Origin of the sequence: Comamonas sp. B21-038, assembly GCF_022387135.1 — a bacterium.
GTDB lineage: Bacteria > Pseudomonadota > Gammaproteobacteria > Burkholderiales > Burkholderiaceae_C > Comamonas > Comamonas sediminis.
The window spans coordinates 1495568-1723680 of the sequence record NZ_CP092462.1 but is presented as its reverse complement, the minus strand read 5'-3'; the positions used below and the strand labels follow the sequence as shown (position 1 = coordinate 1723680).

Below are 228113 nucleotides of genomic sequence, written 5' to 3'. Positions count from 1 at the left end.
TGCCGACCATGCCCTCTTCTGTCGTCGCCATTCCCCCTGAACACATCACCGGCCTGGTACTGGCGGGCGGCCAGGGCTCGCGCATGGGCGGGGCAGACAAAGGCCTGCAACTGCTGGGCGGCCAAGCGCTGGCATGGCATTGCGCCCAACGGCTGCAGCCCCAAGTGGGTCCGCTGCTCATCAACGCCAATCGCCACCTGGATACCTACCGCGCGCTGGGCTACCCGGTGGTGGCAGACCTGCATTTGCCGGACACCGAAACTTACGCAGGCCCGTTGGCAGGATTTGCCGCCGGCCTGGCGGCCTGCCAAACGCCATGGCTGTTGACGGTGGCCTGCGACACACCCTATTTTCCGCAGGACCTCGCCCGGCGCCTGGCGCAGGCCACTGCCGCCCAGGGCTGCCCGATTGCGATGGCCTGCACCCCGCCCGATGAGGCCGGCAGCACACGCCCGGTTTTGCAACCCACGTTCTGCCTGATCCATGCCAGCCTGGCGGGTAGCGTGCGGCAATTTGTGGCCGGCGGCGGGCGCAAACTGCGGCAATGGGCAGCGCAGCATGGCCATTGCCTCGTGCCATTTGACGATGCCCAGGCCTTTTATAACGCCAATACGCCCGAAGAGCTGGCTCGTCTGCAGGACATGCCACCGCCGCACAAGTGACTGGCGCTGACGGACACGGTCTGTGCCGGTGCTATAACAGACCAGATCAGCATCCCCACCTTGGAGCCGCCTTTTGACCTACTCGGCACAGCACCTCAGCCAGGAGCCCCAGCGCTCCGACATCGATACCCAAGCGGGCTTGACCGTCCTGGAATTTGGCACCCCCTGGTGCCCGCATTGCCTGGGGGCACAAGGCCTGATCGAGCAGGCGCTGGCCCCGCGCGCCGATATCCGTCATCTGAAAGTGGAAGACGGCCCAGGCCGGCCGCTGGGCCGCAGCTACCGCATCAAGCTCTGGCCCACGCTGGTGATGCTGCGCAATGGGCAGGAAGTGGCGCGCGTGGTGCGGCCCACGACGGCAGCAAGCATCGAGACGGCACTGGCCGCGCTGCAAGCGCCGTAAACATGAATACACCGGCGTTGCGCCCGGCGACGCCTATCGATGCGCCAGCCAGGGGTATGCCTCAGACCGGCGTGACCGAGAACGCCGTGCTCGGCGCGGTCGGATCCTCGGGTGACACGCCAAAGTACATCACGCCCATCCCGTGCAGTTGCACCGACTCGCGCCGCACGGCGGTGGCAGGGTTGGCACCAAAGCTCACCCAGGTACCATAGCGGCTCAGATCGGTGTAGATGACATTGCCGCTGCGCCAGTCGATGCGGCCATGCTGGCGGGAGACACGCCGGTCCAGCACGACCCACTCCGAATCGGATGAGCGTCCGACAAAGATCGGCATCTCCTGGGTGCTGAAAAAGCGCTCGAGGCCGCCCGATGCCAGCCGCAGGCGCATCTGCACCACGGCTTCGGGCTTCATCGGCAACACCGAGTCGTAGGCGGTGACGACGTCCTGGGCTTCCGGCTCGATCCATTGCACCTGGTAGAGCATTTGCTGCTCGGCCTTGCCACGCACATCCATCCAGCCCATCGGCACAAACACCGTGTCGGCGCGGGCGCCGGACTCCATCGTCGAGGCTGCAGCCCAGACCTCGCGGTGGCCGGCCTTCTCACACAGACGCGCCGCCATGTTGACCGAGTCGCCATAGCAGTCGCCTTCCATCAGCACCACTTCGCCGGTACTCATGCCCACGCGCACATGGAATTTCTGCGAGGGGGGCAGCGAATCCCATTGCCCGTAATGGCGGCGCATCAGCATCGTCATGGCGCTGACGGCCAACGCACTGCTGTTGAAAATGGCCAGCACACCATCGCCGAGCGTTTTGATGACCCGGCCCCCGCCTGCACGACGACCTGCTTGAAAGCGTCCGTCATGCCCGCGACGGCTCGCGCAGCGCGTTCATTGCCCAAGGTTTCGAACAATGCGGTACTGCCCGAGATATCGATGAATACCACGGTGGCGACAGTTGTCATGGATTTTCTTGTTACGGCCGTCGCTACCTCCTCCCCAGGAGCAACGCCAGCCTATGCATCAATGGCGACCATGCATATTACACTGCAAACCAGCATGCCCGACCAGTCTTGAGCCTGTCGTGGAGCTTACGAATTGTTAAGATTCCAACACATGGAGCCTGCGACAAATCGTGGTCGAAGCCTGCGGCTGCTGGCGGTGGATGCTTATTGATGGCCCCAATAAATCAATGCGTCCCGGCCTTCAACACTCAGCGAAACCTGGGCGCCCACCGGCAGCAGCACCTTGGTCGGAACATGGCCAAAAGGCAGGTTGGTGAACACCGGCGCCTCGATCTGCGTGCGCAGCCACTGCACGACGCTGGCGAGCTTGAAGCCCTTGTCATGCGCATTGAGATGGTAGTCACTGAACTGGCCAAACACCACGGCCTTTTGCTGGGCCAGCACGCCGGCGTGCAGCAAGGTGGTCAGCATGCGCTCCACCTTGTAGGGCGCCTCACCTACATCCTCGATAAACAGTACCCCGCCCTTGACCTTGGGCAGGTACGGTGTGCCCACCAGGGATGCGATCATCGCCAGGTTGCCGCCCCACAGCGTCGCCTTGGGGATGTAGACATCGTCCGAGGCTGACGCGCCCGTCACCGTGCCCGCCTTTTCCGGCGCCAGCCGCCAGCCAGCGCCTTCGCCAGCCCCGCTCAGCAGGTCTTCAAAGCAATCCTGCATGATGTCATCGACGCCCTCTTCGGCGCCAAAATCGCCCACCAGCGCCGGGCCGGCCCAGGTCACCGCGCGGGTCCTGGCATACAGCGCCAATTGGAATGCGGTGAAATCGCTCAGGCCGACAAAACGCGTGCCGGAGGCGACGGCCTGGGCGATCTGTTCATAGTCCAGGCGGTGCAACAGGCGCGAGAGCCCGTAGCCGCCCCGGCTGATCATGGCCACATCGGCGCCGCTTTGGCAGGCGCGCGTGATCGCCGCCAGGCGCGTGTCATCGTCGCCTGCAAAACGCGTGCTGGAGGCGAGCGCATCCTGGTCCACCTCCACCTGGTGCCCCATGGCCTCCAGGCGCTTCACCGCGCGTTTGAACGCCTTTTTGTCACGCACCGCCCCCGATGGGGAGTACACATAAATATGCTTGGAGCCGGGGGCATGGTGGTGCTGGCAGTGCGCGTGGTCGCAGTGACCATGGTCGTGGTCATGGGAGTGGTCGTGCTGGTGCATGGCGGCAAACGGAGGTAGAGAAAGGCAGGCCCAAGGCTGCCGGATATGAAGAGCGGTGCCCGGTTCTGCATGCACAACCGGCACCTTCGGTGTTGGGCGGCATTATGCGGCCAACTGCCATGGGGACGGGCCACACGGGGACTAATGCCATGGGCCAGGCAGGGACTGCCGCACGGCAGGGCTGCTCATCCGAGCGCATCGGCATGCACCTGGATCAGGCTGAAAACGCCATGCACCCCCAGCACACTGCCCGCAATCGCCACCGCACGGTCGAGCAGCGGTTGGGAGGAGACCGTGCCGCGCAACGTGACCATTGCGTGGGAGGTCTCCACCTGCAGCGCCACCAGGTCAGGGCTTTGCGAGGCGGCCAGCGCATCCACCACCTGGGAGGTGATCGCATCATCATCGGCGCGCTGGCGGTTGGACTGGGCTGCGCGCTCAACGGCCTGGCTGGCCCGCTGGCCCGAGGCGTCCAGTGTGTGTGCCAGTCCCTGGCTCCAGCCCCGGCCCTGCTGCAAGGCCCCGGACTGCCACAGTGCCACCAGGCCAGCGCCGAGCACAGCGAGCACCAGCGCTGCGATGGCGATGGCTTGAAGCGGGGTGAAGCGGCGGATCATGGGCATGGAATGCAAATGCAAAGGCAAACAGATACAAGCAGCGGCGGCGCGCAGACAAGGCCTGGTCTGCGCTGACGATTGTCGCGGCGCGGCCGCCGCTTGCCAAGCCATTGCAACAAGCTGCGGCAAGCGATACCGGCCAGATACCAGGGCTTGGCAATGCTTCACAAACACCGGCCGCCGATCAGCCCGAGGAACGGCCCAGGCCACTGCCCGCAGTCGCGCGGGCGCAGGAGACACGCTGCAAGACGGGGTTGATGCGGCGACAATGCAGCCATGCAGCCCACCCTGATTCACCGTATCTTTCCGTTCCTGCGCTGGCCCAGGCCTACCCCACAGCTCTTGCGTGGTGAATTCATGGCCGGCATGACGGTCGGGTTGATGCTGGTGCCCCAGGGAGTGGCTTACGCGCATCTGGCGGGCATGCCGCTGATCACGGGGATCTATGCATCGATGATCCCGGCGGCCGTGGCCATTCTTTTCAGCCCGTCCCCTCGGCTGGGTGTCGGGCCCACTGCATTGAGCGCCTTGCTGATCGGTGCATCGCTGACCGGCATGGCCGAACCGGGCTCGGCCCAGTGGGTGGTGCTGGCCGCCTGGATGGCCATCCTGGCCGGCCTGGTGCAACTGAGCCTGGGCCTGGTGCGTGCCGGCTGGCTGCTGAACCTGGTCACCTCACCGGTGCTGGCCGGCTTCACCCAGGCTGCCGCGCTGCTGATCCTGGCCTCGCAACTGCCCAGTTTGCTGGGCATGCGCAGCGACTGGGCTACCGTCTGGGACAACCCGTCGCTGGGCCTGTTTGACTGGCGCTCCATCCTGCTGGGACTGGCCAGCGTCGCCATCCTGGTGCTGGGCAAGAAGTGGCGCCCGGCCTTCCCGTCGGCGGTGTTCGTCATCGCCGGCACCGGGCTGATCAGCTGGCTGACCGACTTTGCCGACAAAGGCGGCGCGGTGGTCGGCCACCTGCCCACTGGCCTGCCGCACCTGGTCTGGCCGGGGATGCTGGACTGGTCGCAATTTGGCCTGCTCGTCATGCCGGTGCTGGTGATTTCGCTGGTCAGCGCGCTAGAGACCGCATCCAGCGCCCAGGTCGAGCACCAACAGGCGGGTACACGCTGGGACAGCAGCCAGGAGCTGGTGGCGCAAGGCCTGTCCAAGATGAGCGCCGGCCTGTTCGGCAGCTTTGCCACCAGCGCCTCGTTCTCGCGCTCGGCCGTCAATCTGCTGGCCGGTGCCAAGACCGGCTATGCCAATGTGTTCTCGATTTTGCTGGTCGTCAGCGTGGTGCTGTGGTTCATCCCGGCGCTCTACCATGTGCCGCAGGCGGCACTGGCCGCGATTGTGATGACGGCCGTCGCCAACCTGGTCAAGCCGCGTGCCCTGCTCTATCTGTTCAAGATCTCGCGTGTCGAAGGATGCATTGCGGTCGCCACTTTCGGGATCACCTTGCTGACGGCACCGCGCATCTACTGGGGCGTGCTCTCGGGCATCCTGCTCAGTTCCTGCTACTTTCTCTACAACCGGCTGCACCCGCGCATTGTGGAGGTCGGCCTGCACCCGGACGGCAGCCTGCGCGACCGCCATCTGTGGCAATTGCCTGCGCTGGCCCCGGACCTGCTGGCCCTGCGCATGGATTCGGAGCTGGACTTTGCATCGGCAGCAGCGCTCGAGGAGCGCGCCGCCAACCTGTGGACCCAGCACGCGCACTACCGGCAACTGGCGCTGCTGGCCCAGCCGATGAACCAGATTGACATCACCGGCGTCGAAGCGTTTGTGCGGTTGGAGCGCATGGCTGCCAAGCGCGGCGGCATGCTGCATATCGTCGGCATGAAGCTGCCCGTCGAAGCCCGCCTCCAACGCGCCGGCCTGCTGCAGGACAATCCGCATCTGCGCATGTACCGCACCGATGCCGAGTTTCTGCAAGCGATGAACCGCGCGCACAGCGATGACGGCATCGAGTATGCGATCTAGCGATTCGGGCGCTGCCACACGGGCCTGACCGGCGGCCAGCGCTACCCTGGCTAAAATAGCCGCCCGCCATGCACTCCGGCACGGGCGGCTATTTCATCCCCGAAGCTTTGCCAGAAACCACCGTGTCCTCGATTCTCAACATCTCCTGCTACAAGTTCATCAGCCTGCCTGACTGTGAGGCGCTGCGCGAGCTGCTCGCCCGGCGCGCGGCCGATCTGGCGCTCAAGGGCACGGTATTGCTGGCCGAGGAAGGCATCAATTTCTTTCTGGCTGGCCCCGCCGAGGCGGTACACGCCTGGGTGGATGCGCTGCGCCAGGACCCACGTTTTGCCGATGTACAGCCCAAGGAGAGCTGGTCGCAGACGGTGCCGTTCCGCAAGATGCTGGTCAAGGTCAAGCCGGAGATCATCCGCATGGACCACCCGGCCATTCGCCCTGCCCATGGCCGCGCACCATCGGTCAGCCCCCGCGATCTGCAGCGCTGGCTGCAGCAAGGCCATGATGACCAGGGCCGCCCGGTGGTCACCCTGGACACCCGCAACGACTACGAGGTGGACGAAGGCGCCTTTGTCGGCGCGATCGACTGGCGGCTGCGCAAGTTCACCGAGTTCCCCGCACAGCTGCGGGCGCACCGGGACGAGCTGGCCGGCAAGACCGTGGTGAGCTACTGCACTGGTGGCATCCGCTGCGAAAAGGCCGCCATCCTGATGCAGGAAGAAGGCCTGACGCATGTCTACCAACTCGAAGGCGGCATCCTCAAGTACTTTGAGGAAACCGATGGCAGCGGCTACCAGGGCAGCTGCTTTGTGTTTGACGAGCGCCGCGCCGTCGATGACGGCCTGCGCAAGACGGCGCTCAAGACCGAAAGCTGACCGCTAGGCTGCTGCCCGGCTCGGCATGCTGCAGGCGATCAAGCAGCGTGGCGCTTGGCGTCCAGGCTCCATGCGCCGGCCCCGAAGGCGGCAAAGGCCAGCAGCCCGCCGACGATGGCGATGTTCTTGTTGAACAGCAGCTTGGTGACCATCACAGCCTCGGCGGGAACCGACCAGTAGGCATGGAAGATCACCGTCGCAGCCAACGTAAAGACCGCCAGAATGGCTGCGGCATAGCGCGTACCCAGGCCCAGCAGCAGCGCCAGACCACCCAGGATCTCGATCGCCAGGCCCACGGCCACCCCCACCTCGGGCATCGGCATGCCTGCCGATTGGGCATAGCCTACGGCCCCGGCAAAGCCGGTCAACTTGCCCCAGCCTGGAATGATAAAGAACCAGGCAATCAGGATACGGCCCAGCAGGGCCAAAGGATTTTGCAAAGCATTCATATTTTTCTCCTTGAAATAACACCACCACTACTACCAACACCCACACCTGCGCCACACGGGGGCGGCCCTCCATGGCAGCGCCCCCTGTGCATCAGGCAGCCAGATCAAATACCAGCACTTCGGCATCGCGGGCCTGCGCCAGGCGCAGCGATGTCTCCTGGTCCAGATAGGCCGCATCCCCGGTGTGCAGCGCCGTGTCGTTCACCGACACATCGCCCCGCACCACATAGACATAGGACTTGCGTCCGGGCGCCAGGCGCAGGCTGGCCTCTTCATCGCCGTCAAGCAATCCGGCATACATGCGCGCATCGGCGTTCATCGTCAGCGAGCCGTCGGCCCCATCGGGCGACACCACCAGGCGCAGCTGGCCGCGCTTGTCCACATCCGCAAACGTCTTTTGTGCATAGCTGGGCGCAATGCCCTTGCGATCGGGCTCGATCCAGATCTGCAGAAAATGCGTTTCCTGGCCGCTGGCATGGTTGAACTCGCTGTGCTGCACGCCGGTGCCGGCGCTCATGCGCTGCACATCGCCCGGTGGCAGGCCTTCGATGTGGCCCATGCTGTCCTTGTGGGCCAGGTTGCCTTCCAGCACATAGCTGATGATTTCCATGTCGCGGTGGCCATGGGTGCCAAAGCCCTTGCCCGGTGCCACCCGGTCTTCATTGATCACGCGCAGATTGCCCCAGCCCATGAAGCGGGGGTCGTAGTAACCGGCAAACGAGAAACTGTGGTTGGAGCGCAGCCAGCCATGGTCAGCATGGCCACGATCGGCAGATTTACGAACCATCAACATTTTTGATCTCCTGTCTGGCAAACGGCGCACATTGCGCTGTTCATCACCATGTCCAAGACTGTAAAACCGCAGCATCTGCCTGCGGGGCAGCGGTTTTGATGGCATCATTCAAAAAATCTGATGGGCTTTTGCAGAACGTATCCACGATCTCGTCAAGCCTGAATCAAGCCGGCCTCAGCAGCGAAGATTTACCGATCTGCCCAGGGCTGCATGTAGGAAAGAACCGTCAAAATGGCCTTGTTGCGTGACCGCGATGTCCTCACCCCCGATACCCTGGCCTTGCTCCAGCTGGTGGCGGACTCCGGCAGCTTTGCCGCTGCGGCGCGCCAGCTGGGTCTGGTGCCCAGCGCGCTCACCTACCGTATCCGCCAGGTCGAGGATGCCCTGGATGTGCTGCTGTTTGACCGCAGCGCGCGCCAGGCCAGACCCACCGAGGCTGGCCAGGAGCTGCTGCGCGAAGGCGCACGCCTGCTCTCGGAAGTGGATGCCGTTGCCAACCGCGTGCGCCGCGTCGCTACCGGCTGGGAGCCCGAGCTGCGCATTGCCGTCGACGGGGTGATATCGCGCACCACCCTGCTGGAGTTGATCGAGGCCTTCTACACGATCGCGCCGCCCACCAGGCTCAAGATCACCGACTCCATACTGGCCGGTACCTTGGAAGCCCTCAGCTCGGGCCGCGCCGATCTGGCCATCGGCATTGCCGTCGATGCATCGCACGTCGCCGGCCTGCAGCAGCTGGACCTGGGCGAGATCACCTTCCGCTATGTCGTCGCCCCGCACCACCGCCTGGCCGACGAGTTGCAACCCATCAGCGACGAGGTGCTGCGCCAGCACCGCATCATCGCCGTGGCCGATTCCTCGCGCAGCGGAAATGGCCAGACGATCGGCGTGCTCAACGGCCAGGATGTGCTGACCGTCGACACCATGCAGGCCAAGCTGCAGGCGCAGCTGCGCGGCATCGGAGGCGGTTTTTTGCCTGACAACATGACCATGCCCTATCTGCGCAGCGGCCAGTTGGTGGAGCGCGAGCTGATGCGTCCCCCGCGCAAGATCAAGCTGCGCTACGCCTGGCGCGGCACCAATCCGGGCAAGGCTTTGCAGTGGTGGCTCGACCAGTTGCAGTCCGAGGCCACACGCACTTCTTTGCTGAGCAATCACTATGTGGGATAAATCCTGAGCAAAATGGGCATGCACACCGTGTAGAGTGGTTCTCCAGATGCCGCTGCACCTGCAGCCATCTGTGATGCCTTATCGTTTGTCGAAACAGTACAGAAAGTCTTTCATGTCTTCTCGCATTCCCCCCAAACCCAAACGATCAGCCTCCTCTTCCCATATTGTTCTGGCCACCCGCAAGCACTATGCCGTGGTAGGCGCCGGCATGGCGGGCGTCGTCTGCGCACGCACCTTGCAGCAGGCGGGCCACCAGGTCACCGTGATCGAAGCCCAACCCCAGGTGGGTGGCCGCATGGCCAGCCGCCACAGCGCGCACGGCAGCTTCGATGTCGGCGCCCAGTTCTTCACGGTGCGCGACCCGCGCTTCCAATTGGCGCTGGACACCACCCCCGATGTCACCCGCCAATGGAGCGTCAATGCCATCCGCACCCTGGATGCAACCGGCAAGGTCGCCGTGACCACGCAGCGCGGCATGGAAGCCCATCTGGTGGGCGTCCCCACGATGGACAGTCTGCTCGCGTCCTGGTCCGCGCCGCTGACCGTTCGCCTCAATGAATACGCACTGGCTTTTGAGCGCGATGCACTCAACCCCAGCCAGTGGCAGTTGCGCACCGAAGACGTCGATGGCGGCGTCCACGTCTACGCCGGCCTTGACGGCGTCGTGCTGGCCATTCCGTCGCCCGAAGCCCAGGAGCTGCTGGCCGACAGTGAAATCCATGTGCCCGCTGACTGGCAGCTGCCCGATGTCTACATCGCCCCGAGCTGGACCCTGCTGCTGACCTTTGCCCATGCGGTCGATCCGAGCATCACCACAATGGGCCCGCAGTGGAATGCCGCGCGCACCGAACACCCCCGCATCACCTGGCTCTCGCGTGAGTCGTCCAAGCCCGGCCGCGGCAAGGTCGAGCGCTGGACCGTGCAGGCCAGCCCCGACTGGGCGCGCAAGCATGAGAACGATGAACCCCAGCGCGTCGCCGCCAAGATGCTACAGGCCTTCTCCGAATTGACCCGCATCCGCGCCACGCCCAGCGACATCCGCGTTGTGCAATGGGGCTATGCGAAAACCATCAACCCCCTGCCCAAGGATGCGAAGGGCCAAGCCCGCAGCCATCTGTGGAACGCCAAGAGCGCCATTGGCCTGTGCGGCGACTGGTGCCTGGGCTACAGAGTCGAAGACGCCTTTGTCTCCGGCCTGGAACTCGCGCTGGCCGTCCTCGGCGAATAAGCGCAGCGCGCGCCCGGTAGCCTGCCGGGCGCTTCTTCTATTACGCCATCCTCAGCCCTTGCCGATAGGGGCAACGGCTTCGCGCGCGTGCCAGCGGCATTACACTGGCTGACCCATGAGCTCTCGCGTTTACACCGGCCGTTTTGCCCCCTCGCCCACCGGCCCGCTGCATGCGGGCTCCTTGGTGGCGGCCCTGGCGTCCTGGCTCGATGCCCGCGCCCATGGCGGCACCTGGTTGCTGCGGATAGAAGACATCGATCCGCCCCGCTGCCCACCGGGCATGGACCGGGAAATATTGCGCCAGCTCCATGCGCTGCAGCTGGTCCCCGATGCGCCGCCGCAATGGCAATCCGCCCGCCATGGCCTTTATGCCGCCGCACTGGCGCAGCTACAGGCAGCCGGCTGGGCCTACCCCTGCGCCTGCACCCGCCGTGACATGGATGCCGCGCTCGCCGCGCAGGGCCATGTGCACGAGCGCCACGGCGAGCGCCCCTACCCGGGCACCTGCCGCGATGGCCTGCATGGCAAGACCGGCCGCAGCTGGCGCTTCCATGCGCAGCGCTTCCAGCAGCATGCCAGCGCCGTAGCGGCCGAAGACGACCTGTTGCCGACGCTCGAACACCCGGTACTGCACAGCGACCAGCAGCTGCTGTGGCAAGACCGCTGGCTGGGCCCGCTGCAGCAGGATGTGGCTGCCAGCGTCGGCGATTTTCTGGTGCAGCGCGCCGATGGCCTCTGGGCCTACCAGCTGGCCGTGGTGGTCGATGACGCGGCGCAAGGCATCAGCGATGTGGTGCGCGGCGCCGACCTGGCCGACAACACGCCGCGCCAGCTGTTGCTGCAGCGCGCGCTGGGCCTGCCTGCGCCGCGCTATATGCATACGCCGCTGGTGCTGCAGGCCGATGGCGAAAAACTCTCCAAACAATACGGCGCGCCAGCCGTCGTGGTGGACAGCGCCGAGCAGCGCATCGCCGTGCTGCGCCAGTCGGCCCAGCACCTGGGATTGGAGGCGGGCCAGGCGAGCAGCATCCCCGATGCGCTGGCCGGCTGGACGGCGCAATGGGCGCGCCGCCATCTGGCCACTACATGAAATTGCGCGTGTGCAAGGAGGCCAGCTCCTGCGCATGGCCGCGCTCAAAACCCAGCCGCACCAGCTTGGTGTAGCGGCCATCGGCCATGTCCTGCATCAGCTGCTGCACGCGCTGGCTGCCCAGCGCCAGCGCATCGGCGGACAAGGCCCCGGCGCCCACCAGGATCAGTGCATCGAACACCTCTTCGTTCAAGCCCGATGTCCCGGCCAGGGCATCATGGCGTGCTTCCACCGCCTGGGCCAGCCGGTGGCGAAAATCCGGCTCGAGCTTCAGGCGGTGCAGCAGGTGCGACATGCCCAGCGCCACATGGCGCGCCTCATCGCGGGCGGCCAGGCGGCAGATCTGGCGGGTCAGCGGATCGGGCGCATAGGTCTGCAAGAACTGCAGCAGATTGACAAAGCTGCCCTCACCCAGCACCGACAGCAAAAAGCCCGCGACAGAAAAATCCTTTTCCGCCAGCAAGCTTTGCAGCGATGCCTGGCCGCCTGCGGTGGAGAGCGCCGGTTCACGCCCATGGCGGCGAATGCGGCGGGTGAACACATCGATATGGCGGGCCTCATCGGCCACCTGGATCGCCAGCGCCGCCTGCAACTCGCGGTAATGCGGATGCAGCTCGCCCAAGAAGCGCGCCGGCACGATCAGCGCCGCATTCTCGTTCTCGACCATATAGGTCATCACCTGCACGATCGCGTCCTCGATCACTGCCGGGGGCTCGGGCGCATGCGCCCAGTCGATATCGGTGTCGGCATTCCACTGTGCAGCCACGGCCTGGGCATACAGGTCCCCGGCCTGGTCGGTCCAGAACTCGGCCTTCTCCTGCAGGCGAAAGGCAAAGGCCGGCGCCCCGGCCTCCACCGCTGCGCCGCGCGCCGCCAAGCCCCAGGCCGGGTTGGCCTGTGCGGCGACCGCACCGGGTTGGCTGGCATCGCTGTGGCCTGCCACCGCAGCATGGCGCCACCGGCCGGCTTGCGCATTGCCGCGCAGCACCAGCAAGGCCGGCTGCCGCAGCCAGCCCGGCGGCGTTTGCAGCGCATGGCCCTGGGCCTGGCACCAGGCCGCCAACTGCGCCTGCCAGCCTGGCGCCTGGCCGCTGACCCGGATGGACTCGCCCACTGCGACGGCGGCCAGGCCGTGCTTGACCAGCAGGTGCGCACCGGCATCAAAGCCCAGCCGGCCTAAATCCACCAACGCCAGGCTGGCGGGCTCGGCCTGGCGTTCGCTGCCAGCGCCGCTGAATGGTGCCGACGGTTTTTCCATGGGCGTCAATACCGGTAGTCCGCCGCCAGAATGCGGCCCGCGTCATCATAGAAGCGCTCATCGCGCACCGCACGGGACAAAGGCGCATAGCCCGAAGCACGGCCAGGGTGCCAGACCTTGAGGCCTTCCAACTCCAGCAACGGGCGGATCAGCGGGTCGTCCCAGGACATGGCCAGCAGGATCTCGGTAAAGCGCGCCGCATCGGCGGCGCTGATGCTGGGGCCCGCCGTCATATTGCAGTGGTCAAAAGGCTGCGAGGTGTCGAGTACGCGCGTGGCGCCTGCGGGCAAGGTGCCTTCGGCGGCAAAGGCCAGGTAGTTCTTGGCCACCATCCACGACGCCGCAATGTCTCCCGCCACCATGGCCTTGGCCGCCAGGCGCTCGCCACCGATATGGTCGCCATGCTTGCCACCCAGCACATCAAAACGGCGCGCCTGAAAATCCCGGCCGGCCAGCATGCCCTGTTGGCGCAGGTGGTCCAGTGGAATCAAGGTGGCCTGGGGCGAATCTATCGCGCCAAAGCCCAGGGTCTGGCCGCGCAGGTCAGCCAGGGTCTGGGCCGGGCTGTCTGCGCGCACCACCAGCAGCGACTGCACATCCATGTCGGTGTCGCGCATTGCGATGGACCGCACCTGCTGGCCGGCGGCCCGGGCCATCAGCTCGGCACGCACAAAGGCCAGCGGCGAGTTCCAGGCCAGCTGCACACGGCCGTCGATCAGCGCCTCGGTGAGCGACTCGTAGTTGGAATACAGCACATAGTCAAAGTACAGGCCCTGCTCGATGAAGTGGGCCTTGAAGCCTTCCCAGATCGTGATGACCTTGGGCGCATAGGCCACAGCGCCGAGTTGGAGGGTGGTGTAGGAAGCGGTCATGGATGCCTTCTCAGGTAGGTGGAACACAAAGGGCTCAGGCGGCGGCCTCACACAGCGCCTTGCCCAGCAGGTCATAGATCACATCGGTGGTGGGGGCCATCACCGAGGCAGCGCGGGCATCGCGGAACAGCCGCTCAATGCCCAGGTCCTTGCGGAAGGCGGCGCCACCGCAGACACGCATGGCCGTATCGCTCACCTCCAGCGCCGCCTCGGCCGCAGCGGCCTTGCATTGCAGCAACCGGGTCTTGGCATCGGGGCGCCCGGCCAGCACCGCCTGCACGGCGTCATCGCGCAGCAGGCGGGCCTGGTCGGCCTTGAGCTGGGCCTTGGCCAGGTAGGCGCGGATGGTGGGCAGGTCGGCCAGGCCGCTGCCGTTTTCGGCAAAGCGGGTGTGGGCCACATGCTGCAGCGCGCGGCGCAGTACGCCATGCATCAGGCCAACCGACGTGGTGGCGATCAAGGTCGGAAAATACGGCATCAGGTAGCGGGCCTTTACGTCTTCGCCCTGGCCATCCTCGCCCAAACGGCAGGACAGCGGCACGGCTACATCCTGGGCGATGATCGGAGACGAGGCATTGCCGCGCAGCCCCATGCCATCAAAGCGCGCGGGAATCTGCAGCCCGGGCAGGCGGCTGTCCACCAGCCACAGCGTATTGCCCTCACCACTGCTCGCCCGCGAGATCCAGACATAGGAATCTGCCTCCCCGGCCGAGGTGATCATGCTTTTGTGGGCATTGAGCAGCACCGCGCTCGGGCCCTGCGCTGCGGCAGTACCCGTTGGCGCCCAGATATGGCTGCGCGAGCCGGTCTCGGACACCGCCAGCGTGGTGATGTGGCGGCCCTGTGCAATGGCGCGCCGGGTGTCTTCGGCAGCAAAGGGCTCGATCAGCGCCACGCCGCAGTAGTGCATGGTCAGCACCATGGCCGTGCAGGGGCAGTCCTGGGCAATGCGCTCCACCACCTGTACCGCTTCGGGCAGGCCTGCGCCCATGCCGCCCACATCAGCGGCGCTGATCAGGCCCAGCAGCCCCTGGCTGCCCAAGGCCTGCAGCGACTGGCGCGGGTAGACCGCCTGGCTATCGGTGTGCGCGGCCGCCGGCGCGATAAGCTCGCGCACAATCGGCTCCAACGACGAAAGAATGTCCATGCTGCTCCGGATGCTGGCGCAACTGGCAGGCCCATACCGGAACCCATGGGGCGAGCCACACCGCCTGGCGCAAGCCGCAAGCCGCCACCCGAGTTTCCTGTCGCATACAGACCTGCAATCACGACAGACTTCACTTTGTGAAAAAGGCATTATAGGCAGCGAGATGGCAGTCGCCAGGCCAGCTGCACGCACACCGATTGCCCACGGTTTTGCCATTGCAGACTGGAAAAATCTACAATAGCCCCTTTTTTGACGCGGCCGAGCGCCCCTTGCCGGGCAAGCGCCACCCTGCCGCTTGTGCAAAGCGGCACCTCCATGACCATGCAATCTTCTTCGACGCCTGCTGCCGGCCCCGTGCCCGAGCCCATCATCACCAACGCACGCGATGCCAGCAGTGCCCCCGGCCATGCGCCTGCGGATGTCGCCCATCCCAAGACCATCCGCTCCTATGTGCGCCGTGCGGGCCGCACCACGACCGGCCAGGCCAAGGCCTTTGAGACCTTGGGCACCCGCTATGTGCTGCCCTACACCGGTGAGGCCTTCAACGCCGAAGCCGCCTTTGGCCGCCAGGCCAAGGTGATTCTGGAAATCGGCTTTGGCATGGGCGAGGCCACGGCGCACATTGCCCGCGTTCGCCCGGAAGACAATTTCCTGTGCTGCGAAGTGCATGAGCCGGGTGTGGGCGCGCTGCTCAAGCGCATTGGCGAGCAGGACATCACCAATATCCGCATCTTCCAGCACGACGCGGTGGAAGTGCTGGAGAACATGCTGCAGCCGGGCTCGCTGGACGGCATCCATGTGTTCTTCCCCGATCCCTGGCACAAGAAAAAGCACAACAAGCGCCGCCTGATCCAGTCGCCCTTTGTGGCCCAGCTGGTGGCCCACTTGAAGCCCGGTGGCTATATCCACTGCGCGACCGACTGGCAGCCCTATGCCGAGCAGATGCTTGAGGTGCTGTCGGCCAACCCCGACCTGAAGAACACCGCCGACGGCTACGCGCCGCAGCCGGAATACCGCCCGCTGACCAAGTTCGAGAACCGGGGACTGCGTCTGGGCCATGGTGTCTGGGATCTGGTGTTCACCCGCCGCGCATAAGCGTGGGGGCCGAGTAGCCCACGCCCCCGTGCAGAGGCTGCTTCGGCAGCCTTTGTCTTTTTAGCTGCGTGGGGCACCGGGCTGACGAGGTAACAGTTGCCATGTTTATCAAAATTGATAGCAGAACCGGCCGCCTGCAGCTCCCGATGCGGTAGGATGGCTGCTGGCACCTGCGAGCAGGTGCCAATGGCACACGCCGCCCCCTGCCCCACGGTTGTGGGTATAAACCTTGCGCCCTGCTCTGGTGCGACAGTCCCCGGCGGGATGCAAGGCTTGTGATGCAGTGGCCCGGGCTGGCATGCCATCACACCGGAAAACTGCAATGACTGTCTCTCGCTTCCACATCCCCCAACTGGACCACAGCCCCTCTGCCGATCAGCCTGCCGCGTTGCGCAGCTACGGCTGGGCATCGGCTGTGCCGGGCCCGTCCCTGTTGATCTTTGGCGCCGTGCATGGCAATGAGCAAAGCGGCACGCATGCGATCCACCGCTGGATCGAGCGCTTTGAATCGGGCCAGGTGCGCCTCAAGCGCGGGCGGCTGACGATGGTGCCCGTCGCCAATCCCAAGGCCTTCATCAAGAACGAGCGCGAAGGCGACCGCAACCTCAACCGCAACTTTGTGCCGCAGGCCGAGCCGCAGAACTTTGAAGACCACATGGTCAATGCGCTGGCTCCGTTGCTCGAGAGCCATGACGCACTGCTCGACCTGCACTCGTACAGCGGCGACGGCCAGCCCTTTGCGATGACCGGGCCGCTCAACAACACGGGCAGCCTCGAGCCCTTTGCCCGCCAGCAGGAAGAAGAAGCCTTTGCCAAGGCCGTGGGCCTGCCGGTCATCGTGCAAGGCTGGCTGGAGGTCTATGAGCAAGCCGTGAAGGCGAGCGGCGGCGCGCTTCGCCCAGAGCATGGCATCGGCACCAATGAGTTCATGCGCAGCCGGGGCGGCTATGCGATCACCGTGGAATCGGGCTCGCACGAAGAGCCGCAGGCCATCGAGGTCGCCGACCGCTGCATCGCCGGCGTGCTGAACCTGCTGGAGATGGCCGATGTAACCGTCGAGCCCGTTGCCCAGTACACCACCCACCATATGCGGCAGGTATTCATGCGCCAAAGCGCCGACGACCGCATGCAACAGGACTGGCAGAACTTTGACCCATTCCGCAAGGGCGACCTGCTGGCCACGCGCGCCGATGGCAGCCAGATTCTGGCGCCGTTCGATGGCTGCGTGATCTTCCCGCAGGCCGATGCCGCCGTGAACCGCGAGTGGTTCTACCTGGCGCAGACGGACCACAGCTGATGCACCGCAGCGGGGTTGCCTGGAGCAGGCAGCCCCCTCATGCGCCGTCAGCCTGCAGTGACGATGCTGACCCCGCCATCGACAGCCAGGCACTGGCCGGTGATGTGCTTGCCGGCATCGCTGGCCAGCAGCACGGCAGCACCCTTCAAATCATCATCCCCGCCCAGGCGCCCCAGCGGCACGCCGGCAGTCATCGCATCCTCGCCGATCTGGTCGATCAGGCCAGTGGCCATCTTGGTGCGGAAAAAGCCCGGCGCCAGCGCATTGACCCGTATGCCGTAGTGCCCCCATTCGGCCGCCAGCGCCCGGGTGAAGTTGATCACGGCGCCCTTGCTGGTGTTGTAGGCAATGGTCTTCATCGCTGCCGGGTTGCCGCCCAGCCCGGCAATCGAGGCCAGGTTGATGATGGCGCCCTGGCGGCGCGGGATCATGCTGCGCTTGGCCAGCTGCTGCGACAGCAGAAAATAGCCGCGCACATTCAGGTTCATCACCTTGTCCCAGGCGGCAGCGGGATGGTCTTCGGCCGGCGCGCCCCAGCTGGCACCGGCGTTGTTGACCAGAATGTCCACATCACCGACGCGCTCCAGCACCTCTTGCGCCAGGCGCTCGATCTCGCTGTCCACCGCACAGTCGGCCGCCACCCAGCGCGCATTGATACCGGCGCCACCGAGTTCGGCCACGGCCGCCTCCAGCTCGTGGGCCTTGCGGCTGCTCAGCACCACCTTGGCGCCGGCCTCGCCCAGCGCATGGGCCAGCTGCAGCCCCAGGCCACGCGAGCCGCCGGTCACCAGCGCCGTCTTGCCGGTCAAGTCAAATAATTGCCCAATCTTGCGGGTCATGCAAAGGCCTCCTGGTATGCCTGAAGAAATGGATCAAATGGAGGCCATCAGGCCGGCAGCGCATAGTCCTTGAACTGCTCGCGCAGCCGGGTCTTGAGCATCTTGCCGGTGGCGCCCAGCGGAATCGCATCGACAAACACCACCGCATCGGGAATCTGCCACTTGGCCATTTTTCCCTGGTAGAAGGCCAGCAAGTCTGCTTCGCTGACGGCGGCATCCTTCTTGAGCGCAACAAACACCACTGGCCGCTCGTCCCACTTGGGGTGGGGCATGCCCACGCAGGCGGCCATGGCGACGGCCGGGTGGGCCATCGCAATGTTCTCGATGTCGATGGAGCTGATCCATTCACCGCCGGACTTGATCACGTCCTTGCTGCGGTCGGTGATCTGCATGAAGCCATCGGCATCGATGGTGGCCACGTCACCGGTGGGGAACCAGTCGCGGCCCTGCGCATCGGTCACCAGCGGCGACGCGCCCTCGCTGCGGTAGTAGTCCGCCACCACCCAGGGGCCGCGCACCAGCAGGTCGCCATAGGTCTTGCCGTCCCAGGGCTGGTCCTGGCCATCGTCGCCCACGATCCGCATGTCCACACCAAAGATGACCCGGCCCTGCTTGGCCAGCAGCTGCGCCTGGGTGTCGGCCGGCAGCGCCAGGTGCTTGTGCTTCAAGGTGCACACGGTCCCCAGCGGGCTGAGCTCGGTCATTCCCCAGGCATGCAGAACCGTCACGCCATAGTCGTCCTGGAAGGTCTTGATCATCGCTGGCGGGCAGGCCGAACCGCCAATGATGGTGCGCTGCAGGCTGCCAAAGCGCAGGCCCTGGCTTTGCACATGGCTCAGCAGCATCTGCCAGACAGTGGGCACACCGGCGGCAAACGTCACCTTCTCCGCCTCCATCAGCGCGTACACCGAGGGACCATCCAGCGCCGGGCCGGGAAACACCAGCTTGGCGCCATTGAGCGGCCCGGAGAACGGCAGGCCCCAGGCGTTGACGTGGAACATCGGCACGACGGGCAGCACCACATCGCGCGAGGAAATATCCATCACATCGGGCAGCGAGGCGCCATAGGCGTGCAATACGGTGCTGCGGTGCGAGTACAGCACGGCCTTGGGGTTGCCGGTGGTGCCGCTGGTGTAGCACATGCCGCAGGCGGTGTTTTCGTCAAACTCGGGCCACTGGTAGGCGCCATCGGCGCCGGCAATCCAGGCCTCGTAGGCGACCAGACCCGGGATGCCGGCGTCGGCGGGTAACTTGTCGGCATCGCACAGCGCCACCCATTGGCGCACCGTGGGGCAGCGTTCGTGGATGGCCTGCACGATCGGCAGGAAGCAGCTGTCAAAGCACAGCACCTCGTCCTCGGCATGGTTGACGATCCAGACCACCTGGTCAGGATGCAGGCGGGGGTTCAAGGTATGGATGACCCGGCCCGAGCCGCCCACGCCGTAGTACAGCTCCATATGGCGGTAGCCGTTCCAGGCCAGGCTCGCCACGCGTGTGCCTGCGGCCAGGCCCATGCCATCCAGGGTCTGGGCCAGCTGCCGCGAGCGCTGCGCAAAGTCGGCATAGGTGTAGCGGTGGATGTCACCTTCGACACGGCGGGAGACGATTTCGGTATCGCGGTGGTAACGCTCCGCAAACTCCAGCAGGTTGGAGGTCAGCAGTTGCTGCTTTTGCATCAGGCCTAGCATTGGGTCTCCTTGTGATATGGCCAGTGGCGGCACGCAGGCAATGCTGCGCATGGCACCACCGGCATGCATCCGTTTTTATAGCGCTTGTGCGCGGCAAAGGGCATCGTAGCAACCCGCACTGCGCGCGGGCTGCATGAGCAAATGCCTGCTGCTTATGACGAGGCATACAGTACAGGCAGCCGCTCGCCACGTGCACTGCGCGCTGTCACCTAGGCTGCAGCACGTAAAATCCTGCGCATTTCTCCGCCGCATTTTTGCGCTGTTGCCATGCTGATTCCCGATTACATCGACGAGCACCTGCTGGTGCTGAACAAGCCATCGGGCCTGTTGTGCGTGCCTGGCCGCGGAGAAGACAAGCAGGACTGCCTGAGCGCACGAGCCCAGCGGCAGTGGCCTGATGCGCTGGTGGTGCACCGGCTGGACCAGCCCACCTCGGGCCTGGTGGTGATGGCGCGCAGCCTGGCCGTGCAGCGTGCGCTGGGTGATGCCTTTGCGGCCCGCACGGTACGCAAGCGCTATGCGGCCGTCGTCTGCGGCAGCCCTGCTGCACAGCCTCTGGCACCCGGCCATGCGCTGCATGCCGCGATGCCGCAGGATGGCCACGCCTGGAGCCTGGTGGACCTGCCGCTGATCACCGACTGGGAGCGCCGCCCCTTGCAGCGTGTGGATGGGGAGATCGGCAAGCCCAGCCAGACCTGGTGGCGGGCGATGACCGCAGACGAGGCAGCCGCGCTGCCAACCATTCCCGCCGGCTGCACCCGCCTGTGGCTGGAGCCACTGACCGGCCGCACACACCAGCTGCGCCTGCATATGCAGGCCATCGGCCATGCGATGCTGGGCGACGGCCTGTATGCCAGCGCAGCGGTGCAGGCCATGGCACCGCGCCTGCTGCTGCAGGCGCAGCAGCTGGGCTTTGCCCACCCGGTGACCGGCCAATGGCTGGACTGCCGGCTGGCGGCAGATTTCTGAAGGCCGGGCTGGAACGGCCTGGCCGTCTTAGACGTGGCGCATCAGGCCGCCATCGACGCGGATGTTCTGGCCGGTGATGTAGGCCGCACCGTCGGAGGCCAGAAAGGCCACGGTGGCGCCAATCTCATCGGCCTTGCCGTAGCGCTGCAGCGGCACGGCCGCCTGGCGCTCGTCCTTCTTGGGCAGGCTGTCGATCCAGCCAGGCAGCACATTGTTCATGCGGATATTGTGCTGGCCATATTCATCGCAGAAGATCTTCGTGAAGGCCGCCAGGCCTGAACGCGCCATGGCCGAGGTCGGGAACAGCGCTGCCGGCTCGAACGCCCAGGCGGACGAGATGTTGATGATCGCGCCGCCGCCCTGCTTTTGCATGATGGGTGCGACCAGGCGCGTGGCGCGCACCACGTTCAGAAAGTACACCTCCAGACCCTTGATCCAGTCCTCATCGCTGATCGACAGCAGATCGCCCTTGGGGCCGTGGCCGGCGCCATTGACCAGCACATCGATGCGGCCGTAGCGCGCCATCACCGCATCCACCAGTTTTTGCATGTCGGCCACATTCTGGTTGGAGCCGGTCACACCCACACCGCCCAGCTCCTGGGCCAGCGCCTCGCCTTTGCCCGAGGACGACATAATCCCCAGCGCATAGCCGGCCTGGTGCAACTGGCGTGCCGCCGCTGCGCCCATGCCGGATCCACCGGCGATCACGATGGCTACTTTGGATTGGTTCATGCTGTGCTTCCTTTGTCTGTCGTTCCAAAGCTGCTGATCCTAACCAAGCCGCCGCGCCAGTGCAGGCATCCGGGAAAAACGCCGTAACGCCCAGGCCCAACTGCCGTTACGATAGCCGGTTATGACCACCAAACACCTCACCATCCTGACCGGCGGATCGCGCGGCATGGGCCTAGCCATGGGCCGGCAACTTCTGGCCAAGGGCCATACCGTGCTGAGCATCGCGCGCAGCAGCTCCAGCGCGCTGGCCGCTGCCGCTCCAACGCCTGACCAGCTCATCCAGTGGGAGCAGGACCTGGGCGACACCGATGCCGCAGCCCAGCGCCTGGGCGACTGGCTGCGCAGCCTGAAGGCCACCGACTGGGCCAGCATCACGCTGATCAACAACGCTGGCGTGATTCCGCAGATCGCGCCGCTGTCGGATCTGGCCACGCCCGATCTGCGCAATGCACTGCGCGTAGGGCTAGAGGCACCGATGGCGCTGACTGGCGTGTTCCTGGGCGCCACCGGCAGCTGGACCGTGCCCAAGAAGGTGCTGAATGTGTCCTCCGGCCTGGGCCGCCGCCCGATGGCATCGCAGGCTGCCTACTGCACCGCCAAGGCCGGCATGGATGCCTATGCGCGCTGCGTGGCGCTGGAAGAAGCCCACAAGCCCCATGGCGCCAAGATCGTCTCGCTCGCACCCGGCGTGATCGACACCGACATGCAGGTGCAGCTGCGCAGTGCCGATGCGGGCGCCTTCCCCGATGTAGGCAACTTCAAGGGCCTGCATGAAGGCGGCAAACTCAGCAGCCCTGAAGAAGCCGCTGCCAAGGTGCTGGGCTGGCTGGACCGCGCCGACTTTGGCCATAACGTGATCGCCGACGTCCGCGAGCCTTGAACGACGGAGCGCACTGGACGCTCCCGGCCCGTCGTGGACTGTCACCAAGGTGCGTGGTCGCCTGCTCTGGTTGACACAGCGGCGGGCTGGGTGGCAATAATGCTGCAAGGCAACATTTGCATGCCTCTATCCATTTAAACAGGAGACCTTTCCATGTCCCGTGAAGTACTTGTCTGCAGCGCCGTGCGCACTGCCATCGGCACCTTTGGCGGCAGCCTCAAGGATGTTCCACCGACCGAGCTGGGCGCGCTGGTCGTCAAGGAGTCGCTGGCCCGCGCCGGCATTGAAGGCAAGGATGTGGGCCATGTGGTCTTCGGCCACGTGGTCAATACGGAACCCAAGGATATGTACCTGAGCCGCGTGGCCGCCATCCAGGGCGGCTGCCCGCAGGAGACGCCGGCGATGAACGTCAACCGCCTCTGCGGCTCGGGCCTGCAGGCGATTGTGACGGCCAGCCAGGGCATTCTGCTGGGCGACTACGACGTGGCGATCGGTGCCGGAGCAGAAAACATGAGCCGCGCACCGTACGCCAGCACCACCAGCCGCTGGGGCGCACGCATGGGCGATTTCAAAATGATCGACATGATGACCGGCGCGCTGCACGACCCCTTCCACAACATCCATATGGGCGTGACCGCCGAGAACGTGGCCAAGGAATTTGGCGTCAGCCGCGATGACCAGGACCAGCTGGCCTTGAGCAGCCACCAGCGCGCCGAGCAGGCCTGGGCAGAGAACCGCTTTGCCGGCCAGATCGTGCCGGTCATCCTCAAAAGCAAGAAGGGTGACATCCGCTTTGACAAGGACGAGCACTTCCGCGCCGGCGCCAAGATTGAAGACTTTCAGAAGATGAAGCCCGTCTTCATCAAGGAAGACGGCACCGTCACCGCCGCCAATGCCTCCGGCATCAATGACGCCGCAGCCGCCGTGGTGCTGATGGAAGCGGCCGCCGCCAACGCGCGTGGTGCCAAGCCGCTGGCCCGTCTGGTGGGCTATGCGCATGCGGGCGTCGACCCCAAGATCATGGGCATTGGCCCGGTGCCGGCGTCCAAGGCCGTGCTGGCCAAGACCGGCCTCAAGTTGGACCAGATGGATGTGATCGAAGCCAATGAAGCCTTTGCGGCACAGGCCTGCGCGGTGACCAAGGGCCTGGGCGCCGACCCAGCCAAGGTCAACCCCAATGGTTCGGGCATTTCGCTGGGCCACCCGATTGGTGCGACCGGCGCGATCATCACCGTCAAGGCCATCCATGAGCTGCACCGCACCGGTGGCCGCTATGCGCTGGTTACCATGTGCATCGGCGGCGGCCAGGGTATTGCCGCCATCTTTGAGCGCGTCTAAGTACTAGACGTTCAGCGCAGTCCCTACGGGCAGGTCCTCGACCGGCTTGCCCGCTGCAAAGCGCTTGGCTGCAAACTGCCCCGCCACCTGGGCCTGGCCGCCCTGCACCCGCAGCCAGCTGCCCTCGGGCAACGCCACCACCAGCTTGTCCGGGTTGGCGATCAGGAACTCTGCCAGGCGCTGGTCGCGCGTTTCGCCCTGGTGGCCGGGCGGCAGGCTGTTGTTGTAATGCGGGTTGATGCAGAACGGCACCAGGCCCAACGCGCTAAAGCCTTGGGGGTCGACGATAGGCATGTCATTGGTGGTGTTGATCGTCAGCCCCGCCAGATTGGCGCCAGCACTCCAGCCGGTGTACGACATGCGCCCCGAGCGCACCGCATCGCCAATGCGCACCAGCCAGCCCCGTTTGCGGCATTCGGCCAGCAGCTGGAAGGTATTGCCGCCGCCGACGATGACCGCTTGAATATCCCCAGCCAGGAACTGGCCCAGGGCGTCATCCCTGTGCGCGCCCACCAACTGAACGCCGGTGTGTGCCATGGCGTCCTGCACCTGCGCAGCGTAATCATCCCAGCTCAGGGTGACACCGGCAAAGGGCACGAACAGTGCTTTTTGCACGCCCTGCATCTGCGCTGCCAGCGCATCGCGGCAAAAAGTCAGGTAGCCGCCATCCGGGGCACGGGAGTTGCTCAACAACAGTAACTGCATAACATCTCTTGGAGTTGGGCTGCCACCATAGCAGCCCGCGCTGTGCAGCGGCGTCACACAAGCACCGGCGGCAGGCCCGTCCGCGATGTGCAGACGCAAAAAAGGACTGGTCAGCTGCCTTGCAGCCTGCCAGTCCTTTGCGTTGCGGAGATTTACTTGCCGCTGTCCAGTCGTGCCTGCATTGCCTTGGCACGGGCCTCCGATGGCGGGTGCGAATCCATCAGAGAGCCGCCGCCACCGCCGCTGAGCTTGGCGAGCTTCTGGAACGCAGTCACCAGGCCCTGCCGCTCCATCTTTTGCTGGGTCAGCAGGTCAAAGGAGTAGTTATCGGCAGCAGACTCGTTGGCCTGCGAGAACTGCGCATGGATGAACTTCTCCCCCAGCTCGCCCGCTTGCGAGCTCGACAGCGATGCCAGGGTGGCATTGCCGCTGTTGGCGGCAATCTGGCGTGCGGCCGATGTGGCATAGGCCGTCTGCATGCGGCGCTTGCTGTGGCCCAAGGCCACGTGGCCGATTTCATGGCCGATCACGCCACGCAGTTCGTCGTCGTTCATCAGGTCCATCAGGCCGCTGTAGACGCGGATGCAGCCATTGGCCATCGCCCAGGCGTTCACATCGCTGGTCAGGTAGACCTTGTAGTCGGCCTTCTTGCCTTCTACCTCTTGCGGCATCTTGGCCACGACCTTGGCCAGACGCTGGCTGTATTTGTTGTTCGCAGGCGCAAGCTTGTTTTGCTGGTCCAGTGCGGCGCAGGATTCATTGGACAAGGCCACGACATCGCCATCGGTCAATGTCATGGCCTTCATTGCGGTGGAGCCGGAGTCCATCAGCCCGCTCAGGTTGCCCGCGTCCATGGTCTTGCAGCCGGCCAGGGCCATGGCGGCCACCAGACCGGTGAGCATCAAAGTTGTGCGCATTCGCTATCTCCTCACGTTGAAAACGTGCATCATAGCCTGCGCATATGGAAAACTTTGTTTCCATTCTTGTCAGCCCCGATCCCCTTCGCGTATAAACCAGCGCGCTCAAGCCGCTTTCTGGGCGTTGGCAGCGGCTGCCGCTTCGTCCGGTGCGGTAGCGGACACCGCCTGCAAGACCACTTCGCGCTTCAAGGTTGGCACAAAGCTCTCGATGAACTGCAACGCGTAGGCGCGCAACCACACGCCCTTGCGCAGTGCGATGCGGGTGGTGTTGACCTTGAACAGATGACCGGCATCAATCGCCCGCAGGTTGCGATCGCGCTCCTCGTCAAACGCGATCGAGGCCACGATGCCAATGCCCATGCCCAGCTCGACATAGGTCTTGATCACGTCCGCATCCATCGCGGTCAGCACCACATTGGGTGTGACCTCGGCCGCGGCAAAGGATTCGTCGATGTGCGAGCGGCCGGTATAGCCCTGCTCATAGGTGATGATCGGAAAACGCACCAGCGACTGCAGGGTCAGCGGCCGGCCGGACTCCTGCTGGGCCAGCAACGGGTGGCCGGGCGGCACGACAACCGAGTGCGTCCAGCGGTAGCCCGGCAAGGTGGCCAGGCTGGCATAGCCGGTCAAGGCCTCGGTGGCCACACCGATATCGGCCGCGCCGCTCAGCAGCATTTCGGCCACCTGGCGCGGCGAGCCCTGGTGCAGGTGCAGGGCCACATCCGGAAACTGCTCACGAAAATCGCGCACCACCAGCGGCAGCGCATAGCGGGCCTGCGAGTGGGTGGCGGCAATGCTCAGCTGACCGCTGCGGCTCGCATGGAAATCGGCACCGGCGCGGCGCAGGTTTTCGGACTCCAGCAGCAAACGGTCGACGATCGGCAAGATGGCCTCGCCCGGCGGGGTCAGCCCGGTCAGACGCTTGCCGGCGCGGATGAAGATATCCACGCCCAGCTCGTCTTCCAATTCGCGGATCTGGCGGCTGACACCTGGTTGCGAGGTATAGAGCACATGCGCCACCTCGGTCAGGTTGTAGCCATTGCGGGCGGCCTCACGCACGGCCCGCAGTTGCTGAAAATTCATAACATTCACCTTTATGGACCAACCGCCAGGGGATGACCTGGCGGATTGTTGAGCGTCCTTGCTTATTTCTTGGTGTAGATCTGGTCAAAGCTGCCGCCGTCGGCAAAGTGCGCAGCATCTGCCTTGGTCCAGCCACCGAAAGCGTCATCGATGGTGAAAAGCTTCAGGTTGGCGAACTGGCTGGCGTACTTGGCCTTGGCCGCTTCGGCAGTGGGGCGGTAGAAATTGCGGCCAGCAATGTCCTGGCCTTCGTCGGAGTACAGGTACTGCAGGTAGGCCTCGGCAATCTTGCGGGTGCCACGCTTGTCGACCACCTTGTCCACGACAGTCACCGTGGGCTCGGCCAGGATCGACAGCGAAGGCGTCACGATCTCGAACTTCTCGGGCCCGAATTCCTTCAGTGCCAGGTAGGCTTCGTTTTCCCAGGCCAGCAGCACATCGCCCTGGCCCCGCTGCACAAAGGTCACCGTCGAGCCGCGCGCGCCGGTGTCGAGAATCGGCACATTCTTGAACAGCTTGGTGATGTAGTCCTTGGCACCTGCTTCACCGCCATAGTTGCGCTTGCCAAACTCCCAGGCAGCCAGGTAGTTCCAGCGCGCGCCGCCACTGGTCTTGGGGTTGGGCGTAATCACCTTCACGTCCGGCTTGATCAGATCGCCCCAGTCCTTGATGCCCTTGGGGTTGCCTTTTTTGACCAGGAACACAATGGTCGAGGTGTAAGGCGCGCTGTTCAGCGGCAAGCGCTTTTGCCAATCGGCGGGCACCAGCTGCCCATATTTGTGCAGTGCGTCGATGTCCCCCGCCAACGCCAGCGTTGCCACGTCGGCCTCGATGCCGTCAATGATCGCGCGCCCTTGCTTGCCGGAGCCGCCATGCGACTGCTTGATGGTCACGGTCTGGCCGGTCGTATCCTTCCAGTGCTTGGCAAAAGCCTGGTTGAACTGGTTGTACAGCTCACGGGTCGGGTCGTAAGAGACATTGAGCAAGGTCACCGGGGCTGGCGCCTGGGCATGGGCCGCGCTGCTGAAAACGGCAGGCGCAAGTGCCATCAGAGACGCGACTGCGGCTGCGGCTATCGGAAACTTGATAAAGTGGCGGCGTTGTTGCATGGAACACTTTCAGAATGGCAGAAGTCGTAGGGCTTGAGGCCTGAACACATTCTGAAACGCCGCCATAAAAACTCAAACTACTATTAATTCAGTTTTTTATAACTGAAACTTATTAACAAGACGCGAAATCGCAGTGGCCGGGCCCGGTGACGGGCTGGCAAGCAGGAGGCTCGCCCGCACCCCCACCCTGGTGGAAGTGCGGGCAAAGCAGGCAGTGTCTGGCGATGGCCGGCAGACTGCGGCAGTATCGGGCGAGCACCGCCAGTGCATCAGCGTCAACCCAACGAAGGAAGCATCTCCCATGGCACGTATGGTCAACTGCGTCAAACTGCACAAAGAAGCCGAGGGCCTCGACTTTCCCCCCTACCCTGGTGAGCTGGGCAAGCGCCTGTGGGAAAACGTCAGCAAGGAAGCCTGGGCGGGGTGGCTCAAGCACCAGACGATGCTGGTCAATGAAAACCGCCTGAATCTGGCCGACCAGCGCGCCCGCCAGTACCTGGCCCGCCAGATGGAAAACCATTTCTTCGGCGAAGGCGCCGATGCGGCAGCCGGCTACGTGCCCCCTACCGCAGACTGATGTGCCCCTGTAAAGTGCACGCCGGGGCTCCGTCCCGGACATAAAAAATGGCAGCCGAGGCTGCCATTTTTTAATGGTGGATACATGGCAGCCTAAAAGCCCACTATCCACGCATCCTAGTATTAATCCAACGAATCAGATTATTTAGTCACAAAATCAAAACCGCTGCTCTGGTATTGGTACAGCAGGCAATCCATGCCCGCCACACAACCGCTCTCGTGAATCTTGCCGGCTGGAAGATCATAGAAAGAGCCCGCAGGGTACTCGGTACGCTTGCCGTCGATAACAGCATAAAACGTGCCCTGGATGACAACCGTGGGCAGCGACTTGCTGTGGTGGTGGGTGGGGTTGTCGCGTCCAGCGGGGAACAGGACAAAGGCTTCGTAAGGGTTCTGGCCTGTCAGATCACCACGGACATTGGCGTATTTGATACCGCCCGAGCCCGCCAGCTCCGTCCACTTGAGCTGCGATACAGGAACGGAGACCAGGCCGTCGGCAGCACCTGCGGCGCAGGCGATCAGCGAAGAGGTGGCCAACACGGCAGCAGCGATGGAAAACTTCATCATTAACTCCTAGTATTAAACGATTGAATAAGCTCTTCGATCCTGACTAGTAATGCCTTCAAGTTTGTCTGAATCGATGGCTCTATTCTGTTGATCTGCAGAAAATGCAAAAGTAGCCAAATAGACAAGATGCGATAAGATCCGGCCAAATCCACCCTTTCCATGCCATGCACACGATTGCTGTGATTGCCTACGACGGCATCAGCCCCTTCCATTTGTCCGTCCCCTGCATCGTGTTCGGCGACGATTTGCTGCGCCTGGGTGCCCCGCGCTACGAGTTGCGGGTCTGCGCGGAGCGCACCGGTGCTGTGTCCACCCTGTCCGGATTCGCGATTCAGGTCGAGCACGACCTGGCCGCTCTGGAGCAGGCCGATACCGTCATCATTCCGTCCTGGAGTTCACCGGAGGCGCGGCCCTCCGCTGCGATGCTGGCCGCGCTGCAGCAGGCCCATACGCGTGGCGCGCGGGTCGTGGGCCTGTGCCTGGGCACCTTTGTGCTGGCCCAGGCCGGTCTACTGCAGGGCCGCTCGGCTTCGACGCACTGGGCCTGGGCCGATGATTTCGCCAAGGACCACCCCGAGGTCAAACTCGACCGCCATGCGCTCTACACCGACGACGGCAATATCACCACGTCGGCCGGCACCGCAGCCGCCATTGACTGCTGCCTGCACCTGATCCGCCTGGACCATGGCGCAGAAATTGCCAACCGGGTGGCGCGCCGCCTGGTCGTTGCTCCGCACCGCCATGGCAACCAGTCTCAGTACATCGAGATGCCGCTGTCCGAGACCGAGCGCCCGGATGCCGTCTCCGCAGCGCTTGACTGGGCCATGGCCCATCTCAACGAACCCATCAATGTGGAACAGCTGGCCCAGAAGGCCCATATGAGCGCCCGCAACTTCAGCCGCCACTTCAAGCGCAAGACCGGCGCTACCGTCGTGCAATGGCTGCTGCACCAACGACTGGCCGTCGCCCAGCGCCTGCTCGAGCGCGGTGACGGCTCCATCGACCAGGTGGCGGAGACAGCAGGCTTTGGCTCCACGGTGTCATTTCGCCTGCAGTTCACGCGGATGTTTTCGATTTCTCCCGCGAGCTACAGAAAGCAATTTCTGCACCGGGAGGTGTAGGCGGCCTCACGAGCGCATTGCCGCCATTCACGCAGACGCGGCATCGCCCAAAAGGCAGTCCACGACGCAGCCCAGCATCTGTTGCACATCCGCCACCTCGACCGCGCCGGGCAAGGACAGTTCGCCGTGCAGCACGAAGACCGGGCGCTCCCACTTCAGACCCAGCGCCATCTCGGAAAGCGTGCCCATGTTGTAGCCCACGGCTACCAGGCAGAGGGCGCTGCGGGCGATCAAGGCATTGCGCATTTCGCCTATTCCTGTCGGCAAGGCGACACTGAGATAGGGATTGGCATGGCGCTCGTCTTCTTCGGGCAGGATGCCAATGGCGACCCCGCCTGCTTCGGTGGCGCCCTGTGAGGCCGCAGCCATCACACCGCCGCGCCCCCCACAGACAATCGCCATGTCGGCGGCAGCCAGCGCGCGGGCAATCAGCCGCGCATCGGCGTACACCCGGCCATCGGCATCACCCGGGCCGATGACGCCCACCGGCCGGCGGTGGCGCGCCGGGCTGGCTTGGTGCAGGGCCAGCCGCCGCAGCGCCTCGGTCAGCCCCGGCGGCAAGCCCAGCGCATCAATGCGATCCTGCGGCATGTTGTTCACGTTGGCGTGCAATGGCGTCTCCCAATCCCATGACGATGACGCACAGCGCCATCAAAAGCAATGACAAGGCGGATGCGACGCTCAGGTCCGATCCGCCGTCGCTGACCTGTGCAAACAGCATCAGCGGAAGAATGTTCAGCTGCGTACCCACCAGCGCGAGCGCCGTGCCGTAGGTGCCCATCGCAATGGCGGCCACCAGGCAGGCGTTGGATACCACCGATGGCGCCACCTCGGCCACCACCGTGTCGCGGAATGCGCGCCAGCGCGTGGCTCCCAAGGTGCGCGCCGCCAGCATGGGCCGCAGGTCAAGGTTGGCAAACACCGGGTAGAGCGACAGCGCCACGCGGGGCACCAGGTAGTAGGCATAGGCGCAGCCCAGCCCCACCGTGCCATAGATCCAGCTGCCGACGGCAGCGCCATCCATGCCCAGCGCCACCAGCAGCTGCGTGACAAAGCCCGAGCGCCCAAAGGCCAGGATGAAGCCATAGGCGATCACCAGACCCGAGAAGGCCAGCGGCAGCCCGAGCAAGGTCATCATCCAGCGCCGGCGCTGCAGCGGCTGGCGCCCCAGCTCAATGGCGATCACCGTGCCCACCAGGCCGGAGACGGCACCGGCGGTCAGGCCTAGCACCACGGTGTTCAGCACCGCCCGGCCCAGCAGTGGATTGCTCCACAAGCGGGCAAAGGCGCTGCCTCCGTCCGTCATGGCCTCAGGCACCAAGGATGCCAGCGGCAGCACGAAGAACAGCGCCATGAAGCACCAGGCCGGCCAGGCGCCGAAACGGCGTATCCAACCGCTCATGAGCGACCCAGCGTGGCCTGCGCCCAGAGCTGGTCGATCTCGGCCTTCTTGGCCGAGGCCTTGATGACATCGAGCGGACGGATCTGCGCCGCTGCCGGGAGCTTGCTGGCCACATCGTCGGGCAGCTTGACACCAGGCACTGCAGGCCGCACAAAGCCCTTGGCGAACAGCTGCTGGCCGGCCTCGCTCATGATGAAGTTCAGCCACAGCTTGCCGGCGTTCGGGTTCGGGCCGCCCTTCACCAGGCTGATGGCATACGGTGCGGCCACGCTGGCTTCCTTGGGGATGACGACCTCGCAGGCGTCGCCCATGCCATCGTTATGCTTGGCCTTGAGGCCATCGTTCTCGTAGCCGATCCAGATCGGGATTTCGCCCTTGATGAACTTGGCATACGGGGTCGTGCCCTCCACGCGCTGCACATTGCCGGCAGCATGCAGCTTGCCCAGGTAATCGGTGCCGGGCTTGACGTTGTCCACGCTGCCGCCATTGCCGTAGGCTGCGGCCAAGGTCAGCACCTGGCCCACGCCGGAACTGCGGGGGTCCAGGTAGGTCACGCTGTTCTTGTACTCGGGCTTGAGCAGGTCGGCCCAGCCGCTGGGCACGTTCTTGACCAGCTTCTTGTTCACCAGGAAGGCGATGTTCAGGGTATGGATCGTGAACCAGCGCCCTTCCGCCTCGCGGAACACCTCGGGCAACTTGTCGAAGTGGATGGGCTTGAACGGCGCCACCACGTCCTTTTTCGCGGCATCCACGGCCGAGGCCGCGAAGTAGTAGGCCGTGTCTGCCTGGGGGCGGCGGCGCATCTTCTCCAGCGCGACCACCGTGGCGGCCGAGCCCAGATCGTTGTAGCTCAGCTCGACATCGGGGTAGCGCTTCTTGAACTCGGCAAACAAGGCCTTCCAGTTGGCCCATTCCGGACCGGTGTCGAAAGACACGCAAAAACCTTCTTTTTTGGCCAGGTCGTAGAGCTCTTTTTCTCCGGCATAGAGCTCGGCCCCCTCCTGCGCCCACGATGTGCGCTGGACCAGGGCTGCCAGAGGCAAGGCAGCAGCGGCTTGGATGAGATGTCGGCGTTGCATAGCGGTTTTCCTTCGTTGAAATTACGGTGTCGGTGGGTCTTGAACGGATGTGCGGTGCTCAGGCATCCAGCAGGCGAATGTGCTCGGGCGCGATCGCAATGGCCTGGCGTGCCGGCTGCCGGCCTTCGGCCAGGAAGGCGCGTGGCGCACCCACCACCTCGAAGTCGTAGCGCGTGAGCGACCCCAGATAGCGGCAGGCGCCCGGACGCCCCTGCAAGGTATTGGTCTGCCCGGGCTGCGGGTCTGGCTCGACATGCTCGGGGCGGATCAGCGCATGCACCTTGTGCCCCGGACGATGGGTGCCGGTGAGCACGGACAGTTCGGCAAAACCAAAGTCCACGCGCCCGCCGGAGGCCACCTGCCCTTCCAAAATGGTCGATAGCCCCACAAACTCCGCCACGGCGCGGCAGTTTGGCATGTCGTAAATGTCCTTGGGCGAGGCGATCTGCAGCAGCCGCCCTTCCTTGAGCACCGCCACCCGGTCGGCCATGGCCAGCGCCTCTTCCTGGTCGTGGGTGACCAACAAGGTGGTGGCGCCAAACTGCTGCTGCAGCGCACGGATCTGGTCGCGCAGATGGCCCCGCACGCTGGCATCCAGCGCAGACAGCGGCTCATCCAGCAGCAGCGCACGCGGATCGATGGCCAGCGCACGCGCCAGCGCTACCCGCTGCTGCTGCCCGCCGGAGAGCTGCTGCACCCCGCGCTGCGCAAAATCCGACAGGCCCACCACCTCCAGCAGCTCCGCCGCCCGGGCATGGCGCTGTGCGGCTGGCATCTTGCGCAGCGCCAGCCCGTAGGCCACGTTGTCCCGCACCGACAGATGCGGAAACAGCGCATAGCTCTGGAACACCATGCCGATGCCGCGCTGGTGCACCGGCGTGCCCGCCATGTCCTGGCCAGCCAGTGCGATGCGGCCCTGGTAGCCGGTCTCCAGCCCCGCTACCAGCTTGAGCAAGGTGGACTTGCCCGAGCCGCTGGGGCCGATCACCGCCACCAGCTCGCCCTGGCCAATATCGAAGGACACCTCGTGCAGCCCTTGCTGGCTGCCGGGGTAGCGGTAACTGACGTTCTCGAAAGTCAGGCTCATGGGGATTTACGCAAAAGAGAAGAAGACAGCAGTGCTGCCAGGCTGGCCAGCAGCAACAGGATCACCGTGGCGGCGCAGGCTAAGCCGGTTGCGCCATAGAAGGCCTGCAGCAGCACCACCGGATAGGTGCGGTTCTGGAAACCGACCAGCAGATTGGAGAGGTTGAACTCCCCGATCGACAGCGCCGCCACCATCACCAGCCCGGACAGCATGCTCTGGCGCAGGCTCGGCAGCACGATGCCGCTGAAGCGCTGCCACTCGCCCGCCCCCAAGGTGGCGGCCGCCTGCTCCAGCCGCTCGATGCCGAGGTGGCGCAGGTCGGTCAGCAAGGTGTTGGTGAGATAGGGCAAGGTTGCGATCACATGCGCAGCAACCAGCAGCGGTGTGCTGCCCAGCCAGGGCAAGGTATCGGTGTTGAAGACAATCATGTAGCCGAACCCGAGCGTGATGGCGGGCACCGCGACGGGCATGGCGCTCACGATGCGGGCCGCAAAGGCGCGCCCGCGCGTTGCGCCCTGGTGCAGCGAATAGGCCAGCGGCAGCGCCAGCACCGCATTGATCGCGCAGGTGGACAGCGCGACGACCAGGCTGGAGACGAAGCCTTTGCGGAACGACGGGTCGCTCCACAGTTCCATGTACCACTGCCCGGTGAAACCCGAAGGCAGCAGTGTGTTGGTCCAGTTCTGCCCGAAGCTGCCGATCGCCAGCAATGCCATCGGCAGCAGCAGGTACAGGCCATAGACAATGGCAATGCCACGAACCATCTTGTCTCCCGGTAAAAGCGAATACTTTCCTTTTCAGACATGTTAGTGTAGCGATCGGCCTCTATATTGATATTGCAACTGCGTGACAATGCCACTTCATCATTGAATTAATGGAAAGTGTTCTCGCAACTTTTCATCAACAAAACCGCTGACTGACACTATGAAACGGGACTGCCCCACCATCCAGGAACTGCTTGCGCTCGACGCCGTGGCCCGCCATTCCAGCCTGACCCTGGCGGCCTCCTCGCTGTGCGTGACCACCAGTGCCGTGAGCAAGCAGATTGCCTCGCTGGAAAGCTTTCTGGGCACCGCCCTGCTGCAAAAAGTGGGGCGCGGCGTAGAGCTCACGCCCGTGGGCCGCAGCTACTGGCTCAAGATCACCGGCAGCCTGCGCAACCTCGAAACCGCCACCTACGAGGCCCGCGCCGGCGCGGACACCCATGTGCTGACCCTCAGCTGCGTGCCGACGTTTTTCACGCGCTGGCTCATTCCCCGCCTGCCCCGCTTCCGCCAGGCCCATCCCCGCGCCACGCTCAGCTTCAGCCGCCATCTGGCGCCGCTGGAGAACCTGCCGGCCCATGTCGATGCCGCCATCCGCTACAACCCAGCTGACTACGCTGGCGTGGTGAACGAATACATCGCAGGGCGCGAGTTCGTCGTGATCGCCTCCCGCGAGCTGATGCAGGGCCTGCACAAGATCCAGAACCCCAGCGATGTGCTGGCCCATACCTTGCTGCACCATGAAGAAGCCCAGGGCGCCTGGTCGCAGTGGGCCGCAGTCCATGGCATCACCCACCAGCTGCTGATCACCGGCCCACGGTTTGCGCAGTACTCGGCCTTGATCCAGGCGGCGCGCTGCGGGTTGGGGATCGCCTTTGTGCCGCTCATCCTCGTCGAAGACGAACTGGCCGAGGGCGTGCTGGTGACGCCATTCGACGGCAGCACCGCCGTCGAGCATGGCCACTACCTGTGCTACCGGCCCGATCGCATGCAGTTTCCCGCTTTTGCGCAGCTGCGGCAATGGCTGCTGGGCGAAGGTGGCAGCCAGGAAGCGGTGCCAAACCCGCCTGGTCATCCCTGAAAGCAGAAGCGCAACGCGATGGCCAAGCCATTGTGTGAGCAAGCGCAAGGACTGGACTAGACAGAACGCCTCGTAAAACGGCCAGGAATGGTGCGCAAGCCGGTTGCAAACAGAAATCAATCAAAGCAATGCCAGTGATAGCATCGCCCGCATCCCCAGCCACTGGCCTTCAGCGCCCTGCTTCGATGTTCAAGATCTCTGTACCCAGCCTGGCCGTCGCGATGGCGCTGACCGCATCCGTGCAAGCGGCCGATCTGGCGGCCTTCTGGGCCGACACCCAACGGGGTGGCAACAGCTTCAACCGCCTGCCGCCGGATGCCAGCTACTACGAAGCACTGCGCGGCTATGGCGCCAGCTGGGTGCGGCTGTCGTATGACAAATGGAAGCCCGAGCAGCGTGATTTCCTGATGGGCAATGCCGACGACTACCAGCGCCTGTCCGCCGTGGATCTGGCCACCTTGAAGGCGTCAGTGGCCCAGGCCGATGCGGCGGGCTTGAAGGTGGTGATTGCACCGCTGTCACTGCCGTTGTCCCGCTGGTCACAAAACAACCAGGGGAAGTTTGACGACCGCATCTGGCAGGACAAGGCGCACTGGAAGGCCGCAGGCCAGTTTTGGCAAGACCTCGCCCGTGCCTTGAAGGACACGCCCGGCATTGCGGCCTACAACCTGATCAACGAACCCGCACCCGAGAAACAAGGCGGCCTGCCCGAGCATGCCCGCCCAGCGGAGATGCAGGCCTGGTATGCCAAGGCCAAAGGTGGATCGCGCGATCTGCCCGCTTTCTACCGCTTCCTGGTGGCCCAGATCCGTGCAGTCGACCCGGACACCCCCATCATGGTGGATGCCGGGTGGTATGGCGCAGCCGATGCCTTCGCCTACTGGCCCGAAGCACTGGCTGACAAACGGGTGCTGTACAGCTTTCACATGTACGAGCCCTACCAGGCCACCAGCGGCCCCAACCTCAAGCGCAAGCAGCCCTACCGCTACCCGGGCGAGGTGCCGTTTGCCGGCAAGACCCAGCCGTGGAACAAGGAGCGCGTGGCCCGGTACCTGGATACCGTCAACGGCTGGGCGCGCTCCTTGTCGATCGCGCCGGAGCAGATCGTCATGGGCGAGTTTGGCTGTGTGCGCATGCTCGACAGCTGCAGCCAGTACCTGGACGATGTTCTGTCTTATGCCGAAGACAAGCGCTACCACTGGGCCTTCTACAGCTTTCGCGAAGATGCCTGGGATGCGATGGACTACGAACTGGGCCAGGCCAAGGTGCACTGGCGCTACTGGGATGCGATGGAAAAAGGCCAGCCCGACCCGGTGAAGCGCCGCGCGACACCGGAGTTCGAGCCCATCCGCAAGCGCTTGCAGCAGCGCTGAAAGGCCGTGCTTAACGCGCGCTCAGCAAGCTGGTGCTGGCTGGGCGCCCAGGCAGGTTCAAGCGGGCCACCGGTGCGGGCGTGCTGGCAATGCGCTGGCCTCGGCGCCAAACGCCCAGGCGCGTGGCCTTCAGGCGCAGGGCCTCGACGGGGTCCTTGGCATGCAGCAGCACAAAGTCGGCATGTGCGCCCTTTTCAATGCCATAGCCTTGCAGGCCCAGCAGGCGTGCCGGGTTCAGCGTGATGGCATCGAAGCACTGCTGCATGCCTGCGCGGCTGGTCATCTGCGCCACATGCAGGCCCATGCTCGCCACCTCCAGTGCATCGCCCGATCCCAGGCTGTACCAGGGGTCCATCACGCAGTCATGGCCAAACGCCACCGTCATGCCAGCGGCCATCAGCTCAGGCACGCGCGTCATGCCCCGGCGCTTGGGGTAGGTGTCATGGCGGCCCTGGATCGTGATGTTGATCAAGGGGTTGCTGACAACGCCCAGCTGCGCCTCGGCCATCAGGGCCATCAGCTTGCTGACGTAGTAGTTGTCCATGCTGTGCATGGAGGTCAGGTGCGAACCGGTCACGCGGCCATGGAGCCCCAGGCGCTGCGTGTGGTAGGCCAGCGTCTCCACATGGCGCGACATCGGGTCATCCGACTCGTCACAGTGCATGTCCACCCGCTTGCCGCGCTCGGCGGCCAGTTCGCAGAGAATGCGCACGCTCTCTGCGCCATCAGCCATCGTGCGCTCAAAGTGCGGAATGCCCCCGACGACATCGACGCCCAGGTCCAGCGCGCGCTTGAGGTTGTCCAGCCCGCCCGGTGTGCGCAGCACGCCATCCTGCGGAAAAGCCACCAGCTGCAGATCGATATACGGCGCCACGCGCTTTTGCACATCGAGCATCGCTTCGACCGGCAGCAGGCTGGGGTCACTGGTGTCCACATGGCTGCGGATGGCCAGCAGGCCGCGCGCCACCGCCCAGTCGCAATAGGCCAAGGCGCGCTCGACCAGCGCCTCATGCGTCAGCTGGGGTTTGAGTTCGCCCCAGAGCGCGATGCCTTCGAGCAAGGTGCCGCTTTCGTTGACACGCGGCATCCCGTAGCTCAGCGTGGCGTCCATGTGGAAGTGCGGGTCCACAAAGGGTGGGCTCAGCAGCAGGCCCTCGGCGTCCACCACCTCGGCCGCTGGCGCCTGCAGGCCCTCGCTCACCTCGGCAATCTTGCCGTCCTGCACAGCCACCGACATGTTCTTGCGGCCATCGGCCAGGCTGGCATTGCGAATCAATAAATCAAGCATTTTTTATCCTTGTAGGCAGACCCTGGTCTGCATCGTGGGGCGCGGCGCGCGGCTCAGCGCTCGCCTTTGCGGTAGGGTTTCATCAGCGCCTGCGGGTACGCGGCTTTGCGGGCCACCAGAACCAGCGCCAGGATCGACAGCAGGTACGGCAGCATCAAATAGAACTGGTAGGGCACGAGGCCATCGCCCGACTGCTGCAGGCGCAGCTGCAGCGCATCGAAGAACGCAAACAGCAGCGCGCCCAGCAGGGCCTTGCCCGGCCGCCAGGAGGCAAACACCACCAGTGCCACGCAGATCCAGCCCCGGCCATTGACCATGTTGAAGAAAAAGGCGTTGAAGGCCGACAGGGTCAGGAAGGCGCCGGCCACGCCCATCAGTGCCGAGCCCGCAATGATGGCACCGCTGCGCACAGCCATCACGGCCACGCCCTGCCCTTCTGCGGCCTGCGGGTTCTCGCCGACCATGCGCACGGCCAGACCGAGGGGCGTGCGAAACAGCACCCAGGCGAGCAAAGGCACCAGCAGCAGGGCCAGCAAGGTCAAGGCCGTCTGGTCGCCCAGAATCGGAATCGGCAGCCAGTCCATCGCCTCAAAAGGCGTGATCGTGGGCGGCGTGTTCACCTTGGGAAAGCTCACCCGGTAACCGTAGTACGACAAGGCCGTGGCCAGCATCGTGATGCCCAGGCCCGATACGTGCTGCGACAGCGCCAGCCCCACCGTCAGCCAGGCATGCAGGCTGCCCAGCACCGCGCCGGTGAGTGCGGCCACCAGCACACCCGTCCACAAACCATGGCCGGCATACACGGTCAGCCAGCCGGTAAAGGCGCCGGCCACCATGATGCCCTCGATGCCCAGGTTCAGCACCCCTGCGCGCTCGCACAGCAGCACCCCCAGCGTGCCCAGCAGCAGCGGTGTGGCCGTACGCAGCACGGCCACCCAGAAAGAGGCATTGGCCAAAATATCCATCACGTCGCTCATCGGGCACCTCGCGCTGCGCTTTGTTTTTGGGGTTTCAACATCGCAGATCTCACTTTCTGCGCAAGCGGTATTGGGTCATCAGGCTGGCCACCAGCACCGACAGCAGCGAGGCCGCGACGATCACATCGGCAATCGCATTGGGCACGCCCACCGCGCGGCTCATGCTGTCGGCCCCCACCAGCATGCCGGCCACAAACACGGCCGAGGCCACCACACCCAGCGGATGCAGCCCTGCCAGCATCGCGATCACGATGCCGCTGTAGCCATAGCCGGGCGACATGTCCAGAGTCAGGTAACTGGTGCGGCCTGCCACCTCGATGGCGCCGGCCAGGCCTGCAAGACCGCCCGACAGCAGCGCCACCAGCACGACGGTGCGCGTCACCGGCACGCCGGCAAAAGCCGCTGCCCGGGGGTTGGCACCTGCGGCGCGGATGTCGAATCCCGGCACCGCCCGCTGCAGCAGCAGCCACAACGCCACGGCCAGGCCCACGGCAATCAGCAGGCCATTGTGCAAACGGGTCTGCGCAATGAGCTTGCCCAGTTCCAGGTCGCCCTGCAGCGCCACGCTCTGCGGCCAGCCCATCGCCATCGGGTCTTTCATCGGGCCATCGAGCAGATAGGACACTGCCAGCAGCATGACAAAGTTCAGCAGCAACGTGGTGACCACCTCGTCCACGCCCAGCTTGGTCTTCATCAACGCAGGGCCCAGCAGCAAGGCCGCGCCGGCCAGTGCGGCGGCCAGCAGCATCAGCGGAAACAGCAGATAAATGGGCAGCTCAAAGCCGGTGCCGCCATGCATGCCGCCCACGGCCACAGCCGCCACCGCACCGGCATACAGCTGGCCTTCGGCACCAATGTTGAACAGCCGCGCCCGGAAAGCCACTGCCGCGGCCAGGCCGGTCAGGATCAGCGGCACGGCGCGCGTCAAGGTCTCGGACAGCGCAAACAGCGAGCCAAAGGCCCCTTTGAACAGCGCCAGATAGGTCGCACCAACGGGCGCGCCGGCCCACAGCACCAGCAAGCCGCTGATGGCCAGGGTAAATACAACGGCCCCCAAGGGCGCAGCCACCATGGCCAGCTTCGACGGGGTTGCTCTTTTTTCTATACGCATGGCAGTCTCTCAGCGCTGGTGCACAGGCGCTGTCATAGGGGATCCGGCCATGGCCAGACCGATGGTCTCGCGGCTCCAGTCCGCAAAAGGCAGCACGGGCGAAAGATGGCCCTCGTGCATCACGCCGATGCGGTCACCCAGTGCCAGCACCTCGTCCAGATCGTCCGAGATCAGCAGCACGGCAGCGCCGGCATCGCGGGCCGCCAGCAGCTGCTGGTGCACAAAGCGCACCGCGCCAATGTCCAGCCCCCAGGTGGGTTGGTGCGCCACAATCAGGCGCGGCGCCACGCCCTCGGCGCCTTGGGGTGCCAACAGCGCCCGGCCCAGAATCAGTTTTTGCATATTGCCGCCCGACAGCGAGCGGGCCGGCGCATCGAGCCCGCCACCGCGCACGTCGAACTGCCGGGACACATGCTGGGCCTGGCTGCGCGCCTGCGCACGGCGCACCCAGCCCCAGCGCGAGAACCAGGGGCTGCGCAGCCGCTCGGACACCGCGTTTTCCCACACCGGCAAATCACCGACCACGCCGGTGCCATGCCGGTCTTCGGGGATACGGGCCACCCCCTGGGCGACCAGGGCCACGGCCGACGCCGGCATCGGCGCGCCCAGGTACTGCACCGTGCCCTGGCCCGGGCGGCGCATGCCGCAGAGCATATCGGCCAAAGCCACCTGGCCGTTGCCCGAGACACCGGCGATCGCCACCATCTCACCGGCCTTGAGTACCAGCGATACATCGACCAGGCGATCGCGCGCGGTGGACTTGGCCGAGGCCGTGGTGTGCACATGGCGCAGGCTGCAGACCTCGTCGCCCACCTGGGCGGCAGGTTGGCGCTCGGGCAGGCTCACCGCCTCGCCCACCATCCACTGCGCCAACTGCGCCTGGGTGCTGCCGGCAGTCGGCGCCTCGGCCACCAGCTTGCCATGCCGCAGCACGGCCACGCGGTCGGCCACACGCAGCACTTCGCCGAGCTTGTGGCTGATGAAAATGATCGACAGGCCCTGCGCCACCATCTGGGACAAGGTCGCAAACAGCGCCTCGCTCTCCTGCGGGGTCAGCACGGCGGTCGGCTCATCCAGAATCAGGATCTTGGCGCCCCGGTACAGCGCTTTGAGGATTTCCACCCGTTGGCGCTCACCCACCGACAGGCTGCCCACCCGCGCATCCGGGTCCACCACCAGACCAAACTGGCGCGCGACCTCGACCAGCTTGGCACGGGCCTGGCGCTTGGCCGACTGCAGGCGCAGCAGCGATTCGCTGCCCACGATGATGTTGTCCAGCACGCTCAGGTTGTCGGCCAGCGCAAAGTGCTGGTGCACCATGCCGATGCCAGCGGCCAGCGAGGCACGCGGCTGGCCCGGCGGCAGCGGCTGGCCCCTCACCGTTATCTCCCCCGCGTCGGCCACATAGTGGCCAAACAGGATCGACATCAACGTGGATTTGCCCGCACCGTTCTCGCCCAGCAGGGCCACGATCTCACCCCGGTGCAGGGTCAGCGAAATGGAATCATTGGCCACCAGGGGGCCAAAACGTTTGGTGATGCCATGCAGCTGGAGCACGACAGGAGAGGAGCTTGGAGGAGACATGGGCAAAGGGGCCGCTGGGTTCGCTGGGCAGGCGGCGTGGCCTGCCAGCGGGCACAAAAACAGCCCCGGCAAGTGCCGGAGCTGGAAGTGGAGGCGCCATGCCAGTGGGCACAGCGCCTATGCAATCCAGGCCCGGCTTACTTGGCCGTGGACTTGGGTTGCGAGTCGTCGACCTTCACGGTGAACTTGCCCGACAGGATGTCGGCCTGCTTGGCCTGCACCTTGGCGATCAAGTCTGCGGGCAGCTTCTTCTCGAAGGTGCCAAACGGTGCCAGCGACGAGCCCTTGTACTTCATCATCGAGTACGGGCCGTAGTCCTCCGCCTTGTAGCTGCCGTCCTTCACCGCCTTGATCGCGCGCTCCACGCTGGGCTCCATGTGCCACAGCGCCGAAGCCACCACGGTATCGGGGTACTGTGCCTGGGTGTTGATCACATTGCCGATCGCCAGCTTGCCCTTCTCCTTGGCCGCATCGCTCACACCGAAACGCTCGGCATACAGCACGTCCGCACCCTTGTCGATCATCGCAAAGGTCGCTTCCTTGGCCTTGGGCGGGTCAAACCAGCTGTTGATGAAACTGACGGTGAACTCCACCTTGGGGTTCACTTCCTTGGCGCCGGCCATGAAGGCATGCATCAGGCGGTTGACTTCCGGAATCGGGAAACCGCCGACCATGCCGATCTTGCCCGTCTTGGTCATGCCGCCGGCCACCATGCCCGTCAGGTACGCAGGCTCCTGGATATAGTTGTCGAACACACTGAAATTGGGCGCCTGGATCTTGCCGGACGAGCCCATCACAAAGGCGGTCTTCGGAAAGTCCTTGGCGACCTTGCGAGCAGCCGCTTCCACACCGAACACCTCACCAAACATCAGCTGCGCACCGCCCGTCGCGTACTCGCGCATCACGCGCTCGTAGTCCGCATTGGCGACGTTCTCGCTGGACTTGTACTCGATCTCGCCACGCGCCTCGGCAGCCTTGAGCGCCTCATGGATGCGGCTGACCCATTGCTGTTCATACGGCACGGTGTACACCGCCGCGACCTTGACCTTGGTCTGCGCCCAGGCCGGTGCAGCCGACAAGCCAGCCAGCGCAAGGGGAAGCGCAGCCAGACAGGTTTGAACAATACGACGCCGTGTAGTCATCAAGAAACTCCTTAGGGGTGAGATCCACCTGCGATCAAGTGGGCGGGCGAGAGAAGCAAGTTCTGTACCGTGTCTTGCGCCGCTGCCGTGCACAGGCCCGTGCTTGCTCCATTTTCAGGAGCAAACATGCGTTATTAGCCGTCCGTTTCAGCACCAGCAACACCGAGCACAGCGCAAAAAACAAGTGCACCACGCAATGCGTATATACACAGCGCGCCGCGCATTCTAACCAGATAAGCGGGGCTTGACAGCGTATTTTCGCGATGCCATCGCAGACAGCAAGCGGACTGTCCCTATTGCCGGGACTGTGCCCGTGGCTGTAGCACGAAAAAAAACCGCCATGCGGTAAAGCATGGCGGTCTCCAGGGAGCCAAAGGTGCGAGGCTGCGCTCGCGTGCAGCCTAATGGCTGCGGCGCAATTTCATCACGATGGGCATCGCGATCGAGGCCATGCGGATCAGCTTGCGGGGGCCCAGCAACAGACCGGCACCGACCAGACCGGCACATACCAAAGGATGCTCACGGCCAAAGTTGATCAAGCGCTCTGCCAACGTGCCATAGGCCATCGGGTTGTGCTGGCCTCCGGCAGCATCTCTGCGCAGCGTGAGTGCCTGCTGGCGCGCCAGGCGGCGGCCTTCGAGACGTTCACGCTGGTTCTCTATACGCTGCAGCACTTCACGCGCTTGCGGATCCGTGGCCTGCAGCAGCACCAGATCAGCGTCCTTGCTTGCATTGCTCATAGCGTTGGTCACCTGCATTATTTAAGACGGCCCTTGACCGCTTGCCAGTCCTGGCGCAGCACGGTCTTGGTCAGCTGGAAGGGATTGGCGGCTTTCTTCGTCGTGAAATACAGGAAAGCCAGAACACCCAGCCACAGCAACAGCCAAACACCGGCCACCAGCCAGGTGGCGAGCATGCGGTTGGGCGTGTCCCAGAACGAAATGATGATGGCGCCCGACAGCACCGTCAGCGCGACGATGGTCAGGCCTGCGACCACCAAACCCATCAGTACCAGCCAGATCAGGTTCTTCTTCTGCTCCTGCCATTCAATGGCCAGCAGATCCATTCGGTCTTCAGCCGCCATGGCGCTTTCAGACAGCAGCGCGCGAAAGCGCATCAGCATGTCATCCACACCCAGCACAGACAACCAGTTCATGGACTCTCCTCGTGCATATGGGGCACCGGGGTGCCCCTTGTTCTAGGTCTTGGCCCGTCGGGCCAGGCCAGTGCGGCTATGGTGCCGGCAACTGGCCATCGGGCGCAGCTTAGCGGCGCGAGAAGATAAAGCCGATCAGCGCGCCCACGGCCAGCGCTGCGCCAGCAACGCGCCATGGCTCATCGTGGGCATAGCGGTCTGCGGCCAGTGCCGCCTCCTTGGCCTGACGGGCAGCTTCCTGGGCTGCGCGCACTGCACCTTCACGGGCATCGCCAGCGGTGTCTTCCAGGCGCTGGCGCAGTTGCTTGATATCCGGCACGCCGTCCAGGTCCTTGCTCGACAGCACGCCGCGCAGATCACTCACCAGTTTTTCCAGATCAGCCTGGGCATTCTCAACGGTATCGCTCAGCAAATTGGATTTACGCATATTCATCATCCTTTTCTTGGTCAGGCTACAGGAAAGTTCCGCAGACGCCGTGCAGCACAAACAAGGACTGCGGCATGGCGTTAGCTCCGTTACATGTTAACGGAGAAAGCGGCGCTGCCGGGTTCAGATATGCACCCCTGCCTGTCAGAAGATTCCGACTATCGCGGTACAAAAGCGTCTATTTGTAGTTTTCCCAGCACAGTCCACGCGGGGCGTAATCCATGCCTATGCCCCAGGCCCGGCCACTTCCCGGGCCACTGCCTTCGCAATCGCCAGGCAACTGGTCAACCCCGGAGATTCGATGCCCAGCAAATGGAAGAGACCAGTGGCGCCATGCACACCCGGGCCTTGCAGTACAAAGTCGGCATCGGGCTCGCCAGGGCCGCTGATCTTGGGCCGGATGCCGGCGTAGCCGGCTGCAAGCGCACCCTCCTGCAGCGCCGGCCAGTAGCGGCGCACGGCCGCGTAAAAGGCCTCGCCACGGGCGGGATCAACGACCAGGTCCTCCGGGCTTTGCACCCACTGCACATCCGGACCAAACTTGGCCTGACCACCCAGGTCCAGGGTCAGATGCACGCCCAGGCCACCGACCTCGGGCACCGGGTAGATCAGATGCCTGAAAGGCGCGCGGCCCGACAGCGTGAAGTAGTTGCCCTTGGCGTAATGGGCGGTCGGCAGCTGCGTCAGGTCTGCGCCTTCAAACTTGCGCGCCAGATCGGGCGCCCACAGGCCGGCAGCATTGACCACGGTCGTGGCCTGCAGCTCGGTGCCATCTTCGGTGCGCAGCAAGATACTGCCCTCCTCGCAGCGGGCGGCAGCCAACGGGCTGTTGAAGACCACCATGCCACCGGCATTTTCAAGGTCGCCTTGCAGGCTGAGCATCAGGCCGTGGCTGTCGACAATGCCGGTACTGGGCGAATGCAGCGCCGCCACACATTCCAGCGCGGGCTCGAGTGCCCGGGCCTCTTCGCGGCTGAGCAGCACCAGGTCATCGACGCCATTGGCAGCGGCATGGCGGGCAATGTCCTGCAGCTTCGCGCGCTGTGATTCGGACGTGGCCACAATCAGCTTGCCGCAGCGCTGGTGGTCGATACCTCGCTCCTGGCAGTAGGCGTACAGCAGCGCCTTGCCCTCCACACACCAGCGCGCCTTGCGCGATCCCTGGGCGTAGTAGATGCCGGCATGGATTACCTCGCTGTTGCGCGAGCTCGTGCCCGTACCAATGGCATCCTGGGCCTCCAGCACCAGCACTTCCCGCCCCGCCAAGGCGAGTTCACGGGCGACAGCCAGCCCCACCACCCCTGCACCAATCACCACGCAATCGACGACATCAACCACTTGCTCGCTCCTTCGCTTTTTTGTATGCCTGCCAGCTTAGCGCCTGGCGCATCGCCCAAAAGCAAAAAGCCGGTGAAAAACCGGCTTTTGTCAGCATGGCCTGGCGAGGGCCGCAAGGCCCCAGCAGGCGGCGCTTTCTTACTTCTTGCAGTTGGCGATGCCGTCGAGGATTTCCTTGTGCGCTTCGTCCACACCCTTCCAGCCCAGCACCTTCACCCACTTGCCCTTTTCCAGGTCCTTGTAGTGTTCGAAGAAGTGCGAGATCTGCTGCAGCACCAGGTCGTGGATATCGCTCAGGTGGTTGATCTTGTCGTAGGAAGGCAGCAGCTTCTGCGTGGGCACGGCCAGCACCTTGCCGTCCACGCCGGACTCATCTTCCATCTGCAGGATGCCGATCGCGCGGCAAGGCACCACCACACCGGTAGGCAACGGGAAAGGCGTCATCACCAGCACGTCCACCGGGTCGCCGTCGCCCGATAGGGTCTGGGGCACATAGCCGTAGTTCACGGGGTAGTGCATCGCGGTGCCCAGGAAGCGGTCCACAAACACGCAGCCCGAATCCTTGTCCACTTCGTACTTCACAGGAGCGGAGTTGGCCGAAATTTCGATCACAACATTGAAGACATCAGGGGCCTTGGAGCCAGGGGTCAGTTTTTCGAAGGACATGCGATTCCTATGAGGTCAATTGAATGGAGGGCCGGCAGCACGCAAAATATCGGCCCGCCAGCGGCAAAACCCCGTGATTTTAGGTGCATTGGCCCGCCATCGCCCAAAAAGTGCCAACAGGCTGCTCAAATGGGCTGGTCAAACCCGTGACAACCGCGGGCTCATCCCGGTAGGCGCTGGCCCATTCCTGCGCTATCGTGGTGGCCGTTTCGAGCCTGCCAGCTGGCAGACTCCGCCGCCTATTGCACCCAGAACGGAACAACGCCATGCAATTGCATTACATCGCCAACGCCTCTGTGCCCTCACTGTCGGGCAAGACCATCCCCGTCCTCGACCCCTCTGACGGCCAACCCTTTGATGAAATCCAGCGCGGCAATGCGGAAGATGTCGACCATGCGGTGCAGGCCGCACGTCTGTGCTACGACAACGTATGGCGCAAGACCAGCCCTGCGGAACGCAGCCGCCTGATGATGCGCCTGTCGGCCAAGGTGCTGGAGCATGCCGATGAACTGGCCGCCATCGAGCAGCGTGATTGCGGCAAGCCCACGAAGCAGGCCAAGGCCGACGCATTGGCGCTGGGGCGCTATTTCGAGTTCTACGCCGGCGCGGCAGACAAGCTCCATGGCGAGACGATTCCCTACCCCCATGATTTCAGCGTGCTGACCTGGCGCGAACCCCATGGCGTGACCGGTCATATCGTGCCCTGGAACTACCCGATGCAGATCTTTGGCCGCTGCGTGGGCGCCGCGCTGGCGGCAGGCAATGTCTGCGTCGTCAAGCCCTCCGAAGACGCATGCCTGAGCCTCATCCGCGTGGCGCAGCTGGCGGCCGACGTGGGCTTTCCTGCCGGCGCCATCAACATCGTCACTGGTTTTGGCCATGAAGTGGGCGATGCGCTGGCCCGCCATCCCGATGTGGACCACATCAGCTTTACCGGCAGCCCCCGCATCGGCACCTTGATCGAGCAGGCCGCTGCCGAGCGCCACTGCCCCTGCACGTTGGAGCTCGGTGGCAAGAGCCCGCAGATCGTGTTTGCCGATGCCGATCTGGATGCCGCCATCCCGACCATCATCAACGCCATCATCCAGAACTCCGGCCAGACCTGCTCGGCCGGCTCGCGTCTGCTGGTCGAACGCAGCATTTACGAAACCCTGCTGGCACGCCTGGGCAGCGCCTTCGAAGCGCTGCGCGTGGGCCCGGCCAGCCTGGACCTGGACCTGGGCCCGCTGATCCGCCAGACCCAGCAGCAGCGCGTCTGGGATTTTCTGAGCGATGCGCACAACGACGGCATCTCCGTCGTCGCGCAGGGCCAGATCATCGACGAGGCACCAGAGGGCGGCTACTACCAGGCCCCCACCTTGCTGCGCGATGTGCCCGTGGACCACCGCCTGGCCCAGGAAGAGATCTTTGGCCCCATTCTCAGCGCCATGGCCTTCGACACCGAGGAAGAAGCCATCAAGATGGCCAATGCCACCCAGTTCGGCCTGGTCGCCGGCGTCTGGACGCGTGATGGCGGCCGCCAGTTCCGCGTGGCCAAGCGCCTGCGCAGCGGCCAGGTCTTCATCAACAACTACGGCGCCGGCGGCGGTGTGGAGCTGCCCTTTGGCGGCACCAAGGCCAGCGGTCACGGCCGCGAAAAGGGCTTTGAAGCGCTGTATGGCTTTACCACGCTGAAGACCGTCGCCATCCGCCACGGCTGATACCGGCTCGCAGGCCCTCCCCCACAGCGCCGCCCCTGCTCTGCAGCGGCGGCGCGATTGTTTTTACAATAGAGGGCTCTGCGCAGCCGGCAGCCCCCCTGTCACCTGCTGCACAGACAGCCCGCAGCAACAGCCGCATAGTGATCAACACTGTTGGCATGGCAGCGCAGCGATACCGCGCCGTCTGCACCAAACCGGGTCATTCATAAAAAACAATCCCACCGCGACACCCTCTCCCATGCCTTTGTCTCCCGTCCCCAACCGAGTCCCCAAACATTTGCGCGATGTGCGTTACCGCAGCTTCGAGCGCGCCGATGGGCTCTGGGATGTCGAAGGCGAGCTGGTGGATACCAAGGCCTATGACCTGGTGCTCTCCGGCGAGCGCAAACGCATGGCCGGAGAACCCATTCACCATATGTGGATTCGCTGTACCATTGATACAACACTTACAGTGGTTGCGATCGAGGTCGCGATGGATGCGCATCCGCTGGGCGAGTGCCCGCTGGCCCTGCCCGCGATGCAACGCATGGTGGGGTGCTGCATGGCGCGCGGTTGGCGCAAGGCCATCGAAGCCAACCTCGGCAACATCGAGGGCTGCACCCATATGCGCGAGCTGCTGTTCAACATGGCGACTGCCGCCTTCCAGAGCGTGAACCAGGCCTTTGCGCGCCCCCAATCGGACCAGCCACCCCGCCATCTGGGGCAGTGCAAAGGCTGGGATTTCAATGGCAAAGGGGTCGCCACCATCTACCCCCAATTCATCGGCTGGCAAGCGCCCAAGCCAGGCAGCACCGGCACTGCAGCGGTGGCAACCACTAGCGCCAACCCCGCCGACAAGCCTGCCGACGACAGCGCCAACAAGGGCTGAACCGCCGCCCTGCTGCACTGCTGCCTCACGCCAGCCACCACCGCGCTCCAGCCGCCGTGGTGGCTTTTTTGCGCCTGCACTTCCAGGCTTTAGAGGGCTCTTAAGACTGCCTTAAGGTCATGCTTTGGCGTCCCATGGGCTGTCTGATTTCTCAGCAAACCTAGTATTAACCCTATGACACTATGACGGCAAAAATAATGGACGTGTTCCATCGAAATCAAAAATCGTTGAACAATTTTTAATACCACATCCCACAAAAGAAATTTTGAAACCTACAAGAACCGACGATTGTTGAAACCCCGTATAGCGTTACTTTGCAATAACTGTTAATTTTGGCAAACAATTCACCAGCATAGCAGTTGCGGCAGACGTTGCTGTCGCTGGTGATCGTATTCATCCCGGGCAGCATCCGCTGCGCCTATTTGTCTCTAGAAGGAGCCGTCATGAAGCGTCGAGTTTTTTGTGCCACCGCCACCCTGGTTGCCAGCATCGGTTTTGCCACCGCAGCCGCTGCGCAAACCAAATGGGATTTCGCCACGGCGTATGCACCATTTAACTTTCACTCCAAAAACAATGAGCAGTTCGTCAAGGACGTGGACGCGGCGACCAGCGGCAAACTCAAAATCACACCCCATTTTGGTGCATCGCTGTTCAAAATGCCCGAAATCAAGCGTGCCGTGCAAACCGGTAATGCGCAAATGGGCGAGTTCTTTCTGGTGAGTTTCCAGAATGAATCGCAGATCTTCGGTGTCGATGGACTGCCCTTCCTCGTCAACAACTACGACGACGCGTTCAAGCTCTACCAGGCCCAAAAGCCGGCGCTGCAGAAGTTGCTGGACAAGCAAGGCCAGGTGCTGCTGTATTCGGTGGCCTGGCCGCCGCAAGGCATCTACACCAAGAAGCCCATCAACTCGGCAGCTGACCTCAAGGGCATGAAATGGCGCGTCTACTCGCCCACGACGGCCCGCATTGGCGAGCTGATCGGCGCGCAACCGGCGACCGTGCAGGAAGCCGAGCTGTCCCAAGCCCTGGCCACCGGCGTGGTCGATGGCCTGATCACCTCCAGCGCCACCGGCGCCGACAACAAGCTGTTTGAAAACCTGAAGTACTACTACAACGTGCAGGCCTGGATACCGAAGAATGCCGTCACCGTGAGCAAGAAGGCCTTCAACGCGCTGGGCAAGACCGAGCAGGAAGCGGTGCTCAAGGCCGCTGCTGCTGCCGAAGAGCGCGGCTGGAAGGAATCCAAGGAAGTGGATGCCAAGTCGCTGGCGACCCTGAAGCAAGGCGGCATGAGCATCGAGCAGCCATCGGCCCAGCTCAAGGCTGACCTGGCCAAGGTCGGCGAGACCGTCATCAAGGAATGGACCGACAAGGCGGGCGCTGAAGGCAAGGCCATTTTGGACGCCTACCAGGCCTCCAAGTAAGCCACGGCCCCTCTCTATGCAGTCCGCCGGCCTAGGCCGGGTGGGCTGCATAGTCAGCAACCTTTACTGCTTTGAATGACAAGCATGCGCAAGCTACTCAATGGACTGTATGAAGCCTCCGCCTGGCTGGCGGGGCTTTCAATGATCGGCATCCTCGTGATGGTGCTGCTCACCGTCATCAGCCGCCTGTTCGGCTTCAGTGCCCCGGGCACCGATTCCTATGCTGGCTACGCGATGGCGGGAGCGGGCTTCATGGCCCTGGCCAGTACCCTCAAAAAAGGCGAGCATATCCGCGTGACCCTGCTGCTGGGCGCGCTCAAAGGCTCCGCCCTCAAGACCATGGAAGTGATTGCATTGGTCATCGCCACCGTGCTGTCGGGCTTCCTGGCGTTCTACGCTTCGCGCCTGGTCTGGCAATCCTGGGAGATCGACGATATTTCGGTCGGCATCGACGCGACGCCGCTGTGGATTCCCCAAATTTTCATGGCACTGGGTACGCTGGTGTTCTTTATCGCCTTTTGCGACGAGCTGGTGCTGGAGCTGATGGGCAAACGCAAACCTGTGGTTAAAGAGGACGCCCACCATGAATGAAATTACCGCCAGCATTGCGCTGATCGTGGTGCTGCTGATCCTGCTGGGCGGCGGCGTCTGGGTGGGTCTGACCCTGGCCGGTGTCGCCTGGTTCGGCATGGAGTTCTTCACCGCCCGTGCGGCTGGGGACGCGATGGCCATGACGATCTGGGGATCGGCCAGCAGCTGGACCTTGACGGCGCTGCCGCTGTTCGTCTGGATGGGTGAGATTCTCTACCGCACGAACCTATCGGAGAGCATGTTCCGCGGCCTCGCACCCTGGGTCAACCTGCTGCCCGGCCGCTTGCTGCACACCAATGTGATTGGCTGCACGATTTTTGCGGCGGTGTCTGGCTCGTCGGCCGCCACCTGCGCCACCGTCGGCAAGATGAACGTGCCCGAGCTGATGAAGCGCGGCTACCCCGAGAACATGGTCATCGGCTCGCTGGGCGGCCCTGCCACCCTGGGCCTGCTGATTCCGCCATCGATCATCCTGATCGTCTACGGCGTGGCCGCGGAGATGTCGATCTCCAAGCTCTTCATGGCCGGCGTGCTGCCCGGCATCATGCTGGCGCTGATGTTCAGCGGCTGGATCGTGTTCTGGGCGCTGCTCAACCCGAACAAGATTCCCAAGGCTGACAGCACGATGAGCTTCAAGCAAAAGCTCCACGAGTCGCGCCACCTGATCCCGGTGGTGCTGCTGATTGCCTCGGTGATTGCCAGTATTTACACCGGCATTGCAACGGCGACCGAAGCAGCTGCCATCGGTGTGGTGGGCTCGCTGGTGCTGTCTGCCGCCCAAGGCGCGCTGACCTGGAAGAACTTCAGGGACTCGCTGTTTGGCGCCACGCGCCTGTACTGCATGATCGCGCTGATCCTCGCCGGCGCTGCGTTCATGACCTTGTCGATGGGTTATATCGGCCTGCCACGCCAGCTGGCCGAGTATGTCGGCAGTCTGAACCTGTCGCCGGCGATGCTGATCATCGTGCTCGGCATCTTCTACATCCTAATCGGCTGCTTCCTGGACGGTATCTCCACGATCGTGCTGACCATGGGCGTAGTGCTGCCGATCATCCAGGCTGCCGGTATCGATCCGCTGTGGTTCGGCATCTTCCTGGTGATCACCGTGGAGACTGCCCAGATCACACCGCCAGTGGGCTTCAACCTGTTTGTGCTGCAAGGCATGACGGGCAAGCAGATCACCTACCTGGCCCGCGTCTGCGCGCCGTACTTTGTGCTGATGGTGCTGGCCCTGGTGATTCTGTGGTTCTTTCCGCAAATCGTCACCGTGCTGCCGAACAACATGTAAACCGCGTGTCGCTGCACAACGAACCGGCTGCCTTGGCAGCCGGTTTTTTTAGGTGCCGGAGGTCAGCACAGCAGCAGGTCCTGCTGCTCCTGCACCGTGGCCTGCAAAAAGCGCCAGACCACCTGGATGCCTGGCACCGAGCGCAGCTCCGGCGGCATCGACATCCAGAAAGTGCGGGTGAACTGGGCCTGCTCGGGCAGCACGCGCTGCAGCAGCGGATCCTTGTCGGCCAGAAAGCCGGGCAGCACCCCCAAGCCTGCACCGGTGCGCACGGCGGTGTACTGCGCCAGGATGCTGGTGCTGCGGAAGCTGAAGCGCTGCGGTGCGCTCAGGCTGTCGAGAAACTGCAGCTCCTTGGTGAACAGCTGGTCATCGACATAGTGCACAAAGCGGTGGCTGGCCAGGCCTTCGGTCGAGGTGATCAGCGGATGGCGCGCCAGGTATTCGCGCTGGCCATACAGATACAGGCGGTACTCGGTCAGCCGGCTGGTCACGACGGTATCGCGCACCGGGCGCTCCAGCGAGATGACGATGTCGGCTTCGCGGCGCGAGAGCTGGAGCATGCGCGGCACGGCCAGCAGGTCAATCGTCAGCAATGGGTAGCGCTGGGCCAACACAGCCAGGTGCTTGGCCAGCACCTGGGTGCCAAAGCCCTCGGTCACGCCGATACGCACCACGCCGCTGGGCGTCTCGGCGCCTTGGCTGGCGGCAATCGGCGCAATGCCGCGCGCAATCTGGTCCATGGCCTCGGCCCGTGGCTGCAACTGGCGGCCGGCATCGGTCAGCTTGTAGCCGCTGCCCTCGCGGGTAAACAAGGTGGCGCCGAGCTGCTTTTCCAACGCCTGGATGCGGCGCGACACCGTCGTGTGCTCCACGCCCAGCGCCTTGGCCGCACCCACCAAGGTGCCTGCCTGCACCAAGGCCCAGAAAAAGCGCAAATGATCCCAATCCATGCCAGCCCCTTGTCGATGTTGCACAGCATTATTGTGCAAATTTGCAACAGGGGCAGCAGTAAGGCAGCGTCCCTGGCTCCGATCAGGCGAGTGAGGCGCGCTTGCGTTGCCAGGCATAGGCCAGGCCCAGCAGCACAAACCAGGCCGGCGTGGCGATCAGCGCCTGGCGCGTGTCCAGCTCCAGGCTGAGCAGCACCAGCACGGCGGCAAAGAAGGCCAGGCAGACCCAGCACATGAACACGCCGCCGGGCATGCGGTAGTGGGAGGCCTCATGCAGCGCCGGGCGCTGCTTGCGGTAGCTGATATAGGACAGCAGGATCAGCGACCAGACAAACATGAAGAGGATGGCCGAGACGGTGGTCACCAAGGTGAAGGCTTCCACCAGGTTGGGCACCACCCACATCAAAAACGCACCGCCCAGCAGGCAGACGCAGGAGAACAGCAGGCCGCGCGAAGGCACGCTGCTGGCCGAGAGCTTGCCAAACGAGCGCGGTGCATCTCCTTTGAGCGCCAGTCCAAACAGCATGCGGCTGGTGGAGAACACGCCGCTGTTGGCCGATGAGGCGGCCGAGGTCAGCACGACAAAATTGATCACGCTCGCTGCGGCAGGCAGGCCGGCCAGCACAAACAGTTCCACAAACGGGCTCTTGCTCGGAACCACATCACGCCAGGGGGTGACGGCCATGATGGCGATCAGCGCGCAGACGTAGAAGATGATGATGCGCACCGGAATCGAGTTGATCGCGCGCGGCAGGGTGCGGTGCGGGTCCTTGGCCTCGGCGGCTGTGGTGCCCACCAGCTCGATACCGACAAAGGCGAACACCGCGATCTGGAAGCCGGCAAAAAAGCCCATCGCCCCATGGGGGAAGAGCCCGCCATCGTTCCAGAGGTTGGCGATACTCGCCTGGCGCCCGGCTGGCGAGCTGAAACCGGTGCTGACCATGTACAGGCCCGTGCCCACCAGTGCGACGATCGCGACAATCTTGATCATCGCAAACCAGAACTCGATCTCGCCAAACAGCTTGACGGTCAGCAGGTTCAGCGACAGCAGCAAGGCCACGCAGGCGATCGCGGGTGCCCACTGGGGCAGATCAGGCCACCAGAACTGGGCGTAGGCGGAGATCGCAATCACATCGGCAATGCCGGTGATGATCCAGCAGAACCAGTAGGTCCACCCGGTGAAAAAGCCAGCCCAGGGGCCCAGCAGGTCGTCGGAGAAATCGATGAAGGACTTGTACTGCAGGTTGGACAGCAGCAGCTCCCCCATGGCCCGCATCACAAAGAACAGCATGATGCCGATGATGGCGTAGACCAGCACGATCGACGGCCCCGCCAGGCTGATGGTCTTGCCCGAGCCCATGAAGAGGCCCGTGCCGATGGCGCCGCCAATGGCGATCAACTGGATATGGCGGTTGCTGAGATTGCGTTGGAGATCGTCGGTGCCATGCTCGGCCCTCGATTGCTCCGCTGGGGCCTGTTTGTTCATGGAGTAGAGCGCCGGGCGTTAGCGAAAAAGATAGTGCGCTCAGCCCAGCTGAAGCTGGCACGCACCGCGAAGGTGCGCAAGGATAAAACAGCGTTACACCGCGCAGGGCCAAAAGGTTATTTTGTTGCGCAACTAATTGTGCAAAGTCAGCAGTTTGCCGCCCACCCGTTGGGCCAGGGCCTGCAAAGGCGCGACAGCGCTGGTTTCCAACACAGACAGCGGATAACTATCGCTATCGATGTCGATGCTGACCAAGCTCAGTCCCTGGCGGCGCAGGCAGTCACCCGCTTCCTGCAAGGCCTCATGGTTCAGCGCCTTGCTGCCCGCCAGCACCTGCAGGTCCACACCAGCTTGCTGCACGGTTTTCAGCTGCTGCAGCGCCCAGATGGCGTCGTCCATGCCCAGCTTCCAATCGAGCTCAACGTTCTGCCCACGGCGCTGCAGCCCTTCTAACAGCGCCAGCCAAGGCGTCACATGCTCGGGCTCGTCCATCCCCCGGTTGACCAACGCATCCGCAAAGCGATCAAGGTAGAGCGCCGGCTGCTCGATGGCCTGGCGCACCTCGCTCCACAGTTCAGCGGTATCGTCCAATGCCAGCGCCTGACCCCAAGCCAGGCACAAGGCATGCCAGTCGTCCAGCGTAGGCTCCGAGGGGCGTTCAGGCGCAAGCGCCGGTGCGGTGCTTCCGTCTTGGGCCGGCGGTTTGGCGCCCAACAGCTGACCGATTCTTTCTAACCAACCCATACAAGCCTCCTTTGCAAAGCCACCAGAACAGTATGCCCCAAGCCGTCTGCAGCAAGGGGAATGTGCAGCTTCGCACAGCCATGTGCAGTCAACCTCTTGTTTGGGCGAATGCGCACATCTACCATGGGCACCAACGGTAGCTTGCCCGCTGGCAACCTGCCGCCGCTCGTGACCCAGATACCCAGGAGACAAAACATGAACGCACCGCAATCCACCAGCACCTTGGCGCCGACCGTCAAGCTGTTGATCAACGGCCAGCTGGTCGAGTCCAAGACCACGCAGTGGCGTGACGTCGTCAACCCTGCGACCCAGCAGGTGCTGGCCCGCGTGCCTTTTGCAACGCCCGAAGAGATCAACGCCGCCGTGGCCAATGCCAAGGAAGCGTTCAAGACCTGGAAGAAGACGCCGATTGGCGTGCGCGCCCGCATCTTCCTCAAGCTCCAGCAGCTGATCCGCGAGAACATGAAGGAGCTGGCGGCCATCCTGACGGCCGAGCAAGGCAAGACCCTGCCCGACGCCGAAGGCGATGTGTTTCGCGGCCTGGAAGTGGTCGAGCATGCGGCCAACATCGGCTCCCTGCAGTTGGGTGAGCTGGCCAACAATGTGGCCAATGGTGTCGACACCTACACCCTGAACCAGCCGCTGGGCGTTTGCGCCGGCATCACTCCTTTCAACTTCCCGGCGATGATCCCGCTGTGGATGTTCCCGATGGCGATTGCGACCGGCAACACCTTTGTGCTCAAGCCCTCCGAGCAAGACCCGATGGTGACCATGCGCCTGTGCGAGCTGGCACTGGAAGCCGGCGTGCCCCCGGGCGTGCTCAATGTGATCCACGGCGGCGAAGACGCGGTCAACGCCATCTGCGACCACCCCGATATCAAGGCGATCAGCTTTGTGGGCTCGACCAAGGTCGGCACCCATGTGTACAACCGCGCATCGCTCAACGGCAAGCGCGTGCAATGCATGATGGGCGCGAAAAACCACGCCATCGTGCTGCCCGACTGCAACAAGGAGCAGTCGCTCAACGCGCTCGCGGGTGCGGCGTTTGGTGCCGCTGGCCAGCGCTGCATGGCGCTGTCGGTGGTGGTGCTGGTCGGAGAAGCGCAGAAGTGGATCCCCGAATTGGTCGAAAAGGCCAAGACCCTGAAGGTCTCTGCCGGTACCGAAGCGGGCACCGATGTGGGCCCGGTCGTCTCCTGCCAGGCGCTGTCGCGGGTCGAGGGCCTGATCGAGCGCGGCATTGCCGACGGCGCCAAGCTGGAGCTCGATGGCCGCAAGCCCTCCGTCGCGGGTTATGAAAAGGGCAATTTTGTCGGCCCGACGGTCTTCTCCGGCGTCAAACCCGGCATGGCCATTTATGACCAGGAAATCTTCGGCCCGGTGCTCTGCATTGCCGAGGCCGCCGATATCGATGAGGCGATTGCCTTCATCAACGCCAACCCCAATGGCAACGGCACGGCGATCTTCACGCAAAGCGGCGCCGCAGCGCGCAAGTTCCAGGAAGAGATCGATGTCGGCCAGATCGGCATCAATGTGCCCATCCCCGTGCCCGTGCCACTGTTCTCGTTCACCGGCAGCCGCGCCTCCAAGCTCGGCGACCTGGGCCCCTACGGCAAGCAGGTTGTGATGTTCTACACGCAGACCAAGACGGTGACGGCCCGCTGGTTTGACGACAGCACCATTGCCCATGGCGTGAACACCACGATCAGCCTGAAGTAGGCGGCGTTGGCCAACACCGCAGCGGCCCTTTGCCGGACCGCTGCGGTTTTGCGGCGATGATCTGGGCTATGCCCCATTCCTTTGCATTCCGCCCAGCACTGCTGGCTCTGTTTTTTGCAGCCTCGGCTGCCCTCGCGCCGCAGACCGTGCTTGCCCAGGCAGGCGCGGCCTGTGTGAGCGGCGGCAATACCGAGCAAACCAATGCCTGCGCGGTGCAGGCCTTTCAGCAAGCCGATACCGACAACAATATCCTGTATGCCGACGTCATGCGCATTCTGTCGGCGCACGAGCGCCCTGCACTGCGCCGCGACCAGAACGAGTGGATACGCCAGCGCGCGGCCACCTGCAAAAAGCAGCAGGCCGCGCACGAGGCCCAGCCCGACTGGCCGCGCCGCTACCACGAATGCCTGGTGGCCGAAATCGGCAAGCGCAAGAAGGAGTTGATGGTCTGGCTGCACGAGGGCCCGCCGCCCGAGCTGCTACAAAAACCATAGCCAGCCGCGTTCACCACAAAACGGTGCTGCCCGGGCCTCGCATGCCCGGCGCAGCGCGATAAGAGACAGGAGACAAGTCCATGGATTTCGAGCTATCAGAAGACCAACGCGCCTTTGCCGACACCGCGCGCGCCTTTGCCCAGACCGAGCTGGCCCCGCATGCCGCGCACTGGGATGCAGAGGCCGTCTTCCCCCGTGAGGCGATTGCCAAGGCCGGCGAGCTGGGCTTTTGCGGCCTGTATGCGCCTGAAAACGCCGGCGGCCTGGCGCTGCCCCGGCTGGACGCCACCCTGGTGTTTGAGGAGCTGGCCGCGGTGGACCCGTCCACCACCGCCTTCATCACCATCCACAACATGGCGACCTGGATGCTGGGCACCTGGGCCAGCGATGCCGTGCGCGACGAATGGGGCCCGCTGCTCGCCAGCGGTCAGAAGCTGGCCAGCTATTGCCTGACCGAGCCCGGTGCCGGGTCCGACGCCGCCTCGCTCAAAACCCGGGCCGAGCTGGTCGGCCATGACTACATCATCAACGGCAGCAAGGCCTTCATCAGCGGGGCCGGCGCCACCGACATGCTGGTGCTGATGGCCCGCACCGGTGATGCCCAATCGGGCGCCTCGGGCATCAGCGCCTTTGCGGTGCCTGCGCACCTGGAAGGCATCAGCTACGGCAAGAAGGAAGAAAAGATGGGCTGGAACAGCCAGCCCACGCGTGTGATCAGCTTTGACAATGTGCGCATCCCCGCCAACCACCTGCTGGGCCGCGAGGGCGAAGGCTTCAAGATCGCGATGAAGGGGCTCGACGGCGGCCGCATCAATATCGCCACCTGCTCGGTGGGCGCGGCCCAGGGCGCGCTGACCCAGGCGCAAAGCTATATGCAGGAGCGCAAGCAGTTCGGCAAGCCGATTGCCAGCTTTCAGGCGCTGCAATTCAAGCTGGCCGACATGGCCACCGAACTGGTCGCCGCGCGGCAGATGGTGCGCCTGGCCGCCAGCAAGCTCGACGCCGGCGCGCGCGATGCCTCGACCTACTGCGCAATGGCCAAACGCTTTGCGACGGACGCAGGTTTCAATGTTTGCAACGATGCGCTGCAACTGCATGGCGGCTACGGCTATATTCGGGAGTACCCGCTGGAGCGCCTGATGCGCGACGCCCGGGTGCACCAGATTCTGGAAGGCACCAACGAAATCATGCGGGTCATCATCGCCCGGCGCATGCTCGATGGAGATGCGCCCGAAGCCATCCGCTGAGCAGGCCCCTGCCCTGCCCCTTCTGCCCAAGCACTATCCCACCATGCCACGCCGCCCTCTGGACCCCGAAACTTTGCGCCTCATCGATGCCGTACGCCTGGCACTGGCCGAGCAAGCCGTGGGCGTCCCGGTGGAAGAGAAAACCATGTTCGGCTGCCATGTGTTCATGGTGGACGGCAAGATGTGCCTGGGCGTGGAAAACGATGAGCTGCTGGTGCGCCTGGCACCCGACACCCATGCCCAGGTGGCAGAAATGCCTGGCCTGCGCCCGCTGTCGTCCAAAGGTTTGATGGACGGCTATTTTCTGGTCGGCCCCGCGGCCTACGCCACGCGCGAGGCCTGGCAGCACTGGATCGATGCGGCGCTGGCCTTCAACCCGCGCGCCAAGGCCACACCGAAGAAAAAGCCCAAGGCAGCCGCTTCCGATCCATCCGCCAAGCCGCTCAAAAAACCAAAAACCGCCAAGCCGGCTGGCGATGCGGGCCCGGCCCCCGCCGCCCGCAAACGCCACAGCGTGTTTGACAGCGATCTTTGAGTACTGACTGTCATTCGCAACCCCTACCAACCGACAAGCTTTGCAATAACACCTTCAAGGAGACAAACATGGCAACTATCGCATTCATCGGCCTGGGCAATATGGGCGCGCCCATGGCCATCAACCTGGCCAAGGCGGGCCACCAGGTGCACGCTTTTGACCTGAGCCGCGAGGCGGTAGCCAAGGTGGTGGCAGAAGGCGGCAGCGCCGCGACCAGCGCCCAGGAGGCCGTCGAAGGCGCGGAGGTGGTCGTCAGCATGCTGCCCGCCAGCCAGCATGTCGAAGGCCTGTTTCTGGGCAACGGCAGCCAGGCGGGCCTGCTGCAAGGCATTACCAAAGGCGCGCTGATCATCGACAGCTCCACGATTGCGGCAGCGACCAGCCAGAAAGTGGCCAAGGCCGCGCAAGCGCTGGGGATTGGCTTTATCGATGCGCCCGTCTCCGGCGGCACCGGTGGCGCGATTGCCGGCACCCTGACCTTCATGGTCGGCGGCAGCGCAGCAGACTTGGAGCGTGCCCGCCCACTGCTCGAGAAAATGGGCAAGAACATCTTCCACGCCGGCGATGTGGGCGCAGGCCAGACGGCCAAGATCTGCAACAACATGCTGCTGGGCATTTTGATGATCGGCACCAGCGAGGCGATTGCGCTGGGCGTTGCCAATGGCCTGGATCCCAAGGTGCTCAGCGAGATCATGCGCCGCAGCTCGGGCGGCAACTGGGCGCTGGAGGTCTACAACCCCTTCCCCGGCGTGCAGGACGCCAGCGCTGCCACGCGCGGCTACACCGGCGGCTTTGGCACCGACCTGATGCTCAAGGACCTGGGTCTGGCACAGGAGAGCGCGATGACGGTGAAGGCCAGCACCCCGCTGGGCGGCATGGCGCGCCAGCTGTATGCGGCGCACAGCATTGCCGGCCATGGTGGCGAGGACTTCTCCAGCGTCATCAAGATGCTGCAGAAAAAGGGCTGAGCCTCAGCCCTGCTCCGGCGGCCGGCGCTCAGCGCGCGGTCGCCGGCTCCGACAGCGCCATCACCATGCGCGCCACCAGGTACAGGCGCGGCGCAATGCAGTCCAGCAGGATGTATTCGCCATACATGTCATGCGCGCCGTAGCCGCACACGCCCATGCCCTCGACCACCCCACCCCGGGTGTTGAGGGCGGCAAAAGCGGCATCGGTGCCGCCGCCCAGCGCCACATCGTTCACATGCAGCGGTATGCCCAGCTCATCCTGGTAGATGGCTTTGGCCTGTGCGGCGATGCGGCGTGCCGCATCGCTGGCCTGCATCGGCGGGCGGCGCAGTTCAAAGCGGGCCGTCACCTTGCTGCCCTCCAGCAGGCGGTTCTTGATTTTTTCCTGCACCGCATCCTGCAGCGCCTGAAAATCCTGGGCCCGCAGCGCCCGCGCATCGGCCTGCGCCCGCGCATGGGGCGGTATCACATTGCGGGTGGTGCCCGCCTGCGCGATGGTCCAGTTCAGCTTCAGACCATTTTCTAGCTGCGACAGGTCGCGCATCTGCAGCAGCTGGTGCGACAGTTCATAGAGCGCATTCACACCTGCCTCCGGCTTGGCCCCGGCATGCGAGGATTTACCCTCCACATCCAGGAACATCGCACCAATACCACTGGTGGCCAGGTGCAAGGTGCCTTGCAGGCCCCCGCTCTCGAACGAGAAGATGGCATCCTGGTCGCGCGCCAGCGCGCTAATCAGCCGGCGTGAGCCCGGCGAGCTGATCTCCTCATCGCTGTTGAACAGCACGGTGATCTCGCCAAAGTGGTCATAGCCCAGCTTTTGCAGCATCGCAATGCTGTGCAGCACCAGCGCCACGCCCTGTTTTTCGTCTTCCACGCCCAGGCCGTAGACGCGGTCACCCTCGATGCGGAAAGGCTGCTTATCAACATCACCGCGCTGGTAGACGGTGTCCATGTGCGCCATCATCAGGATGCGGGACTGGCCCCGGCCCTTGAAGACAGCCTGCACCATGGGGCCGACCTGCTCCGGCGTATCTTCCAGCCGCACCACATCCGCCGCGGGAATGGTCTGCACCTCGCCGCCCAGTGCTTTCAGGCGCTCGGCAGCCACCTGGGCGATATAGCTGACGCCGCCATAATCGCGGCTGCCCGATTCGATATGCACCAGGTTTTTCAACGTGGCGAGCATGGGGTTTTGCTCTGCCTGCGCTGCGGCATACACGGCAGGCTGGGCTTTGGCAGGCGCTTGGGCGTGGCCGGGCGCGCTCCAGGCCAGCGCCATCCACAAACCACAGAAGACATAAGAGCAGGAAGACGGTCGATCAGGCATGGGCCGATGATAGTACGGCTTCGACAACAAATTGTCACAGAACCGCCATGAGCGGCGATACCGGCGCTGCAGCAGCCTCCCACTCCCTACAATGCGCATTCCTTGAGAAATGATCTTTGCAAGCCATGACCGAGACCGTGCAATGGATGGCCGACGGCACACCTTACAGCCCCCGCTTTGGCGACCGCTACCACAGCGAAGCCGCCCATGCACTGGCCCAGGCCGAGCAGGTGTTCCTGGCCGGTTGCGGCCTGCCCCAGGCCTGGGCAGGCCAGCCGCAGTGGCGCATTCTGGAGACCGGCTTTGGCTTTGGGCTTAATTTCCTGGTCACCTGGCATGCCTGGCAGCAAGACCCGGCCCGGCCCGCACTGCTGCACTTTGTCTCGACCGAGGCCTTTCCCATTACGGCCATGGACCTGCTGGCGCAGGCGCGCAAGTTTCCCCATCTGCTGCCGCTGGCCGAGGAACTGGCAGCCCAATGGTGGGGCCTGCTGCCGGGCGTGCATCGGCTGCGCCTGGCCGGCGGCCAGGTGCTGCTCAGCCTGCTGGTGGGCGACAGCCAGACCATGCTGCGCCAGCACGAGCTGGTCGCCGACAGCATCTACCTGGACGGCTTCAGCCCCGCCCGCAACCCCGACATGTGGAGCCTGCACACCCTGAAGGCCGTGGCACGCTGCGCCCGGCGCGGCACCCGGCTCGCCACCTGGACCATCGCCGCCCAGCTGCGGCGCGACCTGGCCCAGTGCGGCTTTGAGGTGCGCAAGGTGCCCGGCGTGCCGCCCAAGCGCGACAACCTGCAGGCCAGCTTTGCGCCGCACTGGGAGCCCCGCAAGGCGCCGCTGTGGCCCATGGGCGCGCAGGCCCTGCCAGCGCGGCTCGCCGGCGGTGGCGGGCATGCTGCCATCATCGGCGCGGGCATCGCCGGTGCGGCTTGCGCGCGCCAACTGGCCCTGCGCGGCTGGCAGGTGACCGTGCTCGATGCCGCCAGCCATCCGGCCGCCGGTGCCTCCGCACTGCCCGCCGGCATTTTTGCGCCCCATACCAGCAGCGATGACAGCCTGCTCTCGCGCATCACCCGCGCCGGCCAGCGTTGCAGCCTGCAATGCTTGCAGCAGCTGCTGCAGGCCGGGGTGGATTGGGAGATGACCGGGGTGCTGGAGCGCCGGCAACTGGGCACGCCGCCCGATGAGACGGCAGCGCATGGCGACGGCCCGGCGGTGTCGGCACGCCGCAGCGCCCATGAACGGCCACCCGCCTGGAGAGACACACTGGCCGCGCCTGCCGCTGACTGGAGTGACGAGGCCAGCGCCGCCTGCCTGGAGGCGCTGGGCTTGCCCGCCGGCACCCCCGCGCTCTGGCACCCGCGCGGCGGCTGGCTGCGCCCGGCCGCGCTGGTGCAGGCCTTGCTGGACCATCCAGCGATCCGCTTTGTGGGCAACGCCCGGGTGCAGGCGCTCGACGCGCTGGAGACCGCAGAAGGCCCGCCGCAGTGGTCGCTACGCGACGGCCAAGGCCAGCCATGGGCGCAGGCCGATCTGGTCGTGCTCAGCGCCGGGCCGCAATCGGCCAGCATCCGCATTCATGGCCAGCACCTGGCCGCCGCCCAGGCGCTGCAAACCATTCGCGGCCAGGTCAGCTGGGGCAGCTACCCGGCCGGCCAGGCGCCGGCTGTCCACCCGCCCGTCAACGGCCATGGCAGCTGGGTGCCGTATTTCCGCCATGGGCAGACCGGAGAAGCGGCCTGGGTCATGGGATCAAGTTTTGAGCGCGGTAAGGCAACACTGCCGCCTTCGGCCGAGGATGCCGCCGCTGCGCATGCCGGCAACTGGGCCAAGTTGCAAACCTTGCTGCCGGCCGGCCACCGGCCTGACGCCCAGGCCTTTGCCCAGGCCCGGCACTGGGCCCAGCTGCGCTGCGCATCGGCCGACCGGCTACCGCTGGTGGGCCCGCTGCTGCCGGCACAGGCGCTGCAAGCGCTGCCCGAAGGCCTCGCCAGCCCCTGGGTCGCGACGGCGATGGGATCGCGCGGCCTGACCTGGGCGCTGCTCTGCGCCGAACTGCTGGCGGCCCGCCTGCATACGGAGCCGCTGCCGGTAGCCAACCCGCTGGCCCTGGCGCTGGCCAGCGACCGATACTGCAAATAAGCGGTGTTTGAAAGCCCGGGGTTGCTGCGGCCAGGGCCTTCGCTTCGCCCCGTCTACCGGGACTGCTACTGCGCCCATATGCCATTTACTCACTAGCATTTGCCATTTTCATATAACTCGATGTCATACAGGACTGAGAAAAATGTAGTTTGAGTTTATATAAAACTTTTCTACAGTACATCGCAACAGCCCAGCTCCGCCGCCATTGGGGCAGCGGGCACACCAGGGCTCGGTAGCTGCAACTTCCGCACCACGATGTACCAATACACCCCTTTTGACCGCCAGTTTGTCCAGGCCCGAGCAGACCAGTTCCGTGACCAGCTCCAACGCTGGGAAACGGGCCGGCTGAGTGAAGAAGAATTCCGCCCGCTGCGTCTGCAAAACGGCTGGTATGTGCAGCGCTACGCACCGATGCTGCGGGTGGCAGTGCCTTATGGCGAAATCAACTCTGCCCAGATCCGCGTGCTGGCCCGCATTGCCCGCGAATACGATGAACCGGACGCCCAGCTGTACCAGGACGCGCTCAAGACCCAGGGCGCCATGGGCACCACCTACCTGCCCACCCACTACGCCCATTTCACCACCCGCACCAATGTGCAGTTCAACTGGATTCCGCTGTCCAAGTCCGCTGATGTGATGGACCTGCTGGCCAGCGTCAACCTGCACGGCATCCAGACCAGCGGCAACTGCATCCGCAACACGACCACCGATGCGCTGGCCGGCGTGGCGGTGGACGAGCTGGTGGACCCCCGCCCCTATGCCGAGGTACTGCGCCAATGGACCACCTTGCACCCCGAGTTCGCGTTCCTGCCGCGCAAGTTCAAGATTGCGATCAGCGGCTCGGCAGAAGACCGCGCCGCCACCGGCTGGCACGATGTGGGTCTGCATCTGGTCAAGAACGAGGCTGGTGAAATCGGCTTCAAGGTGTTTGTCGGCGGCGGCATGGGCCGCACGCCGGTGATCGGCACACCCATCCGCGAGTTTCTGCCCTGGAACCAGGTGCTCAACTACATCGAAGCGATCGTGCGCGTCTACAACGAGCGCGGCCGCCGGGACAACAAGTACAAGGCCCGCATCAAGATCCTGGTCAAGGCCGAAGGCCAGACCTACATTGATTCGGTGGAAGAGGAATTCCGCCAGATCGTCGAAGTCGACGGCGGCCCGCACACCATCCCCCAGGCCGAATTCGACCGTGTTGCCGCCTGCTTTGTCGCGCCGGACCTGTCGGCCTACCCGCAGGTGAACGCCACCGAAGCCAAGCACCTGCTGACCGAGCAAGGCGCACGTGAGCCGGCCTTTGGCCGCTGGGTGAGCCGCAATGTGCGCGCCCACCAGAACCCGCAGCTGCGTGCCGTGGTGCTGTCGTTCAAGCGCGTTGGCCAGGCGCCCGGTGATGCCTCGGGCGAGCAGCTCGACGCGCTGGCCCAGCTGGTGGACCAGTTCTCCGCCGGCGAAGCCCGTGTGACCCACGACCAGAACGTGGTGCTGCCCTGGGTGCATGTGAGCCAGCTGCATGACCTGTGGCTGCAGGCCAAGGCCCTGGGCCTGGCCAGCACCAATGTGGACCTGCTGACCGACATGATCGCCTGCCCCGGCGGTGACCTCTGCGCACTGGCCAATGCCCGCAGCCTGCCGATTGCCGCCGCCATCACCGAGCGCTACCAGGACCTGGACGAGCTCGACGACATCGGCGACATCGACCTGCATATCAGCGGCTGCATCAACAGCTGCGGCCACCACCACAGCGGCCATATCGGCATTCTGGGCGTGGACAAGGACGGCAAGGAGTGGTATCAGATCACCGTGGGCGGCTCCGACGGCGCCCAGCTGTCGGGCGCCCCCCAGGCCGGCAAGGTGATCGGCCCCTCGTTCAGCGCCGCCGAAGTGCCGGGCGTGATCGAAGCGGTGTTGTCCACCTACCGCGATCTGCGGAGCAACGGCGAACGCTTTATCGATACGGTGCGCCGTGTCGGCCTGGATCCCTTCAAGGAAGCCGGCAAGTCCGCCCGCCTGCCGGAAGCGGCTGATACGGCTGCAGAAACCACCGAAGCCTGAGCATTGAGAAGAACAACGATGAGCATTCCCAACGATTTCCAGATCCTGGCCGCCGGTGACCACCAGCCCGCTGCCGAAGGCGACCGCAGCGTGCTGCGGCTGGCCAATGATGCCGATGCACTGCAAGTCTCGCTCGATGGCGTGGAGCGCATCGACCTCGACTTTCCCGCCTTCACCGATGGCCGCGCGTTCAGCCAGGCCTACCTGCTGCGCCGCCGCCGGGGCTTCAAGGGCGACATCCGCGCCCATGGCGATGTGCTGATCGACCAGCTGGTGCAGATGCACCGCACCGGTTTCAGCAGTGCGGTGCTGAAAGCAGGCGTGGACGTGGCCGATGCCGCGCGCCAGTTTGAGCGTTTTGCCGGTTTTTACCAAGGCGACGTCGAAGCCAAGCCCCATTTTGACCAGGCCGCCGCATGAGCAAGACCACCCTCACTCCCCAAGAGCTGGCCCGTGTGAATGCCGAGCTGGGCAACGACGCCGCCGGCCTGGTGCGCTGGGCGCTGTCGCTGGGCCAGACCAGCATCGTGACCACCAATTTCCGCCCGTTTGAAGCGGTAATCCTGCACCTGGTCACGCAAGTGCAGCCCGATGTGCCGGTGGTCTGGATGGACAACGGCTACAACACCGAGGCCACCTACCGCTTTGCCGACGAGGTGACGCGCCAGCTCCAGCTGAACCTGCAGATCTACCTGCCACGCCGCTCGCGTGCGCACCGCGAAGCCGTTGAAGGCGCGACGCCCGCGCTTGATGACCCGCGCCACGCCGCCTTTACCGAAGAGGTCAAGCTCGAGCCCTTTGCCCGCGCGCTGCGCGAGACCCGGCCCCAGGTCTGGTTCACCGCACTGCGCGCGACCGACACCGCCGTGCGTGCGCAGATGGAGGCCGTGAGCCTCAACCCCGATGGCCTCATCAAGGTGGCACCATTGCTGCACTGGTCGTCCAAGGACCTCTACGAATACTGCGAAAAACACGGTCTGCCCAACAACTTCGACTATGTGGATCCCACCAAGGGCGAAGACAACCGCGAATGCGGCCTGCACATTGCCCACTGACCGTATGCAGCCCGCCCGACAAGAAAGTCCCTCAGATATGAACGCCCGTGTCGAAACCGATGTGCTCAACCACCTGAGCAACCAGCACCTGGATGCGCTGGAAGAAGAAACCATCTTTATCCTGCGCGAAGTGGCAGCCGCCTTCGAGCGCCCTGCGCTTCTGTTTTCCGGCGGCAAGGATTCGCTGGTGATGCTCAAATGCGCCGAAAAAGCCTTTGGCGCCGGCCGCATCCCCTACCCGTTGCTGATGATCGACACCGGCCACAATTTCCCCGAGGTGACCGATTTCCGCGATCTGCGCGCCAAGGAACTGGGCGCCGATCTGATCGTGCGCAGCGTCGAAGATTCGATGGCGCGCGGCACCGTGCGCCTGGCCCACCCCGGCGAATCGCGCAATGTGCACCAGTCGGTGACCTTGCTCGAGGCGATCGAGGAGTTCCGCTTTGACGCACTGATTGGCGGCGCGCGCCGCGACGAGGAAAAGGCCCGCGCCAAGGAGCGCATCTTCAGCCACCGCGACAGCTTTGGCCAGTGGCAGCCCAAGGCGCAGCGCCCCGAACTCTGGACCCTGTTCAACACCCGCCTGGCCCCCGGCGAGCATTTCCGTGTGTTCCCGATCAGCAACTGGACCGAGCTCGATGTCTGGCAGTACATTGCGCGCGAAAACATCGCGCTGCCGAGCCTCTACTACGCCCACCAGCGCGATGTGGTGGAGCGCAAGGGCCTGCTCGTGCCCGTGACGCCGCTGACCCCCGCCCGCGAAGGCGAAACCATTGAAAACCGCACCGTGCGCTTCCGTACCGTTGGCGACATCACCTGCACCTGCCCGGTGAGCAGCGACGCCGCCTCGGCCGACGACATCGTGCTGGAAACCCTGGCCGCCGATGTGAGCGAGCGTGGCGCCACCCGCATGGACGACAAGACCAGCGACGCCTCGATGGAAAAGCGCAAGAAAGACGGATACTTCTGATGACTACCGATACCCTGAGCGCCGTGCGCACCCCCGCCCACGACAACCAGCGCACCGCATCGGCGCTGCGCTTCATCACCTGCGGATCGGTCGATGATGGCAAGTCCACGTTGATCGGCCGCCTGCTGGTGGACAGCAAATCGGTGCTGCAGGACCAGCTTGCCGGCGTGCAGCGCAGTGGCGAGACCGACCTGGCCCTGCTCACCGATGGCTTGTCTGCCGAGCGCGAGCAAGGCATCACCATCGACGTGGCCTACCGCTACTTCGCCACCGAGACGCGCAAGTTCATCATTGGCGATGCACCCGGCCATGAGCAGTACACCCGCAATATGGTGACCGCCGCATCGAGCGCCGACGCCGCCGTCGTGCTGGTGGACGCGACCAAGCTGGACTGGCAGAACCCGCAGCTCGCGCTGCTGCCCCAGACCCGCCGCCACAGCCTGCTGGCCCATCTGCTGCGCGTGCACTCGCTGGTGTTTGTGATCAACAAGCTCGACGCCGTCACCGACCCGGCACGGGCCTTTGCCAATATCCGCAATGCGCTGGCCGCCTTTGCCCAGGCAGCGGGCATCACCGTCGCTGCCACCATCCCGGTCTCGGCCTTGAAGGGCTGGAACGTGGTGACCTCGCATCCCGACTGGGCCGGCTACCAGGGCCCGAGCCTGCTGGAGCTGCTGGAGAAGCTGTCGACAACGCCCGCCGACGCCGGCCAGCCTCTGGCGTTTTCCGTGCAATGGGTCGAGAAGTTCTCTGCGTCGGCCGACACCCACCAGGGCCGCCGCATTTTCTGGGGCCGTGTTGGCACAGGCGATGTGGCGGTGGGCACCGCCGTGCAGATCCTGCCCAGCGGCCAGCGCGCTACCGTCGCCCAGGTGCTGGACCATGTCCGCCAGCCCGTAGCGCGCGGCGCCGGCCAGAGCGCCGGCATTGTGCTCGACCGCGAGGTGGATGTCTCGCGCGGTGACTGGATCATTGCAGCCCCCGCGCCTGCGGTGACCAGCGCTGCCGACGATGACTTTGACACCCCCAGCGAACGGCCCGCCTGGCCCGCAACGCGCGAGATCACCGCCACCATCGCGTGGATGGACAACGAGCCTCTGCTGCCCGGCCGCGTGTACTGGGCGCTGCATGGCCGCCGCTGGATCAAGGCCAAGGTGCGCAAGGTGCTCAACCGCCTGGACATCCACTCGCTGGAGCGCCAGGATGCCGAGCAGCTCGAACCCAATGCCATTGGCCGCGTGGAGATCAGCTTGCAGGAAGCAATTCCGGCGGCCGCCTTTGTGCGCTCGCGTGAATTGGGCTCGCTAATCCTGGTGGACACGGCTTCCAACAGCACGGCTGCCGCGGTATTGGTGGAATAAAGCAAGCAGTCCCGCAGCTAAAAACCACGTTATTCGGAGGCGGGTTAGGTGCTTGTGCACAAAAACCGTAAAATCCTCCGCTGTTTGTTTGTCTGAATCACTGGCGAAAACCATTCCATGACCCACGTCGTCACCGAAAACTGCATCAAGTGCAAATACACCGATTGTGTGGACGTCTGCCCTGTTGACTGCTTCCGCGAAGGCCCGAACTTCCTGACCATCGATCCGGACGAATGCATCGACTGCGCCGTCTGCATCCCCGAGTGCCCTGCCAACGCCATCTATGCCGAAGAGGATGTGCCTGCGGACCAGTTGGCCTTCATCAAGCTCAATGCCGAACTGGCCTTGGCCGACGGCTGGAAGAGCATCACCAAGCGCAAGGCACCGCTCGAAGGCGCCGACGAGGCCAACGGCCAGCCGGGCAAGCTCAAGGACCTGATCCGCTGAGCCCAGTCCCTATGCAGGAATACCGCGCTTTGACGCCCAGTCCCTGAATCCGCCAAGCCAGCCTCCGCGCTGGCTTTTTTATGCTTCGCGCCCACCCAGAGCTACCGCCATGCACAGTGCCGCCTTTGCCAACACCCCCCAGCCGCCGTACTACGCCGTGATCTTCACCTCGCAGCGTAGCGACACCGAGCACCAGCGCTATGCCGAGATGGCCGATGCCATGGTGGCGCTGGCCGCGCAGCAGCCTGGCTTTTTGGGCGCCGAAAGCACGCGCGGCAGTGACGGCCTGGGCATCACCGTGTCGTACTGGCAAGGTGAAGAAGACATCCGCCGCTGGAAGGCCCACAGCGACCACCTGATTGCCCAGCGCATCGGTGCCGAGCGCTGGTATGCGCATTACCAGGTGCGGGTGGCGAAGGTGGAACGGTCTTATGGCATGCAGCACGCGAGCGCAGCCTGACGTGACAAGCCCTGCGCCATGGGACATGGCACAGGGCTGGCAGTCGGAGGGTGAGGGCCGGGAATTTACAGCCGGATCTCGCGGTGCTCGCCCATGCCTTCGGGCCGCTCTCCGGTGACTGCCGACTTGGCCATCTTGAACAGCTGCACCAGCTTGTTTTCCTTGACATCCCAGTATTCGGCGAAGTCAACGCGGGCAATCAGAATTTGCAGGTTGGGATCGTTGGGGCCATCCGGAAACCAGGCCTTGGCCATCGGGCCGTAGAACTTCTCCTTGATCGCCAGATCATCGCTGACTGACGCTTTGGCCGAAATCGACACATAGCTGTCTTTATCGGGGTCTGCGTAAGAGATATTGATATCGCTGGAATGCTGCAGACAGCGCGACAGATCCGAATCCTTGCCGAGCAGGAAATACAGATGCTTGTCCTCATTCATGCCTTCACGGTTGGCTGTCGTCATGGGGCAGGCATGCAGGCTGCCATCCTCATGGCGGTGGGTAATCATCGCAAAGCGAATGTCCTTGATCAGTTCCCACAATTTTTCACGCGGATTTTCTTGGGCCATGGCGAGACTCCTGTCGATTTGGAAAATTTCACTGTATCGATGGGTCTTGGCCGCCGTTGTAAGGCAAACGCCTCCCCGGGGATCGGCGTTTCCATGATCCGTCTGTGAAAGATTCGCACCCCTCCCCGGCTACCGATGGGGGTGATCGCAGTTACGGCAACACGTGCTGAGCCACTGCGCCGAAGCTTCGGTACCTCTGCGCCGCGCGCCTGATGGCCTCCACGCAGGCCCGGGTGGCTTCAGCGCTGCGCCGCTGTCATGGCCGCCACCACCTGCTGCAGTGCCGCCGGGTCTTCCATCGTCGACAGATCGCCGGTGTCCCGTTTCTCGGCCACGGCCTGCAGCGCGCGGCGCAGCAGCTTGCCACTGCGGGTCTTGGGCAGGCTGGCCACAAAGTACACCCGCGCCGGCCTGGCCACGGCACCCAGCTGCGTGTCGACATGGTTGCAGACGGATTTTTCCAGCGCATTGCAGGCGGCAAGGTCACCGGCCACCGCATTGCTGCGCGCAACGGCAAAGGCCAGCGCGACCTGGCCTTTGAGCGCATCGGCCACTCCGACCACGGCGACCTCGGCAATGTCCGGGTGGCCGGAGATGCTTTCCTCGATCTCGCGCGTGCCCAGGCGGTGGCCGGCAACGTTGATCACGTCATCGGTGCGTCCGAGGATGAAGTAGTAGCCGTCCTTGTCGCGCACGCCCCAGTCAAAGGTGCTGTAGACCAGGCGGCCGGGGATGCTCTTCCAGTAGGTGTTGACGAAGCGCTGGTCGTCGCGCCAGATGGTCATCAGGCAGCCAGGGGGCAAGGGGCCTTCGATGGCGATCACACCCTTTTGCATCGGCTCCTGCAGCTCGGCGCCGGTGTCGCCGTCGATCAGCTTGACGTGGTAGCCAAACACCGCCTTGCCCGGACTGCCAAAGCGCGATGGCTGGGGCTCGACGCCATTGCACAACGTGAGGATGGGCCAGCCGGTTTCGGTCTGCCAGTAGTTGTCGATGATGGGACGCTGGATGGCGCCGCTGATCCAGCTGGCGGTGGGCTCGTCCAGCGGCTCACCGGCCAGCCACAGCGCCTGCAGGCTGCTCAGGTCGTACTTGCGCAGGTACTCCGGATCCTGCTTTTTGAGCACCCGGATGGCGGTGGGCGCCGAGAACATGTGCGTGACCTTGTATTTCTCGACCAGGCTCCACCAGATGCCCGGGTCCGGCCGCACCGGCACGCCTTCATACATGAGGGTGGCCATGCCGCCGATCAGCGGCGCATAGATGATGTAGCTGTGGCCCACCACCCAGCCGATATCGCTGGTGCAGAAAAAGGTCTGGCCGGGCTTGGCATCGAAGATCGCCGGCAGGCTGGCGGCCAGCGCCACCGTGTAGCCGCCGGTGTCGCGCTGCACGCCCTTGGGCTTGCCGGTGGTGCCGCTGGTGTAGAGCGTGTAGCTGGGGTGCGTGGACTCCACCCATTCGCAGGGCACCTGCGCATCGAGGTGCCGGGCACGCAAATCGGCCCAAAGGTGGTCCCGGCCAGGCACCTGCTGCATGGGGGCCAGGCCCCGGTCCACCATCAGCACGGCCTGGGGCTGGTGGCTGGCCAGCGCAATGGCCTCGTCCAGCAAGGGTTTGTAGGGCACGACCTTGCCGGCGCGCGATCCTGCATCGGCGCTGATGATGACGCTGGGCTGGGCGTCATCAATGCGCGTGGCCAGCGAGCCCGAGGCAAAGCCGCCAAACACCACCGAATGGATGGCGCCGATGCGCACGCTGGCCAGCATCGCGATGGCGGCCTCGGCAATCATCGGCATATAGATCTGCACGCGGTCGCCTTTCTTGACGCCCAGCGCCTGCAATGCGGCGGCCATGCGCTGCACCTCGCGGTGCAGCTCGGCATAGCTGTAGCTGCGCTCGGTGTTGGTCTCCGTCGATACCGCAATCAGCGCGGCCTGGTCGCCGCGCTCTGCCACATGGCGGTCGATGGCGTTGTGGCAGAGGTTGGTCAAGCCACCGGCAAACCAGCGCGCAAACGGCGGGTTGCTGTAGTCACAGATCTGCTGGGGCGGCACCTGCCAGTCGATGCGCTGCGCCTGCTCGGCCCAGAAGGCATCGCGGTCATTGATCGAGCGGTCGTAGAAGTCGGCAAAACGGCTCATCGAAGTCTGTCTCCATCTTTTGTCGTGGAGCCATTATTTCCCTTTGTCTTGCATACCGCTGACAAATGCGCGCCCGGCTGCGCGGCCTACCCTGTGGTTTTCCCGCATACATGCGGGCCGCCCAGAGGGGCTTTTGCGGCACCGGGCGCAGTTTCGGCGCCGGCCGGCCCGGGCGGGCTGCGGCATCGCGCACAATCAGCGGCATGGCGCACCACCCCGGTGCTGTGGCGCGCCGGATGACGAAGGGTGTCCCATGCTCAATGGTTTGTGGCTGGGTTTTTTTGTGGTGGCGGCTTTTGCCGCATTCGCGCAGTGGCTGGTGGGCGGCCATGCCCAGATTTTTGGCGACATGGTGCAGGCGCTGTTCGCGATGGCCAAGCTCTCGGTCGAGGTGATGGTGCTGCTGTTTGGCACGCTCACGCTGTGGCTGGGCTTTTTGAAGATTGCCGAAAAAGCCGGGCTGGTCGATATGCTGGCCCGCTGGCTGGCCCCCCTGTTTGCCCGGCTGATGCCCGAAGTACCGCGCGGCCACCCTGCGCTGGGCCTGATGACCCTGAACTTTGCCGCCAATGCGCTGGGGTTGGACAACGCTGCCACCCCCATCGGGCTCAAGGCCATGCGTGCGCTGCAGGACATCAACCCCTCGCCCACCTCGGCCAGCAATGCACAGATTCTGTTTCTGGTGCTCAATGCCTCGTCGCTGACCTTGCTGCCGGTGACCATCTTCATGTACCGCATGCAGCAAGGCGCGCCCGACCCGACCCTGGTCTTTCTGCCGATCCTGCTGGCCACCTCGGTCTCCACGCTGGTCGGCCTGATCTCAGTGGCCATCGTGCAGCGTCTGCCGCTGTGGCACCCGGTGGTGCTGGCCTATCTGCTGCCGGTAGGCCTGGTGCTGGCTGGCTTCATGGCTTTTTTGGCGACACTGACGTCGACCGCGATGGCGCAGGTTTCATCGCTGCTGGGCAACCTGACCCTGTTTGGCCTGGTGGTGCTGTTTGTGGTGGTGGGGGCGCTGCGCAAGGTCGCTGTGTATGAGAGCTTTATCGAAGGCGCCAAGGAAGGCTTCGACGTGGCCAAAGGGCTACTGCCCTACCTGGTGGCCATGCTCTGCGCCGTCGGTCTGTTCCGCGCCTCGGGCGCGCTGGGCTATGCGCTCGACGGCATCCGCTGGCTGGTAGACCTGAGCGGCATGGATTCGCGCTTTGTCGATGCGCTGCCTACCGCGCTGGTCAAACCCTTCTCCGGCAGCGCTGCGCGCGCGATGCTGATCGAGACCATGCAAAGCCATGGCGTGGACAGCTTCCCTGCGCTAGCAGCCGCCATCATCCAGGGCAGCACCGAGACCACCTTCTATGTGCTGGCGGTGTACTTTGGCGCCGTCGGCATACAGCGCGCCCGCCATGCGGTGCCCTGCGCGCTGCTGGCCGAGTTCTCGGGCGTGGTGGCCGCGATTGTGGTCTGCTACCAGTTCTTTGGCTGATGCCTGCAGCAGCCGCCTGCCCGGGCTGCAGGCGCTTGCTGCTGAGGGATGTAGCTGCCGTCAGGCATCCGGCATGATCGCGTCGGCCCAGTCATAGAGGGTGCCCAGAATCTCTTCGGCGCGCTCATCAGCGGTTTCCTGCAGCTGGTCGATCTCGGCAAACATCTGCTCGGCCGTGCGCGCGCCGCCCCGCCCTTCCTGCAAGAAGGCGATGCGCAGCTCCAGCCAGCGCTGCTGCTCTTCGGGGTTCAGCGAATCGGGGAAATTGCGCGCGCGGTAGCGGAACAGCAACTCATGCAGGCGCGCATCATCAAACCCAGGCTTGGCAACGGCCAGCTCCTGCGGGTGCATGCCGGTCAGCTGGGTCAGGCGGCGGCGGTCGGCCTGGCCGATGAAGCCGCCGTACAGATCCTGGTCCACATCCACGTCCTGCAGCGGCGGGCGCTCGAACACGGCGGCCCAGGTGGCGCTCATATCGGGCAGATCGCGGGCAATCGCGGCATGGCGCAGGGCCTGGTCCATGTCGATCTGCCAGCGCTGTGCCTGCTCGAAGCTCAAGGTGCGCAGGCTGCTGACGACCATCGGCGACTTGTTCAGATGCACGGTCTTGATCGGCAGGCGCGTCATGCCTTCGGGCAGATCGGCCGCTGCGCTGAACATGCGCAGGCGCATCTCGTCGACCGACAGCTCTGCGAGGTGGCTCGGGTCCTGCGACAGGTCCCAGGCGATGATCTCGTTTTTGTTGGTCGGATGCTGGGCCAGCGGCCAGGCCACCGCAATGCAGCCACGCTCGACCCCGTACATGCCCGATACATGCAGAAAGGGCCGGGCCTGTGCAGCGGTGGCCGGCAGGGCCAGCTCCTGCATGACGCGGTCCTTCTTGTGCAGGCCCAGCGCAAAATCGAACAGGCGCGGCTGCAGGCGCTTGATAAGCCGGGCCAGGCCAATGGTGGCGCGCACGTCGCTGAGCGCATCATGCGCCGATTCATGCAGGATGCCGTTGGCGCGGGCCAGGTCTTCGAGCTTGAAGCTGACCGAGCCATCGTCCTTCCTGGGCCACTGGATGCCTTCGGGGCGCAGCGCATGGACCATGCGCACGACATCGAGCAGATCCCAACGGCCGCAGCCGTTCTGCCATTCGCGGGCATAGGGGTCGCGCAGGTTGCGCCAAAGCAGGTAGCGCGTCACCTCGTCATCAAAGCGGATGGTGTTGTAGCCCACACCGATGGTGCCGGGACGGCCCAGCTCGCCCTCCACCACCGCTGCAAACGCGTGCTCGGGCACGCCCTGCTCCAAGCAGTGCTGGGGCGTCAACCCGGTGATCAGGCTGGCTTGGGGGCTGGGCAGGTAGTCGAGCGCTGGCTGGCAGTACAGCATGACCGGCTCGCCAATCTCGTTGAGATCCATGTCCGTGCGGATGCCGGCAAACTGCGCGGGGCGGTCACGGCGCGGCACGGCGCCAAAGGTTTCATAGTCATGCCAGAAAAAGCTGGCGGAGGCGGACGGGGAATTCTGCATGCCCGCTAGTATGCCTGCTCTGGTAGCCACAGCCGAGCAACCTGGGCGCGCAACTACAAGAGCGGTGAGAACAGCCGCGCAATCGAATCGCCCAGCCGCAGCAAAAAGCGCTGCTTGCGGCGCGTGGCCACCTGCTTGGAACGCATCAGATCGGTGTTGAACTGGTCCTGCAGCCGGGCATTGAGCTCCGGCCCGTAGCCAATCGCGCAGACCTCGTAGTTCAGGCGAAAGCTGCGGTTGTCGAAATTGGCGGTACCGATGATGGTCAGGTCGTCATCGACCACCAGGGTCTTGGAGTGCAGCATACGTGCGCTGTATTCGTAGACCTTGGCGCCGGCGCTGATCAGCTCTTCGTAGTAGGAGCGGGCCGCAGCGGTCACAAAGATCGAATCGGATTTCTCAGGCACCAGCAGCCGCACATCGACGCCGCGCAGTGCGGCGCTGGTCAGCGCATACATCGCGGGCTCGGTCGGCACGAAGTATGGTGTGGTCAACCAGACCCGCACGGTCGCCGACTGGATGGCGGCCACATGGGCGCGGTGGATGGGCTCGGTGGGGTTGTCCGGGCCTGAACTGACCAGCTGCATCGCATGACTGCCATCGGGCATGTCGGGCAGCAGCAAGTCCAGGTTGGCCGGCATGTCCTGGGCAGATTTTTCCAGCGCATAGGCCCAGTCTTCCAAAAACGTCGTCTGCAGCCAGGTGACGATAGGGCCGGCCATGCGCAGGTGCACATCATGGTAGGCATGGGTATTGACGCGGCGGTCCTCTTCGTCGGTGATGTTGACGCCACCGGTAAAGCCGATCTGGCCATCGACCACCAGGATCTTGCGGTGGCTGCGGAAGTTGATCACCGGCCGCAGGCGCCTGCCGATCCGCGTGGGGTGGAAGACCGCAAACTCGCCGCCTGCCGCCAGCAACGGGGCGATGAACTTGCGGTTGACCCGCTTGGAGCCCAGCGCATCGACCAGCATGCGCACCTTGATGCCCGCCTTGGCGCGCTCGACCAGCGCATCGCGCAGGCGTGTGCCGGTCTGGTCAGGCTCGAAAATATAGTATTCGAGGTGCACATGGTGGCGGGCCTGGGCGACATCCTCCAGAATGCGGTCAAACGTGGCTGCGCCGCCGCTGAGCAGCTCCACGCTCTCGGCCGACGTGATCGGGAAACCGCAGGTGGCCTCGACCAGCTTGACCATCTCGCGCAACTTGGTCGGCGCCTCGGGTTGGCCATCGCGGATGCGGCGCGTGGTCTCGCGCACATGGTTCTTGTTGCGGGCGCGCAGGCGTTTGATGCGCTGGCGCTTCATGCGCTGCGGACCGATGAAGTAGTAAACGATCAGCCCCACCACCGGCAGCGAACCCATGGACAGCAGCCAGCCCAAGGTAGCCACGGGCGCGCGGCGCTGCATCAGTATCCAGATACCCACCACGCCGAGATAGATCGGCCAGATCACGGACAGCAACGCGACAATGTTTTCTTTGGTCAGATACTGAGATAACGACGCCACAGCACCGCGCTCCTGTTGATGGGACCGCTCAGTGTAGCCTGCCCCCGTGACGAACAGACGCAATAAAAAACAGCCGCAAGCGGCTGTTCTCGTTCTCTGAGTGGTGCGGCCTCAATCGGCAGCGAGCTCTTCCTCTGGCTCGGCAGGCTCCTGCTTGGCACGCTCCTTCTTGGGCAGCGGCTGGATGTCCAGCAGCACCTCGGGCTTGTCGGCACTGCTGTCGTCCCAATCGACGCTCAGGCGTCCGCCTTCGGTCAGGCGTCCAAACAGCAGCTCGTCGGCCAACGATCGGCGGATCGTGTCCTGAATCAGGCGCTGCATCGGACGTGCACCCATCAGCGGATCGAAACCGGTCTTGGCCAGGTGCTTGCGCAGCTTGTCGCTGAACGTGACCTCGACCTTCTTCTCGGCCAGTTGCTGCTCCAGCTGGAGCAGGAACTTGTCGACCACACGCAGGATGACCTGCTCATCCAGCGGCTTGAAGCTGACGATGGCATCCAGCCGGTTGCGGAACTCGGGCGTGAACAGGCGCTTGATGTCGCCCATCTCGTCGCCCGCCGCGCGCGGGTTGGTAAAGCCGATGACGGCCTTGTTCATCGTCTCGGCGCCCGCATTCGTGGTCATGATGATGATCACGTTGCGGAAGTCCGCCTTGCGTCCGTTGTTATCGGTCAAGGTGCCGTGGTCCATGACCTGCAGCAGCACATTGAAGATATCCGGATGCGCCTTCTCGATTTCGTCGAGCAGCAGCACCGAATGGGGCTTCTTCGTCACCGCCTCGGTGAGCAAACCACCCTGGTCAAAACCGACATAGCCGGGAGGCGCACCAATCAGGCGCGACACCGCATGGCGCTCCATGTACTCGGACATGTCAAAGCGGATCAAGTCGATGCCCAGGATATAGGCCAGCTGCTTGGCCGCTTCGGTCTTGCCGACGCCGGTCGGGCCGGAGAACAGGAAGGAGCCGATCGGCTTGTCCACCTTGCCCAGGCCGGAGCGGGACATCTTGACCGCCGACGCCAGCACTTCGAGTGCCTTGTCCTGGCCAAATACCACGCTCTTGAGGTCGCGCTCCAGGGTCTGCAGCTTGCCGCGGTCGTCATTGCTGACGTTGGCCGGCGGAATGCGGGCGATCTTGGCAACGATCTCTTCGATCTCGGTCTTGCCGATGGTTTTCTTGCGCTTCGAAGGCGCCAGAATGCGCTGCGCGGCACCGGCCTCATCGATCACGTCAATCGCCTTGTCGGGCAGATGGCGGTCATTGATGAACTTGGCCGACAGCTCAGCGGCTGCCTGCAAAGCGGCCACCGCGTACTTGACGTTGTGGTGCTCTTCGAAGCGCGACTTCAGGCCCTTCAGGATATCGATGGTTTCGGGCACGGTAGGCTCGACCACATCGACCTTCTGGAAGCGGCGCGACAGCGCTGCATCTTTTTCGAAGATGCCACGGTACTCGGTGAACGTGGTCGCACCAATGCACTTGAGCTGGCCGCTCGACAGCGCTGGCTTGAGCAGGTTCGACGCATCCAGCGTACCGCCCGAAGCAGCTCCGGCACCGATCAAGGTGTGGATCTCGTCGATGAACAGGATCGCATGCGGCTTGTCCTTCAGTGCCTTGAGCACGCCCTTGAGGCGCTGCTCAAAATCACCACGGTACTTGGTGCCTGCCAGCAGCGCGCCCATGTCCAGCGAGTACACGGTAGCCTCGGCCAGCACCTCGGGCACATCTTCTTGCGTGATGCGCCATGCCAGACCCTCGGCAATCGCCGTCTTGCCCACACCCGCCTCACCCACCAGCAGCGGGTTGTTCTTGCGGCGGCGGCACAGGATCTGGATCGTGCGCTCGACCTCGTACTGGCGGCCGATCAGCGGATCGATCTTGCCGTCCTTGGCCTGCTGGTTCAGGTTGACGGTGAACTGCTCCAGCGGCGAGGCCTTTTCAGCGCGCTCGGCGTTGTTGCTGCCGACCTCTTCCGCATCCGAGCTGGACTCGGACTTGGGCAGCTCGGGCGTGTCATTCTTCTTGATGCCATGGGCGATGTAGTTGACCACGTCGAGGCGCGTGACACCCTGCTGGTGCAGGTAGTACACGGCATGCGAGTCCTTTTCGCCAAAAATGGCCACCAGCACATTGGCGCCGGTCACTTCCTTCTTGCCATTGCCGGTGCTCTGCACATGCATGATGGCGCGCTGGATCACGCGCTGGAAACCGAGGGTGGGCTGGGTGTCCACCTCGTCTTCGCCGGCCACCTGCGGGGCATTGTCCTTGATGAAATTGGTCAACGACGCGCGCAGGTCGTCAATATTGGCAGAGCATGCGCGCAACACCTCGGAAGCACTCGGGTTATCCAGCAAGGCCAGTAGCAAGTGCTCCACGGTGATGAATTCGTGGCGCTGCTGCCTGGCTTCTACAAAAGCCATGTGCAAGCTGACTTCCAGTTCCTGAGCAATCATTTGAAACTCCTTTATTGCTTGCCAAATACACTCAACTTGCTTCTAGATGAGGACCATATTCCGTTATTCAACAGGCTCCGATACGGCTTGCAGCGGATGGCCTGCTCCGTTGGCGGCATCCATCACCTGTGCCACCTTGGTTTCAGCGATTTCATGCGAGTACACCCCGCAGACGCCTTTCCCATCCAGGTGGATCTTCAGCATGATCTGCGTGGCCGCCTCGCGGCTTTTGCCAAAAAAATGCTGCAGCACCTCAATCACAAACTCCATCGGCGTGAAATCATCATTGAGCATGACCACCTGGTACATCTTCGGTGGCTCCACACGCTGCGCGATGCGCTCCACAACCAGCGCACCCCACCGTCCTCCGGTGGCTGGGGCGTTGCAGGCAGGTTCGGCGAGGGAGGAACAACAGGTTTCGTGGCCATTGAGATCATTCTATAAGGCTAAATTTCCACATGCACAAAGATGGTGATGCTTTTATGAACTTCAATACGGCTGCGCCAGCAACCACTGGCGCAGCCGTATTGTCAGCCCCAGCAAAATCTTCCTAAACAGTGCTTTCGTAAACGATTTTGATGGCTTCGTGGCCTGCTTCCTGGGACCAGGCAGCCATCGCCTGGTCACTGGGGAAAAAGCGCGCGGCATCGCCCAGATTGAGCTCCACACCCGCCCGTGCCTCGCCCTGGCCGCAGACCACGCCCAGGCGGATCTTGAGGCCGTGGCGCAGCACGCCCTCGTCGGTGTGCTCCTCGACTGCGGGAAACTCCTGAATCAGCCGCGCAACATCGGGCTGGTGGCGGTCGGTGTTGACCAGCAGGTAGCGGCCAAAACGGGCCCGCGCATCGGCCAGACCCCAGACATGCTGGGCCTTGGCGCGCAACCCGCCGCTGAAATGGTCCTGGCCGATGCGGGCGCTCAGAATGACGAATTCATCGTCCTTGAGCTGCTCCTTGTGGCGGTTCCAGGTGGCCTCGTCCAGCGATCCTTCGATGACACCGGTTTTGTCGTCGATCTTGAACAGCACCAGCTTGCCGCGCTGGCCGTTGATGACGCGCATGTCGCTGATGATGCCCGCCACCGTCTGGGGCTCGCGGCTGTCCTTGAGCTGGGAGATCGGCGTGCGCACGAACTGGCGCACCTCCAGCTCGACCTCGTCAAACAAATGGCCCGACAGGTAAAAGCCGATGGCGGTCTTCTCCTGCACCAGCCGCTCCTTGATGCCCCAGGGCAGCACATCGGCCAGCGGCGGCTCCTGCGTGCTCGATCCCACGGCGTCATCCCCCATCATGTCAAACAGGCCGCCCTGGTTGGCATTGGCATGGGTGGTGGCGGCAAATTCGAAGGCCACATCGACCGATTCGATCAGCGCGCGGCGGTTGAGCTGGATGCTGTCAAAGGCGCCGCCCTTGATCAGCGCTTCGACCGTGCGCTTGTTGAGCTTGCTGCGGTCCACGCGCAGGCAGAAGTCGAACAGGCTCTTGAACGGCCCCTTGGTATCGCCCTGGGGGCCCGTGCCCTTGCCTTCGCGCGCCGCCACAATGGCCTCGATGGCGGCCTGGCCGGTGCCCTTGATGGCGCCCAGGCCATAGCGGATCACCTTGTCGGTCACCGGCTCGAAGCGGTGGTGGCCGCGGTTCACGTCGGGCATCTCGAAGGTCATGCCCATCTTCAGCGCGTCTTCGTACAGCACCTTGAGCTTGTCGGTGTTGTCCATTTCCACGGTCATATTGCCGCAGTAGAACTCTGCCGTATAGTGCACCTTGAGCCAACCGGTGTGGTAGGCCAGCAGCGAGTAGGCAGCGGCGTGCGACTTGTTGAAGCCGTAGCCTGCAAACTTCTCCATCAGGTCGAACACTTCGTCGGCCTTGGCCTCGTCGATGCCGATCTTGGAGGCCCCTTCGCGGAAAGTCGCGCGGTGCTGCACCATCTCCTCGACCTTTTTCTTGCCCATCGCGCGGCGCAGCAAGTCGGCGCCGCCCAGGCTGTAGCCGCCCAGCACCTGGGCCGTCTGCATCACCTGCTCCTGGTAGACCATGATGCCGTAGGTCTCGGACAGCACCTTCTCGACCAGCGGATGCGGGTACTCCACCACTTCCTTGCCGTGCTTGCGCGCCACAAAGCTGGGGATCAGGTCCATCGGGCCCGGACGGTAGAGCGCATTCAGCGCAATCAGGTCTTCCAGGCGGCTGGGCTTGGCCTCCTTCAGCATCTGCTGCATGCCGCGCGATTCAAACTGGAACACCGCTTCGGTCTTGCCGGCCGAGAACAGCTGGTAGGTGCGGGCGTCGTCGAGCGGAATCTCTTCGAACTTGAAGTTTTCCTGCCCCTTGTGGCGCTTGATGATGAACTCGCGCGCGATCTCCAGAATCGTCAACGTCGCCAGGCCCAGGAAGTCGAACTTGACCAGGCCCACAGCCTCGACGTCGTCCTTGTCATACATGGCCACTGCCGAGGTGCTGCCCGGCTGCTGGTAGAGCGGGCAAAAATCGGTCAGCTTGCCCGGGGCGATCACCACACCACCGGCGTGCATGCCGATGTTGCGGGTCATGCCTTCGAGCTTCTGCGCCATCTCGATCAGGGTCTTGACGTCCTCTTCCTTCTCGATGCGCTCGGCCAGAATCGGCTCTTCCTTGATCGCATAGGTGTACTTGTCGCCGTCCTTCGGAGGATTGGGCGGGTACTTCAAGGTCACATGCAGGCCCGGCTTGTTCGGGATCAGCTTGGAGATACCATCGCAAAAGCCATAGCTCATGTCCAGCGCACGGCCCACGTCGCGGATCGCCGCGCGCGCGGCCATCGTGCCGAAGGTCGCAATCTGGCTCACTGCATTGCGGCCGTACAGGTCCTTCACATAGTCGATCACCCGGTCGCGGTTGGCCTGGCAGAAGTCCACGTCAAAGTCGGGCATCGAGACGCGCTCTGGGTTCAGGAAGCGCTCGAACAGCAGGTTGTAGTGAATCGGGTCCAGATCGGTGATCTTCAGCACATAGGCCACCAGCGAACCGGCCCCCGATCCCCGGCCTGGTCCCACCGGGCAGCCATTGTTCTTGGCCCAGTTGATGAAGTCTGCCACGATCAGGAAGTAGCCGGGGAAACCCATCTTCAAGATGATGCCCAGCTCGAACTCCAGCCGCTCGACATACTTGGGCCGCTCGGCCTCGCGCTTGGCCTCGTTCGGAAACAGCAGTTGCAGGCGGTCCTCCAGCCCCTCGAACGAGGCCTGGCGGAAATACGCGTCGATCGGCATGCCATTGGGCGTGGGGAAATCGGGCAGAAAATACTTGCCCAGCTGCAGGGTGACGCTGCAGCGGCGGGCGATCTCGGCCGTATTGGCGATGGCGCTGGGCAGGTCGGCGAACAGGGCCTCCATCTCGGCAGCAGACTTCAGGTACTGGTCGCGGGTGAAGCGCTTGACGCGCTTCTTGTTGCCCAAGGTCTCGCCCTCGGCGATACAGACACGGGCCTCGTGCGATTCAAAATCGGCAGGCTTGGTGAACTGCACCGGGTGCGTGGCCACCACCGGCAGCTTGAGGTGCGCTGCCAGCGCCACGGCGGCGGCTACATGGCTTTCATCGTCAGCGCGGCCGGCGCGCTGCAGCTCGATGTAGAAACGGTGCGGGAACAGGCCCGCCAGGCGCAGTGCCACGCTGCGCGCGGTCTTTTCGTCCCCGCGCATCAGCGCCTGGCCGACGGGGCCGGCCTGGGCGCCCGACAGCAGGATCAGGCCGTCCGACAGCTCTTCCAGCCAGGCCCAGGTGCACTGCGGCTGCGCTTTGATGGTATCGGCCATCCAGATCCGCGCCAGCAGTTCCGACAGGTTAAGGTAGCCCTGCTGGCTCTGGATCAGCACGATGATGCGCGACAGCGGCCCGCCTGCCACCTCGGGCTCCAGGGTCAGCTCGGCGCCCAGAAGGGGTTTGACACCTGCACCCCGGCCCGCTTTGTAAAACTTGATGGCGCCGAACAGGCTGTTCAGGTCGGTCAGCGCCATCGCCGGCTGGCTATCACCCGCAGCAAACTTGATCAGATCGCCTACGCGATTGGTGCTGTCGATGATGGAAAACTCGGAATGGATGCGAAGGTGTACGAACATATCCCTGCATTGTAGGAAAGCCGCAGCACCGTCTGTGCAAACCATGGCATATCGGCGGCCGAATGTTACACAGCCCTACTGGCTGCAAGTCCGGCATGGTGTGCGCAGGCCCCGCGCCGATTACAATGGCCCAGATCAGAGGGCGCGGCACGGGCTGCCCCGCTGCGCGGCAGGCCTTGCGGCTGCTCGCAGTTCTTCAGCTTTCCGTCCATGGATTTCAAGCCAAAAATGCTGTTTGCGTACCCCAAATCGAAGGTTCCCGCTATCGCTTCCGTAGCACTTGCCGCTTTGCTGGCAGGCTGTTCATCGACCGATGTGGATCCCACCGCCGGCTGGAGCCCGAACAAGATTTATTCCGAAGCCCGCGACGAGGCCTCTTCGGGCTCGTTCGACAAGGCCATTCCGCTGTATGAAAAGCTGGAAGGCCGCGCTGCCGGCACCGCGATGGCGCAGCAAGCGCAGCTGGAGAAGGCCTATTCCCAGTACAAGAGCGGCGAGAAGGCCCAGGCCATCGCCACCTTGGACCGTTTCGTCAAGCTCCACCCTGCCAGCGAAGGGGTGGACTATGCGCTCTATCTGAAGGGCCTGGTCAACTTCAACGAGAACCTGGGTCTTTTCTCCTGGGTGTCCAAGCAGGACCTGTCCGAGCGCGACCAGAAGGCCGCCAAGGATTCGTTCGAGTCCTTCCGTGAGCTGACCACGCGCTTCCCCGAGTCCAAGTACACGCCCGATGCTGAAAAGCGCATGCGCTACATCGTGAACTCGCTGGCCCAGTACGAAGTGCATGTGGCCCGTTACTACTACGAGCGCGGCGCCTATGTGGCCGCGATCAACCGCGCCCAAAGCGCCATCGCCGACTACAAGGAAGTGCCCGCCCAGGAGGACGCGCTCTATATCCTGATGCTGTCCTACGAGCGCCTGAACATGGCCGACATGGCCGCTGACACCAAGCGCGTACTGGAAGCCAGCTACCCCAACACCCGCCTGCTGGCCAATGGTTTCCGCAAGGAAGACCGCCCCTGGTGGAAGATGTGGTGATGCAGCGCGCCTGATGCGCGTGTGCGTTGACAGCTAAGCGGCTGCTGCAAGTTAAAAACTGCGGCAGCCGTTTTCTTATGGGCGGATAGCTTTTTCCGCCAACGCCTGCAAAAACGCAGGCAAAGCCGCGTCGTTCAGGCTGGGCAGCGGTGGCAACGCCGCCAGCAAGGCTGCGCCATAGCTGCGGCTGTGCAGGCGCTCGTCGGCGATCACCACCACACCCTCGTCGCTGGCAGAGCGAATCAGGCGCCCGACGCCCTGGCGCAGCTGCATGGCGGTCTGGGGCAGCACATAGCGCTCAAACGCATCCCGGCCCACAGCGCGCAGCGCCTGTACCCGCGCCGCATGCAGCACATCATGGCGCGGCGGGAACGGCAGCTTGTCGATCACCAACAGCTGCAGAGCCTGGCCGGGCAGATCGACCCCTTCCCACAGGCCCAAGGTACCTACCAGCACCCGCCCGGTCTTGCTGCCGGGGGCCATGCGCATGGTCTGCAACAAGCGGCGCTTGGGCTGCTCGCCCTGCTGCAGCACGCTGATCGCCTGGCCCTGCAGGCCCTGGCGCAAGGCCTGGGCCAGGGCCTGCACGGCAGCCGTCGATGTGCACAGCACCATGCAGCGCCCGCCCAGCGTCTTGAGGTGTGGCAGCAGCCATTGCGCCAGCGCCTGTGCGCGCTCGGCGGCCGGTGCATCCGTGCCGGGCAGGCCCTGGGGCACCACCAGCCGGGCCTGCTGCGCCCAGTCAAAATGGCTGCGCAAACGCAGGCTCGCGAGCAAAGGCGCATCGCCGGCCTGGCTGCTGTCACTGCGCAAGCCCAGGCCCTGCGCAAACCAGGTCAGCGCATCATCATCGCCCAACGTGGCCGAGGTGAACAGCCAGCGCTGCACCCCCTGGCCCAGCCAGCTGCTGGCCTGCACCTGGGGGCTCAGCGCCTGCAGCGCCTGCCACAGCCACAGCGGCGATTCCCGGAAGCCCTGGCGCCAGGCATAGCGTCCGTAGGCCTGCAGGTCGCCGGCAGGGCCGTCGCGTACCACAGCGGGCGAATCCCACCAGCGCACCAGATCCTTGGCGGCCCCCTGGGCCCACTGGCGCAAGGCCTGCAGCATCCCATCACCCTGGCCTGCCAGCTGGGCCACCACGGCCGCACTGCCGGCCACACCTTGCAACGCAGCGACCAGGGCCGACAGCGCGTTGTGCAAGTGGATGAGCGCCTGGCGGCTGGTGGCGCGGGCCGCCGCATCCGCGGGCGCCTCTGCCGGCCCCAGCGCCTGCTGCTCGGCATCCATCCACTGCGCAATGGCCTGCTGCACCTGCTGCTGCAGCGCTTGCCACGGCGCAAAGCCGCGCGCATGCACGCGGGTTTCGCGCTCCACCGTCTGGAGGTAGTCGCGCATATCCCCCACATTCAGGCCCTTGGCGAGCACTTTCAGGCCAATGGCCTGCAGCTGGTGGGCCTCGTCCATCACCATGGTCTGCGCCAGTGGCACAAAGCCATGGCCTACCCCCAGCATCTGGCGGTGGCGCAGTTCGCTGAAAAACAGATGGTGGTTGATCACCAGGATGTCGGCCTGCGCGGCGCGGGCGCGGGCCTGGTTGGAGAAACAGCGCTCGAAGTGGCCGCAACGCTGGCCCAGGCATTCGTCATGGCTGGCAGTGATATGCGGCACCAGGCGGGAAAGGTGGCTGATGTCGTCCAGCTCGGACAGGTCACCGCCCTGGGTACTTTGCGCCCAGCGCTCCACCTGGGCCAGCGCGCCGGCATGCTGGCCTTGCAGCTTGCTGCGCGCCTGCTCCAGGCCATGCAGGCAGACATAGTTCTCCCGCCCCTTGAGCACCGCGACCTTGCGCTGCTGGCCCTGGTGCGCCAGCAGCGCCGGAATGTCGCGCTCCACCAGCTGGTCCTGCAGCGCCCGGGTTGCCGTGCTGACCACAAAGCGCTCCTGGCGGGCCAAGGCCGCTATCAGATAGGCATAGGTCTTGCCCGTGCCCGTGGGCGCCTCGATCGCCACCCGCTGGCCCTGGCCCCAGGCCGCCTCAATAGCCGCAATCATCTGCTCCTGCTGCGGGCGCAGGCGCAGCGGGGCATCACTGGCAAAGGCGGCGGACAAGGGCATCGATGGATCGGTTTCGGGGGCATGGCAGTCTAGCGCGTTCAGCGCCCTGCCTGGGCTGCCGGCCTGCAACGCCCCAGGCGTTGGTATACAAACATCGGTTGGCAGCGTAATCCCGCCCGCTTTGGCGGCCCGCCGGGCAATCTGTTCTATGATTCCCCTTCCCTTCAACGAGCTTGCATACGGCATACCCCTCCTCGCGCATGAGCCATAGCTACCGTCTCTCTGCCGCCACCGGCCTGCACAAAGGCGACCGTCCCTACCAGCAGGACCAGGTCATCATGCTCGCCCACCCGCGCGCCAAGGGTTGTGTACTGGCGGTGGTGGCCGATGGCATGGGTGGCCGCAGCGGCGGGCGTGCCGCGTCGGACCAGGTCATGCTGACAGCCAAGCAGGTGTTCGAGCGCTACTCGCCAGAGACGGACAGCGCCGAAGAAATGCTGGGCAACCTGGTGCGCGAGGCCCATTTGCTGATCCGCCTGGTGGCGATTGCCGCCGAGCAGGAGCCCCACAGCACGATTGCCGCCTTTCTGATCCTGCCCAACAGCGCCTGCGCCTGGGTGCACTCGGGCGATTCGCGCATCTACCACTTCCGCGATGGACAGCTGCTCTACCAGACCAGCGACCACTCCTATGTGCAGACCCTGGTCGACCAAGGGCAGCTGACGCTTGAAGAAGCGCGCTACCACCCGCAATCGAATATCTTGCTGCACTGCCTGGGCACTGCCGAAGACCCGCCGCTGATCCACCACCGCATTCCGATGCTCAAGCAAGGCGATGTGCTGCTGGCCTGCAGTGACGGCATCTGGCATTACTTCTCGCCCGACGAGCTCTCCTCCATCACGCGCCTGCTCTCGCCCCGTGAGGCCAGCCAGTTCCTGATCGAGCGCGCCCGCATGCGCGCCTCGGGCTCGGGCGACAATATGTCGCTGGCCATCGTCAAGGTCGAGCCCCTGCCGGCAGAAACGTCCCAGGCCGTCGTGCCCGGCAGCAAACGCGCCAAGGCCAAACCACCAGTGCGCAGCTGAAGCGCCGAGCTGGATACACCGCTTAAAAGCAAAAGCCTCGCAGCGGTGAACTGCGAGGCTTTTTGCTGGGGCGTGCTGGGCTTAGAAGCCGGGCATCACTGAACCCTTGAACTGGGTGTCGACAAACTTGCGGATCTCTTCGCTGTGGTAGGCCTTGACCAGCTTGGCCACCCAGGGCTGGTTCTTGTCGGCTTCGCGGATCACCAGAATGTTGACATACGGGTTCTTGGCGCTCTCGAGGACAATCGCATCGGACTTGGGGTTCAAACCCGCCGAGATCGCGAAATTGGTGTTGATCGCAGCAGCATCCAGGTCGTCCAGCGAGCGCGGCAGCTGGGCGGCGTCCAGCTCGACAAAGCGCAGCTTCTTGGGGTTCTCGATCACATCGAGCGGCGTGGCCTTCAAGCCAGCGCTTTCCTTGAGCTTGATCAGACCATTGGCCTGCAGCAGCAGCAGCACGCGGCCGCCATTGGTCGGGTCATTGGGCAGACCGAAACGCGCGCCCTCTTTGAGCTCGTCGATCTTCTTGATCTTCTTGGAGTAGATGCCGATCGGGAAATTGACCGTATCGGCCGCCGCGACAAACTTGTAACCACGGTCCTTGATCTGGGCATCCAGATAAGGCTTGTGCTGGTAGCTATTGGCGTCGAGCTCGCCGGACTGCAGCGCGGCATTGGGCTGGATGTAATCGCTGAACTCGATGACCTTGATCTTCAGGCCGTCTTTTTCGGCAATCTTCTTGACCTGCTCCATGATCTGGCCATGGGGGCCGGCGGTCACGCCGATCTTGATTTCCTTGTCTTGTGCGACTGCGGCGCCAGAAACACCGGCGGCCAAAGCCAGGGCCAGCACGGATTGCAGCAATGTACGTTTTTGCACGGGAGCGATACCTTTCAAATGCGATACCGAAATGTACGCCCGATTTTGCAACGCAACAAAGAACTTTTTGCCATTTGCTTACAACCTGCCCACCGCTGCCAAACCGCTGTCACTCCGGCCGCAGCGCGACGTTGTTGAGCTTGTCCAGGCGCTCGGGCCAGTTGCCATTCCTGGCGTGCTGCTGCAGGATGCGGGTCCAGGCGACCCAGGCATCCCATTGCACGCGCTTGTCCCAGGCATTGCCCCATTGGCTGAAGCACTGCAGCGCGCTGTCGGCAGCGGCCAGCGCATCGGCATCACGCCCGGCGCTGAGGTAAAGCTGGGCCAGCACCATCTGCGGCTCGCCCACCCAGGGATTGAGCTGCACCGCCTGCTCCAGCACGCCGGTGGCCACATCCAGATCGGTCAGCGGCTGGTCCTGCTGGATCACCGACCAGTACAGCGACGCGGCCGCCGCATCGGCCGCCGGGCTCAGGCCCTGCGTGCAGTTGGCAAACACCGGCGGCGTGGGCAGCAGGCCCTGCAAGCCCGGGTGCTGCAAGGCCAGACCCAGGCTGGCAATCTGCGACAGCATGCGCCCGCTGGGCCGCATCGGGCCGGGCCAGAGCGAGGCCATCCAGTGCGCCTTTTGCGGGCGCTGGGGCACCTGCGGAAAGCTGGAGAAAATATCGTCCTGCCAGCTGAACCACTGCTCGATGGTGTCGGCCATGCTGACGATGATGAACGCCGCCACGGTATAGGGCTCGACGCGGCGTGGCGCGCCCTGGTGGTCCAGCAGAACGGCGCCATCGGGCTCGATGGCACCGGCCAGCACCTTCTGTACAAACTGGGCGCGCGAGAGAACGCAGAACTCGTAGACCAGCTGCTCGGCCGGCTCGCCCACCAGCGCCGCGAGCTGGCTGCGCTCGCTGCTGGCATCGAACTTGACCAGGTCCACAAAGGCATTGCCATAGACGCTGTGCAGCAGGCCCAGCAGTTTGACATCCTCGGGCTGCTGCCACAGCTGCAGCGTGCGCGTCACCCCCAGCAGATGGTGGCGAAAGGTGCCGGCCTTGTGCCAGTCCTGACCGACATCGCGGGCCAGCACCACCGGCAAGGCGCGCGCCAGCGCCGGGTGGGCATGGATCCAGTTCTCGTCAAGCAAGGGCTTGGCCCGCAGCCATTGGGCCGGGTCCAGCGCCTGCAGCGGCAAGGCATGTGCGGTGGCAGTGGGCAAGGCGGCATTCATGGCGGTCTCCAAAGCGTGGGCAATGCTGCATTGTAGGCAGAGCCCACCGCGCGCAACGCCCTTGGGCGACAGCCGCCGCTGGCGATGGAAAAAAGCCCATGCGCAGTGCACATGGGCTGGGGCCACCGTTTGGAGCAGCGGATTACTTGTGGCTCAGGCGGCGCACCGCCCAGTCACCCAGGCTTTGCACCAGCTGCACAAAGACGATCAGGATGACGACCACAGCCAGCATGATGTCCGGCAGGAAGCGCTGGTAGCCATAGCGGATACCCAGGTCGCCCAGGCCACCACCACCAATGGCCCCAGCCATCGCCGAGTAGCCGGTCAGCGAGACAAAGCTGATCGTCAGGCCTGCGACGATGCCGGGCAGCGCCTCGGGCAGCAGCACCTTCCAGACGATTTGCCAGGAGGTCGCACCCATGGCTTGCGCGGCTTCGACCAGGCCATGGTCCACTTCACGCAGCGAGGTCTCCACCAGGCGGGCGATGAAAGGTGCTGCAGCCAGGGTCAGCGGCACAATGGCCGCGGCCGTGCCGATGGACGAGCCGGTGATGAAGCGGGTGAACGGGATGATCGCCACCAGCAAGATGATGAAGGGCGTGGAGCGCACGGCATTCACGAGCCAGCCGACGATCTTGTTGGCAGCGCCGTTTTGCAGGATGCCGCCATGGTCCGTCAGGCGCAGGAACACTCCCAGCGGAATGCCGATCAGCGCGCCGGCCACGCCGGATATGCCGACCATGATCAGCGTTTCCCACAACGAGGTGGCAAACAGCTGCAGCATCATTTCAGAAAAATTCTCAAACATCGATGACCTCTTTGCGGGTGTTAGGCGGCCGAGGCCTCGGTATTGACTTCCTGCACCATCACGCCCGAGGCGCGCAGCGCTTCCACTGCGGCGTTGAGCTGGGCCAGATCGCCGCTGGCGTAAACCGCCAGAAAGCCGAAGGTCTGGTCCTGGATCTCATCGACCTGGCCGTTGAGAATGCTCACATCCAGGCCAAAGTCACGGATCAGGCGCGAGAGAATGGGCTGGTAGGCCAGGTTGCCGGCATAGGACAGGCGCAGCAGCTTGCCCTGGCCGCTGGACAGCGCGCCATTGAGGCTGCGCACCCGGTCGATGACGCTGGCGGGCAGCTCCTGGGGCACGATCTCGTCGATCAGGCTCTTGGTGATGGGTTGCTGTGGGCGGGTGAAGACGTCGATGACCGAGCCCATCTCCACCACCTTGCCCGCCTCCATCACCGCCACGCGGTCGGCGATCTGCTTGACCACCTGCATCTGGTGCGTGATCAGCACCACGGTCAGGCCCATGTCCTTGTTGATCTGCTTGAGCAGGGCCAGCACCGAGCGGGTGGTTTCCGGGTCGAGCGCCGAGGTGGCCTCGTCGCTCAGCAACACCTTGGGCTCGCTGGTCAAAGCGCGTGCAATGCCCACACGCTGCTTCTGGCCGCCAGACAACTGCGCGGGGTAGCGGTCGCTCAGCGCCGCCAGGCCCACCAGGTCCAGCAACGGGTCCACGCGCTTTTTGATCGCGGCCTTGCCCATGCCCGCCAGCTCCAGTGGCAGCGCGGCGTTGTCAAACACCGTGCGGGACGACAGCAGGTTGAAGTGCTGGAACACCATGCCGATCTCACGGCGCGCGGCGCGCAGCTGCGCATCGTCCATTGCCGTCAGCTCCTTGCCATTGACGACCACCTGGCCCGTGGTCGGGCGGTTGAGCAGGTTGATATTGCGCACCAGCGAGCTCTTGCCCGCCCCGCTGCGTCCGATGATGCCAAACACTTCACCAGCGGCAATGCTCAGATCGACACCGCGCAGTGCTTGGACCGGACCATTTTTGCCCGGATAGGTTTGGGTGATACCCCGTAGTTCAATCATTGGAATAAAGAAAGCGCCCTGCAGCTTGAAGCGGGCGCTTGAAAAACCGTGAATAGCCGTACTGTAAGCGATGCAACAGACAGCAGCAAAGAACGAAATTTTAGTTCTTTACAACCGCCGGTTATTTCAGCAGGTCATTTTTGATATCAAAAAGCAGATGGCTATCCGCCTTTTCCGCGGGATTCGCGCAGAATGCCAGCCACGGCGTCCGCCACTGCCTCACGGATGGTCGTGTCGATCTCCAGCTGCAGCGACGATTGCAGCAACGCCGTCTGCTGCTCCACCACCTTGAGCACCGCAGCCGACAGCCGCGTATCCAGGGTCTCCTGTACACGCCGCGTCACCCGGCGGGTGATGGCGTCTTCCAGCGCCTGGGCCGTTTCGGCAGCCGATTCAACCAGTTGGCTGGCGGCATCGGTCACCCCGGCGCCTTCGGCCCCTTGCGAGCTTTGCACATGGCCGGGTGCCGCCAGGCCCGCGCTGTCATCCACCACCGCCCCGGCCCCGGCCAGCGGCGCGGTGAACGGCGCTGGCGCCAAGGCTGGCACCAGGTCATGCGTGTCTGCACGCTCGCCTTGCACGGGTTCAGGCGCTGCCCAGGCCTGCGCGCCACTGCCCAGCGGCAGCGCCGCATCGGTCTGTTGCGCCCAGCCGCTGTAGGTCGGCAGATCGGCAATATCGTCAGCAGGCACCGGCGCTGCCCATGCGCCAGAGGCCGGTGCATCGGTATCGCGGCGCCTGCGCAACACGTCGACACTGGACGGTGTGCTGTCAGCCGCTGCGGCAGCGGCAGCGGCTGGCCCAGCGGGCACCCCCTGGGCCAGCGCGTCGGCCGCGTCCTGTGCGGCTTCCTCGGTCAGCGTGGGCACAAACTTCGGGGGAATGCGGGACTCGGTCATGGCTCAGTCCTCCGTCTTCATCACCAGATCGCGGCGCTCGATGTCGTACCCCATGGCCGCATAGGCGCGCCAGCGCGCCCGGGCCTGCTGCCGGTCCTGCTCATCGTCGGCGCTGACCACCTCGATCACCCGCTCGAAGCGGGTCACGTCGGCAGGCATCTGCGTGCCCAGGTTGAGCAGCACCCGGGTGTGCGGCAGGCTGCCCGCCAGATCGCTGACCAGCACCGTCGGCGAGCGCTGCAGCACATCCATCTCTGCGTCTCCCCGGCAGTGGGCCAGAAACTGGCTGGCACCGCCAAAGGACCACAGGGCCTCATCGAGCTGGGCTACCATGGCCGGCTCACCAAGGACCACCAGCGGAATGTCCATGCGCTGGAGCTTGCGCGCCAGCTTGCAGGCATAGGCCAGCTTGCTGGGCGCGTTGAAGTGAAACGCTACCGTCGTCGAGGTCGTCATAAGGCAGGCTGTGCTTACTGGGCGTCCGCCTTGTCAGCGCCGTCGATATTGACCGCCGCCTTGCCCGGCTTGTCCAGCACCACAGGCTTGTCTGTCTTGCTGGCCTTGGCGGGCTTGACGGTCTTGGCTTGCTCGGCAGGCGCTGCGCTCTGGGCGCTGCTCAGCAGGTACTGCAGCAGCAAGCCCACGGGGCGGCCCGTGGCGCCCTTCTTGGCGCCGCCGCGCCAGGCGGTGCCGGCAATGTCCAGATGCGCCCAGGCCATGGTGCCGACAAAGCGCTGCAGGAACTTGGCGGCCGTGATGGCCCCCGCCGGGCGGCCACCCACATTGGCCACATCGGCAAAGTTGGTCTTCAGGCCTTCGGCATATTCGTCATCCAGCGGCATGCGCCAGCAGTGGTCCTGCGCCTGGTCGCCGGCGGTCTGCAGCGCCTGGGCCAGTGCGTCGTTGTTCGAAAACAGGCCACTGCGCTGCGCGCCCAGCGCGATCACGCAGGCTCCAGTCAAGGTGGCGATATCGACCACGGCGCTGGGCGAGAACCGCTGGGCATACGTCAGAGCGTCGCAGAGCACGAGGCGGCCTTCGGCATCGGTGTTCAGGATCTCGATGGTCTGGCCGCTCATGCTGGTGACCACATCACCGGGCTTGACCGCCGCGCCATCAGGCATGTTCTCGCAGGCGGGAATCAGGCCGACCACATTGATCTCGGGCTTCAACTCGGCCAGCGCACGGAAGGTGCCCAGCACGCTGGCGGCGCCGCCCATGTCGTACTTCATCTCGTCCATGTCGCCCGCAGGCTTGATCGAGATGCCGCCAGTATCAAAGGTGATGCCCTTGCCGACCAGCACCACCGGCTGGCTGTCCTTATTGGCGCCGTGGTAGTGCAGCTCGATGAAGCGCAGCGGCTCCTTGGAGCCCTGGGCCACGGCCATGAATGAGCCCATGCCCAGTTTGGCCACGTCCTCGGGCTTGTGGATCTTGCACTTGATGCGTTTGTGATCAGCAGCCAGCGACTCAGCGGCCTCGGCCAGCAGCTTGGGGGTCGCGTAGTTGGCGGGGCGGTTCGCCCATTCGCGGGCAAAGGCCACGCCTTGCGCGGTGGCCTTGGCCACTTCAAACGCCTGGCCCAGCGCCGGAGCATTGGGCGCGCCCAGCACCACGGACTGGAGTCCCACTGCCTTGGCCGACGGCTTGGTGGTGCGGTAAAGATAGGTGCTGTCGGCCAGGCATTGCACGAGCGCGTGCAAAGCGGCGTCGGCCAACGGCTGGGCACTGACCACGGCAGCGCGCCCGATGCCCTCGCGCGTCAGCGGGCCGGAAACGGCCGCCAGCGCCTGGCGCACGGCCTGGGGCGAACCGTCGCCCACGCCCAACAGCAACAAATGACGGGCTTCAATGGCGGGCACCGCATACATGGCCAGCAACTTGCCGGTTTTTGCCTCAAAATCACCATTTTTCTGCGCGTGCGCAATCAGGGTGGACAATGCATCACTGGTTTTGGGCTGCTTGTCGGCTACCAGCACGATCAGCAGATCGCCGGACTGCAATGCGGCCGAAGCCAAATCCAGAGTTTTGAGTTCAAAGTTCATAATCGGTGCTTTCCTTCTCGCCAATGTTATTCGATTCCTCGATCCGTAAAGAGCTATCCCGCAGCTTTGGCGCCACCTTGGTGGTGCTCGTGACTGTGGTGATGACGATGATGCTCATCAAAGTGCTGGGCCAGGCCTCGCGCGGCAGCGTCAACCCTTCCGATGTGTTGCTGGTGATGGGTTATACCGTGCTGGGCCAGCTGCCGACCATTTTGAGCCTCTGCCTGTTCATCGCCGTGGTGGCGACCTTGTCGCGCATGTACCGCGACAGCGAAATGGCCGTGTGGTTCAGCAGTGGGCAAAGTCTGGTCAGCTTTCTGCGTCCGCTGATGCGCTTTTCCTGGCCGATCATGGTGGTCATCGCCGTGCTGGCCCTGCTGGTATGGCCCTGGGCCAACCAGCAGATTGTGCAGCTTCGCGCCCAGTATGAACAGCGCGGCGACGTCGACCGCATCGCGCCAGGGGAATTCCAGGAATCGTCGGACGGCTCGCGCGTGTTCTTCATCGACCGCGATCGCAACTCGGACCTCGAAGCGAGCAATGTCTTCATCGTGACCAACGAGGAGAAGAAGGACACCGTCACCACCGCCAAGAGCGCACACCTGGAAGTGCAGGAGAATGCGCGCGTCGCCGTGCTCAACGATGGCCAGCGCGTCGAGAAGACCAAGGACAACCCCGGGCTGAAGGTCAGTGACTTCAAGGAATACGGCACCCGCATCGGCAGTGCTGCCACGATCGACCCCAATGACATGGGCGCCGTCAAGAACATCCCCACCCGCCAGCTGATGGCCAGTGAGGAGCCCCGCCTGCTGGGCGAGCTGGGCTACCGCCTGGGTCTGGCGATTGCCGCGATCAACTTTGTCGTGCTGGGCCTGGCCATGGCCAGCGTCAACCCGCGGGCGGGCCGCAGCAGCAGCCTGGTGTTTGCGCTGTTTGCCTTCATCGTCTATTACAACCTCATGACCTTTGCCCAGAACTGGGTGTCTTCGGGCAAAGCCTCGCTGCCGCTCTCATTCGTTCTTATCCACGGCTTGACAGCCCTGCTCGCCTGGACCTTGCTGCTCAGCCGCAACCAGCAGTTCTCGCTCCTGCAATGGGTACGCCGCAAGGGGAGCCGCGCATGAAGACCTTCCGCAAAATGATCTACCGGGACATCGCCGTGACCGTCGGCTTTGTCACCCTCGCCTTCTTGGCGCTGTTTTTTTTCTTTGACCTCGTCGACGAGTTCCGCTGGATCGGCACCGGCACCTATGAGCTCAAGGATGCGCTGCTGAGCGTGGCGCTCAACATCCCCAACCACATCTACGAGCTGCTGCCGATCACGGTGCTGATCGGCACGATCTTTGTGATGGCGCGTATGGCGCAGACCTCGGAGTTCACCATCCTGCGCACCAGCGGCCTGGGCCCCTGGCAGGCACTGGGCAGCCTGCTGAGCATTGGCCTGGCTTTCGTCGTGCTGACCTTTGCGATCGGCGACTATGTGGCGCCCGCCGGCGAGCAGGCGAGCCAGCTGGTGCGTGCCCAGCGCTTTGGCCAGCTGAGCACCGGCCGCACCGGCGCCTGGCTGCGCGAGAAGCGCGAGGACGGCATGGCCGCCATCAATGTGCGCGCCATCTCGCCCGAAGGCGATCTGCAGCGTGTGCGGGTCTACAGCTTCGATGACCAGGGCCGCATCCAGATGCAGCTGACCGCTGCCGGTGGCAAGTTTGGCAATGGCGTCTGGCAGTTGCACCACATCCAGGAGCAGCGTTACTACCTGGGCGACCAGCGCCAGGCGCGTGTCGAAGTCAAGAACCTGGAGACGATGGACTGGCCGACGTCGGTGACCAGCAGCATGGTGGCCGCCGCCGTGCTCAAGCCCGACCAGATGAGTACCTACGACCTTTTCCTCTACGTCAGCCACCTGCAGGCCAACGGCCAAAGTGCGCAGCGCTACGAGATCGAGCTGTGGCGCAAGGTGTTCTACCCCATCAGCTGCCTGGTGATGGTCGTGCTCGCCCTGCCCTTTGCCTACCTGCACTTCCGCTCGGGCGGCATCACCGGCTATGTGTTTGGCGGCGTGATGGCCGGCATCAGCTTCTTCCTGCTGAACAACGTGTTCGGCTTTGCCGGCAACCTGCAGAACTGGCACCCGATGCTGACTGCTGCTGCGCCGGGGCTGATCTACTCGCTGCTGTCACTGGGCGCCTTCAGCTGGCTGGTGCTGCGAAGATAGCGGGGCTTGGGAACCCTCTGCAAACTCCCTGCGTCGGGCAAGGGTTCTGCAGAGGTTTTCCAGCCCAGCGACCAAGCCCCAGGGCGGAGTCCCCGTTCTGAAGAGCAAAGCCCTGTAGCATCGCTACTGCAGGGCTTTGCTAATTCTTGGCGATTACTCAAACTTCCGCTCAGGCATCGTCACGCGGCAGCGACAGCGCCGCCGCCATCTCGCGCATCAGATCGGTCTGGGAGATGATGCCCACCAGCTTGCCCTGCTGGTTGACGACCGGCACATGGTGCAGCTTGGCGCGCGAGAAGACCGCAATCAGGTCCACCATGCGGTCGTAACTGCCTACCTGGGAGACCTCGGCCGTCATCAGGTCGCCCACCAGCTGGCCAGCGTCTTTCTTGCGCAGCACCCAGTGCTTGAGCTTGCTGCTGAGCGCGGCCGGGGTGGCGGTCAGCGCATGGTTGAGCAGATCGGTGGCGGTGATGATACCCACCACCCGCTGCGCAGCATCGACCACCGGCAAGGCCTTGACCCGGTGCTGCTGCATCAGCGACCAGGCATCCTTGATGCTGCTCTCCGGCCGCGTCGCATGCACCGGATGGGACATCACATCCTCGCAGCGCACATTGCCCAGCGTGCGCTTGAAGGCCGCCTGGCTTGCGCCCTGCAGCAGCGCTTCCAGATCGGCGCGGCTCACGTCCAGCACGCCGTTGAACCGCGCCAGTGCTTCATCCAGATCGCCGCCCTCGATGTGTGCGCTGGACGCGCGCGATGGCTGCACTGCCTGCGGCTTCTGGCTGTGCTGGGGCGCGGGGTAGCGCTTGCCGGTCATGCGGTTGTAGGCGGTGGCCAGCAGCACCAGAACGACCAGGTTCAGCGCCACCGGGTTGAGCAGGATCGACACATCGTGCCAGCCCTGGATGGCCATCCACATGGCCAGCGCAGCGCCCGGCGGGTGCAGGCAACGCAGCACCACCATCACCATGATGGCAAGACCCACCGCCACCGCCGCAGCCAGCAGCGGATCCGGAAACACCAGCACTGCGACCCATCCCGCCAGCGCCGACAGCAGCGAGCCGCCAATCACCGGCCAGGGTTGCGCCATCGGGCTGGATGGCGTGCCTATCAGCAGCAAGGCGCTGGCCCCCATCGCGGCAAACAGCCAGGGGGTGTGGTCATGCTGGCCCCAGGTCTGGCTGGCCAGACCGGTCAGCCACAGCACCACCATCGCGCCCACCACCATGCGCGCCAGCTCCAGCCCGTTGACATGCGCGGCCGATGGCAAAAAGTTGCGCCACCACAGCTGCAGCCGCGCGCGGCGGCTGGTGGTGCCCGGCGAAGATCTGGGTGGCGATGGCGGACGTGCAGAAGACATGGCGCGGCAGAGAGCGAGATGAAGGCGGGAGGTCCGCCATCATAATCAGGCCCCGGACTACAGACCCAGCCGCTGCTGTCACCCCTGCTGGCGGCATCGTCATCGCCACCAGGCATTTGGCGACAAATTGTCAGCACATGACCGACAAAAGCTGCATTTCACAACGCAATTTGTCATTCGAACGACACAGTGTCGATAGAATCGGCGGTTTACTGTGACGGCCCTGACCATGCGCGATCGAATTGCTGTTTTGCCCCAATACCTGATGCCCAAGAAATGGATGACCGCGCTGGCCGGCTCATTGGCATCGGCGGAGCTGGGCGGCGCAACCACCAGCTTCATCCGCTGGTTTGTCGGCAAGTACCAGGTCAACATGGATGAGGCAGCGCAGCCCGATATTGCGCAGTACAAGAGCTTCAACGACTTCTTCACCCGGGAGCTGCGCCAAGGTGTGCGGCCGATCGCCCAGGCCGATCTGGTCTGCCCGGTCGACGGCGCCATCAGCCAGTGCGGCGCCATCGCACAGGACCAGATCTTCCAGGCCAAAGGCCACAGCTACAGCACCACGGCGTTGCTCGGCGGCGATGCGCAGTTGGCCGCGCAGTTCACCAACGGCCAGTTCGCCACCATTTATCTGAGCCCCCGCGACTACCACCGCATCCATATGCCGTTGCGCGCCAAGCTGCAAAAGATGCTCTATGTCCCGGGTGATCTGTTCTCGGTGAACCCGGTCACCGCGCGTGGCGTGCCGGGCCTGTTTGCACGCAACGAGCGCGTGGTCTGCGTGTTTGAATCGCGCATCGGGCCTGTCGTCATGGTGCTGGTCGGCGCCACCATCGTGGGCAGCATGTACACAACCTGGCATGGCCAGGTGAATCCCCCGCGCTCGCGCAAGGTGCGCAGCTGGGACTACCAGACCCAGCCGATCGTGCTGGAGCAAGGCGATGAGATGGGCCGCTTTCTGCTGGGCTCGACCATCGTGCTGCTGCTGCCCGAAGGCAAGAGCACCTTCAACCCCGACTGGGCAGCGGCCAAGCCCGTGCGGCTGGGCGAGGCCATGGGTACGCTCAGCCGCTGATGCGGATCGATCTGGTCCATACCCCACCAAGCCGCCGCCCAGGCGGCTTAGTTTTTCAGCCCACCAGGGGCAGCAACTGGCGCCGGCTGCGGAACACATGCGCCTGCCCGGTCACCGGATCGGTAAAGCGCAGCTCGCGTGCCAGCAGCTGCAAGGGCCGCGAGAAATCACCCTCTGGCGGATCATTGACCTCGGGGTAGAAGGCATCATTGCGGATCGGCAGCCCCAAGGCAGCCATGTGCACGCGCAGCTGGTGGCGCTTGCCGCTGACGGGCTTGAGACCGTAGCGCGCCCAGGCGCCCTGCTGCTCCAGCAGCTCCATATGGCTGTGGCTATTGGGGGCGCCAGCCACCTCGTGCATCAGAAAAAAGCGCTGGCTCTCTTCCATGCGGCTGCGGTGCTCGCGCGGAAACACCAGGTCTGCCCGCCACGGCGCCACCGCCTCATAGGTCTTGTCCATCGCCCGGTCGCGGAACAAGGCCTGGTACTGGCCACGCGTGGCCGCATCCTTGGACAGCAGCAGCAGCCCGGCAGTGTCGCGGTCGATACGGTGCAGCGGGGAGAGATGGGCATTGCCAGTCGCATTCTTCAGCCGCACCAGCAGTGAGTTCTGCACGTACTTGCCGGTGGGCAGCACCGGCAGAAAATGCGGTTTGTCCACCAGCAGCAGGCGCTCGTCTTCGTACAGCACATCGGCATCGAAAGGGATGGGCAGCTCGCGCTCCACCTTGCGCCAGTAGTACACCCGCATGCCGGGTACAAAGGCCTGCGCCGGCCCCAAGGTCCGGCGTGTTCCATCGACCACATCGCCCGCCTGCATGCGCTCAAGCCACTGCGCAGCAGTGACCAGAGGCAGGCGCTGGGCCAGAAAATCCAGCAGCAGCCCGCCGCCGCGCGAAGGCAGCACCACGCAGCTGGGGCTCACGCCCTCGCGCATCCAGGTAGTCGGGTCGGTCTGTATCGTCATCTCGGAGGCGATTGTAGTCAACCCGAGCGAAGGTGGGCGGCCTGCGCGCGCGGCAACCTGGTAGAGATCGTCAATATCCGCCCAGGGTCTTGCAGGCTGGGCACAATAGCGGCACTTCTAGGCGCCCGGGGCCGCCCTGCGCAGCCGCCTCTTTCGCAGCACTCCAAAAAATAACAGACCATGACTGCTAACGCATCGTCCGCCTCCAACCTCGCCCTCCATCCCGTCACTGCGCAAGAGCGTGTTTTCAACGGCTGGCATCTGGCCTCGCTGTGGTTCAGCCTGGGCGTGGGACTGCTGGTGATGCAGGTCGGCGCCTATCTGATGCCCGCGCTGTCCACGCAGCAGGCCCTGATGGCGATCATCGGCGGCTCGGTGGTGGGAGCGGGTCTGCTGGCCTGGGTGGGGAAGATCGGATGCGACACGGGGCTGTCGAGCGCCGCGCTGATCCACCATGTCTATGGCCGCCACTTTGCCAAGCTGCCGGTACTGCTCAATATCGTGCAGCTGCTGGGCTGGGGTGCTTTCGAGCTGGTCGTGATGCGCGAATCCACGGTGGCCATTGGCCGCCAGGCCGGCGGCATGCAGGCGGCGTACTGGCCCTGGCTGGCGACCCTGCTCTGGGGCGGGCTGCTGGTGGCGCTGATGACCGGCTCCATGGTGCGGCTGGTGCGCCAGCTGATCTCGCGCATCGCGCTGCCGCTGGTGGTGCTGTCGCTGCTGTGGCTGAGCTGGCAGTTTGTGGGCATGGCAGTGCAGCAGGGCCTGCCTGCATTGTGGAGCCGTCCCGGCGCCGGCGGCATGGGCGTGATGCCCGCACTCGACCTGGTGGTGGCCATGCCCATTTCCTGGCTGCCGCTGGTGGCCGACTATGCCCGCTACGGGCGCGATGGCCACAGCGCCCTGGCCGGCACCTGGATCGGTTTTGGCATTGCCAATATCTGGTGCTATGCACTGGGCGTGCTGGTGGCCCTGGTGCTGCCCAGCACCGACCTGGTTGCCGCGTTGCTGCTGGCCCAGGGCGGCTTGATTGCACTGTCGCTGGTGCTGCTCGATGAGGTGGACAATGCCTATGGCGATGCCTACTCGGGCGCAGTATCGGCCCACAGTCTGCTGCCGCGCTGGGGCGTGCGCGGCTGGGGCATTGCGATGGCTGTAGCCAGCACGGCGCTGGCCGTGGTGCTGCCGATGCACAGCCTCGAGCCCTTTTTGCTGACCCTCAGCTCCATCTTTGTGCCGCTGTTTGGCGTGATTCTGGGCCGCCTGTCCTGGGGTGGCTACCAGCCTGGCAATGCGCAGGCTGCCGTGCACCTGCTGCCCCTAGCGCTGTGGCTGGGCGGCATTGCGCTCTACCACGGCCTGGCCGCCTGGGCGCCCCAAGCGGGATCGGCCTTGCCCACCCTGGCGCTGACCTTTGTGCTGGCGTTTGCCACCCGCTCCAGGGCCTGAAAGCCTGGTCTGGCTAGGCAGAATCCTCGTCGAACAGCGAGGCCTCGAAGCTCGAGTTGACAAAACCGTCCGTCGACTCCAGCACGGCGGCCACCAGCTGCGCGCTCGCCTTGGCCGCACCCCGGTGCGCCTGCGCAAACTGCAGCGCTGCGCGGCGCATGCGGCTGTGGCTGGCCCTGTCGGTGGCAATGGCCACGGCCTGCTGCAGACCTTCGTCCATGCCTGGCACGCGCAGCCCGGCACCGGCTTGCACGCTGCTGTCGGCCGCCTGCGCAAAGTTGAAGGTGTGCGGGCCCATCACCACCGGGCAGCCGCAGGCGGCCGCCTCGATCAGGTTCTGGCCGCCCAGAGGCGCAAAGCTGCCGCCCAGCATCGCCACATCGGCCAGGCCGTAGTACAGCTGCATCTCGCCCATACTGTCGCCCAGCCACACATCGGCAGGCTGCGGCCCCTCCTGCCACTGGCTGCGGCGTGATACCTGCAAACCGGCACGCTGCAGCAATTGCACAATCTCGTCAAAACGCTGCGGGTGGCGCGGCACCAGCAGCCATTGCACCTTCGCTGCCGCTTCCGGGCCGCTGCTGCGCAGCTGTGCCAGCGCCTGCAGCCACAGGACCTCCTCGCCCTCCCGGCTGCTGGCCAGCATCACCACCGGCTTGCCTGCCGCCTGGTGCCAGGCCTGGCCCTGGGCCAGTTGCACCGCATCGGGTTCGACATCGAATTTGAGGTTGCCCAGCACGGCGGTGACCTCGGCCCCTGCGGCGCGCAGGCGTGCGGCATCGGCCTCGGTCTGCGCGATCACCGAGCGCAAGCTTTGGTAGGCCGGGCGCGCCAGCCAGGCCATGCGCTGGGCACCGCGCAGGGATTTTTCGTTGAGCCGGGCATTGGCCAGCACCAGTGGCACATGCTCGCGCTGGCAGCCAGCAGCCAGGCCCGGCCACATCTCCGTCTCCATCAGAATGCCGATCGAGGGCCGGAAATGGCGCAAAAACGCGTTCACGCTAGCGCGGTCATCCCAGGGCTGCCAGACCTGGATATCGCCAGGCAGCAGCAGCTTTCGCCCCTCCTCACGGCCAGTGGCCGTGCCGTGGGTCAGCAGCAGCCGCAATGCGGGTATCTGCAGCCGCAACTCGCGCAGCAGGATGGCCGCAGCACGGGTCTCGCCCAGCGATACCGCATGGATCCAGACCAGCGGCATCTCGGGCACCGCCCGGTAGCGCGGCAGATCGCCGTAATCGCCAAAACGCTGCTCCACCATCTGGGCGTAGCCGGGCTCCTGCACCGCGCGGCGCGCCAGCTTGCGCCGCACCAGCGGGCGGGCAAGCCGTGCCACCCAGCCGTAGAGCATCAGGCTCAAACCCATGGAATCAGCCGCGCTTCAGTGCGACGCGCTGCCAACCACGGCATCGGGCTTGACCTTGAGCAGCAGCGCTTTCATCTCGTTCTGGATGCGGTGCAACGCTGCCTGCGTGTGGCCTTCAAAGCGCAGCACCAGCACCGGCGTGGTGTTGCTCGCACGGATCAGGCCAAAACCATCGGGCCAGTCCACCCGCAGCCCGTCAATCGTATTGATCTGGGCGGGTTCGCTGAACACATCGGCCGCCATCTCCTGCAGCTGGGCGCTGAGCTTGTGCGGTTCGCCCTCCTGGCATTCCACATTGAGCTCGGGCGTGCTGTAGCTGCTGGGCAGCGCATGCAGCAGTGCGCAAGGATTTTGCGCCTTGCTGAGGATCTCCAGCAGGCGGCAGCCGGCATAGGTGCCGTCGTCAAAGCCGTACCAGCGCTCCTTGAAGAAGATATGGCCGCTCATCTCGCCGCCCAACGGCGCATTGGTCTCGCGCATGCGCGCCTTGATCAGCGAATGCCCGGTCTTATACATCACCGGTTTGCCGCCTGCGGCCTCGATCGCCGGCGCCAGGCGCTGCGAGCACTTGACGTCATAGACGATCTCGCCACCAGGCACGCGCGAGAGCACGTCCTGGGCAAACAGCATCATCTGGCGGTCCGGGTAGATGTTCTGGCCGTCCTTGGTCACGATGCCCAGGCGGTCGCCATCGCCGTCAAAGGCCAGGCCGAGCTCGGCATCGCCGGTCTGCAGTGCCTCGATCAGGTCACGCAGGTTCTCGGGCTTGCTGGGGTCCGGATGGTGGTTGGGGAAGTTGCCATCCACCTCGGAGAACAGTTCGGTCACCTCGCAGCCCAGCGCGCGGAAGATGCCCGGCGCGGTGGCACCGGCAATGCCGTTGCCGCTGTCCACGACGATCTTCATCGGGCGGGCCAGCTTGATGTCGGAGACAATGCGCTCGACGTAGGCTGCCGTCACATCCTCCTCGCGCAGCTTGCCGCCGCCCTGGAAGCGCCAGCATTCCTTTTCCATGATCTGGCGCAGCTTCTGGATCTCTTCGCCATAGATGGCGCGGCCGGCCAGCACCATCTTGAAGCCGTTGTAGTCCTTGGGGTTGTGGCTGCCGGTCACCTGGATGCCGCTGTGGCACAAGGTGCTGGCGGCAAAGTACAGCATGGGCGTGGTCACACGGCCCACATCGATCACCTCGATACCGGCCTCCACCAGGCCCTGCATCAGCGCGCGGCTCAAGGCATCGCCGGACAGCCGTCCGTCACGCCCCACCGCGACGACCAGCTCGCCAGCGGCAATTGCCTGCTGGCCAAATGCGCGGCCCAGCTTCAGTGCCACGCTCTCGTTGAGCGTGCTCGGCACGACGCCGCGGATGTCATAGGCTTTGAAGATTGTCGAAGAAATCGGCACAGAACTCACCTTGTTGTTGGCGCAGAACAGGCATGAAAAACGGCCTCCTGGAGAAGCCGCGCCATCACTGCGAGACAGCTATTGTAGGCACGCTCCGGGCCAGGGCCAGCCAGTTGCCCATTTGGCGGCCAGGGCGCAGCGCCGCCAGACGCGCCACCGGGCCCGCGCACAGGCGGATGGGCCGCGCCGCTGCGGCCCTTTCACTGCCCTTTGCACGGCACGCATCAATACACCGCAAGAATGTCACCAATGGCCAGCGCGGCGCCCGCTAGCATGCAGTCTGCCCTTGCGAGAACCTATGCCCCCCAACCCTTCCTCAGCGACTGCCTCCGCCCCTGGTCATTCCCACCTGTCGGCGGCGCCCAGCGCCAGCCGCTGGCTGCCCCCTTTTGTGCTGCTGGCGGTGCTGTGGGGCGCGTCCTTTCTTTTCATGCGCCTGGGCGCCTCGCAGTTCGGGGCGGTGCCTACCGCTGGCCTGCGTGTCATTCTGGCCGCGCTGTTCCTGTTGCCGGTGATGCTGATGCGTGGCGAATGGCCTGCGCTGCGCCAGCACTGGAAGCCAGTGTTGTTCTCCGGCATCATCAATTCGGCCATTCCGTTTTCACTGTTTGCCTACGCGGTGGTCTACATGCCCACCGGCATGGCCTCGGTGCTCAACGCCTGTGCTCCGCTGTTTGGGGCCTTGGTGGCCTGGCTCTGGCTGGGTGACCGCATCACCGGCCTGCGCGTCACCGGGCTGTTGATCGGCTTTAGCGGCGTGGCCCTGCTCGCGCTGCATGACAAACCCGCCACCGCAGGGGCGGCCAGCTGGAGCGCCTATGCCGCCATCGCCGCTTGCCTGTGTGCGTCGCTGAGCTATGGCGTGGCGGCCAGCTTTGCCAAGCGCTACCTGGTGGGCGTGCCGCCACTGGCCACGGCCACCGGCAGCATGATCGGTGCCAGCCTGTGCCTGCTGGTCCCCACGGTTGCGATGTGGCCCAGCCAGACGCCGTCCTGGACCTCCTGGCTGGCCGTTGCCGCATTGGCGCTGCTGTGCACCAGCGTGGCCTACATCCTGTATTTCCAGATCATCCAGACCGCCGGGCCCAGCCGCGCGATTGCGGTCACCTTTCTGGCGCCGGTATTTGCGCTGGTCTATGGCAACTGGTTTCTGGCGGAGCCCATCACCGCCTGGATGCTGGGCTGCGGCGCGGTGGTGATTGGCGGCACCATGCTGTCTACGGGGCTGATTGGCGGCAAACAGCGCTGAGATCAGGCTTTCTTGTGCTCGTGCTTGCAGTCGGCGCAGAGGCCCTGCAGGCGCAACTCGGTCTGCTCCGGTGCCAGCCCCTGCTCCTGCAGCACCTGCAGGTACTGCGCCATCGCCTGGTTGACCTGCGCCGTGGCCGCGTCGCCGGCTTGCTCGGCCAGACTTTGTACCGAATGGCAGTCGGTGCATTCATAGCGCACCTGCAGCGGCTCCGGCGCGTCCGCACGCAGCGCATAGCGCGTCAGCCGCTCGGCATCGACGCTTTTGACCAGCTTGCCGGCAGCGGCCAGGCGATCGAGCAAGCGGTAGCTGGTGACCCGGTTGACCTCGACGCCCATCTTCTGCAGCCGCGCCTGCACCTCGGCCACGGACCATTGCACGCCCGGCTGGCCACCGACCAGGGCCAGCAAAGCCTTGGTAGCGCGCGTGGCACGCATGCCGGGCGGCAGGGACTGCACACTGAGAGCGGCAGTGGCAGGGGATGGGGTACGGGCGGACATCGGTGGCGGGGCGGAATGGCTTTGATGCAATTGTGTTGCATTATGCCCATCGCCCGCGCCCGGCACCCACGCAGTGCTACTTCAACCAGTCTGCAAAACGGGTTTCCAGCTTGTCGACCTTGGGCGCCACCACATAGGTGCAATAGGGTTGGCGTGGGTTGTTGTCGAAATAGTCCTGGTGGTACGCCTCGGCATTCCAGAAGTGCTGCAGCGGCTCCACCTCGGTGACCACCGGCGCACCCATCTGGCCGGAGGCATTGAGCTTGTCGACGAAGGCCTGGGCCTGGGCCAGCTGCTCGGGCGTGGTGGTGTAGATGCCGCTGCGGTACTGCGGCCCCACGTCGTTGCCCTGGCGGTTCAACGTGGTCGGGTCATGCGTTGCAAAAAAGATGTGCAGCACCTTGTCCAGCGGCAGCACCTGCGGCTCAAAGCTCAGTTCCACGCATTCGGCATGGCCCGTGGTGCCGGTGCAGACCTGTTCGTAGCTGGGGTTGGCGATCTGGCCATTGGCATAGCCGCTGACGACCTTGACGACGCCCCGCACCCGCCCGAAAACCGCCTCGGTGCACCAAAAACAACCTCCGGCAAGATAGATTTTTTCCACGGGGGACTGGCTTTCACTGGACATGATGACTCCGGCAACATTAAGGCAAAACATCGGCTCCGGCGCTGAGAAGCAAGCCGTGAGACAGGACCATTTTTAACAGAGAAAAAGACAGCCTGATGCCAACGCTGGCTCTATATGTTTCAGGTCGTTCGCTTGACTTGTGGCGGGCAGCCGCCTACATTACTAACCCATTGGTCATTAACTGTTTGATTGCGCTGCCCACCGTGTCCACCCCGCCCTCTCCACCTGCTTTGGCCACGCCTGCGCCCCGCCGCAGCCGCCGCAAGGAGGCCCGGCCTGGCGAGCTGCTGGATGCGGCGCTGGACCTGTTTGTCAGCAAAGGCTATGCAGCCACCAAGGTCGAAGAAGTGGCCCGCCAGGCCGGTGTCTCCAAGGGCACGCTGTTTCTTTATTTCCCGAGCAAACAAGAGCTGTTCCAGGCGGTGGTGCGCCATGTGCTCAGCAGCCGCTTTGCCGAGTGGGATCTGGAGCTGGACACCTACCAGCACGACACGGCCACCTTGATCCATTACTGCTACGAGGTCTGGTGGCAGCGCATTGGCTCGACCAAGGCCTGCGGCCTGCCGCACCTGGTTATGGCCGAAGCCCACAACTTTCCCGAGATCGCGGCCTTCTACCGTCAGGAAGTGGTACTGCCCGGCAACCGCCTGATCGAGCGCGTGCTGCGCCGGGGCATGGAGCGCGGTGAGTTGGCCCCCATCGATCTGGACTATGGCGTGACCCTGGTGCTGGCCCCGCTGATCTTCTGTGCCAGCGTCAAAAGCACCGGCGGTATCTGCTTGCCCGATCCCGATTTTGATATCCCCCGCTTCTTGCAGATGCAGGCCGATGCGCTGATGCATGGCATGGGGCACCCGTCCAAGGGCAGTGCCCCATGAAGCGCATCCTGCCATGGCTGGCTGCCGCCGTGGTCGTCGCTCTGCTTGCCAGCGGGCTGTGGCGTGGCGTAAAAACCCAGCAGCAGCGCCAGCAAGCGCTGGCCCAGGCCGAACAGGCCAAGGCGCAGGCCGTCTACCAACTGGCCGCGAGCGACGCGATCACCGTGGCGCCGCAGACCCTGGTGCTGAGCCTGCCCATCAGCGGCACGGTGCAGGCGGTGCACTCCGCCACCATCAAGGCCCGCATCGCCGGTGAGCTGCAGCAGCTGCAGCTGCGCGAAGGCGACCCGGTGCGGGCCGGCGAGGTCATCGCACGCGTAGACAGCACCGAGAGCCAGGCCCGACTGGCGCAGGCCCAGCAGCAGGCCGATGCCGCCCGTGCGCAGCAAGATATCCAGCAGCGCCAGTACGACAACAACCGGGCGTTGGCCAACCAGGGTTTTATCTCGGCCACGGCGCTGGAATCGTCGCAGTCGCAGCTGCAGGCCGCGCAGGCCAACTACCAGGCAGCGCGCTCGGCGGCCGATGTGCTGCGCAAAAACCTGAGCGATACCGTGCTGCGCAGCCCCATCCAGGGCCAGGTGGCCCGCAAATGGGTCAGCAATGGTGAGAAGGTGGGTCCCGACGCCAGTGTGCTGGAGGTCGTCGACCTGCGTGAGCTGGAGCTGCAGGCCCAGATACCCGCCGCCGATTCGCTGCAACTGCGCCTGGGTCAGACGGCGCAGCTGCAGGTCGATGGCAGCGCCCAGACCATCAGCGCCCAGGTGGTGCGCATCAACCCCCAGGCCGATGCCAACAGCCGCAGCGTGACGGTGTACCTGCGCATTGCGCCGCCAGCCGCGCCCGCAGGCGCTGCAACACCAGCGCTGCGCCAAGGCCTGTACCTGCAAGGCCAACTGGCCACCGGCCAGGTGCAGACCCTTGCCGTGCCGCTGGCCGCCGTGCGCACGGACAAGCCCGAACCCTATGTGCAGCTGCTCAGCCCCCAAGGCGAATCGCTGCGGGTGCAGCACCAGCCCGTGCTGCTGGGCACGCGCAGCCAGCGTGATGGCAAGACCTGGGTGGCCATCAGCCAAGGCCTGCAGGCCGGCCAGCGCATTCTGGGCGGCCAGGTCGGCCAGCTGCGCGAGGCCACACCGGTGCGGCTGGCGCCCGAAGCCGTACCCGCCACACCCGCGTCGCCCGCGTCCTGATCCATGTGGTTCACCCGCCTCAGCCTGAACAACCCGGTGCTGGCCACGATGATGATGGCCGCACTGGTGGTGCTCGGCCTGTTTTCGCTGCAGCGCCTCAAGGTCGACCAGTTCCCCAACATCGATTTTCCGGTGGTTGTCATCACGGTGGACTATCCCGGCGCCGCGCCCGAGATCGTCGAGAGCGAAGTCACCAGGAAGATCGAGGAAGCCGTCAACGCGGTGGCCGGCATCAGCGCGCTCACCTCGCGCAGCTACGAAGGCACGGCCGTCATCATCATGGAGTTCCAGATCTATGTGGACGGGCGCCGGGCCGCCGAGGATGTGCGCGAGAAGATCGCCGCCGTGCGCCCCTTGCTGCGCGACGAGGTCAAAGACCCGCGCGTGATCCGCTTTGACCCGGCCGATGCCGCCGTCTGGTCAGTGGCGCTGCTGCCTGACCCCAGCCGGGGCACGCCGCCCAGCGCGATCGCGATGACCTCCTGGGCCGACCAAGTGCTCAAAAAGCGGCTGGAGAATGTGCGCGGCGTGGGTGCCGTGAGCCTGGTGGGCGGCACACCGCGCGAGATCAATGTCTACCTGAACCCGCAGCAGATGGAGGCGTTGTCCATCTCGGCCAGCGAAGTGGCCGACGCCGTGCGCCGCGAGAACCAGGACCTGCCGCTGGGCTCGGTGCGCTCACGCGAGCAGGACCGGCTGGTGCAGATCGATTCGCGCATGAAGCGGCCCGAGGACTTCAACCAGATCATTGTGGCCCGCCGCAACGGCGCGCCCATCTACCTGCACCAGGTCGCCCGGGTGCAGGATGGCGCGCAGGAGCTCAAAAACCTGGCCTTGTACAACGGCACCCGCACCTTGCTGCTGTCGATCCAGAAATCGCAGGAGGAAAACACCATCGAGGTGGTGGACGGCCTGCGCCGCGCGGTGGCCGAAATCACGCCCGAGCTTCCGCCGGGTCTGCGGCTGGAGCCCATTGCCGATGCCTCCCGCCCGATCCGCGTGGCCGTGGACAACGTGCGCCAGACCCTGGTTGAAGGCGCCGTGCTCACCGTGCTGATCGTGTTTCTGTTCCTGCACTCCTGGCGCTCCACCGTCATCACCGGCCTGACCTTGCCGATCTCCATCATCGGCACCTTCTTCTTCATGTATGCCTTTGGCTTCACGATCAATATGGTGACCCTGATGGCCTTGTCGCTGTGCGTGGGCCTGCTGATCGATGACGCCATCGTCGTGCGGGAAAACATCGTGCGCCATCTGCAGATGGGCAAGTCCGCCTACCGTGCGGCGCTGGAGGGCACACAGGAGATCGGCCTGGCCGTCCTGGCCACCACCTTGTCGATCGTCGCCGTGTTTCTGCCCATCGGCTTCATGGGCGGCATCATCGGCAAGTTCTTCCATGAGTTTGGCCTGACCATCGTGGTCGCCGTGCTGCTGTCGATGTTTGTCAGCTTCACGCTGGATCCGATGCTCTCCAGCGTCTGGCATGACCCCAGCGTGCACCCCGGCGGCAAGCCTGCGCGCAACCGGATCGCACGCGCGCTGGGCCGGGCACTGGCCGGCTTTGAGGCGGCGACCGAGCAGCTGAGCGCTGGCTACCAGCGCCTGCTGGCCTGGGCGCTGCGCCACCGCCTGGCCAGCCTGCTGGTGGCGCTGGCCATCTTCATCCTCAGCCTGCTGTTGCTGCCGCTGCTGGGTACCGAGTTCGTGCCGCGCGCCGATTTCTCCGAAACCCAGATCCGCTTCAACGTGCCGGTGGGCGCCTCGGTAGAGGCCACCGAAGCCCGCGCCCGCCAGGTCGAGGACGTGGTGCGCCGCAACCCGGCCGTGCGCTACACCCTGACGACGATCAACACCGGCAATGCCAATGGCAAGAACTACGCCAGCATGTATGTGCGCCTGGTGGACCGCAGCCAGCGCAGCCAGGATGTGCAGCAAATATCGGCCAGCCTGCGCGCCGAACTCAACCAGATTGCCGGCATCCAGGTCACGCATGTGGGCCTGCTGGAGGCCGTGGGCGGCCAAAAGCAGGTGGAGTTCTCGCTGCAAGGCCCCGATCTGCGGGAGCTCGAGCGCCTGGCGCGCCAGGTGAGCGAGCGCCTGCAGCACATCCCTGGCCTGGTGGACCTGGACAGCAGCGTGCTCGAGCGCGAGCCCATCGTGCAGTTGCAGTTCAACCGCGATGCCGCATCCGACCTGGGCCTGCCGATGGGCCAGGTAGCCACCGCGCTGCGTACCCTGGTGGAAGGCGACACCGTCGGCAACTGGCGCGCCGGCGACAACCAGACCTATGACGTAAGGGTGCGCCTGGCACCCGAGGCGCGCGAGAACCCGCACATGCTTGCCCAGTTGCCGCTGACGGCGATGGGCGCCAATGGCCAGCCCCATACCGTGCGCCTGAGCCAGCTGGCGACCTTGACCGAAACCACCGGCCCCAACCGCATCAACCGCCGGGCGATGAACCGCGAAGTCGCCTTCAATGCCAACGCCAACCAGCGCAGCGCTGGCGAGGTGGCGGCCGATATCCGCGCGGTGCTGGCGCAAACCACCTTCCCGCCCGGCTACCGCTACGAATTTGCCGGCAGCACCAAGAACATGCAGGAATCGTTCGGCTACGCGCTGTCGGCACTGGCATTGGCGGTGATCTTTATCTACATGATCCTGGCGAGCCAGTTCCGCAGCTTTTTGCAGCCGCTGGCGCTGATGACCTCGCTGCCGCTGACCCTCATTGGCGTGGTGCTCACGTTGATGATGTTCGGCACGACCTTGTCGATGTTCTCGATCATCGGCGTCATCTTGCTGATGGGCCTGGTCACGAAAAATGCAATTTTGCTGGTGGACTTTGCGATACGGGCCCGCCAGCCGCAGTTGGCAGAGGACGGCCAGACCGTGCCGGGCCTGCCGCGCGAGCAGGCGCTGCTGCTGGCCGCCCAGGTGCGGCTACGCCCGATCTTGATGACCACCCTGGCCATGGTGTTTGGCATGGTGCCACTGGCCTTTGCGATGAGCGAAGGCGCCGAGCAGCGCGCGCCACTGGGCCAGGCGGTCATCGGCGGGGTGATCACCTCGTCGCTGCTGACCCTGGTGGTGGTGCCGGTGGTCTACTGCTACCTCGATGATTTTGCGAAATGGGCCGCCCAAAAGTGGCGGCACCCCGCTATGGAACGCTAAGCGGCCTAAAATAGGGGGTTTTTTCTTGCCCCACCCCAACAAGCCAACCGGAGTCTGCAATGAGTTTGCCACTGAACATGTCCCCCAGCACGGATGATAAGTACCGCGCAGCACGCTACAACATGGTCGAGCAGCAGGTGCGCCCCTGGAGCCTGGGCGACGAACAGGTGCTGGAGCTGATCGGCACCTTGCGCCGCGAAGAGTTTGTTCCCGATGGCCTGCAGGACATGGCGTTCATGGATATCCAGCTGCCCTTGCTGGGTGATGATGGTGAAGAAGCCATCGCCAACGGCCACTGCATGCTGCCTCCCCGCGTCGAAGCACGCGTGCTGCAGGACCTGAAGCTGCAAGCCCATGAAAACGTGCTGGAAATCGGCACCGGCTCGGGCTACATGGCAGCGCTGATGTCGCGCCTGGCCAAGCAGGTCACCTCGCTGGAGATCGAGCCTGCGCTGGTCGAGCTGGCCCGCGCCAACCTGCACCGCGCCCAGATCAAGAATGTCGATGTGGTGCTGGAAGACGGCTCCAACGCCCAGGCCATCGGCGGCAGCTATGACGTGATCGTGCTGAGCGGCTCTGTCTACGAAGTGCCGGCAGCGCTGCTCGACAAGCTCAAGGAAGGCGGCCGCCTGATCGCCTTCGTGGGCACCGAACCCATGATGCGCACCACCGTCTACACACGCACGCAAGGCAGGCTGACGATCAGCCAGCCCTGGGACACCGTGGTGGCCCGCCTCAAGGGCTTTGCCGAAGCACCCCGCTTCAAGTTCTGATGACCCCCGCAGCGCAGCCGGCCCACCGGGCCGCCGCGCTGCAGAAAGTGATGTATGGAGCAAATCCGCCCTGCGCAACTCGATGAATGGCTGGCCCAACATGCGGACCAGAACCCCCTGGTGCTCGATGTGCGCGAGCCCTGGGAGCTGCAGACCGCCTCGGTCAAGCCCGAAGGTTTCGAGCTGCTGAACATCCCGATGCAGCAGATTCCGGCGTCGCTGAACCTGCTCGACGAAGACCGCGCCATCGCCTGCCTCTGCCACCACGGCATGCGCAGCATGCAGGTTGCCGTGTTCCTGGAGCGCCAGGGCTACACCCAGGTCAGCAACCTGACCGGCGGCATCGACCTCTGGACAGCCGAGCGCGACCCTTCGGTGCCCCGCTACTGACCACCGGTCATCGTCGTTTGCGGCACGGGGTGGGCAACCGCCCTTCACGTGCCAACCTTCTTACCACCACCTTCTGCACCATGCGCCAAGCCCCCGCCCTGCCCCGTCCGAGATCAATCTGCGCCGCAGCCGCTGCTTTGCTGCTGGGGCTGGCCCAGTTGCCCGTTCAGGCCCAGAGCCTTTTGCAGATGGTGGAGCAGGCCAGTGGCTATGACGCCCAATGGCAATCGGCCCGCGCCAACCTGGATGCGGCCATCTCCCGGGGCGAGCAGGCACGCGCCGGCCTGCTGCCGCAGGTGGGGCTGCAGGCGCAGTCCCAGTACAGCCACACGGCCATCAGCAACCCCGAGCTGCGCCTGAACGGCCCCAACCACCAGATCGGCATTACCGCCAGCCAGCCGCTCTACCGCCCGGCCAACCGCATTGCGCTGGAGCAGGGCCGGCTGGGCGGCGATATCGCGCGGCTGCAGCTCGATGCCGCCAGCCAGGACCTGCTGGTGCGGGTGGCCCAGGCCTACTTCGACGTGCTGGCCGCGCAGGACAGCATGGTGTTCGTGCAGGCGCAAAAAGCCGCGGTCAAGGAGCAGCTGGCCGCCGCCAAGCGCAACTTCGATGTGGGCACGGCCACCATCACCGATTCGCGCGAAGCGGAGGCCCGCTATGATCTGGTGCGCGCCCAGGAAATCGCCGCTGAGAACGACCTCACCGTCAAACGCCTGGCGCTGGACAATGCGGTGGGCACGCCCGGCAACCAGCCCTGGCCGCTGAAGCAGCCGGTGCTGCTGCCGGTCACCATGCCCGACAATGTGCTGATGTGGGTGGACCAGGCCCAGAGCGAACAGCCGCAGATCCGCATTGCCCAGCTGGCCACCAACAACGCCAGGCTGGACACGAAGAAGGCCGAAACCGGCCACCTGCCCACCGTCGACCTGCAAGCCACCGTGGGCCGCCAGCTCTACCCCAAGGGCAGCGTCACCATGCCCACCCATGGCTACAACGCCAACCAAGCCACCGTCGGTGTGGTGCTTAATGTGCCGTTGTTTGCCGGTTTTTCGGTGCAAAACCGGGTCAAGGAAACCCTGGCGCTGGAGACCAAGGCCGAGGCCGATCTGGACAACGCCCGCCGCACCGTGGCACAAAACGTGCGCAGTGCCTTCTTTGGCCTGCAGTCGAACGCCAGCCAGGTCAAGGCGCTGGAAGCAGCCGAGGCATCGAGCCAGCTAGCACTCGATGCCAATCTGACCGGCTACCAGGTGGGCGTACGCATCAATATCGATGTGCTCAACGCCCAAAGCCAGCTCTACCAGACCAAGCGTGATCTGGCACTGGCCCGCTACAACACCTTGCTGGGCCAGCTCAAGCTCAAGCAGGCCGCAGGCACGCTGACGCTGAACGACATCGAGGTGCTGGACCGCAGCATGCTGACCAGCGCAGCCCCCACTGCGGCGGCCACACCGGCCCTGCCGCTGCTGCCAGCACCCCAGCCCGCAAGCCCACGCTAAAGCGCCAACCCGCCTTCGGGATGGGTCTGCGAACTGCTGCCATCAAGGCGCCGTGCCAAACAAGGCCGGCCGCGCGGCATCCGAGGGCAGCACACAGGCCACATCATGGGCGCAGCCCGGCACGGTGTAGAGAGGCTGCGGGCGCGGCGGTTGCAGCACCTGGTTGACATAGGCGGCATAGCCGTCACCCCGCTGGCGGCGAAACGGCCCTTGCAGCATGGCGGCACAGGATTTATCGAGTGCACCGTAGCTGGTGCCCTTGCCGGCGTGGTTGTCGAGTGCCCCTTCCAGGTAATGGATATCTGCCTGGCGGTAGCGCTCTCTGGCTTGGGCGGCGTTCGAGCCCAGGTAGGACGGCAGCGCTTGGGTGCCGTACTTCCAGTGGTCATAGCCCGGGCAGGATTGCGCTTCAGGCACCTGCATGCGGTAGCTGCAACCTGCATCGCTGCAAGCGGCCCAGTCCACATCCCTGCCCGCGCGCTGGGGCTGCGGGCGCAGCGGATCAAAATACAGCCAGGTGCCAGGGTCGGCCACCACATAGCGCAGCGATACCCCGGCGGGCGGTTGCTGGGCAAAGCCGATGCTGCGCTGGAGCATTTGCCCACCAGCGGAAAAACCCGCCAACGTGATCTGGCGCACGCTGGGCCAGCGTTGGTGGATATGGGCGATCAAGGCGTCCAGCGCGGCGATCGCGTTGATCGAGGTGTTGCCCGCACCGGCCTGGGAGTTTTGCGCGGCCAGCCAGCTGCCACAGGTCCACAGCGCATCACCCGGCTCCGGCGCGGGAGTGCCCTGGGTGCGGCAGCGCTGGGCCTTGTCGCCGGTCACCTGGTAGAGCGGCGCAATGACCAGGGTGGTGTCCAGGCGCCCTGCCCTGCGTGCAGCGTCCAGCGCAGCGTTGAAGCTGCGGTTGGCATCCCTCGGAAAGCCATGCATGATCAGCAGCGCCGTTGCCGGCCCGCCGAATCCATCAGCCTTTTCGCCTTGCGGCGCCAGTGACGCATAGAAATGCATGCGCCCGGCCTGGCCCGGCAATGCAAAACCGTGGTAACAGGCGTCTGATGCCTGTTCGGTACAAGTCTGCGGGGCGGATGGCGGGCTGGATGGCGGCCCAGAGGCCGCCCAGCCACTGCAGGCCAGAAAGGCGGCCAGGCCAACACCAGAAGCGAGCGTGCGAGCAGTCATGTCGGTACCGTTGAATGCCAAGACCTGCCATCGTAGGCCTTTGCAGCCCAGGGGTGCAGCATTGGGGCGGGATTTACCTGGCAGCGACAGGCCGGAGACCTGCACGACATGGTGGACGGCGGCGCAGCGCACAGAAAACAAAAAGCCTCTTGAACATCACATTCAAGAGGCTTGTTGATTGGTGGGTGATACATGGATCGAACATGTGACCCCTGCCGTGTGAAGGCAGTGCTCTACCGCTGAGCTAATCACCCTGAGTACGCCCCAAAGAGGCCTACCGAAACTAAATGGTGGTGGGTGATACATGGATCGAACATGTGACCCCTGCCGTGTGAAGGCAGTGCTCTACCGCTGAGCTAATCACCCCAAGCATGCCCCAAGGGACATACCGCAACGACGATCAATGGTGGGTGATACATGGATCGAACATGTGACCCCTGCCGTGTGAAGGCAGTGCTCTACCGCTGAGCTAATCACCCGAAATCTCTCGCCGTCAAGCCCTCTATTATGACAGCAAATATTTGCTGGCCGTAAAAATTAGGCCAATTTTCTCCAAATAGTTTTACCGCCACTGGATTTGTCCAACTGCGCGAGCACGTCCTCATGGGCTGCCAGCTCCGCATCGGAAGGCAGGATCACCGGCAGATCGAACTGCGCAAAGTCCACCTTCTTGATGACCACCGCCGAGCCGGATTTGTTGTTGGACGCCATGCTGTCAGATGACAGCAGCTGCTCCTGCCCGCGCGTCATGTTGATGTAGACGTCGGCCAGCAGCTCGGCATCGAGCAAAGCGCCATGCAGGTCGCGGCCGGAATTGTCCACTTCGAGGCGATCGCACAAGGCATCGAGCGAATTGCGCTTACCCGGGAACAGATCGCGCGCCATTAACAGCGAGTCGAGCACACCGCTGACCATGCTCGACAGCGCAGGCATGCCCACCCGCTCGAACTCCTTGTTCAGGAAGCCCATGTCGAAGGGTGCATTGTGGATGATCAGCTCGGCGCCTTCCAGGTAGGCCCGGATCTCTTCGGCCTTCTCGTGAAAGCGTGGTTTGTCAGCGAGAAACGCGCTGGTGATGCCGTGCACACGCAGCGCGTCTTCATGGCTTTCCCGGTCGGGGTTGAAGTACAGGTGCAGATTGTTGCCGGTGAGCTTGCGGTTGAGCAGCTCGACGCAGCCCAGCTCAATGACACGGTCACCATCGACGACAGACAGACCCGTGGTTTCCGTATCCAGAACAATTTGGCGCGACATCTACAACTTCCTCGACTCAAAACAGCGATTGTAAAAGCCGGGCGCTTCGATACGCCCGGCCCGGCAGATGCTCAGTGGTTTTCCTTGGCGTGGTTGATCGAGTACTTGGGAATCTCCACGGTCACATCCTCGCGCGCCAGAATGGCCTGGCAGGACAGGCGGGACTGCGGCTCCAGGCCCCAGGCACGGTCGAGCAAATCGTCTTCTTCCTCCTCGGAAGGCTCCATGGAATCGAAACCCTGGCGCACGATCACATGGCAAGTCGTGCAGGCACGGCTCATGTCGCAGGCGTGCTCGATGTTGATGCCATTGTCCAGCAGCGCCTCGCAGATCGATGTACCGGTAGGCGCCTTGATCTCGGCGCCTTGGGGACAGTATTCGGCATGGGGCAGGATTTTGATGATAGGCATGGGAGTGTGGTTCTTCTTGCTGTAGTCGGTTAAATGGATTGCACGTTCTTGCCGGCCAGGGCCTGGCGGATGCCACGGTTCATGCGCTCGGCGGCAAAGGCCTCCGTGCCCTTGGCCAGCGCGTCGGTGCTGGCCTCGATCTCGGCGGCGCTTTCGCTGTTGGCCAGCGCATGGCGCAGCTGGTCCATCAGCGCATCGACCTGGCTGCGCTCGGCGTCGGCCAGCAGGTCGCCATCGGCGTCCAGCGCGCTTTGGGTGGCGATCAGCAGGCGGTCGCCATCGACCCGCGCCTCGACCAGCGCGCGTGCCTGCATATCGGCCTGGGCGGTGCTGAAGCTGTCGCGCAGCATGTTCGCGATCTGCTCGTCCGAGAGGCCATACGAGGGCTTGACATCGATATGCGCCTCTACACCACTCACCAGTTCTTGCGCGCCCACGCTCAGCAGCCCATCGGCGTCGATGGTGAAGGACACGCGGATGCGCGCCGCGCCCGCGGCCATCGGCGGGATGCCGCGCAGCTCAAAGCGCGCCAGGCTGCGGCAGTCGGCCACCAGATCGCGTTCGCCCTGCACCACATGGATGGCCAGGGCCGTCTGGCCGTCCTTGTAGGTCGTGAAGTCCTGGCCGCGTGCGGTCGGAATGGTTTCGTTGCGGCTGACAATGCGCTCGACCAGGCCTCCCATGGTCTCGATGCCCAGCGACAGCGGGATCACATCGAGCAGCAGCAAGTCGCCATTGGTGTCATTGCCGGCCAGTTGGTTGGCCTGGATGGCGGCACCCAGGGCCACCACCTCGTCGGGGTTCAGGTTGGTCAGCGGCGGCTTGCCAAAGAAGTTGCCGACGGCCGTCTGCACCTGGGGCATGCGCGTGGAGCCGCCCACCATCACAACGCCTTGTACCTCGTCCTTGGCGAGCTGGGCATCGGCCAGCGCACGGCGCACGGCCGTCAGGGTCCGGGCGGTCAAGGCCTGGGTGGCCGCATCAAAATCGGCACGGCTCAGGGGCAGCGAGATGGTCTGGCCCGACAGCTGCGCCGAGAAGATGACCTGCTCGGCATCGGTCAGTGCCTCTTTGGCGGCCTTAGCGGCCAGGCGCAGTACCGCCTTGTCCTGCGCGGCCTGCACCGCGCCGCCGGTTTTCTCCAGCACCCATTGGCCCAGCGCCGCGTCATAGTCGTCCCCGCCGAGCGCCGAGTCACCGCCGGTGGCAATGACCTCGAACACGCCGCGCGCCAAGCGCAGCACAGAGATGTCAAACGTGCCGCCGCCCAGGTCATAGACGGCGTAGATGCCTTCAGAGGCATTGTCCAGACCATAGGCAATGGCCGCAGCCGTGGGTTCGTTGATCAGGCGCAGCAGCTTGATGCCGGCAAGCTGGGCCGCATCCTTGGTGGCCTGGCGCTGTGCATCGTCAAAATAGGCCGGCACGGTGATCACCGCGCCATACAGGTCATTGTCGAAAGTGTCTTCTGCGCGGTAGCGCAAGGTGGCCAGGATCTCGGCGCTGATCTCCACCGGGGTCTTGCGGCCGGCCACCGTCTCGATGGCCACCATGCCGCTGCCCTCGGGTTGCACCAGCGCATAGGCCAGTTGCTCGGGCGCATGGATATCGGCGAGGTTGCGGCCCATCAGGCGCTTGGCCGAGGCAATGGTGTTGGCGGCATCCACACCGGGATGGGCGAGCGCCGCATGACCGATATCGCGCTTGCCATTGGCGTGGTAGTGCACCACCGATGGCAGCAGCACCCGGCCTTCATCATCCGGCAGGCATTCGGCCACGCCGTTGCGCACGGCAGCGACCAGGGAATGCGTGGTGCCCAGATCAATGCCCACCGCGATGCGGCGCTGGTGGGGATCGGGAGATTGGCCAGGTTCTGAAATTTGGAGCAATGCCATGGATGCGATCTATCTTGTGTTCTCTTGCCTGCGGCCCGCAGGGGATGCGGGCGCAGCGGTCTCAACGGGGGGCGCCAAGGCATGCTGTGCGGCCTGGTGGGCCACCCTGCCTTGGTCAAAAGCCTATTGTCCCAGTTGCTCGCGGCGGCGGTCGATGTCGCCGCTAAATCGCGCAACAAACATGAGGGCTCTCACCTGCTGGGCCGCCTGTGCGTAGTCACGCTCCACATCCAGCAGTTGCTGGCAGCGCTCCAGCATCGCGCGGCGGGCACTGGCCACCTGGTCGTCCAGCGCGTCCACATCGGCTTGGGACTGCGCCTCTTCCAGCGCCTCGCGCCACTCCATCTGCTCCATCAGAAAAGCGGTGGGCATGGCGGTGTTGTCTTCGGCACGGATGGGTGCGTCGTGCAGCTCGCACAGATAGGCGGCGCGCTTGAGCGGGTCCTTGAGGCGCTGGTAGGCCTCATTGATGCGCACCGACCACTGCATCGCTACGCGCTGGGCAGCAGCACCTTGCGACGCAAAGCGGTCCGGATGGGCCTGCTTTTGCAAGGCCTTCCAGCGCTCGGCCAATTGCTGGGCGTCTTGCGCAAACTGCAGCGGCACGGCGAACAGTTCGAAATCGTTGGATTGCAGATTCATCATGAAAAAACCGCCTGGCAAAAGCGCAGGCGGTTTGCAGTTTTGGCATCAGCGATGCCGACAAACAAGGCCAGACCGGCCAGGGATGGCCAACCGGGCGCCTGAACCTGAGGCCTCAGATTCTGAAGCTCTCGCCACAACCGCAGCGATCGCGCTCATTGGGATTGTGGAACTTGAAGCCCTCGTTGAGGCCCTCACGCACAAAGTCCAGCTCGGTGCCGTCGATATAGGCCATGCTCTTGGGATCGACCAGCACCTTGACGCCGTGGTCCTCGAACACCACATCTTCGGGCGCTGCCTCGTCCACATACTCGAGCTTGTAGGCCAGGCCCGAGCAGCCGGTGGTCTTCACGCCCAGACGCACACCCACGCCGTGGCCACGGCGTGACAGGTAGCGGTTGATATGGCGCGCAGCCGATTCAGAAAGCGTGACAGCCATGGCGCCTTAAGCCTCCGCCTTGGCGGTGTGCTTGGCCTTGTAGTCGTTGACTGCAGCCTTGATCGCGTCTTCCGCCAGGATCGAGCAGTGGATCTTCACCGGTGGCAGCGCCAGCTCTTCGGCGATCTGCGCGTTCTTGAGCGCAGCGGCTTCATCGAGCGTCTTGCCCTTGACCCATTCGGTCACCAGCGACGACGATGCAATCGCCGAGCCGCAACCGTAGGTTTTGAAGCGAGCATCCTCGATCACGCCGGTGTCGGCATTGACCTTGATCTGCAGCTTCATCACGTCGCCGCAGGCCGGAGCGCCGACCATGCCGGTGCCCACGGATTCATCACCCTTGTCAAAAGAGCCCACGTTACGGGGGTTCTCGTAATGATCAATCACTTTGTCGGAATATGCCATCTTGGTACCTCTTAACAGTTATCGGCTGCGCCGGCTTTAGTGGGCAGCCCACTGGATGGTGCTCAGATCAACACCGTCTTTGTACATTTCCCACAGGGGGCTCAACTCGCGCAGCTTGGTCACGTTCTCACGGATCGATGCCACGGCGTAGTCGATGTCTTCATTCGTCGTGAAGCGGCCAAACGTCATGCGCAGGCTGCTGTGCGCCAGCTCATCGCTGCGGCCCAGCGCGCGCAGCACGTAGCTGGGCTCCAGGCTGGCGGAGGTGCAAGCAGAACCCGAGGACACGGCCAGGCCCTTGATACCCATGATCAGCGATTCGCCTTCGACGAAGTTGAAGCTGATGTTCAAGTTGTGGGGCACGCGGTGGGTCAGGTCGCCGTTGACGAACACCTGCTCGATGTCCAGCAGGCCGTCGAGCATGCGCTGCTGCAGCGCCTTGGCATGGGCGTAGTCCTTGGCCATGTCTTCCTTGGCGATGCGGAAAGCCTCGCCCATGCCGACGATCTGGTGCGTAGCCAGCGTGCCCGAACGCATGCCGCGCTCATGGCCACCGCCGTGCATCTGCGCTTCAATGCGCACGCGTGGCTTGCGGCGCACGTACAGCGCACCAATGCCCTTAGGACCATAGGTCTTGTGCGAGGCCAGACTCATCAGGTCCACCTTCAGCGCGGTAACATCGATCTCGACCTTGCCGGTGGCTTGCGCCGCATCCACGTGGAAAATGATGCCCTTTTCGCGGCAGATGTTCCCGATGGTGTCGATGTCCTGGATCACGCCGGTTTCGTTGTTCACGAACATGACGCTGACCAGAACCGTGTCGGGGCGGATCGCCGCCTTGAACACGTCCAGGTCCAGCAGACCATCTTCCTTGACGTCCAGATAAGTGACCTCAAAGCCTTCGCGCTCCAGTGCACGCATCGTATCGAGCACCGCCTTGTGCTCGGTCTTGACGGTGATCAGGTGCTTGCCCTTGCCCTTGTAGAACTGGGCAGCGCCTTTGAGCGCCAGATTGTCCGACTCGGTGGCACCGCTGGTCCAGACGATCTCGCGCGGATCGGCGTTGATCAGTGCGGCGACTTGCGCGCGGGCCTTCTCAACCGCCTCTTCCGCCGTCCAGCCCCAGGCATGGCTGCGCGATGCAGGGTTGCCGTAGTTCTCGGACAACCAGGGAATCATCGCTTCAACCACGCGTGGGTCCACCGGCGTGGTGGCACCGTAATCAAGGTAAATAGGGAAATGTGGGGTCGTGTCCATATCTGGCTCTACTGGCGCGTGCTGGTGGCACCCGCAAAAACTCAAAACGCAATCATCGAATGACTTGCACACCCTCTGGAAGGCGCAACAAGACCTCCCGGCACCGTGAAAGGCACCGGGGATGCGGCGACCAGCGCCGCATCAAGAATCAGGATTTGGCAAACACATTGCCCAGCGCAAACACCGAGTTCGGTGCCGTCACGCGAATGGGCTTGACCACCGGCGTGGTCGAGATGGCGCGGCGCACGATCGGCTTGTCTTCGATCTGGATGCCCTTGGCCAACTGGTCGTCCACCAGCTTTTGCAAGGTGACGGAATCCAGAAATTCAACCATGCGCTGGTTCAGCGATGCCCACAGCTCGTGCGTCATGCAACGGCCGGCCTCACCCATACAGTTTTCCTTGCCGCCACACTGCGTGGCGTCAATAGGTTCATCTACCGACACAATGATGTCGGCAACTGTGATCTCGGCGGCCTTGCGAGCCAGGGTGTAGCCGCCACCGGGGCCACGGGTGGATTCCACCAGTTCATGGCGGCGCAGCTTGCCAAACAGCTGCTCCAGATACGACAGCGAGATCTGCTGACGCTGGCTGATGGCAGCCAAAGTTACCGGGCCATTGTTCTGGCGCAAAGCCAGATCAATCATTGCAGTGACTGCAAATCGGCCTTTGGTAGTGAGACGCATAATCGTTCCTTAGAGGTCAGGCTTGATAACCATAGACGCCCAATGCAAGCAAGCCACCCGCAATGACATCGTCGTAGCCTGTCGCTCCACCCTGCGTGCAGGGTAGGTCCCATTCATCGATAGGCTTTTTTCTTGTTGTTGAGTAATTTGTGTCAGTATAGCACAATGCCCCCTGAATTCGCTCGGGTAAGCAAAGATTACTTACAGAAACTGACAACGCTAGAGGCTGCGGGTATTCCCTGCCCCTGGAGAAGCGCCACCAAAAGCCCTTTGTTTCAAAATGGTTAATTGGTCGCGGGCCTGGGCCGCCGCCTCGAACTCGAGATTGCGCGCCGCCTCCAGCATCTGTTTTTCCAGGCGCTTGATTTCCTTGGCAATCTCCTTTTCGGACATGTCCTCGACCTGGGCGCGGCTGATCGCCACCTGCTGGGCACGGTCCATGTCATCGCTGGCCTTGGTGCTGTAGACGCCATCGATCAAATCACGCACTTGCTTGACGATGCTGCGCGGCACGATGCCATGCTCCGCATTGAAGGCCATCTGCTTTTCCCGGCGGCGGCTGGTTTCGTCCATAGCCTTGCGCATCGAGTCCGTGATGCGGTCCGCATAGAGGATCGCCTTGCCGTTCATGTTCCGCGCGGCACGGCCAATGGTCTGGATCAGGCTGCGCTCCGCACGCAGAAAACCTTCCTTGTCCGCATCCAGAATCGCCACCAGCGATACCTCGGGAATGTCCAGGCCCTCGCGCAGCAAATTGATGCCGACCAGCACATCGAACGTGCCCAGACGCAGATCGCGAATGATCTCGACCCGCTCGACGGTGTCGACATCGGAGTGCAGGTAGCGCACTTTCACGCCGTTGTCGGTCAGGTACTCGGTCAGCTGCTCGGCCATGCGCTTGGTCAAGGTGGTGATCAGCACCCGCTCCTGCACCTTGACCCGCGCGTGGATCTCCTGCAGCACGTCGTCCACCTGGTGGGTGGCGGGGCGCACCTCTACTTCGGGATCGACCAGGCCGGTGGGACGCACCACCTGCTCGACGATCTTGCCGGCATGGGTCTTCTCGTAGTCGGCTGGCGTGGCCGAGACAAATACCACCTGGCGCATGCGCTGCTCGAATTCGCCAAATTTCAGCGGCCGGTTGTCCAGCGCGCTGGGCAGGCGAAAGCCATACTCCACCAACGTGGTCTTGCGCGCCTTGTCGCCGTTGTACATGGCATTGAGCTGGCCAATCATCTGGTGGCTCTCATCGAGAAACATCAGCGCATCCTTGGGCATGTAGTCCGTCATCGTCGGCGGCGGGTCGCCGGGCGCCGCGCCCGAGAGGTGGCGGCTGTAGTTCTCAATGCCCTTGCAGTGCCCCACTTCGGTCAGCATCTCCAGATCGAACCGGGTGCGCTGCTCCAGGCGCTGCGCCTCCACCAGCTTGCCCTCCCCGACCAATTGCTTGAGGCGCTGGGCCAGCTCTTCCTTGATGGTTTCTACCGCAACCAGCACCTGGTCGCGTGGCGTCACATAGTGGCTGCTCGGGTAGATGGTGAAACGCGGCACCTTCTGGCGCACGCGCCCGGTCAACGGATCGAACAGCTGCAGACTCTCGACCTCGTCATCAAACAGCTCGATGCGCACTGCCATTTCACTGTGCTCGGACGGAAACACATCGATGGTGTCGCCCCGCACGCGGAAGGTGCCGCGCGAGAAATCTGCATCGTTGCGCTTGTACTGCATGCGCACCAGCTGCGCGATCGCATCGCGCTGGCTCAACTCATCGCCCACCCGCAAGATGAAGCGCATCTTGGTATAGGACTCGGGCGAGCCGATACCGTAGATCGCCGATACGGTCGCCACGACGATGGTGTCGCGGCGCTCAAGCACACTCTTGGTGGCCGACAGGCGCATCTGCTCGATGTGCTCGTTGATGGCACTGTCCTTTTCGATGAACAGGTCGCGCTGGGGCACATAGGCCTCGGGCTGGTAGTAGTCGTAGTAGCTGACGAAGTACTCCACCGCGTTCTTCGGAAAGAACTCGCGGAACTCGCTGTACAGCTGTGCGGCCAGCGTTTTGTTGGGCGCAAACACGATGGCCGGGCGCCCGGTGCGCGCAATCACATTGGCCATCGTGAAGGTCTTGCCCGAGCCGGTGACGCCCAGCAAGGTCTGAAAGGCCTCACCGTCATCAATGCCTTCCACAAGCCCGTCGATGGCCGCCGGCTGGTCACCAGCGGGCGGATATGGCTGGAACAGCGTGAATGGAGAGCCGGGATATTGGATGAATTCCCCCTCGCGGGGTGCCTCTGGAGTGACTTCGTGCATAGGTCGGGTATGCCACGCGCGAGCGGGCGTCGCTAGAATACGGGGTTAACCCCAAAGCGTACTGCAAAATTGCGGTAGAGGCGATGGCCTCTTGTTTGGCATTTGGGGGTGCAAAGCCAGATTTCTACCTACCAAGGACTACACATGTCTCTTTTCTCTTCCGTCGAAATGGCCCCACGCGACCCGATCCTGGGTCTCAACGAGCAGTACACCGCCGATACCAACCCCAACAAGGTGAACCTGGGCGTGGGTGTGTATTTCGACGACAACGGCAAGCTGCCGCTGCTGCAATGCGTGCAGGCCGCAGAGAAAGCCATGATGGACAAGCCCACCCCCCGTGGCTACCTGCCTATCGACGGTATCGCTGCCTACGACAACGCGGTCAAGGCGCTGGTGTTCGGCGCTGACTCGCAAGTCGTGACCTCCGGCCGCGTGGCGACCGTGCAAGCCGTCGGCGGCACCGGCGGCCTGAAGATCGGTGCGGACTTTCTCAAGCGCCTCAACCCCCAGGCGAAGGTGCTGATCTCCGACCCGAGCTGGGAGAACCACCGTGCGATCTTCCAGAACGCCGGTTTTGAAGTTGCCAGCTACCGCTATTACGACGCGGCCAACCGCGCCATCGATTTCGACGGCATGATCGCCGACCTGAACGCCGCCGCCGCCGGCACCGTGGTGGTGCTGCACGCATGCTGCCACAACCCGACCGGCTATGACATCACCGCTGCCCAGTGGGACAAGGTCATCGAGGTGGTCAAGGCCAAGAACCTCGTCGCCTTCCTGGACATGGCCTACCAGGGCTTTGGCCACGGCATTGCCGAAGACGGCGCCGTGATCGGCAAGTTCATCGCTGCCGGCCTGAACATTTTCGTGTCGACCTCGTTCTCCAAGAGCTTCTCGCTGTACGGCGAGCGCGTGGGCGCACTGTCCGTGGCTGCCACCGACAAGGAAGAAGCCAGCCGCGTGCTGAGCCAGCTCAAGGTCGTCATCCGCACCAACTACTCCAACCCGCCCACCCACGGCGGTGCCGTCGTTGCTGCAGTGCTGAACAACCCCGAGCTGCGCGCACTGTGGGAAAAGGAACTGGGTGAGATGCGCGTGCGCATCAAGGAAATGCGCCAGAAGCTGGTCGACGGCCTCAAAGCCGCCGGTGTGAAGCAGGACATGAGCTTCATCACCACGCAGATCGGCATGTTCTCGTACTCCGGCCTGAGCAAGGACCAGATGGTGCGTCTGCGCTCCGAGTTTGGTGTGTACGGTACGGACACCGGCCGCATGTGCGTGGCTGCGCTGAACAGCAAGAACATCGAGCACGTCTGCGCATCGATTGCCAAGGTCGTCGCCTGATCCCCTGCCCCCGGTCTGCGGCTGCCAAGGCCCAGACCTGCGAAAGCAGCCCGCGCCTCAGCAGCGCCGGCTGCTTTTTTCATGCGCGTGACAGTGCCAGTTCACCGTTGTTTATCACGTAAAGCCGCTGGATTCAGACCCTTCTCCTACAAACAGCCTTACAGTGCCTTGGTACGCTTCAGGGCGTATTGGCCAGGCCCACCTTGCGCAGGCGCTGGCGTTCACAGCTCAACGGAGAACTACGCATGTCCATCATTGGAACCATTTTCATCGGCCTGATCGTGGGCCTCATTGCACGCGCCATCAAGCCCGGAGACGACAAGATGGGCTGGATCATGACCATCCTGCTGGGCATTGCCGGCTCGCTGCTGGCGACCTACGCGGGTGTCGCCATGGGGTGGTACCAGGAAGGCCAGGCCGCCGGCTGGATCGCCTCGGTGGTCGGCGCCATCATCTTGCTGGTACTCTACGGCCTGATCCGCAAGCGCTAAGCGCAAAAGCAGCCTGCGCCAGGCGGGAGGGCCCGCGGACGCAGGCATTTTTTTTCAGCTGTTTACTTCACCCCGACACCAATGAAACTTGGACGCAAGCCCCGCCCCCTGTCCGCACTGCAACTGGCCGCACAAACGGGCAAACCTGCGCTGCTGGAGGCGGTTGAGCAGTCCCAAAAGCTGCTGCACCGCAAAGCCCTGATGGCCGCGCTGGCCAGCGCGACGCCGGTGCCCGGGCTCGATATGGCCGTGGACGCCGCGTTGTTGTCGCGCCTGATCCCGCAAATCAGCAACTACTTTGGCTTGAGTGATGAGCAAATTGCGCGCCTGACCCCCGCCAAGCGCGCGAAAGTACAGAACACCGTCAATATGCTGGGCGGTGTGCTGGTGGGCAAGCTGATCACCAAGGATGTGATCATGCGCGGCGCCAAGGCGCTGGGCATGCGCCTGACCGTACAGCAGGCCAGCAAATATGTGCCGATCGCCGGCCAGGCCGTGTCGGCCGCCCTGGGGTACGCCACCTTGCGCTACCTGGGCGAGCAGCATTTACGCGACTGCGTGCGGGTAGCACACGAAGCGGGCATTGTGCTGCCGGTCGTCTATGCGCCTGCTCTGGACCAGGACCAGCACTGAATCCCGCCCGGCGGTGCGGCTGCCAGGCCTGCCGCTGTTGGATGGCTTTTGCACCCTTCGTCAGTCCCTGCGCGATGCCGCTGCAGCGGCCGGGCGCCGTCACAGGTAAAATGCCGCATGCTTTTAGATTTTGAAGAATCCCAGCTGGTGCTGGTCGACTACCAGGAAAAACTGATGCCCGCCATTTTTGATGGCGCGCAGGTGCTGAAAAATGCCACCCTGCTGGCAAAGGTAGCCCAACAACTGCAGGTACCCGTGTTCGGTACCGAGCAAAACCCCAGCAAGCTCGGCCCCAATGCCGCAGAGCTGCGCGGGCTGTGCAACAAGACCTTGGCCAAGATGTTCTTCAGTGCTGTGCCAGAGGGCCTGAACGAATGGTTGCGCCCTCCGGCCAAGCCCCAGGGCGGCAATGCCCGCAGCCTCCCCAAGCACCTGCAAAAGCCGCAACAAGCCGCACCTGAACGCAACAGCATCATCATTGCCGGTTGCGAAGCCCATGTCTGCCTGCTGCAGACCGCGCTGGAGCTGCTCGAAGACGAGTTCGATGTCTGCGTGGTCACCGATGCCTGCAGCAGCCGCACCGAGCGCAACCGCGATGCCGCCTTCGACCGCCTGGCCGGTGCCGGCGCCGAGCTGGTCACCACCGAGATGGTCATCTTCGAATGGCTGCGCAGCTGCGAGCACGAAGACTTCCGCGATATCCTGCAGATGATCAAGTAAGACCTGGCTGGAGCCTCTCCAGCATGTCACCCGCCCAGGCTGCTCCACAGGCAGCCTTTTTTACGCGTCTGCTTCTGGCGCGCCGAGCTACTGATATGAAGGGGTGCCCCCTCTCCTTACCGTTGAGCCCAGCAAACCAACGCCGCGCAGACAACAAAAAAGCTTCCCGAAGGAAGCTTGGTTCGCTTTCGCACGCTGCAGAGCGCAAGGCGCTCAGTTCACACGCATATTGGCTTTGGACATCACCCGGCCAATCAGATCCTGCGCCTCCGCACCATCGAGGTTGACCTGCTGCATCAGCTTGGTGCGCGCCTCTTCACTCAACTCCACGCGGCGCGCGCCATCGAAGCGCTTTTCCCAGTAGGCGATATCCATGCTCTCGACCCGAACGGTCTTGCCGGTGCGGGGAGAATGGATGAACTTGCCGTCCCCCATGTAGATCCCCACATGGCTGAAAGCCCGGCGCATGGTGTTGAAGAACACCAGATCCCCGGGCTTGAGTTCGGCTTTTTCAATCTTGTCGGTCGCGGCGGCCTGCTCCTCTGCGCGGCGCGGCAAAATCTTGCCCCAGCTCTCGGCATAGACAGCACGAACAAGGCCACTGCAATCAAACCCCGTCTCAGCGCTGTTACCACCACGGCGGTAAGGCACGCCGATAAGCCCGAGGGCATTGCTGATCAGCACATTGGCCTGGTCCTTGACCTGGTGATGCACCGAATCGAGCTTGGAAAGACTGCTTTGGCCAATGCCCAGCAGCAGATCCAAATCGGATGGCTTGTGTTCGCTCTCGGGGGCGGCATGTGCGCTGACAGACGCGGCGACGATGAGGGTGCAAATCCATTTCGGTGACATAGCGGGCGACTTTAGCACGGTTTATTTTGAAGACAATTCATAAATATGTAACAAAACCCAAACCCCTCATGTCACAAAATCCCGGGGTTTACCCTTTGAATTTTGCCCCATTAGCTATCCAATCAACTGCATCTATTCCTCAACTTGTTGTTTTTATTGAACTCCCTCCAGGCTTCGCACTTTCACACCCAACTCTTGGTTGTTTCTATATGCAACCATAGTTACTGCAACCAAGACTGTAAAGATATTCCTACGGGGGTGTCAGACCAGGACGAACATAGGTTGTTGACAGTCAAGCAAGGGTCATGCCATTACCCGCCGTGTTCCATCCGTATTCCTCCTCGCCGCGGTCCTTGGCAGCGCCTGCTCAATACGATAAAAAGGCAGACCGTATTGCTTCTCCCGCGAACAACAACCACCTGGAGGCCCCTGCCATGCTCATCCACGGCGCATGCCACTGCGAAGCGGTTAGCTTTACCGCGCTGATCGATCCAGCGCAGGTCAGCGTATGCCATTGCAGCGACTGCCAGGTGCTGTCGGGCGCGCCGATGCGGGCCATTGTCAAAGCCGCGATCGCCGACTTCTCGCTGCAGGGCACCGTGCAGACCTATACCAAGACCGCGCAAAGCGGCCAGCGCCGCGACCAGGTCTTCTGTCCCGTCTGCGGAACGCCGCTGTACGGCTGCGCCGCACTGAACCCGGAGTTTGTCGTGATCCGCCTGGGCTGCGTGGAAGAACGCGCGCAGCTGCCGCCACATCGGCAGATCTGGACCGCATCAGCGATGCCCTGGCTCGGTGACTGCGTGGCGCCATCCGGGGCCGCATGACCAGCGCAGATGTGGTGCAGGCCCTCACCTCGGTCTGCGACAATCACGGGATGGCTCGCCAGTTTGAATTTGCTGACTCCGAAATCAGCCGCATCCACCGCACCGCAGAAGGCTGCAGCATCGAGTTTTCAGCCGCACTGGTCACTGAGCGCCAGGGAAGCGACACCCAGCAAGGCTACAGCAATGGCCTGCGCCTGCTGCTCAACCCCTGCCCGCCCGCAATCGCTGACCAGGCGCAAGCCTTTGGCTTGCTGACCAGCGGATGGCTGCAACGGGGCCTGCAAAGGCTCAGCGTGCTGCCAGTGCCCAGCGATTACCAGGCTGAGGCGCTCAGCCTGCATCTGCAATTTGCCAACGGGCTGCAAATGCAACTGAGCGGCAGCAGCCTGCGCTGCGAGGCCAGCGAACAGGCCCGGCAGGTGGAGGTGCTGGCATGCTGAAGTCTGCGCCTCCCAAGGTCCTGGTCAGCGGCTGCCTGCTTGGCCAGCCCGTGCGCTATGACGGCAGCCACAAAGGGGCCCAGCACGCGGTGCTTGACCGCTGGCTGGCACGGCAGCAGGTGGTGAGCCTCTGCCCCGAGACGGCCTCTGGCCTGCCCACTCCCCGGCTGCCTGCTGAAATCGTCGGCGGCACCAGCATGGCGGTGCTGCGCCAAGCCGCCCAGGTACGCGACAGCGCTGGCAACGACGTGACTGCCGCCTTTGTGCTGGGCGCCCAGCTGGCACTGCAGCTGGTGCAGCGCCATGGCATCCGGGTGGCGGTGCTCAAGGAGTTCAGCCCGACCTGCGGATCCAGCCAGGTCTATGACGGGCAGTTTGCCGGCCACACCGTGCCGGGCGAAGGCCTGGCCTGCAGCCTGCTGCGCCAGGCCGGGGTAGCGGTATTCAGCGAGACCCAATGGGAAGCCGCCGCGGCGCAGCTGGAGGCCTATGCTGCTTGAAGGCACCCTGCAATCCTGGAACGATGAGCGCGGCTTTGGCTTCATCGCCCCCGATGGCGGCGGCCCGCCCGTTTTTGTGCACATCTCCGCCTTCCAGAACACCGCCGCCCGGCCCCAAGCCGGCCAGCGCCTGAGCTATGTGCTGGACAAGCCCGCAGGCGACAGACCCCGGGCCAGCCGCGCCCGCGTGCTGGGCGCAGCGGTACCGCCATCAACGCATCCTGCACGCCCACGGGCTGCAACCACGCGCGCCCGGCGCCAGGCCACCCGTGCTGCCCGATCGGGCGCATCCGGTGGCGCAGCCCTGTTGTTCATCCCCGCGCTGGCGGCGTTGCTGCTGGTACTGGGCCTGAGCTTTGGCCCCACCTGGCGGGCTGCAGGCTGGTATCTGCTGGCCTCGCTCGTTACCTTTGCCTGGTATGCCTGGGACAAGGCTGCCGCGCAGCAAGGGCATTGGCGCACCCCCGAGAAGCACTTGTGGCTGCTGGGCTTGCTCGGCGGCTGGCCGGGCGCCTTGCTCGCCCAGCGCTGGCTGCGCCACAAATCCAGCAAGCAGGAATTTCTGCAGGTGTTCTGGCTGACCGTGGTGCTCAACCTGGTGGGCCTGTGCCTGCTGTTCTCTCCACTGGGGCAGCGGCTGGGGCTGCCTGTCTTCTAACGGCCCTTCAGGAGCGCCCCGCCTGCTGCATCACCTGCGCCGCCAGCGCAGCGATGCACGCGTCCGACAGGTCATCGGCCTCCAGGGTCCGGCGCTCGGCCCAGTGGGCAAAATTGCGCGCCTGGCTGCGCTCGTAGTGCGGGTCGTAGTGCAAGGCCATCAGTTCAGCAAACAGTGGCGCGAGCTCGCCCTGCGCTGCCCAACCCTGCCAGCGGCCGACGACCTCCTTGCCTTGCAGTTCCTTCAGGTAGCCCAGTTTGGTGGCCAGCAGACCCGCGTCGGCGCCCAGGTAGGCGTAGTCACGCAGCAAATAGGCCAGGCGCGCCTGCGCCGAGGCCTTGACCTCGATGACCGGTGCCTGCCGCATATGCTCGACCAGCGCCATCGGCACCGAGATGCGCCCGATCTTGGCGCTTTCACCTTCGATGAACACCGGGCGCTCCAGATCGAACTGGCCGATCTGCGTCGCGAGCAAGGTCTCGAAGTGCTTCTGGCTGGGCTGCTCCACACCAGGCAGGTGGCCCAGCAGCGAGCCTTTGTGGCTGGCGTAGCCCTCCAGGTCAATCACCTGCGCGCCCTGCGCTGCCAGCGCATGCAGCACCCGGGTTTTGGCACTGCCGGTGGCACCGCACAGCACCTGCAAGCGCAAGCGCGGCACCAGCGACTCCAGCCGCTCGATCACATGGCCGCGAAAACCCTTGTAGCCGCCTGCCAGCTGCTGTGCATCCCAGCCGACCAGGCGCAGCCAGGTCACCATCGAGCCGCTGCGCAGACCGCCGCGCCAGCAGTAGACCAGCGGCTTCCAGTGGGCGGGCCGGTCATGGAAGGTGTCGTGCAGATGGCGCGCCAGGTTGGCGCTCACATAGGCAGCGCCCAGGCGCTTGGCCTCGAAGGGGCTGACCTGCTTGTAGATGGTGCCGATCTGGGCCCGTTCCTCGTTGCTGAGCACCGGGCAGTTGATGGCCCCGGGAATGTGGTCCAGCGCGAACTCGGCGGGTGAGCGGGCGTCGATGATGGTGTCGAATTTGTCGATATCGCTGATGCGAACAGGCTGTCGATGGGACATAAGGCACAAGCTGGCTACACAGGCCAGTCTCAAGATCAGGGGCAAGCGCCGGCGCCAGCGATGAACGCCGGCACAGCAACTGCGCAGAGTGATCGAGCCTCGATACAGCCATCGCAGGCCACCTGGGCCCGCGCTGCGCGAAAAAACGGATTATCCCATGCGTGCACTGCAGGGCAGCCGGACTCAACCGTCCACCGGGTGGGCCGGGGTGTGCAACAGCAATTGGTAAAAGGCCAGGTCCAGCCAGCGGCCAAACTTGAAACCCACCTGCGGCAGCAGCCCCACCGATTGGAAACCCAGCCGCTGATGCAAGGCGATCGAGCCGGCATTGGCGGCGTCAATGGCGCCGACCAGCGCATGCACATCGTTCAAACGCGCCTCCTCGATGATGGCCTCCATCAGCTGCAGGCCCAGTCCCTGGCCGCGCTGGTCAGCACGCACATAGACCGAGTGCTCCACCGTGTACTTGTAGGCGGGGTAGGCGCGAAAGGCCCCATAGCTGGCAAAGCCCAGCAACTCGCCTGCCGCATCCTCAATCCCGATCACCGGGTAGCCGCCCTGGCGCTTGGCATCGAACCAGCTGCGCATATTGTCGGCATTGCGGGGCTGGTAGTCATACAGCGCCGTGCTGTTGACGATGGCGTCGTTCAGAATCGCCAAAATGGCCGGCGCATGCCGGTCGTGGGTGCAGCGCACCGCATGTCTTTCAGTCATCCATCTCTCCAGGAAAAACCACAGGCAACGGCGGCAGGCTGCTGCCTGGCGCGGCCAGCACCAGCAGATAGCGGGCGGGCTCGCGGCCGGGATTGCTAAATACCAGGGTTTGGTCGAGCACCATCGCCAGGCAGTCGCCCGCCCGCAAGTGCCAGCTCAAGGTGCCCAGCGTCAGCTGCAACTCGCCTTGCAGCAGCCACAGTTGTTGGTGCAAGGCCTGGCTGCGCAGGCCGTTGTCAAACGCCACACGCTGACCGGGCGGAAACACCACCTCCAGCAGCTCGAATGGCGCGGGAAAGCCCACCGGGCTCAGTTGCCGGCGCTCATAGCCGGTCGCAGGGTCGCGCCAGCACGGCTGGGCGCCGGCACGGGCCAACGGCTGCGGAGCGCGGGTCTGGCGCTCATCGGCAAACAGCGCTGCCAGCGGCACCTGCAAGGCCTGCGCCAGCTTGCCCAGTACGGCCGCGGTGGCGCTGGTCTGTCCACGCTCGATCAGCGAAATCATCGACCGGCTGACACCGCTGCGCTGCGCCATTACCTCCAACGTGTAGCCACGCTGCTTGCGCAGTGCGCGCACGCGGGTGGAGAGCAACTCATCAATGGTCATTTCTCCAATTTAACAGAATTTATTCCTGCATATTGGAATTGTGATGTTGGCGCCTGCAGCTGCGGTCACAGTGGCGCTGGCAGCCACGGCGAAGAACAAGCTTGCGAAACGCCTGCCAAGCATCGCCCCAGAGGCGACGCGGCTCCGCCCGAGTCGCGCTCCGGCCCGTGCGGTTAAGTGCTGCAGAGGGTGCTTAGCGCAATTGGCGGCGCAGCGCCTCGAAGAACAGCGTCGATTGCAGCCGCTCGCCATTGGCCTGCTCCGCCACGGTGGCCGCCAAGGCTGGCTCGCAAGGCGCCAGCGGCACACCGGTGGACTGCGCCAGCACCTGGGCCTGGCAGGCGCGCTCCAGGTAATACAGGTCGTCAAACGCATAGTCCATGCGTTCTCCGCACACGATGATGCCGTGGTTGCCTAAAAAACTGATGTCCGCGCCCTGCATCGCGTGGGCGATACGCTCGCCCTCGCGGTCATCGAGCGCAAAGCCGTTGTACTGCGCATCAATGGCCAGCCGGCCATGAAAACGCATCGCGTTCTGGCTCAACGTGGTGTCCAGTGCGCGCTGCGTCGTCAAGGTCAACGCGGTGGCATACGGCATATGGGTGTGCAGCACGCAGGTTTTGCGGGCAATGCGGTGCACGGCCGCATGGATGAACATCGCCGTGGGCTCGACGACATGGCCGCCCGCCACCACGGCACCCTGTGCGTCCACCATCACCACATCGTCCGCCTGGATCTCGCCCCACATCAGGCCGCGCGGGTTCAGCAAGAAATGCTGGCCATCGGGCAGCGCCATGCTGAAATGGTTGCACACGCCCTCCCCCAGACCAAAGTGCGCCGCCGCACGCAGCGCCAGCGCCATGTCCTCGCGCATGCGCAGTACATCGGGCCGGGTAAACAGCGGATGGGAAAGGTCGGCAGGGGCAAACGGAGCGTTCATAGTGGGTGGGTCGATAAAGATATTCACTGAGTATGTCCTCTGCTCCCCTCCCCGGCAATGGGGAAAGCGACAGCTGCCACCCCGCCATGCAAAAAGCCCGCCATCGATCGATGCGCGGGCTCATGGCTACAGCGCCAACCGGTAGCGGCTGGGCAGCGGTGCTTACTGAATCAGGCTGACGCCGGTCTTGGACTGCACGTCGTCAAAGCTCACCTCGGGGGCCAGCTCCACCACCTTCAGGCCTTTGGGCACCACATCGAACACACCCAGGTCGGTGATGATGCGGTCCACCACGCCCACACCCGTCAGCGGCAAGGTGCAGTCCTTGAGGATCTTCAGGTCGGTCGTGCCGTCCTTCTTCCTGGCCACATGCTCCATCAGCACGATCACGCGCTTGACACCAGCCACCAGATCCATCGCGCCGCCCATGCCCTTGACCATCTTGCCCGGAATCATCCAGTTGGCCAGGTCACCCTTTTCGGACACCTGCATCGCGCCCAGGATGGACAGGTTGATCTTGCCGCCACGGATCATCGCAAAGGACTGGTCCGAGCTGAAGATGGACGAGCCGGCAATCGTGGTCACCGTTTGCTTGCCCGCATTGATCAGGTCGGCGTCAATGGCATCCTCGGTCGGGAACGGGCCGATGCCCAGCATGCCGTTTTCCGATTGCAGCCACACTTCCTTGTCACCGGTGTGGTTGGCCACCAAGGTAGGAATGCCGATACCGAGGTTCACATAGAAGCCGTCTTCCAGCTCTTGCGCCGCACGTGCGGCCATTTGGTCTTGGGTCCAAGGCATGACAGGCTCCTTACTGTTTCTCGGTGATGGTGCGCTTTTCGATGCGCTTCTCAGGGGTGGCATTGAGCACCAGGCGGTGCACATAGATGCCGGGCAGATGGATCTCATCGGGCTTGAGCGCGCCGACTTCGACAATCTCCTCCACCTCCACAATGCAGACCTTGCCGCAGGTGGCCGCTGCCGGGTTGAAGTTGCGCGCCGTCAGGCGGAACTGCAGGTTGCCACTCTTGTCGGCGCGCCAGGCCTTGACCAGCGACACATCTGCCACGATGGAGCGCTCCATCACATAGGTTTCGCCGTCAAACTCGCGCAGCTCCTTGCCTTCGGCCACTTGCGTGCCCACACCGGTCTTCGTGAAGAAGGCGGGGATGCCGGCGCCGCCAGCGCGCATCTTCTCGGCCAGGGTGCCCTGGGGGGTGAACTCCAGCTCCAGCTCGCCGGCCAGGTACTGGCGCTCGAACTCCTTGTTCTCGCCCACATAGGACGCAATCATCTTCTTGATCTGGCGCGTCTCCAGCAGCTTGCCCAGGCCAAAACCGTCGACACCGGCATTGTTCGATGCCACCGTCAGATCCTTGACGCCGCTGTCGCGCAGCGCTTCGATCAAGGCCTCGGGAATCCCGCAAAGGCCAAAGCCGCCCACGGCCATTAACTGCTTGTCTGCCACCACGCCTTTGAGCGCGTCCGCAGCACTGGGGTAGATCTTATTCACACTTGTCTCCTGATAAGAAGGGCTTGTTTCGCCAATCAAGCATACTACGTATTAGGATACGTAGTATTTCGTAAAGGGGACAATTTTTGCCATGGCAGTGACACCACTCGACTACCGACAAGCCTTCGAAATGGCGCCTGTGGGCCTGGTGGTGTCCCACCGGCGGGTCATGATCGACTGCAACGAGCAGGTCTGCGACATGTTCCGCACCTCGCGCGAGCTGATGATGGGCCAGTCCTTCCAGATCCTCTACCCCAGTGCCGACGAGTTCGAGCGCCTGGGCCGCCGCATCGCCCCGATCATGGGCGCGCAGGGCCTGTATTCGGACAACCGCATCATGAAGCGCGCCAATGGCGAGATGTTCTGGTGCCATGTGATGGGCCGCGCGTTCAACCGCGACGACCCGCATGAAGGCGGTGTCTGGAGCTTTGAGGACCTGAGCGCGCTGCGCCCGGTGCGCGCCGAGCTCACCGCCCGCGAGCGCGAGGTCGCTGCCCATCTGCTCGAAGGCATGACCAGCAAGGAGATTGGCCGGGGCCTGGGCATCAGCCACCGCACGGTCGAGATCTACCGCACCCGGCTGATGCGCAAATACGGCGCCGACTCCTCTGCAGAGCTGGTGCAAAAGCTGCTGGCCGGCGGCAGCTCGCTCGATATCGTCCTCGGGCCGGACGACATCTGAACCCAGGGCTTGACGCTGCCTGGGCCTGCCAGGCAGTGTCGCGTCAGTGCAGCTTCATCCGGCCCGACACGCGTTGCTGCAGCAAACGGGCCAGTGCCAGCACCGCTGTCTTGCCGGTGCCCAGAATGGCACGGTGGTGCATCAGGTGCAGGGACATATACATCCACTTGGCGATGAGGCCCTGCACAAAGAAGTTCTTGCCCGACAGACCGCCCATCAGATTGCCCACGCCCTTGTTGTCACCCAGCGAGACCAGCGAGCCAAAGTCCTGGTAGACAAACACCTCGTTGAACGAGCGCTCCTTGAGCGCGGCAAACAGCAGCTTGCACAAATAGCTGCCCTGCTGGTGCGCAGCCTGCGCGCGCGCGGGTACCGTCTTGCCTTCGGTCCAGGTGGCGGCGGCGCAATCGCCCATTGCATAGATGCGGCTGGCACTGGTGCGCAGGTGGTCGTCCACGACAAATTGGTTGATGCGGTTGACCTCCAGCCCCAGACGGGCATTGCTGTCCGCTGCCTTGATGCCGGCGGCCCAGACGATCAGATCGGCCGGCACCTCGCCATTGGAGGTGATCACCTGGCCCTGCGCCAGCGACTGCACACGTGTACCGGTCATCACCCGCACGCCCTTGCGCTCCAGTGCGACGCGGGCCTGCTCCGAGATGCGCGGCGGCAGCCCACCCAGAATGCGCTCACCGCCTTCGATCAGGCTGATATCGAGCCGGAAGCGCTGGCTGTCCGACAGGCTCTCCAGCAGCATCTGGTGCGCCTCGATCAGCTCGGCCGACAGCTCCACGCCGGTGGCTCCGGCACCGACGATGGCGACCGCCAGCGAACGCGGCTCGGCATACGACGCATGGGCACAGGCACCGAGCCAGTCGGCGTGAAAGCGCTGCGCATCGCGCACGCTCTCCAGCAGATAGGCATGCTCGATCCCCGGGGTGCCAAAGGAATTGGAGCCGCTGCCCATCGCCAGCACCAGGTGCTGGTAGCTGATGACACGCTCGGGCACCACCTGCTTGCCGGCATCGTTGATCACCGGCGCCAGCACAATGCTCTGCTTGGCGGCATCCAGACCCATGCATTCGCCCATCGCAAAACTGAAATGGTTGCGGCGCGCCAGCACGGTGTAAGACAGGCCCTCCTGGTGCGCATCCAGCGTGCCGGCCGCTACTTCGTGCAAGGTCGGCTTCCAGATGTGGAAGGGCATCTTGTCCACCAGCAATACCCGCTCGCGCCCTTCGCGCGCGCCCAGTTTGCGCCCCAGTTGTGCGGCCAGTTCCAGTCCACCTGCACCGCCGCCCACAATCACCACGTCATAGTGCATGTACGATTCCTCAAAAGATGGCTGCCATTGTTGACCATTGCCAGCTTTTCTGCACCTGCGCGCCTGGATTCACAATGAAAATCCAAGGCATTCCCTCCATTGCAACCAGGCCAACCATGCTCGACCCTATCGCCAACGACCTCTGGAGCGCCACCCAACAGATCAGCGTGCACGGCCTGCCGGTGCGCACTCGCATGACGGTCGTGCGCCTGGCGGGCGGCGCGCTGTGGCTGCACTCGCCCATCGCACCAGCAGCTGCGTTACTTGCGGCGCTGGATACGCTGGGCAATGTGCGCTGGATCGTCGCGCCCAACCGCATGCACCATCTGTTTGCCGGTGCATGGCAGGCGCATTACCCGCAGGCAGCACTGTGGGGCGCGCCAGGGCTGGGCGCCAAGCGCCCTGACCTGCCCCATTTGCACAGCCTGGACCAGGCACTGCCTGCGGCCTGGCAACCCAGCCTGCAGATGCAGCCGTTTGCAGGTTTGCCGATACTGAATGAATGCGTCTGGCTGCACCAGCCCAGCGCCAGCCTGATCGTGACCGATGTACTGCAGTACTACCCGCAGGATTTGTCGCTGTCGGCACGGCTGTTCAACAGCCTCAACGGCACGCGCAGCCGCCTGGCGATGCCGCGCGCGCTGCGCTTTGCGATCCGGGACCGGGCCGCTGCGAGCGCGGCCGCCGCCCGCATCTGTGCCTGGCCGGTGCAGCGCCTGGTGCTGGCCCATGATGCGCTCATCACCGAGCAGGCCCCCCAGCAGCTGCAGCAGGCGCTGGCGTTTTTGCTGGATAGCAAGGCCTGAACGTGCCGCTCAGGACACCCGAAAACTCTCCAAATGGATGCTGGTCTCGCTGTTGCTGATGCCCTTGATCAGCCGAATGCGCTCCAGCACCTGGGACAGCGCCTCCAGGCTGGCCACCTGCAGCTCGGCCAGCAGATCCCAGCGGCCATTGGTGCTGTGCAGCGCCGCCACGCCCGGCTCCCCGAGCAGCGACGCCATCACGCGCCGCGTGTCATTGCCGGTGATCTCGATGCTCATCCAGGCGCGCAGCACGTCAGGCTGCACATCGGGGCGCAGGCGCACGCTGTAACCCACGATCAGGCCCTCGCGCTCCAGGCGCTCCATGCGGTTGGTGACAGTGCCGCGCGACACGCCCAGCCTGCCCGCCAACGTGGCCACGCTCTCGCGCGCATTCTGGCGCAACAGGCTGATCAAGGCTTGGTCAATATTATCGATATGCACAATGCAGCCTGACTAATTGCTCTGAATACTGTCATTTTCTACCATTTTTTGCACTTTGCTTTATGGTGGTTTGGCGAGACACTGGTTGCAGCCGCTGCGGCAGCGCCTCTTTGGCCTGCGCAGCGGGCAGCCATAACGAAAAACCAGGAGCCATCGCCATGACATACCACCCAGGCCAAGTCGACTTTCTCAGCACCGATGCCGCCGCCACGCTGGTGCAGCGTGTGGGCCTGACCGAGCTGCTGCGCGGCTTGGTCAGCGCATTGGAACAGGACTTTTCCCGCTGGCAGGACTTTGACAAGACCGCGCGCCTGGCCCAGCACACCCCCGACGGCGTGATGGAGCTGATGCCGGTGGCCGATGCCAGCCATTTCGCGTTCAAGTACGTCAACGGCCATCCCAAGAATCCCCAACTGGGCATTCCGTCGATCATGGCCTTCGGTGCACTGATGCGGGCCGACACCGGCGCGCCCATCCTGCTGAGCGAGCTCACCTTGACGACCGCGCTGCGCACCGCCGCCACCTCGGTGATGGCGGCCAAGCTGCTCGCCCGGCGCAGCAGCCGCACCATGGCGCTGATTGGCAACGGCTCGCAAAGCGAATTCCAGGCGCTGGCCTTTGTCGGCCTGCTGGGCATCCAGTGTCTGCGCTTGTTTGATATCGACCCCGCCGCCACCGACAAGCTCATCCACAACCTGCACACCCAGATGCCCGGCCTGCAGATACAGCGCTGCCGCAGCGCCGCCGAAGCCGTGCAAGGCGCCGACATCGTCACCACGGTCACGGCGGACAAGACCAATGCCACCATCCTGCGCCGCGACATGGTCGCGCCCGGCATGCACCTGAATGCGGTGGGCGGCGACTGCCCAGGCAAGACCGAGCTCGATGCCGAGATCCTGCCGGATGCCAGGGTATTCGTTGAATTTGCGCCCCAAAGCCGCATCGAGGGCGAGATCCAGCACATGCCTGAGGACTTTGCCGTGACCGAACTGTGGCGGGTATTGCGCGGCGAGCAGGCAGGCCGCCAGCGAGATGACGAGATCACGGTGTTCGACTCCGTCGGCTTTGCGCTGGAGGACTACACCGCCTTGCGCTACATGCATGCGCTGGCCCGGCAGCACCAGCTGTTGCAGCCGCTGGCCCTGCTGCCACAATTGAGCAATCCCAAAAACCTGTTCGAGCTGCTGTTGCCGCCCGCAATCCACGACGAACCAGCTCCCGCCGAAGCCGACCGCCATGCCATTCCAGCCTGACCTGACCTCCGCCCCCGTGCACGCGCCCACCACGCCCATCAGCCTGATAGGCGTACCGACTGATATCGGTGCCGGGCGCCTGGGCGCCGCGATGGGGCCGGATGCCTTGCGCGTCGCCCAACTGGGGCCGGCGCTCAGCGAGCTGGGTTGCGACGTGCACGACCTGGGCAACCTGGCCGGGCCCGCCAACCAGCGCAAGCCGCGTGACCCCGCGCATGGCGATCTGCGCAACTTTGGCGAGGCCGTTGTCTGGAACCAGGCGGTGCATGACGCTGTGCACGGGCAGTTGGCCGCAGGCCGCATGCCGTTGATGCTGGGGGGAGACCACAGCCTGGCCGTCGGCTCCATCAGCGCCGTGGCGCGCCATTGCCGCGACACCGGCAAGCGCCTCTATGTGCTTTGGCTCGATGCGCATGCCGACTTCAACACGCCCGACACCTCCCCATCGGGCAATGTCCATGGCATTCCGGTGGCCTGCCTCTCGGGTCTGGGCCCGCGCGAGCTCACGCACCTGGCCGGCTTTGCGCCCGCACTGGGGCCGCAGTCGCTGTGCCAGATCGGTTTGCGCAGTGTCGATGCGCAGGAAAAGCACCTGATCAAGACCCACAACATCGATGTGTTCGACATGCGTGCCATTGACGAGCTGGGCATGCGCGAAACCATGCTGCGCGCGCTGGCGCCATTGGCCGGCTGCGACCCGAGCCAGACCCATCTGCACCTGAGCTTTGATGTGGATTTTCTCGACCCCGAGATTGCGCCGGGCACGGGCACCACAGTGCGGGGCGGCCCCAACTACCGTGAAGCGCAGCTGTGCATGGAGATGATTGCCGATACCGGCCTGCTCGGTTCGGTGGACATCGTCGAGCTCAACCCTGCGCTCGACCTGCGCAACCAGACCGCCGAGTTGGTGGTGGATCTGGTGCAAAGCCTGTTTGGCAAGAGCACGCTCGTCAAGGACCTGCGCCGCTGACCGATGCCTGGGTCGTTGCGCCCCTGCACGCTGCCCTCCCCAACGCCACGCTTGTAGTCATTGTCTGACAGCACCGGTTTGCCAACCGGTGCTGTAATGGCGCGTGCCTGTCTTCGCCATGGCTCTTTTTCAACCACGGTTTGGCGGATCTAGGGCTGTCTAAGGTATTTATTAATCATCGTGTTGCGGATATTCAATCGGCAAACGCGGCTGGGGACAGGCACTGGCATTCATAATCAAAAAACATGGAAAACGCCTCTGCCATCGGCGTTTTCTTATCACTATGCCGCCAGCTGTCTGGCGTCCTGTCAGCTTGAACCGGAGAACCCCATGACCACAGAAGCCAAATGCCCCTTTCACGCCGCAGCTGCACGCAACAGCGAAACGGCTGCCCAAGGCAACGGAACGACCAGCCAGAGCTGGTGGCCCAACCAGCTGCGCGTGGACCTGCTCAGCCAGCACCACCCGGCCAACAACCCGCTGGGCGCAGACTTCAACTACGCCGACGAATTCAAGAAGCTCGATTACGAAGCCGTCAAGCGCGACCTGCGCGCGCTGATGACCGACTCGCAGGACTGGTGGCCGGCAGACTTTGGCCACTACGGCCCGCAGTTCATCCGCATGGCCTGGCATGCCGCAGGCACCTACCGCGTGCAGGATGGCCGTGGCGGCGCAGGCCGCGCGCAGCAGCGCTTTGCACCCCTCAACAGCTGGCCGGACAACGTCAATATCGACAAGTCGCGCCGCCTGCTCTGGCCCATCAAGCAAAAGTATGGCAACCAACTGTCCTGGGGCGATCTGATGATCCTCTGCGGCAACGTCGCGCTGGAAACCATGGGCTTTCGCACCTTTGGCTTTGCCGGTGGCCGGGTCGATACCTGGATGCCCGACCAGGATGTGTACTGGGGGGCAGAGAAGGAATGGCTGGCCACCAGCGACAAGGCCAACAGCCGCTACAGCGGCGACCGCGACCTGGAAAACCCGCTGGCCGCCGTGCAGATGGGCCTGATCTATGTGAACCCCGAGGGCCCGGACGGCAATGGCGACCCGATCTCGGCGGCGCGCGACATCCGTGAAACCTTTGCCCGCATGGCGATGGACGACGAAGAGACCGTGGCCCTGATCGCCGGTGGCCACACCTTTGGCAAGACCCATGGCGCCGGCGCAGCCAGCCATGTGGGTGCCGAGCCCGAGGCCGATGGCATCGAAGCCCAGGGCCTGGGCTGGACCAGCAGTTTTGGCTCCGGCTCCGGGCGCGATGCGATCACCTCCGGCCTGGAAGTGACCTGGACCCAGACCCCCGCGCAGTGGAGCAATTTCTTCTTCGAGAACCTGTTCAAGTACGAATGGGTGCAGGAAAAAAGCCCCGCAGGTGCGATCCAGTGGGTGGCCAAGGATGCGCCCGATGTCATCCCCGATGCGCATGGCGGCCCCAACAAGAAGCCCACCATGCTGACCACCGACCTGTCGCTGCGCCAGGACCCGGCCTACGAAAAGATCTCGCGCCGCTTTCTGGAAAATCCGCAGGCCTTTGCCGAAGCCTTTGCCCGCGCCTGGTTCAAGCTGACCCACCGCGACATGGGCCCGCGCAGCCGCTACCTGGGCCCGGAAGTGCCCAAGGAAGAGCTGGTCTGGCAAGACCCCATCCCCGCTGTGACGCACCCACTGGTCGATGCCGATGATGTGGCCAGCCTCAAGGCGCAGGTGCTGGCATCGGGCCTGACGGTACAGGAGCTGGTGGGCACGGCCTGGGCTTCGGCCTCGACCTACCGGGGTTCCGATATGCGCGGCGGCGCCAACGGTGCCCGCATCCGCCTGGCCCCGCAAAAGGACTGGGACGTGAACCAGCCCGCGCAACTGGCCAAGGTGCTGGGCGTGCTCGAAGGCATCCAGCGCGCGTTCAACAAGGCGGCTGACGGCGACAAGCGTATCTCGCTGGCCGACCTGATCGTGCTGGCGGGCAATGCCGGTGTCGAGAAGGCCGCCACCGATGCAGGCGTCCCCACCACCGTGCCCTTCCACCCAGGCCGCAGCGATGCCACGGCCGAGCAGACCGATGCCGCATCCTTCCAGTACCTGGAGCCCAAGGCCGACGGTTTCCGCAACCACCTGCAAGGCCGCTTTGCGGCGCCCGCCGAGGCCCTGCTGATCGACAAGGCCCAGCTGCTGACGTTGACCGCGCCCGAGCTGACCGTGCTGGTCGGTGGGCTGCGTGCCATCAACATCAACACTGCGGGCAACCAGCAGGGTGTGCTGACAGCCGCGCCCGGCAAGCTGAGCAATGACTTCTTCGTCAACCTGCTGGACATGGGCACGCAATGGAAGGCGCAGGAAGACGGCAGCTTTGTTGGCCTGGACCGCAAGAGCGGTGCCCAGCGCTGGACGGCCAGCCGCGTCGACCTGGTGTTTGGCTCCAACGCCATCCTGCGCGCCGTCGCCGAGGTCTATGCCCAGGCCGGTGCCAAGGAAAAAATGGTCAAGGACTTTGTCGCTGCCTGGACCAAGGTGATGAAACTGGACCGCTTTGACTTGAAGTAAGCCCCTTCTCCATCCCACCAAGCTGCCCGTCCGTCCCTGCTCCAGGGGCAGGCGGGCATTTTTTACATCTGCGTGCCACTGGCCGATGCCGCAGCCAGCCATTGGCCGCTGGGCCAGCCGCCCGATGCCACGGCCGCCTCCAGAATCTGGCGCAGCACCGCCACGGTGGCACGCACCGGCTGGGTCAGGCTGCGGTTGGCGGCATAGCCCAGCGCCGGCAGCCAGATCGCTCGCCCCGGCAATCGGGGAAGAAACGCCCTCCAGAGGGCGTTTTCTGCATCCGGCCCTTGGCTCAGAACATCGAGGCGCGGTGCGCGGCCACCCCGGCCATTGCCCCATCGGCCACCGACAGCGCAATGCTGCCCGCTGCACGCGCAGCATCGCCGCAGGCAAACACATTGGCCACGCTGGTCTGCTGCATCGCGTCCACCTGCACATAGGGGCCCATCGGGCCATCGGCCAGCACGCAACCGAGCTGCTGCGCCAGCGGGCTGGCGGGCGAGGTGCGTGGCTGGGTAAACAGGCCTTGCATGCGGATGCTACGGCCATCGGCCAGCACCACATCCGCAAAACCATCGATGCGCTGCACCGGCGTGGCCTCGATCTGGGTGCCGCGCCGGGCGAAATCGGCCAGATCTGCCTCCGTCGGCGCGTAGACCTCATTGAGAAACAAGGTGGTCGGGCCCCAATCGGGCAGCATCATCGCATGGTGGTGCGCCATCGGCGACGCGGCAATCACCCCGATGGCGCCGCCACCCACCTCGTAGCCATGGCAATACGGGCAATGGAACACGCTGTGGCCCCAGCGCTCGGCCAGGCCGGGCACGGCGGGCAGCTCATCGCGCACACCGGTAGCCAGCACCAGGCGGCGCGCCACCAGCAACTGGCCGCCTACCTGTAGCGACAGTTCGCCGCTGGGCAGCACCCGGGCCTGCTCGGCCTGGCCGCCGATCCAGCGCACGCTGGGGTACTGCAGCAATTGCGTGCGTGCCTGCGTCCACAGCTCGGCAGGCGCCACACCGTCGCGCGACAAAAAGCCGTGCGAGGTGCTGCCTGCCTCGTCGACAAAGCGGTTGCGGCGCAGGCCGGCATCGATGACGGTGACCTGGCGGCGCGCCCGCGCCAGCTGCAACGCCGCCGACATGCCGGCGTAGCTGCCGCCGACGATGGCGAAATCAGTGTGAATGTCCATGGTGGTCCTCTATACGGTGGGAAGTGGATGTTTTGGCGAGCCGGTGCGCGCGCAGCGAAGCGCCGATCTGGGCAGACAGCTGCGCCAAAGTGATGCCGCCCAGCTTGGCCAGCAACGAGGCCTCGGCCTCCTGCATGGCGCTGCGCAGCGACTGGTTGACCACCTGCGCGACCAGGCATTCGGGGTGGTCCTCGCGAAAGCCCAGCGACACCAGCGCCGGCGCGCCCAGCGCCTGGTGGATGTCGCGCAATGTCGTCTCGCCCCAACCGGGCGCAATCAGCCAGCCGCCCCCATGGCCCTTGCCGGACGAGACCATGCCCGCATCGCGCAAGCCGGCCATCAGGCGCCGCAGCACCACCGGATTGGTGTCCATGGTCAGCGCCAGGACCTCGGAGGTCAGCGGCGTCTGCGCCTCGGCCAGGTGCAGCAGCACATGCAAAACGTCGGAAAACTGGCTGTTGTGTTTCATGCAACTATTGTAGTTACATGAAATGAATCCGCGCCAGCGGCTCCGCAAAGAACCATTACTCCGGCCAAGGACAAACGCTGGCCGACGGCAGCCAGCGCCCGCTGCCCCATGCCACCATCGCGCAGCCCACACCACCACTCCCAAAGCAACGGAAATGGCCTTGTTCAAGAAGCTGGAGTCTGTCGTGCTGTTTGTCGCCGATATCGATGCGGCGGCCGCCTGGTATGCGCAGCTTTTGGGCGCGGAGGTGCAACACGAGAACGCGCACTATGCCTTTGTGCAAGGCCCGGGACTTTTGATCGGCTTCCATCCCGCCGACCGCAAATGCCTGGGCGGCGTGAGCGGCACCACGGTGTACTGGGAGGGGGCCGCCCTGGGCGCGGCCATTGAGCGCCTGCAGGCGCAGGGCGCCCGGCTGTACCGGGGGCCGATGACGACCAGCCTGGGGGCTACAGCCGCGATGCTGCTGGACCCCTTTGGTTGCAGCCTGGGCTTGCTTTGCCCAGCGGGCTAGTCGTGCGTAGCTAGTCGCGGACGGCCAGTCGCGGGCGGCCAGTCGCGGGCGGCCAGCCTTTACTGCAACGCCTGGTCCGGGTTCTGCACCACTTGCAGATGCAGGATGCTGAAGTACAGCGTGATATCGCCTTGCTGGTCGATAAAGGTGCCGATCGCGCGCTGCAGGCGGGCGGCAATGCAGAGGCACTCGGTTGCCTCGGGCCGGCCACCGGGGATGCGCGCGGTGGTCAGCAAGGCCAGCTGGTGCTCGCGGCCAAAGTCGTGCACGACCTCCAGGGCCTGGCCATGCTGGGCGGGGATGTTGGCATTGGCCCAGCTCCACACAAAGCTGCCTTCGCTCTCGCTGCTGGTGCCCACCAGGCAGACGGTGCCCTGCACCTCATGCAAGGGCGCCTGCAGCACCAGGCTGGCACTTTCCAAATCCCAGTGGTATTGCGGGGCGCTCTGCAGGCCAAACTGGCGTGGCCATTCGGTATTGCGGGCCATCATCGTCTCGACGGCCTCGCGGCTCCAGGCGGCCCATTCGGTCTCGCCCCCGTCGGGGCTGGTGGTGGTGTCGTTCATAGCGCTAGCGGTTCAAATTGCAGCCGCCATTGTCGGCCAATCCAAGAGCCTGTTCTAAAAGCCTGATGGTCGACAACTGCGTCAGCCATAAAAAAACCGCCCCTTGCACAGCACAGGGACGGTTCATCGTTCAGCGCCTGCGGGCGTGATCAGTTCAGGCCGAGCATGCCGCGCAGCTTGGACAGGTCTTCGGCCAGCGTGTTGACGCGGCCTGCCAGGATCTTGCGGTCGCCCTCACCCAGCTTGGTGTACAGCTCAAAGCTGCCATCGGGCTTGCGGTACTTGGCCAGGATGTCGAACACGGTCTTGAAGTTGGCCGCAGTCTTTTCGACAAAGGCCTTGTCCTTCTTCTCGACCAGGGGGCGCAGCAGTTCGAAAATCTTGTCCGCACCTTCGAAGTTGGCCTGGAAGTCGTCCAGGTCGGTGTGGCTGTAGCGCTCTTCTTCACCCGAAATCTTGGTGGCAGCCACCTCTTCCATCAGCACCGCAGCGCCGCCCACGACCTTTTCAGGCGGGAAGGTCAAACCGCTCACGCGCTTTTGCAGTTCCTTGGCATCGGCCAGCAGCTTGTCGGCAAAAGGGGTCAGGCCCTTGGTGCTCTTTTCGACCCAGAGGCCGTACTCGATGCGGTGGAAGCCGGTGAAGCCCGGGTCCTTCTCGGCCTTTTCATGGTCGTCGGCACGCGAATCCATGCTCTTGTCCAGATCGGCAAACAGCTCGGCAATCGGCTCGATGCGCTCGTAGGGGCGGCGCACGGCAGCGTACATCTTCTTGGCCTCTTCGATCTTGCCGGCCTTGACCGCATCGGTAAAGGCCTGCACGCCCTTGACCAGCTCGCGCAGGTTGTTGTTGACGTACAGCTTGTACTCCGCCAGCGGCTTGACCAGCTCCAGCGCAGACACGCCTTCTGCTGCCCAGCTGGACAGGGGGATGACGCTGGCACTGCCGGCCAGCAGCAGGCCTTGCAAGAATTGGCGACGCATAAACATACGAGAACTCCTAGACTGTTAGATTGATAATTTTTGGCTTCCGGTATCCCCATGCCAAATCCCGGCTGACGTGCTTCATGAAGAAGAACGCGCCCAGGCCTTGCCGTACAGACACCGGTGGCTGGTTAGGAAACGGGATCAGGCCTTGTTGGCGGCAGCGGCCAGCAGGCCACGGCCCAGCCAGTCATTGGCATCGGCCACGCCGGGCAGCACATAGAAAAAGCCGCCGCCAATGGGCTTGATGTATTCTTCGAGCGGCTCGCCGTCGAGGCGCTTTTGCACGGTGACAAAGCCCTTTTCCAGATCGGCCTGGTAGCAGATGAACAGCAGGCCCATCTCCAGCTGGCCGGACTTGGTCACACCATTCGAATAGTTGAAGGGCCGGCGCAGGATCAGGTTCGCTTCGCTGCCATGGTTGCGCGGGTTGGCCAGCCGGATATGGGCGTCCATCGGCGTCTTCTGGCCTTCGGGATCGGCCGCATAGTCCGGCGTGTCGTGCTCGGTCTTCTTGCGCGCATCCAGCGGCGCACCGCTGTCCTTGTCGCGGCCCATGATGGCCTCCTGCTCGCCCAGCGGCGTGCGGTCCCAGCGCTCGACAAAGTTGCGGATGATGCGCACGGCCTGGTAGCTGCCGCCCGCGGCCCAGGCGGGCTCGTCGGATTCAGGCTGCACCCAGACAATGCGGCGCATCATGGCCTCATCGTCCGATGGCGGGTTGGCCGAGCCATCGCGGAAGCCCAGAAAATTGCGCGCGCTCTCTGCAGGCTGGCCCACGGCAGCGGGGATCGGCGGCACCGAGCCCTCCTGCTTCCAGCGCACCATCAGCAGATCGGGCAGGTTCTTGATGATGTCGCGCAGCGCATGGATATTGGTATCGGGCGTGTTGGCGCAGAACTGGATCGACAGATCGCCATGGCAGAGCGCGGCCTGCAGCGCATCGTTGGGGTGCTGCTGCATGGGGGTCAGGCGCTTGGGCCGCTGGTCCTTCAGGCCAAAGCGGTCATCAAACAGGCTGTGGCCCACGGCCACGGTGACCGTCAGTGCATCGGGTTGCACCACCGGGCCCAGAATGCCAGATCCCGCCGGCGGCAGCTTGGGGTCGAGCACCGGCTGGGCACCGCCCTGGGTCAGAAAGTGGATGCGCTCGGTCAAGGTCTTGAACAGGCGCTCCAACTCTGCCGGGTTGCTGGCCAGCACATCAAAGCTGACCACCATGCCGGCCAGCGGCCGGGGCGTGACGATGCCGGCCTGGTGCCTGCCGTAGAACGGCACGCGCTGCGCAGACACGCTGCTGTGCGGCGCATCGGCCACCTGGGTGTTGCCTGGCGAGGCATCGTCGGCAGCCAGCGCCTGGCGCACGGGCATGCCGGCCAGCACGCCGGCGCCCATGGCGCCAGCGGCCTCGCCCAGCCAGCGGCGGCGCGACGGGTCGGCGCCCTCGCGGACGATGGATTGAGACTCGTTCCTGTTCTTGAACCAAGACATGTGGTGCTTTCTGTATGTTATTTGTAGAAATAGAAGGCGGAAACTTTAGGGCTGCAAGCCCAGCGCTGCATTGACCTTGGCCATGCTTTGCGAACTCTGGTAGAGCGCCTGGGCCAGGTTCTGGCACTGCACCGGGTTCAGTGCCTGGCCGGCCATGTCGGCCACCTGGCTGTCATCGGCGGGCACGCCCAGCTCTTCGATGCGCTGGCGCAGCTTGGCCAGGCTGTCCTGCAACTGCTGGTTCAAGGCCGGGTTGGCATTGCCAAGTACAGGGGACAGCACTTGCTGGGCCTTGTTGGCCGCCGCCCAGCTGCCATAGACGAACTGCAGCACCGCCCGGCCCTGTTCGGGCGTGGTCGCCTCGCCGGGAATCAGCGTGGAGGCACGCTCCAGCGCCTTGGCCGCTGCGGCGGCAATCGACTGCGGCTGCAAGGCCGCATCGCCCAGGCGCTGGGCCAGTTGCTGCACATCCTGCTGCAGGCTGGTGGCTAGCGGCAGCAGCTGCTCAGCCGGCTCGCCCGCTTGCAGACCGGCGGCAATGCGCTGCAAGCCCACAAAGGCCGGGTCCTTGTCACGCAGCGCAAAGTCTGCGGCGCGCGCATCGATGCGGGCATTCAAATCGCCGTACTGCACCGCCAACGGGGCCAGCTTTTGGTACTGGCCGCGCGCCAGCGCAGCCAGTTGCAGGGCATCGCCGGGGTAGCCATCGGGCGAGGTAGCACCGGCTTCCAGTGGATGGGCCAGGCGCTGCTGCAGCGCATCGACCATCTCCTGCAGGCTGGCCGTCTCGGTCAGCATGTAGACCTGGTACTCGGCCAGTGCGCCCAGGAAGGCGGTCACCGGCGGCTTGGCGGCTTCGGCCTTGAAGGCGTCCGACGTCGTCACCGTCAGGCTGCCGCGCGCGGCGTTGAGCAGGCCGCAGGTCATCTCATAGTTGCCGGGTACCAGGCGTGCGCTCAGCTGCTGCGTCATGCCGGGCAGAATGTTCTCGCGCTCTTCGAGCACCATCACGCCGTCCAGAATTTCCCATTCCAGCGCCCGCTGCGACTGGTTGACGATGCGGAAAATCACCTTGCCCGCTGGCACGGTCACCGCATTGGGGGTGCAGGTGCCCTGGTTGATCTCGATGGTCACCACCGGCACGCCATCGACCGATGTACTGCTGCCTGCAACCTCGCTGGCACGCGGCACCGTCGATGCCTGCCAGAAAGCAGCAGCACCGAGCAGAAACACGACGACGCTACCCAGGACAACCGGGCCAAGACGCGGAGCAAGCTCATCAGCGGCCACTTCGGCCGCTGCAGCTGCGGGGGTGGGCGCGGCAGGAGCGCCCGCCACGGCAGGCGCCGCCTTGACCGGCCAGAAGAACATCACCAAGGTCACGGCCAGGTACAGCGCCCAGGCCAGCACTTCGCCGGCGACGGGTGCATGCATGTAGCCCAGCAGGCCGCCCAGAATGACACCCAGCGGGCTGTCTTCGGGCAGCACGGCGCTGCTGTCGAATACCACTTGCTGCAGCTGGTTCCAGACCCCGGCCTCATGCAGGCGGCGCACGGCGCCGGCCAGCAGGCCAGCTGCCACGACCAGGATAAAGATACCGGTGTAGCGGAAGAACTGGCGCAGATTGATGCGCACGCCGCCTTTGTAGAGGCCCACGCCCAGCAGCACCGACAGCGCCACGCCGAGGAAGGCGCCCGCTGCGGCACTCCAGCCCGAGCTTTGCTGGAAGATGGCCAGCAAGAAGAAGACGGATTCGACGCCTTCGCGCGCCACCGCCAAAAAGACCATGCCGATCAGTGCCCAGCTGGCACTGCCCGAGGTGCTGAGTGCCTTGTCGACCGAGGCCTGCAGCTCCCCTTTGATCGAGCGCGAGGCCTTGCGCATCCAGAACACCATGCCGGTCAGCATGCCCACGGCGATAAAGCCGACCAGCGCTTCAAACAGCTCCTGCTGCTTTTGCGGAAACTCGGCGGCCATCCACTGCAGACCCGCGCCGACAAACAGCGACAGACCCAGCGCCAGGAACACCCCCGCCCAGACAGCGGGCATCAGCCTGGCACGGCCCGTGTGGCGGAGGAAACTCGCAATGATGCCCACGATCAGCGCGGCCTCGATGCCCTCGCGCAACATAATCAAAAAAGGAACCAGCATGTAATGTGTTGCTCAAGCCGGGGTCGCACGTCAAGGCTGCGCCGCCTGCTGATCTTTCTCAGTTCTGTCGATGAATCCCAAACCCTGCAGGATGGCCAACGGTCGGCCGCAGGCAGCCCATGCGGCAATGCAACAAAGGCAGGTGCAGCATGTTAAGACCAAACTGGCGACCCTGGCGGTCCAGCGTGCAGTCTTCGACAAGCAGCTACCATCTTTACAAGCGAAAACGTATATCTTAGCACCGCTCACGGGGCTTTCAAGCTATCAATTACATAGCAACCCTGCAGAACCCAACACCCCTGCCGCCAACATGGCGTAAGCCGGGCTTCAGAATGGCCCGGGCCGCCTGGTGCCGCCCGTTTCGCGCCAGGCCACTACACACCCAGCTTTTCGGTCAACCGCACCAGATCGGCCAGCGAGCTCAGCTGCAGCTTGCGCATCGCATTGCCGCGGCGCACCTTCACGGTCACTTCACTGAGTTGCAGCTGGTGTGCAATCTGCTTGTTCAACAGGCCCTTGACCACCAGTTGCACCACCTCGCGCTCGCCGTCGCTCAAGGTCTGCCAGCGTCCGCCGATCTCGGCACGGTCGGCATCCGCCAGGCGCCGTGCGCGGTCTTGCGCAATGCCTTGGTGGATCGCGTCCAGCAGGTCCTGGTCGCGAAACGGCTTGGCCAGAAAGTCGATGGCGCCGCTTTTCATGGCTTTGACGCCCATCGCAATATCGCCATGGCCGGTGATGAACACCACCGGCAGTTGCAAACCCAGGGTCTGCATCTGGCGCTGGAACTCCATGCCGCTCAGCCCCGGCATGCGCACATCCAGCACCAGGCAAGCGGGCACATCGGCCAGCGGCTGTGCCAGGAATTCGGCCGCCGAGGCAAAGGCGCGCACCGGCAGACCGACCGATGCGAGCAAATCCTCCAGCGCGGCGCGCACCGAGTTGTCGTCATCGACCACATAGACCATCGCTGCGTCCGTCATGCCTCGCCCTCCGCAGGCGCCACCGGTACGCTGAATGTGAACACCGCCCCGCCCGGTGCATGGGGTTCGGCCCAGATATGGCCGCCATTGGCCTCGACAATGCTGCGGCTGATGCTCAGCCCGACGCCAATGCCCTCGTGCTTGGTGGTCCAGAAGGGTTCGAATACCTGTTCCTGCGCACCGGCGGGCAAGCCGGGGCCGCCGTCCGAAATGCGGAACACCAGCTTGTCGGCCTGCTGCAGCGATTCGACAAGGATGGTGCGGCGCGCTACATCGACCAAGGCCGTGGCCTCCATCGCATTGAGCACCAGGTTGGCGATCACCTGCTGGACCTGCACCGGATCGGCCAGCGCCAGCGGCAATCCAGGCGCCAGATCGGCACGCATTGCGATGTCCAGCCGCTGCATCTCGGCGTGCGACAGGGCCAGCACTTCACGCACGGCGGCGTTGAAGACGAAGGGCCTGGTGCTGGCCGGCTCGCCTTTGCTGAGCTTTCGCACCCGCGCAATGATGCCGCTGGCCCGGTCCGCATCGCCAAGGATGCGCTGCAGGGCCTGACGGGCCTTGTCCAGCTGGGGCGGGTCCTGCTCCATCCAGCGCTGGCAGGCGTGGCCGCTGGTGACGATGGCCGCCAGCGGCTGGTTCAGCTCATGCGCAATCGACGTGGTCAGTCCCTCCAGGCTGTGAATGCGCGAGATGCGCAGCAGCCTGGCCTGTGCCTCGTGCGCCGCCGCACGCGCCAGTTCCGCCGTGCAGGCCAGGTAGCCGGTGATGACAATCGCCACCGTGCTGATCAGCATGTTGACCAGCCCGGCGCGCTGGTCACCATAGCTGGTGATGAGAAAGCTCAGCCAGGTCAACGCAACGCAGCTGCCTGACAGCACGATGAGCCCACGCCATGTCAGCGCATGGGCCATCGCCAGAATGATCACGGTGTAGAAGACCGACACGGCCACTTCATAGCGGGTTGCCGTGTCTATCAAAAACAGCAGCGCCAGGGCCAGCACCATGGCGGTCAGATGCAGGCCCCGGCGGCGCCGGGGCGGGGTTGGCAGGGACGGTGTCTTCATCAGCAACAAAGCGTCTGTGGGTTACAGGGATTGCCAAAGGCTACCACGCCGATCCCAGCGGTGCAGCGAAGTCCCTGCGCCTCAGAAACGGGTGTTCAGCCCGAAAGCCACCTGGCTGACCGAGGGTTGGCTGGCATCCACAGCCCCATCCATCGCATAGGCCCGGCCATGGGCGGCAAAGGCGTACAGGGAGGTGCGCAGCGACAGCGGGTAGATGTAGCCCAGCGACATCACCTGGCTGGTCTTGGCGCGTGCGCCGCTGTCCTGCCAAGCCCAGTTGGGCCGTGCCTGGGACCACTGCATCTGAAACTCGCCATGGCCCATCGGAATCGATGCCGCCAGATAGACCGCGTCCAGCCGGCCTCCATCGATGAACTCGGCAGGCCCCAGGCCCTTGAGCCCGGCCGCCTGCCACTGCGCCGGGCCATCACCGCCATTGCGCCCGACAAAGCCATTGCGCTGGCGGCTCCAGCCCGCTGCCAGGCGCGCCACACCAAAGTTATAGCTGGCACCCAGCTGCGCAGCGCTGGGGCGCCGCCCTCCCAGGGCATCCAAGCGCAGCGCACTGGCTTGCTCCCAGCTGGCGGCCAGCAGCCAGGGGCCTTGCTCATAGCGCAACGCCAGGCTGTAGAGCTTGTAGGCAGAGCCGCCGGCCGCATCAGCGGCTGCTGCATCACCTGCATCAAAGCTGTAGCTGGCGCCCAACTGCACACCGCTCCACTGCGGGCTGCGCCAGCTGATCTGTCTGGACACCTGGTAGTTGTCGGCGGCCCGCAGCAAGGCACCCACGCCAAAATCGCGCCAGGCCCCCACTTCGATCGCGCTGACAAAGGCCTGGCCGACGGTGTACTGGCGCCCCAGGCGCAACTCGCCCAGGCTGGCGCTCCCCACCCCCACCCAGGACTGGTAGTTGAACGGCCGTGCCGGGTCATCGGGCGCACCACGGGCAACATCCAGCCCGCCCTCCAGCGCGAAGGCGGCGTAGCTGCCGCCGCCCAGCGCCTCACGGCCCTGCAGGCCCCAGAGCGAGTCCGACTGGCCTCCGCTCAAAAGGCCGTTTTCGGTGGGTCCGCCGCTCACCCGGGTTGAACTGACCGCCGCATCGACGGTGCCATACAGGCGTACATGGGTTTGCGCCTGGGCGGGCATGGCCACCACGGCGGCCAGCACAGCGGCAGCACTGCACCCAGCCCAGCGGATACGTGTCTGCTCGGGCGCCAACGGGCGCGCAGCAATCCATACAAAAAACAACGGTGACATAGGTGGCTCAGTAAAAGTGGGGCCGGGGCGCTGCTGCAACGCGCGACGGGCGCAGCGGCCCGGCTGCAGAAAACAGGAAGATAACCAGCACCAAGGGCTGCGCAGGCCATGGCACCAGCCTCCCCCGTGCGATCGTGCGGCGCCAGCAAGACGGTTTCGTGTCATCGCAGCGTACCCGATTGCTTGACCATCCAGACGGGTACCGCGGTGAGCACCAACACGGCAAGCAGCTGCGTCCACAGCGAACCCTCCCAGGACAGTTCGGGCATCACGCGGAAGTTCTGGCCATACCAGTTGATCAGGGCCGTGCCGGGGATGAACGCCGCCCAGAGCACGCTGAACACCTTGGTGACATTCAGGTCGCTCATCGCCACGGTTTCCTCGGCCGAGCGGCGGTGGAAGCGCTGGCGCTCCAGCATGAAGCGACTGCGCCGCTGCACCCCGTCGATCTCGGCCAACAGCGCATCGACATGCTGACGCCCGAGCTGCGAGCCCTGCAATACGCTGCGGCGCAGTTGCTTGGCAGCCTGTTCCAGATCATCCAGCGCCTGCGTCACGACCGACAGCGGGCGGCTGAGCATGGACAGGTGGCTGTCCACATCGATCAGGTCCTCGGCGCCCCGGGAGTCCGGCGTACCCACCGCAAGCTGGAAGCTGCGCAGCGAGCGCATCGAGCGCGTCAGCCCCTCATCCATGCGATCGAGCACCAGCCCGGTCTGGCCCAGCAACTGGTGCAGCAGCACCAGCGCCACGGCATGCGCGCTGCCCGCAGGCAAACCCTGCGCCCTGAAGCGCTGCTGCGCCTGACCGGGCCGGAGCATGCGGTGCCCCGTCTCGACCGTGTAGAGGGTCTGCGCATCTGCAGTCTGGTGCCACAGCAGATCGGCCACCAACACGCGCCCGTCCTGCACACGGGCGCAGCGGATGCGTATCGCCGCCCCGGCATCCGGTCGCTGCGCCGCGCTGGCCGGCGCCAGGTCCATGCCATGGTGCCTGCCCAGGTCATCAAGCGCCTGGGGGCTGGCGGCGTGCAGGCGGGCCCATAAAGGCAAGGTCTGGTCCCAGGTCATCGCATCCACCCCTTGCGTTTGATGTAGGCCAGCGGCACCAGCGCGAACAGGCCCGTGAGCCCCATGACCATCCACTCTCCCCACGGCAACGCCAGCTCGGGCATGTAGGCAAAGTTCTGCCCATAGAACGCAGCGACCAGCGTGGGCGGCGTGAACACGGCAGTCACTACGGTGAACACCTTGATGACCTGGTTTTGCTTGATGTCCAACGTGGTCATCAGCGACTGCTGCAGGTTGCGGATCTTCTCATGCTGAAACCGGGCATAACGGCGCAGGCTGTGGATGTCCGCCAGCAGGACCGTCAGGCGCGGGCCCAAGCGGGCATCCCCTGCAGCACGCCGCAGCCAACGTCCCGCACGGGCCAGCATCAGTTGGCCTTCCACCGCTTTGGCAACCAGTTCCTCGGCTTCTGCCAATGCCATTGCCGTGCCGGCAATGTCGGCCACCCCGGCCTGGCGCTGGGCGGTGTCGAAGCCGCCGCTGGCCGCCGCCACGGCATCACTGCGCTCGTCCAGGCGCTCGGCGATGGCGCGCAAGCTCGCATGGGCGGCATCGTTGAGCGCTTCGAGCAGGTAGAGCATCATCGTGCCGGGCCCGAGCGCGCCACCATCGGCCAAGCGGGTCAACAGCTGTTCGCTGGCCCGGTCCAGCGCATGCAACGCGGGGCCTTGTTCAACACTGATCAGCTGCTCCTTGCCCAGTGCCAGGACGAGGACGGTTTCTCGGAACTCCCCCTGCTGGCAGACGACCAGTTCCATCGGGATGACAATGAACTCCCCCTCCTGCGTCGCGGCTCTGCCTCGGATCGGGGAAAGATCCAGTCCATGCAGGCGTTGTTCAGCCGCCAGCGGCTCGGCTTGCTGCGTATGCAGCCGCTGCCAGCCAGCCTGGGCCAGGCGCGCCGCCATCAGGCCGCCTGCCGCATGGAGGTTGGTGCGGTCTTCGGTCATTGCTGCACCTCGGGGGTGGCAGTGCCTGCCGGCGCGGCGGTTGCATCGGCTTGCGCGGCCTGGCTCTGTTGCTCCAGCACATGGCCGCCATAGAGATGCAGCGCGGCGAAGCTGCCCAGAATCAGCGCATAGAGCACGATCACCGCGATCATGATCTCGCGCTCGATCTGCGCGGTGCGCGGACGGCTCGCACGCGCCTCGTTGATGGCCTGGCGGCGCTGTGATGCGGCCTCGCCCGCATCCTGCAGGCTCAGGTCGGCATTCCAGACCAAACCCTCCAGTTGGCGGTTCAGCGTGGTGTAGGTATAGCGGCTCTTGTCAGTCGTTGGCGGCATGGAAATAACTCCTGGTGGGGGGAAATCGCAGACAGCACACCGGTCTTTGACAAAAGCCCGAGCGCAGTCTTTGCAGTGGCAGGTCTGGGCTCAGCGCAGCCAGCCACGGTGCTTGACATAGAGCAGCGGCAGCAACGCCAGCCCTGCCGTCAGCGCGATGGTGATGGGCTCGCCGTAGTGCCACTCCAGAATGGGCATGCGGGCGACGTTCATGCTGTAGTAGGTGGAAATCAGCATGGCAGGTAGAAACACGGCTGTGACGACCGAGAAGACCTTGACAATCTGGTTCTGCTTGACGTTCAGTGCCATGTTGTTGGTTGCTTGCAGCAGCCGCACGCGGTCATGCACAAAGCTGACATGGTCCTCCACGGCTTCAATGTCTTCGATCAAGGTCGCATAGAGCGCTTGAAGGGCGGTGTCGGCCTGCGGCATGCGCGCCTGTGCATGGCGCGCTGCCAACGCCAGCTGCAACTGGCTCTCCAGGCAGTCGGACAGCAGCTCTTCGACTTCGCCCAGGTCCAGCTGCGCAGAGACCACATCGCTCACGCCAAAATCGCGGTCCCGCGCTTCCAAGCTATTCAACACCGAGTTGGTTTGCACCAGCACCCGGCCCAGATCGCTGTTGAGCGAATCCAGCAGCTCGTCCGTCGCATCGTTGATGGCCTGGAGCACCATGGCAAAGTTCTCAAATGCCGGCAAGGCTTGCCCTTGGCGCTCTAGCCTGGACTGCGCGGTCTCCAGCGCCTGCGGCGCGGTGCCGGGTTCCAGCGATACCAACATGCGTGGGCCCAGCACAAAGATGACGCGGCTGGCTTTTCTCAGGCCCTGCTCAACGCCCAGAAAAGTGATAGCAAAGTAGCTGAATTCGCCATCCTGGCTCAGGTTGCGCTGCAGGCCATGGGCAATGTCCAGGCCCAGGCTCTGCTGGATGCCGGTCAGCCTGCCGGGTTCATCGGCGCGGATGCGCAGCCACTGGGGCAAGGCTTCCCGCGCGGCACCTGCAGAGGGCTGCAAAAGATCAGATCGGTGTTGCATGTTCATCGGGAAGACTCCTGCGCGGGGCTATCGGATTTGAGAGACCTCGCACTTTCGTAGAAACCGGCGTGCGAGCCCGAGGTGGACGAGGTTTTGGTATCCAGGTGGTAGTTGCCAAAATGCAGAGCCGCCACGGCGAGCACCAAGATGCCCCAGGTGACGCCCAGCATCGAAAAAGAGAGGCGCTCATACCGCGACCAGGGCCGAGGCGGCTGCAGCGGCAGCGCATAGGGGCGGCGTGCAGACCGGCTCCAGACAAGGCTGTGCAGGTTCAGGCCGGTATGGGCGGCCGGTGGCGGTCCACCGGACGAGAAGTGTTGAAAGTACGACATCGCGCATCCTCGGTTGGCGCAGCTCCGCGCTGGCGATGGCACACGCAATGCGTGCCAAGGCCTGGCGGATTGACAAGTAGGGAATAAGCCGGCTGCAGGCTTTGCGTGTGGCAAAGCGCAGCGCAGGGGTTAGCGGCGGGCGCTTGCAGCCGTCACGGATACAGGCAGACCTGCCCGATGGCCAAATATCCAGCACAGCGCGCGCGAGCGGGCCGTGGGCCGATAAGGCGCCAGCCGGGCAGGCCTATCGAGGCTCTGCAAGCGGCGTCGGGCGAGCCGGCTCAAATGGGGTAGTACCCGTGCACGCTCGGGGCTAGGCAGCTTCGACAGCGCATCGGAAATGACCGGGCCAGACAGGCCGGACAGCGCCTGGGCAAAGGGTTTGTCGCCCTGCGATGCCAGAAAGGCAGACAGCACGGACGGGGCGTCAGATGCTACAGCGGCTCGAATGACGCGCTGCAGCAGCGCGCTGGATGGGGAGTGAAAGAACAGCATGAGATGCTCCTTGGGGCCAGGTGCCGCCAAGGCCTCTCATGCATTTAGATGCGTGACAGCCTCGGGGCGTTGGCCCGATGGGGATGGGTGGTAATGCAGTGCAAAGGGAGGTGGCGCTGGCAGCAGCGCATTTCAGGCTCAGGATCGGGGTCCATGCTTTTCTCCGGTTGAACAGTTCTAGAGATGCCCATGTGTTGGCTTCAACAACTGAAGTGCGCATCGGCGGCAATCGCCGAGCTGGTACATGGCCACAGGGCGAAGCGTCATCGCAGTAACAAGACTCAGGGCTTTCGCGACGACAGACAGGATTTTCGCAGGCCAAGCGCGGGATCGCCAGTGGCCTTTGGGGTGCATGCCACTGCCATTGGCATGGGAGCCATATACAAAGGTATACGCCAACCGAACACCCCCAGTCAGCAAACCGGTAGCCAACAAAAAAAACCGGCAGCCCACAAGGGACTGCCGGTTCTACTTGGAGCATCGCAACCCGGGCAGCATCAGCCAGCCCAGGCCAGGGCCTTATCAGCCCAGTGCAGCCACCGCTGCGTTGAAGGTGCTGCTGGGGCGCATCACAGCATCCAGCTTGGCAGTGTCCGGCTGGTAGTAGCCGCCGATGTCGGCAGGCTTGCCTTGCACGTCCTTGAACTCGCCAACGATCTTGGCCTCGTTGTCGCTCAGGCTCTTGGCCAGTGGCGCAAACTTGGCGGCCAGTTCGGCATCGGTGGTTTGGGCGGCCAGCGCCTGGGCCCAGTACAGGGCGATGTAGAACTGCGAGCCACGGTTGTCCAGCTCACCGGTGCGGCGCGATGGCGACTTGTTCTCGTCCAACAGCTTGCCGGTGGCCTGGTCCAGGGTCTGGGCCAGCAGCTTGGCGCGCTCGTTGTTGTTCTTGATGCCCAGCTCTTCGAAGGACACGGCCAGCGCCAGGAACTCGCCCAGCGAATCCCAGCGCAGGTGGTTTTCTTCCACCAGCTGCTCGACATGCTTGGGGGCAGAGCCGCCGGCGCCGGTTTCGTACAGACCACCGCCTTGCATCAAAGGCACGATCGACAGCATCTTGGCGGAGGTGCCCAGCTCCAGGATCGGGAACAGGTCGGTCAGGTAGTCACGCAGGATGTTGCCGGTCACCGAGATCGTGTCCAGGCCACGGGCTGCGCGCTCCAAGGTGAAGCGCATCGCCCGCACCTGCGACAGGATGTGGATGTCCAGGCCGCTGGTGTCGTGGTCCTTCAGGTAGGTTTGCACCTTCTTGATCAGCTCGGCTTCGTGCGGGCGGTAGGGGTCCAGCCAGAACACGGCAGGCATGCCGGAGTTGCGGGCACGGGTGACGGCCAGCTTGACCCAGTCGCGGATCGGTGCGTCCTTGACCTGGCACATGCGCCAGATGTCGCCCTGCTCCACGTTCTGGCTCATCAGCACTTCGCCGGTGGCGATGTCGACGATGTTGGCCACACCGTCTTCGCTGATCTCGAAGGTCTTGTCGTGCGAGCCGTACTCCTCGGCCTTTTGCGCCATCAGGCCCACGTTGGGCACGGTGCCCATGGTCTTGGGGTCGAAGTTGCCATGCCACTTGCAGAAGTTGATGACTTCCTGGTAGATGCGGGCAAAGGTCGACTCAGGCATCACGGCCTTGCAATCGTAAGGCTTGCCATCGGCGCCCCACATCTTGCCGCCAGCGCGGATCATCGCAGGCATCGATGCGTCCACGATCACGTCATTGGGCGAATGGAAGTTGGTGATGCCCTTGGCAGAGTCCACCATGGCCAGCGCGGGGCGGCCTTCCTGGCACTTGTGCAGGTCGCGGATGATTTCTTCGCGCTGCGATGCGGGCAGGGTTTCAATCTTTTCGTACAGATTGGCCATGCCGTTGTTCACGTTCACGCCCAGCTGCTCGAACAGCTTGCCGTGCTTCTCGAACGCTTCCCTGTAGAAAATGCGCACGCAGTGGCCGAACACGATGGGGTGGGACACCTTCATCATCGTGGCCTTGACGTGCAGCGAGAACAGGATGCCCGACTGCTTGCAGTCTTCGATTTCCTTTTCGTAGAAAGCCAGCAGCGCCTTCTTGCTCATGAACATCGAGTCAACCACTTCTGCGTCCTGCAGCTTGACCTTGTCCTTGAGCACCACGGTCTTGCCGGACTTGGTCTCCAGCACCATCTTGACTTCGCGGGCCTTGTCCAGGGTCATGGACTTTTCGCCGTGGTAGAAGTCGCCCTCTTCCATGTGCGACACATGGGTTTGCGACCACTGCTTCCACTCGCCCATCGAATGGGGGTGCTTCTTGGCGTAGTTCTTCACGGCCAGGGGCGCACGGCGGTCGGAGTTACCTTCGCGCAGCACGGGGTTCACGGCCGAGCCGATGCACTTGCTGTAGCGGGCCTTGATGTCTTTTTCTGCGTCGTTGGCAGGGCTGTCTGGGTAGTCAGGCAGCTTGTAGCCGTGGTCTTGCAGTTCCTTGATCGCTTCTTGCAGCTGGCCCACCGATGCGGAGATGTTGGGCAGCTTGATGATGTTGGCATCCGGCGTCAGGGTCAGCTTGCCCAGGTCGGCCAGGTTGTTGGGCACGCGCTGTGCTTCGGTCAGAAACTCGGGGAATTCACCCAGAATGCGGGCTGCCAGCGAAATATCACTCTCGGCCACATTGATGCCAGCGGCGCTCGCAAAGCTGCGAACAACGGGCAGGAACGCTGCGGTCGCCAGACGAGGGGCTTCGTCGGTCAGGGTGTAGATGATGGTGGGTTGCTGGGTAGTCATCTGGTCTTTCAAGTGGCAAAAGTTCTGATGTGCGTCGCGCCTTGGCTGGTCTCCACGGCTCAGGGCGCGCCCGCGTAAACTCCCTCATGATGTACTGCTCGACCACCGTTGGGAAGCCTGTCCCTCAAATGCTGCAATGCAATATCACAATACGGAATTCAACGCCAAGGATTGTCGCTGCTTTTTAAGTCTTATACAAGAGTTGGCCCAGCGATTTGTTGAGGCTTCCCGGACAGCTGCCGCAAAATACAGGTTATGCCAGCGCTGCACGACAGCGCTGTGAAACCCCCACCCAGCCTTTCCCTGCCGCTTTACCGCGACACGCCTCCCGATATGACCACGCCATCGCCCTCCGCCCTCACCCTGCATGAAGCCGATGTGCAGTGGACGGCCATCCGCGCCCAGGGGCCCGGCGGGCAGAACGTGAACAAGGTCAGCTGTGCCATCCACCTGCGCTTCGATGTGCGTGCATCGCGCCTGCCCGAGCCCGTGCAAACCCGTCTGCTGGCCCTGGCCGATTCGCGCATCACCCAGGAAGGCGTGGTTGTCATCAAGGCGCAGAGCTACCGCACCCAGGAGCAAAACCTGTGGGATGCGCTGGAGCGCCTCAACACACTGGTGGCCAGCGTGGCGGTGGAGCCGCGCAAGCGCCGCGCCACCAAACCGACCTGGGGATCGCAGCAGCGCCGCCTGCAAAGCAAGAGCCTGCGCGCCAATGTCAAAGCCCAGCGCGGCAAGGTGCGGGATTGACCATGCACCGCACCCACTGGCGGATGGCCGGTGATAATAAGAAGTAATCTCATTTGCCAATGCCCGAATTTCCATGAATGTGCGACGCAGCATCCTGATCGTCGATGACCACCAAAGCATCCGCGACCCTCTTGCCACTTTCATGCGCCGCTATGACTTCGATGTCGACACTGCCTGCGATGGGCTGGCGATGCGGCAGTTGCTGAAGGACCGCAGCTATGACCTGATCATCCTGGACGTCATGCTGCCTGGCGAGGACGGTCTGTCGCTGTGCGGCTTTGTGGCCGAGCACATCGGCACCCCCGTCATCCTGCTGACCGCGATGACCGACCAGGCCGACCGGGTGGCGGGCCTGGAAATTGGCGCCGACGACTATGTGCTCAAGCCCTTTGACCCGCGCGAGCTGGTGGCCCGGGTCCGCAGCGTGCTGCGGCGCGGCGCCCGCCGGCGGGCAGACGATGCGGCGCAGGCGGCGCCCACCGCCGACGTATCGGCAGAAAGGCGCTACACCTTTGAAGGCTGGTCCTTTGACCTGACCACCCGCGAGCTGCAGGACCCCAACCTCAGCCCTGTGCCGCTGACCACGGCAGAGTTCCACCTGCTGCGCGCACTGCTGGAGAACCCCAACCGCGTGCTCAGCCGCCAGCAGCTGATGGACCTGACCCAGCGCGAAGGGGACGCATTCTTTGACCGCAGCATCGACACGCAGATCAGCCGCCTGCGCAAAAAGCTCGAATCCGATCCGCGCCAGCCGCGCATGCTCAAGACCGTGCGCGGCGACGGCTACCTGCTGGCTGCCAGAAACATCAGCCTCGCCCCATGAAACTGCTGCCGCGCACCTTAGCCGGCCAGTTGCTGGCCCTGCTGCTGCTGGCGCTGATCGTCGCCCATCTGGTCGCCGTGCTGCTGCTGACCTGGCTGCGCCAGGACAGCGATGTCGTGCACCCGCTGTCGGCCCACACCATCGAGACCCGGGTGGCCGCCGCCTACCGCGCGCTGGAGGGCAGCCCCGAATCCGCCCAGCGCCTGGTGCACAGCATCAGCCTGCCCGATTCGCAGTTCCGCATCCGCCCACGCCCTTTTGACGACGGCCAAGCTGTCACCGAGCAGGAAGCCAAACTCACCGCCAGGCTGCAAGAACGCCTGGGGCTGGATGCCGGTGCCAACGCTGCAGACCCGCCAGTGCGCATCCATCTGCGCATGCGCTCTCCTGCAGCCGCCAGCGAGGCTGGCGATGTGGACCAGGACATCCTGGGCAAGCTCAGCCCGGCATTTGATGACGATGGCAGCTGGATGCTGCATGTGGATGTGCGCCTGCCCGATGGCCAGTGGCTCAGCAGCTGGCACCTGCCCACCATGCTGCTCAGCCACTGGAGCCGGGTGCTGAGCTTCTCCATCCCCGTGGGCATGCTGCCCATCATCGTCATTGCGGTGCTGTTTGGCCGGCGCATCATGCAGCCCTTGCGCATGCTCACCGACGCGGCCCAGCGCATCAGCCGGGGCGAGCGCTCCGCGCACCTGCCGCTGTCCGGCCCCGAAGGGGTGCGCGAAATCATCGAGGCCTTCAACGAGATGCAGGACCGCCTGCTCGGCGTCGTTAACGACCGCACCCGCATGGTCGCCGCCATCGGCCACGACCTGCGCACCCCCCTCACCTCGCTGCGCATCCGCGCCGAGCTGGTGGACGACGACGAACTGCGCCAGGCGATGGTGAACACCATCAACGAGATGCACAGCATGGTCGAAGAGATCCTGCACTTTGCCCAGGACGACGCGATGCGCGAAACCACCCAGCCTGTCGATCTGGACGCGCTGGTGGGCGACGTGGTCGAGCAGCAGCGCACCCTGGGCCGCCAGGTGGACTGGAGCCCGCCAGACAGCATCAGCTACCGCTGCCGCCCGGCCCACCTCAAGCGCGCCCTCGCCAACCTGATCGACAATGCCGCGCGCTACGGCAGGGTCCACGTGCGGCTGGCCGGCCCGGATGCCGCAGCCCCGGGCACTGCCGCCACCGTGCGCATGGAAATCGAAGACGAAGGCCCCGGCATTGCGCCGCAGGACATCGAGCAGGCGTTTCGGCCCTTCAGCCGGCTGGAGGTCGCCCGCAATGGAGAGACTGGTGGCTTTGGGTTGGGGCTGGCGATTGCGCGCTCATGTGTGCGGGCGCATGGCGGCGAGTTGAAGCTGCATAACCGCAGCGAGGGTGGGTTAAGGGCAGTGATTGAGTTGCCGGCTTGAGTGACTTCTATCGGTTGGCATTCCAACGTCTGGAATGGCAAATTCGCGGCCGAGTTCTTTGGAGCGGTTACACCCTGCGCACTACGACCGCGCGGCGCGTCAGACGCGGCTCGTTGCACGAGTTTTCCCCTCGGAACATCGCGACGCAACACTCGCGTGGTACCGGCGCGCGCAATCCCAGCCGAACCGCTAGTGCCAAACCATCGCGCACCCGCAGCCAATAGACTTATTTGGTGACCAAACTTACAATATGCGACTGACAGAAACAATGTTTCGCGGTGACGATTCACGCATCGTATAAGCCTAGTACCACTGACGATACGTTAAGCCTGTGCCTTTTTCAGTCCAGTCGCCCATGCTTAGGCATCCGACAGAAAGTCTTATCGTGAAGTTCATTACCTCTACAAACATGCCTCGGGCAAAGGGCTTCAGCGCCACCGTGGCTCCGGCAGCGACAGGCCTGTTCATTGCATTGGCGGGATTGCTGTCGTCTTTTGGCGCACAGGCGCAAGCGGCGCTGCCCACGGTGTCGTGCAACTCGCCATCGGCGGCATTCAGCACGGGACATAACGCAGCAACCGGAGGTGCCCTGCCCCAAAACGCGGTGGAACCATCTTGGCAATTCGCATTTGCAGGCAGGCCAGTCACCAACCCCGCCGTCGCCTTGAGCGCCATACCCCCCGCTGCTTGGACACCCCTCACGGTTTACTGGACAGCGCCTTGGAGCGAGTCACCTTATGCCAACGCCAATTGGGTTTCGCCGTTGGGCTTTGACAGAGCCAATTCCCAACGCTGGGGCTATTACCGGTACCAGTTCAACTTGGACCCTGCCGTCGATCCGGCAGATCTCGCGGTCCAGCTGTCGTACCTGGTGGACGACAGCGCCACAGAGATCTACGTCAACGGCGTGGCCCAAAGTGCTTACGCGCCCATCGTGAACCCCGGATCGGCATTTTCCACCCCGCCCGTCTCTCGCACGTTGACGCAGGACTGGAAACCCGGTCTGAACGAAATCGTTTTTCAAGTGCTGGACTATGGCTGGGTCACGGGGCTGCTCGTGCAGGCTGAGCCTACGGCCGTTTGCAAACCCACCTCAGTCGACATCACCAAAAACGCCAGCGCAAGCCAGGTCAATGCGGGTGGAACCTTCAGCTATGACATTGTGCTGACCAACCAAGGCTCGCAGCAGGCCACGGTGTCGCAGCTGACGGACACCCCGCCGGCCGGTATCACGCTGAACGCTTGGGCCTGCACAGCTGCCAATGGCGCCAGTTGCCCGGTTCCCAGCAGCGGCACCGGCGCTCTCAATCTGGCCAACCTGGCCTTGCCACCGGCTGCCGCAGCCGGAGATCCTGGCGGACAACTGAGGTTTACCCTCCAAGCCAGCGTGGAGGCCAATGCAACGCCCGGCTTGCTGACCAACACAGTCCAAGCCACGCCGGACGCCACAACCACGCAGTGTTCTGCCACTTCGGGCGGCGCGAGTGCCACCCAGTGCACGGCATCGGCCAGCATTGAGGTGATCACACCCGTCACGCCGCCGGTGACGACACCGACGCCGGTACCTGCCGATGCGCCATGGGCCTTATTGGTGCTGAGTGGCTTGCTGGTAGGCCTGGGCGCCCGGCAAGTGAAATCTCGCGATTCTGTGTAACGTCAACGCTTAGCCGAGTGCGCCTCCTCAGCTCAGGCTGTCGGGGCGCTTTTTTTCGTCACCACAGCCCCCACTGCTGCCTTCACGGCGAACAGCAAGCAGCGAACCAAGTCACAAACTGACACAAACAGGCAAACACCCGCCACATGCGTCGCAAATGATTCTGATTGCGAATCAACTTGCATCCCCAGCCAACGTGACCGGACCCGCGCCGCGTCCACGCCAGCCAGCTCCGCTCTGCATACCTTTGGCCCGCCCGGCTTTGCCCGGGGCTGCGCCGCCTGCAGGCCGTCTTATTGCCATTGTTTGTTGTCATGTCCCATCCCACTGCTTCATTCCCCCTTCTTCCCATTGCGTTGGCCGCAGGCCTGTGCCTGGCGCCGGCCGCTTCTGCGCAAGACCGTGCCGATCTCGGCACCACGCTGGACACGATCACTGTGACGGCAGCGGCTACGGCCACAGCCGTCAAGGACGCACCGGCCAGCTTGACGGTGCTGACCGCCGAAGATATCGCGCGCGTGCCGGCCACCGATTTGAACGAGGTGCTGCGCCGCGTTCCCGGCCTCACGCAAGCCACCACGCCCGATGGCGGCACCAGCATCCAGATTCGCGGTCTGCCGCAGCAGTACACCTTGATCCTCGTCGATGGCGTGCGCGTGGGCAGCTCCAGCGAGACCTTTGACCGCTACACCCGCAACGAGCTCAACTGGATTGCGCCCGAAGCGATCGAGCGCATTGAAGTGGTGCGCGGCCCCATGTCCTCGCTCTACGGCTCGGACGCGATGGGTGGCGTGATCAACATCATCACCAAGAAAGGCGGCGACACATGGGGCGGCCAGGTCTCTGCCGGTGCCGAGATCAATCCCGAATCCATCCGTGGCAACGACTACAGCGGTGGCTTCAACATCAGCGGCCCGCTGGGCAAGGGCTTCAAGCTGCAGCTGAACGGCCAGCAAACCTACCGCCAGGCTGACAGCGGCCTGGAAGACGGCACCACCGCTTTCCGCTGGGGCGGCGGGCGCGAAGGCGCCAAGCGCCAGTCGCTGGGTGCACGCCTGGATTGGGACATCAACGACCAGCACAAGCTGAGCCTGGATGTGCAGCGCGCCGAGTGGAAGACCCTGGGCGGCCCCTCTCCCTCCACCAGCAACCCCGGCGGCTTTGCGGCTGCGGCCACCACGCGCGGCCCGTCCAATATGGAGCGCGAAAGCACCAGCCTGACCCACCAGGGCAAGTACAGCTTTGGTACATCCAAGCTCTCGCTCAGCCACAGCAAGTACAGCAACGAGACGACTGCGCCTCGGATCGAGAACGGCCAGTTTGTGCCGGTGCCCGGTGGCACCGCTACCCAGACCTACAACACCCATTCGGTATCGGAAGACCTGATCCTCGACGGATCGGTGACCATGCCCTTTAAATGGGGCTTTGACCAGATGCTGACCGTGGGTGCGCAGTGGCAGCGCCAGGAGCTGGACAACCCGAACTCGGTGGGCTCGGTCGCCAATGAGGCAGGCGTGATCGGCCTCAGCTACAAGCAGGCCAAGTCGCAGGCCCTGTTTGTCGAAGACCAGATCTTTCTGCGCGACAACCTGACCCTGACCCTGGGCATGCGCGGTGACCGCCATGACGACTACGGCTCGCACATCAGCCCGCGCGCCTACCTGGTCTACCATCCCACCGCTGCCTGGACCTTGCGTGGCGGCTACTCGGAAGGCTTCCGCGCGCCCAACCTGCGCCAGTCCAACGAGAACTTTGTGAGCCAGTCGCAAGGCGCGGGCTGCGGCTTTGCCGGCTACACCGGTGGCGGTTGCAGCATCCGGGGCAATTCCGACCTCAAGCCCGAGACCTCGCAGAACTGGGAGCTGGGCGCCGCCTGGGAGCATGAGGGCTGGCAAGCGGGCCTGACCTTCTTCAACACCGACTTCAAGGACAAGATCGATTCGCAAGGCATTGGCTACCTGCCGGGCGGCAGCAACTACTGGGCCCAGTATGTGAATATCGACGCGGCCATCACGCGCGGGCTGGAAGCCAATCTGCGCGTGCCGCTGAGCCGCAGCATCACCTGGAACAACAGCCTGACCCATATGCTCAAGGCCGAGAACAAGACCACCGGCGTGGCGCTGACCACCGTCTCCAAGTGGAGCGGCTCCTCGGTGCTGGATTGGCAGGTCAACGCTGCCCTGGGCCTGAGCCTGGGCGCCGAGCTGGTGGGCAAGCAGATGGGCCTGGCCCAGCGCCTGGCCGACAACTCCAACTTTGGCGAGCAGCGCATCCAGAACAGCTATGTGCTGTACGACCTGGCGGCCAACTACCGCATCAACAAGGCGCTGCGCATCAACGCCGGCGTGAAGAACCTGTTTGACCGCAATGCCAGCGGCAACCGCGATGTGGGCAACAATTTCTACCTGCCCGGCCGCCGCTTCTTTGCCACCTTGACGGCCAGCTTCTAAGCTGATTTAACGCCCTGAAGGCAAAGGCGCTGAGATCCTGTCTCAGCGCCTTTGTCTACGCCTGCGCTGTCAGGGCCGGGCCGCTGCAAAGCCATGGCGCTTGGCCATCAGCACGACCGCCAGGCTCAGCAGCATCAGCAGCAGCACCGCTGGCGAGAACGCCGCCACGCCCCACTGGGCCAGCAATACGCCACCGGCCATGCCGCCCCCGGCAATGGCCAGGTTCCATGAGGTCACCAGCATCGACTGCGCCACATCGGCCGCCGGCCCTGCACTCTTGGCCAGGGCCGTTTGCAGCAGCGGCGGCAGCCCGCCAAAACCCAGGCCCCAAACGGCCACCGCCAGATAGACGGCAGCGGGCAACTGCATCGCCAGCGCCAGCAACACAGCACCAAACAGGAACAGTCCCGTGCTCGCCAGGCTCAGCGCACGCAGATGGCGGTCAATCAGAAGGCCGGTGATCCAGATGCTGAGCACCGACATCAGCCCGAACACCAGCAGCACCCGGTCGATCTGCGCGCCCAGATCGGCAGGCGCCAGCAGAGGCGCTATATAGGTGTAGAGCAGGTTGTGCGCCAGCACATAAGCCAGCACCACCAGCAGCACCGGCCGCACCCCAGGCAGGCGGAAGACCTGGCCCAACCCAAAGGCCTGGCCAGCAGGTTGGCCGGCAAAATCGGGCAGGCGCAGCTGCACCCAGGCCATCAGCAGCAGCGCCAGCACGCTCATGCTGGCAAAGCACAGGCGCCAGCCCAGGTGCTGGCCCATCCAGGTGCCCAGCGGCAGGCCCAGCGAAAGCGCCAGCGGCGCGCCCAGCATCGCAATCGCAATGGCGCGTCCGCTTTGGTGGGGCGGCACCATGCGGGTGGCATAGCCCGCCAGCAAGGCCCAGAGCAGGCCAGCCGCCACCCCCGCTACAAAGCGCGCCAGCAACGTGAGCGCATAGCTGCCTGACACCGTCGTGATGCTGTTGGCCAGCACAAAGCCTGCCAATGCCGCCAGCAGCAAGGGCTTGCGGCGCATGCGCTGGGTGGCCGCCGTCAGCGGTATCGCCGCCACCAAGGAGCCTATCGCATACAGGCTGACCAGCTGGCCGGCCATGGCCTGCGACACACCCAGCCCGGCGCTGATTTGCGGCAGCAATCCGGCCGGCAAGGCCTCCGTCAGGATGGTGACAAAGCCCGCCAGCGCCAGCGCCAGCAGCGATGCCAGCGGCAGGCCGCCGCTTTGGGGGGTGCAGCTGGGTTCAAGAGAGGGGGATGGGTGGGAGGAAAGCGAAGAAGAATCTGCCATGGCGCTAAGCGAAAGTCCTGTACAAACCCGCGCAGGCCAGGGGCCGCTGGCGGGTGAAAAGTATCAGCCGCCATGGTGCAGCGACTGCGACCTTAAGACAATCAGGCCGAGATTCAGAACATACCGGACGAAAATGTCCGCAATCTGGCAGCCGGCCACAGCCACCACGGGGATGCCGGCTGCCGATGTATGCCGCCCTCGCTGGCTATACTCCCCGCTGCACCTCAACCGCCCTCACCCCACCCGCAGCTTGAAAGGCAAACCATGGGCCCCCGCGAACCGCTCCAGCACGACGGCTATCTGCTGCTGCGCCAGGCCATTCCGGCCGACTGGCTGCCGGGTTTGCGCGAGGCCTTTGATGCAGGCATCACCAGCGACTGGCCAGTGCCCCGGGGCTGGGATTGGCGCCATGCGCTGGTAGACGACAACGCCCAGATGCTGGCGGTGTGCCGGCTGCCGCAGCTGCTGGCCGCTGCGGGCGTGCTGATCGGTGAGCGCTTTTTTCTGTCGCAAGTGGAAGGGCGCGAGCCCGTGGGCGGCGGCGGCTACCAGCGCCTGCACCGTGACCTTTCCAACCAGCGGCCGGGCGATACCGTCGGCGCACTGGCGTTTTTGGATGACTTTGGGCCTGAGAACGGCGCCACGCGCCTGGTCCCCGCCAGCCACCGCCCCAGTGCACAAGAGGCTGCGCGCAGCGAGCATGATGAATCGCTGGCCATTCAGATCTCTGGCCAGGCCGGCGACATTCTGGTGTTTGATGTCGACTTGCTGCATGCCGCCAGCCTCAACACCAGCGGCGCACGCCGCCGCAGCCTGCTGATCAACTATGCCGCCGAGGTGCTGTATGACGCGCACCAGCAAACGGCAGCGCTGCGCCAGGTGCGCATGGATACCAGCGCCCGTTTTGAGCCCGGCGATTTTGTTCTGGCAACTGGCTGATGCCAGCTTGATGCCCGCTGGATGCCCGGCGGGACCCAAACAGCGCCAGCAGCGTTACAGTGGCGCGCCGCCTGTGCTGCCCGGCTCGCCTTCCGCATCTTCCGCATCTTTCGCATCTTTGGCAATGTGCGGCGCATGCCAGCCCATCTTTTGCGAGATCGCCGCACTGGCGGTTTTCAGCAAGCTGCGGTAGTAGTGCGGCGTGTCCGCGCCGCAGCGCATGATCGGGAAGGACACCGACAGCGCGGCAATCACGTGGCCAAAGCGGTCAAACACAGGCACCGCGATACAGCGCAGACCGGGTTCGGCCTCTTCATCGTCCTCGGCCACCTCCTGGGCACGCACACGGGGCAGGATGTCCATCACGGCATCGACGGAGCTCAAGGTACGGGGCGTGAACAGCTTGAGCGGCTGCGACGACAGCAGGCTGTGCGCCTGCTCGGCAGGCATGAAGGCCAGCAGCACCTTGCCAATGGCGGTGCTGTGCAAGGGCTTGCGCCGGCCAATGCGCGACTGCATGCGCAGCCCAAAATCCGATTCGATCTTGTGGATGTAGATGATCGCGTCTTCGTCAAGCGCACCCAGGTGGATGGTCTCGCGGGTCAGCGCGCCCAGGCGGCGCATTTCCTCATCGGCCTCGCGCACCAGGTCGGTGTTCTCCAACGCCTTGCCGCCCAGCTCAAACAGCCGCAAGGTGGCGCGGTACAGCTCCGATTCGCCATCCTGCGCCACATAGCCCAGGGCCTTGAGGGTTTGCAGCAGGCGGTGCACCGATGACTTGGACAGCGACAGTTGCTGGGCCAGCGCGGTCACGCTGACATCACGCTGGTTGCCCAGGCATTCCAGAATGGCAAAGGCTTTTTCCACCGCGGCGACGGTGTCGGTCTTGTCCAGGGCTGCGGGGCTCTCGCTCATCGGTCCGTCCTTCTGTGTTGGGCTGTGGTGGATGGCCTTGATTATCGGGCCAGCCAGCCGCCATCGACAGCCAAGGTATGGCCATGCACATAATCGGCCGCGCTGGAGGCGAGAAACACCGCCGCGCCCCCCAGGTCCGCCGGCTGCCCCCAGCGCCCGGCCGGTATGCGCTGCAGGATCTCGCCCGCGCGGCCTGCGTCCTGGCGCAGCGCCTCGGTGTTGTTGGTCTCGATATAGCCGGGCGCAATCGCATTCACATTGATGCCCTTGGCGGCCCATTCATTGGCCATCAGGCGCGTAAGGCCCAGCACGCCGCTCTTGGCTGCCGTATAGGAAGGCACCCGCACCCCTCCCTGGAACGACAGCAGCGATGCGATATGGATGATCTTGCCGCCGCGCCACTGCGCGCCCTGCTGCGCGGCGCAGTCCAGCATATGGCGCGCCACGGCCTGCGACAGAAAGAACAGGCTCTTGAGGTTGGTGTTCATCACCGCATCCCAGTCCGCTTCGCTGAAGTCCAGCGCATCGGCACGGCGAATGATGCCGGCATTGTTCACCAGGATATCGACCTGGCCCGCCGCTGCCAGCACCTGGGCCAGGACATCGGCCATCGCCTCCGTGCGCGACAGGTCGGCCTGAACCGGCACAAACCGGCGCCCCAGCGCCTGCACCTGCGCGGCCGTCTGGCTGGCATCGCTGCGGTTGAGCCCGACGATATCGGCCCCCGCCTGCGCCAGTGCCACCGCAATGCCCGCGCCAATGCCGGTATTGCAGCCGGTCACCAGCGCCACCCTTCCCTGCAGATCAAACGGATGACGGGGGCTGGACGGGACCAGGGCAGGCGCATGGGAGATGGAGGAATGGGGCATGGACTGTGGGAGGGGTGGTATCAAAAACAGCCAGCGCTAGGACCGGCCAGCCAAGAGATATGGCAACTATTGGAACACAATCTTCATTTTTCAGAACACTGTTCCGTAAATTTCTATGAATGGAATTAAACAAAGGGTTAACCAGCTATTTTTCAGTTTTAAATTTATGGAACACTGTCCCGGTTGATTCGGTAGTCATCGGACAACACCTCTACAAGCGATAACAAATTCACCACCAAAGTGTGAGGAGCGAGACATGGAAATCCAGAAAACCATTGAGCGTGTGCCCGGCGGGCTCATGCTGATTCCGCTGCTGCTGGGCGCCTGCGTGCACACCTTTGCACCGGATGCCGGCAAGTACTTCGGCTCGTTCACGAACGGGCTGATGACCGGCACCGTGCCCATTCTGGCGGTCTGGTTCTTTTGCATGGGGGCGACGATCAACCTCAAGGCGACGGGCGTGGTGCTGAAAAAATCCGGCACCCTGGTCGTCACGAAGATCCTGGTGGCCTGGGTCGTGGCCATGGTGGCCACGCGCTTCTTGCCGCCAGGCGGCATCCAGACGGGGCTGTTCACCGGCCTGTCGGTGCTGGCCCTGGTCACCGCGATGGACATGACCAATGGCGGCCTGTATGCCGCACTGATGCAGCAGTACGGCACGCAAGAGGAGGCAGGCGCCTTTGTGCTCACCTCCATCGAGTCGGGCCCGCTGGTCAGCATGCTGATCCTGGGCGCCACCGGCGTGGCGGTGTTTGAGCCGCGCTTGTTTGCCGGCGCCGTGCTGCCGTTTCTGATCGGCTTTGCACTGGGCAACCTGGATGCGAACCTGCGTGAGTTCTTTGGCCGCTGCGTGCACCCGCTGATCCCCTTTTTCGGCTTTGCGCTGGGCTGCTCGATCGACCTGGGCGTCATCGCCAAAAGCGGCTTTACCGGCGTCTTTGTGGGGGTGGCGGTCATCATCGTCACTGGCATTCCGCTGATCCTGGCGGACAAGTTCATCGGCGGCGGCAATGGCACGGCCGGACTGGCTGCCTCATCCACGGCCGGTGCGGCTGTCGCCAATCCGCAAATCATCGGCACCATGGTGCCCGAGCTCAAGTCCATGGCCGATTCGGCCACGGCGATCACCGCCACCGCCTGCCTGCTGACCGCGATCCTGGTGCCCATCCTCACGGCCATGTGGGCGCGCAAGCATGGCCGCCGCCAACAGGTATCCGCTACCGCACCTAGCCCGGTAACCAGCGCAGCTGGCAGCCCGCCCAAGCTGGCCCAGGACGGCCACTTTTAAACCCGCAGCGCTTTCATGCCCTGCCCGGCTGCGCTGACCTGCGGCGCAGCCGGGCCTTTTGATAGTTTTGACAGGACTGACTCCATGACCCATTCTTCCGTCTCCCCCGGCCGCCTGGCAGGCAAGGTGGCCCTGGTGACCGCAGCGGCGCAAGGCATTGGCCGCGCCAGCGCCGAACGGCTGGCAGCCGAAGGCGCCCGCGTGATTGCCACCGACTTGCACATCGGCCCGCTCGCAGGCTCCGGCCTGGATGCGCGCCAGCTCGACGTGCGCGACAGCGCCCAGATCCAGACCCTGGCCGAGGTGCTCGGGCCCATCGACATCCTCTTCAACTGCGCAGGCTTTGTGCATGCCGGCAGCGTGCTCGAATGCAGCGAGGAGGACTGGGACTTCGCGTTTGACCTCAATGTCAAAGCCATGTACCGCAGCATCCGCGCCTTTTTGCCGGGCATGCTGCAGCGGGGCCAGGGCAGCATCATCAATATGTCGTCGGCCGCCTCCAGCATCAAGGGCGTGCCCAACCGCTTTGCCTACAGCGCCTCCAAGGCAGCGGTCATCGGCATGACCAAGTCCATCGCCGCCGATTACTGCACCCGGGGCGTGCGCTGCAATGCCATCTGTCCAGGCACGGTCGATTCGCCGTCGCTGGCCCAGCGCATTGCCACCCAGGCCACGCACGATGGGCTTTCCGTTGACGCCGTGCGCGCCGCCTTTGTGGCCCGCCAACCGATGGGCCGCGTCGGCAAGCCCGAGGAGATTGCGGCACTGGTCGCCTATCTGGCATCGGACGAGGCAGCGTTCACCACGGGCCAGGCCCATGTGATTGATGGCGGCTGGTCCAACTGAGTCCGCCACCCCACCTCGATTTTTCGCTGCGCGACAGCCCCCTGGCTGGCAGGACCCTAGACTGGCGCCTGCTCGCTATTGATTCTTTGGAGATGACATGAAATTACTGCGTTATGGCCCGGTGGGCCAGGAAAAGCCCGGCCTGCTCGACAGCAGCAACACCTTGCGCGACCTCTCTGGCGTGCTCAGCGATATCGAAGGCGCGCAGCTGGGCGATGCCGCCCTGGCACGCCTGCGCGCGATCGACCCCAGCACCCTGCCAGCGGTGCCCGGCCAGCCCCGCATCGGCCCTTGCGTAGCGCGCGTGGGCAAGTTCATCTGCATCGGCCTCAACTATGCCGACCATGCCGCTGAATCGGGCGCCGCCATTCCCACCGAGCCGGTGATCTTCAACAAATGGACCAGCGCCATCTGCGGCCCCAACGATGCGGTCGAGATTCCCCGTGGATCCACCAAGACCGACTGGGAAGTCGAGCTGGGCGTGGTCATCGGCAAGGCCGCCAAGTACATCACCGAAGCCCAGGCGCTGGAGCATGTGGCCGGCTACTGCGTGGTCAATGATGTGTCCGAGCGCGAATGGCAAATCGAGCGCGGTGGAACCTGGGACAAGGGCAAGGGCTTTGACACCTTTGGCCCCATCGGCCCCTGGCTGGTGACGCGCGACGAAGTGCCGGACCCGCAAAACCTGTCCATGTGGTTGGAGGTAGATGGCAAGCGCTTTCAGAACGGCAATACGAAGACGATGATCTTCACGGTCGCACAGATCGTCGCCTATGTCAGCCAGTGCATGAGCCTGCAGCCGGGCGACATCATCTCGACCGGCACGCCCCCCGGCGTGGGGCTGGGCATCAAGCCCCAGCCCATCTATCTGAAGGCTGGGCAGACCATGCGCCTGGGTATTGAGGGCTTGGGTGAGCAGCAGCAAACCACCGTCAACGCCTGATGAGGCATAGCACCCGGCGCCAGCGCGGCAACGGGTGCTTACAGATGGAAAAATCATAGCACCCGTCGCCATAGATTTACACCATCAAAACAGCCGCAACAGCTGATGTACAAAGCAACCATTGCTCATCTTTTGATACAGGATTTTCCGCTAAGCTGCCAGCATCGTTCACCCTCCCCCCCCCTTGCCATGAACCGTTTGTTGACCCCTTTGCTCACTGCGTTGGCGCTCTCGTGCCTGGCGGATGCCAGCTGGGCCCATGGCGGCGGCCACCGCCACCACCACCGCAAGGAACACAAGGAACAGTTCTGGGACGGCAACTGCCAGGTGGAGCGCAAGTGGAAGCGCAATGGCGAATACAAGGAAAAGCGCCGCTGCCACGACCGCCCGGCGGCCTACTACGCGCCGCAGCCGGCCTACGCTGCCCCGGTGCTGGTGGCGCCCCGCACCCCCGATGCGATTGTCATCAGCCCGCAGATCGTCATCCGCCCCTGATCCGCACGCTATTTTTTTATCCGGCATTGCGGGCTGTCAGACACCTGTTTGACAGCCCGCTGCCTTTGCAGCCCCTGCCACCGGCTCAGTGGGCTGCGGCTTGGCCCACAATCGGGCCATGTCCTCTTCCCTCCTCCCCATGGCTCCCGCCGGCTCCATCACCTTGGTGCAAGGCATCGAAGTGGGCCACTTCACAGACACGCGCCGCCCCACCGGCTGTACGGCCATCCTGGCCAAGGCAGGCGCGGTAGGCGGCGTTGACGTGCGCGGTGCCGCACCCGGCACACGCGAAACCGACTTGCTCCACCCCACCAACCTGGTCGAGCGCGTGCACGGCATCATGCTGGCGGGCGGTAGCGCCTGGGGCCTGGATGCGGCCAGCGGCGCGATGCGCTGGCTGGAAGAGCAAGGCGTAGGCCTCGATATCTCCGTGGGCCGCATTCCGCTGGTGCCCGCCGCCGTGCTGTTTGATGTGCTGGTAGGCGATATGCGCATCCGCCCCGATGCCCAGGCGGGCTATGCGGCCTGCCAGGCCGCCAGCAGCGGCATGCCCGCACAAGGCAATGTAGGTGCGGGGGCCGGCGCAGCGGTGGGCAAGATCTTTGGCATCCACCGGGCAATGAAGGGCGGCATCGGCACCGCGTCGGTCACCGTCGATGGCGTCACTGTGGGCGCCATCATTGCCTGCAATGCACTGGGCGATGTGCTGAACCCGGACACCGCCCAGGTGGTGGCCGGCGCGCGCACCAGCGGTGGCCTGGGGCTCATCGACACGCGCCGCGCGCTGCTGCGCGGCGAGCCCCCGCAACCGCTGCTGGCTGGCACCAACACCACGATTGGCGTGATTGCCACCGACGCAACCCTCACCAAGGCCCAGGCCAACCGCCTGGCGACCGTGGGCCACGACGGCCTGGCCCGCGCCATCAACCCGGTGCACACCATGTCGGACGGCGACACCTTGTTCTGCCTGGGCACGGGAGCCGCCGGGCGCAGCCCCGGCATGATGGTGCTGGCCACGATGGCCGCCGAGGCCGTCGCCCAGGCCACCCTGCAGGCGGTGCTGCATGCCAATCGTTTACAAATCGATGCCGGAGAAAACCACAAGGCCTTGCACCTGCCCAGCGCGGCTGATTTACAGTAGGCGCCATTCCAACAGCGCTGCGCCGGCAGCCCGCCAACCACCATGGGTGACCGCTCCACGTCCATGCGCCAAAAAGCCTACGGGCTGCGCCAAACCCTGATCACCCTGGTGCTCAACATCCGCGATGCGCTGGTCTCCGGCGGCCCGCTGGTGATCCTGGCCGTGGCATTGATCGTCGCAGCCTACTGGTGGCTCAAGCCCAACCCGCCCTCGCAGGTCAAGCTGGCCACCGGCCCGGCCCAAAGCGCTTATGCCAGTTTTGGCGAGCAGTACCGCACGCCGCTGGCCAGGAACAAGATCCGCGTCGACCTGGTCGGCAGCGAAGGCTCCTTCGACAACCTGCAGCTGCTGCGCGAGGGCAAGGTCGATCTGGCCTTTGTGCAAGGCGGTACCGCCGAGCTGACCGAGGACGACCTCGACAGCCTCACGTCGCTGGGCGCGCTGTTTGTCGAGCCCGTCTGGCTGTTCTACCGCACCGACTCGGCCCAGCGCCTGACCAAGCGCCCCCACCTGAACAGCCTCACTCAGCTCGCCGGTTGGCGCGTCAATGTCGGCACCGCCGGCAGCGGCGTTCCCAATCTCTTCAACCAATTGCTGGAGGCCAACCACCTGAGTCTCGCCCAATTGCGCGTGTCTCACCTGGCTGAAACGCCGGCGACCGTGGAGTTTCTGGCCGGCAAGCTCGACGCGCTGGTACTGGTCTCTGCGCCCGAATCGCCGATGGTGCAAATGCTGCTGAAGACCCCTGGCGTGCAGCTGATGGATTTTCCGCAGAACGAGGCCTACGGCCGCAAGTTCAGGTTCCTGAGCCCTGTCACCTTGCCGCGCGGCATTGTCGACCTCGCCGCCAATGTGCCGCCGCAAAACGTGCACCTGCTGGCCTCCACCACCTCGCTGCTGGCCCGCGATGACACCCACCCCGCCATCAAGCAGCTCTTCGCCCAGGCCTCGCAAGGCATCCACAGCCAGGCGGGCTGGTTCAACCGGGCGCGTGACTTTCCCAACACCCGCAGCAGCGAACTGGCCGTCGCCCCCGAAGGCGTACGCGCCATCAACGAGCCCGCCCCGCTGCTGCAGCGCTACCTGCCCTTCTGGCTCGCCAACCTGGTCGAGCGCATGTGGCTGGTGCTGGGTGTCTTGCTGGCCTTCATGCTGCCGCTGTCGCGGGTCGTACCACCCCTCTACCAGTTCCGCGTGCGCTCACGCGTCTTCAAGTGGTACGGCCAGCTGCGTGCCATTGAGCATGAGATGGAGCAACCCAACCCCGACCGGGCGAGCATCCAGGCCGAATTGCTGGAACTGAGCCGCAAGGTCGAGAAGATCACCGTACCGCTGTCGTATGCGGATGAGTTGTATGCGCTGCGCAGCCATATTCATTGGGTGTTGAAGAAGTTGAGACAGCAGGGGGAAGAAGAAAGTGCCGGGGCCAATCCCACCACTGAAAATACATCGGGGGAACCTGCATGATGAAAATTCTCGTGACCTGCGGATTTTCGCTGCTTGCAGCGCACACCGCCGCCAATGCACAAGCGCCCATTTATCCCACACAAAGCCAATGCGCTGCTATTTTTCAAGCAGCTGGAGACAGCTATGCAGGAATGTGGCTGGCAGAGGATGGGCAACTGGTGCTCGGCCTGGCATCCGACATTGATTTAGACGATGCCATTCTGAAAAAACTCCGCATCGCACGCGTTAAATACAGCGAGATGGCGCTGCAGAAGTTTCACAACGAAGTGGTCAAAGGGCTACTTCGCAGCCACCGCAATATTTCTAGCATGCACATCGATTACAAAATCAACCGAATCGTTGTGACAGCCCCAAGAAATCAATTACACGAGGTCGTCGATCTTTTCAAGGCCAGCAGTGTTGATTTGGCCATGGTTGATTTTAGAGTGCAAACCTCAACGGTCACTTTGACGTCGATCCTGGATGATGGCAGTTGCAAAAGGTGATGCCTCAGGCAGTCACTTTGCGCACACAAAGGTGCCCCAAAAATCCAGTCTGAAGAAGGCATTTGGAGAAAAAAGAATCACTGCACTTGATGCACCTTGGGGTCGGCTTACAACTATCTCGCACTGTTTCCGCAAAGACTTCCAGTTCGGGTGCAGGGCGGAGACAGAATTACCAGAATTTCGTTGTAAATGCCTCTTTCAGGTCCAGCCTCGTCCTTCTCACTCTCACCGGAATACAAACCCACAGAGATTCTCGCATCGTTCATGGCATCTATGATCTGCGAGATATTTTTAATTCGACCCTGATATACTTCAACAGATTTTTATTGGTGTTTGGATCGGTTGACACGATGTTAATTTCATCATGGACTCTGAAATCTCTTTGATGCCCAAACTATATAGCAAAAGCCACAGCTTTGGCTTTCCGAGAGCAGATTCACCGGAGCTGAATCTGACCTCGTGCTTCAATCCAGTTAATCAACAAGCAAAGACAGAGGAGGACATTCCAAATTTCCCTGACAATGCAAACGCGGCATCTTTGTACAGATTGAATATCTCAGACAGCAGCAGCTCCAAATCTGGATTCACCCCAGCAATATATCCAGCAATGCCAGCCCATTAGAAACGGATGCCACGGCCGGCGACTTCCAAGGCCTTGAAGCCATTTCCCAGTGAGTACCCAAACCAACGGCTACCGCGATCTGGGAACGATCAACACCATCACCGAACAGTCAGACGTAGGCTGACTGCATCTGACTACACCGCCCTGGTGTTCCAGTGAGCGGCACCCAGTCGCCCCCGAACAACGCCTTCCCCACGCCATCCCACCCCCTAGGGAGAACCCGCGCTGTTCTTGACTTACAGCAAGCTCTGTTCACACTCTAGGCAACACAATCGGCTCAAGCGTTTGGCAAAGCGGGCTCAAAACGCCAGGCAGCAGCCAGAACCGAAGGCTCTGGGGTTTACGGCAATTTCTGCATTCACTATGTTTTCAGGGCGTTGAATGCTCTGAATTTCGTAGCAACTGACGCCTAAGCACGGCCCGTCAAGTCCAGCGCCTTCGATCAACGTAGTTCCTATCAGGTATTCGATAAATTGAATTAATGAGTATCTTGGATATACAATACTTTCAAGAATTTCTGAAAACTGAAAAACTCATCCATGCCATCCACCCGCGCTACCCCCTCCACCAGCAGCCCTGCTGTGGCAATGCGCCCCTCTGCAAAGGGAGCGTGGTGGCAGGTGCTTGCGGCTTTGCTGTGGCTGCCGCAAGCGGCGGTCATTGCCTGGGGGATTGAGGCAATTCACCAGCAAGCAGCCTGGTCGGCATTGGCCAAGGCTTGCGCCCTGTTCCTGGCACTGGGTTTGCTGCGGGCCCTGGTGGACGGCTATGGCCTGCGCCGGGCGTTTGCGGCGGCGCGTGCGCATACGCAGCAGCTGCGGCTGCAGGCGCTGCAGGCATTGGCGCTGCATTCGCCGTTGCACCCGCACCGCCCATCGGCCGGGCTGGCGGCCAGTGTGCTCAACGAGCAGGCTGACCACATCACGCCGTACTTTGCCCGTTACACCACGGCGCGCACCAAGGTCATGGTGGTGCCGCTGGTCATCCTGGTCTGCGTGTTCAGCCTGTCCTGGGTCGCTGGCCTGGTGCTGCTGGTGGCTGCGCCCCTGATCCCTATCTTTATGGCGCTGGTGGGCTGGCGGGCCGAGGCGGCCAGCAAGAAGCATTTGCAGGATGTTGGCAACCTGAACCAGTTCTTGCTCGATCGCCTGCAGGGTCTCGCCAGTATTCGCGGGCTGGGCGCCGTGGCCCAGGTGGCGCAACAGCTGACCAGTGCGGCAGAGCAGCTGCGCGCCAACACCATGGCAGTGCTCAAGATTGCGTTCCTGTCTTCTGCGGTGCTGGAGCTGTTCTCTGCGCTGGGCGTGGCACTGGTGGCGGTCTATGTCGGCTTTCATTTGCTGGGCCAGATCCCGTTTGGCAGCTGGGGCGGTACCTTGGGCCTCGCCCAGGCCATGTTCGTGCTGCTGCTGGCCCCCGCGTTTTTTGAGCCGCTGCGCGAGCTGTCTGCGGTATGGCATGACAAGGCCGCCGGTGTCGCTGCGCTGGACGCGCTGCAAGCGCTGCAGCAGCCTGGCCCGCAGCTGGTGGGTACTGGCAATGGGCACCCAGACAGCGCCGCCAGCGCCCCCATGACAACCGCTGCCACGCTGACAATCCAGGACATCAGCTTTCAATACAGCGCGCAGAGCCCGCTGGTGGTCCATGCCTTCAGCGCAGAGATTGCCGCGGGGGAGCGCGTTGCGCTGTGGGGAGAAAGCGGCAGCGGCAAATCCACCGTGATGGCGCTGATCGCGGGCCTGGCTGCCCCCAGCGCCGGCAGCATCCATATCGATGGCGCCCCCTTGGATGCAGCCCATGCCGACCGGCTGCGCAGCGGCATGGCCTGGGTCGCACAAAAGCCCCATGTGCTGGCTGCCAGCCTGGTGGACAACATCCGCCTGGGCCGCGATATCGACGACGCCGCACTGCAGCAAGCAGTGCAGCGCGCGGCGCTCGGCCCCGTGCTGGCCTTGCGCGGCAATGCGGTGGTGGGCGATGGCGGCCTGGGCCTGTCGGGTGGCGAGGCCTTGCGCCTGACCCTGGCACGCGCTGCCGCCACGCCTGGCTGTCGTCTGGTGCTGGCCGATGAACCGACGGCCCACCTGGATGCCGAGACCGCGCAGTTTGTGCGCCAGGGACTGCTGGCGTTGGCTGCACGCGGCGCGACTCTGGTCGTGGCCACCCATGATCCGCTGCTGGCCGCCTGCATGGACCGGGTGCTGTCGCTCGATGGCAGCCAGCCGCCCATTGCCACCGGCCTGCCCGCCGCCACGAGGAGCATCGCATGATGGCCTGGAACGCGCTGCGCCCCATTGTTCAACTGTTTGCGCAATCGCCCTTCCGCCGGCGCATGCTGCTGGGCAGCCTGCTCGCTGCCATCACCGTGTGTGCCGGCATGGCGTTGCTGGGTCTGTCGGGCTGGTTCCTCACGGCTGCCTATGTGGCGGGTCTTTCCGCCGCCACGGCCGTGGTGTTTGATGTATTCGCACCCGGCGCCGGTGTGCGCTTTTTCTCGATGCTGCGCACCGGCGCGCGCTACAGCGAGCGGGTGGTGACCCACGATGCCACCTTGCGCGTGCTGGCCGCCCTGCGGGTGCAGCTGTTCTCGCGCCTGGCCGCCGCTGATACTTCATTGGCGCTGCGCCAGCGCCCCGCCCGCCTGCTGCACCGCCTTACCGCCGACATCGATGCGCTCGACGCTGTCTACCTGCGCCTGCTGACCCCGGCCGTCGCGCTGCTGGTCAGTGCCTGCGTCACCGCGCTGGCGTTGACGGTCTTTTTGAACTGGCAAAGCGGCCTGCTCGTGGGCGCCATGGTGCTGGCCGGCGGCCTGGCCTGCGTGGCCTGGTGCGTGCGCTACGGTTTTATGACCGCGCTACGCCGCAGCTTTGCCGGCGAACAGCTGCGGGCCCAGGTGATTGATGCCGTGGGCGCGCAGACCGAGCTGGTGATGGCCGGCACCCTGCCCCGCCAGATGGCGCGCATCGCTGCGGCAGAGCGCCAGCAATGTGCGGCCGATATCCGTCTCAACCGGCTGGAATCGGGGGTCGCCATCGCGATGGCCATGCTGGGCCACCTGGCTACCGCAGCCGCCTTGCTCTGCGCCGCCTGGCTGGCACAAAAGGGTGAGATCGGCGCGCCCATTGCCGCGCTGGCCACCTTGCTGCTGCTGGCAGCGCTGGAGCCCCTCGTCCACATCCGCCGTGGCGCAATGGAAGCGGGCCGCACCCTGCTCGCTGCGCGCCGCATTGCTCCGCTGCTCGATGACGCTGCAGGCACCCGCTCCGGCGAAGCCCAAGCACCTGCTACCGGCCTGGCCGTGGACATGCAAGCAGTCCGCCTGCAACACCCGGGCAGCGCCAGCGCCTTGCTGCAGCAGGTCGATCTGCAGGTGGCCGATGGCGAATGGCTGGTGCTGGCCGGGCCCAGCGGCGCCGGTAAATCCAGCCTGATGGCGCTGATAGCGGGCGACCTGGCGCCCAGCGCCGGCCAGGTGCTGCGCGTGCCCTGTGCCAGCCTGCCCCAGCGCACAGAGCTGTTCCAGGCCAGCGTGGCCGCCAACCTGCGCCTGGGCCGCGCTGATGCCAGCGATGCGCAGCTGTGGGACGCGCTGCAAACGGCAGGCCTGGCCGACGTCATCCGCGCACTGCCCCAACAACTGAACACGCCGCTGGGCAGCCAGGGCGCAGGCCTGTCGGGGGGCGAATCACGCCGCCTGGCCCTCGCCCGCCTGCTGCTGCACCCCGCACCCTTGCGCTTGCTGGACGAACCCACCGAAGGCCTCGACCGCCAGACCGCTGCCCAGGTGATGAGCGCGTTGGCGCAATGGCATGCCCAGCGCGCAGCTGGCGGCCGCAGCGCCATCGTGATGGCCAGCCATTTGCAGCGCGAGGCGCGCCACGCCGACCGCATTGTTTGGATCGCCCCCTTGCAAGGAGGATTGGCGCAAGCGCGCAAGGGCACGGCGGAGTTTGAAGCACTGCTGCAGCGATTGCGGCCTGGCTAGCCCCGCAGCCTGCACAAGCCACGGATTTGTCAGTTTGGAACCCACGTAGTTTTTCTACCAGATCGAGCACTTACAACACGGAAGGACCAGTTCATGGATCTCGACATCGTCGGGCTATCAAGATTGCAGTTTGCACTCACAGCCCTGTACCACTTTCTCTTCGTACCTCTGACCCTGGGGCTGTCCATGCTGATCGCCATCATGGAGACGGTCTATGTGATGACGCGGCGCGTCATCTGGCGCCAGATGACCAAGTTCTGGGGTGTGCTCTTTGGCATCAACTTCGCCATCGGCGTGGCCACGGGCCTGGTGATGGAGTTCCAGTTCGGCATGAACTGGAGCTACTACAGCCACTATGTGGGCGACATCTTTGGCGCCCCGCTGGCCATCGAAGGGCTGATGGCCTTCTTCCTGGAGGCGACCTTTGTCGGTCTGTTCTTCTTCGGCTGGGACAAGCTCTCGCCGGTCAAGCACTTGATCGTCACCTGGCTCACCGCCCTGGGCACCAACCTGTCGGCGCTGTGGATTCTGATCGCCAACGGCTGGATGCAGAACCCCGTGGGTGCCGTCTTCAACCCGCAGACCATGCGCATGGAAGTCAATGACTTCGCCGCCGTGCTCACCAACCCGGTGGCGCAGGCCAAGTTTGTGCACACCGTCTCTGCCGGTTATGTCTGCGCGGCCATGTTTGTGCTGGGCGTGTCGGCCTGGTACCTGCTCAAGGGCCGCCATGTGGCATTGGCCAAGCGGTCGATGACCGTCGCTGCCGCCTTTGGCCTGGCCGGTTCGCTGTCGGTGGTGGTGCTCGGTGACGAGTCCGGCTACCTGTCGGGCGAACACCAGAAGATGAAGCTCGCCGCGATCGAAGCGATGTGGGAGACCGAGCCTGCACCGGCCGCCTTCACTGCCATCGGCTTCCCCGACCAGGAAGCGCGCGAGACCCATTACGCCATCCACATCCCATGGGCCATGGGTCTGATCGGCACCCGCTCGCTGGATACCGAGCTGCAGGGCATCAACGACCTGGTCAAGCATGCCGAGGTGCTGATCCGCGACGGTATCAAGGCCTATGACGCACTGGAGAAGATCCGCGCAGCGGGCTCCACGACGACGATCTCGCCCGAGCTCAAGGAGCAGTTCGAGGCCAATGGCAAGTCGCTGGGCTATGCGCTGCTGCTCAAGCGCTATGTCGATGACCCACGCCAGGCCAGCGACGCGCAGATCGCCAAGGCGGCCTGGGACACGGTTCCGCAGGTGGCTCCGCTGTTCTGGACCTTCCGCATCATGGTCGCGCTGGGCATGTTCTTCATCGTGCTGACCGCCGTGTTCTTCTACCTCGCGTCGCGCCACCAGCTGGAAAACCGCCGCTGGCTGCTGTGGGTAGCCGTCTGGTCGATCCCGCTGCCCTGGGTCGCCATTGAGTGCGGCTGGTTTGTGGCCGAGTTCGGCCGCCAGCCCTGGATCATCGAAGGCGTGCTGCCCACCGCTGTGGCCGCATCCAACCTGGGCGTGACCACCCTGCTGATCACCATTTTGGGCTTTGTGGCGCTGTACACGGTGCTGCTGATCATCGAGATGAAGCTGATGCTCAAGGCCATCCAGAAGGGCCCCGAGCTGGAGCCCGAGCAGCGTGATCCGCAGCCGCTGAGCTATGCCTCGATCGCCACGGCACAACCTACCTATTCGGGAAAGTAACACCATGATCTTGCATACACTTTTGAACTACGACACCCTGCGTGTCATCTGGTGGGTCCTACTGGGCGTGCTGCTGATCGGCTTTGCCGTGATGGACGGCTTTGACCTGGGCACCGGCATGCTGCTGCCCTTCCTGGGCAAGAACGATCTGGAGCGCCGCGTCATCATCAACGCAGTGGGCCCCACCTGGGAAGGCAACCAGGTCTGGCTGGTGCTCGGCGGTGGCGCCATCTTTGCCGCCTGGCCGCAGCTGTATGCGGTGTCCTTCTCGGGCTTTTACCTGGCCATGTTCGTGATCCTGATCGGTCTGATCCTGCGCCCGGTCGCCTTCAAGTACCGCAGCAAGAACGAGTCTCCCGCCTGGCGCAGCCGCTGGGACTGGGCACTGTTTGCCGGCAGCTTCATCCCCGCGCTGATCTGCGGCGTGGCCATGGGCAATGTGCTGCAGGGCGTACCCTTCCGCCTGACGCCTGAGCTCTATATCCACTACGACGGCAGCTTCTTCGGCCTGCTCAACCCCTTCGCGATCCTGGCGGGCCTGATCTCGGTCACCATGCTGCTGATGCATGGCGCCGCCTGGCTGTGCATCAAGACCGAAGGTGCGATTGCCGCCCGGGCCCGCACCGTGGGCAGCATCTCGGCCGTCGTCACCGCCGTGCTGTTCGTGCTCGCAGGCATCGTGCTGTGGAAGTTTGTCGACGGCTACAGCATCACCTCGGTGGTGAACACCACCGGCCCGTCGAACCCGCTGTTCAAGACCGCAGCCCACGCCCCCGGCGCCTGGATGCAAAACTACCAGCAGCACCCCTGGACGATGGCGGCGCCCATTCTCGGCGTACTGGGTTGCCTGCTGGCGGCCGTGCTGATCCGCGCCCGCAAGGATGGTCTGGCGATGATCACCAGCGGCCTGGGCATTGCTGGCATCATCCTGACCGTGGGCGCCTCGATGTTCCCGATGATCCTGCCCTCGTCCGTGGATCCGCGCTTCAGCCTGACGGTCTGGGATTCCTCGTCCAGCCACATGACCTTGTTCATCATGCTGGTCTGCACCCTCATCTTCATGCCGCTGATCCTCGCCTATACCAGCTGGGTCTACTCCGTCCTCTGGGGCAAGGTCAATGCCAAGGACATCAACGACGGCAACGGCCACGCTTACTGAGCGCCGCTGCACACAGAAAGGATTCGACTATGTGGTATTTCTCCTGGATACTCGGCCTGCCGCTGGCCGCCGCCTTTGCGGTGCTCAACGCCATGTGGTTTGAGATGACCGAAGACCAGAAGCTGCGCCAGCAGCTGCTGGATGACCCGGACTCGCAGCACTAAGCCGCTGCACAAAGCACAAAGGCCCAAACCTCGGTTTGGGCCTTTCGCTATGGGCTGACCACGGTCAGCTCTGGTTTTGCAGGTCTTCAGAGAACAAGCGCCAGTCGTTGCCCACCTTGCGCCAGTACTGGCGCAGCGACAAGGGCTGGGCCTGTTCGCGGCTCTTGAGCTTCAAGTTGGCAACACGGATCTCGCCCTTGTCGTCCTTCCAGCCGTAGGTGGAGATGTCCTGCAGCTCCACGTTGCGGCCCTTGAACAGCGCGGCCATGCGGTTCTGCCAGGCCTGGCCTTCGGGCGAGGCTGTCCATTGCGGCGAGGCCAGCTGCAAAGCGGCCTGGGGACCGTCCTGCATCCAGGCCTGGTGCCACTGCTGGAGCACGGCTTGGAAGGCCTCCGTATTCTGGCGGTGGGAGGCATCGCTTGGCGCCACCCACTGGAGCTGATCGCGGATCAGCACCGGCGTGAGCTTGTCCACCGTGCGCATCAGCGCGATCAAGTCGGGGTTGGCCAGCACCACGCAGCCATCGCTGGCCTGGGGCAGGCGCGCAAACTGGTCCGGCGGCGCGCCGTGCAGCCAGATGCCGCTGCCCGAGCGGCCCATGGCCTTGTCCCAGTCATTGGGGTAGTTCAGCGTGAGGGCGCCCTTGCCATAAAACTCGGGCAGGCGCTGTCCTGCGATCTGCCGGCCGATAAAGTAAATGCCTTCGGGCGTGCGCTGGTCACCCTCTTCGAGCTTGCCCACGCCGAGCTTGCCAACGGAGACATAGAAGCTGTCCACCAGCTGCAACTGGCCCTTGTCATGGCGCAGCAAATAAAGGCGCGACTGGCTCGCATCGATCGCAATGACCTGCCGCACCGAGGGCGACAGCGACAGAAACTCCGCAGGCACCTGGCCAGCAGCGGGAAGCGACCGGGCGCCATGCATGCGGCGGCGGATTTCGTCCTGCAGTCCCTGGAGCTGCTCCAGACTCTGCGCGCCCTGAACGCTGGCGGCAGGAATGGGCAACGGCGCTGCCCCGGCTTGCGGCAGCGGGACATGCTTGACCGGCAGCATCGCAGCCCGCTCGGCCACCGCAGCCGGTGTCAACGCGCCGGGCTGGCCGGAGCGAAAACGCAGCAGATCGGCATACACCAGCTGCGCCGCCTGAAAATGCGGCACATCGGCCGTCAAGCTGGCTGCCGCCTTGAGGGCCTGGTCCAGCTGCTGGTTCTGCACCAGCGCAATGATCTGCACCAGGCGCTCTTCGGCATCGGGTTGGCGGATGTTGGCAGTAGCGGCGCCGGCCTGTGCTGCAGCGCGCGGCGTGACCGGGGTGCCTGCGGCCAGCGCCGCGCCTGCGGCGGCCACCATGGCTGCGCCAATCCCCGTGCGCCAAAACTGCTTGCAAAAAGGCATAGCCTGCGATTCCTTCTACTGACTTCCGTGCGGACCAGCGCCGATCATAGCTGCCCGATCAGCCGCCAGTGGTCTCGCGCATGATGCGCCAATGGCCTTTTTCCAGGCGCATCACCAAGGTCTTGCGGGTGGTCGTCTTGAGGGAACCGGCCGCATAGTACTGGCGGAACTTGGCGGTCGCCTGGTCGCCGTCGATGCTGACCTGCAGATTGCGCACATTCACCACAATCGCCTGTTTGCCGACGATGCGTTGGCGCCGCTCTTCCTTCCAGGCCGCCAGGCTGCCGCCACCGGCCGGGCTGAACTGGTCGCTGTAGGCGGCCAGATAACCGCCCATGTCCTTCTTCTCCCAGGCGGAGGCCCAGGCGTTGACGGCGCGCTCCACATCCAGCTTGGCGGTATCGCGCGCTGGCTTGGGCTTGGTCTCGGCCACCGGTGCTGCCGGTTTGGCGGCTGGCGCGGCGGCCACGGCGTGGGCGGGCTCGGCAGGTGCCGGAGCCGCCTTGGGCGCGGGCGCCGGAGCAGGCGTAGAGGCCGGCGCTGGAGCGGGCGCCGCTACCGCCTTGGCGGGAGCAGGCGCAGGAGCCGCTTGGGCCACTACAGCCGGCGCAGGGCTCGGCGCAGGCGGCTTGGGCGCGGTCACGGGGGCCGGTGCTGGCACCGGTGCGGGTGCTGGCACGGGCACGGGTACGGGTGCGGGTGCGGGGGCCGGCGCAGGCGGTGGTGCCACCAGTTTGGGCGGCGCATCGGCGCGGGCCTGCACCAAGGCATTCTTGCCATTGGCAAGCGACGCCGGAACAATCTGCGTGATCAACGCCAGTTGGGGCCCCGTTTGCTTGGGCCCGCCTTCCAGCTGCAGCGCCTTCGCATAGGCATCACTGGCCATGCGCGCATAGAGGTCGCCCAGGTTCTGATGCGCCGTCGTGTAGCTCGGATGGGTGCGCATCGATTGCTCCAGCGCCTGCGCCGCCTTGCGGTCCTGCCCATCGGCTGCATACAGCACAGCCAGGTTGTTGTAAGGCTCGGGCATGCCGGGGTAATCGCGGGTCAGCTCCTGGAAGATCCTGATCGCCTGCGCATTCTGCTTTTGCTCGGCCGCAATCACGCCACGCAAAAAGCGCATCTCCACATCGGCGGGTTGCTTGCGCAGGTAGGCGTCGGCCTCTTTGGCAGCCTGGGCCGCCTTGCCCTGCTGCAGCAGCTGGCTCACTTCTGCCACCGCTGGCGATGGCGGCGCGGCCTGCCCCTGCAGCGCTGTCCCCCCCAGCAGCACACCCACACAGACCGCCGCCCAGTGCTGGCGACATAGGACGGGCACCACAGATCGCAGGGAGGGGCGCGCTGGAGAAGCACTTTGCATGGGGGATTTGTCTCGTTGCAGTGGACCAAAGCCGCAGAAAACAGCCAGAAATCTTGCTTGCCGGTTACGCGCCCCTGAAGACGGCAAAGGCGGCGCCGGGAGCGCGCTCAAAGCGGGCTGATTATACAGACCGCTGCAGCGGCCAAGCATGGGGCTGCGCGGGCCAGGCGCTCTTGGAACACCGGCCAAACGTTACGTAACAACCGGGGAACACAGCGAGAGCGGCGTGGGCCTTCAGAAGCGGACCCGCACCACCGGGTATGAAAATATTCAAATAAATCAACATCATCCCGATTGCAGACATTCTTCCGGAAAGCATGGGCACGCTGGCACGGCAGTTGCTCAGTTCCTTGCAGGCCAGACATTTTTTCACCCAGCCAGCCCTTCACCCGGACCGGAGACCTGCACATGACCCAAAACGCTCCCTTGCTCAGCCCGGAGGTCTGCGATACCTTGTTCGATGCAGCCCAGGAACGCCACCTGTCCATGGAGGTCCACAGCGCCCCGGGACTGAGCCACCAGCTCCAACTGGCTGCACGCTTTGTCGCCCAGCAGGCGGCCGAGCTGCCCAAGCCCTACGATGGCTGCCTGATGTTCTTCACGGTGACCGCACAGCACCTGCCCATCACCAGCTTCTGCACCCACCAGCCCAGCATTGATGAAGCCTGGGCCGAAGGTGCAGCGCGGATCCGGCAGTGGGCCTGGGCATTCAACATCACCAGCATGGAGCTGCGTGTCGACTGGGTGACGGCAGTGCTTCCGCTGGCGGGCGATGAGCCGCAGGATGCGTTGGCTGACCTGCGCCAGTCCTGGAGCCTGGCCGACCATGCGCCGTACCGCGGCGAAATGCTCGCCGCGCTGAGCCAGCAGACAACGCGGGCGCTCTCGCGCCTGCAGCAGTTGAGCGATGCGGTGCCACCCAACACCCAGGCCCGCTGGCATCTGGTGCTGGAAGGCCTGCACCTCTGCCCCCTGGGAGAAATGCGCACCCTGCCCCACTACCCGCCAGCCGCACCACGGCAGAACCGGGGCGACGCGGCACCGGCGATCTACCAGGCTACCCAGCAGCTGCTGGCCCTGAGCCAGAGCGAAGACGGCAGTTGGCCCGAGGCCAGCACCTTGATCGACCACCTTGGCATCACCTACGCACTGCTGCTGACGCAGCGCCAAAGCGGAACCACAGCGGCGTCCTCCATGACTGTGCACCGTGCCATCGCCTACCAGGTTGCGCAAATGCAGCGCTGGAGCCTGCATGAATGCGGCAGCGACCTGCTCAAGGCGATGGGGCTGATCGTGCTGGTGCAGTATGTCCACCTCTACCCGGGCGCTGGCAGTGCCCCAGCGCTGCGGGACCTGATTGGCCTGCTGTCACAGCAGTTGCATGGCAAGACCGGCAACGCCGCCGGTGCCTCTGCACCCTGGGCCCAGTTGGCGCTGCAAAGCCTGCAACTGAGCGGGCAGCAGGCTGGGGATGCACCCGGCGGCGGCGAGCCCGCATCCGCCACGGACTGCCAATGGCTGCATGCAGCCTGGCAACAGATGCACGCCCTGGCACAAGACCAGGAGCACAGCAAGCTGCATCCCGAGCCCTGGGTGGCGACTGCGTTGATGGAATGCTCGCTGCAGCACGGCCAACCCGCGTTCTCCAGCCCGGCGCAGCGCAGCCAGTTTTTCTCGGGCATGCAGTCGCTGTTCAAGACCTGCTACCAGCGCATGGTCTGGCCCAAAGCGGGGCATCCACTGGCCGGCCGCCAGCGCCCTGCCAGCGGTGGCAGCCGCGCGCCGTTGACCGACTGCCGCGTGGCCAGCCAGTTGCTGATCACGATCAGCGCGGCGGTGAATTTCTCCAACCTTGCGCGCAACTGAACGCTGGGGGCGCGAAATGCGCACGAGTTGCGGCAGTCAGCGCCAGCAGCCCGTACGACTACGTTGAGCGCCCCACCCCAGCCAGGCGCCTGTCCGTTCCCGGCAGGCGCCTTTCCTGTCGCACTGGCTCAGCGCCCGACGGTCTCGCTCACAATGCGCCATTGGCCCTGCTCCGGCTGCAGCACCAAGGTCTTGCGCGTGTTGCTCTTGAGTGCCCCGGAGGCGTAGGCCTGCAGAAACCGCGCGCTGGCACGCTCGCCCTCCACCACCACTTGCACATCGCTCAGCACTACGCTGATCTCGCGCTTGCCCCCAATGCGTTGGCGGCGCGACTGCTTCCAGGCCGCCAGGCTGCTGCCATCGGCGGGTGTGAAGCTGGGGCTGTAGGCAGCCAGGTAGGCGTCCATGTCCTGCTGTGCCCAGGCCTTTGCCCAGGCCTGTACAGCCGCCTGGACGGCGACAGGGGAAGCATCGGCCTTCGGCGTAGCGGTTTGCGCAGGCGGCGCATCCCCCGCCGGATCGGGGCGGGCAGAAGATAGGGCCGCCTGCGCGCCGGCCAGGGGCCGGGGCGACGCCGATGGGGTGCGCCCGGCGGTAGACGGCGGCGGCGCAGGCTCGGTGGAGCCCAGTGAAGCTGCGGACTGCACAGGCGTCAAGTCTGGCGCTGGCGCGGCCTTGGCTGCAGACACGGGCGCGTCCGCGGCCACCGCAGCCACTGGCAACGCAGCGGCCGGCGCAACAGACCCCGCCTTTGCCGTCGCAATCTGGGCGATCAGCGCCTGCTTCGGAGCAATGCCCTGGCGGCCGCTGTCCAGCTCCAGCACCTTGGCGTAGGACTGGCTGGCCATGCGTGCATACAGATCACCGAGGTTTTCATAGGCAGTGGCATAGCCGGGCTGGGCGCGGATGGCCTGGTCCAGCGCATCGACAGCTTTGCGCTCCTGCCCCTGAGCGGCATAGAGCACCGCCAGATTGTTATGGGGCTCGGGCATGGCCGGGTAATCGCGGGCCAATGCCGAAAAGATCTGAATGGCCTGCGGCAGCTGCTTTTGCTCCGTAGCGATCACACCGCGCAAAAAGCGCATCTCTGCATCGGCGGGGTTCAGTTGCAGAAACTGGTCGGCCTGCTGGGCGGCTTGCTCGGTGTGCCCCTGCTCGAGCAGCTGCGCGACGGCATCCACCTCTCGCGCCGCATGGACCGGCAGCGCCAGCAACGCGGCGGCGCCGCCTGTCCATAGTGCGGCGGCCACTCGGGGCAGCCGCGTCTGCAATAACCGGATCGAACGAGAAACAGGGCGAGACGCAATGCGCATAAATGGCTTTTTCAAAGTCATGGGTCAGAAAACGCAGCCGAATGTCCGGCCCGACAGGCACCGGATCAGCGATTTGGAACAACAGGCGAGAAGCAGACGACAGCGGAAATGGTATGCGAGCACGGCACCTGATTCATTATGTAAATTTTTATGGCTTATCCCGCCCCATGTTGCAAATACTATGAACCAACAAAAGTATCAAATATTTACAGATTTGCTCCGCCATAACTCGGGAACGTTACGTAACACCCCACGGAACAACATTGGACATAGCTTAACCACCCTTCCGAATCATAGTTTTTAAATAGCGGATTTTCCATTGGTTAATAAATTACCCCATATTTTTCAATCACTTATGAAAAACCAAAAGACGCCAGATAAAAAACAAATCTATGGCACACATGTTGCACAGGCTCCACCCAGATAAGCCTCGCGAGGCGAGTCGGAGCCCTTGCGTTTGATATTCCATCTCCAACAGGACAGAGAACATGACCACCTCTACCGCCCTCCCTTCCAATACCGCAGCTGCCGCACTGGCAACCCACGGCATAGCGTCCCAAACCGGCAGTGGAGCGGCGATGGCCGCATCGGCCAAAGGCACGCCTGCCACGCTGTCCCAGGCCACTGCTGGCGTGCAGATCGTGCGCGACGGCCAGACCATGGCAACGCCGGCAGGCACAGCCTTGCAGGTGGGTGACAAGATCATCGTCCCGGCCGATGGCAGTGCGCAGGCCCAGTTCACCGGCGCTGGTGGCCAGAAGCTGGTCGGTACCTTTGCCGGTGGCACCGAGGCGACGTTGGGCTACCAGGCAGGGTCTGACGGGGCCGGTGCCATGGCGCTGGATCTGGCCTCCGGCAAAGTCGATGTAGCCCCTGCCGGCGATGACACCGACGCGCTGGGCCTGGTGGTAACCCAGGAAACGGCCGAGGCAGGTGGCTCCACATTGGGCGATTTTCTGCTGGCGGGTCTCGTCGGCATTGGCGGTGGCGCGCTGATTGCGGCCGCATTGGACAGTGGGGACGATGACGACGACCGCACGCCTCCGGTCAACCCTACCAACCCCACGGATCCAACCAATCCGACGAACCCCACCAATCCTACGGATCCGACCAACCCCACGGACCCCACCAGTCCAACCAACCCAACGAATCCGACCAACCCGACGGATCCTACGAACCCGACCAATCCAACCAACCCCACGAATCCGACGAACCCGACCAATCCAACGAACCCTACGAATCCGACCAACCCCACCAATCCAACGAACCCGACTAACCCCACGAATCCGACCAACCCGACGGATCCTACGAACCCGACCAATCCAACCAACCCTACGAACCCGACCAACCCAACCAATCCTACGGATCCCACGAATCCCACGAATCCGACCAACCCGACGAACCCCACCAATCCGACCAACCCGACGGATCCTACAAACCCGACCAATCCAACCAACCCCACGGATCCAACCAATCCGACCAACCCCACCAACCCTACGAATCCGACGGACCCTACCAATCCGACGAATCCCACGAACCCGACCAACCCAACCAACCCTACGGATCCAACAAATCCGACGAACCCGACCAATCCTACGGATCCAACCAATCCAACCAATCCTACGAACCCCACCAATCCGACCAACCCGACGGACCCTACCAATCCGACCAACCCTACCAATCCAACTAACCCCACGGACCCCACCAATCCGACGAACCCCACCAACCCCACGGATCCAACCAATCCGACCAACCCGACCAACCCAACGGATCCGACGACTCCTACCGATCCGACGGATGGGCATGGTCTGATCACCTCGGTGGAGGACGTACTGGGCGCGCTGGGCGGTGGCACCTTGGTGGCACCCGTCACGGACCTGGTCAATTCGCTGATCAACCCATCGACGGGAACCCTGGCAGTGGTGACCGGCGTGCTGGAGCAGCTGACCAATACCAATGGCGGTCCTCTGGGCGTGCTGACCGAGCTGGTCGATGGACTGGTCAATATCCAGGACCAGGGGCTCGAGCCACTGGTGGCGACGCTCAACCAGTTGATCGCCGGTCTGGGCGACCCGACCGCTACCGAAGGCATTCCCGGCGTGGTCAACCAGGTGCTGGGCGGATTGCTGGGTGAGAACAGCCCGCTCGGTGAACTGCTGGCAGGCGTTGGCGGCCTGCTGGGCGGCTTGCTGGGCGGCGGCTCCGGTACGCCTCCCGGTGGTACGGATGGCCCCGGCATCGTGACCACGGTGCAAGAGGTGGTGGATGGGCTGCTGGGCGGCACCGTGGCCGAGCCCGTGGGCCAATTGATCGACAGTCTGCTCAACCCCAGCGATGGCACACTCGCCACCGTCACCGGTTTGCTCGAAGGGCTGACCAGCGTGGAAGGCGGCCCGCTGGGGGTGCTGACCGAGTTGGTCCATGGCCTCACCCAAGTGGACGGCCAGGCGCTGCAGCCGCTGATCGGCACCTTGAACGAGCTGATTGCCGGTTTGGGCAGCATTGGCGAAGGCGGTATCAGCGGTGGCCTCATTGGCTCGATCGTCGGCAGCATTCTGGGTGGCCTGGTGCCAGGCGGTGGCGCCACTGACGGCGGCGTGGTCACCAGCGTGCAAGACGTGGTGGACGGCCTGCTGGGCGGCACCGTGGCCGAGCCTGTGGGTCAATTGCTCGACAGCCTGCTCAACCCTGGCAGCGGCACGCTTGCCACAGTGACGTCGGTGCTCGAAGGCCTGACCTCGGTCAATGGTGGCCCGCTGGGCGTGCTGACCGAGCTGGTCAATGGCCTGACCCAGGTCGAAGGCCAGGCGCTGCAACCTGTCATCGGCACGTTGAACGAGCTGATTGCCGGCTTGGGCAACGTGGGTGAAGGTGGCCTGGGAGGTGGCGTGATCGGCACCATCGTTGGCGGCGTGCTCGGTGGCCTGGTGCCCGGTGGCGGCGCCACCGACGGCGGCTTGGTCACGACGGTACAGGATGTCGTCGATGGTCTGCTGGGCGGCACGGTGGCCGAGCCTGTAGGCCAACTGCTCGACAGCCTGCTCAACCCTGGCAGCGGCACGCTTGCCACGGTGACCTCGGTGCTCGAAGGCCTGACCTCGGTCGAAGGCGGTCCGCTGGGTGTGCTGACCGAGCTGGTCAGCGGCCTGACCCAGGTCGAAGGCCAGGCGCTGCAACCGGTCATTGGCACCTTGAACGAACTGATTGCCGGTCTGGGCAGCATTGGCGAAGGCGGTTTGGGCGGCGGCCTGGGCGGCGGTCTGATCGGAACCATCGTCGGCGGTGTGCTGGGCGGTCTGGTCCCGGGCGGCGGTGCCACCGACGGCGGCTTGATCACCACAGCCCAGGATGTCGTCGACAACCTGCTGGGCGGCACCGTTGCTGAACCGGTAGGCCAATTGCTCGACAGCCTGCTCAACCCTGGTACCGGCACCCTGGCGACGGTCACCAACGTGCTCGAAGGCCTGACCTCGGTCGAAGGCGGCCCACTGGGCGTACTGACCGAGCTGGTCAGCGGTCTGACCCAGGTTGAAGGGCAGGGCCTGCAGCCTGTGATCGGCACGCTGAACGAACTGATTGCCGGCCTGGGCAGTATCGGCGACGGCGGTGGCGGCGGCCTCGGTGGCGGCCTGATTGGCACCGTGGTTGGCGGCGTGCTGGGCGGTTTGACGGGCGGCAATGGCGGCCTGCTCGGCGGCCTGACCGGTGACGGTGGTCTGCTGGGTGGCCTCACTGGAGAAGGCGGTCTGCTGGGCGGCCTGACGGGCGAAGGCGGCCTGCTGGGTGGCGTCGTCGGCGGCAACGGTGGCTTGCTGGGCGGTCTGACCGGTGACGGCGGCTTGCTTGGCGGGCTGCTGGGTTCGGGCTCGGGCGGTGCCGACGGCAGCGGTGTCGTGACCACGGCACAAAACCTGATCGGGGACCTGGTCGGCGGCACGGCCGCAGCCCCTGTCAACGTGGTGGCGGATACCTTGCTGGATCCACAAAGCGGGGTGTTGGCCCCTGTGACCAGCGTGGTGGAAAGCCTGACCAACACCGGCAGCGGCCCGCTTGGCGTCGTCACCTCGGCCGTCAATGGCCTGACCCAGGTGCCTGGCCAGGCGCTGGAGCCGGTGGTCTCTGCAGTGCACGAGGTTGTCGCAGGTCTGAGCGGAGGCACGTCAGGCGGCGCAGTCGGCGGCCTGCTCGGTGGCCTCACTGGAGAAGGTGGTCTGCTGGGAGGTCTGACTGGTGAAGGCGGCCTGTTGGGTGGCTTGACCGGTGACGGCGGTCTGCTAGGCAGCGTTGTCGGCGGCAATGGTGGCCTGCTCGGCGGTCTGATCGGTGAAGGCGGCCTGCTGGGTGGCTTGACCGGTGACGGCGGTCTGCTCGGCGGCGTCGTCGGCGGCAATGGCGGCCTGCTCGGCGGCCTGACCGGTGAAGGCGGTCTGCTCGGCGGATTGCTGGGCAACGGCTCCGGCGGTGCCGATGGCAGCGGCGTGGTCACCTCGGCACAAAACCTGGTCGGCGATCTCGTCGGCGGAACGGTGGCAGCGCCCATCAACGCGGTGGTCGATACCCTGCTGGATCCGCAAAGCGGCGTCCTGGCGCCGGTGACCAGCATCGTCGAAGGCTTGACCAACACCGGCAACGGCCCACTGGGCCTCGTGACCTCGGCGGTCGACGGCCTCACGCAAGTGCCTGGCCAGGCGCTGGAGCCGGTCGTCTCTGCGTTGCACGATGTGGTGGCGGGTCTGAGCGGCGGCGCATCGGGTGGCGCGGCCGGCGGCTTGCTGGGCGGTTTGACCGGCGAAGGCGGTTTGCTTGGCGGTGTGCTGGGTGGCGACGGCGGCCTGCTCTCCGGCGTCACTGGCGAAGGCGGCCTGCTGGGCGGCTTGACCGGCAATGGCGGTCTGCTCGGCGGCCTGACCGGAGACGGTGGCCTGTTGGGCGGTGTGCTGGGCTCCAGCTCGGGCGGCGCCGATGGCAGCGGTCTGGTGACCACCGCGCAAAACGTGGTGGGCGATCTGGTCGGTGGCACGGTGGCAGCACCGGTCAACGCCGTGGTTGATACCTTGCTGGATCCGCAAAGCGGCGTCTTGGCACCGGTCACCAGTGTCGTCGAGGACCTGACCAGCACCAGCGGTGGCCCGCTTGGCGTGGTGACCTCGGTCGCCGATGGCCTGACCCAGGTGCCAGGCCAGGCGCTCGAGCCGGTGCTCTCTACCGTGCACGAAGTCGTGGCAGGGCTGGGCGGTGCCACCTCGGGTGGCGGCGCAGCAGACCTGGGCGGTGTTGTTGACGGTCTGCTCGGCGGTGTGCTTGGCTCGGCCGATGGCACCACGGGCGGCTTGCTGGCGGGCCTGACCGGCGACGGCAGCCTCGTCAGCGGCCTGCTGGGCGACAACGGCGTCGTCGGCGGCCTGCTGGGTGGCAACACCGGCCTGTTGTCCGGCATCACCGGTGAACAAGGCATCGTCGGCGGTCTGCTCGGCGGACAAGGCCTGCTGGGCGGCTTGCTGGGGGGTACGGCAGCGCCGCACTTCGTGGCCAGCAGCGCAGGCAGTGCGCTGCAGCCGGTGGCCACGGCCATCAGCAGCGTGACCAGTGGCGATGCACACAGCGTGCTGCCGCAGGACCTTCTGCACCACCAGGCGGCCTGATGCACAGCGCTCCCCGCGCTGAGCAGTGACCCGCTTGTGCCCCATGGGTTCGCAGCGTTTGCCTGGCAACAGGCAAGCGCCGGGCCCGATCAAGGATTGCCATGTTCAAACATTTACCTCTCTCCGTTGCCGCCGCACTGGCCTTGAGCCTCACCGCCTGCGGCACCAGTTCCACCACCGCCAAACGCGAGGAACACATTTACGCGCTGCCCAAACCGGCGCAAGCACCTGCCCAATCGGGCGTGGCGCCGGTCGTGGCCACCGCACAGCCCGGCAAAAAAGGCCCGGCCAATACCGCCCATATCGTCTATTTCGACTTTGACTCCTACACGGTGCGTCCCGCCGATCGCCCGGTTCTGGAAAGCCATGCCCGCTGGATGCGCAGCAACCCTGGCCAATCGCTGACGTTGCAAGGCCACACCGATGCACGCGGTGGCATTGAATACAACCTGGCGCTGGGCCAAAAACGGGCCGAGTCGGTACGCAGCAGCTTGCAGACCTTGGGGATCGATCCCGCGCGCGTCGAAGCCGTCAGCTACGGCAAGGAGCGGCTGGCCGACACCGGCACCAGCGAAGAGGCCCACCAGCGCAACCGCCGGGTGGAGTTCGAGTACCGCTAAGCGCCGCACGGCATGGCGCGCAACCGCGCCATGCCGATTCTCTTGTCTCAGCCCTCTGGAGGCCCCGTGTTGGCGCACCAAGCACCCCACCGCTGGAGCACACAGCCCAGCCTGGTCCAGCAACTGGGCCTGGGCCTGGACTACCTGAAAACCCGCACCAGCCCGCTGCCCGAGCCCTTCGGTGATTGCATCCTGCTGCTGAGCGTGGCCACGCCGGGTGAGCCCGTGGCCACCTTCTATGTGCGGCGCGCCACCCTGGATGCCGCGTGGCGCGCAGGCTCGACCCAGGTGCGGCAATGGGCCTGGAGCCGCAGCCTTGACTGCCTGGAGTTGCGCATCGACTGGCCCCTGCAAATCAGCGCGTTGGAAGCCGCCGCCTCCGTTCTGCCGGGCCAGCAACCCACCGTATCGGCCTGGGCGCTGGCCGATGAGAGCCTGGAGCAGGTCCAGTTGCTACCACCGCAGCACTGGCCAGCAACGGCGTCAGCGCCCCGCAGCTGGCTGGCGGCGGGCGCCCAGCAGCCAGACAGCCTGCCCCGCGCGCACTGGTTGCTGCATCTGCAAGGGCTGTTGGTCAATAGCGAGGGCAGCCTGACACCGTTGCCACGCGCGGGAGCCGGTCCGTCGCGCAGCAGCGGGCCGCTGGAAGCCGCAGCAGCCTCAGCCGGCCCCCAGCCGAGAGATCCCAGTCTGGCGATACTGCAAGCACTGGCCGCGCCCGAGCCCGCCTCAGACAGCTGGAGCAGCGAGCGCTTGGACGCCTTTTGCGCACGGCTTTATGCGCTGCTGCTGGTACAGCACCACTACCAGCAGCAGGCGGACGACGGCCCGGCAATGCCGCAGCGTGGACTGTCCCAACTGCTGGGTCGCGCCGCGCTGCAACTGTGCGAATACATCAGGGACGAACAGGCGGAGCGCGCGCAGCACCTGAACCATGCGCTGTGCCTGCTGGTACTGGCCCGCTATGCGCAGGCCGAGTCCGACGCGCTGGACAGCGTGATGCCCGCAATGGCGCAGTTGGCCCGGCGCATAGCAGCCCATCAGCCGCTGCCCGAAAGCGACTTGCAACCCCCGTTGCCCACGCCCAAACCGGCCGCACTGGCACCCGCCTGGCGTCTGGTGGCACTGACCGCCTATGCCGGATGCCTGGGCACCGCTGGGCCAGTTGCTGCGGCAGGCACTGCCGTACCGGCGAGCGACACCGGCCTGCACAGTGACGCCAGCCCGGCCCGCATGGCGGCGCCCGAGATAGCGGCGCTGGAAGCACTGACCCGGCACTGGCTGCAGTGGCATCTGCTCGCCCATGGCGGTGCTTCTGCACCACAACCCGATTGGTCCGTGATTGCCGTGGCCGAGCTGGCCTTGCAACCGGCGATGGCCACCGCACGCCGCCATTTGCAAAGCTGCAGTTGGCTCGCAGCGCTGCGCCAGCCTTTGCGCGCCAACCTGCCGCAACGCATTCACCCGGAAACAGCAATGTTTTTGCCACCCGACACCCGCGAGTACACCGCGTTTATCGACCCCTTTGCGCATGCCGAACCGTCCCAGGCCAGCAGCTGGCGCAGCTACCAGTGGATTCACCATATCGCTGTCCCGCAATTAATCAATTTTTGATTAGCAAGCACTATTAATTTGTTGAACATTTACATAGAAAAAAACTTCAACCACTCCGCCCCGCCAATATTTAATCAAACCCTATATTAAGTATCTGGGCGGGTGACATTTGCCATAAAAAAATACAATTTCTTACCACCTACCATCCGGGATATGTTTGATAAAAATCAAAGTAAATTAGAGCAATTGCTGAACCAAACAGCAGTTGGTTCTACGACTTAATAACAAAAACAAATAAATAGATAAGAGTATTTGTGCAGTGCAGCAGTGGATAGCTGAGAGGAATTGGGAGAGACCTACATGATCGAGTACCTGCTACCCCGCGCCTTGGTGTCACGCACCGAAGCCACGGCGCAGGCCCAGGAGGCCGAAGCGGCGACCGCCAGCCCGTTTGCCTCTGCGATGGCGACCTCCTTCGCCCATGCCAAAGGCCATTTGCACCAGGCCGTCTGGCTGTCCCTGCCCATCAGTCTGCTCGGCCTTCTGCCCTCCATCTTCCTGCTGCAGGTCTACAACCGGGTCATTTCACGCGGCGGCACTGCCACACTGACGGCCATGGTCGCCGGCGTGCTGTGCATGCTGGCGCTGGAGCTGTACCTGCGCCGCAAACGCGCCCGTGCGCTGCGGGAAGCCGGCGCCACGATCGACCGCGAAGTCTCGCAAAGCCTGATGCGCTCGATGCTGGGCCACCCCTTGTTGACCTTGGAGCAGCGCTCAGCCACCCAATGGCTGCAGCTGTTCCGCGATGTCGGCGCGATGCGCTCGTGCATCTCGGGCGGCGTGGCCTCGTCGGTGCTGGATTTGCCGATGGCCCTGCTCGCGCTGATCGTGATCGGCATCATCGCCTGGCCGGTGCTGCCGGTGATCGTCGTGGCCATGGTCATCCTGGCGGTGCTGGCCTGGTGGTGGGCTGATGAGGTGCGCAGCGGCCGGGTCGAAGAAGTCGAGCAGGCGCGCCAGCTGGACAGGGGCACGGCCGAGATCTGCAATGCACGCGGCACGCTCAAGGTGCTGGGCTATGACGCAGCGGCCCAGCAGGCCTGGCAGTCCGGCTATGACCGCTGGCTGGCCGAGAGCTTTGAGAAAAACGGCGAGATGGAAAACGCCAAGGAAACCAGCCATGTGCTGCTGACCTTGTTCTCGGTCGCCGTCATCACTGTGGGTGCCTTGGCCATCAATGCGCAGTGGATGAGCATCGGCAGCCTGATGGCGGTGAACCTGTTGTCAGGCAAGGCCTTGGGCCCGATTGCACAGCTGGCCAGCAACTGGCGTTCGCTGGCCCGCGCCAACGAGGCCACTGCGCGCCTGCAGGATGCGCTGGAGGAGCCGCTGGAGCCCGATAGCCAACGCATCGCGCTGCCCCGGCCACGCGGTGTGTTCCGCCTGGAACAGGCCAGCTTCCAGTACCCATCGGGCCATCTGGCGCTGGACAACGTGTCGCTGCAGATCGGCCCCGGCGGCATCCATGCGATCCTGGGCCGCAATGGCGCCGGCAAATCCACGCTGGCCAAGCTGCTCGCCGGTCTTTACCAGCCCACGCAGGGCACCATCTCGATCGACGAATATGACATGGCGCAGTTCCCGCGCAATGACCTGGGCCGCTGGGTCGGCTGCCTCGCGCAGCAGACCTACTGGTTCAGCGGCCCCATCGTCGATATCCTGCGCATGGTCAGCCCCGATGCCGATGACGGCCAGATTCTGGCGGCCTGCCAGCTGTCCGGTGCGCACGGTTTCATCAGCCGGTTGCCCCAGGGCTACCAGACGGTGCTTGGCGAAGGCGGCGCAGGCCTGTCCGCCGGCGAGCTGCGCAAGCTCGGTCTGGCCCAGCTCTTTCTGCGCAACCCTTCGGTACTGATCCTCGACGAGCCCAGCAACGACCTCGATTTCGAGAGCGAAACCGCGCTGCTGCAGACGCTGCGCCAGATTGCGACCAAACACACCGTCATCATCGTCACCCATTCGCTGCGTGTGGCATCGCTTGCCCAGCATATTTACCATGTGCGCGGCGATGGGCAGGTCGACCAGGGCCAGCCCGAGCAGATGCTGCCGCTGCTCTTTGGCGTCAGCCACAAGCCAGCGGCTGCTGCCAATGAGGCCACCGCATCGCGCAGCGCTGCTGCCGCTGCCAAGCCAACACCGGCATCCGGCCCGGCCCAGGCCCAGGAGTTGGCATCATGACGGCCCGCTCCCTCCACGACCTGCCCCAGGTGCTGCAAAACCTGGAGCGCGCACCCGATCCCGGTACACCCGCACCCGGCCGCAACCAACGCCGTATCGCACTGGCGGCCTTGGCCGTGCTGGTGATGGTGGGCCTGTTCTACCCCGTGGAGAACGTCGTGGTCGCCACCGGCCAGGTGATTCCGTCGGACCGCGTGCAGACCGTGCAGCACCTGGAGGGCGGCATTGTCACCACCGTGCATGTGAAAGAAGGCCAGGAAGTGCACAAGGGCGAGCCGCTGCTGGAGATTGACCTGGGCGGCAGCAGCCTGAACCTGGAGCAGCTGACGGCCCGCAGCGCCACTGCGCAGGCCAGCCGCACGCGCCTCACCGCCGAGAGCCAGGGCTTGGCACTCAAGGCCTCGGACTTCCCCAAGGAGCTGGAGAACAAGATCGTGCGTGCCGAGCTGGGCGCGTTCTCGTCGCGCGCGCTGGAATACCAGGGCAGCCTCGCGTCCAGCCAGGCCATGCTGCTGCAGGCCAGAGGGGATGTGGCTCAAAGCCAGGCCCGTATTGACGGTCTGCGCAGCAGCCTGGCGCTGCATGAGCAAGAGGCCGCCATCGCCCAGCAGCTGGCGGCCGAGCAACTGATCGGCCAGCTTGAAGTGCTGGACAAGCAACGCGCGCTGACCTTGGTGCGCACCGATCTGGCGGCCGCCACGCAAAGCCTGGTCAGCAACCGTGCCAAGGTCGAGCAGGCGCAGGCCAAGATTCTGGAAACCCAGGGCGCGTTCCGGCGCCGTGCCTCCGAAGAGCTGGCGCAGACCGAGCGCGAACTGCTCAGCCTGAGCGAGGACCTGTCCCGGGCGCGCAACCAGCGCAGCCGCACCGTGGTGCTGGCCCCGACCGACGGCGTCGTCAAAGGGCTGCGCAGCTCGGGTGCGGGCTGGGTGGTCAAGCCTGGCGAGGCGATCCTCGAAGTCGTGCCCGACAAGGACGAGGTCATCGTCGAAGCGCGCCTGAACCCGGCCGACCGGGGCTATGTGCGTGCCGGCCAGGCCACCAAGGCCAAGGTCAGTGCCTATGACTACCTGCGCTATGGCTTTGTGCCCGGCAAGGTCACGCTGGTATCGGCCGATGCCGACCACGACCCGAACGTTCCCGATGCGCCTTCGTATTTCCGGATCCAGGCCAGCCTGGCCCAGCCCTGGGTCGGCCGCAAGGACAACCGCATCACCACCGGCATGCAGGCCGAGCTGGATCTGCTGCTGGGCCGCGAGCCCTTTATCTGGTACCTGCTGCGCCCCGTGCTGCATATCCAGAGCGAAGCTTTCCGGGAGCCTTGAGCCATGCGCCTCTTTGCCCCCCTTCTCCCCAGCTGTCAGCCAGCCCACTACCTGGCGGCGCAGCCCCGGCTGGCTTGCCCGGCACGTGCCGAGCCGCAGGGCTCTGCCGTCTGGGGAATCGTCTGTGCGCTCACGATGGCCTTGGCGGGCAGTGATCTGCAGGCCCAGGGCTTCTCCGATGGCACCGTGCCCGCGCAGGACAGCAGCCTGCACGATGCCCCGCCGGTGCTGGAGATGCCGCTGCGCGTGCAAAGGGCTGAGCCTGCGCTTGAAAGCCCAGTTTCCGCGCCTGAGGTGGCCAGCCATGCTGCGCCAACCGCCCCTGCAGTACGGCCTGCTCCAACGGCAAACGCCCCTGTTTCCCCCGCCAGCTCCAGCCCGGCTGCCGCATTGCAGATGGCGCCCAAGCTGATGCCCGGTACGCTGGCGGGCAACGCATCCCAACAACAACTGCTGGCCGCGCTCTACGCCATGCTGAGCGACCACCCCGATGTGCGCAAGGCGCGCGCCGCGGTGGAATCGGCTGGCTACGACACCCATACCGCAGAGGGCGCACGCTGGCCCACGTTCAAGCTCGGCACCTCGGCCGGCAATGCGGCACTGCCCCAGGGTGGGCGCCGCAGCTCCTACACGGCAGTGAATGCCGAAGTGCGCATGAACCTGCTCGACGGCGGCGCCATCAGCGCCGGCATCGAATCGGCCCAGGCAATGGAAGCGGCCCAAGGCAGCGCCCTCTACACCACGCGCCAGAATGTGCTGCTCGACGCATTGTCTGCGTTGCTGGAGCTGCACCGCTTCCAGACCAAGGCCCGCATTGCCGCCGAATCGGCCGAGATCATCGGCCAGCTGGCGCAGGTGGAGGAGCGCCGCGCCGAGCTGGGTGCCGTCGGCCGCAATGACCTGCGCCAGGCCGCCTCGCGCCGCGCCAGCGCCCTGGCCCAGCAAAATGCCCTGGAAGCCCAGCGCATCGATGCACAGGCCCGCTTTACCCGATACTTCAACTACATCCCCAGTCTGTCCTGGCTGCCCGAGCCCCAGGTGCCCAGCTTCTGGGTGCCGACCAACGAGCAAGCCGCGCTGCTGGCCGCCGAAAACCAAAGCGCCGAGCTGCGCGAGATCGCTCATCTGATCGCGCGCGCCCAGGCCGAGGTGGACCGCAGCAAGGCCCAGCGCTGGCCCACGGTTGCGGCCGTCGTCTCGCACACCCGCGATCCCAAGAGCGTGCTCTATACCGAAGGCACGCGCTATGGCGTCGAGCTGAACTGGAACTTTGGCAATGGCTTTGAGCTGCGCGACCGCATCCTCAAGGCCATCAGCGAGCTGCAGGCGCAGCAGGCCCAGCAAGAAGCCGTGCGCCGCCAGGTGCATGAGGCTGCCTCATCCGCCTGGGGCCGCTGGCAAGCGGGCCGCGCGCGCGAAACCCAGCTGCGCGATGCCGTGCGCGAAGCCAGCGCCGCCTTTGACGGCTACCGCCGCCTCTTGGAAGTGGGCCGGGGCAACCTGTCGCAGGTGCTCGATGCCCAGCTCGATGTGCAGCGGCTGATGCTGGACGCCGCCGACGCCATGTATGACCAGCGCATCAATGAACTGCGCCTGACCCGCACCACCGGCCGGTTGCTGCCCCGCGACTTGCCCGAGCACTGGCTGGACCAGCTCTTTGCCCAGCGCTCTGCGAATGCCCCCGCGCCTGCCGCTGCGCAGCGCCCCTTTGCCGGCCCTGGCCCCGCGCCCCTGGCCAGCAGCCGCGCAGCCCCTGCCCGGCCCGGCACACCCTCTACCTCTCCCCCTGTTTTGACGGCACAGCGCCTGCCGCTGCGCCTGGACCACCGATGGGACGCGCAGTTGCTCAACCAGCCGCAAGGCCCCGGTGCAGCACGCGCTCTGCGCTGGTAAGAGGTACGGGTTTCCACAGCGACAGGCGCTTGCCCACGCCTGCCACTGTTTTTCAGCTGGGCTATGTAAATGGAGAGCATCATGACCAACATCATCAAGAACTTCTGGAACGATGAAGAAGGCGCGACCGCCATTGAGTATGGGTTGATTGCGGGGCTGATTGCGGTCGGTCTGCTGGTGGCGTTGACCGATATCGGTACCAAGCTGAAAGTGGTCTTCGAAAAAATTGGTACTGCCCTGACCGCTTCCGGCACCGCAGCTCCCTGATCGCCTCGCCGTGGCCACCACTGCCTTCACCTGGATCCTGCTGCTGTGGCTTGTCGCCATAGCAGTCATGGACCTGCGCAGCCGCAAGGTGCGCAACTGGATGGTGCTGCTGGGCCTGGCTACAGGTCTGGCAGCACTGTTCGGAGGTGCGCAACCGTTCGACATGCTGGCCTGGCAAGGCCTGGCGGGGATGGCAGTGGCCTTTGCCGCCCTGCTTCCCCTGTACGCCATCCGTTGGATGGGGGCCGGGGATGTCAAGTTTGCGGCGGTGGCTGGGCTGTGGTTTGGACTGTCCCCCTATCTTCTGGCCATCTGGCTGGGTGCAAGTCTGCTTGCCGGTCTGCACAGCATGGTCGTATTGGGATGCCGCATCCTGCTGCGCAGCCCCCAAGGCGCGCTGCTGCTGGCCAGGCTGCCAATGCTGCAGCCCGTGCTGGCAGCGGGTGCAGATGCCCCTGCCAACGACCGGTCTCGTGGCCCCCACCGCAGCATTCCCTATGCGGGCTATATGGCTCTGGTGGCGATCGTGCTGATGATGCGCAACTCCGTTCCTTTCCAGGGTTGAAGGACTGCTGACATGCACCTCTATCCACCTCTACTTTCCATGTGCTTTGCTGTCGCCTCCTGGGCCGCATGCGCTGCCGCGACAGCAAAGCATATGCCGTGTTCAACCTCCAGGAGCCTCCGACCATGAACCTCACCAAGATACTTGCCGGCCTGCTGCTGGTACTGGCCTTGGCCCTGGGCCTGGGCGCCTTGATGCTGGGCCGCCAGACGGCCAATCGGCCCGTGGCACCCGTAACCGAGGCCAGCGGCACCTCCGCCAGCCAACCTGCCCCTACCCACGCAGTCGTGGTAGCAGCCAAACCCATTGCCGCAGGCCAGCGCCTGGTAGCCGACGATATCAAGATCGCGCAGTTGCCGGTGGCGGTAGCATCCAGTTTCTCGACGACCGATGCACTACTGGGCCGCACCACCACGATGGCTCTGGTGCCTGATGCACCCCTGTTTGAACAGCAGTTGATCAGCGGTTTGGCATTGCAGGTCGAACCCGGTCAACGCGCGGTGTCCGTCGGTATCCGTGAGGCCATGGCCGCTGGCCACCATGTGCGGCCTGGCGATTTTGTCGATGTGTTCTTTACCTTGGATGGCAAGTCCGACGCCGCGGAGGTGGACAGCCAGACCCGGCTGCTGCTGGCGCGCACCCGTGTGCTGGCCTATGGCGCAGCCAGTGTGGAAAACCCACCGCTCACCCTGGCCCAGCGCCAGCAGGAGGAGCAAGAGGCCGCCAAGACCGGCAGCAGCGCCAATGCGGCCCGGCGCAATACGCAAGATGCCCAGGCGGCGCGCAACGCAGCCACCGCCGTGCTGGCCGTACCTTTGCAGGATGTCGAGCGCCTGACCCTGGCCGAGAAATACGGCCAGCTGAGCCTGGCGCTGCGCCACCCTGATGACAGCCGTGTGCCCGACCCGGCGCTGTTTGCCGCGCTGCCTACCGTGCTGCAGCCGGTAGCGGGCAAGCTGGCCAAGGGCGAGCAATTGCAGGACATGGACCGCTCCTTTGCCGGCCTGCGCTTCAAGGACCTGGCAACGGGCGCCGACAGCAAACCGGTGCGCCGCCCCGCCGCCGTCACGCAGGCCAAGGCGCCTGCGGCACCTGCTGCCCCGGCCGTACCGCTGCGCACGGTAGAGGTCTACCAGGGCGCCAGCGCGCAGACCGTACGTTATTGAGGGCGACCGGGGTTGTCAGCCCCGGCCGTCCGCGCCAGCACAGGCGCACACGGGCCCGCAAGGCCCGGAACCAGAACGAGACAGACGAGGGAAACGACTATGAGAACCACTGCACTCGCATCCGCCGCCTGGCTGCCCCTGCTGGCCGCCACCTTGGCCGTGCAGGCCCAAACGGTGGCCCCCGCTGCCATGAATGTGCAGCCCCTGGCACTTGTGCAAGGCCAGCAGCAGCTGTTCAAACCCGGTATCGCCATTGCACGCATCGCCATTGGCGACCCTGCGGTGCTGGATGTGCAGGTGCTGGGCGAACTGCCCCAGACCGGCAAGCCCGCCGCCGGCAAGGCAGCAGGCCAGCGCCCCACCCGCCATGCCGAGCTGCTGCTGACCCCCAAGGCCGCTGGCAGCACGACCTTGATGGTCTGGCCTACGCAGGGCGAACCGCAGACCTGGAGCATCGTGGTCAGCGGCCCGCGCCTTTTGCTGGAGCGCCGCCTGCAGTCCCTCCCCGAGCATGCGCGTGCCGCGTCGGAACTGGCCGCCCTGGCCCCCAAAGGCACGCCATTGGCCGACCTGTCCAAGGTGGACGTGCGCAGCAATACCGTGCAGGTGGATGTACAGGTGGTGGAGTTCAAGAAATCGGCCATGCGGCGTGCGGGCGTGCAGCTCAACAGCGGTGGCGCCAATGACCATGGCTTCCAGTTCGGGGTCTACACCCCTGGCAGCAATGGCAGCAGCAGTGGCTCGTCCAACGGCGGCAGTGGTAATGGTAACGGCGGCGACAACGGCACCTCGGCCATTGCCAGTGCGATGAACCTGGTGCTCGGCTTTGGCCGCGCCTTCAGCGGCCGGGGCATTACCGCGCAATTGGGCTTTTTGGAAGGCAATGGCCTGGCGCGCGTGCTGGCCAAGCCCACCTTGGTGGCCCATAGCGGCCAGACCGCGAGCTTTCTGGCGGGTGGCGAAATCCCCATTCCGGTGCCCAGCGGCGGCAGCAACAGCATTTCCATCCAGTACAAGGAGTTTGGCGTCAAGCTGCAGCTGACACCGACCATTCTGTCGAATGAGCGCATCGCCCTGAAGGTGGCGCCCGAGGCCAGCGACCTGGACTACACCCAGGGCGTCACCATCAACGATATCTCGGTGCCCGCGCTGCGCACCCGCCGGGCCGACACCTTTGTCGAGCTGGCGGACGGCGAAAGCTTTGTCATTGGCGGGCTGGTCAGCCGCTCGACCCTGTCCAACGTCAAAAAGGTGCCGCTGCTCGGTGACCTACCCATCCTGGGCACCTTCTTCAAGAATCTGGATTACTCCCAGGAAGAGACCGAGCTGGTGATCATCGTCACGCCACGCCTGGTGCAACCTTTGCCGGCAGGCACCAATCTGGAGGCCCTGCTGCCTGGTGCGCCGCAGGAACTGCCCAATGCTGGCCGCGTCTGGGCGCCCTATGCCGTGGGTGCGCCCTATGCCGACTCGCCCCTGCCCGGCTTTTCGTACTGATGCCATGAACAAGGACTCTCTCGCCCCCCACAGCGCAGGCCCCGCGCCCGAGAGCCCCTCGCTGGCCGACCTGCTGACGCCACGGCCCGTCCAGGCACGGCCTGCGCCGGCAGATGCCAGCGAGCGCCCCGCGTTGCGCGCCGTGCCTCCCTCGCTGACACAGGTACCGGCGCATGCCGACCACACGGTCGACAGCGCCGCCACGGTGCCACTGCTTCTGGTGCAAGCGCCCGCGCCGCAAGGCGCACTGGCGCTGGTCTGGATGCAGCGACTGCTGGGCGGCACCCAGCCCCATGTTGCCCCAAGCCTGTACACGGTAGCCGAGCAAGTGCGGCAGCTGCAGCCCCATGCCGTGCTGGTGCAGTTTGATGGCGCCAATGTCGATGCCGCTACGGCGCTGGTGGCGCAACTGCAGCAGGCATTCCCGCATATCCCTCGCCTGGCAATCGGGCATGCGCAGGAAGCCCCATGCCTGCTGGCCGCGCTGCGCGCGGGCGTACAGGATTTTCTGGATCTGGATGCGCCGCTGGAGCCGGCCCAGCGCGTGGTCAGCCAGTTGCTGGCACGCCCCGCCGCCGTTGACCACCGCCGCGCGGACTCCGCCCCGATCACCGCGCTGCTCTCGGCCCGCGCCGGCCTGGGCTGCAGCCTGCTCGCATCGCACCTGGCCTGGCAACTGCAAGAAGGCCTGAGTCCGGCCCATGGGGCCAAAGCCACAGCGCCCGCCAGCCATGCGGCCGATGCGCAAAGCTTGCACACCTTGTTGCTGGACATGGGGAGCTCGGGCGGGGACTGCGCCATCTACCTCAACACCCCGGGCGAGTTCAGCCTGGCCGATGCGCTCAGCCAGCAGCGCCGCCTGGACAAGCGCATGGCGGCCAGTGCGCTGTCGCGCCACCCGAGCGGCCTGCGGCTGCTGACCATGCCCCGCCATGCCACGCCGCCAGTGGCCGGAGAGATTGACGCGCTGGTCCAGCGCCTGGGCCAGTACTTTGAGCACCTGGTGCTGGACCTGGGCGCTGACACTCCGGTGCCAGTAATGGCCGAGGTCCTGCCGCAGGCCAGTGAGGTGTGGCTGGTTTGCGACCAGAGCGTGGCCAGTGTGGTCTGGACGGCCGAGCTGCTGCAGCAGCTGCAGGCCATGGGCGTTGCAGCCGATCGCATCGAACTGCTTGTGAACCGCCATGACAGCCGCCTGGAGCTGGCGGCCACCCACATGGCGGCGCAGTTGCAATTGCCACTGCTGGGCCGCATTCCGGAGCGCCGCCGACCGCTGATGCAGGAGGTTAACCGTGGCCAGTTGCTGCCGGCGCAGCGCCGCAGCGAACCCTATGTGAAGGCCGTCGCCCAGCTGGCTGATCAGCTGCTGGCCGAGCACCACCCACAGCGCCCGGGCCACCGCAGCAGTGCGGCAGGCCCCTTGCAAACCCTTCTCCAGCGCCTGCGCGGCCACTGAACACGACCATGACCACCCCGGACTACACCAACGCCGCCACCGCTACCAGCGACAGCTTGCAGCATGCCCAGCTGCTCGCCGATCTGAAGAACCATGCCTATGAGCATTTGCTCAGCCGCATCGAGGAACTGGGGGCGGAGTTTGGCCGCTGGTCGCAGGCGGCAATTGCGCAGTTTGTGAAGCTCGAGCTCGACAGCTTTATCCGCCTGCATGCGGTGCCGGTCAATGAGCAAGAGGCCCGCCAGGTGGGCGAGGCGCTCAGCCGCGAACTGACCGGCCTGGGCCCGCTGCAGCCGCTCCTCGAAGACCCGAGGGTCGAGGACATCCTCATCAACGGCTACCGGGATCTCTATGTCTCGCGCGGCGGCATGCTCGAGCGCGAGGCCTCGCATTTCAAGGACGACGAGCATGTGCTGCGCATCGTGCGGCGCATTCTGGCGCCGCTGGGCCGGCGGCTCGATGAATCCAGCCCCATGGTCGATGCCCGCCTGCCTGATGGTGGCCGTATCAATGTGATCATCGGCCCGCTGGCCATCGACGGCCCCACGGTCTCGATCCGCAAGTTCCGCAAGGATCCGCTGACGCCCAAGGACCTGGTGCAGCTGGGGAGCTTTAGCGAAGACATCTGCCGCATTCTGGAGATGGCGGTGAAGGCCCGCTGCAACATTCTGGTGAGCGGCGGCACCAGCTCGGGTAAGACCTCCTTGCTCAATGCGTTGGCCAGCTTTATCCCCAGCAACGAGCGCATCGTGACCATTGAGGACACCGCCGAGCTGGCCCTCAACCACAGCCATGTGGTGCGGCTGGAGAGCCGGCCGGGCAGCTTTGATGGCTCGGGCCATGTGAGCATCCGCGACCTGCTGGTCAACAGCCTGCGCATGCGGCCCGACCGCATCATCGTCGGCGAGGTGCGCAGTGGCGAAGTGCTGGAGTTGCTCCAGGCGATGAACACCGGCCACGATGGCTCCATGGGCACCATCCATGCCAGCTCGCCCCGCGAATGCCTCTACCGCGCCGAGATGCTGGCGGGTTTTGCCGGCTTTCAGGGCAGCGAAGTGAGCCTGCGCCGCCAGATTGCCAATGCGGTGGACTTCATCGTGCAGATCGGCCGCCTCTCCAATGGCCGCCGGCGCCTGTTGTCGCTGACCGAGGTGACCGGCATGACGGACAACATGATCTCCACCCAGGAACTCTACCGCTACGAGGCCCAGATCGGGCCCGATGGCCAGGAGCAGGACCAATGGGTGTCCATGGGCATCTCCCCCCATTCCCCCAAATTGCTGGCCTGGTGGCGCGCCCAGCAGCAGCCCGGCAGCAGCGGAGGGCCACGATGAACATCCACCCCGCCGTCCTGGTCATCGCCGCCCTCGCCTGCGCGCTGCTGGCCCTGGCGCTGTGGCTGTTCTCCCGTGCGCGCCAGCAGCAGGCGCGGCAATCGATTACCGGCCATCTGCAGCGCAGCCGCGATATCCAGCGCGACCTGATGGCCAGCGTTGCGGCAGCACCGATGCCTGGCATGGTGGCCGAGCCGCGCGCCTCCACAGCCTTGCCGGGCGCACCCGGCAGCTCGACGTCAGCACGGCAGTGGCTGTATGACCGCCTGGGCTATGGTGCCTGGGGCATCAGCCCGCGTGGCATGGTGATGATCGCCGGGCTGGGCCTGGTACTCGCATTTGTGGTTGCACTGCAAGCAGGCGCCTTGCTGGGAATGATGGTGCTGGGGGTCTATGCATTGCTGACCTGGTTTGGCATCTGGCACCGGGTGAGCAAGCGCCGCGCCAAGATGCTCTCGCTGCTGCCCGGCTTTCTGGACAATATGGTGCGCCTGATCTCCATCGGCAACTCGCCCCACGCGGCCTTCCAGTTTGCCAGCGGCAATGTGCCCGAGCCGCTGGGCAGCGCCTTGCAGCATGTCAATGCCTCGCTCAGCGTCTCGCCCGACCTGGGCCAGGCGATGACGCAGCTGGAGCGCACCTGGAAACTGCCCGAGTTTGGCCTGCTCGCCGCCGTGTTCCGCATGAGCACACGCTATGGCGGCCGGGTGGACCAGGTGCTGGAGCGCGTATCGGCCTATATCCGCGACCGCCAATCGGCGGAGCGCGAGCTCCATTCCCTTTCCACCGAAGTGCGCCTGTCGGCCTGGATCCTGGCCTTGCTGCCCCTTGTTGTGGGCACCTTGATCATGCTGCTCAACCAGGGCTACTTTATGCGGCTGTGGCAGGACGGTACCGGCCAAAAAATGATCTTTATAGCCGCAGGCCTGGAAGTATTTGGCTCCTTCCTGCTGTATCGGCTGGCACGCCTGAAATAAGGAGGGCCAAAGATGTTCCGATCCAGACGCCTTCAACGCCCCTATGGTGCATCACTGTCAGCGCACGCCTGCAGCGCAGAGGAGCGCCCATGACCGCCGCTCAACTGTGGATCGCCAGTCTGGCGCTCGCTGCACTGGGTCTGCTGATGCTCGCCGGCAGACTGCTGCTGCGCCAGCACCGCGCCGCACGCACCGAGCAGCGTGTCGCACAACTGCTGCGCCAGCGCGAAACCGCAGCGGCAGTGATCCAGCCTTTTCCGATGCCCGGCCTGCAGCCCCTGCCCAGTTCCGCATCGCAGAGCGAGCAAGAAGCGGCCCAGCAGGTGATTGAGCGCCTCAAGCCTCCCGCCTGGCTGGACACGGGGCTTGCCAAGGCATTGTTTGCCGACGAAGACCGCAAGCTGATGGAGCAGGCAGGCATCGAGATGGCACGCGGCGGCCTCACCTTTGTGGTGAGCCGCACAGTCCTGTGCCTGGCGTTGCCGGCCTTGGCGCTGCTGTTTTTTGAGCCCCAGGGCAGGATGGCCGTGTTCTATGGCTTTGCAGCGTTCAGCCTGGGCCTGATGCTGCCCAAGTGGATTCTGCGCTCCAAGGCCAATAACCGGCGCAAGCAGGTGGTCGAGGAGCTGCCGCTGTTTGTGGACCTGCTGCGCCTGCTGCAAGGTGTGGGCCTGAGCATTGACCAGAGCCTGCACATTCTGGCGACCGAGTTTGGCAGCGTGCTGCGGGTGCTGAGCGCCGAGCTGGGCCTGGCCAACCGGCTCTACAGTTCGGGCCGCACACGCGAGCAGTCGCTGCAGCGCCTGGCCATGCTGGGGGCCGATGACGACATGAGTGCCGTGGTCAACCTGCTGGTACAGGTGGACCGGCATGGCGGCGCCGTGCAGGAGCCGTTGCGCGAGTTCAGCCTGCGGCTGCGTGAAAAGCGCCAGGCCAGTTTCAAGGAAAAGATCGGCACCATCACCGTCAAGATGACCGGCGTGATGGTGCTGACCTTGCTCCCTGCATTGATTGTGATCACCGCAGGCCCCGGCTTTACGGCGGTGATCCGCTCCCTGTCATCCATTGGAGGGCGATAAGCATGCGCCAGACCCACCGCAACACCCGAACACGGTCCCTACCGCTGCTGGCCCTGGCGGCCGCGCTGCTGGGCGGCTGCGCCTCGAAGGGCCCGCAAGGCTATGGCGCTGCCGAGCAAAGCACGGCCGCCCAGGCGCAGCAGCAAATGGAGAAGGCCGCGCAGCTGACCCAGATCGATGCGCAGCAGACCTATCTGAACCTGATCCGCCAGATGCAGCAGGCCAACCAGTGGTATGCGTCGCTGGCACACACGCAGGCCTTTGAGCGCCAGTACGGCAGCCAGCCGCAGATCCGGCTGATGCGCGCCGATGCGCTGCGCAACACCGGCCAAGGCAAATTGGCCGAACAGGGTTACCAGGCCTTGCTGGCCGATCCTGACAGCAGCACGGTTGCACGTGCCCGGCGCGGCCTGGGTCTGCTGTACGCCAGCCAGGGCCAGTACCCCAACGCCATTGCGCAGCTGGAGATGGCACGCCAGATCAACCCCATCGATGCCGATGTACTGAGCGACCTGGCCTATGCCCATATGCTGGATGGCCAGACCGAGGCCGCCCATCTGCCGGTACTGCAAGCGGCGCAGTTGGCCCCCGGCAATGCGCGGGTGCAGCTCAACTTGGCGCTCTACCTGATGGCCAGCGACCAGAAGGCGCAGGCCTCGCAACTGCTGCAGCGGCTCAGCCAGCCCGCTGCCAAGAATGTGCCTGCGCTGATTGATGCGAACTCGATGCAGACCTTGCAAGCCCAGTTGCAGACGGTGCAGATCGCCATGCGCCGGCGCAACGGTGGCGAGTTGCCAACGCCCGCACCGCTTGCGGCGGCGCCCATGGTGGACAGTGCCACGCTTGCAGCCAGCCCGCTGACCGTTCCGGCTACTGCCCCTGTTGTAGCCCCGGCAGCAGCGCCATCCGAAGTGCCAGCGGCGGGATCTAGGCCTGCCTTGCCCACGGCCTTGCGCAGTACGGCCGCTGGCAACGACAGCCCACCCATCACCGCATCCCCAGCACGTCCCATTGCGCCTTAGCACCACCAGGAGTACCCCATGTCTCAGTCTCTTTCTCTCCCCACCTGGCGTTCCGTGCTGATGCTGGGCCTGGCTGCTAGTGCCGGCCTCTCGGCATTCGACGTGCATGCCGAATCCAGCCGCGCTGTGGTATCGGTCGAGGCCGAGGTGCCCAGCCTGGAGATGACACGGCAAGCGCCGGTGGTGCAGATTCCCGAGCGCGCCTCGCCCGCCACGCAGCCCTATATCCCGCTGGCCACGGAGAACAGCAACCCGTCGCTGGAAAACCCGGTCATCTGGCGCAGCCGCCCCATCGTCATCGGCAATGCCACCGAGCGCCTGCTGGCCATGCAGACGGCATCACCGGGCGTACACCCTCGCCCCATCGATGGCGAGCAGGCCGGCCGCAGCTACCAGCGCTATTTGAAGAGCTTCGAGACCAAGATCCCCGAGCGCTTTGAGACCGGCCTGGATGTGAAAAAGTAAGTCCCCGCCGTCCAGGAGCCCGCGATGCGCCCGCACCCCACCCCATCCATGCACCACTGCAGGCACTCGCGCCAGCAGCGCGGGGTGTATGCGCTCGAGTGGGCCATCATCTTCCCGGTGTTCTTTGCACTGCTCTACGGCATCGTCTGCTACGGGCTGACCTTTCTGGTGCGCCAGTCGATGCAGTATGCGGTCGAAGAAGGCGCCCGCGCAGCGCTGCGCTACCCCAGCTCCACGATCATCGGCAGCAACCCGCCCACCTGGGCCTTCCGCAGCCTGCAGGCGCGCCGCACCACGGCCAACGCGCTCAACTGGTTGCCGGCCGAACTCCGCCCAGCCGAGAGCGATATCAACTTCACGCTCTGCCACCTGGCAGACACCGCCTGCAACCAGGACACGGCGTTGAACCCGGCGCTGGACTGCAATATCGAGACTCCCTGCCTGGTGCTGGTCAGCTACCGCATCGCCAACTACCGCCAGGGCGCCATTGCGCCGGCGATTCCCGGTTTCGGCCTGTTGCTGCCCGCCAGCCTGCAGGCCCAGGCGAGCCTGTTGGTGGACAGGAGGATGCTATGAAGCAGCTGCGCCTGTATCTGCACACCAGCGCGCAGCCGCGGCGCCAGCGCGGCGTTGCAGCCATCGAGTTCGCGCTGATTGCCGTGTTCATGGTCGTCATGCTGCTGGGCGTGACGGTGTACTGGCGCGCTTTCCAGGCGCAGCAGTCGCTCACCCGGGCGGCGGGCGATGGCGCACGCGCCATTCTGGGCGTGCTGGCAGCGGGGGTCAGCGACCCCTGCCATCCCACGCAGGCAGCGGCCAACCGCGCCACCATCCAGCTGCGGGTGGCGCAATCGGTGCGCTCCAGTCTGGAGCGCAGTGACATACCGGGCACGGTGGCAGACCAATTGACGGTGGGCGCCATCCAATGGCAAGCGGCCTGCCCGAGCACAGGCACCGGCAGTGCCACGTTTGAGCTGCGCTACCAGCTCGCGCCACTGTTCGGCACGCAAAGCGCCTGGGTTACCGAACCACGGCAGCTCTATGAAAAAAGCGTGGTGCACTTTGCATCGCTGCTGTGAGGAGGATCAGCACCATGTCCGCCTATAGCGCCCCTTCCCTACGACGCCCCATACCTGCGGCCCAGCGCGGCGCCGTGCTGGTGCAGTTTGCGCTGCTCGCTGCCGTGCTGGTCACCTTGCTGGGCACCGTGCAGATCGGCTATATGTACTACGCCAAGCGGGATCTGCAGCGCATCGCCGATGTGGCCGCGCTCGAAGCCGTCAACGCCATCACCTACGGCAACTCTGCGACCTGCGGGCTGGGCCGGACAGCGGCCAACCAAAGCGTGACCACCCAAATGCGCCTGTCGCTGAACAACGAACAGCGCACGATTGACTGCGGCCACTGGGACAGCAGCAAGGCCGATGCGCTGCGCTTTGGCCTCAACAGCAGCCCGATGAATGCCGTGCGCGTGCAGCTCCAAGGCGAGGTGCTGCAGCTGGTGCCTTTTATCGGCTCCCGGGTGGTGGCCGCCGCTGCCACCGCAGCCAAGGACAGCGAGCCGGTGGCCGCGTTCTCGATCGGATCGCAGCTGCTGCGCTTCAACAACAATGGCCTGCTCGGGCGCATCACCGCGCTGGTGGGGCTGGATATACAGCGCCTCACCGTGCTCGACAAGGACGGCATCGCCAATGCCAAGATCACGCCCTCGGGCCTGCTCAAGGTGCTGGGGCTGCCCATTGGTGTCAATGACCTGGCGCTGCTCACCCCCAATGACCTGGCCAACGTCAATGCCTCGGTGATCGACCTGATCGACGCCGCGATCCAGGCCGGCAGCGACAGCCTGCTCAATGCCGGGGTGGATATCGCCGCCCTGGTCGATCTGCGCACCTACCTGGCCGCGTTCCAGATCGCGAACGTCAAGCTGCCACTGGGGGGAGACAAGGGCTTGCTGGCGATCATCTCTGCGGGCGGCGCGGCCTCGCCCATCGGCGCTGGGCTCGATGCCGCCATCGGCCTGGGTGACCTGGTGCGCACCCACCTGCTCGCTGCCAATGGCAGCAACAGCGTGGCGCTGGGCCTGGGGCTGCCGGGCATTCTGGATGCCAACCTGACCGTGGTGGAACCACCGCGCAACGCCATCGGCCCCGCCAATGGCCAGACCAAGGCGCGCAGCGCCCAGGTGCGCCTGACCGTCAACATCGGCGAGGATAAGAGTGTCAGCACGCCCAGTCTGTTGGGGTTGCTATTGGGGAACACGCTGGGAATCCACGTACACATTCCGATTCAGGTGGATCTGGTGCGTAGCACTGGTACGTTGGAAGCCATCCAGTGCACTCCTGCCCGAAATGATCGCCGCGCCAATATCTCCGTGCGCTCTGCGATTGGCGATGTCTGCATTGGCAAGCTGAATGCCAATGGCGTATGCCAAAAGACTGAGTTGGTGAAGCTCAACCTGCTAAATCTATTAGGGGGCATGAGGGTCGAAAGCAAGCTATCCACCTCACTGCTTGCAGGAGCTTCCTACACATCGCCACCTAATGCACAGGCATGTCCCTTTAACAGCACCAATCTGGATGAATGCTTGGTCGGCATGCAAGTGGACGTAGAACGCTCCAGCGGACCTAACGGGCTGCGATTGGGCGCGACTGTCAGCAACTTGCTGCAGCAGGTGCCGGCGCTTGTCGGAGATATACAAAACGCTGAAACCTTCGGCATATTGGGTGGACTGCTTGGCGGACTCAATGCGGTGCTCGGTGGTCTGAATCTGCTGATCACTCTGGTGGTGTCTGTGGTGAGCGCCTTGCTCGCCCCGCTGCTCAACACCATCGGCGGCGCACTGGACCTGCTGCTGCAGGGCCTGGGCATTGAGCTGGGCCGCGCCAGTGTGGATTTGCTGGGCATCCAGTGCGACACCGCCCAGATCGTGCAATGAGGACAGGAGTGAGCGCAGCGACATGAAGAACCGATGGAATATAACGTGAATCAGAACGATTTGGTCATCTACGTCTGGGAAGGCCAAGCGGACATTGCAGAACGGGTGGAGCGCTGCATGGTCAACTTGGATGTGGACGTGGTGCGCGCCGATGGCCTGACCCTGTCGCCCGTGGTGGCACAGGGCGGCAACGCCATTGCCGTGGTCAGTGTGTCGGTGCTGGAAGGAGCGCGATTTACGCGCCAGGGGATCGAGGGCAACTTTGGCGGCATGCCGGTGCTGTGGGTCAGCGCCAAACCGCGTGGCGAAGGACCGGGCACCTATGCCACCGAGTACTCCCATGTGCTGCCCTTTGACTTTACCGGCGCGGAGCTGCGGGCGATGCTGGTGCGCATTGTGCGGCGGCTGCAAAGCACCAGGCACAAGCAGCCCCGTGGCGACGACATCATCGCCGAGGCCGAATGCATGCTGGCGCTGCTGCGCGATGTGGACACCTTTGCCGACTGCGAGCACAGCGTGCTGATCTTTGGCGAGACGGGTACCGGCAAGGAGCGCATTGCCGAGCGCCTGCATGAGCGCAATACGCACTACGGCCAGGGGCCCTTTGTCGTCGTCAACTGCGGCGCCATCCCCGATGGCCTGTTCGAGTCGCTGTTCTTTGGACATGCGAAGGGCTCGTTCACCGGTGCAGTGACGGCGCACAAGGGCTTTTTCGAGCAGGCCAATGGCGGCACCTTGTTTCTCGACGAAATCGCCGATCTGCCGCTGTACCAGCAGGTCAAGCTGCTGCGCGTGCTCGAAGAGCGCACGGTGACCCGGCTGGGCGCCACGTCGCCGGTGGCGCTGGATTTTCGGCTGGTGGCGGCCACCAACAAATCGCTGCGCGAGCTGGTGCATGCTGGGCGCTTCCGGGCGGATCTGTTCTTTCGCCTGGCGGTGATCGAGCTGCAGATGCCCAGCCTGGAAGAGCGTGGCGAGGCCGACAAGCTGGCCATCTTCAACAGCATCCTGCGCAAGGTGGTGGGCGAGGAGATGATGGAACGCCTGGGTGGGCCGCCGATGTTCATCCTCGACGCGATTGCGCAGATGTACTTCCCCGGCAATGTGCGCGAGCTGCGCAACCTGGCCGAGCGCGTTGGCGTGGCCGCCCGCCAGACCCAGGACTGGCATGCCGGTGGCGCCACCGAGCGGCTGCTGCTGCAGGCCCAGAGCCTGTCGGCCACCACCTTTCCGCTGGAGCCCCATGCCGCCGAACCGCTGCTGGCCGACCGCAGCAACTGGGACCTGGAGGAGCGCAACCGCATCATCGAGGCCTTGCATGCCAACGACTGGCGGCGCCAGCACACCGCGCAGCAACTGGGTATCAGCCGCAAGGTGCTGTGGGAGAAGATGCGCAAGTACCAGATCTCGGACGGTGAACCGCTGGTGCCGCTGGCACCAGCCGCCGCGCAAGCCAACGATAACCTGCCCCTGTGACCCTGCAAACCCAGCCTTTGCCGACCATGACAGACAAACCCCTGATCGTTTTTGTAGGCGCGGTGTACCCGAGCCAGTACAGCCTGCTGTGCAGCTACCTGCGGGCCCAGGGCCTGGCCGATGCGTGGTTCATGACCACGCCCGGCCACAAGGCCAACCATGAGAAGCACTGCGACCACCTGCTGTCCTTCCAGCCCGATGGACTGATCGTCGGCCCCCAGAGCTACTACTACTCGGACAAGGTCGAGCGCTCGGCGCGCATCTGCCGGGGCGTGCTCAAGGCGCTGGAAGACTTCGAGGCCGCGCAAGGCCGCAAGATCGATGTGGTGGTCGCCCATTCGCTGTGGGGCGCGCCCAACTGGCTGTATGGCGAGCTGGACGCCGCCATCATCAGCTACATCGAGTTTCCCAGCTACCTGGCCCACGGCTGGGATGCCGCCTACCCGCCCGACCAGGCGCAGCGCCTGGGCGACCGCAACACCGAGATGCTGAGCTTTCACCAAGTGCTGTGCAGCGACCTGACCATCGTGCCCAGCGCCTATGCGCGCTCGATGTTCCCGGCGCTGCTGCAGGACCGCATTGCGGTGCAGTTCGAAGGCTTTGACATCCAGCCGCCGCTGCGCAATTGGGGCGCGGCCAGCGAAGCAGCGGATGGGGCAGGCCGTGCCGACAAGCCTTTCACGATCGCCTTCTCGGCGCGGGATCTGTCCAGTGCCAAGGGCTTGGAGACCTATATCCGGCTGGTGGACCGCATGGTGCGCGAAGGCGATGGCCAGAACACCCGCTTCATCGCCATCGGCGATGCCAAGGCCTCCACCTACGGCTATGAGCAGCAATGGGTGGAGCGGCGCTACGGCGGCAAGGTGGAGAGCTTTCGCGACCATCTGCTCAAGGTCTACCCGGCAGCCGATGTGATCGAGTTCCCCGGCCACCTGCCCTATGGCCAGTTCTCGGCGCTGCTGGCCGAGGTTGATCTCTTCCTCTACCCACTGCGCTATGGCGTGGCCAACTGGGGCCTGATGGAGATCCTGGCGCGCGGCGGCTGCGTGATTGGCTCCAACTGGGGCTTTGCGCCCGAGCTGATTGCCCACAACGTCAACGGCCTCTTGCTGCCCGACAACGACGACGACTGGATCGACGCGATACGGCAGCTGCGCAACGACCCGGCCCGGCGCCAGCGCTATGCCCAGGCTGCGCTGGAGACCGGCAAGGCCTACCATATCGCCAAGGTGGCGCCCCGCTTTATGGCGCTGTTTCAGCGGGCGATGGCCAACCGCAAGGCGCCGCTGGTGGCGCCGCGCTAGGGCGGCATGGAGGACCTAGGCGCCCTGTGTCCACCTAGCGAAACCCTGGGCGCGCAACGCACAGGCCGGGCATTCGCCACAGCCATAGCCCCAGTCATGGCGCTCGCTGCGGTCGCCCTTGTAGCAAGTGTGGGTGTCTTCCTGCACCAGGGCCGTCAAGGCGTCGCCGCCCAGGTCCTGCGCCAGCTGCCAGGTCGCGGCCTTGTCGATCCACATCAGCGGCGTCTCCACCACCAGCTGCCGGCCCAGGCCCAGGCTCAGCGCCACCTGCATGGCTTTCATCGTGTTGTCGCGGCAGTCGGGGTAACCGGAGAAATCGGTCTCGCAAATGCCGCCCACCAGCACCGTGCACTGGCGGCGGTAGGCCACCGCAGAGGCCAGGGTCAAAAAGACCAGGTTGCGCGCCGGCACAAAGGTATTGGGCAGGCCATCGGCCTGGTAGGCCAGTGCGGCATCCGTGGTCAGCGCCGTATCGCTGATCTGGCCGAGCACATCGATGTTCAGCAGGTGGTCATCCCCCAGCTTTGCCGCCCAGTGCGGGAACTGCGCGCGCAAGTGAGCCAGCACCGTGCTGCGGCATTCCAGCTCCACCCGGTGGTTCTGGCCGTAGTCGAAGCCAATCGTTTCCACATGGGCATAACGGCTCAATGCCCAAGCCAGGCAGACGGTGGAATCCTGTCCACCCGAAAAAAGTACCAGCGCCTTGGCGTCTTGCATGCTGCGCTTCTCCATCCATCAAAAATCTAAAAACCGGGCTTGTATGGGCAATGGCTCAGCTGCGCTCACCCCAGGCCGTGCTGGCATCGGTCAGCGCATCGCTGCGCGTGGCCGACAGTATCGCGTCGAGCAGTCCGGGAAAGCGTGCATCGAGGTCTTCGCGCCGCAGCGACAACAGGTTCTCGCGCCCCGCAGGGCGCTGCCAGATCACGCCGCTGCTGCGCAGCACGCGCCAGTGGTGCGTCATCGTGGATTTGGTCTGGTCGCGCAGCAGCGCCGTGCAGCTGCGCTCCTGGCCATCGGCCAGCACGCGCACCACTGCCAGCCGGGTGGGGTTGCCCAGCGCGGTGAGCACATTTTCCAGATGAATCTGCGCAGATTCAGGGTGGTGAGGAATCATCGGAGTCCATGCGCCACGGAGGCGCGCATCGATCGACCCGTCGGGCCGGGTAAAAGGCCGTCATTCTGCCTGGGTCAGCAGGGCTGACAGCCCGATGGGCGCTATTGTCCCCAAACCGCCAATACCCATGACGACAGTACGATTGTCATCGTACTATTAATATCGCTCTTTTCTGGCCCTGTGCCGGTGCTGTCCTGAAGGCACCGGATGTCGCAAAGTGGGAGCGCACAGGGCTGTAACATGCAGCTGAATCCAGCTGATATACCGACCCAAGGAGGTCAACATGGCCCGCCATACCCCCATAGAACGCTATCGCAACATCGGCATCTCTGCGCACATCGATGCCGGAAAAACCACGACGACCGAGCGCATCCTGTTCTATACCGGGGTGAGCCACAAGCTGGGCGAGGTGCATGATGGCGCCGCCACGATGGACTGGATGGCCCAGGAGCAAGAGCGCGGCATAACGATCACCTCGGCCGCGACAACGGCCTTCTGGTCGGGCATGGAACGCAACTTCCCGGCGCACCGCATCAACATCATCGACACCCCCGGTCACGTGGACTTCACGATCGAGGTCGAGCGCTCCATGCGCGTGCTCGACGGCGCCGTGATGGTCTATGACTCGGTGGGCGGCGTGCAGCCGCAGTCCGAAACCGTCTGGCGCCAGGCCAACAAGTACAAGGTGCCACGCCTGGCCTTCGTCAACAAGATGGACCGCATTGGTGCGGACTTCTTCCGCGTGCGCCAGATGATGGTGGACCGCTTGAAGGCCAACCCCGTGCCCATCGTGATTCCGATTGGCGCCGAGGCCGAGTTCTCCGGCGTGATCGACCTGATCAAGATGAAGGCCATCATCTGGGACGAGGCCTCGCAGGGCATGAAGTTCGAGTACCGGGACATCCCCGCCGAGCTGCAGGCCTCTGCGCAGGAATGGCGCACCAAGATGGTGGAAGCCGCGGCCGAAGCCAGCGAAGCGCTGACCGACAAGTACCTGAACGACGGTGACCTGCCTGAGGCCGACATCATTGCCGGATTGCGCCTGCGCACGATTGCGACGGAGATCCAGCCCATGCTGTGTGGCTCGGCCTTCAAGAACAAGGGCGTGCAGCGCTTGCTGGACGCCGTGGTCGAGCTCATGCCGTCGCCGCTGGATGTGCCTGCGGTGACTGGCCACAGTGAAGACGAGAACGACAGCACGGTACTGACGCGCCGCGCCGACGATGGCGAGAAGTTCTCTGCCCTCGCCTTCAAGCTGATGACCGACCCGTTTGTGGGCCAGCTGACTTTTGTGCGCGTCTACTCGGGCGTGCTCAGCAAGGGCGACCTGGTCTACAACCCGATCCGTGGCCGCAAGGAGCGCATTGGCCGCATCGTGCAGATGCATGCCAATGAGCGCCAGGAAATCGATGAGATTCGCGCCGGCGACATTGCCGCCTGTGTGGGCCTCAAAGAGGTGACGACCGGTGAGACCCTGAGCGACCCGAGCGCGCCGATCATCCTGGAGCGCATGTCCTTCCCTGAGCCCGTCATTGCGCAAGCGATCGAGCCCAAGACCAAGGCCGACCAGGAAAAGATGGGCATCGCCCTGTCGCGCCTGGCCGCCGAGGACCCCTCTTTCCGCGTGCGCACCGATGAGGAATCGGGCCAGACCATCATCGCCGGCATGGGCGAGCTGCATCTGGAGATCATCGTGGACCGGATGAAGCGGGAGTTCAACGTGGAAGCCAATGTGGGCAAGCCCCAGGTGGCCTACCGCGAAACCATCCGCAATACGGTCAAGGATGTGGACGGCAAGTTCGTGCGCCAGTCGGGCGGCAAGGGCCAGTATGGCCATGTGGTCTTTACCCTGGAGCCGATGGAGTCCGGCGAAGGCTTTGCGTTTGTCGACGAAATCAAGGGCGGTGTGGTGCCACGCGAGTACATCCCCGCCGTGGAGAAGGGGGTGCGCGAGGCACTGACGACCGGCGTGCTGGCCGGCTACCCGGTGGTGGATGTGCGCGTGCGCCTGACCTTTGGTTCGTACCACGATGTGGACTCGTCCGAGCAGGCCTTCAAGATGGCGGCCATCTTTGGCTTCAAGGAAGGCATGAAGAAGGCCAACCCGGTCATCCTGGAGCCGATGATGGCGGTCGAGGTGGAAACGCCGGAAGACTATGCCGGCACCGTGATGGGCGACCTGTCGTCGCGCCGGGGCATGGTGCAAGGCATGGACGACATTGCCGGTGGCGGCAAGAGCATCAAGGCCGAGGTTCCGTTGTCCGAGATGTTTGGCTATGCCACGCAGCTGCGCTCGATGACGCAGGGCCGCGCCACCTACACGATGGAGTTCAAGCGCTACACCGAAGCGCCTGCCCATGTGGTGGCGGGCATTGCGACCCGGTCGAACCGATAAGGCCTGGGCCTGCTTTAGCAGGCCACTCAGTCCATAGGCAAGCAAGTCAGCAGGCACATCGCCCCCAAAGCGATGTGCCTGTTTTTTATGCGCCGTCCTCAAAAGCGCCAGGTGGCACCCAGCAAAGGCCCGGCCATCGTCACATCGATGCGCGTGCCGCCCCGGCGGTAGTCCAGGGTCAGCACCCGGTAGCCCAGCGAGACAAAGGCCTGCTCGCTCCACTGGTAGTTGACGGTGGCAGCGACCTGGTGCGTGGCCCGCGACCCTAGGCCAAAGCCACCCACATCGCCATAGGCAATAGCCGACCAGCGCGGCGCAATGGGGATATGGGCGCGCAGGCCAAGGACAGGGTCGACAAACCGCTTCTCGGGCGAGGCCTGCACCAGGCCGCCCGCCACATCGACCGAGGCCTTGACGCTCCAGGCGCGCAGGCCCGCCAGCAGATCCAGGTTGATATCGGCGTTGGAGACCGCACGGTAGCCCGCAGCCAAGGTGGCGGAGGCCTGGCGGAAGCTGCCCGATGCCGGCAGACCAAGCGGCAGCTTGCCCGAGCGCGAACTGGACGAATAGCTGATGTCGCCCAGCAGCACCAGGCGGTCCTTGCGGACATAGCCGGTCAAAAAGAATGCGGCATCCAGGTCCTTCATTACGTCGGAAAACGACTTGTCCATCGACACCACACTGCCGCCTCGCAAGGGCCGCAGATCACCGCCCACCCCACTGGCCCAGACATAAGGTGTGAGCTGAACAGCCCAGGTGCCGGTGGCGCCCTCCTCTGCCGGTGCAGGCAGCTGCTGCGCCACAGCGGCCAACGGCAGGCCTGCGATGGCGGCCAGCGCTGCAAGGCGCCTCGCATTCGCACACAGGAGCACCCGGGGGTGCAAGGTGGAAGACCCTGGCATCGCTATCCCTCCATCTGCCAGAGCGGGAGGCCAGGGCAGTTTGTTTGATTAATAAAACTACTTATAGATCGAACAAATCATCGCACGGATCGGCGGCCATGCACAGCGATGGCAGAGCCCGGCCACCCCGCCACCCCCCGCCGGTTCGCCGGTTCGCCGGTTCGCCGGTCGCCGCCCCCGCTAACCTACATGCGCAAAGCGCTCTGCCAGCCAGTCGATGAACACCCGTACCCGTGCCGAAGGCTTGCGGCTGTAGGGATGGAGTACCGACACCGGCATGGGCGGCGGAGGCAGATCGGGCAGCACCTCCAGCAGCTCACCCTCTTCCAGCGCCCGCGCAATGCGGTAGCGCGGCACCTGCACCATCCCCAGGCCCGCCATCGCAGCACCGGTGTACAGGTCAGCGCCGTTGACGGTGATGCTGGGCTTGAGGCGCCGCTCCACCACCTGCTTGCCCACACAAAACTCCAGTGCCACCGGCCGGCCCGTGGCGCTGGAGACATAGGCCACGGCGGCATGCTGGGGCAGTTCATCCAGCGACGCAGGCAGGCCATGGCGCTTGGCATAGCCACGGCTGACCACGGTCACTTGGCGCAGCGACGCAACCTGGCGCCCGATCAGCGATGAGCTTTGCAGGCTGCCGGCGCGCAGCACGCAATCCACCCCTTCGCGCACCAGGTCCACCAGCCGGTCATCCTCTGCCATGTGCAGTTGCACCCCCGGATACTGGTCGGCAAAGGCGCCCAGGTGGGGCATCACAAAGTAGCGCGCCAACGTGCCCTGCAGGTTGACCCGCAGCAAGCCCTGCGGCGGCGCGTGGCGAAAGGCGCTTTCCGCTTCCTGCAGATCGGCCAGCAGCCGGGTGCAGCGGCGGTAATAGTCCTCGCCCTCGGGCGTCAAACGCACCTGCCGCGTGGTGCGGTCCAGCAGGCGCGCGCCCACGCGGGCCTCCAGCCGCTGGACCAGGTTGGTCACCGTGGCGCGCGGAATCTGCAAGTCGTCCGACGCCTGCGCAAAGCTGCTGCGGTCCGCCACTCGCACAAATACCTGCATCTCCTGAAAGCGGTCCATGGGCCAAAGGGACGCTGCAGCGTCCGGTAATTATTAAAGTAAACCGAATTATAAAATTCAAATCAG

The 228113-nt window shown here is 64.5% G+C and carries 205 protein-coding genes, 3 tRNA genes and 1 pseudogene; 104 read left to right on the top strand and 105 right to left on the bottom strand.

The genetic code is table 11. The annotated features are described in order from the left end of the window. Positions 1-8 precede the first annotated feature (8 nt). Both mobA and MJ205_RS07770 read left to right on the top strand, forming a co-directional pair. Positions 9-662 (top strand): molybdenum cofactor guanylyltransferase MobA, encoded by a 654-nt coding sequence (gene mobA / locus MJ205_RS07775; protein ID WP_239811922.1) that lies wholly within the window; start codon positions 9-11, stop codon positions 660-662. 73 nt (positions 663-735) lie between these two features. Continuing rightward, positions 736-1065: a thioredoxin family protein gene (locus MJ205_RS07770; RefSeq protein ID WP_239811921.1), complete on the top strand. Its 330-nt coding sequence runs from the start codon at positions 736-738 to the stop codon at positions 1063-1065. 61 nt (positions 1066-1126) lie between these two features. On the opposite strand, the gene MJ205_RS07765 is transcribed toward MJ205_RS07770, so the two are convergent. The 4 genes from MJ205_RS07765 to MJ205_RS07750 all read right to left on the bottom strand — a co-directional run bounded on the left by MJ205_RS07765 (position 1127) and on the right by MJ205_RS07750 (position 3872). Next, entirely contained in the window at positions 1127-1864 is a 738-nt protein-coding gene (locus tag MJ205_RS07765; protein ID WP_239811920.1) for an adenylate/guanylate cyclase domain-containing protein, read from the bottom strand. After that, positions 1819-2031 carry a hypothetical protein gene (locus MJ205_RS07760; RefSeq protein WP_239811919.1) on the bottom strand — a complete coding sequence of 71 codons (213 nt, stop codon included), beginning with the start codon at positions 2029-2031 and terminating at the stop codon, positions 1819-1821. Before MJ205_RS07760 ends, MJ205_RS07765 begins: the two co-directional genes overlap by 46 nt. A gap of 204 nt (positions 2032-2235) precedes the next feature. Further along, positions 2236-3249, bottom strand: a complete 1014-nt coding sequence (locus tag MJ205_RS07755) for an LD-carboxypeptidase (RefSeq protein ID WP_239811918.1) — start codon at positions 3247-3249, stop codon at positions 2236-2238. A 185-nt stretch (positions 3250-3434) separates the two neighbouring features. Continuing rightward, complete coding sequence (locus MJ205_RS07750) at positions 3435-3872, bottom strand: BON domain-containing protein (protein WP_239811917.1); 438 nt, start codon at positions 3870-3872, stop codon at positions 3435-3437. Between the two features lie 270 nt (positions 3873-4142). On the opposite strand from MJ205_RS07750, the gene MJ205_RS07745 reads away from it, so the two are divergent. Continuing rightward, positions 4143-5837, top strand: coding sequence for a SulP family inorganic anion transporter (locus MJ205_RS07745; protein ID WP_239811916.1), 1695 nt, complete (start codon positions 4143-4145; stop codon positions 5835-5837). A 122-nt stretch (positions 5838-5959) separates the two neighbouring features. Then, positions 5960-6709 carry a sulfurtransferase gene (locus MJ205_RS07740; RefSeq protein WP_239812688.1) on the top strand — a complete coding sequence of 250 codons (750 nt, stop codon included), beginning with the start codon at positions 5960-5962 and terminating at the stop codon, positions 6707-6709. Positions 6710-6747: 38 nt separating this feature from the next. On the opposite strand, the gene MJ205_RS07735 is transcribed toward MJ205_RS07740, so the two are convergent. Both MJ205_RS07735 and MJ205_RS07730 read right to left on the bottom strand, forming a co-directional pair. Further along, positions 6748-7158, bottom strand: coding sequence for a DoxX family protein (locus tag MJ205_RS07735; RefSeq protein WP_239811915.1), 411 nt, complete (start codon positions 7156-7158; stop codon positions 6748-6750). 91 nt (positions 7159-7249) lie between these two features. Then, on the bottom strand, positions 7250-7951 hold the full coding sequence (locus tag MJ205_RS07730) for a pirin family protein (RefSeq protein WP_239811914.1): 702 nt from the start codon (positions 7949-7951) through the stop codon (positions 7250-7252). Between the two features lie 237 nt (positions 7952-8188). Between MJ205_RS07730 and MJ205_RS07725 the strand changes: the two genes are divergently transcribed. The 3 genes from MJ205_RS07725 to gluQRS all read left to right on the top strand — a co-directional run bounded on the left by MJ205_RS07725 (position 8189) and on the right by gluQRS (position 11439). After that, positions 8189-9121: a LysR family transcriptional regulator gene (locus tag MJ205_RS07725; RefSeq protein ID WP_239812687.1), complete on the top strand. Its 933-nt coding sequence runs from the start codon at positions 8189-8191 to the stop codon at positions 9119-9121. A gap of 112 nt (positions 9122-9233) precedes the next feature. Further along, positions 9234-10349: an NAD(P)/FAD-dependent oxidoreductase gene (locus MJ205_RS07720; protein ID WP_239811913.1), complete on the top strand. Its 1116-nt coding sequence runs from the start codon at positions 9234-9236 to the stop codon at positions 10347-10349. Positions 10350-10464: 115 nt separating this feature from the next. Then, complete coding sequence (gluQRS, locus tag MJ205_RS07715) at positions 10465-11439, top strand: tRNA glutamyl-Q(34) synthetase GluQRS (protein ID WP_239811912.1); 975 nt, start codon at positions 10465-10467, stop codon at positions 11437-11439. On the opposite strand, the gene MJ205_RS07710 is transcribed toward gluQRS, so the two are convergent. Genes MJ205_RS07710 through MJ205_RS07700 form a run of 3 tightly spaced genes read right to left on the bottom strand, consistent with a single transcriptional unit; the run spans position 11432 to position 14716 of the window. Continuing rightward, entirely contained in the window at positions 11432-12697 is a 1266-nt protein-coding gene (locus MJ205_RS07710) for a ferritin-like domain-containing protein (RefSeq protein WP_239811911.1), read from the bottom strand. The two genes, gluQRS and MJ205_RS07710, sit on opposite strands and share 8 nt — an antisense overlap. A gap of 5 nt (positions 12698-12702) precedes the next feature. After that, the gene (locus MJ205_RS07705) at positions 12703-13569 is read right to left on the bottom strand and encodes a phosphate/phosphite/phosphonate ABC transporter substrate-binding protein (protein ID WP_239811910.1); all 867 of its coding nucleotides are present in this window, start codon (positions 13567-13569) and stop codon (positions 12703-12705) included. A gap of 34 nt (positions 13570-13603) precedes the next feature. Continuing rightward, positions 13604-14716, bottom strand: coding sequence for an acyl-CoA dehydrogenase family protein (locus MJ205_RS07700; RefSeq protein ID WP_239811909.1), 1113 nt, complete (start codon positions 14714-14716; stop codon positions 13604-13606). Positions 14717-15037: 321 nt separating this feature from the next. Here MJ205_RS07700 and trmB point away from each other — a divergent pair, with 321 nt between their 5' ends. Both trmB and MJ205_RS07690 read left to right on the top strand, forming a co-directional pair. After that, positions 15038-15811 carry a tRNA (guanosine(46)-N7)-methyltransferase TrmB gene (gene trmB / locus MJ205_RS07695; protein ID WP_394681787.1) on the top strand — a complete coding sequence of 258 codons (774 nt, stop codon included), beginning with the start codon at positions 15038-15040 and terminating at the stop codon, positions 15809-15811. Positions 15812-16133: 322 nt separating this feature from the next. Further along, positions 16134-17108, top strand: coding sequence for a succinylglutamate desuccinylase/aspartoacylase family protein (locus MJ205_RS07690; RefSeq protein WP_239811907.1), 975 nt, complete (start codon positions 16134-16136; stop codon positions 17106-17108). A gap of 47 nt (positions 17109-17155) precedes the next feature. Here the strand turns inward: MJ205_RS07690 and MJ205_RS07685 are convergent, their stop codons facing one another. Further along, positions 17156-17947: an SDR family oxidoreductase gene (locus MJ205_RS07685; protein ID WP_239811906.1), complete on the bottom strand. Its 792-nt coding sequence runs from the start codon at positions 17945-17947 to the stop codon at positions 17156-17158. Positions 17948-17994: 47 nt separating this feature from the next. Beyond that, on the bottom strand, positions 17995-19635 hold the full coding sequence (locus tag MJ205_RS07680) for a 3-(methylthio)propionyl-CoA ligase (RefSeq protein ID WP_239811905.1): 1641 nt from the start codon (positions 19633-19635) through the stop codon (positions 17995-17997). Between the two features lie 267 nt (positions 19636-19902). Between MJ205_RS07680 and MJ205_RS07675 the strand changes: the two genes are divergently transcribed. Then, positions 19903-20604, top strand: a complete 702-nt coding sequence (locus MJ205_RS07675) for a pseudouridine synthase (protein WP_239811904.1) — start codon at positions 19903-19905, stop codon at positions 20602-20604. A 27-nt stretch (positions 20605-20631) separates the two neighbouring features. Here MJ205_RS07675 and MJ205_RS07670 read toward each other — a convergent pair whose 3' ends face one another. Continuing rightward, positions 20632-21336, bottom strand: a complete 705-nt coding sequence (locus MJ205_RS07670; RefSeq protein WP_230777083.1) for an SDR family oxidoreductase — start codon at positions 21334-21336, stop codon at positions 20632-20634. Between the two features lie 121 nt (positions 21337-21457). Here MJ205_RS07670 and MJ205_RS07665 point away from each other — a divergent pair, with 121 nt between their 5' ends. Both MJ205_RS07665 and bktB read left to right on the top strand, forming a co-directional pair. After that, positions 21458-22216, top strand: coding sequence for an SDR family NAD(P)-dependent oxidoreductase (locus MJ205_RS07665; protein WP_239811903.1), 759 nt, complete (start codon positions 21458-21460; stop codon positions 22214-22216). Positions 22217-22369: 153 nt separating this feature from the next. Then, the gene (bktB, locus tag MJ205_RS07660) at positions 22370-23554 is read left to right on the top strand and encodes a beta-ketothiolase BktB (RefSeq protein ID WP_239811902.1); all 1185 of its coding nucleotides are present in this window, start codon (positions 22370-22372) and stop codon (positions 23552-23554) included. 3 nt (positions 23555-23557) lie between these two features. Here bktB and pepE read toward each other — a convergent pair whose 3' ends face one another. From pepE to MJ205_RS07640, 4 genes are all read right to left on the bottom strand, one after another. Further along, positions 23558-24259: a dipeptidase PepE gene (gene pepE, locus MJ205_RS07655; protein ID WP_239811901.1), complete on the bottom strand. Its 702-nt coding sequence runs from the start codon at positions 24257-24259 to the stop codon at positions 23558-23560. 152 nt (positions 24260-24411) lie between these two features. Next, the gene (locus MJ205_RS07650) at positions 24412-25176 is read right to left on the bottom strand and encodes a M48 family metalloprotease (RefSeq protein WP_239811900.1); all 765 of its coding nucleotides are present in this window, start codon (positions 25174-25176) and stop codon (positions 24412-24414) included. 105 nt (positions 25177-25281) lie between these two features. Beyond that, positions 25282-26262 (bottom strand): CysB family HTH-type transcriptional regulator, encoded by a 981-nt coding sequence (locus MJ205_RS07645; protein ID WP_239811899.1) that lies wholly within the window; start codon positions 26260-26262, stop codon positions 25282-25284. A 62-nt stretch (positions 26263-26324) separates the two neighbouring features. Continuing rightward, on the bottom strand, positions 26325-27371 hold the full coding sequence (locus tag MJ205_RS07640) for a sulfate ABC transporter substrate-binding protein (RefSeq protein WP_305852724.1): 1047 nt from the start codon (positions 27369-27371) through the stop codon (positions 26325-26327). Positions 27372-27672: 301 nt separating this feature from the next. Here MJ205_RS07640 and MJ205_RS07635 point away from each other — a divergent pair, with 301 nt between their 5' ends. After that, positions 27673-27948, top strand: a complete 276-nt coding sequence (locus tag MJ205_RS07635; RefSeq protein WP_133856086.1) for an oxidative damage protection protein — start codon at positions 27673-27675, stop codon at positions 27946-27948. A gap of 140 nt (positions 27949-28088) precedes the next feature. Here MJ205_RS07635 and MJ205_RS07630 read toward each other — a convergent pair whose 3' ends face one another. Continuing rightward, positions 28089-28511: a cupin domain-containing protein gene (locus MJ205_RS07630; protein WP_239811898.1), complete on the bottom strand. Its 423-nt coding sequence runs from the start codon at positions 28509-28511 to the stop codon at positions 28089-28091. A 167-nt stretch (positions 28512-28678) separates the two neighbouring features. On the opposite strand from MJ205_RS07630, the gene MJ205_RS07625 reads away from it, so the two are divergent. Beyond that, positions 28679-29635 carry a GlxA family transcriptional regulator gene (locus MJ205_RS07625; RefSeq protein WP_239811897.1) on the top strand — a complete coding sequence of 319 codons (957 nt, stop codon included), beginning with the start codon at positions 28679-28681 and terminating at the stop codon, positions 29633-29635. 27 nt (positions 29636-29662) lie between these two features. Here the strand turns inward: MJ205_RS07625 and MJ205_RS07620 are convergent, their stop codons facing one another. From MJ205_RS07620 to MJ205_RS07600, 5 genes are read right to left on the bottom strand one after another with little or no spacing between them, the layout of a single operon-like run. Beyond that, the gene (locus MJ205_RS07620; protein ID WP_239811896.1) at positions 29663-30226 is read right to left on the bottom strand and encodes an SLOG cluster 4 domain-containing protein; all 564 of its coding nucleotides are present in this window, start codon (positions 30224-30226) and stop codon (positions 29663-29665) included. After that, positions 30207-31037: an ABC transporter permease gene (locus MJ205_RS07615; protein WP_239811895.1), complete on the bottom strand. Its 831-nt coding sequence runs from the start codon at positions 31035-31037 to the stop codon at positions 30207-30209. Before MJ205_RS07615 ends, MJ205_RS07620 begins: the two co-directional genes overlap by 20 nt. Beyond that, a complete protein-coding gene (locus MJ205_RS07610) occupies positions 31034-32116 on the bottom strand; it encodes an extracellular solute-binding protein (protein WP_239811894.1) in 1083 nt (360 codons plus the stop codon). Before MJ205_RS07610 ends, MJ205_RS07615 begins: the two co-directional genes overlap by 4 nt. Positions 32117-32174: 58 nt before the next feature. Further along, positions 32175-33203: an ABC transporter ATP-binding protein gene (locus tag MJ205_RS07605; RefSeq protein WP_239811893.1), complete on the bottom strand. Its 1029-nt coding sequence runs from the start codon at positions 33201-33203 to the stop codon at positions 32175-32177. Then, positions 33200-33967 (bottom strand): ABC transporter permease, encoded by a 768-nt coding sequence (locus MJ205_RS07600; RefSeq protein ID WP_239811892.1) that lies wholly within the window; start codon positions 33965-33967, stop codon positions 33200-33202. Before MJ205_RS07600 ends, MJ205_RS07605 begins: the two co-directional genes overlap by 4 nt. A 160-nt stretch (positions 33968-34127) precedes the next feature. On the opposite strand from MJ205_RS07600, the gene MJ205_RS07595 reads away from it, so the two are divergent. Together MJ205_RS07595 and MJ205_RS07590 are read left to right on the top strand one after the other, a co-directional pair. Next, complete coding sequence (locus MJ205_RS07595) at positions 34128-35048, top strand: LysR substrate-binding domain-containing protein (protein WP_239811891.1); 921 nt, start codon at positions 34128-34130, stop codon at positions 35046-35048. Between the two features lie 185 nt (positions 35049-35233). After that, positions 35234-36421 carry a glycoside hydrolase family 5 protein gene (locus MJ205_RS07590; RefSeq protein WP_239811890.1) on the top strand — a complete coding sequence of 396 codons (1188 nt, stop codon included), beginning with the start codon at positions 35234-35236 and terminating at the stop codon, positions 36419-36421. A 10-nt stretch (positions 36422-36431) separates the two neighbouring features. Here the strand turns inward: MJ205_RS07590 and MJ205_RS07585 are convergent, their stop codons facing one another. The 10 genes from MJ205_RS07585 to ppa form a co-directional block, all read right to left on the bottom strand. After that, a complete protein-coding gene (locus tag MJ205_RS07585) occupies positions 36432-37709 on the bottom strand; it encodes an amidohydrolase family protein (RefSeq protein WP_239811889.1) in 1278 nt (425 codons plus the stop codon). A 53-nt stretch (positions 37710-37762) separates the two neighbouring features. Continuing rightward, positions 37763-38686 (bottom strand): ABC transporter permease, encoded by a 924-nt coding sequence (locus MJ205_RS07580; protein ID WP_021025091.1) that lies wholly within the window; start codon positions 38684-38686, stop codon positions 37763-37765. Between the two features lie 49 nt (positions 38687-38735). Then, positions 38736-39797, bottom strand: coding sequence for an ABC transporter permease (locus tag MJ205_RS07575; protein ID WP_239811888.1), 1062 nt, complete (start codon positions 39795-39797; stop codon positions 38736-38738). 9 nt (positions 39798-39806) lie between these two features. Beyond that, the gene (locus MJ205_RS07570; protein WP_239811887.1) at positions 39807-41381 is read right to left on the bottom strand and encodes an ABC transporter ATP-binding protein; all 1575 of its coding nucleotides are present in this window, start codon (positions 41379-41381) and stop codon (positions 39807-39809) included. A gap of 137 nt (positions 41382-41518) precedes the next feature. Next, entirely contained in the window at positions 41519-42523 is a 1005-nt protein-coding gene (locus MJ205_RS07565; RefSeq protein ID WP_239811886.1) for a BMP family protein, read from the bottom strand. A 401-nt stretch (positions 42524-42924) separates the two neighbouring features. Next, entirely contained in the window at positions 42925-43263 is a 339-nt protein-coding gene (locus tag MJ205_RS07560; protein WP_239811885.1) for a hypothetical protein, read from the bottom strand. A gap of 17 nt (positions 43264-43280) precedes the next feature. Beyond that, positions 43281-43679, bottom strand: coding sequence for a phage holin family protein (locus tag MJ205_RS07555; RefSeq protein WP_239811884.1), 399 nt, complete (start codon positions 43677-43679; stop codon positions 43281-43283). A 109-nt stretch (positions 43680-43788) separates the two neighbouring features. Next, on the bottom strand, positions 43789-44106 hold the full coding sequence (locus MJ205_RS07550; RefSeq protein ID WP_133856071.1) for a DUF883 family protein: 318 nt from the start codon (positions 44104-44106) through the stop codon (positions 43789-43791). Between the two features lie 225 nt (positions 44107-44331). Then, the gene (locus MJ205_RS07545; protein ID WP_239811883.1) at positions 44332-45444 is read right to left on the bottom strand and encodes an NAD(P)/FAD-dependent oxidoreductase; all 1113 of its coding nucleotides are present in this window, start codon (positions 45442-45444) and stop codon (positions 44332-44334) included. 138 nt (positions 45445-45582) lie between these two features. Next, the gene (gene ppa / locus MJ205_RS07540; RefSeq protein WP_239811882.1) at positions 45583-46110 is read right to left on the bottom strand and encodes an inorganic diphosphatase; all 528 of its coding nucleotides are present in this window, start codon (positions 46108-46110) and stop codon (positions 45583-45585) included. A 266-nt stretch (positions 46111-46376) separates the two neighbouring features. On the opposite strand from ppa, the gene MJ205_RS07535 reads away from it, so the two are divergent. The 5 genes from MJ205_RS07535 (at position 46377) to MJ205_RS07515 (ending at position 51984) form a co-directional block, all read left to right on the top strand. Further along, positions 46377-47810 carry an aldehyde dehydrogenase family protein gene (locus tag MJ205_RS07535; RefSeq protein WP_239811881.1) on the top strand — a complete coding sequence of 478 codons (1434 nt, stop codon included), beginning with the start codon at positions 46377-46379 and terminating at the stop codon, positions 47808-47810. A 238-nt stretch (positions 47811-48048) separates the two neighbouring features. After that, positions 48049-48678, top strand: coding sequence for a DUF2889 domain-containing protein (locus tag MJ205_RS07530; RefSeq protein ID WP_239811880.1), 630 nt, complete (start codon positions 48049-48051; stop codon positions 48676-48678). A 443-nt stretch (positions 48679-49121) separates the two neighbouring features. Continuing rightward, positions 49122-50105, top strand: coding sequence for a TRAP transporter substrate-binding protein (locus MJ205_RS07525; protein WP_239811879.1), 984 nt, complete (start codon positions 49122-49124; stop codon positions 50103-50105). 84 nt (positions 50106-50189) lie between these two features. Next, positions 50190-50696, top strand: coding sequence for a TRAP transporter small permease (locus tag MJ205_RS07520; RefSeq protein WP_239811878.1), 507 nt, complete (start codon positions 50190-50192; stop codon positions 50694-50696). Then, positions 50689-51984 (top strand): TRAP transporter large permease, encoded by a 1296-nt coding sequence (locus MJ205_RS07515; RefSeq protein ID WP_239811877.1) that lies wholly within the window; start codon positions 50689-50691, stop codon positions 51982-51984. The genes MJ205_RS07520 and MJ205_RS07515 overlap by 8 nt, the downstream gene beginning before the upstream one ends. Positions 51985-52046: 62 nt before the next feature. Here MJ205_RS07515 and MJ205_RS07510 read toward each other — a convergent pair whose 3' ends face one another. The 3 genes from MJ205_RS07510 to MJ205_RS07500 all read right to left on the bottom strand — a co-directional run bounded on the left by MJ205_RS07510 (position 52047) and on the right by MJ205_RS07500 (position 55167). Further along, on the bottom strand, positions 52047-52937 hold the full coding sequence (locus tag MJ205_RS07510; protein WP_239811876.1) for a LysR family transcriptional regulator: 891 nt from the start codon (positions 52935-52937) through the stop codon (positions 52047-52049). A gap of 82 nt (positions 52938-53019) precedes the next feature. After that, positions 53020-54423 carry a D-serine/D-alanine/glycine transporter gene (gene cycA / locus MJ205_RS07505; RefSeq protein WP_239811875.1) on the bottom strand — a complete coding sequence of 468 codons (1404 nt, stop codon included), beginning with the start codon at positions 54421-54423 and terminating at the stop codon, positions 53020-53022. A gap of 132 nt (positions 54424-54555) precedes the next feature. Beyond that, a complete protein-coding gene (locus MJ205_RS07500) occupies positions 54556-55167 on the bottom strand; it encodes a DUF6630 family protein (protein ID WP_239811874.1) in 612 nt (203 codons plus the stop codon). Positions 55168-55362: 195 nt separating this feature from the next. On the opposite strand from MJ205_RS07500, the gene MJ205_RS07495 reads away from it, so the two are divergent. From MJ205_RS07495 to mmsB, 5 genes are all read left to right on the top strand, one after another. Beyond that, positions 55363-56886, top strand: a complete 1524-nt coding sequence (locus tag MJ205_RS07495) for a CoA-acylating methylmalonate-semialdehyde dehydrogenase (protein WP_239811873.1) — start codon at positions 55363-55365, stop codon at positions 56884-56886. Positions 56887-56954: 68 nt separating this feature from the next. Then, the gene (locus MJ205_RS07490) at positions 56955-57380 is read left to right on the top strand and encodes a lysozyme inhibitor LprI family protein (RefSeq protein WP_239811872.1); all 426 of its coding nucleotides are present in this window, start codon (positions 56955-56957) and stop codon (positions 57378-57380) included. Positions 57381-57460: 80 nt separating this feature from the next. Next, complete coding sequence (locus MJ205_RS07485) at positions 57461-58627, top strand: acyl-CoA dehydrogenase family protein (protein ID WP_239811871.1); 1167 nt, start codon at positions 57461-57463, stop codon at positions 58625-58627. A 43-nt stretch (positions 58628-58670) separates the two neighbouring features. Beyond that, positions 58671-59162, top strand: a complete 492-nt coding sequence (locus MJ205_RS07480) for a TfoX/Sxy family protein (protein ID WP_239811870.1) — start codon at positions 58671-58673, stop codon at positions 59160-59162. Beyond that, on the top strand, positions 59159-60130 hold the full coding sequence (gene mmsB / locus MJ205_RS07475; RefSeq protein WP_256460969.1) for a 3-hydroxyisobutyrate dehydrogenase: 972 nt from the start codon (positions 59159-59161) through the stop codon (positions 60128-60130). The genes MJ205_RS07480 and mmsB overlap by 4 nt, the downstream gene beginning before the upstream one ends. A gap of 28 nt (positions 60131-60158) precedes the next feature. Here the strand turns inward: mmsB and MJ205_RS07470 are convergent, their stop codons facing one another. Beyond that, positions 60159-61412, bottom strand: coding sequence for a glutamate carboxypeptidase (locus MJ205_RS07470; RefSeq protein WP_239812685.1), 1254 nt, complete (start codon positions 61410-61412; stop codon positions 60159-60161). Positions 61413-61585: 173 nt separating this feature from the next. On the opposite strand from MJ205_RS07470, the gene mnmC reads away from it, so the two are divergent. The 8 genes from mnmC (at position 61586) to MJ205_RS07430 (ending at position 69952) form a co-directional block, all read left to right on the top strand. Further along, on the top strand, positions 61586-63604 hold the full coding sequence (mnmC, locus tag MJ205_RS07465) for an FAD-dependent 5-carboxymethylaminomethyl-2-thiouridine(34) oxidoreductase MnmC (RefSeq protein WP_239811868.1): 2019 nt from the start codon (positions 61586-61588) through the stop codon (positions 63602-63604). A gap of 255 nt (positions 63605-63859) precedes the next feature. Further along, positions 63860-65659, top strand: a complete 1800-nt coding sequence (locus MJ205_RS07460) for a nitrite/sulfite reductase (RefSeq protein ID WP_239811867.1) — start codon at positions 63860-63862, stop codon at positions 65657-65659. Between the two features lie 18 nt (positions 65660-65677). Then, positions 65678-66079, top strand: coding sequence for a DUF934 domain-containing protein (locus tag MJ205_RS07455; protein WP_230776971.1), 402 nt, complete (start codon positions 65678-65680; stop codon positions 66077-66079). After that, positions 66076-66714, top strand: a complete 639-nt coding sequence (locus MJ205_RS07450) for a phosphoadenosine phosphosulfate reductase domain-containing protein (RefSeq protein WP_230776969.1) — start codon at positions 66076-66078, stop codon at positions 66712-66714. Before MJ205_RS07455 ends, MJ205_RS07450 begins: the two co-directional genes overlap by 4 nt. A 37-nt stretch (positions 66715-66751) precedes the next feature. Then, the gene (gene cysD, locus MJ205_RS07445; RefSeq protein ID WP_239811866.1) at positions 66752-67684 is read left to right on the top strand and encodes a sulfate adenylyltransferase subunit CysD; all 933 of its coding nucleotides are present in this window, start codon (positions 66752-66754) and stop codon (positions 67682-67684) included. Beyond that, positions 67684-69045, top strand: a complete 1362-nt coding sequence (locus MJ205_RS07440) for a sulfate adenylyltransferase subunit 1 (protein WP_239811865.1) — start codon at positions 67684-67686, stop codon at positions 69043-69045. Before cysD ends, MJ205_RS07440 begins: the two co-directional genes overlap by 1 nt. A gap of 117 nt (positions 69046-69162) precedes the next feature. Further along, complete coding sequence (gene fdxA, locus MJ205_RS07435) at positions 69163-69492, top strand: ferredoxin FdxA (protein ID WP_230776950.1); 330 nt, start codon at positions 69163-69165, stop codon at positions 69490-69492. Positions 69493-69601: 109 nt separating this feature from the next. Then, positions 69602-69952 (top strand): antibiotic biosynthesis monooxygenase family protein, encoded by a 351-nt coding sequence (locus tag MJ205_RS07430; RefSeq protein ID WP_239811864.1) that lies wholly within the window; start codon positions 69602-69604, stop codon positions 69950-69952. A 65-nt stretch (positions 69953-70017) separates the two neighbouring features. Here MJ205_RS07430 and MJ205_RS07425 read toward each other — a convergent pair whose 3' ends face one another. Together MJ205_RS07425 and MJ205_RS07420 are read right to left on the bottom strand one after the other, a co-directional pair. Continuing rightward, positions 70018-70518: a pyridoxamine 5'-phosphate oxidase family protein gene (locus MJ205_RS07425; protein WP_239811863.1), complete on the bottom strand. Its 501-nt coding sequence runs from the start codon at positions 70516-70518 to the stop codon at positions 70018-70020. A 239-nt stretch (positions 70519-70757) separates the two neighbouring features. After that, positions 70758-72662: a propionate--CoA ligase gene (locus MJ205_RS07420; protein ID WP_239811862.1), complete on the bottom strand. Its 1905-nt coding sequence runs from the start codon at positions 72660-72662 to the stop codon at positions 70758-70760. A gap of 253 nt (positions 72663-72915) precedes the next feature. On the opposite strand from MJ205_RS07420, the gene MJ205_RS07415 reads away from it, so the two are divergent. Then, positions 72916-74145 carry a nucleoside recognition domain-containing protein gene (locus tag MJ205_RS07415; protein WP_239811861.1) on the top strand — a complete coding sequence of 410 codons (1230 nt, stop codon included), beginning with the start codon at positions 72916-72918 and terminating at the stop codon, positions 74143-74145. A 60-nt stretch (positions 74146-74205) separates the two neighbouring features. On the opposite strand, the gene sbcB is transcribed toward MJ205_RS07415, so the two are convergent. The 5 genes and pseudogenes from sbcB to dnaE all read right to left on the bottom strand — a co-directional run bounded on the left by sbcB (position 74206) and on the right by dnaE (position 83721). Next, positions 74206-75663, bottom strand: a complete 1458-nt coding sequence (sbcB, locus tag MJ205_RS07410; protein ID WP_239811860.1) for an exodeoxyribonuclease I — start codon at positions 75661-75663, stop codon at positions 74206-74208. A gap of 53 nt (positions 75664-75716) precedes the next feature. Then, on the bottom strand, positions 75717-77171 hold the full coding sequence (gene cls, locus MJ205_RS07405) for a cardiolipin synthase (RefSeq protein WP_239811859.1): 1455 nt from the start codon (positions 77169-77171) through the stop codon (positions 75717-75719). A gap of 111 nt (positions 77172-77282) precedes the next feature. Then, positions 77283-79625, bottom strand: a complete 2343-nt coding sequence (gene clpA, locus MJ205_RS07400) for an ATP-dependent Clp protease ATP-binding subunit ClpA (RefSeq protein ID WP_239811858.1) — start codon at positions 79623-79625, stop codon at positions 77283-77285. A gap of 63 nt (positions 79626-79688) precedes the next feature. Beyond that, a pseudogene (clpS, locus tag MJ205_RS07395) lies at positions 79689-80062 on the bottom strand (ATP-dependent Clp protease adapter ClpS). 113 nt (positions 80063-80175) lie between these two features. Continuing rightward, positions 80176-83721, bottom strand: coding sequence for a DNA polymerase III subunit alpha (gene dnaE, locus MJ205_RS07390; RefSeq protein ID WP_239811857.1), 3546 nt, complete (start codon positions 83719-83721; stop codon positions 80176-80178). Between the two features lie 228 nt (positions 83722-83949). Between dnaE and MJ205_RS07385 the strand changes: the two genes are divergently transcribed. After that, positions 83950-84759, top strand: a complete 810-nt coding sequence (locus tag MJ205_RS07385; protein ID WP_239812684.1) for an outer membrane protein assembly factor BamD — start codon at positions 83950-83952, stop codon at positions 84757-84759. A 75-nt stretch (positions 84760-84834) separates the two neighbouring features. Here the strand turns inward: MJ205_RS07385 and MJ205_RS07380 are convergent, their stop codons facing one another. Then, positions 84835-86874 carry an ATP-dependent DNA helicase gene (locus MJ205_RS07380; protein ID WP_239811856.1) on the bottom strand — a complete coding sequence of 680 codons (2040 nt, stop codon included), beginning with the start codon at positions 86872-86874 and terminating at the stop codon, positions 84835-84837. Positions 86875-87074: 200 nt separating this feature from the next. On the opposite strand from MJ205_RS07380, the gene MJ205_RS07375 reads away from it, so the two are divergent. After that, the gene (locus tag MJ205_RS07375; protein WP_239811855.1) at positions 87075-87899 is read left to right on the top strand and encodes a PP2C family protein-serine/threonine phosphatase; all 825 of its coding nucleotides are present in this window, start codon (positions 87075-87077) and stop codon (positions 87897-87899) included. A gap of 81 nt (positions 87900-87980) precedes the next feature. Here MJ205_RS07375 and MJ205_RS07370 read toward each other — a convergent pair whose 3' ends face one another. From MJ205_RS07370 to MJ205_RS07340, 7 genes are all read right to left on the bottom strand, one after another. Then, positions 87981-88778: a MetQ/NlpA family ABC transporter substrate-binding protein gene (locus MJ205_RS07370; RefSeq protein ID WP_239811854.1), complete on the bottom strand. Its 798-nt coding sequence runs from the start codon at positions 88776-88778 to the stop codon at positions 87981-87983. A gap of 109 nt (positions 88779-88887) precedes the next feature. After that, a complete protein-coding gene (locus tag MJ205_RS07365) occupies positions 88888-90006 on the bottom strand; it encodes a DUF6817 domain-containing protein (RefSeq protein WP_239811853.1) in 1119 nt (372 codons plus the stop codon). 142 nt (positions 90007-90148) lie between these two features. Next, positions 90149-90814, bottom strand: coding sequence for a methionine ABC transporter permease (locus MJ205_RS07360; protein ID WP_239811852.1), 666 nt, complete (start codon positions 90812-90814; stop codon positions 90149-90151). Between the two features lie 20 nt (positions 90815-90834). Continuing rightward, the gene (locus MJ205_RS07355) at positions 90835-91887 is read right to left on the bottom strand and encodes a methionine ABC transporter ATP-binding protein (RefSeq protein ID WP_239811851.1); all 1053 of its coding nucleotides are present in this window, start codon (positions 91885-91887) and stop codon (positions 90835-90837) included. Between the two features lie 161 nt (positions 91888-92048). Continuing rightward, a complete protein-coding gene (locus tag MJ205_RS07350) occupies positions 92049-92786 on the bottom strand; it encodes a hypothetical protein (protein ID WP_239811850.1) in 738 nt (245 codons plus the stop codon). Positions 92787-92789: 3 nt separating this feature from the next. Beyond that, complete coding sequence (locus MJ205_RS07345) at positions 92790-93242, bottom strand: DNA polymerase III subunit chi (RefSeq protein WP_239811849.1); 453 nt, start codon at positions 93240-93242, stop codon at positions 92790-92792. A 14-nt stretch (positions 93243-93256) separates the two neighbouring features. Then, positions 93257-94831: a leucyl aminopeptidase gene (locus tag MJ205_RS07340; RefSeq protein WP_239811848.1), complete on the bottom strand. Its 1575-nt coding sequence runs from the start codon at positions 94829-94831 to the stop codon at positions 93257-93259. Positions 94832-94854: 23 nt separating this feature from the next. On the opposite strand from MJ205_RS07340, the gene lptF reads away from it, so the two are divergent. Further along, positions 94855-95955, top strand: a complete 1101-nt coding sequence (lptF, locus tag MJ205_RS07335) for an LPS export ABC transporter permease LptF (RefSeq protein ID WP_239811847.1) — start codon at positions 94855-94857, stop codon at positions 95953-95955. Further along, positions 95952-97046: an LPS export ABC transporter permease LptG gene (gene lptG, locus MJ205_RS07330; RefSeq protein WP_239811846.1), complete on the top strand. Its 1095-nt coding sequence runs from the start codon at positions 95952-95954 to the stop codon at positions 97044-97046. The genes lptF and lptG overlap by 4 nt, the downstream gene beginning before the upstream one ends. A gap of 169 nt (positions 97047-97215) precedes the next feature. Here lptG and MJ205_RS07325 read toward each other — a convergent pair whose 3' ends face one another. Further along, positions 97216-98412: an HPP family protein gene (locus tag MJ205_RS07325; RefSeq protein WP_239811845.1), complete on the bottom strand. Its 1197-nt coding sequence runs from the start codon at positions 98410-98412 to the stop codon at positions 97216-97218. A gap of 229 nt (positions 98413-98641) precedes the next feature. Here MJ205_RS07325 and asd point away from each other — a divergent pair, with 229 nt between their 5' ends. After that, on the top strand, positions 98642-99490 hold the full coding sequence (asd, locus tag MJ205_RS07320) for an archaetidylserine decarboxylase (RefSeq protein ID WP_239811844.1): 849 nt from the start codon (positions 98642-98644) through the stop codon (positions 99488-99490). 55 nt (positions 99491-99545) lie between these two features. On the opposite strand, the gene MJ205_RS07315 is transcribed toward asd, so the two are convergent. Next, positions 99546-100457, bottom strand: a complete 912-nt coding sequence (locus MJ205_RS07315; protein WP_239811843.1) for a pseudouridine synthase — start codon at positions 100455-100457, stop codon at positions 99546-99548. A gap of 180 nt (positions 100458-100637) precedes the next feature. Between MJ205_RS07315 and MJ205_RS07310 the strand changes: the two genes are divergently transcribed. Next, positions 100638-101906, top strand: a complete 1269-nt coding sequence (locus tag MJ205_RS07310; RefSeq protein ID WP_239811842.1) for a purine-cytosine permease family protein — start codon at positions 100638-100640, stop codon at positions 101904-101906. A gap of 13 nt (positions 101907-101919) precedes the next feature. Here the strand turns inward: MJ205_RS07310 and MJ205_RS07305 are convergent, their stop codons facing one another. Next, positions 101920-103269, bottom strand: coding sequence for a 3-deoxy-D-manno-octulosonic acid transferase (locus tag MJ205_RS07305; RefSeq protein WP_239811841.1), 1350 nt, complete (start codon positions 103267-103269; stop codon positions 101920-101922). 15 nt (positions 103270-103284) lie between these two features. After that, a complete protein-coding gene (locus tag MJ205_RS07300; protein WP_230776853.1) occupies positions 103285-104673 on the bottom strand; it encodes a phosphomannomutase/phosphoglucomutase in 1389 nt (462 codons plus the stop codon). Between the two features lie 298 nt (positions 104674-104971). On the opposite strand from MJ205_RS07300, the gene MJ205_RS07295 reads away from it, so the two are divergent. Further along, the gene (locus MJ205_RS07295) at positions 104972-105922 is read left to right on the top strand and encodes a DMT family transporter (protein WP_239811840.1); all 951 of its coding nucleotides are present in this window, start codon (positions 104972-104974) and stop codon (positions 105920-105922) included. Between the two features lie 2 nt (positions 105923-105924). Here the strand turns inward: MJ205_RS07295 and MJ205_RS07290 are convergent, their stop codons facing one another. Both MJ205_RS07290 and msrA read right to left on the bottom strand, forming a co-directional pair. Further along, positions 105925-106422, bottom strand: coding sequence for a Fur family transcriptional regulator (locus MJ205_RS07290; protein ID WP_239811839.1), 498 nt, complete (start codon positions 106420-106422; stop codon positions 105925-105927). A gap of 76 nt (positions 106423-106498) precedes the next feature. Beyond that, positions 106499-107050, bottom strand: a complete 552-nt coding sequence (gene msrA / locus MJ205_RS07285; protein WP_239811838.1) for a peptide-methionine (S)-S-oxide reductase MsrA — start codon at positions 107048-107050, stop codon at positions 106499-106501. 203 nt (positions 107051-107253) lie between these two features. On the opposite strand from msrA, the gene MJ205_RS07280 reads away from it, so the two are divergent. From MJ205_RS07280 to MJ205_RS07255, 6 genes are all read left to right on the top strand, one after another. Beyond that, a complete protein-coding gene (locus tag MJ205_RS07280) occupies positions 107254-107928 on the top strand; it encodes a TetR/AcrR family transcriptional regulator (RefSeq protein WP_239811837.1) in 675 nt (224 codons plus the stop codon). After that, positions 107925-109121 carry an efflux RND transporter periplasmic adaptor subunit gene (locus MJ205_RS07275; protein WP_239811836.1) on the top strand — a complete coding sequence of 399 codons (1197 nt, stop codon included), beginning with the start codon at positions 107925-107927 and terminating at the stop codon, positions 109119-109121. The genes MJ205_RS07280 and MJ205_RS07275 overlap by 4 nt, the downstream gene beginning before the upstream one ends. 3 nt (positions 109122-109124) lie before the next feature. Then, positions 109125-112289 carry an efflux RND transporter permease subunit gene (locus MJ205_RS07270; protein ID WP_239811835.1) on the top strand — a complete coding sequence of 1055 codons (3165 nt, stop codon included), beginning with the start codon at positions 109125-109127 and terminating at the stop codon, positions 112287-112289. A 59-nt stretch (positions 112290-112348) separates the two neighbouring features. Further along, positions 112349-113062: a protein-L-isoaspartate O-methyltransferase family protein gene (locus MJ205_RS07265; RefSeq protein ID WP_230776831.1), complete on the top strand. Its 714-nt coding sequence runs from the start codon at positions 112349-112351 to the stop codon at positions 113060-113062. A 54-nt stretch (positions 113063-113116) separates the two neighbouring features. Then, positions 113117-113452 carry a rhodanese-like domain-containing protein gene (locus MJ205_RS07260; RefSeq protein WP_230776829.1) on the top strand — a complete coding sequence of 112 codons (336 nt, stop codon included), beginning with the start codon at positions 113117-113119 and terminating at the stop codon, positions 113450-113452. An 80-nt stretch (positions 113453-113532) separates the two neighbouring features. Then, the gene (locus tag MJ205_RS07255; RefSeq protein WP_239811834.1) at positions 113533-114954 is read left to right on the top strand and encodes a TolC family outer membrane protein; all 1422 of its coding nucleotides are present in this window, start codon (positions 113533-113535) and stop codon (positions 114952-114954) included. Between the two features lie 42 nt (positions 114955-114996). On the opposite strand, the gene MJ205_RS07250 is transcribed toward MJ205_RS07255, so the two are convergent. The 13 genes from MJ205_RS07250 to uvrB all read right to left on the bottom strand — a co-directional run bounded on the left by MJ205_RS07250 (position 114997) and on the right by uvrB (position 125439). Next, complete coding sequence (locus MJ205_RS07250) at positions 114997-116139, bottom strand: hypothetical protein (RefSeq protein ID WP_239811833.1); 1143 nt, start codon at positions 116137-116139, stop codon at positions 114997-114999. 179 nt (positions 116140-116318) lie between these two features. Beyond that, a tRNA-Val gene (locus MJ205_RS07245) sits at positions 116319-116393 on the bottom strand. A gap of 37 nt (positions 116394-116430) precedes the next feature. Further along, positions 116431-116505: transfer RNA gene (locus MJ205_RS07240), tRNA-Val, on the bottom strand. A gap of 38 nt (positions 116506-116543) precedes the next feature. Next, positions 116544-116618 (bottom strand) — tRNA-Val (locus tag MJ205_RS07235). A 58-nt stretch (positions 116619-116676) separates the two neighbouring features. Then, positions 116677-117393, bottom strand: coding sequence for a DNA polymerase III subunit epsilon (dnaQ, locus tag MJ205_RS07230; protein WP_239811832.1), 717 nt, complete (start codon positions 117391-117393; stop codon positions 116677-116679). A 71-nt stretch (positions 117394-117464) separates the two neighbouring features. Then, complete coding sequence (gene fdx, locus MJ205_RS07225) at positions 117465-117803, bottom strand: ISC system 2Fe-2S type ferredoxin (protein ID WP_239811831.1); 339 nt, start codon at positions 117801-117803, stop codon at positions 117465-117467. Between the two features lie 29 nt (positions 117804-117832). Continuing rightward, positions 117833-119698 carry a Fe-S protein assembly chaperone HscA gene (gene hscA, locus MJ205_RS07220; RefSeq protein ID WP_239811830.1) on the bottom strand — a complete coding sequence of 622 codons (1866 nt, stop codon included), beginning with the start codon at positions 119696-119698 and terminating at the stop codon, positions 117833-117835. A 123-nt stretch (positions 119699-119821) separates the two neighbouring features. Then, complete coding sequence (gene hscB / locus MJ205_RS07215) at positions 119822-120340, bottom strand: Fe-S protein assembly co-chaperone HscB (protein ID WP_239812683.1); 519 nt, start codon at positions 120338-120340, stop codon at positions 119822-119824. A 115-nt stretch (positions 120341-120455) separates the two neighbouring features. Next, on the bottom strand, positions 120456-120779 hold the full coding sequence (gene iscA / locus MJ205_RS07210) for an iron-sulfur cluster assembly protein IscA (RefSeq protein ID WP_021025848.1): 324 nt from the start codon (positions 120777-120779) through the stop codon (positions 120456-120458). Positions 120780-120785: 6 nt separating this feature from the next. Further along, positions 120786-121184 carry a Fe-S cluster assembly scaffold IscU gene (iscU, locus tag MJ205_RS07205; protein WP_021025849.1) on the bottom strand — a complete coding sequence of 133 codons (399 nt, stop codon included), beginning with the start codon at positions 121182-121184 and terminating at the stop codon, positions 120786-120788. 36 nt (positions 121185-121220) lie between these two features. Further along, a complete protein-coding gene (locus tag MJ205_RS07200; RefSeq protein WP_239811829.1) occupies positions 121221-122441 on the bottom strand; it encodes an IscS subfamily cysteine desulfurase in 1221 nt (406 codons plus the stop codon). A 148-nt stretch (positions 122442-122589) separates the two neighbouring features. Beyond that, entirely contained in the window at positions 122590-123126 is a 537-nt protein-coding gene (iscR, locus tag MJ205_RS07195; protein WP_021025851.1) for a Fe-S cluster assembly transcriptional regulator IscR, read from the bottom strand. A gap of 219 nt (positions 123127-123345) precedes the next feature. Then, complete coding sequence (gene uvrB / locus MJ205_RS07190) at positions 123346-125439, bottom strand: excinuclease ABC subunit UvrB (RefSeq protein ID WP_239811828.1); 2094 nt, start codon at positions 125437-125439, stop codon at positions 123346-123348. A 144-nt stretch (positions 125440-125583) separates the two neighbouring features. Here uvrB and MJ205_RS07185 point away from each other — a divergent pair, with 144 nt between their 5' ends. The 4 genes from MJ205_RS07185 to MJ205_RS07170 all read left to right on the top strand — a co-directional run bounded on the left by MJ205_RS07185 (position 125584) and on the right by MJ205_RS07170 (position 128627). Beyond that, a complete protein-coding gene (locus MJ205_RS07185; protein WP_239811827.1) occupies positions 125584-126783 on the top strand; it encodes an amino acid aminotransferase in 1200 nt (399 codons plus the stop codon). 245 nt (positions 126784-127028) lie between these two features. Beyond that, positions 127029-127274, top strand: a complete 246-nt coding sequence (locus MJ205_RS07180) for a GlsB/YeaQ/YmgE family stress response membrane protein (protein WP_239811826.1) — start codon at positions 127029-127031, stop codon at positions 127272-127274. 81 nt (positions 127275-127355) lie between these two features. Beyond that, entirely contained in the window at positions 127356-127907 is a 552-nt protein-coding gene (locus tag MJ205_RS07175; RefSeq protein ID WP_239811825.1) for a hypothetical protein, read from the top strand. A gap of 117 nt (positions 127908-128024) precedes the next feature. Next, positions 128025-128627 (top strand): isochorismatase family protein, encoded by a 603-nt coding sequence (locus tag MJ205_RS07170; protein ID WP_239811824.1) that lies wholly within the window; start codon positions 128025-128027, stop codon positions 128625-128627. 213 nt (positions 128628-128840) lie between these two features. Here MJ205_RS07170 and MJ205_RS07165 read toward each other — a convergent pair whose 3' ends face one another. After that, a complete protein-coding gene (locus MJ205_RS07165; RefSeq protein WP_239811823.1) occupies positions 128841-129479 on the bottom strand; it encodes a C40 family peptidase in 639 nt (212 codons plus the stop codon). Positions 129480-129913: 434 nt separating this feature from the next. On the opposite strand from MJ205_RS07165, the gene MJ205_RS07160 reads away from it, so the two are divergent. Genes MJ205_RS07160 through MJ205_RS07145 form a run of 4 tightly spaced genes read left to right on the top strand, consistent with a single transcriptional unit; the run spans position 129914 to position 131904 of the window. Further along, a complete protein-coding gene (locus MJ205_RS07160; protein ID WP_239811822.1) occupies positions 129914-130306 on the top strand; it encodes a GFA family protein in 393 nt (130 codons plus the stop codon). Beyond that, complete coding sequence (locus MJ205_RS07155; protein ID WP_239811821.1) at positions 130303-130746, top strand: hypothetical protein; 444 nt, start codon at positions 130303-130305, stop codon at positions 130744-130746. The genes MJ205_RS07160 and MJ205_RS07155 overlap by 4 nt, the downstream gene beginning before the upstream one ends. After that, positions 130740-131246 carry a DUF523 domain-containing protein gene (locus tag MJ205_RS07150; RefSeq protein ID WP_239811820.1) on the top strand — a complete coding sequence of 169 codons (507 nt, stop codon included), beginning with the start codon at positions 130740-130742 and terminating at the stop codon, positions 131244-131246. The genes MJ205_RS07155 and MJ205_RS07150 overlap by 7 nt, the downstream gene beginning before the upstream one ends. Beyond that, complete coding sequence (locus MJ205_RS07145; RefSeq protein ID WP_239811819.1) at positions 131236-131904, top strand: DUF1294 domain-containing protein; 669 nt, start codon at positions 131236-131238, stop codon at positions 131902-131904. The genes MJ205_RS07150 and MJ205_RS07145 overlap by 11 nt, the downstream gene beginning before the upstream one ends. Before the next feature lie 7 nt (positions 131905-131911). On the opposite strand, the gene mnmH is transcribed toward MJ205_RS07145, so the two are convergent. From mnmH to MJ205_RS07115, 6 genes are all read right to left on the bottom strand, one after another. Then, on the bottom strand, positions 131912-132970 hold the full coding sequence (mnmH, locus tag MJ205_RS07140; protein WP_239811818.1) for a tRNA 2-selenouridine(34) synthase MnmH: 1059 nt from the start codon (positions 132968-132970) through the stop codon (positions 131912-131914). 183 nt (positions 132971-133153) lie between these two features. Continuing rightward, positions 133154-133684: a GNAT family N-acetyltransferase gene (locus MJ205_RS07135; protein ID WP_239811817.1), complete on the bottom strand. Its 531-nt coding sequence runs from the start codon at positions 133682-133684 to the stop codon at positions 133154-133156. Beyond that, a complete protein-coding gene (locus tag MJ205_RS07130; protein ID WP_239811816.1) occupies positions 133677-134291 on the bottom strand; it encodes a helix-turn-helix domain-containing protein in 615 nt (204 codons plus the stop codon). Before MJ205_RS07130 ends, MJ205_RS07135 begins: the two co-directional genes overlap by 8 nt. Before the next feature lie 193 nt (positions 134292-134484). Continuing rightward, a complete protein-coding gene (locus tag MJ205_RS07125; protein ID WP_256460968.1) occupies positions 134485-135231 on the bottom strand; it encodes an aldolase in 747 nt (248 codons plus the stop codon). Positions 135232-135393: 162 nt separating this feature from the next. Continuing rightward, positions 135394-136032 carry a 3-oxoacid CoA-transferase subunit B gene (locus MJ205_RS07120; protein WP_239811815.1) on the bottom strand — a complete coding sequence of 213 codons (639 nt, stop codon included), beginning with the start codon at positions 136030-136032 and terminating at the stop codon, positions 135394-135396. Between the two features lie 10 nt (positions 136033-136042). Next, positions 136043-136744, bottom strand: coding sequence for a CoA transferase subunit A (locus tag MJ205_RS07115; RefSeq protein WP_133855995.1), 702 nt, complete (start codon positions 136742-136744; stop codon positions 136043-136045). A 91-nt stretch (positions 136745-136835) separates the two neighbouring features. Between MJ205_RS07115 and MJ205_RS07110 the strand changes: the two genes are divergently transcribed. After that, a complete protein-coding gene (locus MJ205_RS07110; protein WP_230776784.1) occupies positions 136836-137426 on the top strand; it encodes a PAS and helix-turn-helix domain-containing protein in 591 nt (196 codons plus the stop codon). Between the two features lie 43 nt (positions 137427-137469). Here the strand turns inward: MJ205_RS07110 and MJ205_RS07105 are convergent, their stop codons facing one another. After that, positions 137470-138750, bottom strand: coding sequence for an NAD(P)/FAD-dependent oxidoreductase (locus MJ205_RS07105; protein ID WP_230776782.1), 1281 nt, complete (start codon positions 138748-138750; stop codon positions 137470-137472). A gap of 116 nt (positions 138751-138866) precedes the next feature. On the opposite strand from MJ205_RS07105, the gene MJ205_RS07100 reads away from it, so the two are divergent. After that, entirely contained in the window at positions 138867-139556 is a 690-nt protein-coding gene (locus MJ205_RS07100; RefSeq protein WP_239811814.1) for a DUF4336 domain-containing protein, read from the top strand. Between the two features lie 9 nt (positions 139557-139565). Here MJ205_RS07100 and MJ205_RS07095 read toward each other — a convergent pair whose 3' ends face one another. Continuing rightward, a complete protein-coding gene (locus MJ205_RS07095) occupies positions 139566-139991 on the bottom strand; it encodes an Lrp/AsnC family transcriptional regulator (RefSeq protein WP_239812681.1) in 426 nt (141 codons plus the stop codon). Positions 139992-140155: 164 nt separating this feature from the next. Here MJ205_RS07095 and MJ205_RS07090 point away from each other — a divergent pair, with 164 nt between their 5' ends. The 3 genes from MJ205_RS07090 (at position 140156) to katG (ending at position 144758) form a co-directional block, all read left to right on the top strand. Further along, the gene (locus MJ205_RS07090) at positions 140156-141250 is read left to right on the top strand and encodes an ornithine cyclodeaminase (RefSeq protein WP_239811813.1); all 1095 of its coding nucleotides are present in this window, start codon (positions 140156-140158) and stop codon (positions 141248-141250) included. Beyond that, positions 141234-142220: an arginase gene (gene rocF, locus MJ205_RS07085; RefSeq protein ID WP_239811812.1), complete on the top strand. Its 987-nt coding sequence runs from the start codon at positions 141234-141236 to the stop codon at positions 142218-142220. Before MJ205_RS07090 ends, rocF begins: the two co-directional genes overlap by 17 nt. Positions 142221-142550: 330 nt before the next feature. Then, positions 142551-144758 carry a catalase/peroxidase HPI gene (katG, locus tag MJ205_RS07080; protein ID WP_239811811.1) on the top strand — a complete coding sequence of 736 codons (2208 nt, stop codon included), beginning with the start codon at positions 142551-142553 and terminating at the stop codon, positions 144756-144758. Between the two features lie 62 nt (positions 144759-144820). Here katG and MJ205_RS07075 read toward each other — a convergent pair whose 3' ends face one another. Genes MJ205_RS07075 through MJ205_RS07065 form a run of 3 tightly spaced genes read right to left on the bottom strand, consistent with a single transcriptional unit; the run spans position 144821 to position 146419 of the window. After that, a complete protein-coding gene (locus tag MJ205_RS07075; RefSeq protein WP_239811810.1) occupies positions 144821-145000 on the bottom strand; it encodes a hypothetical protein in 180 nt (59 codons plus the stop codon). Positions 145001-145050: 50 nt separating this feature from the next. Beyond that, the gene (locus MJ205_RS07070) at positions 145051-145950 is read right to left on the bottom strand and encodes an NAD(P)/FAD-dependent oxidoreductase (RefSeq protein WP_239811809.1); all 900 of its coding nucleotides are present in this window, start codon (positions 145948-145950) and stop codon (positions 145051-145053) included. Next, positions 145934-146419: an Rrf2 family transcriptional regulator gene (locus MJ205_RS07065; RefSeq protein ID WP_239811808.1), complete on the bottom strand. Its 486-nt coding sequence runs from the start codon at positions 146417-146419 to the stop codon at positions 145934-145936. The genes MJ205_RS07070 and MJ205_RS07065 overlap by 17 nt, the downstream gene beginning before the upstream one ends. Before the next feature lie 154 nt (positions 146420-146573). Here MJ205_RS07065 and MJ205_RS07060 point away from each other — a divergent pair, with 154 nt between their 5' ends. After that, entirely contained in the window at positions 146574-146933 is a 360-nt protein-coding gene (locus MJ205_RS07060; RefSeq protein ID WP_239811807.1) for a VOC family protein, read from the top strand. Positions 146934-146992: 59 nt separating this feature from the next. Here the strand turns inward: MJ205_RS07060 and MJ205_RS07055 are convergent, their stop codons facing one another. The 4 genes from MJ205_RS07055 to efeU form a co-directional block, all read right to left on the bottom strand. Continuing rightward, positions 146993-147499 (bottom strand): DUF6882 domain-containing protein, encoded by a 507-nt coding sequence (locus tag MJ205_RS07055; protein WP_239811806.1) that lies wholly within the window; start codon positions 147497-147499, stop codon positions 146993-146995. Between the two features lie 149 nt (positions 147500-147648). Next, the gene (gene efeO, locus MJ205_RS07050; protein ID WP_239811805.1) at positions 147649-148482 is read right to left on the bottom strand and encodes an iron uptake system protein EfeO; all 834 of its coding nucleotides are present in this window, start codon (positions 148480-148482) and stop codon (positions 147649-147651) included. Positions 148483-148626: 144 nt separating this feature from the next. Next, positions 148627-149973: an iron uptake transporter deferrochelatase/peroxidase subunit gene (gene efeB, locus MJ205_RS07045; RefSeq protein WP_239811804.1), complete on the bottom strand. Its 1347-nt coding sequence runs from the start codon at positions 149971-149973 to the stop codon at positions 148627-148629. A gap of 45 nt (positions 149974-150018) precedes the next feature. After that, complete coding sequence (gene efeU / locus MJ205_RS07040) at positions 150019-152124, bottom strand: iron uptake transporter permease EfeU (protein ID WP_256460967.1); 2106 nt, start codon at positions 152122-152124, stop codon at positions 150019-150021. Positions 152125-152194: 70 nt separating this feature from the next. On the opposite strand from efeU, the gene MJ205_RS07035 reads away from it, so the two are divergent. Then, entirely contained in the window at positions 152195-152443 is a 249-nt protein-coding gene (locus MJ205_RS07035; RefSeq protein WP_239811803.1) for a hypothetical protein, read from the top strand. A gap of 55 nt (positions 152444-152498) precedes the next feature. Here the strand turns inward: MJ205_RS07035 and MJ205_RS07030 are convergent, their stop codons facing one another. From MJ205_RS07030 to MJ205_RS06990, 9 genes are all read right to left on the bottom strand, one after another. Further along, positions 152499-153107, bottom strand: coding sequence for a response regulator transcription factor (locus MJ205_RS07030; protein WP_239811802.1), 609 nt, complete (start codon positions 153105-153107; stop codon positions 152499-152501). Next, positions 153104-154177, bottom strand: coding sequence for a sensor histidine kinase (locus MJ205_RS07025; protein WP_239811801.1), 1074 nt, complete (start codon positions 154175-154177; stop codon positions 153104-153106). The genes MJ205_RS07030 and MJ205_RS07025 overlap by 4 nt, the downstream gene beginning before the upstream one ends. A gap of 81 nt (positions 154178-154258) precedes the next feature. Continuing rightward, positions 154259-155437 carry a porin gene (locus tag MJ205_RS07020; RefSeq protein WP_239811800.1) on the bottom strand — a complete coding sequence of 393 codons (1179 nt, stop codon included), beginning with the start codon at positions 155435-155437 and terminating at the stop codon, positions 154259-154261. A 161-nt stretch (positions 155438-155598) separates the two neighbouring features. After that, positions 155599-156507: a CorA family divalent cation transporter gene (locus MJ205_RS07015; RefSeq protein WP_239811799.1), complete on the bottom strand. Its 909-nt coding sequence runs from the start codon at positions 156505-156507 to the stop codon at positions 155599-155601. Then, a complete protein-coding gene (locus MJ205_RS07010) occupies positions 156504-157457 on the bottom strand; it encodes a magnesium transporter CorA family protein (protein WP_239811798.1) in 954 nt (317 codons plus the stop codon). Before MJ205_RS07010 ends, MJ205_RS07015 begins: the two co-directional genes overlap by 4 nt. After that, complete coding sequence (locus tag MJ205_RS07005) at positions 157454-157792, bottom strand: hypothetical protein (RefSeq protein ID WP_239811797.1); 339 nt, start codon at positions 157790-157792, stop codon at positions 157454-157456. Before MJ205_RS07005 ends, MJ205_RS07010 begins: the two co-directional genes overlap by 4 nt. Positions 157793-157882: 90 nt before the next feature. Further along, the gene (locus tag MJ205_RS07000) at positions 157883-158827 is read right to left on the bottom strand and encodes a CorA family divalent cation transporter (RefSeq protein WP_239811796.1); all 945 of its coding nucleotides are present in this window, start codon (positions 158825-158827) and stop codon (positions 157883-157885) included. 2 nt (positions 158828-158829) lie between these two features. Continuing rightward, complete coding sequence (locus MJ205_RS06995; RefSeq protein ID WP_239811795.1) at positions 158830-159159, bottom strand: hypothetical protein; 330 nt, start codon at positions 159157-159159, stop codon at positions 158830-158832. Between the two features lie 1017 nt (positions 159160-160176). After that, a complete protein-coding gene (locus MJ205_RS06990; RefSeq protein WP_239811794.1) occupies positions 160177-162411 on the bottom strand; it encodes an NADP-dependent isocitrate dehydrogenase in 2235 nt (744 codons plus the stop codon). A gap of 333 nt (positions 162412-162744) precedes the next feature. Here MJ205_RS06990 and arfB point away from each other — a divergent pair, with 333 nt between their 5' ends. The 5 genes from arfB (at position 162745) to MJ205_RS06965 (ending at position 169503) form a co-directional block, all read left to right on the top strand. Then, complete coding sequence (gene arfB, locus MJ205_RS06985) at positions 162745-163161, top strand: alternative ribosome rescue aminoacyl-tRNA hydrolase ArfB (RefSeq protein ID WP_239811793.1); 417 nt, start codon at positions 162745-162747, stop codon at positions 163159-163161. Positions 163162-163234: 73 nt separating this feature from the next. Further along, complete coding sequence (locus MJ205_RS06980; RefSeq protein WP_239811792.1) at positions 163235-163984, top strand: response regulator; 750 nt, start codon at positions 163235-163237, stop codon at positions 163982-163984. Then, positions 163981-165399, top strand: coding sequence for an ATP-binding protein (locus tag MJ205_RS06975; RefSeq protein WP_239811791.1), 1419 nt, complete (start codon positions 163981-163983; stop codon positions 165397-165399). The genes MJ205_RS06980 and MJ205_RS06975 overlap by 4 nt, the downstream gene beginning before the upstream one ends. A gap of 385 nt (positions 165400-165784) precedes the next feature. Next, entirely contained in the window at positions 165785-167053 is a 1269-nt protein-coding gene (locus MJ205_RS06970) for a DUF11 domain-containing protein (protein ID WP_239811790.1), read from the top strand. Positions 167054-167367: 314 nt separating this feature from the next. After that, positions 167368-169503: a TonB-dependent receptor domain-containing protein gene (locus tag MJ205_RS06965; RefSeq protein WP_239811789.1), complete on the top strand. Its 2136-nt coding sequence runs from the start codon at positions 167368-167370 to the stop codon at positions 169501-169503. Between the two features lie 69 nt (positions 169504-169572). Here the strand turns inward: MJ205_RS06965 and MJ205_RS06960 are convergent, their stop codons facing one another. Then, positions 169573-170796 carry an MFS transporter gene (locus MJ205_RS06960; RefSeq protein WP_239811788.1) on the bottom strand — a complete coding sequence of 408 codons (1224 nt, stop codon included), beginning with the start codon at positions 170794-170796 and terminating at the stop codon, positions 169573-169575. 264 nt (positions 170797-171060) lie between these two features. Here MJ205_RS06960 and MJ205_RS06955 point away from each other — a divergent pair, with 264 nt between their 5' ends. Beyond that, positions 171061-171735, top strand: coding sequence for a phytanoyl-CoA dioxygenase family protein (locus tag MJ205_RS06955; RefSeq protein WP_239811787.1), 675 nt, complete (start codon positions 171061-171063; stop codon positions 171733-171735). 54 nt (positions 171736-171789) lie between these two features. Here the strand turns inward: MJ205_RS06955 and kdgR are convergent, their stop codons facing one another. Further along, positions 171790-172650 (bottom strand): DNA-binding transcriptional regulator KdgR, encoded by an 861-nt coding sequence (kdgR, locus tag MJ205_RS06950; protein WP_239811786.1) that lies wholly within the window; start codon positions 172648-172650, stop codon positions 171790-171792. 41 nt (positions 172651-172691) lie between these two features. Beyond that, positions 172692-173519, bottom strand: coding sequence for a 2-dehydro-3-deoxy-D-gluconate 5-dehydrogenase KduD (kduD, locus tag MJ205_RS06945; protein WP_239811785.1), 828 nt, complete (start codon positions 173517-173519; stop codon positions 172692-172694). A 256-nt stretch (positions 173520-173775) separates the two neighbouring features. Here kduD and kdgT point away from each other — a divergent pair, with 256 nt between their 5' ends. The 12 genes from kdgT to cydX all read left to right on the top strand — a co-directional run bounded on the left by kdgT (position 173776) and on the right by cydX (position 187812). Then, entirely contained in the window at positions 173776-174807 is a 1032-nt protein-coding gene (kdgT, locus tag MJ205_RS06940) for a 2-keto-3-deoxygluconate transporter (RefSeq protein ID WP_239811784.1), read from the top strand. A gap of 84 nt (positions 174808-174891) precedes the next feature. Next, entirely contained in the window at positions 174892-175653 is a 762-nt protein-coding gene (locus MJ205_RS06935) for an SDR family oxidoreductase (protein ID WP_239811783.1), read from the top strand. A 97-nt stretch (positions 175654-175750) separates the two neighbouring features. After that, on the top strand, positions 175751-176596 hold the full coding sequence (locus tag MJ205_RS06930; protein ID WP_239811782.1) for an ureidoglycolate lyase: 846 nt from the start codon (positions 175751-175753) through the stop codon (positions 176594-176596). 189 nt (positions 176597-176785) lie between these two features. Next, on the top strand, positions 176786-177091 hold the full coding sequence (locus MJ205_RS06925) for a hypothetical protein (RefSeq protein WP_239811781.1): 306 nt from the start codon (positions 176786-176788) through the stop codon (positions 177089-177091). 118 nt (positions 177092-177209) lie between these two features. Further along, entirely contained in the window at positions 177210-178232 is a 1023-nt protein-coding gene (locus MJ205_RS06920; protein WP_239811780.1) for a P1 family peptidase, read from the top strand. Positions 178233-178295: 63 nt separating this feature from the next. Next, positions 178296-179699, top strand: a complete 1404-nt coding sequence (locus MJ205_RS06915; protein ID WP_239811779.1) for a TAXI family TRAP transporter solute-binding subunit — start codon at positions 178296-178298, stop codon at positions 179697-179699. Then, entirely contained in the window at positions 179696-180184 is a 489-nt protein-coding gene (locus MJ205_RS06910; protein ID WP_239811778.1) for a hypothetical protein, read from the top strand. The genes MJ205_RS06915 and MJ205_RS06910 overlap by 4 nt, the downstream gene beginning before the upstream one ends. Positions 180185-181345: 1161 nt before the next feature. Then, complete coding sequence (gene cydD / locus MJ205_RS06905) at positions 181346-183076, top strand: thiol reductant ABC exporter subunit CydD (RefSeq protein WP_239811777.1); 1731 nt, start codon at positions 181346-181348, stop codon at positions 183074-183076. After that, complete coding sequence (locus MJ205_RS06900) at positions 183073-184794, top strand: amino acid ABC transporter ATP-binding/permease protein (protein WP_239811776.1); 1722 nt, start codon at positions 183073-183075, stop codon at positions 184792-184794. Before cydD ends, MJ205_RS06900 begins: the two co-directional genes overlap by 4 nt. Positions 184795-184887: 93 nt before the next feature. After that, positions 184888-186489, top strand: a complete 1602-nt coding sequence (locus MJ205_RS06895) for a cytochrome ubiquinol oxidase subunit I (protein WP_239811775.1) — start codon at positions 184888-184890, stop codon at positions 186487-186489. A gap of 4 nt (positions 186490-186493) precedes the next feature. Further along, on the top strand, positions 186494-187648 hold the full coding sequence (cydB, locus tag MJ205_RS06890) for a cytochrome d ubiquinol oxidase subunit II (protein ID WP_239811774.1): 1155 nt from the start codon (positions 186494-186496) through the stop codon (positions 187646-187648). Between the two features lie 29 nt (positions 187649-187677). Beyond that, a complete protein-coding gene (cydX, locus tag MJ205_RS06885) occupies positions 187678-187812 on the top strand; it encodes a cytochrome bd-I oxidase subunit CydX (RefSeq protein WP_021025677.1) in 135 nt (44 codons plus the stop codon). 64 nt (positions 187813-187876) lie between these two features. On the opposite strand, the gene MJ205_RS06880 is transcribed toward cydX, so the two are convergent. Together MJ205_RS06880 and MJ205_RS06875 are read right to left on the bottom strand one after the other, a co-directional pair. Next, positions 187877-189208 (bottom strand): L,D-transpeptidase family protein, encoded by a 1332-nt coding sequence (locus tag MJ205_RS06880; protein ID WP_239811773.1) that lies wholly within the window; start codon positions 189206-189208, stop codon positions 187877-187879. 58 nt (positions 189209-189266) lie between these two features. After that, the gene (locus MJ205_RS06875; RefSeq protein ID WP_239811772.1) at positions 189267-190526 is read right to left on the bottom strand and encodes a L,D-transpeptidase Cds6 family protein; all 1260 of its coding nucleotides are present in this window, start codon (positions 190524-190526) and stop codon (positions 189267-189269) included. A gap of 450 nt (positions 190527-190976) precedes the next feature. On the opposite strand from MJ205_RS06875, the gene MJ205_RS06870 reads away from it, so the two are divergent. Beyond that, positions 190977-192434: a hypothetical protein gene (locus tag MJ205_RS06870; protein ID WP_239811771.1), complete on the top strand. Its 1458-nt coding sequence runs from the start codon at positions 190977-190979 to the stop codon at positions 192432-192434. 128 nt (positions 192435-192562) lie between these two features. Here the strand turns inward: MJ205_RS06870 and MJ205_RS23730 are convergent, their stop codons facing one another. Then, positions 192563-193747: a L,D-transpeptidase Cds6 family protein gene (locus MJ205_RS23730; RefSeq protein WP_305852722.1), complete on the bottom strand. Its 1185-nt coding sequence runs from the start codon at positions 193745-193747 to the stop codon at positions 192563-192565. Between the two features lie 488 nt (positions 193748-194235). Between MJ205_RS23730 and MJ205_RS06850 the strand changes: the two genes are divergently transcribed. From MJ205_RS06850 to MJ205_RS06750, 21 genes are all read left to right on the top strand, one after another. Beyond that, the gene (locus MJ205_RS06850) at positions 194236-199389 is read left to right on the top strand and encodes a hypothetical protein (RefSeq protein WP_239812846.1); all 5154 of its coding nucleotides are present in this window, start codon (positions 194236-194238) and stop codon (positions 199387-199389) included. Between the two features lie 101 nt (positions 199390-199490). Beyond that, positions 199491-200009: an OmpA family protein gene (locus MJ205_RS06845; RefSeq protein WP_239811770.1), complete on the top strand. Its 519-nt coding sequence runs from the start codon at positions 199491-199493 to the stop codon at positions 200007-200009. Between the two features lie 66 nt (positions 200010-200075). After that, positions 200076-201623, top strand: coding sequence for a hypothetical protein (locus MJ205_RS06840; RefSeq protein ID WP_239811769.1), 1548 nt, complete (start codon positions 200076-200078; stop codon positions 201621-201623). A 300-nt stretch (positions 201624-201923) separates the two neighbouring features. Continuing rightward, positions 201924-203801, top strand: coding sequence for a peptidase domain-containing ABC transporter (locus MJ205_RS06835; protein ID WP_239811768.1), 1878 nt, complete (start codon positions 201924-201926; stop codon positions 203799-203801). Beyond that, a complete protein-coding gene (locus tag MJ205_RS06830) occupies positions 203798-205126 on the top strand; it encodes an HlyD family type I secretion periplasmic adaptor subunit (RefSeq protein ID WP_239811767.1) in 1329 nt (442 codons plus the stop codon). The genes MJ205_RS06835 and MJ205_RS06830 overlap by 4 nt, the downstream gene beginning before the upstream one ends. A gap of 3 nt (positions 205127-205129) precedes the next feature. Then, positions 205130-207019, top strand: coding sequence for a TolC family protein (locus MJ205_RS06825; protein WP_239811766.1), 1890 nt, complete (start codon positions 205130-205132; stop codon positions 207017-207019). Between the two features lie 81 nt (positions 207020-207100). Further along, positions 207101-207286, top strand: a complete 186-nt coding sequence (locus tag MJ205_RS06820; protein WP_116924463.1) for a Flp family type IVb pilin — start codon at positions 207101-207103, stop codon at positions 207284-207286. A 10-nt stretch (positions 207287-207296) separates the two neighbouring features. After that, the gene (locus MJ205_RS06815; protein WP_239811765.1) at positions 207297-207851 is read left to right on the top strand and encodes an A24 family peptidase; all 555 of its coding nucleotides are present in this window, start codon (positions 207297-207299) and stop codon (positions 207849-207851) included. A 125-nt stretch (positions 207852-207976) separates the two neighbouring features. Next, the gene (gene cpaB / locus MJ205_RS06810; RefSeq protein WP_239811764.1) at positions 207977-209017 is read left to right on the top strand and encodes a Flp pilus assembly protein CpaB; all 1041 of its coding nucleotides are present in this window, start codon (positions 207977-207979) and stop codon (positions 209015-209017) included. 99 nt (positions 209018-209116) lie between these two features. Continuing rightward, complete coding sequence (locus MJ205_RS06805; RefSeq protein WP_239811763.1) at positions 209117-210514, top strand: type II and III secretion system protein family protein; 1398 nt, start codon at positions 209117-209119, stop codon at positions 210512-210514. A gap of 4 nt (positions 210515-210518) precedes the next feature. Next, a complete protein-coding gene (locus MJ205_RS06800) occupies positions 210519-211970 on the top strand; it encodes an AAA family ATPase (RefSeq protein ID WP_239811762.1) in 1452 nt (483 codons plus the stop codon). Positions 211971-211978: 8 nt separating this feature from the next. After that, a complete protein-coding gene (locus MJ205_RS06795) occupies positions 211979-213304 on the top strand; it encodes a CpaF family protein (protein ID WP_239811761.1) in 1326 nt (441 codons plus the stop codon). Then, entirely contained in the window at positions 213301-214281 is a 981-nt protein-coding gene (locus tag MJ205_RS06790; protein WP_239811760.1) for a type II secretion system F family protein, read from the top strand. The genes MJ205_RS06795 and MJ205_RS06790 overlap by 4 nt, the downstream gene beginning before the upstream one ends. Before the next feature lie 89 nt (positions 214282-214370). Continuing rightward, positions 214371-215360 carry a type II secretion system F family protein gene (locus MJ205_RS06785; RefSeq protein WP_239811759.1) on the top strand — a complete coding sequence of 330 codons (990 nt, stop codon included), beginning with the start codon at positions 214371-214373 and terminating at the stop codon, positions 215358-215360. Between the two features lie 2 nt (positions 215361-215362). Continuing rightward, a complete protein-coding gene (locus MJ205_RS06780) occupies positions 215363-216382 on the top strand; it encodes a tetratricopeptide repeat protein (RefSeq protein WP_239811758.1) in 1020 nt (339 codons plus the stop codon). Between the two features lie 18 nt (positions 216383-216400). Next, positions 216401-216847: a DUF3613 domain-containing protein gene (locus tag MJ205_RS06775; protein WP_239811757.1), complete on the top strand. Its 447-nt coding sequence runs from the start codon at positions 216401-216403 to the stop codon at positions 216845-216847. 24 nt (positions 216848-216871) lie between these two features. Beyond that, positions 216872-217423 (top strand): TadE/TadG family type IV pilus assembly protein, encoded by a 552-nt coding sequence (locus MJ205_RS06770; protein WP_239811756.1) that lies wholly within the window; start codon positions 216872-216874, stop codon positions 217421-217423. Further along, positions 217420-217926 carry a TadE/TadG family type IV pilus assembly protein gene (locus MJ205_RS06765; RefSeq protein WP_239811755.1) on the top strand — a complete coding sequence of 169 codons (507 nt, stop codon included), beginning with the start codon at positions 217420-217422 and terminating at the stop codon, positions 217924-217926. The genes MJ205_RS06770 and MJ205_RS06765 overlap by 4 nt, the downstream gene beginning before the upstream one ends. Positions 217927-217940: 14 nt before the next feature. Further along, positions 217941-219782: a TadG family pilus assembly protein gene (locus tag MJ205_RS06760; protein WP_239811754.1), complete on the top strand. Its 1842-nt coding sequence runs from the start codon at positions 217941-217943 to the stop codon at positions 219780-219782. A 33-nt stretch (positions 219783-219815) separates the two neighbouring features. Then, the gene (locus MJ205_RS06755; protein WP_239811753.1) at positions 219816-221258 is read left to right on the top strand and encodes a sigma 54-interacting transcriptional regulator; all 1443 of its coding nucleotides are present in this window, start codon (positions 219816-219818) and stop codon (positions 221256-221258) included. Positions 221259-221284: 26 nt separating this feature from the next. Beyond that, complete coding sequence (locus MJ205_RS06750; protein ID WP_239811752.1) at positions 221285-222562, top strand: glycosyltransferase; 1278 nt, start codon at positions 221285-221287, stop codon at positions 222560-222562. Positions 222563-222577: 15 nt separating this feature from the next. Here MJ205_RS06750 and queC read toward each other — a convergent pair whose 3' ends face one another. Both queC and MJ205_RS06740 read right to left on the bottom strand, forming a co-directional pair. After that, positions 222578-223279: a 7-cyano-7-deazaguanine synthase QueC gene (queC, locus tag MJ205_RS06745; protein WP_239811751.1), complete on the bottom strand. Its 702-nt coding sequence runs from the start codon at positions 223277-223279 to the stop codon at positions 222578-222580. A gap of 55 nt (positions 223280-223334) precedes the next feature. After that, positions 223335-223679, bottom strand: coding sequence for an ArsR/SmtB family transcription factor (locus MJ205_RS06740; RefSeq protein WP_239811750.1), 345 nt, complete (start codon positions 223677-223679; stop codon positions 223335-223337). Between the two features lie 283 nt (positions 223680-223962). Here MJ205_RS06740 and fusA point away from each other — a divergent pair, with 283 nt between their 5' ends. Further along, entirely contained in the window at positions 223963-226074 is a 2112-nt protein-coding gene (fusA, locus tag MJ205_RS06735) for an elongation factor G (RefSeq protein WP_230776467.1), read from the top strand. 98 nt (positions 226075-226172) lie between these two features. On the opposite strand, the gene MJ205_RS06730 is transcribed toward fusA, so the two are convergent. Together MJ205_RS06730 and MJ205_RS06725 are read right to left on the bottom strand one after the other, a co-directional pair. Continuing rightward, positions 226173-226976: a hypothetical protein gene (locus tag MJ205_RS06730; RefSeq protein WP_239811749.1), complete on the bottom strand. Its 804-nt coding sequence runs from the start codon at positions 226974-226976 to the stop codon at positions 226173-226175. Positions 226977-227156: 180 nt separating this feature from the next. Further along, positions 227157-228047 (bottom strand): LysR substrate-binding domain-containing protein, encoded by an 891-nt coding sequence (locus MJ205_RS06725; RefSeq protein ID WP_239811748.1) that lies wholly within the window; start codon positions 228045-228047, stop codon positions 227157-227159. Between the last annotated feature and the right edge of the window lie 66 nt (positions 228048-228113).

Excerpts from the sequence above, each read along its gene's own strand:
- MJ205_RS06800 (WP_239811762.1), top strand. The coding sequence starts at position 210,519 with ATGAACAAGGACTCTCTCGCCCCCCACAGCGCAGGCCCCGCGCCCGAG.
- MJ205_RS07490 (WP_239811872.1), top strand. The coding sequence starts at position 56,955 with ATGCCCCATTCCTTTGCATTCCGCCCAGCACTGCTGGCTCTGTTTTTT.
- MJ205_RS06935 (WP_239811783.1), top strand. The coding sequence starts at position 174,892 with ATGACCCATTCTTCCGTCTCCCCCGGCCGCCTGGCAGGCAAGGTGGCC.
- mnmH (WP_239811818.1), bottom strand. The coding sequence starts at position 132,970 with ATGTCCCATCGACAGCCTGTTCGCATCAGCGATATCGACAAATTCGAC.
- MJ205_RS07130 (WP_239811816.1), bottom strand. The coding sequence starts at position 134,291 with ATGACCATTGATGAGTTGCTCTCCACCCGCGTGCGCGCACTGCGCAAG.
- MJ205_RS07250 (WP_239811833.1), bottom strand. The coding sequence starts at position 116,139 with ATGACTGCTCGCACGCTCGCTTCTGGTGTTGGCCTGGCCGCCTTTCTG.
- cydX (WP_021025677.1), top strand. The coding sequence starts at position 187,678 with ATGTGGTATTTCTCCTGGATACTCGGCCTGCCGCTGGCCGCCGCCTTT.
- MJ205_RS07145 (WP_239811819.1), top strand. The coding sequence starts at position 131,236 with ATGCTGCTTGAAGGCACCCTGCAATCCTGGAACGATGAGCGCGGCTTT.
- trmB (WP_394681787.1), top strand. The coding sequence starts at position 15,038 with ATGCAATCTTCTTCGACGCCTGCTGCCGGCCCCGTGCCCGAGCCCATC.
- MJ205_RS06920 (WP_239811780.1), top strand. The coding sequence starts at position 177,210 with ATGTCCTCTTCCCTCCTCCCCATGGCTCCCGCCGGCTCCATCACCTTG.
- MJ205_RS07610 (WP_239811894.1), bottom strand. The coding sequence starts at position 32,116 with ATGCAACGCCGACATCTCATCCAAGCCGCTGCTGCCTTGCCTCTGGCA.
- MJ205_RS07385 (WP_239812684.1), top strand. The coding sequence starts at position 83,950 with ATGCTGTTTGCGTACCCCAAATCGAAGGTTCCCGCTATCGCTTCCGTA.
- MJ205_RS07060 (WP_239811807.1), top strand. The coding sequence starts at position 146,574 with ATGGCCTTGTTCAAGAAGCTGGAGTCTGTCGTGCTGTTTGTCGCCGAT.
- MJ205_RS07380 (WP_239811856.1), bottom strand. The coding sequence starts at position 86,874 with ATGCCCTTGTCCGCCGCCTTTGCCAGTGATGCCCCGCTGCGCCTGCGC.
- MJ205_RS07270 (WP_239811835.1), top strand. The coding sequence starts at position 109,125 with ATGTGGTTCACCCGCCTCAGCCTGAACAACCCGGTGCTGGCCACGATG.
- MJ205_RS07665 (WP_239811903.1), top strand. The coding sequence starts at position 21,458 with ATGACCACCAAACACCTCACCATCCTGACCGGCGGATCGCGCGGCATG.
- MJ205_RS07645 (WP_239811899.1), bottom strand. The coding sequence starts at position 26,262 with ATGAATTTTCAGCAACTGCGGGCCGTGCGTGAGGCCGCCCGCAATGGC.
- MJ205_RS07260 (WP_230776829.1), top strand. The coding sequence starts at position 113,117 with ATGGAGCAAATCCGCCCTGCGCAACTCGATGAATGGCTGGCCCAACAT.
- MJ205_RS07365 (WP_239811853.1), bottom strand. The coding sequence starts at position 90,006 with ATGAATGCCGCCTTGCCCACTGCCACCGCACATGCCTTGCCGCTGCAG.
- MJ205_RS07025 (WP_239811801.1), bottom strand. The coding sequence starts at position 154,177 with ATGAAGACACCGTCCCTGCCAACCCCGCCCCGGCGCCGCCGGGGCCTG.
- uvrB (WP_239811828.1), bottom strand. The coding sequence starts at position 125,439 with ATGCACGAAGTCACTCCAGAGGCACCCCGCGAGGGGGAATTCATCCAA.
- MJ205_RS07175 (WP_239811825.1), top strand. The coding sequence starts at position 127,356 with ATGAAACTTGGACGCAAGCCCCGCCCCCTGTCCGCACTGCAACTGGCC.
- clpA (WP_239811858.1), bottom strand. The coding sequence starts at position 79,625 with ATGATTGCTCAGGAACTGGAAGTCAGCTTGCACATGGCTTTTGTAGAA.
- MJ205_RS06880 (WP_239811773.1), bottom strand. The coding sequence starts at position 189,208 with ATGCCTTTTTGCAAGCAGTTTTGGCGCACGGGGATTGGCGCAGCCATG.
- MJ205_RS06730 (WP_239811749.1), bottom strand. The coding sequence starts at position 226,976 with ATGCCAGGGTCTTCCACCTTGCACCCCCGGGTGCTCCTGTGTGCGAAT.
- MJ205_RS07120 (WP_239811815.1), bottom strand. The coding sequence starts at position 136,032 with ATGCCTTGGACCCAAGACCAAATGGCCGCACGTGCGGCGCAAGAGCTG.
- efeU (WP_256460967.1), bottom strand. The coding sequence starts at position 152,124 with ATGCTGGTTCCTTTTTTGATTATGTTGCGCGAGGGCATCGAGGCCGCG.
- MJ205_RS07745 (WP_239811916.1), top strand. The coding sequence starts at position 4,143 with ATGCAGCCCACCCTGATTCACCGTATCTTTCCGTTCCTGCGCTGGCCC.
- MJ205_RS07575 (WP_239811888.1), bottom strand. The coding sequence starts at position 39,797 with ATGCGTATAGAAAAAAGAGCAACCCCGTCGAAGCTGGCCATGGTGGCT.
- MJ205_RS07735 (WP_239811915.1), bottom strand. The coding sequence starts at position 7,158 with ATGAATGCTTTGCAAAATCCTTTGGCCCTGCTGGGCCGTATCCTGATT.
- MJ205_RS07705 (WP_239811910.1), bottom strand. The coding sequence starts at position 13,569 with ATGACCGCTTCCTACACCACCCTCCAACTCGGCGCTGTGGCCTATGCG.
- MJ205_RS07265 (WP_230776831.1), top strand. The coding sequence starts at position 112,349 with ATGAGTTTGCCACTGAACATGTCCCCCAGCACGGATGATAAGTACCGC.
- MJ205_RS06725 (WP_239811748.1), bottom strand. The coding sequence starts at position 228,047 with ATGGACCGCTTTCAGGAGATGCAGGTATTTGTGCGAGTGGCGGACCGC.
- MJ205_RS07350 (WP_239811850.1), bottom strand. The coding sequence starts at position 92,786 with ATGACCGAGTCCCGCATTCCCCCGAAGTTTGTGCCCACGCTGACCGAG.
- MJ205_RS07455 (WP_230776971.1), top strand. The coding sequence starts at position 65,678 with ATGAGCATTCCCAACGATTTCCAGATCCTGGCCGCCGGTGACCACCAG.
- efeB (WP_239811804.1), bottom strand. The coding sequence starts at position 149,973 with ATGTCTTGGTTCAAGAACAGGAACGAGTCTCAATCCATCGTCCGCGAG.
- dnaQ (WP_239811832.1), bottom strand. The coding sequence starts at position 117,393 with ATGTCGCGCCAAATTGTTCTGGATACGGAAACCACGGGTCTGTCTGTC.
- MJ205_RS07470 (WP_239812685.1), bottom strand. The coding sequence starts at position 61,412 with ATGGCGCTGGCCTGGAGCGCGCCCGGCCACGCCCAAGCGCCTGCCAAA.
- MJ205_RS07580 (WP_021025091.1), bottom strand. The coding sequence starts at position 38,686 with ATGAGCGACGTGATGGATATTTTGGCCAATGCCTCTTTCTGGGTGGCC.
- MJ205_RS07680 (WP_239811905.1), bottom strand. The coding sequence starts at position 19,635 with ATGCTAGGCCTGATGCAAAAGCAGCAACTGCTGACCTCCAACCTGCTG.
- MJ205_RS06850 (WP_239812846.1), top strand. The coding sequence starts at position 194,236 with ATGACCACCTCTACCGCCCTCCCTTCCAATACCGCAGCTGCCGCACTG.
- MJ205_RS07750 (WP_239811917.1), bottom strand. The coding sequence starts at position 3,872 with ATGCCCATGATCCGCCGCTTCACCCCGCTTCAAGCCATCGCCATCGCA.
- MJ205_RS07590 (WP_239811890.1), top strand. The coding sequence starts at position 35,234 with ATGTTCAAGATCTCTGTACCCAGCCTGGCCGTCGCGATGGCGCTGACC.
- MJ205_RS23730 (WP_305852722.1), bottom strand. The coding sequence starts at position 193,747 with ATGCGCATTGCGTCTCGCCCTGTTTCTCGTTCGATCCGGTTATTGCAG.
- MJ205_RS07555 (WP_239811884.1), bottom strand. The coding sequence starts at position 43,679 with ATGAACTGGTTGTCTGTGCTGGGTGTGGATGACATGCTGATGCGCTTT.
- sbcB (WP_239811860.1), bottom strand. The coding sequence starts at position 75,663 with ATGCAGAATTCCCCGTCCGCCTCCGCCAGCTTTTTCTGGCATGACTAT.
- MJ205_RS06820 (WP_116924463.1), top strand. The coding sequence starts at position 207,101 with ATGACCAACATCATCAAGAACTTCTGGAACGATGAAGAAGGCGCGACC.
- fdx (WP_239811831.1), bottom strand. The coding sequence starts at position 117,803 with ATGCCTATCATCAAAATCCTGCCCCATGCCGAATACTGTCCCCAAGGC.
- dnaE (WP_239811857.1), bottom strand. The coding sequence starts at position 83,721 with ATGTTCGTACACCTTCGCATCCATTCCGAGTTTTCCATCATCGACAGC.
- MJ205_RS06910 (WP_239811778.1), top strand. The coding sequence starts at position 179,696 with ATGATGAAAATTCTCGTGACCTGCGGATTTTCGCTGCTTGCAGCGCAC.
- MJ205_RS07150 (WP_239811820.1), top strand. The coding sequence starts at position 130,740 with ATGCTGAAGTCTGCGCCTCCCAAGGTCCTGGTCAGCGGCTGCCTGCTT.
- MJ205_RS07755 (WP_239811918.1), bottom strand. The coding sequence starts at position 3,249 with ATGCACCAGCACGACCACTCCCATGACCACGACCATGGTCACTGCGAC.
- MJ205_RS07295 (WP_239811840.1), top strand. The coding sequence starts at position 104,972 with ATGCCCCCCAACCCTTCCTCAGCGACTGCCTCCGCCCCTGGTCATTCC.
- kdgR (WP_239811786.1), bottom strand. The coding sequence starts at position 172,650 with ATGAGCGAGAGCCCCGCAGCCCTGGACAAGACCGACACCGTCGCCGCG.
- MJ205_RS07010 (WP_239811798.1), bottom strand. The coding sequence starts at position 157,457 with ATGACCGAAGACCGCACCAACCTCCATGCGGCAGGCGGCCTGATGGCG.
- iscU (WP_021025849.1), bottom strand. The coding sequence starts at position 121,184 with ATGGCATATTCCGACAAAGTGATTGATCATTACGAGAACCCCCGTAAC.
- MJ205_RS07415 (WP_239811861.1), top strand. The coding sequence starts at position 72,916 with ATGCTCAATGGTTTGTGGCTGGGTTTTTTTGTGGTGGCGGCTTTTGCC.
- MJ205_RS07005 (WP_239811797.1), bottom strand. The coding sequence starts at position 157,792 with ATGCCGCCAACGACTGACAAGAGCCGCTATACCTACACCACGCTGAAC.
- cysD (WP_239811866.1), top strand. The coding sequence starts at position 66,752 with ATGAACGCCCGTGTCGAAACCGATGTGCTCAACCACCTGAGCAACCAG.
- MJ205_RS06925 (WP_239811781.1), top strand. The coding sequence starts at position 176,786 with ATGAACCGTTTGTTGACCCCTTTGCTCACTGCGTTGGCGCTCTCGTGC.
- MJ205_RS07170 (WP_239811824.1), top strand. The coding sequence starts at position 128,025 with ATGCTTTTAGATTTTGAAGAATCCCAGCTGGTGCTGGTCGACTACCAG.
- MJ205_RS07155 (WP_239811821.1), top strand. The coding sequence starts at position 130,303 with ATGACCAGCGCAGATGTGGTGCAGGCCCTCACCTCGGTCTGCGACAAT.
- MJ205_RS07185 (WP_239811827.1), top strand. The coding sequence starts at position 125,584 with ATGTCTCTTTTCTCTTCCGTCGAAATGGCCCCACGCGACCCGATCCTG.
- MJ205_RS06995 (WP_239811795.1), bottom strand. The coding sequence starts at position 159,159 with ATGTCGTACTTTCAACACTTCTCGTCCGGTGGACCGCCACCGGCCGCC.
- MJ205_RS07125 (WP_256460968.1), bottom strand. The coding sequence starts at position 135,231 with ATGAACGCTCCGTTTGCCCCTGCCGACCTTTCCCATCCGCTGTTTACC.
- MJ205_RS07520 (WP_239811878.1), top strand. The coding sequence starts at position 50,190 with ATGCGCAAGCTACTCAATGGACTGTATGAAGCCTCCGCCTGGCTGGCG.
- MJ205_RS07690 (WP_239811907.1), top strand. The coding sequence starts at position 16,134 with ATGACTGTCTCTCGCTTCCACATCCCCCAACTGGACCACAGCCCCTCT.
- cycA (WP_239811875.1), bottom strand. The coding sequence starts at position 54,423 with ATGAACAAACAGGCCCCAGCGGAGCAATCGAGGGCCGAGCATGGCACC.
- MJ205_RS07525 (WP_239811879.1), top strand. The coding sequence starts at position 49,122 with ATGAAGCGTCGAGTTTTTTGTGCCACCGCCACCCTGGTTGCCAGCATC.
- MJ205_RS07160 (WP_239811822.1), top strand. The coding sequence starts at position 129,914 with ATGCTCATCCACGGCGCATGCCACTGCGAAGCGGTTAGCTTTACCGCG.
- MJ205_RS07000 (WP_239811796.1), bottom strand. The coding sequence starts at position 158,827 with ATGCAACACCGATCTGATCTTTTGCAGCCCTCTGCAGGTGCCGCGCGG.
- rocF (WP_239811812.1), top strand. The coding sequence starts at position 141,234 with ATGCCATTCCAGCCTGACCTGACCTCCGCCCCCGTGCACGCGCCCACC.
- MJ205_RS06785 (WP_239811759.1), top strand. The coding sequence starts at position 214,371 with ATGACCGCCGCTCAACTGTGGATCGCCAGTCTGGCGCTCGCTGCACTG.
- MJ205_RS06755 (WP_239811753.1), top strand. The coding sequence starts at position 219,816 with ATGGAATATAACGTGAATCAGAACGATTTGGTCATCTACGTCTGGGAA.
- MJ205_RS07600 (WP_239811892.1), bottom strand. The coding sequence starts at position 33,967 with ATGGTTCGTGGCATTGCCATTGTCTATGGCCTGTACCTGCTGCTGCCG.
- cydB (WP_239811774.1), top strand. The coding sequence starts at position 186,494 with ATGATCTTGCATACACTTTTGAACTACGACACCCTGCGTGTCATCTGG.
- MJ205_RS07430 (WP_239811864.1), top strand. The coding sequence starts at position 69,602 with ATGCACAGTGCCGCCTTTGCCAACACCCCCCAGCCGCCGTACTACGCC.
- cydD (WP_239811777.1), top strand. The coding sequence starts at position 181,346 with ATGCCATCCACCCGCGCTACCCCCTCCACCAGCAGCCCTGCTGTGGCA.
- MJ205_RS07315 (WP_239811843.1), bottom strand. The coding sequence starts at position 100,457 with ATGACGATACAGACCGACCCGACTACCTGGATGCGCGAGGGCGTGAGC.
- MJ205_RS06805 (WP_239811763.1), top strand. The coding sequence starts at position 209,117 with ATGAGAACCACTGCACTCGCATCCGCCGCCTGGCTGCCCCTGCTGGCC.
- iscR (WP_021025851.1), bottom strand. The coding sequence starts at position 123,126 with ATGCGTCTCACTACCAAAGGCCGATTTGCAGTCACTGCAATGATTGAT.
- katG (WP_239811811.1), top strand. The coding sequence starts at position 142,551 with ATGACCACAGAAGCCAAATGCCCCTTTCACGCCGCAGCTGCACGCAAC.
- MJ205_RS07615 (WP_239811895.1), bottom strand. The coding sequence starts at position 31,037 with ATGAGCGGTTGGATACGCCGTTTCGGCGCCTGGCCGGCCTGGTGCTTC.
- MJ205_RS06870 (WP_239811771.1), top strand. The coding sequence starts at position 190,977 with ATGACCCAAAACGCTCCCTTGCTCAGCCCGGAGGTCTGCGATACCTTG.
- ppa (WP_239811882.1), bottom strand. The coding sequence starts at position 46,110 with ATGTCCTTCGAAAAACTGACCCCTGGCTCCAAGGCCCCTGATGTCTTC.
- efeO (WP_239811805.1), bottom strand. The coding sequence starts at position 148,482 with ATGCGTCGCCAATTCTTGCAAGGCCTGCTGCTGGCCGGCAGTGCCAGC.
- MJ205_RS07630 (WP_239811898.1), bottom strand. The coding sequence starts at position 28,511 with ATGAAGTTTTCCATCGCTGCTGCCGTGTTGGCCACCTCTTCGCTGATC.
- MJ205_RS07015 (WP_239811799.1), bottom strand. The coding sequence starts at position 156,507 with ATGACCTGGGACCAGACCTTGCCTTTATGGGCCCGCCTGCACGCCGCC.
- MJ205_RS07105 (WP_230776782.1), bottom strand. The coding sequence starts at position 138,750 with ATGCACTATGACGTGGTGATTGTGGGCGGCGGTGCAGGTGGACTGGAA.
- MJ205_RS07035 (WP_239811803.1), top strand. The coding sequence starts at position 152,195 with ATGAATCCCAAACCCTGCAGGATGGCCAACGGTCGGCCGCAGGCAGCC.
- MJ205_RS07595 (WP_239811891.1), top strand. The coding sequence starts at position 34,128 with ATGAAACGGGACTGCCCCACCATCCAGGAACTGCTTGCGCTCGACGCC.
- MJ205_RS07110 (WP_230776784.1), top strand. The coding sequence starts at position 136,836 with ATGGCAGTGACACCACTCGACTACCGACAAGCCTTCGAAATGGCGCCT.
- MJ205_RS07460 (WP_239811867.1), top strand. The coding sequence starts at position 63,860 with ATGTACCAATACACCCCTTTTGACCGCCAGTTTGTCCAGGCCCGAGCA.
- iscA (WP_021025848.1), bottom strand. The coding sequence starts at position 120,779 with ATGGCTGTCACGCTTTCTGAATCGGCTGCGCGCCATATCAACCGCTAC.
- MJ205_RS07030 (WP_239811802.1), bottom strand. The coding sequence starts at position 153,107 with ATGACGGACGCAGCGATGGTCTATGTGGTCGATGACGACAACTCGGTG.
- MJ205_RS06835 (WP_239811768.1), top strand. The coding sequence starts at position 201,924 with ATGATCGAGTACCTGCTACCCCGCGCCTTGGTGTCACGCACCGAAGCC.
- MJ205_RS06750 (WP_239811752.1), top strand. The coding sequence starts at position 221,285 with ATGACAGACAAACCCCTGATCGTTTTTGTAGGCGCGGTGTACCCGAGC.
- pepE (WP_239811901.1), bottom strand. The coding sequence starts at position 24,259 with ATGCAGTTACTGTTGTTGAGCAACTCCCGTGCCCCGGATGGCGGCTAC.
- MJ205_RS06740 (WP_239811750.1), bottom strand. The coding sequence starts at position 223,679 with ATGATTCCTCACCACCCTGAATCTGCGCAGATTCATCTGGAAAATGTG.
- MJ205_RS06895 (WP_239811775.1), top strand. The coding sequence starts at position 184,888 with ATGGATCTCGACATCGTCGGGCTATCAAGATTGCAGTTTGCACTCACA.
- MJ205_RS06845 (WP_239811770.1), top strand. The coding sequence starts at position 199,491 with ATGTTCAAACATTTACCTCTCTCCGTTGCCGCCGCACTGGCCTTGAGC.
- msrA (WP_239811838.1), bottom strand. The coding sequence starts at position 107,050 with ATGTCCAGTGAAAGCCAGTCCCCCGTGGAAAAAATCTATCTTGCCGGA.
- MJ205_RS07135 (WP_239811817.1), bottom strand. The coding sequence starts at position 133,684 with ATGACTGAAAGACATGCGGTGCGCTGCACCCACGACCGGCATGCGCCG.
- MJ205_RS06790 (WP_239811760.1), top strand. The coding sequence starts at position 213,301 with ATGAACATCCACCCCGCCGTCCTGGTCATCGCCGCCCTCGCCTGCGCG.
- MJ205_RS07550 (WP_133856071.1), bottom strand. The coding sequence starts at position 44,106 with ATGCGTAAATCCAATTTGCTGAGCGATACCGTTGAGAATGCCCAGGCT.
- MJ205_RS07535 (WP_239811881.1), top strand. The coding sequence starts at position 46,377 with ATGCAATTGCATTACATCGCCAACGCCTCTGTGCCCTCACTGTCGGGC.
- MJ205_RS06915 (WP_239811779.1), top strand. The coding sequence starts at position 178,296 with ATGCGCCAAAAAGCCTACGGGCTGCGCCAAACCCTGATCACCCTGGTG.
- MJ205_RS07530 (WP_239811880.1), top strand. The coding sequence starts at position 48,049 with ATGCCTTTGTCTCCCGTCCCCAACCGAGTCCCCAAACATTTGCGCGAT.
- bktB (WP_239811902.1), top strand. The coding sequence starts at position 22,370 with ATGTCCCGTGAAGTACTTGTCTGCAGCGCCGTGCGCACTGCCATCGGC.
- MJ205_RS06960 (WP_239811788.1), bottom strand. The coding sequence starts at position 170,796 with ATGGCAGATTCTTCTTCGCTTTCCTCCCACCCATCCCCCTCTCTTGAA.
- MJ205_RS07100 (WP_239811814.1), top strand. The coding sequence starts at position 138,867 with ATGCTCGACCCTATCGCCAACGACCTCTGGAGCGCCACCCAACAGATC.
- MJ205_RS07375 (WP_239811855.1), top strand. The coding sequence starts at position 87,075 with ATGAGCCATAGCTACCGTCTCTCTGCCGCCACCGGCCTGCACAAAGGC.
- MJ205_RS07440 (WP_239811865.1), top strand. The coding sequence starts at position 67,684 with ATGACTACCGATACCCTGAGCGCCGTGCGCACCCCCGCCCACGACAAC.
- MJ205_RS07485 (WP_239811871.1), top strand. The coding sequence starts at position 57,461 with ATGGATTTCGAGCTATCAGAAGACCAACGCGCCTTTGCCGACACCGCG.
- lptF (WP_239811847.1), top strand. The coding sequence starts at position 94,855 with ATGTTATTCGATTCCTCGATCCGTAAAGAGCTATCCCGCAGCTTTGGC.
- MJ205_RS07625 (WP_239811897.1), top strand. The coding sequence starts at position 28,679 with ATGCACACGATTGCTGTGATTGCCTACGACGGCATCAGCCCCTTCCAT.
- MJ205_RS07450 (WP_230776969.1), top strand. The coding sequence starts at position 66,076 with ATGAGCAAGACCACCCTCACTCCCCAAGAGCTGGCCCGTGTGAATGCC.
- MJ205_RS07670 (WP_230777083.1), bottom strand. The coding sequence starts at position 21,336 with ATGAACCAATCCAAAGTAGCCATCGTGATCGCCGGTGGATCCGGCATG.
- MJ205_RS07510 (WP_239811876.1), bottom strand. The coding sequence starts at position 52,937 with ATGGATTGGGATCATTTGCGCTTTTTCTGGGCCTTGGTGCAGGCAGGC.
- MJ205_RS07515 (WP_239811877.1), top strand. The coding sequence starts at position 50,689 with ATGAATGAAATTACCGCCAGCATTGCGCTGATCGTGGTGCTGCTGATC.
- MJ205_RS06780 (WP_239811758.1), top strand. The coding sequence starts at position 215,363 with ATGCGCCAGACCCACCGCAACACCCGAACACGGTCCCTACCGCTGCTG.
- kdgT (WP_239811784.1), top strand. The coding sequence starts at position 173,776 with ATGGAAATCCAGAAAACCATTGAGCGTGTGCCCGGCGGGCTCATGCTG.
- MJ205_RS07090 (WP_239811813.1), top strand. The coding sequence starts at position 140,156 with ATGACATACCACCCAGGCCAAGTCGACTTTCTCAGCACCGATGCCGCC.
- MJ205_RS06765 (WP_239811755.1), top strand. The coding sequence starts at position 217,420 with ATGAAGCAGCTGCGCCTGTATCTGCACACCAGCGCGCAGCCGCGGCGC.
- MJ205_RS07200 (WP_239811829.1), bottom strand. The coding sequence starts at position 122,441 with ATGGACACGACCCCACATTTCCCTATTTACCTTGATTACGGTGCCACC.
- MJ205_RS06930 (WP_239811782.1), top strand. The coding sequence starts at position 175,751 with ATGAAATTACTGCGTTATGGCCCGGTGGGCCAGGAAAAGCCCGGCCTG.
- MJ205_RS07570 (WP_239811887.1), bottom strand. The coding sequence starts at position 41,381 with ATGTCTCCTCCAAGCTCCTCTCCTGTCGTGCTCCAGCTGCATGGCATC.
- MJ205_RS07070 (WP_239811809.1), bottom strand. The coding sequence starts at position 145,950 with ATGGACATTCACACTGATTTCGCCATCGTCGGCGGCAGCTACGCCGGC.
- MJ205_RS06980 (WP_239811792.1), top strand. The coding sequence starts at position 163,235 with ATGAATGTGCGACGCAGCATCCTGATCGTCGATGACCACCAAAGCATC.
- MJ205_RS07275 (WP_239811836.1), top strand. The coding sequence starts at position 107,925 with ATGAAGCGCATCCTGCCATGGCTGGCTGCCGCCGTGGTCGTCGCTCTG.
- fdxA (WP_230776950.1), top strand. The coding sequence starts at position 69,163 with ATGACCCACGTCGTCACCGAAAACTGCATCAAGTGCAAATACACCGAT.
- MJ205_RS06830 (WP_239811767.1), top strand. The coding sequence starts at position 203,798 with ATGACGGCCCGCTCCCTCCACGACCTGCCCCAGGTGCTGCAAAACCTG.
- MJ205_RS06900 (WP_239811776.1), top strand. The coding sequence starts at position 183,073 with ATGATGGCCTGGAACGCGCTGCGCCCCATTGTTCAACTGTTTGCGCAA.
- MJ205_RS07585 (WP_239811889.1), bottom strand. The coding sequence starts at position 37,709 with ATGCTTGATTTATTGATTCGCAATGCCAGCCTGGCCGATGGCCGCAAG.
- MJ205_RS07180 (WP_239811826.1), top strand. The coding sequence starts at position 127,029 with ATGTCCATCATTGGAACCATTTTCATCGGCCTGATCGTGGGCCTCATT.
- hscB (WP_239812683.1), bottom strand. The coding sequence starts at position 120,340 with ATGAATCTGCAATCCAACGATTTCGAACTGTTCGCCGTGCCGCTGCAG.
- MJ205_RS07650 (WP_239811900.1), bottom strand. The coding sequence starts at position 25,176 with ATGCGCACAACTTTGATGCTCACCGGTCTGGTGGCCGCCATGGCCCTG.
- MJ205_RS07710 (WP_239811911.1), bottom strand. The coding sequence starts at position 12,697 with ATGGAAAAACCGTCGGCACCATTCAGCGGCGCTGGCAGCGAACGCCAG.
- MJ205_RS06965 (WP_239811789.1), top strand. The coding sequence starts at position 167,368 with ATGTCCCATCCCACTGCTTCATTCCCCCTTCTTCCCATTGCGTTGGCC.
- MJ205_RS07065 (WP_239811808.1), bottom strand. The coding sequence starts at position 146,419 with ATGAAACACAACAGCCAGTTTTCCGACGTTTTGCATGTGCTGCTGCAC.
- MJ205_RS07565 (WP_239811886.1), bottom strand. The coding sequence starts at position 42,523 with ATGACTACACGGCGTCGTATTGTTCAAACCTGTCTGGCTGCGCTTCCC.
- MJ205_RS07425 (WP_239811863.1), bottom strand. The coding sequence starts at position 70,518 with ATGGCCCAAGAAAATCCGCGTGAAAAATTGTGGGAACTGATCAAGGAC.
- MJ205_RS07495 (WP_239811873.1), top strand. The coding sequence starts at position 55,363 with ATGAACGCACCGCAATCCACCAGCACCTTGGCGCCGACCGTCAAGCTG.
- MJ205_RS07640 (WP_305852724.1), bottom strand. The coding sequence starts at position 27,371 with ATGCAACAACGCCGCCACTTTATCAAGTTTCCGATAGCCGCAGCCGCA.
- MJ205_RS06795 (WP_239811761.1), top strand. The coding sequence starts at position 211,979 with ATGACCACCCCGGACTACACCAACGCCGCCACCGCTACCAGCGACAGC.
- asd (WP_239811844.1), top strand. The coding sequence starts at position 98,642 with ATGCGCGATCGAATTGCTGTTTTGCCCCAATACCTGATGCCCAAGAAA.
- MJ205_RS07685 (WP_239811906.1), bottom strand. The coding sequence starts at position 17,947 with ATGACCCGCAAGATTGGGCAATTATTTGACTTGACCGGCAAGACGGCG.
- MJ205_RS07340 (WP_239811848.1), bottom strand. The coding sequence starts at position 94,831 with ATGAACTTTGAACTCAAAACTCTGGATTTGGCTTCGGCCGCATTGCAG.
- MJ205_RS06955 (WP_239811787.1), top strand. The coding sequence starts at position 171,061 with ATGGGCCCCCGCGAACCGCTCCAGCACGACGGCTATCTGCTGCTGCGC.
- mobA (WP_239811922.1), top strand. The coding sequence starts at position 9 with ATGCCCTCTTCTGTCGTCGCCATTCCCCCTGAACACATCACCGGCCTG.
- arfB (WP_239811793.1), top strand. The coding sequence starts at position 162,745 with ATGACCACGCCATCGCCCTCCGCCCTCACCCTGCATGAAGCCGATGTG.
- MJ205_RS07345 (WP_239811849.1), bottom strand. The coding sequence starts at position 93,242 with ATGACGACCTCGACGACGGTAGCGTTTCACTTCAACGCGCCCAGCAAG.
- mnmC (WP_239811868.1), top strand. The coding sequence starts at position 61,586 with ATGACCGAGACCGTGCAATGGATGGCCGACGGCACACCTTACAGCCCC.
- MJ205_RS07730 (WP_239811914.1), bottom strand. The coding sequence starts at position 7,951 with ATGTTGATGGTTCGTAAATCTGCCGATCGTGGCCATGCTGACCATGGC.
- MJ205_RS06990 (WP_239811794.1), bottom strand. The coding sequence starts at position 162,411 with ATGACTACCCAGCAACCCACCATCATCTACACCCTGACCGACGAAGCC.
- MJ205_RS07480 (WP_239811870.1), top strand. The coding sequence starts at position 58,671 with ATGCCACGCCGCCCTCTGGACCCCGAAACTTTGCGCCTCATCGATGCC.
- MJ205_RS07560 (WP_239811885.1), bottom strand. The coding sequence starts at position 43,263 with ATGAGCAATGCAAGCAAGGACGCTGATCTGGTGCTGCTGCAGGCCACG.
- gluQRS (WP_239811912.1), top strand. The coding sequence starts at position 10,465 with ATGAGCTCTCGCGTTTACACCGGCCGTTTTGCCCCCTCGCCCACCGGC.
- MJ205_RS07675 (WP_239811904.1), top strand. The coding sequence starts at position 19,903 with ATGCTGATTCCCGATTACATCGACGAGCACCTGCTGGTGCTGAACAAG.
- MJ205_RS07760 (WP_239811919.1), bottom strand. The coding sequence starts at position 2,031 with ATGACAACTGTCGCCACCGTGGTATTCATCGATATCTCGGGCAGTACC.
- MJ205_RS07165 (WP_239811823.1), bottom strand. The coding sequence starts at position 129,479 with ATGTCACCGAAATGGATTTGCACCCTCATCGTCGCCGCGTCTGTCAGC.
- MJ205_RS06825 (WP_239811766.1), top strand. The coding sequence starts at position 205,130 with ATGCGCCTCTTTGCCCCCCTTCTCCCCAGCTGTCAGCCAGCCCACTAC.
- MJ205_RS07620 (WP_239811896.1), bottom strand. The coding sequence starts at position 30,226 with ATGCCGCAGGATCGCATTGATGCGCTGGGCTTGCCGCCGGGGCTGACC.
- MJ205_RS07290 (WP_239811839.1), bottom strand. The coding sequence starts at position 106,422 with ATGTCCGCCCGTACCCCATCCCCTGCCACTGCCGCTCTCAGTGTGCAG.
- MJ205_RS06760 (WP_239811754.1), top strand. The coding sequence starts at position 217,941 with ATGTCCGCCTATAGCGCCCCTTCCCTACGACGCCCCATACCTGCGGCC.
- fusA (WP_230776467.1), top strand. The coding sequence starts at position 223,963 with ATGGCCCGCCATACCCCCATAGAACGCTATCGCAACATCGGCATCTCT.
- hscA (WP_239811830.1), bottom strand. The coding sequence starts at position 119,698 with ATGGCATTGCTCCAAATTTCAGAACCTGGCCAATCTCCCGATCCCCAC.
- MJ205_RS07700 (WP_239811909.1), bottom strand. The coding sequence starts at position 14,716 with ATGGACATTCTTTCGTCGTTGGAGCCGATTGTGCGCGAGCTTATCGCG.
- MJ205_RS07500 (WP_239811874.1), bottom strand. The coding sequence starts at position 55,167 with ATGGGTTGGTTAGAAAGAATCGGTCAGCTGTTGGGCGCCAAACCGCCG.
- cpaB (WP_239811764.1), top strand. The coding sequence starts at position 207,977 with ATGAACCTCACCAAGATACTTGCCGGCCTGCTGCTGGTACTGGCCTTG.
- MJ205_RS07020 (WP_239811800.1), bottom strand. The coding sequence starts at position 155,437 with ATGTCACCGTTGTTTTTTGTATGGATTGCTGCGCGCCCGTTGGCGCCC.
- MJ205_RS07305 (WP_239811841.1), bottom strand. The coding sequence starts at position 103,269 with ATGGGTTTGAGCCTGATGCTCTACGGCTGGGTGGCACGGCTTGCCCGC.
- MJ205_RS07360 (WP_239811852.1), bottom strand. The coding sequence starts at position 90,814 with ATGTTTGAGAATTTTTCTGAAATGATGCTGCAGCTGTTTGCCACCTCG.
- MJ205_RS07355 (WP_239811851.1), bottom strand. The coding sequence starts at position 91,887 with ATGATTGAACTACGGGGTATCACCCAAACCTATCCGGGCAAAAATGGT.
- MJ205_RS07325 (WP_239811845.1), bottom strand. The coding sequence starts at position 98,412 with ATGTCTTCTGCACGTCCGCCATCGCCACCCAGATCTTCGCCGGGCACC.
- kduD (WP_239811785.1), bottom strand. The coding sequence starts at position 173,519 with ATGCCCCATTCCTCCATCTCCCATGCGCCTGCCCTGGTCCCGTCCAGC.
- queC (WP_239811751.1), bottom strand. The coding sequence starts at position 223,279 with ATGCAAGACGCCAAGGCGCTGGTACTTTTTTCGGGTGGACAGGATTCC.
- MJ205_RS07605 (WP_239811893.1), bottom strand. The coding sequence starts at position 33,203 with ATGAGCCTGACTTTCGAGAACGTCAGTTACCGCTACCCCGGCAGCCAG.
- MJ205_RS07635 (WP_133856086.1), top strand. The coding sequence starts at position 27,673 with ATGGCACGTATGGTCAACTGCGTCAAACTGCACAAAGAAGCCGAGGGC.
- lptG (WP_239811846.1), top strand. The coding sequence starts at position 95,952 with ATGAAGACCTTCCGCAAAATGATCTACCGGGACATCGCCGTGACCGTC.
- MJ205_RS06770 (WP_239811756.1), top strand. The coding sequence starts at position 216,872 with ATGCGCCCGCACCCCACCCCATCCATGCACCACTGCAGGCACTCGCGC.
- MJ205_RS07055 (WP_239811806.1), bottom strand. The coding sequence starts at position 147,499 with ATGAACGACACCACCACCAGCCCCGACGGGGGCGAGACCGAATGGGCC.
- MJ205_RS07310 (WP_239811842.1), top strand. The coding sequence starts at position 100,638 with ATGACTGCTAACGCATCGTCCGCCTCCAACCTCGCCCTCCATCCCGTC.
- MJ205_RS06775 (WP_239811757.1), top strand. The coding sequence starts at position 216,401 with ATGTCTCAGTCTCTTTCTCTCCCCACCTGGCGTTCCGTGCTGATGCTG.
- MJ205_RS06975 (WP_239811791.1), top strand. The coding sequence starts at position 163,981 with ATGAAACTGCTGCCGCGCACCTTAGCCGGCCAGTTGCTGGCCCTGCTG.
- MJ205_RS07255 (WP_239811834.1), top strand. The coding sequence starts at position 113,533 with ATGCGCCAAGCCCCCGCCCTGCCCCGTCCGAGATCAATCTGCGCCGCA.
- MJ205_RS07420 (WP_239811862.1), bottom strand. The coding sequence starts at position 72,662 with ATGAGCCGTTTTGCCGACTTCTACGACCGCTCGATCAATGACCGCGAT.
- MJ205_RS07720 (WP_239811913.1), top strand. The coding sequence starts at position 9,234 with ATGTCTTCTCGCATTCCCCCCAAACCCAAACGATCAGCCTCCTCTTCC.